Source organism: Streptomyces sp. NPDC001137, from assembly GCF_040298885.1.
In the GTDB taxonomy this organism is placed as follows: domain Bacteria; phylum Actinomycetota; class Actinomycetes; order Streptomycetales; family Streptomycetaceae; genus Streptomyces.
In genome coordinates this window covers 113,585-342,727 of the sequence record NZ_JBEPBA010000008.1, presented here as the reverse complement: position 1 = coordinate 342,727, position 229,143 = coordinate 113,585, and the positions used below count along the sequence as shown (strand labels likewise).

The window sequence follows — 229,143 nt, the reverse complement described above, 5'->3', positions numbered from 1 at the left end:
CCCAGCGCTATCTGAAACTGCTGGACGGCCTGGACGCTCTGGTCGCGGACCCGCCGCTGCTGGAGGCGGCCGCGGGAAAGCCGGAGAAGGTGATCGCCAAGGCCGTACGGAAGGACTTCGGAAAGCTGTCCGCCTTGGTCGAGCAGGCCCTCGCCCTGGAACCCGGCCACGACCGCGACCTCGCCCTGCATGAGGCCCGCAAGAAAGCCAAGCGGACGCGGTACGCGGCGGAGGCGGCCGCAACACCTCTCGGCAGCCCGGCCACCGCGCTGATCAAGTCGATGAAGTCCCTCCAGACTCTGCTCGGCGACCACCAGGACAGCTTCATGACCCGCCAGACCCTGCGCGAGCTGTCCGCCGTGGCGCATGCGGCGGGGGAGAGCTCGTTCACATACGGAGTGCTCTACGGGCGCGAGGAGGCGCGCGCCACGGCCGTGGAGGTACAGCTGCCGGGGGTCTGGCAGGAGGTCAAGGACGGGATGCAGGTCTAGCGGCCCGGGTGGGCCGAGCGGTCGGGGTGGGTGCACGGCCGCGTTAGGCTAGATGGTCACCCCTGTCAGTTCAGGTCGTCCCATCAGCCCATCCCACGAAGGTTCGCGAGATGTCTGCCGAAGTCGCTGCGGCCGCCGAGTCTGTGTTCCCGCAGCTCGAAGCTCTGCTCCCGCATGTGCAGAAGCCGATCCAGTACGTCGGCGGAGAGCTCAACTCCACGGTCAAACCGTGGGAGTCCTGTGACGTCCGCTGGGCGCTCATGTACCCGGACGCCTACGAGGTCGGCCTGCCCAACCAGGGCGTCATGATCCTCTACGAGGTCCTGAACGAGCAGGAGGGCGTCCTCGCCGAGCGCACCTACAGCGTGTGGCCGGACCTGGAGGCGCTGATGCGGGAGCACGCCGTCCCGCAGTTCACGGTGGACAGCCACCGGCCGGTGAAGGCCTTCGACGTGTTCGGGCTGAGCTTCTCCACGGAGCTGGGCTACACCAACATGCTGGCGGCCCTCGACCTCGCCGGGATCCCCCTGGAGTCCAAGGACCGGACGCTCGACGACCCGATCGTCCTGGCCGGCGGCCACGCGGCCTTCAACCCCGAGCCCATCGCGGACTTCATCGACGCGGCGATCATCGGCGACGGCGAGCAGGCCGTGCTGGACATGACGAAGATCATCCGCGACTGGAAGGCGGAGGGCCGCCCCGGCGGCCGCGAGGAGGTCCTGTTCCGTCTCGCGAAGACGGGCTCGGTCTACATCCCCGCGTTCTACGACGTCGAGTACCTCCCCGACGGCCGTATCGCCCGTGTCGTACCGAACAAGTCGGGCGTCCCGTGGCGCGTCTCCAAGCACACGGTCATGGACCTCGACGAGTGGCCCTACCCCAAGCAGCCCCTGGTCCCGCTCGCCGAGACGGTCCACGAGCGGATGTCGGTGGAGATCTTCCGCGGCTGCACGCGCGGCTGCCGCTTCTGCCAGGCGGGCATGATCACCCGCCCGGTCCGCGAGCGCTCCATCACGGGCATCGGCGAGATGGTGGAGAAGGGCCTGAAGGCGACGGGCTTCGAGGAGGTCGGCCTGCTCTCCCTGTCCTCCGCGGACCACTCGGAGATCGGCGACATCGCGAAGGGCCTGGCCGACCGCTACGAGGAAGACAAGATCGGCCTCTCGCTCCCCTCCACCCGTGTCGACGCCTTCAACGTCGACCTGGCGAACGAGCTCACGCGCAACGGCCGCCGCTCCGGCCTCACCTTCGCCCCCGAGGGCGGCTCGGAGCGCATGCGCAAGGTCATCAACAAGATGGTCTCGGAAGAGGACCTGATCAGGACGGTCGCCACCGCCTACGGCAACGGCTGGCGCCAGGTGAAGCTGTACTTCATGTGCGGCCTGCCGACCGAGACGGACGAGGACGTCCTGCAGATCGCCGACATGGCGACCAAGGTGATCGCCAAGGGCCGCGAGGTCTCCGGTTCCAACGACATCCGCTGCACGGTCTCCATCGGCGGCTTCGTCCCCAAGCCGCACACGCCCTTCCAGTGGGCCCCGCAGCTCTCGGCGGAGGAGACGGACGCCCGCCTCGAAAAGCTCCGGGACAAGATCCGCGGCGACAAGAAGTACGGCCGCTCGATCGGCTTCCGCTACCACGACGGCAAGCCCGGCATCGTGGAAGGCCTCCTCTCCCGCGGCGACCGCCGGATCGGCCCCGTCATCCGTGCCGTCTACGAGGACGGCGGCCGCTTCGACGGCTGGCGCGAGCACTTCTCCTACGACCGCTGGATGAGCTGCGCCGACAAGGTGCTGCCCGCCTTCGGCGTGGACGTCGACTGGTACACGACCCGCGAGAAGACGTACGAGGAGGTCCTGCCCTGGGACCACCTCGACTCGGGCCTCGACAAGGACTGGCTCTGGGAGGACTGGCAGGACGCCCTCGACGAGACGGAGGTCGAGGACTGCCGGTGGACGCCGTGCTTCGACTGCGGGGTGTGCCCGCAGATGGACACGCACATCCAGATCGGCCCGACGGGCAAGAAGCTGCTGCCGCTGACGGTCAAGAACGCAGGCCCGGCGCCCGCTTCGAGTGGTCACACGCACTGACGTGACCCTCGTCGTCTCCGTCGTCACGCCGGTGCACGGCGACGCTGTCCGTTTCCTGCCCGACGCCTACGCCTCGCTGCTCCGCCAGGACCTTCCCCGCGGATGGTCCTGGGAGTGGTGCGTACAGGAGGACGGCAGCGACGTCCGCGCACAGGCGTATCTGCCGGCCGACGATCCGCGGATCCGGATCTCGGCGTCCCGCTCCGGTGGCCCGCACGTGGCGCGGACCATGGCGTTCGCGCGCTCGACCGGTGCCTATGTGAAGACGCTGGACGCCGACGACCAGCTCACCGCCGGCACCCTCGCCAGGGACCTCGCCGTGCTGGAGGAGGACGCCTCGGTCGGCTGGACCACGTCGCGGGTGGTCGATCTCCTCGAGGACGGCAGCACCGTCTCGTTCGAATCGAGCGACCCGCAACCCGGCCGGCTCCCCAGGGGAAGCGCGTTCTGCTTCTGGAGCGAGCACCACCGGCCGCAGGTCCACCCCGCCACCCTGTGCGTCAGGCGCTCCCTGCTGGCGCTGCTGGGCGGATGGATGGCCCTGCCCGCCTCGGGCGACACCGGGCTGCTGCTCGGTCTGGACGCCCTGGCGGACGGTTGGTTCATCGGCGAGACCGGACTCGCCTACCGCAAGCACGGCGGGCAGATCACCGCCCACCCGGACCACCGCAGCGGAGCGGAATGGGAGGCCCGTATGTCCCTGATCCGTGAGCATGCGGAGGCGGTCCGGGCGTGGGCCGACGCCAGGGCTCAGCTGTCGCCGGAACCCGGGCCGTAGAGCGCGGCGATGTCCTTGGACGTCGCCCACCGGCTGTAGGTGGGGGACTGGGGCCAGCCCTCGGGTGAGTCCTGCCATTCCTCCTGGCGGCCGTACGGGAGGAGGTCGATCAGCGCGAAGCTGTGGCCGATCTGCTCGGTGCCGCGGCCGTTGGTGTGCCAGGTGCGGTACACGGTGTCGCCGTCGCGGAGGAAGACGTTGACCGCGAAGCCGCCGTCGGGAGGTGCGCCGACGTCGGACCCGAAGGGGCTGTTGGCGGTCGAGTACCAGGTCATGCGGTTGCCGACGCGCCGCTTGTAGGCGAGTGCCTCCTCGATCGGACCCTGGGTGACGATGACGAATCGGGCGTCGTAGTTGGCCAGGAATTCGAGGCGCGTGTACTGCGAGGTGAAGCCCGTGCAGCCCGGGCACTGCCATTCCTGGCCGGCGGACCACATGTGGTGGTAGACGATCAGTTGCCTCCTGCCGTCGAAGACGTCCGCCAGCCGGACCGGGCCGTCCTCGCCCTCGAGGGTGTAGTCGGGCATCTCGACCATCGGCAGCCGGCGACGCTCGGCGGCGATGGCGTCGAGTTCCCGCGTGGCTGCCTTCTCCCGGGCCCGCAGTGTGGCGAGCCTGCGCTCCCACGTTGCGGTGTCGACGACGGGTGGCAGGGCTTGGTGGATCATGGTTCCCCTCACAGAGTTCGCGCCTGACTTTCGCTGGTGCGGGGTAGACCGCGCGGGGCCGCGGAACTCATCGGTGTTCCGCCGCGGGATCCGGACGGGCCGCCCCGGCGTCTGTGTGGGTATGGATCTGCAGAAGCCGCCCGTCGGACACCCCGGACAGCAGCCCGCGCGGCAGTCGCCCGAAGGGTGCCTGGTCGTGGCGATCCGCCTTCCGGTGCGGATCGTCGTGCTCGTGCTGGTCGTGCCGGTGCGGATGGCGTGGGACGCGCTCGTCGTCACCGGGCGGTTTCTGAACGACACCCTGTTGCGGCCCGTGGGGCGGGCGCTGCTGTGGGTGGGGCGGGCCGTGTTCGTGTGGCCCTTCGTGGGGCTGTGGCGGTACGTCCTCGTGCCTGTCGGCAGGGCACTGGGGTGGCTCGGGAACGTGCTCGTCGTGGTGCCGCTGAAGTGGTTCCACCGGTATGTGCTCACCCCGCTCGGACAGGCCCTGGTGTGGGTGTACGCGCGCGTGCTGACGCCCCTCGGGCAGGGTGTGATGTGGGTCCTCAGGGGGATCGGGGCGGTGTTCGCCCTGCTCGGGACCGGTGTGTTCGCCGGTGTCGCGTGGCTGGTGCGGTATCTCGTCGTCGTTCCCGCGGTGTGGGTGTACGCGCGCGTGCTCGCGCCGGTCGGCCGGGCGATCGCGTGGCTCGCGGGCGTGGTCGCCACCGGGGTCGGGATCGGCCTGTACTGGGTCGGCCGGGTGCTGTTCGTGCTGCCCGCCCTCGCCCTGTGGCGGTGGGTACTGGTGCCCGTCGGGCGGTTCCTCGCCGTCGTCGGGCGCGAGGTGGGGCAGGCGATCGGGCATGCCTGGCGGGTGGCCGGGCGGATCTCGCTCGCCGTGGGGCGGGCTCTGGCAACCCTCTTCCGGTGGATCTTCGTGGAGCCGGCGCGCTGGGTCTACCGGACCGTGCTCACCCCGGTCGGGCATGTCGTACGGGATGCCGTGCTGCGGCCCGCCGCCGAGGCGGCGCGCAGTGTGGGTCGGGCCACCCGGCTGGCGCTCGCCTCCGCCCGGGAGTCCGCGCGGCAGGCGCGTGCCGACTTCCGCCGGATGCTCTTCGGGGAGCCCGAGCCGAGGGAGGCTGTGGCCCGGCGGGAACCTCCGGCCCGCGAGACACGTACTCTTGGTAGCAGTACGACCGCTCTCACGAAGGACTGAACGACACTGGGCAAGCGACAGCCCGAAGGCCCGCCGCCCGCACCCGCGGTGCAGCGCATCCGACTGCGTTACACCAAGCGCGGCCGCCTCCGGTTCACCAGCCACCGTGACTTCCAGCGCGCCTTCGAGCGTGCGCTGCGCCGCGCCGAGGTGCCCATGGCGTACTCGGCGGGGTTCACGCCGCATCCGAAGGTGTCGTACGCCAATGCCGCACCCACCGGCACGGGCAGTGAGGCGGAGTATCTGGAGATCGCCCTCACCGAGGCGCGGGATCCGGAGAAGCTGAGGCTGCTGCTCGACGAGTCGCTGCCCGCCGGGCTCGACGTCGTCGACGCGGTCGAGGCCCGGACCTCCGGCCTCGCCGACCGGCTCACGGCTTCCGTGTGGGAGCTGCGGCTGGATGGCGTGGACCCGGCCGAGGCGGAGCGGGCCGCGCAGGCCTTCAACTCCGCCGACGCCGTCGAGGTCCAGCGCATGACCAAGAACGGCGTCCGGACGTTCGACGCCCGCCCCGCGGTCGTACATCTTGAAACGCATAGTGATCCGGCTGATAGGCCGACCGACCAGCCCTGTGCGATACTGCGGCTGGTTGTTCGGCACGTGACGCCTGCCGTACGACCCGACGACGTCCTGTCCGGTCTCCGCGCCGTGGCCGACCTGGCGCCGCCGGTCCCCGCAGCGGTGACCAGGCTGGCGCAGGGGCTGTTCGATGAAGAGACCGGCACGGTGACCGACCCGCTCGCGCCCGACCGCGAGGCAGCGACGGCCCCCATGGCCGATTCCGCTGCCGCCGCGAAGGCGTCGGCGTAAGGAAGGTCCCGCGAAGGACGGACGTCGAAGCGCCGCCCTCGTACTCGGGAGCCACCTGGGTCGGGCAGCGCACCGACACAGAAGACTTTCGCCAGGCCGTACGCAATAGGTGTACGGAACCGGCGAGACAGGACACAGAGAGCTCCCGTGCGGCGCCCGCGCCCCGGACGGCGGCACCGCGCATCGCGCGAGCCGCGGACGTCACCGGCGATCAACGCCGGACCAGGCGCGGCGCCCGGGAGCCTGACGGGAGAAATGCCCGCATGCTCGAACCGACCGAACCCACTGAGGGTTCCGAACTGAACACCCCCAGCGACACCTTGCCGCCGCGTCGTCGGCGCCGTGCCGCCTCGCGCCCGGCGGGTCCCCCCGCCGCGGCCGCCTCCGAAACCCCGGAGGAGATCGTCGCGCCGGCCATACCGGCCGACGGGGACAGCGAGAAGAAGCCCGAAGAGGCCGAAGAGGCAGCCGAGGTCGAGGAGACCGAAGAGGCCGTCGAGGAGCCTGCGCCCGTCGCGCGTACGCGTCGTCGTGCGATCCGCCGGGTGTCCGCGCCTGCCGGGGCGCCCGCTGCCGCCGAGGCGGCCGAGACCGTGGTGCCCGCCGCCGCTCCGGCCGAGGAGCCGGAGAGCGCGGCCGTCGCCGAGGCCCCTGCCGAGGCGGTCGCAGAGTCCGACGAGGACGCCGCTCCGCGCCGGACCCGTCGTCGTGCCACGCGCCGTGTGTCGGCGCCCGGCGAGGCGCCCGTGACCGTCGATGCGACCGCTGCCGAGGACGCCGAGCAGCCCGCCGCGGCCGAGGCGCCCGCCGCCGAGGCCGTCGAGCCGGCCGAGGACGCCGCCCCGCGCCGTACGCGTCGTCGTGCCACGCGCCGTGTGTCCCCGCCGGTCGAGGAGACCGCCGGCGTCGAAGAGGCGCCCGCTGTCGAAGAGCCCGCCGCCGCTCCGGCCGCCGAGCCGGCCGAGGAGGACGGCGCGCCGCGGCGTACGCGTCGCCGCACCGCCCGCAAGGCCGCCACCGGGTTCGCCGAGCCCGCGCAGGCCGCCGCCGTCGAGGGCACCGAGAGCGCCGAGGACGAGGGTCCGCGTCGGCCTGCCCGGCCCGCGGTCGCCGTGTTCCAGGCGCCCGTGTTCACCGAGCCGCAGTTCCAGACGCCGCAGCGGGCCGCCGCCGAAGCGGCCGCCGAGTCCGGGTCCGCCGAGCCGGAGGAGCTCCCCGAGGAGCAGCCCGGGGCGCGCCGCCGGCGCCGTCGCCGCGGTGCCGCGTTCGGCGAGGAGACCGAGCCGCAGGCCGTCGAGACCGCCGTGGAGGACGAGGCGGAGGAGGCCGAGGAGTCGGCCGAGGACGCCGTCGACGACGAGTCCGAGGAGACCGGTTCGCGCCGTCGCCGTCGCCGCGGCGGCCGTCGCCGTCGTCGTGGCGAGTCCGCCGAGTCCGCCGGTGAGGACGAGTCGGAGGAGTCCGACGAGCTCGCCGCCGTACAGGCCGCGCAGGATGCCGAGGACACCGCCGAGCAGGTCGAGGACGACGAGGAGGAGGACGAGTCCGCCGAGAGCGGCGGCTCCAGCTCCAGCAGCCGTCGTCGTCGCCGCCGTCGTCGTCGTGCCGGTGACACCTCCGTGGACACCGAGCCCGGCGAGGGCGACCCCGAGCGCACCGTCGTCAAGGTCCGCGAGCCCCGTCCCCCGCGGGAGAAGGGTGCCGAGCCGTCCGACGAGGTGCAGTCCATCAAGGGCTCCACGCGTCTCGAGGCCAAGAAGCAGCGCCGCAGGGAAGGCCGCGAGCAGGGACGCCGGCGCGTCCCGATCATCACCGAGGCCGAGTTCCTGGCCCGCCGCGAGGCCGTCGAGCGTGTGATGGTCGTCCGGCAGAGCGGTGAGCGCACGCAGATCGGCGTCCTGGAGGACGGCGTGCTCGTCGAGCACTACGTCAACAAGGAGCAGTCGACCTCGTACGTCGGCAACGTCTACCTCGGCAAGGTCCAGAACGTGCTGCCGTCGATGGAGGCCGCCTTCATCGACATCGGCAAGGGCCGCAACGCCGTCCTGTACGCCGGTGAGGTCAACTTCGAGGCGCTCGGCATGGCCAACGGGCCGCGCCGTATCGAGTCCGCCCTGAAGTCCGGCCAGTCCGTGCTCGTGCAGGTCACCAAGGACCCGATCGGACACAAGGGCGCCCGTCTGACCAGCCAGGTCTCCCTCCCGGGCCGCTACCTCGTGTATGTCCCCGAGGGCTCGATGACCGGCATCAGCCGCAAGCTGCCCGACACCGAGCGCGCGCGGCTGAAGACCATCCTCAAGAAGATCGTCCCCGAGGACGCGGGCGTCATCGTGCGCACCGCCGCCGAGGGCGCGAGCGAGGACGAGCTGCGCCGCGACGTGGAGCGGCTTCAGGCGCAGTGGGAGGACATCCAGAAGAAGTCGAAGAACGGCAACGCCCCGACGCTGCTGTACGGCGAGCCGGACATGACCGTCCGTGTCGTCCGCGACATCTTCAACGAGGACTTCACCAAGGTCGTCGTCAGCGGCGACGACGCGTGGCAGACCATCCACGGCTATGTCTCGCACGTGGCGCCCGACCTCGCCGACCGCCTGTCGAAGTGGACCAGTGAGGTCGACGTCTTCGCCACGTACCGGATCGACGAGCAGCTCGCCAAGGCCCTGGACCGCAAGGTCTGGCTGCCCAGCGGCGGCTCGCTGGTGATCGACCGGACCGAGGCGATGGTCGTCGTCGACGTCAACACCGGCAAGTTCACCGGCCAGGGCGGCAACCTGGAGGAGACGGTCACCAGGAACAACCTGGAGGCGGCCGAGGAGATCGTGCGCCAGCTGCGGCTGCGCGACCTCGGCGGCATCATCGTGATCGACTTCATCGACATGGTGCTGGAGTCCAACCGGGACCTGGTGCTGCGTCGCCTGCTGGAGTGCCTGGGCCGCGACCGTACGAAGCACCAGGTCGCCGAGGTGACCTCGCTGGGGCTCGTGCAGATGACCCGCAAGCGGGTCGGCCAGGGTCTGCTGGAGTCCTTCTCCGAGACCTGCGTCCACTGCAACGGCCGCGGTGTCATCGTGCACATGGAGCAGCCGACCTCCCCCGGTGGCGGCGGCAAGCGCAAGAAGCGCGGTCGTGGCGGCGACGGGCAGGTGCACGAGCACGAGGCCGTGGCGGCCGTCGAGGCTCCGGAGGCCGTCGAGGAGACCGAGGAAGAGGTCGCTGCCGAGGTCGCGGCACCGGTCGCGCTGTCCGAGCCGGCCTTCGCGCCGGACGAGGAGCTGTACAGCAGCGTCGCCGAGGCGGAGGCCGCGGTCGGCCGTGGCCGTTCACGGCGCCGCGCGAGCCGTCGGGCGTCCGCTCCGGCGGGTGCGCCCCGGCGTGAGGCACCGCGGCACGAGGAGGCCGAGGTGCCGACCGCTCAGGACGTGACGGCCGAGGAAGAGGCGGAGCGTCCGGTGCAGCCGGAGCCCGCCGCCGAGGCGCTCGCCGAGCCCGCGGCCGTGGAGGACGCCGTGGTTCCGGCCGAGGCCCCGGCCACGGAAGAGGCCGCGCCCAAGGGGCGTACGCGCCGTCGTGCGACCCGCAAGGTGTCCGCGCCGGCCGGGTCGCCCGCGGGGGCCGAGGCCACCGTGGTGACGGTCGCCGAGACCGCGCCGGTCGCGGAGGCCGCACCGGCGGTGGAGGCGGAGGCCGTCGCGGAGTCCGAGGCCCCGGCCGAGAGCGCCGCTCCGGCCCGCCCGCGCCGCCGTGCCGTGCGCAAGGAGGCCGCGCCGACCGCGTCCGAGGAGACGGCCGTCGTGGTCGTCCCGTCGGCTGCGGATGAGTCGGCTGCCGCGGAGGAGAGCGCCGAGGAGGCGGCTCCGGCCAAGAAGACGGCAGCTCGCAAGACGGCCAAGAAGGCCACCGCCAAGAAGGCCGCCACCAAGAAGACGGCGGCTGCCAAGAAGACGGCGGCGAAGAAGGTCACAGCCAAGAAGGCGGCGAAGACCGCCAAGACGGCCGCGGCCAAGACGGCGGCGAAGAAGACGGCGGTCTCGGCCGCCGCCGACGAGAGCTGAGCAGCGACGAGAGCTGAGCAGTGCGCTGTGCGGCCGGTCCCTGTGACCGGCCGCACGCGTGTGGGGCCCGGCCCGGTTTGACCCCTCCGGCCACGGCCCCGTAACCTTGACCGTCGGCGTGTCCTTGGATATGGGCGCGCCACATCCCCGTAAACCTCATTCCTCCAGGGCACTGGGTGCTCCGGAGAGGCTGCCCGTGCCGGGTGGCTGGACTGCGGGGGTGCCGTTCCCGAGCGAGAGAGTGAGATCCGCGTGTACGCCATCGTGCGCAGCGGTGGTCGCCAGCACAAGGTTGCTGTCGGCGACATCGTTGAGGTTGACAAGATTTCCACCGCCCAGGTTGGCGACACGGTCGAGCTCTCGACCCTGCTCGTTGTCGACGGCGACGCTGTGACCAGCGACCCGTGGGTGCTGGCCGGCATCAAGGTCCAGGCCGAGGTCGTGGACCACCACAAGGGCCAGAAGATCGACATTCTGCGCTACAAGAACAAGACCGGCTACCGCCGTCGTCAGGGCCACCGCCAGCAGTACACGGCGATCAAGGTCACTGAGATCCCCACGGCTGCGAAGTAAGGGACTGAGGAGAGATGGCACACAAGAAGGGCGCATCGTCCACCCGGAACGGTCGCGACTCGAACGCCCAGCGGCTCGGCGTGAAGCGCTTCGGCGGTCAGGTCGTCAACGCGGGTGAGATCATCGTCCGCCAGCGCGGCACCCACTTCCACCCCGGCGCGGGCGTCGGCCGTGGCGGCGACGACACGCTGTTCGCGCTGCAGCCCGGTGCGGTGGAGTTCGGTACCCACCGTGGCCGCAAGGTCGTGAACATCGTTCCGGTCGCCTGAGTCGGTTCCTGACTCGGGGCTGAAGCCCGAACGCTTCGCGAGGCGGACCTCACTTCCCGTGTGGGAAGGCGGGTCCGCCTTTCGCGTGTTGACATGAGTAACACCCGTACGTAACTGGAGGCACCCACCATGACCACCTTCGTGGACCGCGTCGAACTGCATGTCGCCGCGGGTAGCGGAGGTCACGGCTGTGCCTCCGTCCACCGTGAGAAGTTCAAGCCGCTCGGCGGACCCGACGGCGGCAACGGCGGGCGCGGCGGTGACGTCATCCTCACCGTCGACCAGTCCGTGACGACTCTTCTCGACTACCACCACTCGCCGCACCGCAAGGCCACCAACGGCAAGCCCGGCGAGGGCGGCAACCGCTCGGGCAAGGACGGCCAGGACCTCGTGCTGCCCGTGCCGGACGGCACCGTCGTCCTCGACAAGGCCGGCAATGTGCTCGCCGACCTGGTCGGACACGGCACCTCGTACGTCGCCGCGCAGGGCGGCCGCGGCGGGCTCGGCAACGCGGCGCTCGCGTCGGCGCGCCGCAAGGCGCCCGGGTTCGCGCTGCTCGGTGTCCCCGGCGATGTCCAGGACATCGTCCTGGAGCTGAAGACGGTCGCGGACGTGGCGCTGGTGGGTTACCCGAGCGCCGGCAAGTCCTCGCTGATCTCGGTGCTGTCGGCCGCCAAGCCGAAGATCGCCGACTATCCGTTCACGACCCTCGTCCCCAACCTGGGTGTCGTGACGGCCGGGTCGACCGTGTACACCATCGCGGACGTACCGGGGCTGATCCCGGGCGCCAGCCAGGGCAAGGGGCTGGGCCTCGAGTTCCTGCGGCACGTCGAGCGGTGCAGTGTGCTGGTGCATGTGCTGGACACGGCGACGCTGGAGTCCGAGCGGGATCCCGTCTCCGACCTCGATGTCATCGAGGAGGAGCTCAAGCAGTACGGCGGGCTCGACCGGCGGCCGCGGATCGTCGTACTGAACAAGATCGACGTACCGGACGGCAAGGATCTCGCCGAGATGGTGCGGCCGGATCTGGAGGCGCGCGGGTACCGGGTCTTCGAGGTGTCGGCAGTGGCCCATCTCGGGCTGAAGGAACTGTCGTTCGCGCTGGCCGACCTGGTGGCGAAGGCGCGCGCCGCGAAGCCGAAGGAGGAGGCGACGCGGATCGTCATCCGGCCCAAGGCCGTCGACGACGCGGGCTTCACGGTGACGCGCGAGGAGGACGGGCTGTTCCGGGTGCGGGGCGAGAAGCCCGAGCGCTGGGTGCGGCAGACCGACTTCAACAACGACGAGGCCGTCGGGTATCTCGCGGACCGCCTCAACCGCCTCGGTGTGGAGGAGGAGTTGATGAAGGCGGGGGCCCGGTCGGGCGACGGTGTCGCCATCGGACCCGAGGAGAACGCCGTCGTCTTCGACTGGGAGCCGTCGGTGATGGCCGGGGCGGAGATGCTGGGCCGGCGCGGCGAGGACCACCGGTTCGAGGCGCCCAGGCCCGCGGCGCAGCGGCGTCGCGATCGGCAGGCCGAGCGCGATGAAGCCCTTCAGGAGTACGGCGGCTTCGAACCGTTCGGTGAGTAGGCGCGCGGCGGGTTGGTGACGACTGGGGGCTGCCGCCCCCAGGCCCCCGCTTCGGCCTGAACGGCCTCGTCCTCGAACGCCGGACGGGCTGAACAGGTGAACGGCGGGGGAATTCGCGGGGTGTCTCAGGGCAACCCCTTTGACTCACGGTGAGTCGTACTGGGCAACGCGAATGAGGATCTTGGATCCCAGCCGCCGTCAACTGCCCTTCAGATTCCCGGAGTCGACGTGTCCCAGTCCGTTGTTGTGCCCAGATCGCGGCGTGCTGTGGTGGTCGCCATCGCCCTGCTTGCCGGGGCCGCCGTCGTCTCGCCGGTCGCCGATGCGCACGCCTCGGTCGTGAAGAGCGTGCGGCAGGACTTCAACGGTGACGGGTACGAGGACCTCGCCACCGGGGCGCCGGCCGCCACGGTAGGCGGCAAGAAGGCCGCCGGGTATGTGGCTGTCGTGTACGGGTCGGCGCACGGGCTGAACCTCGCGAGCAAGAAGGTCTTCACGCAGGCGACCTCCGGTGTGCCCGGCACTCCCGAGGCGGGAGATCACTTCGGTGCCCATCTCACCGCGGGCGATCTGGACGGCGACGGCTACACCGACCTGGTGGTCCCGGCGGCGGGTGAGCAGTGGACGCAGGGCGGGACGGCCCGGCACGGCAGTGTGACCGTGCTGTGGGGCGCCAAGAGCGGGCTTTCCGGCGGGACGATTCTGCCGGGCGCGGTCCTCGGCGGTTCCGCGCGGGTCGTCGCCGGTGACTTCGACGGGGACGGGCACGCCGACCTGGCGGGGCCCTCGTCGCTGGAGTCGGGGCCGTTCAGCCGTACCGGGGTGCCCGCCCGCAGCCAGGACAGCTCGTTCACCGACGCCGATGTGCAGGTGCTGGACGTGGCGAGCGGGGACGTGGACGGGGACGGCATCAGCGACGTGGTCGTGCTGACCGGTCCGTTCGACTTCGACGACCCGGGCGACCAGAACGTCGGGCACACCCTCTTCTACCTGCACGGCACCCGGAACGGTCTCGCCCCGCTCACCCACCTCAAGGACGGCGAGGGGCGGGAGATCGAGGGCGGTGAGAGCATCGCGCTCGGTGACGTCAACGGCGACGGGCGGGACGATCTCGTCTTCGGCCGGCCCCGGGTCGCGTACTCCGGCGAGGGCACGCCCGACCCGAGCGAGTACGGCGAGCGGATCGGCGTCGTGCTCGGTACCGCACAGGGGCCGCAGACCGCCGACCCGCGCACGATCGACCAGGACACGCCGGGAGTGCCGGGTGCGACGGAGACCGGTGATCTCTTCGGTACGGACGTCGCGGTCGGTGACGTGAACGGCGACGGCTGCGCCGACATCGCGGTCGGCATTCCCGGTGAGGACTTCTCCGGGATACAGGACGCCGGGACGGTCGCCGTCGTGCCCGGCAGCGCGTCCGGCCCGACCGGCGCCGGTACGAAGGTGTTCAGCCAGAACACGGCGGATGTCCCCGGCACCGCCGAGCGCTCCGACCGCTTCGGCGAGGCGGTCACGCTCCTCGCGGATCTGGTCGTCGGCGCGCCCGGTGAGAACTCGAATGCCGGTTCGGTATGGGGTTTCCGTTCCACTGCCGCCGGGGTCACCGCCACGGGCTCCGTGTCCTTCGGTGCCACAGCCCTCGGTACGGATCCCGAACTCGCCCGACTCGGAAGCGAGTTCACCCGCTGAGCTCACGCGGCGAGCTCTACGGCGGGCTCACCGGGCGAAAACGCGTTCGACGGCGCCGTCCCGGTCGCGGCCGACGTCGAACTCGGCTTGAACTTCGCTCACTGAACAACCCCCCGCCCGGTGTCAATTGAGGGCATGTAAGGCCCGTTGCGGCAAAATCACGTTCGTCGTGTTGTTCCCGTGTCGCAACGGGTCTTCTGTTGTCTGCCCATTTGTCATGCACGCGAAGGCCTCCGTTCAGCGGGTGGACCGCCCGGCTGCGTGAGCTTTCACGTGTCCAAGAGGCTTGCGAGACAGGGGAGTTCGCGATGACCGGAGCAATCTCGCCCGACCGACGCCGCTTTCTGACCGCCGGTGCCGCCGTCCTCGGCGCCGCCGCGTCCGCCCAGCTCTGGCTGCCGGGGACGGCCCGTGCGGCCGAAGCCACCCTGCCCGACGGCGTGTTCAGCCTCGGCGTCGCCTCCGGCGACCCGCTGCACGACGGCATCGTGCTGTGGACCCGGCTCGCCCCCGACCCCCTGAACGGCGGCGGCATGCCCGACACCGCGGTCCCGGTGGAGTGGGAGCTCGCGGAGGACGACCGGTTCAGAAAGCCCGTCCGCCGGGGCATCGCCCAGGCCCGGCCCGAGTACGGGCACAGCGTTCACGTGGACGTACGAGGCCTGCGCCCGGACCGCTCGTACTGGTACCGCTTCCGCGCCGACGGCCAGATCTCGCCCGTCGGCCGCACCCGCACCGCCCCGCACCCGCACAGCAGGGGCGGCTCGCTGCGCATCGCTCTCGCCTCCTGCCAGAACTGGCAGCACGGCTATTTCACGCCGTACGCCGACATGCTCGACCAGGACCCCGACCTCGTCCTGTTCGTCGGCGACTACATCTACGAGTCCACCCCGTCGGCCACGGCCGTGCGCAGGCACGAGGGAACGGGGGAGCCGTACACCCTGGAGCAGTACCGAAACCGGTACGCGCAGTACAAGACCGACCCCGACCTCGCCGCGGTGCACGCGAACACGCCCTGGGTGGTCACCTTCGACGACCACGAGGTCGACAACGACTGGGCCGGTGAGATCCCGCAGGACCCCGACAAGCAGCCGCACGACGCGTTCGTGGCCCGGCTGACGGCGGCCTTCCAGGCGTACTACGAGCACATGCCGGTGCGTGCCTCCGCGGTGCCGAACGGCCCGCACATCCAGATGTACCGGCGGCTGGAGTTCGGCCGCCTCGCCCGCCTGAACGTCCTGGACACCCGGCAGTTCCGCAGCGACCAGGTGACCAGCCAGACGGCCGCCGAGAACCCGTCGCTCACCATGCTCGGCGCCGAGCAGAAGGAGTGGCTCCTGGACGGGCTGCAGGACTCGCCGGCCCGCTGGAACCTGATCGCCTCGCAGATAATGATGGCCGAGACCGATCTGCAGATCGGCGAGGGCAAGCTCTGGTACTACGACGCCTGGGACGGCTACCAGGTCGAACGCAACGCCCTGCTGGAGGAGTTCGCCGACATCCGCAACCCGGTGGTGCTCAGCGGCGACCGCCACCTCACGATGATCAGCGACCTCAAGACCGACTACGACGACCCGGACTCCGAGGTCGTGGGCGCCGAGTTCGTCGGTACGTCCATCTCCAGCAACGGGGACCAGGACCAGGCCGCCTTCCACGCCGAGTGGGACCCGCGGATGCCGGACAACCCGCACTGGAAGCTGATCGACGCCCACCGCGGCTACCACCTGTTCGACATCGACCGTGACGGCATCGACGCCCAGGTGAGGGTGGTGGACACGGTTCGGCAGCCGACCGCCACGGCGAGCACGCTGGCACGGCTGCGGGTGGAATCGGGCAAACCCGGAGTGCGGGTGGTCTGACCGGCAGGGCGGACTGATCGATCCCTTACCCTCGCCGAGACCGAAATGCTGCGGAATCTTAATAGGGAATTCCGGGGCAATGGACTGCCCGACGAGCCGTATTCCAGGCTCGTTCGTAACGGCGCGGGCATGCATATGAAGAACGCGTGCAGCCCGGCGCCGCAGGACGTGAAGATCCCGACACCGCGGTGGGCCGTCGAGGCCGCCGCCCGGATCGGCGCCGAGATGATTGACCGCATCGCCCATACGGGCGTACGGGTCCTCGGCGATCCGGCGCACGCGGCACCGGTGCGGCACGGCGCCCCGGCCAGGGCGCGCACGGTTCACCGGACGCCTTCCGTGGAACTCGTGAAGGCGCTCGGCCACCGCTGCCCGAAGAAGCCGCGGCGGCACTGAACCCCTGTGCAGTTACTCACAGCAATTCCGAGGCAGCTGACGGAGGCGGTCCCACTGTCACCAGCGGTGCCAGGTGAATGACAGGTGGCGCGCACATATGCAGCGAACGGCGCTCACCTTGCACAGCGGTAACCGCAAGTGGGACCATTTCCGCGTTCCCTGTCGCCCCAAGGTAGGTCCTCTGTGTCCCAGCACATAGCCAAGCCCCGTACCACCGCAGTCGTCCTGGCCGGCGGTACCGGCCAGCGTGTGGGTCTTTCGATCCCCAAGCAGCTGCTGAAGATCGCCGGCAAGGCAGTCATCGAGCACACCCTGACCACCTTCGAGAAGGCCGACTCGATCGACGACGTCATCGTGCTGATGGCGCCGGGATACGTACCCGACGTCGAGAAGATCGTCGCCAAGGCCGGGTTCAAGAAGGTCAAGAAGATCATCGAGGGCGGCTCGACCCGGAACGAGACCACCGAGCGCGCCATCCAGGCCCTCGGCGAGGGCCTGGCCGACGGCGAGGACCTCAACGTCCTCTTCCACGACGCCGTACGCCCTCTGCTGGCACAGCGCGTGATCGACGACTGCGTGGCCGCCCTCGAGCGCTACCAGGCCGTCGACGTCGCCATCCCGTCCGCGGACACCATCATCGTGACGCGCACGCACGGCGAGGACGGCGAGTTCATCACCGAGATCCCCGACCGCTCCCGGCTGCGCCGCGGCCAGACCCCGCAGGCCTTCAAGCTGTCGACCATCAAGCGGGCCTACGAGGTCGCCGCCGGCGACCCCAACTTCCAGGCCACGGACGACTGCTCCGTCGTACTGAAGTACCTGCCGGACGTGCCGATCCACGTCGTCGCGGGCGACGAGTACAACATGAAGGTCACCCAGCCGGTCGACGTCTTCATCGCGGACAAGCTGTTCCAGCTCGCCTCGACCGCCGCGCCCGAACAGGTGAGCGAGGAGGCCTACCGCGAGCTGCTGACCGGCAAGACGGTCGTGATCTTCGGCGGCTCGTACGGCATCGGCAAGGACATCGCCGAGCTGGCCGAGTCCTACGGCTCCAAGGTGTACGCGCTGGGCCGCTCCACCACCGGCACCCACGTGGAGAACCCGGAGGAGGTCGACGACGCGCTGTCCAAGGCGTACGCGGAGACCGGCCGGATCGACTACGTCGTCAACACCGCGGGCGTGCTGCGCATCGGCAAGCTGGCCGAGACGGACAACGCGACCATCGAGGAAGCGCTGAAGGTCAACTACCTGGCCCCGGTGCAGATCGCTCGTTCCGCGTACAAGTACCTGGCGGAGACCAAGGGCCAGCTGCTGCTGTACACCTCCAGCAGCTACACCCGCGGCCGTGCCGAGTACAGCCTCTACTCCTCGACCAAGGCCGCCATGGTGAACCTCACCCAGGCCCTGTCCGACGAGTGGGCCGGCGACGGCATCCGTGTCAACTGCATCAACCCGGAGCGCACCGCGACCCCCATGCGCACCAAGGCCTTCGGCCAGGAGCCCGCGGGTTCCCTGCTCTCCTCCGAGGCCGTGGCCCGCACCTCGCTGGACGTGCTGCTGTCCGAGCTGACCGGCCATGTCATCGACGTCCGCCAGCAGGACCCGACGGCGGGTGCGGCGAAGGCCTCCGGCTTCGAGCAGGCGCTGGCCTCGGTGCTGGACCGACAGGACGGCATGTAATAATCGGCGGGAATTAGTCTTCCGTTATTCAGGCCTCTGCTTTCCGGTGTCAATGCAGTGCATTGACCGGGTGTTCGCAGGGGCCTGAATCCGTACACCCGACGAATTCCCATCGAATTGCCACAAACCCTGCGCACTTCAGAACAAAACCGGCACTCCCCCTCCCAGAGCAGGTTCTCCGTGATATCCACCGCTATTCGCGTCGCCCGGGTGGGCAGCGCGGCCGAGCTGGCCGCGGCGGTCCTCATGATGCTGGGCTTCCCGGCGCTCATGCTGGCCGCGCTCGTCCCGAGCGTCTACGCCTTCGCGGCAGCGGCCGCCGTGACGTACCTGGCGGACCACTATCTGCACCGCAAGGGCAGCTACCTCATCAACCGGCTCAGCAAGGTCAGGGCCGGCCTCTCGATCCGCTTCCTGATCCGAGAGCTGCTGCTGATCCTGCTGCTGGCCCGGCTGTCCCTCGCGGACAACCTGATCTACTACGGCGCGGTCGCCTGCTTCATCGCCTTCTACGGCCTCCAGGCCCCGCACGGTGCGCTGGTCACCCTGATCCGCAACCGCCGCCGGATGCCGGTCGCCACCCGCAACGTCGACCTGGCCTCGCGCATCCGCATCCCGGACGCGCCGCCGCGCGCACTGCTGGACCGCTCGGCCGAGAAGATGCTCCACCTCGACCTCGCGGCCGTCGCCGGCATTCTGGTCGCCGCCGCCATGGAGTCGTCCGTGCCGGGCTTCATCGGCATCGGCATCGCCATCTTCCTGGGCTGTCTGTACGTCCTCGCGCTGGTGCCCTACCTCCGCGGCAACAAGGTCCCGCCGAACGCCGAGAAGGTGCTGGCGGCCGTCGACGACTGGCTGCGGGAGTACAAGCCGGAGACGGTCCTGTACTTCTCGGGCTCCAAGGACTCCGCGTACCAGGTCAACATGTGGCTGGAGACGATGGAGCAGCTCGACTCCAAGCCGCTGGTCATCCTGCGCGAGCGGGTCATCCTGGCCAACCTGGCGCCCACCACGGTCCCCGTCATCTGCGTGCCCGGCGGTGTGCACCTGATGAACATGGACCTGAGCACCGTGCGGGTGGCGCTGTACGCGGCGAACGTCGGCAAGAACATCCACCTGCTGCGCGTCCCCACCATGAAGCACGTCTTCATCGGCCACGGCGACAGCGACAAGCTGGCCAGCGTGAACCCGTTCAGCAAGGTGTACGACGAGGTGTGGACCGCGGGCCGCGCGGGCCGCGACCGCTATGCCATAGCCGATGTCGGCGTCCGCGACGAGGACATCGTGGAGGTCGGCCGCCCGCAGCTGGCGCCGATCAAGACCTGGCAGGGCGGCCTCGAGGGTGCCCGCGACTCGGCTGCCGACGGACGCTGCCCCACGGTGCTGTACGCACCGACCTGGGAGGGATGGGACGGCGACCCGGGCAACACCTCGCTCGTGCTGGCCGGCGAGAACATCGTGAAGAAGCTGGTGAAGGCCGACCCGCCGGTCCGCGTCCTCTACAAGGCGCACCCGTTCACCGGCACCGTCAGCAAGGAGGCCGGCGCGGCGCACCGCCGTATCGTCGCGCTGGTCGAGAAGGCCGCCGCCGATCGCGCCGCCGACCCCCGCTTCACCGCCGACGCGGCCGAGCAGGCGAAGGCCAAGGCCGAACTGGCCCGGATCGAGGCCCGTCTCGCCGAGCTGGCCGGCGCCGCGAACGACCGGGGCGACGAGGCCGAAGCCACGCGTGACGGCGTGGTCGACCTCGGCAAGCACGAGGAGATCGCCCGGCTGCGGGGCGAGTGGAACGACGCGTACTGGCGTTCCTTCCCCGTCTGGGAACACCGCGTCATCACGGGCGCCGAGCCGCGCCTGTACGACTGCTTCAACGTCTCCGACGCGATGGTCTCCGACATCTCCAGCGTGGTCTCCGACTTCATCGCGAGCGGCAAGCCGTACGCGGTCACCGACTCCGCCGGACTGGGTGTCGAGGAGTTCAAGCGGCAGAACACCGCCGTGCGCGCCGCGGTGATCCTCTCCAACAGCGCCAAGGAGCTGGGCGCGCTGCTGGACGCGGTCCGCGACCCGGCCGCCGACGCACTGGCGGAGGACCGCAAGGAGCTGAAGCAGTACCTGCTCGGCCCGGACGACCCGACGTCCATCGAGCAGTTCAACACCGCGGTGGCGAACCTGACGCTCAAGGCCGACACCCGCAACCTCGGCCAGGAGTCCCGGGCCGCCGCGGCCGGCACCCCCGGGGCGGACGAACTGTCGGACGCACTGTCGGCGCAGCCGCCCACCGCGTGAGAAGGCGGCCGCCCGTGGTGTGAAACGGGTGAGAAGGGCCCGGTTTTCGAGGAGTGATCCTCGAAAACCGGGCCCTTCTTCGTATGTACATGTGTCCGTACTGTCCGTTCGCCATGTGAACTGAGTCACGAAAACCCGGTCATAGGGCAACCGCTTGCCCGGGTGGGCCGTCTTTTCAGGTAGCGAATGAGCCGATACGGGGGAAATATCCCGTTGACGAGGGGGAAATAGTGACCGTGACGCAGCCTGATGTGAGCGTCGTCATCGGGGCGTACGAAGCGATGCCGTATCTGGTCGAGTGCCTTGCGTCCGTCGAGGCACAGACCATCGACCCGGAGCGCATCGAGGTCATCGCGGTGGACGACGGCTCCACGGACGGCTCGGGGGAGTACCTGGAGGAGTTCGCGGCCCGCGTAGCGATGCCGGTCACGGTGATCCGGCAGGACAACTCCGGCGGCCCCAGCGGCCCGCGCAACGTCGGCCTGGGCAAGGCCGCCGGGCGCTATGTCTTCTTCCTCGACGCCGACGACCGGCTCGGCCCCGAGGCCCTGGAGCGCATGGTCGCCATGGCCGACCGCAACGGCACGGACGTGGTCCTCGGCCGCGTCGAGGGCATCAACCGCAAGCCGCCGCAGTCGATGTGGGGCAAGACCCTCGACCGCACCGACGTCTACTCCTCCAACATCAAGTTCACGCTGAGCGCGCAGAAGCTGTTCCGCCGTGAGTTCCTGGAGCGGCACGGCATGCGCTTCGACGAGTCCCTGTGGACCGGCGAGGACGCCCTGTTCACCATGGAGGCCTATCTGCGGGCGAACGGCGTCTCCGTGCTCGCCGACTACACCTGCTACTACCTGGTGGGCCGCGAGGACGGCAAGCACGTCACGAAGAGCGGGGGCTACACCCTGCGCTTCGACTCCGCGCGCGCCCTCATGAACCTGATCGCCGAACTCGTCCCCGCCGGGGACAAGCGCGACATGCTCCTGGTCCGCCCCTTCCTGGTCACGCTGCTGCCGCAGTTCGGCCCGAAGTACCTCACGGACAGCGAGAAGGTACGACGGCACAAGTTCGAGCTGGCGAAGCCGCTGATGGAGGAGTTCTGGAGCGAGGGCGTCGCAGGCCGCCTCAAGGTCGAGGAGCGGCTGCGACTGCACCTGGTCGCCGAGCAGAAGCCCGAACTCCTCCTCCCCGTCGTGGAGTTCGTGAAGGCGAAGAAGCAGGCGGCGGCCCTCCTGGAGAAGAAGGGCCGGGAGGTCTACCTCGCCTACCCGCACTTCCGGGATGCGAAGGCCGCCATACCCGACTCCGTCTACCTCGCCGCACCCCGCGAGGCCCGCGCCTTCCACGGCTACCGCGAGCACTCCGCCGGCTCGGTACTGAAGCGGGCGGTACGGAAGGCGCGCCGGGTGATGAAGGCCCGGGCGAGCGCGGGCAGGACACGCACCCCGGGCGGGACGGCCGCGGCGGCCTGACGGCCGGGAGATCCGGTGGGGCCGGACAGCACCCCAAGGGGGCGCAGGCGCTATTGCCTGCCGGACTGCAGCGCCCGCCGGATCGGCCGCCCCACCACTCGCCGGGCCCGCCGGTAGACGGACGCCGACGGGCCCGCCGTACCGGACTTGGCGGCGCCCAGCTCACGCTTCAACTGGGCGTTGTCCAGCGACAGTTCGCTGATTCGGCTCTGCAACCAGCCGAAGCGTGAGGTGAGCGAGGCGAGGTCGGCGTCGTTCCAGGGGCGCACCCCGGCCGGGAAGGCCAGCGAGCGCATCCGGGCCTCGAAGGCCGCGCCGCCGTCGCCGTGCGTGAACGTGTTCTCCAGGCCGTTTCGGTCCAGGAACGCCGTGAACCGCTCGAAGCGCTCCAGATGGCCGCCGGCCAGGCCGCTGAAGTCGGCCTCCTCGTACAGCTGCGCCGGGTCGAGATCCGGGGGCAGCTTGTCGATGCGGCGGTGCGGGATGTCGAAGTAGCGGCACAGCTCCAGCGTCCGCGAGTCGCCGCACAGCACGGTGGCGGGCGTGCCCGCGAGAAGCGCCGCGATATTGCCGTGGATGCGGGAGCCGAACGAGAAGTCGTACCCCCGCAGATCGTCGATCCAGACCGCCGGGTCGATGTAGACCCGGACCTTGTCCTCCCGGTACATCGGGTGGTCCGGGTGGGTCGGGATCGCCGTCACCGCGGCGTTCGGGTGGGACAGGTCCCGCCAGTGCAGCTGCCGTGCGTCGCTGAGGTTCTGGCCGATGAACGTCAGGTGCGGATAGCGGGCGTGGGCGCGGTCGATGACCTTGTCGAGGCCCTGTTTCTGCACCGCGTTGTGCGAGCCGTTGACCGCGATCCGGGAGCGGGCGGTCAGCTCCGGCGCCCGCTTGTGCACGGCGAGTTCCTTGCCGTACAGGAAAAGGGACGGGCAGCCGATGACCTCGACATCGCTGAAGCCCAGGTCCCTGAGGTACTTCTCGGTGAACTCGCCCCGCACCCCGATCGAGGCGCTGCGGTCGAGCACCGCCGAGACGAACTCGCGCACCGACTGCTCCATCGGCTTGAGCCGCGCCGCGTTGTAGCTCAGCCCCGCCTGCGCGCCGATGCCCAGCACCACGACCGGGATCCGCAGCCTGCTGATCAGCCGCGTCAGCCGCTTCAGCTGTGACTCGAACGACGGCCGGAAGGCGTTGGCCAGCGGTACGACGAACGCGTCGTACTCCTCGTTGATCCGGTCCGCCGCCGCCACATCGGTCCGGATGCCGTTCGAGACGACCTCGGTGCCGGGTGTCTCGAGGATCTTGTGGGAGGCGTCACTGAAGATCAGATTGCCGGAGTTGGTGGCGATGACGTCCCGGTGGAGGGCCTCCTCGACCGGAAAGACGTCGTAGGGGCTCTTCCCGGAGCGCAGGAGTATGCGCTTGGTGCGGCGGACTTCGGGGCGATCTTTAGGTGGCACGGTGTTCAAATTAGATTTACCGGGGCTTTGTTTTCTATACACAACCAGTGCAACCTTTTTGCCGTATGCAACGCGTGAGCAAATGGTTACGTGGCGCCTGTCCGGGGACTGGACCCGGCGCGCGCGGGACGGTCCCCTTCGCGTAGATTGCCGGGCGGGGGAGCCTGAGCGCGCGAGGGGACGGAAGAACAAGGTGGCAGGGGCAAGGCAGGCCGTGAGCGAGGCCCGCAGGATCGTCGTCAAGGTGGGTTCCTCGTCGCTGACCACCGCGTCCGGCGGCCTGGACGCCGACCGGGTCGACGCGCTCGTCGACGTCCTCGCCAAGAGCCGCAGCGGCGGGGAGAAGGAGATCGTCCTGGTCTCCTCGGGCGCCATCGCCGCCGGGCTCGCACCGCTGGGCCTGCGCCGCCGCCCCAAGGACCTCGCCCGCCAGCAGGCCGCCGCCAGCGTCGGCCAGGGCCTCCTCGTCGCCCGCTACACCGCCTCCTTCGCCCGCTACGGCGTCCGGGTCGGCCAGGTGCTGCTCACCTCCGACGACATGAGCCGCCGCGCCCACCACCGCAACGCCTCCCGCACCCTCGACAAGCTGCTCGCGATGGGCGCGTTCCCGATCGTCAACGAGAACGACACCGTCGCCACCGACGAGATCCGCTTCGGCGACAACGACCGGCTCGCCGCCCTCGTCGCCCACCTCGTCCACGCCGACCTGCTGGTGCTGCTGTCCGACGTCGACGGCGTGTACGACGGCGATCCGAGCAAGCCCGGCACCTCGCGGATAGCCGAGGTACGCGGACCGGAGGATCTCGCGCACGTCGAGATCGGCAGCGCGGGCAAGGCCGGCGTCGGCACCGGCGGCATGGTCACCAAGGTCGAGGCGGCCCGGATCGCGGCCGCCGCGGGCATTCCCGTCGTCCTGACCAGCGCGATCCACGCCGCCGAGGCCCTGCACGGTGGGGACACCGGCACCTACTTCCACCCCGCCGGCAAGCGCTCCGCCGACCGGCTGCTGTGGCTGCAGCACGCCTCCACCCCGCAGGGCTCCCTCACGCTGGACGACGGGGCGGTGCGCGCGGTCGTCGAGCGGCGCAAGTCGCTGCTGCCGGCCGGGATCGCCGCCGTGGAGGGCGAGTTCGTCGCCGGGGACCCGGTGGAACTGCGGGACGCCGAAGGCCGCGCGGTGGCCCGAGGCCTCGTGAACTTCGACGCCAAGGAGCTCCCCCAGCTCCTCGGCCGCTCCACCCGGGAACTGGCCCGCGAACTGGGCCCGGCCTACGAACGCGAGGTCATCCACCGCGACGACCTGGTCCTCCTGCACCCCTGACGCCTCAGGAACGACCTTTCATCACCTCGGCAGCCGGTCCCTCGGCCCCGGCTGCTGAGCCTGTGGGCCGGCTTCGGCCGAAAACGGGGGGAACGACCCGCAAATCGGCCCGTCCTGAGGTGGACGTTCCGCAAAACCGCCCCACGAGCCCTTGCGGCCTGCTCAACTTTGTCTCAGGGATACATTCCGCACGTCCGCCAGTCGATCACTGCGTGAAGGAGGCCGTCGTGAGACGAGTGCGCCCTGGTGCGGCGGCGCCCCGTGACGGCGCCCCCTCCCGCGCGGCCGGCGAGGAGCGCGCCCTGACGAGCGTCGCGGCCGGCGACCGGTACGAGGAGCCGGCCGACCTGCCGCGCCTGTGGCATGTCACCCTCAGCGTTTCCGGCGAGGAGGCACCCCTGAAGGAGGTGCGGCGCGGCCTCGAGCAGCTCGCCCACGACCACCCCTTTCTGCTGACCAGCCGGTACGCGGGCGACCACGCGGAGATCCGCTACTGGGAGGAGGCCCGCGACCTGCACGACGCGGCCGCCGTCGCCCTGCGCCTGTGGGGCGAGCACCGCCAGACCGCCAAGCTGCCCCCCTGGGAGATCGTCGGCCTGGAGGTCATCGACCGCGAGACCTACCACCAGCGCATAGCGGAGGGATACGGCCCGGCGCCCGCAACACCGGTCGGCGTACACCCGTTCTGATACGACCAAGCACCTCAACCATCAATTGAGGAACCCCCACGGCGAGCAACCGCGTCCGCGAGAGCGGCGCCGGTTTAGGCGCAAAACGGGCGTCTCGGGGTTTGGAACGCGCGGTGGACGGCGCCGTCCGGCGCACTACCCTTCCCTCATGACCACGCTTTCGCCGTACGACTCCATGTCCCCGGTCAACCGGGCCGCCTATCGCGCCAAGGCCGCCGCCGCCGACCTCGCCCCGCTGCCGCGCGCGGTCAAGGACGACGCGCTGGCCGCCATCGCGGACGCCCTGGAGGTCCGTACGAGCGAGATCGTCGAGGCCAACGCCAAGGACATCGCCAAGGCCCGCGAGGCCGGCACCAGCGAGGCCATCATCGACCGGCTGACCCTCACCCCGGAGCGGGTGCGTGCCATCGCCTCCGACGTGCGTGACGTCGTCGCCCTGCCCGACCCGGTCGGCGAGGTCGTCCGCGGCTCGACTCTCCCGAACGGCATCGACCTGCGCCAGGTCCGCGTCCCGCTCGGCGTGGTCGGCATCATCTACGAGGCCCGACCGAACGTCACCGTCGACGCCGCCGCCCTCTGCCTGAAGTCCGGAAACGCCGTCCTGCTGCGCGGCTCGGCCTCCGCCTACGAGTCGAACACCGCCCTCGTCCGGGTCATCAGGGACGCCGTCGGCGGCGCCGGACTGCCCGCCGACGCCGTACAGCTCGTACCCGGCGAGAGCCGCGAGAGCGTGCGCGAGCTGATGCGCGCCCGTGGCCTGGTCGACGTCCTGATCCCACGCGGCGGCGCCTCCCTCATCCAGACGGTCGTGACGGAGTCGATCGTCCCCGTCATCGAGACCGGCACCGGCAACTGCCATGTCTACGTCGACGCGGACGCCGACCTCGACATGGCCATCGACATCCTGATCAACTCCAAGGCCCAGCGGGTCAGCGTGTGCAACGCCGCCGAGACCCTCCTGGTCCACCAGGACATCGCCCCGGAGTTCCTGCCGCGCGCTCTGGACGCCCTCGCCGAGGCCGGCGTGACCGTGCACGCCGACCCGCGGGTGCTGGCGTACGCCAAGGACTCCAAGGCGACCGTCGTCGAGGCGACACCGGAGGACTGGGACACCGAGTACCTCTCCTACGACATCGCCGCCGCCGTCGTCGACTCCCTGGACAAGGCCGTCGAGCACATCCGGCTGTGGACCTCCGGTCACACCGAGGCGATCGTGACGACCTCGCAGCAGGCCGCACGCCGCTTCACCCAGCTCGTCGACTCCACCACGGTCGCCGTGAACGCCTCCACCCGCTTCACCGACGGCGGCCAGTTCGGTTTCGGCGCGGAGATCGGCATCTCCACGCAGAAACTGCACGCGCGCGGCCCGATGGGGCTGCCGGAGCTGACCAGCACGAAGTACATCGTCACCGGCGACGGACACATCCGGCGCTGAGACCGCGCCCTCCCGGGCGGCCGTGCCGCATGAGAGGTGTCTCACAAGGCGGATGAATTTCCATACCGTCTGCCCAAATTGACCCCCCAGGTCTACTCTGGATCCCGTGCCGGAGGACGTGGGGGGCACGCCGTTCCCTGACGGCTGGGAGCCCGACGACGACCACGACCGCGGGGTGTCGGACGAAGAGTTCGCCTCCGTGGTCTTCGACGAGGCCTTCGTACGGGCGGCGGTGGTGCACGAGCCGACCGCCGTCGAACGCCTCCTTGCCGCCGCCCAGGCGAGAGCGGAGGCCTCCGAGGCGGAAGCGCGCCGGGCCCACGCCAGGGGCGAGCGGTACGAGGAGGGATACGAACCCTCCGGTTTCGGCCATGATCCCGAGCTCGACGACCCGGACGACACCGACATCCTGGAGGGCCGCTACGGCGCCCCGGGGACGTACGGAAAACAGGTCCGCTGGCACCGCCCGGTCGCCTGGATGCTCGCCCTCGTGATGGGCATAGGCATGGTCGCGCTGGCCTTCACGGCGGTCACCCGTGGCGCCTCCTCGGGCAGCCGGGACCAGGGGCCGCCGCCGCCCGCCTCGACCGGCCTGGAACAGGGCAGCGCTGCGCCGCCCTCCGCTTCCGCCGACAATTCCCAGCCGGCGCTCTCGGTCATCCCGCCGACCCCGTGAGCGGCGCCTGAGCGCCCCCTTAGCGCTCACTTTCGAACCTGGTGAGAACCTGTCAGAAGTTGTCGTGTACCAGGGCGTTTACCGGGGCTCCCGGAGACCTACCCTGAATATATGGGAGGGCCTGGAGACCCACCTGAGGGGACACCCGAGGGCGCCCCCGGCGGTGGAGGAGAGGACGAATACCGATCCGTCGTCTTCGACGAGTCGTTCGTCCGCGCTGCCCGCCTCCAGGAGTTCTCCGCGCAGGAGCGCATGGCCGACCACGCACCCGCCGTGCGCCGCCGCCCGCCACTGCGCAGAGGCCTGTCCCGGCAGGCCCTGATCCTGGTCCTGCTGATAGCCGTGGCCTTCGGCACCGCCATCTACATGGGTGTACGGCACCCCTACCAGAGCTCCGCCGCCCGGCAGCCCGTCGAGCCCCTGCGGATGACCGTCATACCCCTCTCCCCGCAGGGCAAGGTGCCGGGCGCGGCCGATCCCGAGTACCTGTACACGCACAGCCCCGCCGCCCAGTTCCGCGTCGGCGCCGAGGGCATACCGCTGCCCGCCGCGCGGCGCACCGCGCACTTCTCGGACAGCCAGGTGGTGGCCGCCCTGACCACCGCCAAGGACTACATAGTCCGCTCCTCGCTCTACCCCGAGGTGCTCAGCAGCCAGGACGTCCGCGCCGCGCGCGTCCTGCTCGACGGCGGCCAACTCGACCAGTTCGACCAGAGTTTCGAGCACCCGACCGCCGACGGCCGCCACCAGCCCACCGGATGGCTGGTCCGCTTCGACCAGACCCGCGCCCAGCTCGCCGACAGCAGGATCCGCGTCCAGGGCACACTGCAGGCCACCGAGACCGACTCGGCCACCCTCGAGGTCACCGCGGACCACACCTTCGTCTACGCGCTGAAGCCGACCGGCGCCGACGCCGGGGCCCAGGCCTCCCTGTTCACCGTCCGGCGCGAGCTGCACTTCCGCTTCGACCGCGACGACCTGCGCCTGCACCAGGCCCAGCTGGTCGTCTCCTACGTCCAGGCAGGACCGCTGTCCTGCGCCGAGGACTCGACGAACCACTTCCACCCGCTGCTGGCCGGGCAGACGGCCAAGGCGGGCGGCCCCGCAGGCACCGACCCCTACGCCACGGGCGGCGCCACCGCCCTGTGCGGATCCCTGGCGACGAGCGCGCAGCCCAAGGTGTGAGCGACCGGCGGGGCGCCGCCGTCCCCGCCGGCCTCGAACCGCCGGATCAGTCCTCGTCGCGCCGCGGGGTGTCCGTGGGCGGCTCGTCCTGTGGCGGGCGCTCCTGCGAGGGAGCCGAGCTGGTGAAGCCGTCGAACCCGCGCCGCATCCGCCCGCCGATGCCCCCGGCCCCGCCGGCGATGTCGCTGACCAGCTTCATCAGCGGGTCCTTGGAGCTCTTCACATTGCTGGCGTAGCTGGCCGCGGACTCCCGGAACGAGTCCGAGACGGAGGTGTCCTTGTCCTCGCTGCGCCGCGGGTAGTGGCCGTCCATGATCCGCTGGTAGTCCCGGGACTCGGACCACTTCTTCAGCTCGGCCGCCCGGATGGTGGTGAACGGGTGCGAGCGCGGCAGCAGGTTCAGGATCTTCAGCACGGAGTCGCGCAGGTCGCCGCCCGCCTCGTACTCCTCGGCCTGCTCGAGGAACGCGTCCACGTTCATCTCGTGCAGATGGTTGCCGCCCGCGATCTTCATCAGGCCGCGCATCGAGGCCTCCAGATCCTGCCCGGCCAGCAGTCCCGCCCGGTCCGCGGACAGCTCCGACTTGCGGAACCACTCGCGCAGTGCCGTCACGATCGCCATGATCGCGATGGTGCCCAGCGGGATCCAGGCGACCCGGACCGCCAGCTGGGTCAGGAACAGCAGGATCGTGCGGTACACCGCGTGCCCGGACAGGGCGTGGCCCACCTCGTGGCCGATGACCGCCCGCATCTCCTCCTCGTCGAGCAGCTCGACGAGCCCGGTGGTGACGACGATGATCGGCTGGTCCAGGCCGATGCACATGGCGTTCGGCTGCGGGTCCTGGTTGACGTACATCGGCGGGACCTTCTCCAGGTCCAGGATGTAACAGGCGTCCCGCAGCATGTCGTTGAGGTGCGCGAACTGCTGGTCCGAGACGCGCACCGAGTCGGACAGGAAGAGCAGCCTGAGGCTGCGCTCGGGCAGCAGCCCGCTGAGCGCCTTGAAGACCGTGTCGAAGCCGCTCAGCTTGCGCAGCGCCACCAGTGCGGAGCGGTCCGCCGGGTGCTCGTACGCACGCGAGGAGATCCCCGGGAAGCGCCTGCGCTGCCTGCTCGGTACGTTCTCGTGTCCGTTGTGCTCGTGGTGGCCGTCGTCGGACATGTTCTCCCCCATGTGCGTGTAGTGGCCCTTTGCGGACCCTTGTGCGGCCCTTTGCGCCCCCGAAGCGAGCCCCAGCCTAGGCGGAGTTACCGTGGACGGGCACTACACCGAAGGAGTCCAAAACCATGGAGCACACCCCTGCGGCCGCCTGGCTCGCCGAGGCCGCGAGCGCCGCCCCACACCAAGGGCCGGGGAATCTGCTCCGGGTCGTACTGATCGTGATGATGGTGGGCTGTGCGCTGACCGGGTGGTTCCTGTTGCGGGGCTACAAGCAGAAGGACGACTGACGCTCGCCCCGGGTTCCCCGACAGCGGAGTCGGGGTGATCGCCCGGGAGGCGCCCGCTTACGATGGGCCGACATCTTTATCCCGCCCACACCGAATAGGTCCTGCCGAGATGAGCTTCCACAGCGCCGCAGCCCAGTTGGTCACCCTTGCCGCCGAGGGCGAGGAGCACGGCGGCAACCACGAGAGCCTCAGCCCCTACGTCACCGGTGGCAGCGCGCTGTTCATCCTGCTGCTCCTGCTGTGGATCACCACCCGTTTCAACCGCGACCGCTGAGGCGCCCGGTGCCCATAGCGGGGCACTCGGGACATCCTCGGGCCGGTGCCCTCAGGCCGGGCCGGTAGGGTCTGCACGCATGGGAGAGCAGGACATGCCTACCGGTCCGGCGAAGGACGCGACGATCGGCACGGAACCCCGCCCGACGGGCGGCCCCGGCAACGGGCCGTCGAACCCGGGCAAGCGCCGCCTCGGCGTCATGGGCGGAACCTTCGATCCGATCCACCACGGGCACCTCGTGGCGGCCAGTGAGGTCGCCGCGCAGTTCCACCTGGACGAGGTGGTGTTCGTCCCGACGGGCCAGCCGTGGCAGAAGAGCCACCGCCATGTCTCCCCGGCCGAGGACCGCTATCTGATGACGGTCATCGCGACCGCCGAGAACCCGCAGTTCTCGGTGAGCCGCATCGACATCGACCGCGGCGGCCCCACCTACACGGTCGACACCCTGCGCGACCTGCGCGCCCTCAACCCGGACACGGACCTGTTCTTCATCACCGGCGCCGACGCCCTCGCCCAACTGCTGACCTGGCGGGACACCGCGGAGCTGTTCTCCCTCGCGCACTTCATCGGGTGCACCCGGCCCGGCCACCACCTGACCGACCACGGTCTCCCGGAAGGCGGTGTCTCTCTCGTGGAGGTTCCCGCGCTGGCCATCTCCTCCACCGACTGCCGTGCGAGAGTCGCCAAGGGAGACCCCATCTGGTACATGGTGCCGGACGGAGTCGTGCGCTACATCGACAAGCGCGAGCTGTACCGCGGCGAGTGAGCCGAGAGGGGCACCGGTGAACGACCGATACGACGCGGGCTACGGCGGCGACCACGAGGACCAGTACGAACTCGTCGGCTACGACGAGTACGGCCGGCCCGTCTACCGGCAGACCGCGCCGGGGCAGGCTCCCCAGCAGCCGTACGACCCGTACGGGCAGCAGCCGGGCTACGGGTACGACCCGTACGCCACCGGCCGTCAGCAGCCGGTCCCGCAGCAGTACGACCCCTACGGCACCGGCCAGCAGCCGCCCGTGCCCTCCTACGACCCCTACGGCACCGGCTCGCACCACCCTGGCGCGCCCGGGACGCCGTACGACCCCTACGGGCAGGCCGCGGCGAGCGGTCAGCAGCCCCGGGTCGTCACCGAGCAGACCGCCTACATCCCGCAGCAGGCCGGCCCGGCGGAGCCCGCCCCGAGCGAGAAGGCCCCACCGCGGACCGAACGGGACTACCACACCGAGCAGTTCGCCTTCGTCGAGGACCCGGACGCCGAGTCCGAGGACGTCATCGACTGGCTGAACTTCACCGAGAACCGCACCGAGCGCCGCGAGGAGGCCAAGCGCCGCGCCCGCAGCCGCATGATCGCCCTCGTCGTCGTCCTGGCGCTGGTCGCGGTGGGCGGCGTCGGCTACCTCTGGTACGCCGGGAAACTGCCGGGCCTGTCGTCGCCCGACTCCAAGAAGGGCGGCACCGCGACGGCCGCCGGCGCCCAGAACCGCGATGTGATCGTCGTCCACCTGCACAACACCAAGAAGGGCGGCACCTCCACGGCGCTGCTCGTCGACAACACCACCACCAAGCAGGCCACCACCGTCCTGCTGCCCAACTCCCTCGCCCTGACCGACGACGACGGCAACACCACCACCCTCGCCAAGTCGGTCGAGGACGACGGCTCCTCCGGCACCCGCGACGCCCTCGACACGGTCCTCGGCACCGACATCGAGGGCACCTGGCGGCTGGACACCCCCTACCTGCAGAACCTCGTCGACCTCGTCGGCAGCATCGACGTCGACACCAACGCCGACGTACCCGACCCGGCCGCCACGAAGAAGGGCAGCGCGCCCCTCGTGCACAAGGGCAAGGACCAGACCCTCAGCGGCAAGATGGCCGTCGCCTACGCCACCTACCGCGCCCCCGGCGAGGCCCAGAACGCCCAGCTGGAGCGGTTCGGCCAGGTCATGCAGGGCACGCTGCGCAAGCTGTCCTCCGACCCGACGACGGCGACCACCACCGTGCAGACGCTGGCGCAGATCCTGGACCCCTCCCTGACCGACAAGGACCTCGGCACCTTCCTGGCCAAGCTGGCCGACCTCGCCAAGGGCGGCGACTACAAGACCGCCCTGCTGCCGGTCCAGAACGACGGCACGCTGAGCGAGCAGGCAAGCGCCAGTGTGGTCAAGGACGTCCTCGGCGGCGCCGCGAAGAGCCCCGACCAGGGCTCCGGGGTCCGGGTCTCCGTGCAGAACGCCAGCGGTGTGAAGGACAACACAGAGAAGGCCCGCGTGGTCCTTCTCAACGGAGGCTTCACCTTCCTGGAGGGCGGCACGGCCCCGGCCCCCTCGGCCACGTCCAAGGTCGTCTACACCGACGCCGCCGACAAGGAGAACGCCGCCGAGGTCGCCAAGACCCTGGGCCTGCCCGCCACCTCGGTCACCAAGGGCAAGACCGCCGGGAACGCGAACGTCTCCGTGATCCTCGGACAGAACTACAAGCCGTCCTCGTCCTAGCCGGCCACAGCCGCCCCACGTGATCCCTTAATCACGTGGGGTGCTGTCGGCGGTCCGTGAGACCCTTGGTGTCAAGTGACCGCCGACCGGAAAGCCACGTAGTGACCGCCACTGACCGCTCTCTCGAGCTCATCACCACCGCCGCGCAGGCGGCCGCCGACAAGCTCGCGCACGACATCATCGCCTACGACGTCAGCGACGTCCTGTCGATCACGGACGCCTTCCTGCTGGCCTCCGCACCCAACGACCGCCAGGTCAAGTCGATCGTCGACGAGATCGAGGAGCGGCTCAACAAGGAGCTCGGCGCCAAGCCGGTGCGCCGCGAGGGCGACCGCGAGGCCCGCTGGGTCCTCCTCGACTACGTCGACATCGTCGTCCACGTCCAGCACAGCGAGGAGCGCGTCTTCTACGCCCTGGAGCGGCTGTGGAAGGACTGCCCCGAGCTGGAGCTGCCCGCCGACGCGAAGGCCACCCGCGGCAAGGCCGAGGAGCACGCCAAGCTGCAGGCTGCCGAGGAGGCGGCCGACCTGGGCGGTGAGTGGTGATGAGCGCCACCGGTGAGGTGTCCGCCGGCCGGACGGGCCGCGGCCGCCGCGTCATCCTGTGGCGCCACGGCCAGACCTCCTGGAACGTGGAGCGCCGCTTCCAGGGCACCACGGACGTCGCACTCACCGAGGCGGGCCTCGCCCAGGCCCGCCGCGCCGCCCGGCTGCTCGTCTCCCTCAAGCCCCACGCGATCGTCGCCTCCGACCTCCAGCGCGCCGCGAACACGGCGGCCGAGCTCGCCGTGCTCACCGGCCTGGAGGTCACCCACGAGGAGGGCCTGCGCGAGACCTACGCGGGCGTCTGGCAGGGCCTGACGCACGAGGAGATCATCGAGCGCTACGGCGAGGAGTACGCCGCCTGGAAGCGCGGTGAGCCGGTCCGCCGCGGCGGCGGCGAACTGGAGACCGAGGTGGCCGAGCGCGCCGCCCCCGTGGTGCTGCGGCACGCGGAGAAGCTCCCCGACGACGGCACGCTCGTCGTGGTCAGCCACGGCGGGACGATCCGCACCACCATCGGACGCCTCCTGGGCCTGGAGGCCCGCCACTGGGAGAGCCTGGGCGGTCTCTCCAACTGCTGCTGGTCCGTCCTGGGCGAGGGCGCCCGCGGCTGGCGCCTGCTGGAGCACAACGCCGGCACCCTCCCGGAGCCGGTGCTCGGCGACGACGACTGACCTCCCGGCGGCCCGCACACCCGGATTTCACTTTCCGGCAGGTCGCAGGCTAGAGTTCTACTCGTTCGCCCCGCCAAGCAGCGGGACGCACGAGGGGCTATAGCTCAGTTGGTAGAGCGCCTGCATGGCATGCAGGAGGTCAGGAGTTCAATTCTCCTTAGCTCCACAGATCGCTCGACGAAGATCCCGTCCCCGCAGGGGGCGGGATCTTCGCGTTCCTGAACCGACTTGAGTCACTTCGGCCCCGCAGGCGTATACCTCTGCGAAGGCGCCGTGTCCGGACTGGTACTGAGGCGTCGCTGACCGTATTGGTCCGGCCGTGGCAGAATCAAACGGCCGGAAGGGAGCGCGGCCCGACGGGAGGGAGCAGTGATGCCTGCGAGCATCCTCGAGGAGGTCGGCCACCTCCTCGAAGCGGCGTCGACACGGGACACGGTCACCCGTCTGAGCTGCCCTTCCTGCGGTTCCCTCCATGTCGCCCAAGTTCTCGGCGACAACGGCGGAATCTCCTACGTGTGCACGGCCTGCGGCCACAGCTGGAGCTGATCGATGGGTGCACACAGGCGAAAGTGCGACTGGTGCGGCAGCGGTACGCCGATCGTCCGCGACATGGAGCCGGTCAACCCCGACTACCAGTACTGGTGCGAGGAATGCGCGCGGGCGCTGATCATAAAGGGCGACCCGATCGAGACGTACCGCGAGCTGGAGGGCGAGCCGATCTACGGCCGCCTCCTGGAGGAGCACTGCACGCTCAAGCGGTTCTACTCCTTCGTCACCGCTTGACGCCGTCGGCCCTGCCCGGGGCCGACGGAAACGATTTGGTGTTCCACCCGGTGGACCGTGTAATGTTGGCGTCGCCGCCGGGGGAAACCCCGGAGGACCAAGCAAGGGGCTATAGCTCAGTTGGTAGAGCGCCTGCATGGCATGCAGGAGGTCAGGAGTTCAATTCTCCTTAGCTCCACAATCAAGATCCCGCCGGATCGATTCGATCCGGCGGGATCTTCGTGTATTCGGGGGCAGTTGCGCGGAAAGGGGCCGCCCGGTGCGGACGGCCCCTTCCTGACGTCGGCTCAGCGGCCCAGCGCGCGCCGCCCGCGGCCCTGCGAGAGGACCGGCAGGTTGCGGGAGGGCGCCCGGTCCCTGGGCGTCTCCTCCTCGATGCGCAGGGCCAGCGCCGGGCAACGGCGCACGGCGCGCAGGGCCTTGGCCTCCGCGTAGCGCGGCACCTGGGCCTGGGCGACGGTCGGGAAGCCGTCGGCGCCGAGTTCGAACACCTCCGGGAGGATGTCCGCGCACAGCCCGTGGCCCCGGCACAGCGTCCAGTCGACGTAGATCTTCTGACGGCTGGGGCCGTTCTCCACGGGCTCGCCGCCGCCCGGGATACCCGTGGGCATCTGACCGCCCTCGAAGAGCGGCAGAACGCCTTCCACGGGCCTTCCGCAGCCGTTTCCGAGGACGTGCGCGGCCAGGTCGTCGGTGAACGCCTTGATGGTCGACTCCAGGAACATCGCGGAGCCGTCCGGGTGCGAGCACGCGCCGCGCCGCTTCACGTTCTTGGCGACCTGCTTGAGCGCCTCAAGCGCGGCCGGGCCGCCGCCGTTGAGGATGTCCGCCATGCCCCGCGCCGCAGCGGGCAGACCGAGGTAGCAGGGACCGCACTGTCCCGCGCTCTCCTCGGCCAGCCACTGCGCCACGCGCAGCGACTCGCCCAGCGGGCAGGTCTCCTGACTGATCGGCAGGATCGCGCCGGCGCCCAGCGCACCGCCCACCGCGTCCAGGGAGTTGCGGGAGACGATCGCCTCGTTGACCGTCGCCGCGTCGATCCACTTGCCGTGGTAGCCGCCCGTCAGCACGCCTTGGGGCACCGGCGGGGCGCCGGCGAGCTGGAGGACGTAGCGCAGCGGGACGCCCGTGGGGACCTCGATCACCATGGGGCGGGCGACAGCGCCGGAGACCGTGAGCATGACGGTGCCCGGCTCGTCGTACAGACCGGTGTTGCCGTAGCGCTCCGGGCCGATGCGGGCGGCGATCGCCAGCTGGGCGAAGGTCTCGGCGTTCGACAGCAGGGTCGGTGCGCCGCCGACGCCGTTCTGGGAGGCGCTGACCTTGCGGCCGGGCGGGATCGCCGGGCCGCCGTCGATGGAGCGGATCAGCGAGGCGGCCGCTCCGGTCACCATGCGGATGGGATTGCGCTGCACGCGCGCGCGTAGAACCGAGCGGCGGCCGTTGCTCAGGCCGCGTTCGGCGAGCGCGGCCTCCATCGAGCGCTGCGTTGACTCACGGGTGACCCCCACCACGAGCGTGCGGGCACCCAGCGCCTCCGCGACCAGCAGAGCGCCGTCCAGGATGAGGTGCGGGGCACGGTTGATCAGGACCGTGTCCTTGCGGCAGGCCGGCTCGTCCTCGCTTCCGTTGACGACGACGACCGGCCGTACGCCGCGCTTGATCGCCGCTTCGGCGACCGAGCGCAGCTTCTTGTGGAAGGGGAAGCCCGCGCCGCCGCGGCCCTTCAGGTTGATGTTCTCGGCGAGCTTCGCGAGCTGCTCGCCACCGAGCGGTTCGAGCGGCCCGTGCACCTTGAGGTGCATGGGCAGATCGAGTCTTTCGACAAGGTCGAAGCCTGACGTGAGCTGCGGAAGTCCGACCACGCGGACTTCTGGGACGTCGGGCAGGGCCTCGTTCACCTATAGCCTCCGGAAGGCGTGTTCCAAGGTTCGCCCGAACCCGGCGCGTCGAAGGAGGCACCGGGCATTGGTTCACTGGCGGGACCGCTGTTGTACGTGTCGTTCGGGTTGTACGTGCCGTAGAGGGTGTTTGTCTCACCGGTGTCGTACATGTCACTTCCGCCATACCCCGCGGTGCCCGGATTGCCATAGGCCGGGATGTTGTATCCGGTGTCCTGCATCGGGTCGTACGCCGACGGGGGCGCCTCGCCGACCGGCGGCGGCGAGGGGACCGGCCAGCTGCCCGAGGTGCTGCCGTCCGTGCGCGGGATGGACTCCGTGGGCTGCATGTCCATGGGCAGGTCCATGCGGGCGGTCTGGTCGGCGTAGGACTGCCGGCCGCGCTGCTGCGGCGTGACCGCGCGGTAGGCGGCCGCGAAGCCGCCCGCGGGCTCCGGGGTCATCGTGCGGGCGGCAGGAGCGTCGTAGTAGGGCGCCGCGGGCGTGGTCGTCGTGTCGGCGGGGGACGGCTTCGGCGCCCGCGCGTTCTCGTAGCCCGGCAGTGCGGAGGAGGTCTCGCCGACCCGTGCGCGGCTCGCTTCCAGCTCCTCGGCGCGGGCCGAGCCCGGCTCGTTGCCCAGGAGGGCGGCCAGCCGGTCGGCGACCTTGCGCTTGAACGGCCGGGGAGCGGCCCGCAGGGCGAGCGCGGCGGCCACCGCGACCAGGCACAGCTCGTAGGAGATCATGAAGAACGGCTTCGCCGCGCGGCCCGCGAACAGGCCGTGGACCAGCGCCGAGCACCAGGCCGGGTAGGCCAGTGCGTGCATGGCGCGCCAGCGCGCCGCGACCGGTGCCGGGGAGGCGAACTGGTTGCGCAGGGCGCCGGTGATGCCCACGAAGATCATGAGCAGTCCGGCCAGCGAGCCGAGACCGATGAGTCCCGCGCTGCCCTTGACGCCGAGGCTGAAGGGGATCAGCGCGGCGATCAGCACCGTGTGGTCCAGGGCCAGCTTGACGGTGATGTGCACCAGCAGGAACGCGATCGAGCCGACGGCCGTCACCCGGTGGATGCCCTGGGCGATGATCCGCTGGCGCGTGTTCAGGATGAGCCGGTCCTGGGCCACCAGTCCCCAGATCACCGAGCAGGTGAGGCAGACGAGCGAGAGGACGCCCGCACCGAAGTTCAGGAACTGTTGCAGCCACTCGCCTCCGAGCAGCACGACGACGGGTATGAGCAGCAGTACGACAGCCGACGCCACCCCATAGGCCGACCGGCCCGGCCTGGGGAGCGAGGTGTTACTACGACGAGGGTTCATGGGGGCAACTCCGAAGCAGTTTCGGGAAGGCGGTCCCGCTGCCGAACTCTAAGTGGCTCCATACCGATCGGTACGAGGTTTGAGTTATTGCGTTGTTATCTAAGGACAACGCGCTCGCTGCGATGTCCCGGTAGTGGGTGTTACGCGAAGTAACTTTTGACCTTGGTTCAGCTTTTGTCGGGTGGTGACAGTGGTACCAAGGAGCCATACGGAAGCGCGTCGCATCGTGCTCAAGCGCTGCGGTACCCTAACGCCATGCGTGCTGTACGCCTTCTGCTTAGCGGGCCGCGCTGATCAGTCCCGACCACCGGGCGAATCGGATGGTCGGAATCGGCGCGGCGTCCCCTCCTGTGCGAGGGGATTTTTCGTTTCTCGAACGACACCGCTGCTGGCAGAGACGATCGATGGAGCTTAAGGATCATGAGCGAGACGAACCCCGCTGCCGCCGCCGAGGCGGCAGCGCCGCACCGCTACACGGCCGCCGTCGCGGCCGAGATCGAGGCACGCTGGCAGGACTTCTGGGACGCCGAGGGCACGTACGCGGCGCCGAACCCCAAGGGTGACCTGGCCGGTGACCCCGAGGTCGTCGCCCGGCCCAAGAAGTTCATCATGGACATGTTCCCGTACCCCTCGGGTGCGGGCCTGCACGTCGGCCACCCCCTGGGGTACATCGCCACCGACGTCTTCGCACGCTTCCAGCGCATGACCGGCCACAACGTCCTGCACACCCTGGGCTTCGACGCCTTCGGCCTGCCCGCCGAGCAGTACGCCGTGCAGACCGGCACGCACCCGCGGGTCTCCACCGAGGCCAACATCGAGAACATGAAGGCCCAGCTGCGCCGGCTGGGACTGGGCCACGACAGGCGCCGGTCGTTCGCCACGATCGACCCGGACTACTACAAGTGGACCCAGTGGATCTTCCTGCAGATCTTCAACTCCTGGTACGACGAAGAGGCGAACAAGGCCCGCCCGATCTCCGAGCTGATCGCCCAGTTCGAGACCGGTGAGCGCGCCGTACCGGGCCACACGCGCGCGTGGCACGAGCTGAGCGCCACGGAGCGTGCCGACGTCCTGAGCGAGTTCCGCCTGGCGTACGCCTCCGACGCGCCGGTCAACTGGTGCCCCGGCCTGGGCACCGTGCTGGCCAACGAGGAGGTCACCGCCGACGGCCGCTCCGAGCGCGGCAACTTCCCGGTCTTCAAGGCCAAGCTGCGCCAGTGGAACATGCGCATCACCGCCTACGCCGACCGGCTGCTGGACGACCTGGAGGCGCTGGACTGGCCCGAGGCCATCAAGCTGCAGCAGCGCAACTGGATCGGCCGCTCCGAGGGCGCCCGCGTCGACTTCCCGATCGACGGCGAGCGCATCACGGTCTTCACCACCCGCCCGGACACCCTGTTCGGCGCGACCTACATGGTGCTGGCCCCCGAGCACCCGCTGGTCGAGAAGTTCACCCCGGCCGCCTGGCCGGAGGGCACGCACGAGGTGTGGACCGGCGGTCACGCCACCCCCGCCGAGGCCGTCGCGGACTACCGCGCCCAGGCCGCCTCGAAGTCCGACGTCGAGCGGCAGGCCGAGGCCAAGGACAAGACCGGCGTCTTCATCGGCGCGTACGCGACCAACCCGGTCAACGGCGAGCAGGTCCCCGTCTTCATCGCCGACTACGTCCTGATGGGCTACGGCACCGGCGCGATCATGGCCGTACCGGCGCACGACAGCCGTGACTTCGAGTTCGCGCGCGCCTTCGAGCTGCCGATCAACTGCGTCGTCGAGCCGACCGACGGCCGCGGCACGGACACGTCCACCTGGGACGAGGCCTTCGTCTCCTACGACGCGAAGATCGTCAACTCCGTCGGCGAGGGTGTCCGTCTGGACGGCCTGGGCGTCGTCGAGGCCAAGGCGCGCATCACCGAGTGGCTGGCGCGCAAGGGCATCGGCGAGGGCACCGTCAACTTCCGTCTGCGCGACTGGCTGTTCAGCCGCCAGCGCTACTGGGGCGAGCCCTTCCCGATCGTCTACGACGAGGACGGCATCGCCCACGCGCTGCCCGAGTCGATGCTGCCGCTGGAGCTGCCGGAGGTCGAGGACTACTCGCCGCGCACCTTCGACCCGGACGACGCGAACACGTCCCCGGAGACGCCGCTGTCCCGCAACGAGGACTGGGTCAACGTCACGCTGGACCTGGGCGACGGTCCGAAGCGGTACCGCCGCGAGACCAACACCATGCCCAACTGGGCCGGTTCCTGCTGGTACGAGCTGCGCTACCTGGACCCGCACAACAGCGAGCAGCTGGTCGACCCCGAGATCGAGCAGTACTGGATGGGCCCGCGCGAAGGTCAGCCGCACGGCGGCGTCGACCTGTACGTGGGCGGCGCCGAGCACGCCGTGCTGCACCTGCTGTACGCGCGCTTCTGGTCCAAGGTCCTGTACGACCTGGGGCACGTCTCCTCCGCGGAGCCGTTCCACAAGCTGTTCAACCAGGGCATGATCCAGGCCTACGTCTACCGGGACAGCCGTGGCATCGCGGTGCCGGCCGCCGAGGTGGAGGAGCGCGACGGCGCCTACTACTACCAGGGCGAGAAGGTCTCCCGGCTGCTGGGCAAGATGGGCAAGTCCCTGAAGAACGCGGTCACTCCGGACGAGATCGCCGCCGAGTACGGCGCCGACACCCTGCGCCTGTACGAGATGGCGATGGGCCCGCTGGACGTGTCGCGGCCGTGGGACACGCGCGCGGTGGTGGGCCAGTTCCGGCTGCTGCAGCGGCTGTGGCGCAACATCGTCGACGAGACGACCGGCGAGGTCACCGTCGTCGACGTCGCGGACGCCGACATCGACGTGGAGACGCTGCGCGCCCTGCACAAGGCGATCGACGGCGTGCGCCAGGACCTGGAGGGCCTGCGCTTCAACACCGCCATCGCCAAGATCACCGAGCTGAACAACCACCTGACCAAGGCGGGTGGCCCGGTACCGCGCTCCGTCGCCGAGGCCCTGGTGCTGCTGGTGGCCCCGCTGGCCCCGCACATCGCCGAGGAGCTGTGGCACAAGCTGGGCCACACCGACTCGGTGGTCCACCAGGACCTGCCGGTCGCCGACCCGGCGTACGTGGTCGACGAGTCCGTGACCTGCGTGGTGCAGATCAAGGGCAAGGTCAAGGCGCGGCTGGAGGTCTCGCCGGCCATCTCCGAGGAGGAGCTGGAGAAGGTCGCGCTGGCCGACGAGAAGGTCGTCGCCGCGCTGGACGGCGCCGGGATCCGCAAGGTGATCGTGCGGGCGCCGAAGCTGGTCAACATCGTTCCCGCGTAGGCACCGCGGACGGCCGGGGCGTGAGCGCCTCGGGGTAGTCCCCTACGGGCAGGTTCGGGGTTCTTCTGGAACCCCGGGCCTGCCCGCCTCGTTTACCGTGGAAGAAGCGACGCGGGGTGTGTCGCGACCGTCGGAGGAGGAGCGGTGGAAGCAGTGATCGCAGTGTTCGCCCTGCTCTTCGTGCTCTTCCTGGTACTCGGCGCCTATGCGACGGTGAAGGCCGTCGGCGCCGCCAAGCGCGGCGTGGACCGCACGATCACCCAGGCCCGCCGCACGGTCGAGGACCACACCCTGCGGGCCAAGTCCTTCGCCCAGCCCGGAGCCGCGGGCGAACTGGCCCAGCTGCGGCTGAAGCTGCGCACGTCGATGCGTGCCACACAGGACGCGCTGCACGCGGGCGTGGCCGAGGACGAGTCCCTCAAGGAGTCGCTCGGCCTCTTCGAGCGCCTCAGCGCGCACGGACACGAACTGGACGGCGATCTCAAGCGCCTGGAGGCCGAGCCGGACCGCACGACGCTCGCCGAACGGCTGCCCGCCCTTCGGGAGCGCACCGAGCGCATCGTGCAGTCGGCGGACGCACTGCGCTGGGCGGCCCGCGACCGGGCCCGCCGCTTCGCCGACGACGACCTGGAAACGCTGAGCGCCCAGATAGACGTCGAGGCGGGAGCCCTGCGGCACTGGACGAAAGCGGAACCGGCGGCGGGCCCGCCGCCGTGGCCCGAGGCCCCCGCCGCCGACGCCGACGCATCCCGGCAGACCTGGCCCGACGGGCCCCGGTCCCGCACTGCCGAGGAGCCGGCGCAGCCCGCCATCACCCCGCCGGGACGGCGCCCCGCCTACCCCTGGCAGAAGAAACCCCGCCCCGAGAGCACTACTTGATCCGGTCAAGGGCAGACCAGGTGAGAGGGGCCGGGCTGCCGTCCCGGCGCTACGGCAGGTAACCTCCAGCTCATGTCCCGCCATGTCGCGATCGTCACCGATTCAACGGCCTACCTGCCGCCGCGGACGATGGAGCGCCACGGCATCACAGCGGTGCCCCTGACCGTGGTCCTCGGCGACCAGGCACTGGACGAGGGCACCGAGATCTCGACGCGCTCCCTGGCCCAGGCACTCCAGAAGCGGCGGCCCGTCACCACCTCGCGCCCCAGCCCCCAGCTCTTCGCCGAGACCTACCGCAAGGTCGCCGAGTCCGGCGCCACCGGCATCGTCTCCCTCCATCTCTCCGCCGAACTGTCGGGCACGTACGACGCGGCGGTCCTCGCGGCACGTGAGGCACCGGTGCCGGTGCGGGTGGTGGACACCGGGGCGGTCGCGATGGCGCTCGGGTTCTGCACGCTCGCCGCGGCCGAGGCGGCGGAGGCGGGCGGCACGGTGGACGAGGCCGTCACGGCCGCGGAGAAGCGGGCTTCCGGCACGTCCGCCTACTTCTACGTCGACACCCTCGACTATCTGCGCCGGGGTGGCCGGATCGGTGCCGCACAGGCGCTGCTGGGCTCGGCGCTCGCCGTGAAGCCGCTGCTGCAGCTGGACGGCGGCCGTATCGAACTCCTGGAGAAGGTCCGCACGGCGTCGAGGGCGATCGCCCGGCTCGAGGAGATCGTGGCGGACCGCGCGGGCAGCGCCCAGGTGGACATCGCCGTCCACCATCTCGCCGCCCCCGAGCGGGCGTCGGCCCTCGCCGACCGGCTCAGGGCGCGGGTGCCCGGGCTGGCCGACCTGCATGTGAGCGAGGTCGGCGCGGTGATCGGGGCGCACACCGGGCCCGGGCTGCTGGGTGTCGTGGTCTCGCCGCGGTGACGGCGGCGCGCCCCGCGCTTTCACCCGTGTGAGGGGCGAAGTTATCCACAACTGGTGGGTAGTCCCCGGGAATTGAGCAAGATCATCGCGATGGTGGCGGAGTGCCCCATCGTCGTGGCATGGCACTTCGATCACGTTCACGCACGGCGACCGCGACCAGTGGCCCGGGGCGCAGCCCCGCCTCCGACGGCCGGATCCGTCATCGTCGCCCCATGGCCCGCAGCCGGGCCCGGCATGCACCGGCAGAGGAACTCCGACAGCGTGCGCAGGTGCTGTTCCCCGAACGGGCGGGGGAATGGCGGGAGTCGGGAGCAGGACCGCCGCTCGCGACCGTCGAGGGGAGCAACCATCCCGTGGGCGGGGTGGCCGCCGAGCGCCCGGACGATCACCGGTCCGCGGAGGCCTGGCGTATGCGGGCGGGGCTTGCGCTGCGCGAGCGGATGCCGCTGTGGCTGCAGGCGAGGTGCGGGCTTGAGCGGCGGAGCGTGGTCGCGCTCACGGCACTGCTCGTCGTTGCCGCGGTGTTCGCCGTCCAGCACTTCTGGGCCGGGCGGACCCAGTCCGTGCGGGCACCCGAAGTGGTGCGGGCGGCCGCTCCCTTCGGCGAGCGGAAGGGGAGCGAGCGGCCAGGGCCGGAGGCTTCGCTCGGGGCGCCGAGTGCCGCAGGCACGACCGGGGCCGAGATCGTCGTGGACGTCAGCGGCAAGGTCCGCGAGCCGGGGATTCATCGCCTGCCCGCGGGTTCACGCGTCGTCGATGCGTTGCGCGCGGCCGGTGGGGTGCGTCCCGGCACGAGCACCGACGGGCTGAACCGGGCCCGCTTCCTCGTGGACGGGGAGCAGGTGGTCGTCGGCGGCCCCGCCGCCCCGGCGCCCGCTGCGGCGGCCGGTGGTCCGGCCGGTCCGGCGGCGGGTGCGGCACCCGCCGCTCCGGTCCCGCTCAACACCGCCACCGTGGACCAGCTCGACACCCTGCCGGACGTCGGCCCCGTACTGGCCCAGCACATCGTCGACTACCGCACCCGGCACGGCGGCTTCCGCTCGGTCGACGAACTGCGCGAGGTCAACGGCATCGGCGACCGCCGTTTCGCCGATCTCCGGAATCTCGTACGGCCATGAGGCGCGCTCCCGATATGCAGGCCGGGCGCGCGGCCGTCCACGCCGCCTCCTCGGGACGGCTCGGAGCCGCCCACCCCCGACAGGAAGGGCCGACGGACCTGCGCCTCGTACCGCCCGCGCTCGCGGTCTGGGCGACGGCCGCGGTGATGCTGGACGCGACGACCGCGTGGGTCATGAGCACGGCGGTGGTGTGCCTCCTCGCGGCCGGTGTGCTGCTGCTCGTAAGGGGACGGGGAGCGGACGGCGGAGGAAGCCGCGGTGGGCAGGGGTGGGGCGGTGGCGGCGCCCGGGGTGGAGGCTCCGGCGGTGGCCGGCGGGGCGGCGGTGCTCCGGCCGACGACCCGCGGGCGATCCGCGCTCCCGCCGGTGGCAACCACGGCGGTGGTGGCGGCCCGGTGTCCGAGCAATCAGCGCCCGGGCCCGTGCCCGCGGACAGGGCTTCGCGGGCGGGTGGCCGGCCGGCGCGTGGGGCGTGGCCGCGGGTCTCCGTCGCCGCCGTCCTGCTCTGCGTCGCCGCGGCCGCCGTGTCCGCGGGGCTGCACGGTGCCGACGTCCGGCGAGGCCCCGTGCCCGAACTGGCACGGAGGTACGCCACCGTGACCGCCGAGGTCGAGGTCGGCTCCGACCCACGCGTCAGCCGGCCCCGGATCAGCGGGGACCATGTCGCCCGGGCCTCCGTACTGATCGAGGGGGAGGTCCGGCGGGTGGAGGAGGCGGGCGGTGCGGCGGTGGTGACCCGGACGCCCGTGCTGGTCATCGTCGACGCGGGCACACATGGTTCCGGAAAGGAGACCTCCGCCGAGGGGCCACCACGATCTCCCTGGCTCGAGCTGTTGCCCTCCACGCGGGTCCGGGTCGTTGCGCGGTTGGCGCCCCCGGCGGTCGAGGGCGACCGGGTGGCCGCCGTGCTGCGGGTGCGGGGCAGGACCGCGCCGGAGGTGGTGGACGGGCCGTCGGGGGTGCAGCGGTTCGCGGGGCGGTTGCGGGCCGGTCTGCGGGAGGCGACCGAGGGGCTGCCGGCGGACGCCAGGGCGTTGCTGCCCGGCCTGGTCGTCGGGGACACCTCGCGGATCACCCCGGAGCTGGACGAGGCCTTCAAGGAGACCGACCTCGCCCACACGCTCGCCGTGTCCGGGAGCAACCTCACGATCATCCTCGCCCTGCTCATCGGGCCGGCAGGCACGGCCCAAATGGTGGAGCGCCGCGGACTCGCACCCCGGCTCGGCATCCCGCTCAGGACGACCGCGCTGCTCGCGGGAGCCCTCACCCTCGCCTTCGTGATCGTGTGCAGACCGGATCCGAGTGTGCTGCGGGCCGCGGCCTGCGGGGCCGTCGTCCTGCTGGCCCTGGCCACCGGACGCCGCAGATCGCTCATCCCGGCGCTGGCGACGGCGGTCCTGGTCCTCGTGCTGTACGACCCGTGGCTGGCCCGCAGTTACGGCTTCCTGCTCTCCGTACTGGCCACCGGCGCCCTGCTCACGCTCGCGCCCCGCTGGAGCGAGGCCCTGCGAAGGCGCCGGGTCCCGCCGAGGCTCGCCGAGGGGCTGGCCGCCGCGGCCGCGGCACAGGCGCTGTGCGCGCCCGTCGTCGCCGTGCTGTCGGCGCGGGTGAGTCTGGTGGCGGTGCCGTGCAATCTGCTCGCCGAGATCGCGGTGGCACCCGCCACCGTGCTGGGCTTCGCGGCGCTGGCGACGGCGCCCGTGCTGATGCCGGTGGCCAAGGCGCTGGCCTGGTGCGCGAGTTGGCCCGCGGGCTGGATCGCGGGCATCGCCCGGACGGGGGCCGCCCTGCCCGGCGGGGGAGTGGACTGGCCGGGCAGCTGGAGCGGGGCGGGGCTGCTCGCCCTGGTCACGCTGACCGTGCTGCTGATCGGCCGACGGTTGCTGAGACGTCCGTGGTGGTGTGCTGCCTGCGGGGTGCTGCTCGTGCTCGTCGTCGTGCAGCCGCCACCGCTGACCAGAGTGATCACGGGGTGGCCGCCGACGGGGTGGCGGTTCGCCATGTGCGACGTGGGGCAGGGCGACGCGACGGTCCTCGCGGCGGGTGACGGCAGCGGGGTGGTGGTGGACGCCGGGCCCGATCCCACGCTCGTCGACCACTGCCTGCGCACCCTCGGCATCACCAGGATCCCCCTGGTCGTGCTCACCCACTTCCACGCCGACCATGTGGCCGGGCTGCCCGGCGTGCTGCGCGGACGTTCGGTCGGCGCGATCGAGACGACGGGCTTCGAGGAACCCGCGGACCAGGTCCGGTTCGTGCGGAAGGAGGCGGCGGCGCGCCACATCCCGCTCACCCGGGCCGTGGCCGGGGAGCAGCGCCGGACCGGCTCGCTCTCCTGGCAGGTGCTGTGGCCCCCGCCCGGCCCGGCGCCTGATCCGGACGGCCCGAACGACGCCAGCGTCGCCCTGCTGGCCAGGTCGGGCGGGCTGCGGCTGCTGCTGCTCGGGGACCTCGAACCCCCGGCCCAGCAGGCGCTGTTGAGATCGCCGGAGGGTGCGCTGATCGGCGGTGTGGACGTGCTCAAGGTGGCCCATCACGGTTCGGCGTACCAGGACCCGGAGCTGATGCGCAGGGTGGCTCCGCGGATCGCGCTGATCAGCTGCGGGGAGCACAACATGTACGGCCACCCCGCCCCCAGCACGGTCGCCGCACTGCGGGCCGGGGGCGCCGTGGTGCTGCGGACGGACCGGGACGGAGCCCTCGCGGTCATGGGGGAAGGCAGGGAGCTGGGGGTGGCGCGAGACTGAGGGCATGAATTCTGCACAGGTCGATGCCTACCTCCACCGCCTGGGAGCCGAGCCGTTGAAGCCGGCCGCCGGCGCCACCGCCGATGTGCTGCGCGAGCTGCATCTGCGCCACCTGCGGGCAGTGCCCTTCGAGAACCTGTCGATCCACCTCGGCGAGGAGATCGTGCTGGAGGAGGAGCGGCTGCTGGACAAGGTGGTGGGGGCCCGGCGGGGCGGGTTCTGCTACGAACTCAACGGCGCGTTCGGGACCTTGCTCGGCGCCCTCGGGTTCGAGGTCACGTTGCTCGCGGCGCGGGTGCACGGGGACGGGGGGCGGCTCGGGATCCCGTACGACCATCTCGCGCTGCGGGTGCGGGCGTCGGACGGCAGTGAGTGGCTGGCGGACGTGGGCTTCGGGGCGCACAGCCACTACCCGCTGGCCTTCGGGGAAAGGGGCGAGCAGAAGGATCCCGGCGGCAGCTTCCGGATCGTCGAGGCCGGGCCGGACCTGGACGTCGTCGTGAACGACAGGCCGCAGTACCGGCTGGAGGTACGGCCGCGTGAGCTCGGCGACTTCGTGGCCGGGGCGTGGTGGCACAGCACCTCGCCGGCGTCGCACTTCGTGCAGTCCCTGGTGTGTTCAAGGGTGACGGAGGACGGAGGGAGGATCACGCTCAGCGGGCGCACGTTCAAGGTCACGGGCGCCGACGGAGCCCGGCAGGAGCGGGAGTTGGGCAGCGACGAGGAGGTGCTCGGGGTCTACCGGGAGCGGTTCGGGATCGAGCTCGGCTGTGTGCCGACTGTGCGAAATCCCCTCGCGGTGACTGATTGAGGTCACATGGCGTCACAAGGGGCCAGAGGGGACCAGTCGTTGCTACTCATGCGTAGGCACCCCGTGTTGCCTCGAAAGCCGCATCGGTGATCGAATGTCTCTTCGGCAACAGAAGATGTCGAGGCGCACAGGGGTGGCGTGGATGTTCGGCCGCTGGCTGGGAAACCGAACGAACAGGGTGCAACGGACGAGTCCCCTGGCGGCGGTGCAGACCCCGCCCAGTGCCGGGGTGCTGAGCTGCCGGGTGCTGGATCCGGTCAACGAGCCGGTGACCCATGCGGAGTTCGCGGTCACCGACACCATGGGGCGCAAGGTGGTCGGCGGGGAGACGGATCCCTACGGGTCGTTCGTGACGACGGTGCCCGCCGGGGAGTACCGGCTGGCGGTGTCCGCCGAGGGATACACGCCCTACCGGGCCGGCGCGACCGTCGTGGAGAACGCGCTCGCCTCGCTGGGGGATGTGACGCTCCAGGTCGCGAGGCCGCCGGAGCTGCCGTCGGCGGGCGACTGGGAGATCGAGCCCACGCATTCCTCGATCGGGTTCACCGCGCGGCACATCGGGCTGGCCCGCATCCACGGCCGGTTCAACTCCTTCGCGGGGGCCGTGCGGATCACCGAGCCGGTGGAGCAGTCGGCGATGCACGTGGTGATCGACGCGGCGTCCATCGACACCAACGTCCGGATGCGGGACGACCATCTGCGGTCCGGGGACTTCCTGGACGTGGTGCGCTTTCCGACGCTGGAGTTCTACAGCGAGCGGTTCGTGCACAAGGGCGGGAACCGGTGGGCGGTCACCGGTGCGCTGTCGCTGCACGGTGTGACGCGTACGGTCACGCTCGACACCGAGTACCTCGGGCTCGGCAACGGCATGGAGGGCGAGGTGCGGGCGGCCTGCCGGGCCACGACGGAACTGCACCGGGACGACTTCACGGTGAGCTGGCAGACGATGCTGGCGCGGGGGATCGCGGTGGTGGGGCCGAGCATCCGGGTCGACCTCGACGTGCAGATCGTCCGCAAAGGGTGAGCTGCGGGCGCCCGTGTCGGGTGCCGGACAATGGCTGCCGTGAGTGATGTGAGACATGTGCTGGTGCTGCCCGACCGCGATGCCGCGGAGGCGGTGGCCGAGGCGCTCGGGGAGCGGTTCGAGGTGTCCGAGGAGCCGCAGCTCGTACGGGACGCCCTGGCCGGTGAGGACGACGCTGAGGACGCGCAGTGGCTGGTCGTGCTGCGCGACGAGGACGGGCGGCTGGACCCCGGGGAGCTGGACGCGTTCGCGGGGGAGTGGGACGGGTGGCGGGAGGAGCCCTGAGGCTGCGGCGACAACCGTAGGTCTGCGCCGGACACCCGTTGTCAGTGCCCCGTGCCATGCTTGTCGCGATGGCCAGGAAGACTGCTGAAGACGACCCTCTCGCCCCGGTGACGCTTGCCGTGGGCCAGGAGGACCTCCTGCTCGACCGTGCCGTGCGGGAGGTGGTGGCCGCCGCCAGGGCCGCCGACGCCGACACGGACGTACGCGACCTGACACCGGAACAGTTGCAGCCCGGCACGCTCGCCGAGCTGACCAGCCCCTCGCTCTTCGCCGAGCGCAAGGTCGTGGTCGTACGCGATGCCCAGGATCTCTCCGCCGACACGGTCAAGGACGTGAAGGCCTATCTCGGGGCGCCCGCCGAGGAGATCACCCTCGTGCTGGTGCATGCGGGCGGGGCCAAGGGCAAGGCCCTTCTCGACGCCGCGCGCAAGGTCGGGGCGCGGGAGGTGGCCTGTCCGAAGATGACCAAGCCGGCGGATCGGCTGGCCTTCGTGCGCGGGGAGTTCAGGGCGGCCGGGAGATCCGCCACGCCCGAGGCCTGCCAGGCGCTCGTCGACGCCATCGGGAGCGATCTGCGGGAGCTGGCGTCCGCCGTCTCCCAGCTGGTCGCCGACGTCGAGGGGACCATCGACGAGGCCGTCGTCGGGCGGTACTACACGGGGCGGGCCGAGGCGTCGAGCTTCACGGTTGCCGACCGGGCCGTGGAGGGGCGGGCGGCCGAGGCCCTGGAGGCGCTCAGATGGTCCCTGGCCACCGGGGTGGCGCCGGTGATGATCACCAGTGCGCTGGCGCAGGGTGTGCGGGCGATCGGGAAGCTGTCGTCCGCTCGCGGGGGCCGGCCGGCCGATCTGGCGCGTGAGCTGGGCATGCCGCCGTGGAAGATCGACCGGGTGCGGCAGCAGATGCGGGGGTGGACACCGGACGGGGTGGCGGTCGCCCTGCGTGCGGTCGCGGAGGCGGACGCGGGAGTGAAGGGGGGCGGGGACGATCCCGAGTACGCGTTGGAGAAGGCGGTCGTGGTGATCGCCCGGGCCGCGCGGTCCCGGGGGCGGGCGTAGGAGGCCGGTCGGCTTGGCGGATTCGCCCCCGCCGCCCCTACCCGTCCCCTCTCTCCAGGGGGCGCTGCCCCTTCGACCCCGCTGTGGGCTGCCGTCCCCAGGCCCTCGCTACGGCCTGAACGGCCTCGTCCTCAAACTCCCCCGGGGGGTGCCCCCAGACGGGCTGAAAGGACGCCGAAGGCCCCGGCACCCTGCCCTGGGGAAGGGCTGGATGCCGGGGCCTTCGGCTCAAGCTGCCGGATCCGCGCCCGCGTGGCGAACGCAGGCCGCGCGCGGATCCTCGGGTGCCGGTCGGGAGCGGATGAGAGAGGGCCCGCTCTGGGTCCTTCCGGCGGTTCGGTCCCGGGGGACCGGTCAGATCAGTAAGAGGTTCAGCCCTGGATGGAGGCGACCTTGGAAGCAAGCGCCGACTTCTTGTTGGCGGCCTGGTTCTTGTGGATGACGCCCTTCGCGACGGCCTTGTCGAGCTGACGCGCGGCAGCGCGCTGGTACTCGGTGGCCTTCTCGACGTCACCCGCGGCAGCGGCCTCGCGGGCCTTGCGGATCGCGGTCTTCAGGGAGGACTTGACGGCCTTGTTGCGCAGCCGGGCCTTCTCGTTGGTCTTGATCCGCTTGATCTGGGACTTGATGTTCGCCACTGATTGAGCCTTTTCAGGTTCAGGCACAGGGCCAGGAGCACTCTGCGCAGGAATACGCAGGAGTTACCGGGTCCCGTACCAGGTGATTTCTTGGGAGTTGTGCCTCGCGCTGAGAGGGCATGAGACACAGCCACCCAGAGTACCAGTGGCCGTCCCGGCGGCCCAAAACGGTCCCCGGTCGCCACCCGTGGGACCATGGAACCTACGTATCGATCCGACCCGAGGCATAAGGCGCCTCAAGAGACAGGACCCTGCGTGCCCGCGACCCCTAACAATGTGCCCGAGCCGAGCCGTACCGACCCGGCTCTGATCCGCAATTTCTGCATCATCGCGCACATCGACCACGGCAAGTCCACGCTCGCCGACCGGATGCTCCAGCTGACCGGTGTGGTCGAGCAGCGGCAGATGCGTGCTCAGTACCTCGACCGGATGGACATCGAGCGCGAGCGTGGCATCACGATCAAGTCCCAGGCGGTGCGGCTGCCCTGGGCTCCGACCCACGAGCCCGGCAACACGCACATCCTCAACATGATCGACACCCCGGGGCACGTCGACTTCACCTACGAGGTCTCGCGGTCGCTCGCCGCCTGCGAGGGCACCGTCCTCCTCGTCGACGCCGCCCAGGGCATCGAGGCCCAGACCCTCGCCAACCTCTATCTGGCGATGGAGAACGACCTCACGATCATCCCCGTACTGAACAAGATCGACCTGCCGGCCGCGCAGCCCGAGAAGTTCGCCGAGGAGCTCGCGAACCTCGTCGGCTGCGACCCGGACGACGTGCTGCGGGTGTCCGCCAAGACCGGCCTCGGCGTCGACGCGCTGCTCGACAAGGTGGTCAAGGAGATCCCGGCGCCGGTCGGCGTCGCGGACGCCCCCGCCCGCGCGATGATCTTCGACTCCGTCTACGACTCCTACCGCGGTGTCGTGACGTACGTACGAGTCGTCGACGGGCAGCTCAACAAGCGTGAGCGGATCCGGATGATGTCCACCGGCGCCACGCACGAGCTGCTGGAGATCGGCACGAACTCGCCGGAGATGCTCGGCGCGGACGGGCTCGGCGTCGGCGAGGTGGGCTACCTCATCACGGGTGTGAAGGACGTCCGGCAGTCCAAGGTCGGTGACACCATCACCAGCCTGGCCAAGGGCGCGACCGAGGCCCTCGGGGGGTACAAGGACCCGAAGCCGATGGTCTTCTCCGGGCTGTATCCGCTGGACGGCTCCGACTACCCCGAGCTGCGTGACGCCCTCGACAAGCTCCAGCTCAACGACGCGGCGCTCGTCTACGAGCCGGAGACCTCCGCCGCCCTCGGCTTCGGTTTCCGCGTCGGCTTCCTGGGGCTGCTGCACCTGGACGTGATCCGTGAGCGGCTGGAGCGCGAGTTCGGGCTCGACCTCATCGCGACCGCTCCGAACGTGGTCTACCGGGTGCTCATGGAGGACGGGACCGAGCACACGGTCACCAACCCCAGCGAGTTCCCCGAGGGCAAGATCAACGAGGTGTACGAGCCCGTCGTACGCGCCACGATCCTCGCCCCCAGCGAGTTCATCGGCTCGATCATGGAGCTGTGCCAGACCCGGCGCGGCACCCTGCTCGGCATGGACTACCTCTCCGAGGACCGCGTCGAGATCCGCTACACGCTCCCCCTCGCGGAGATCGTCTTCGACTTCTTCGACCAGCTGAAGTCGAAGACGCGCGGTTATGCCTCGCTGGACTACGAGCCCACCGGCGAGCAGACCTCCAGCCTGGTCAAGGTCGACATCCTGCTGCACGGCGACAAGGTCGACGCCTTCTCCGCGATCACCCACAAGGACGCGGCCTATGCCTACGGTGTGCGGCTCGTCGCCAAGCTGCGCGAGCTCATCCCGCGGCAGGCCTTCGAGGTGCCCATCCAGGCCGCCATCGGCTCCCGGGTGATCGCCCGCGAGACCATCCGCGCCATCCGCAAGGACGTCCTCGCCAAGTGCTACGGCGGTGACATCTCCCGTAAGCGGAAGCTGCTGGAGAAGCAGAAGGAGGGCAAGAAGCGGATGAAGATGGTGGGTTCCGTGGAGGTTCCGCAGGAGGCCTTCATCGCCGTGCTCTCCAGCGATGACAGCGCGGGGTCGGGCAAGAGCAAGAAGTAACCGCGAGTAACAACGGGTTGCGGCACCAATCCGGACACAACAGGGGCTCGGCGTACGAAAGTGCGGCGAGCCCCTACGCGTGCGTAGTGTCGCTCTCTGTAGGAAGTGACAGGCCGCCGCCCCTTACGAACCGGCCGGTCGGGCTCTACCCTGATCTCTGCTCGATAGTTACTCGCGAGTTAAACAACGCTTGCGAGTCGATACAGCCGCAGTCAATACCGCCGCACTTGAGCCAGCCGCACTGCCGCGGGCCCCGGAGGATGTCGTGAGCGACACACAGACACTGATCGAGAACCGTCCGCCGAGCGTGGCGACCCTCTTCCTGGAACGCGTTGCGGCCACACCCGACGCGGAGGCCTACCGCTACCCGGTGGCGCCCGCCTCCGGTGAGGGCCCCGACGACTGGAAGACCCTCAGCTGGGCGCAGGCCGCCGAGCGGGTCTACGCGATCGCGGCCGGTCTGATCGAACTCGGAGTGCAGCCCGAGCAGCGCGTCGCGCTCGCCTCCTCCACCCGGGTCGAGTGGATCCTCGCCGACCTCGGCATCCTGTGCGCCGGAGCGGCCACGACCACGGTCTACCCGCAGACCAACGCCGACGAGTCGGCGTTCATCCTCTCCGACTCCGACAGCCGGGTGCTGATCGCGGAGGACGCGGCACAGCTCGCCAAGGCGGTCGAGAAGCGCGCCGAGCTGCCCGACCTCACCCATGTCGTCGTGATCGACCCGGCCGGCGTCGAGACCGGCGACTGGGTCCTCACCCTCAGTGAGCTGGAGGCCCGGGGCGCCGCCCGCCTGGAGAAGGACCCCGACCTGATCAAGGAGCGGGTCGGTGCGATCACGTCCGATCAGCTCGCGACGCTGATCTACACCTCGGGCACGACCGGCCGCCCCAAGGGTGTGCGCCTGCCGCACGACAACTGGTCGTACATGGCGAAGGCGATCGCCGCGACCGGGCTGATCAGTGGCGAGGACGTGCAGTACCTGTGGCTGCCCCTCGCGCACGTCTTCGGCAAGGTGCTCACCTCGGGGCAGATCGAGGTCGGGCACGTCACCGCCGTCGACGGCCGCGTCGACAAGATCATCGAGAATCTGCCGGTCGTGAAGCCGACGTACATGGCGGCCGTCCCGCGCATCTTCGAGAAGGTCTACAACGGGGTCGCGGCCAAGGCGAAGGCCGGCGGCGGCGCCAAGTACAAGATCTTCCAGTGGGCGGCCGGGGTCGCCCGCGAGTACGCCAAGGTCGCGCAGGACAACTTCCGGCGCACCGGCACGGCGTCCGTCCCGTTCTCGCTCGGCGCCAAGCACAAGGTCGCCGACGCGCTGGTCTTCGCCAAGATCCGCGAGGCGTTCGGCGGGAACCTGCGGGCGTGCGTCTCCGGGTCGGCCGCGCTCGCGCCCGAGATCGGCTACTTCTTCGCCGGCGCCGGCATCCACATCCTCGAGGGCTACGGCCTCACGGAGTCCTCGGCGGCTTCCTTCGTGAACCCAGGCGAGGCCTACCGCACCGGCACGGTCGGCAAGCCGCTGCCCGGCACGGAGGTGCGTATCGCGGACGACGGGGAGATCCTGCTGCGCGGTCCGGGCATCATGGAGGGCTACCACGGGCTGCCCGAGAAGACGGCCGAGGTGCTGGAGTCGGACGGCTGGTTCCACACCGGTGACATCGGCGAGCTGTCGCCCGACGGGTATCTGCGCATCACCGACCGCAAGAAGGACCTCATCAAGACGTCCGGCGGCAAGTACATCGCGCCCGCGGAGGTCGAGGGGCAGTTCAAGGCGGTGTGCCCGTACGTCTCCAACATCCTGGTGCACGGGGCCGACCGGAACTTCTGCACGGCGCTGATCGCTTTGGACGAGCCGTCGATTCTGCAGTGGGCCTCGGAGAACGGCCTTGGCGGCAAGTCGTACGCCGAGGTGGTGGCCGCGCCGGCGACGGTTGCGCTCATCGAGGGGTATGTCACGGAGCTCAACCAGGGGTTGCAGCGGTGGCAGACGGTCAAGAAGTTCCGGCTGCTGCCGCGTGACCTCGACGTCGAGCACGGGGAGATCACGCCCAGCCTGAAGCTGAAGCGGCCTGTTGTCGAGCGGGAGTACAAGCACCTCATTGATGAGATGTACGCGGGGACGCGCGAAGCGTAGGGGGTGGCGGGGACTGTTGGCGGCTCACGGTTCGTCGTGGCTTGTCGCGCAGTTCCCCGCGCCCCTAAAGGCCGCGGCCCCTGGCTACCAGTTGCCGTAGCTCTCGGACCTGTTCGCGCAGTGCGGGCAGGTCCGGGGCCTCGTCGGCGAGATCGGCATCCAGCGTCGCCAGTCGGCTGCCCACCTCGCCGTAATCCGCCTGCTCCTGGGCCACCAAACGTTCCAGCTGCTGGTTCTTGCGGTGGAGGTCCAGGAAGACGGTGACCTTTGCGCGGAGGACCCAGGGGTCGAAGGGCTTGGTGAGGTAGTCCGCGGCTCCTGTGGCGTAGCCGCGGAACGCGTAGCCGGAGTCGTCCTCCGCGCCGGTCAGGAAGATGATCGGGACGTCCTTGGTCTGGTCGAGCCGCTTGATGTTGGCGGCCGTCTCGAATCCGTCCATGCCGGGCATGCGGACGTCGAGCAGGACGAGGGCGAAGTGCTGGCGCAGCAGTGCCTTCATCGCCTCCTCGCCCGAACGTGCGCGTACCAGCGGCTCGTTGAGGGACCCCAGGACGGCCTCCAGCGCGATCAGGTTGTCCTCCATGTCGTCCACGAGGAGGATGCTGGCGCGCTCGTTGGTCGTTGCCTCAGCGCTCATGATGAGTGTGCCTCATTCGGTGTTCGGCCCTGCCGCCGCTTCCTCGGTCGTGCCCGGCTGCGGGGCAGTGGTGTCGGTGGTCTCGTCGGGGCCCTCCGGATCCAGTAGTGCGCAGACGACCGTCAGCAGCTGATCGACGTCCACCGGCTTCGGTACGTAGTCGTTCGCACCGCGGCCGATGGACTTCTCGCGGTCTCCGGGCATCGCCTTGGCGGTCAGGGCGACGATCGGCAGACCGGACCAGCGGGGGGTGCGGCGGATGGCGGCGATGGTCTCGTAGCCGTCCATCTCCGGCATCATGATGTCCATCAGGACCAGTTCGACGTCCGGGTTGCGCTCAAGGGTCTCGATGCCCTCGCGGCCGTTCTCCGCGTACAGGACCGGCATGCCGACGCGGCCGAGGACATGGGTGAGGGCGAAGACGTTGCGGATGTCGTCGTCGACGATCAACACCCGCCGCCCGGGCAGCACCTGGCCCGCCCGGCCCGTCTTCCACGCCTCCAGTTTGGTGGGCGCCGGCCAGGAGTCGTCCACGTCGTGCGTGGTGGTGAAGGGCTCGGTGGACAGCTGCTCCGGCACCGGCAGGGCACGCTCCTCCGGGGTCGGGCCGGTCGCCAGGTGGCCGGGGCTGACGACGGGGACGTACAGCGTGAAGGTGGACCCCTTGCCGGGCTCGCTGGTGGCGACGATACGGCCGCCGAGCAGGCCCGCGATCTCCCGGCTGATGGACAGGCCGAGGCCGGTGCCGCCGTACTTGCGGTTGGTGGTGCCGTCGGCCTGCTGGAACGCCTCGAAGATCACCGGGAGTTTCTCGGCGGCGATGCCGATGCCGGTGTCCGTGACGGCGAAGGCGATCACGTCGTCGCTGTCGCGGACATGGAGGCGCTCGGGGTCCTTGATCCGGGTCACACGCAGTTCGACCCGACCCGACGCGGTGAACTTGATCGCGTTGGAGAGCAGGTTGCGCAGGATCTGCTGGAGCCGCTGCTCGTCCGAGTACATCTCGCGCGGCACGTCCTCGCCGACCGCCACCTCGAAGGCGAGCCCGCGGTCGAGGGTGAGCGGGCGGAAGGTGGCGTGGACGTAGTCGAGGAGCTTGATGAGCGGCAGCTTCTTCGGGCGTACGTCCATGCGGCCGGCCTCGATCTTCGACAGGTCCAGGATGTCGTTGATCAGCTGGAGGAGGTCCGAGCCGGAGCGGTGGATCGTCGTCGCGAACTGCACTTCCTGGTCGGAGAGATGGCCGTCCGGGTTGTCGGAGAGCAGCCTCGCCAGGATCAGCAGGGAGTTCAGCGGGGTGCGCAGCTCGTGCGACATGTTCGCCAGGAACTCCGACTTGTACTGCGACGAAGTCGCGAGCAGTGCGGCCTTCTCCTCCAGTTCGGCGTTGGAGCGCTGCAACTCGGCCTGCTGCTTCTGGAGTTCGTCCGAGCGTTCCTGGAGCTGCATGGCCAGGCGCTGGGACTCGCCGAGCAGGGATTCCGTACGGGAGTTGGCGATGATCGTGTTGATCGCGACGGCGATGGTGTTCACGAACTGGTCGAAGAAGGCGAGGTGGACGTCGGAGAAGCGGGAGAAGGAGGCCAGCTCGATCACGCCGAGGAGCTTGTCCTCGAAGAGGATCGGGATGATGACGACGCTGGTCGGAGCCGCCTCACCGAGCCCGCTGTTGATCTTGATGTAGTCCGGCGGGGCCTCCTCGACGAGGATGCGCTTCTTCTCGCGCGCCGCCTGCTGCACCAGACCGTGCACCGGGAGGCCTCCGGTCTCGACGGTCGCGCCCTGTGCCGAGCCGTAGCCCGCGATGAACGCCAGTCCTTTCGCAGGAACGGTGGTGCGGAGGGAGGCACCCTCCTCCTCCGGGTCGGCCAGGAAGAACGCGCCGTACTGGGCGTTCACCAGCGGGGTCAGCTCGCGCAGCAGCAGGTCGGCGACCTCCATCAGATCGCGGTGGCCCTGCATCAGCGCGGCCAGGCGGGCCAGGTTGGACTCCAGCCAGTCCTTCGCGCGGGTGGTCTCGCGGAGGTTGGCCACCATCAGGTTGATGTTGTCCTTCAGCTCGGCGACCTCGCCCTGGGTCTCCACGGTGATCGAGCGGGACATGTCGCCCTGGGCCACGGCGGAGGCGACCTCGGCGATCGCGCGGACCTGGGTGGTCAGGTTCGACGCGAGTTCGTTCACGTTCGTCGTCAGGCGCTTCCAGGTGCCGTACACGCCCTCGACCCGTGCCTGGCCGCCGAGTTGGCCCTCGGAGCCGACCTCGCGGGCCACGCGGGTCACCTCGGAGGAGAAGGAGGAGAGGGTGTCGACCATGGTGTTGATGGCGGTCTTCAGCTCCAGGATCTCGCCGCGCGCGTCCACGTCGATCTTCTTGGAGAGGTCGCCGTTGGCGACTGCGGTCGTCACCTGGGCGATGTTCCGCACCTGCGAAGTCAGGTTGTCCGCCATGTAGTTGACGTTGTCGGTCAGATCCCGCCACACCCCGGACACCCCGAGCACCTGGGCCCGGCCGCCGAGCCTGCCGTCGGTGCCGACCTCGCGGGCCACCCTCGTCACCTCGTCGGCGAAGGCGCGCAGCTGCTCCACCATCGTGTTGACGGTGTCCTTCAGCTCCAGGATCTCGCCGCGCGCGTCGACGGTGATCTTCTTGGAGAGGTCGCCGTTGGCGACTGCGGTTGTCACCTGGGCGATGTTGCGGACCTGCGAAGTCAGGTTCAGCGCCATGAAGTTGACGTTGTCGGTGAGGTCCTTCCAGACGCCGGAGACGCCCCGCACCTGCGCCTGGCCGCCCAGGTTTCCTTCGGTTCCGACCTCGCGGGCGACACGGGTGACCTCGTCGGCGAAGGCGGAGAGCTGGTCCACCATGGTGTTGATCGTGGACTTCAGCTCCAGGATCTCGCCCTTCGCCTCGACCGTGATCTTCTTCCCGAGGTCGCCCTGCGCCACCGCGGTCGAGACCAGGGCGATGTTGCGGACCTGCGAAGTCAGGTTGTCCGCCATGAAGTTGACGTTGTCGGTGAGGTCCTTCCAGACGCCGGAGACGCCCCGCACCTGCGCGCGCCCGCCGAGGTTCCCTTCGGTGCCGACCTCGCGGGCCACGCGCGTGACCTCGTCCGCGAAGGCGGAGAGCTGGTCCACCATGGTGTTGATGGTCGACTTCAGTTCCAGGATCTCGCCCTGTGCGTCGACCGTGATCTTCTGGCTCAGGTCGCCGTTGGCGACGGCGGTGGTCACCTGGGCGATGTTGCGGACCTGCGAAGTCAGGTTCGAGGCCATGAAGTTGACGTTGTCGGTCAGGTCCTTCCAGACCCCGCTGACGCCCCGCACCTGGGCCCGCCCGCCCAGCTGGCCCTCGGTGCCGACCTCGCGGGCCACGCGGGTGACCTCGTCGGCGAAGGCGGACAGCTGGTCGACCATCGTGTTCACGGTCAGCTTCAGTTCGAGCAGCTCACCGGTGGCCTCGACCGTGACCGTACGGGTCAGGTCGCCGCGCGCCACCGCCGTCGTCACGAGCGCGATGTCACGCACCTGCGCGGTCAGCCGGGACGCCATCGTGTTGACGGCCTCGGTCACGTCCCGCCAACTGCCGGACAGGCCCGTCACCTTGGCCCGCCCGCCGAGCCGCCCCTCGGTGCCCACCTCGCGCGCGACCCGCGTCACCTCGCCCGTGAACAGCGACAACTGGTCGACCATCTTGTTCACGGCCCGGCCCAGCCGCCGCAGATCACCGCGCAGCTGCCGGTTGCCGTCGTGCAGGTCGACCCGCTGGGTCAGATCGCCGCCGGCCACCGCGTCGAGCACCCGCGTCGCGTTCGCCGCCGGGGCCACCAGGGCGTCGAGCAGCTGGTTCACATCGTTGACCCGGGAGGTCCAGGCGCCCTGCCCGGGGCTTGCCGTGACCCGCTCGTCGAGCCGCCCGTGCCGCACCAACTCCCGCTTCACGCGCTGCACTTCCCCGTTGAAATGCGTGCTGCGGTCCATGATCTGGTTGAAGACGGCCGTCAGCTCGGCCACCATCCCGTGGCCCGTCTCCGGAACCTTCGTGAAGTCGCCGTCCCGGGCGGCGGTCATCGCTGCGAGCAGCGGGCGCAGCTCCGATGCTCGGAGTTGTTCCGGTTTTTGACCGTCTTCGAGCACACGCGTAGCACTGTTCTCACTCATGGCGGCCCACTTCGGTAACTCGGCGCTTATGGGCGAGGCCAGTCTGTCACTCTGTCGGCATCGACTGAGGCGTATTCGTCCGAACCGCTCGGGGAGCTGTCCATGGGGGCCATTCCGACGCAACGGGAGACCGCTTCCTGCGCTTGCGATGCGCCTGCACACCTGCACGCGACCGCGCACGGGAGGGTGGACCCGCGTGCGCAGGCGTACGCGACCCTGCCCGGCAGCCCCCTCGCCCCGGGTTCCGCCCGCGCCCTCGTACGCGCCGCCCTCGCCGACTGGGCGGAGGCCGGACTCCCCGGCGCCGAGCACCTCACCGACCGGCTCGCCGACGACGCCGTGCTCGTCGTCAGCGAACTCGTCACCAACGCCGTCGTGCACGCGGGCACCGAGGTCGAGGTGGAGTGCCGTATGGAGGAGGCTCCCGGCGCGCTCGTCGTGGAGGTCTCCGACCACCACCCCTCCCGGGCACCCCGCGACTCGGACGCCGAAGGGCCCTACGAGACGGCCGAAGTGCCTTACGGGACACCGGAGTACGGCCGCGGGCTGCGACTGGTCGCCACGCTCGCCGAGTCCTGGGGCGTCACCTTCCGCCGCGGCACCAAGACGGTGTGGGCGCGACTGCCGGCCGAGCGGAGCCCGACCGCGGACGAGCCGCAGGCGCGCGCCGGCCGGCAGGCACTGGAGCGCGGGCTGCACGCCGCCGAGATATTGGCGCCCGACCCGCAGCGCGCCGAGCGCGACCGGGACTGGCTGCACCGCGGGGCCCTGTCCTTCCTCGCCGAGGCCTCCGATCTGCTGGCCGGGCAGCTCGACGAGAACCTGGTCGCCGCACTCGCCGGACAGCTGATCGTGCCGCGGCTCGCCGACTGGTGCGCGGTGTGGCTGGAGGACGAGGCCATGGGCCGCGGAGGCTGGGCCGACGGCACCGGGGGCACCGGGCCCCGCCTGGCCCGCGTCTGGCACTGCAGCGAGAACCGCATCGAGGAACTGCGCCGCGCCCTGGAGAAGGACCCGCCGTATCCGTCCGAGGCGATCAGCGTCCCACCGGGGGAGCGGAGCCGGGACTGGGGGAAGTCAGGGCCGGTCGTGTACCCGTGGCCCGGCGAGGCGTTCGACGTGCGGGACGAGCACGGCGCGGCGCTCGCGTACCGCCTCATCGCGGGCGGCCGGCCGCTGGGCACGCTCGTCATCGGACGTTCCGGGCTGCTGCGCTTTCCCGACGAGGTCACCGGGCTCGTCGAGGACCTCAGCCGCCGGGTGGCGCTCGCCATCGGCGCGGCCCGCCAGTACGCCCGCCAGGCCACCATCAGCCAGGTCCTGCAGCGCGGCCTGCTGCCCGCGGCCGTCGCCGAGATCCCCGGGGTGCGCAGCGCCCTCGTCTACGAACCGTGCGACAAGGGCGGCCCCAGCGGCGACTTCTACGACCTCTTCCCGGCCGGCGACGGCCGCTGGTGCTTCGCCGTCGGCGACGTCCAGGGCAAGGGCCCCGAGGCCGCCGTCGTCATCGGCCTGGCCCGCCCCTGGCTGCGCCTGCTCGCCCGCGAGGGCTACCGCGTCGCCGACGTCCTCGACCGCCTCAACCGCCTCCTCCTCGACGACGCGACCGAGGCCGCGGACGCCGCCGCCCGGGCCCTGGTACGGTCGCCCGCCCCCGGCGACGGCCCGCAGACCCGCTTCCTCTCCCTCCTCTACGGCGAGCTGACCCCCTTCGACGGCGGCATCCGCTGCACCCTCGCCTCCGCGGGCCACCCGCTCCCGCTGCTCCTCGGCCCCGACGGAAGCGTCCGCACGGCCGCCCGCCCGCAGACCCTGCTCGGCGTCGTCGAGGACGAGGCGTACACCAGCGAGACCTTCGAGCTCCGCACCGGCGACAGCCTCCTGTGCGTCACGGACGGGGTGACCGAGCGCCGCTCCGGCTCCGACATGTTCGACGACGCCGACGGCCTCGCGACCGCCCTCTCCGGCTGCGCCGGCCTGAGCGCCGAGCTGATCGCGGAACGCATCCGCAGGCTGGTCCACGAGTTCGGCGGGCGCCCGCCGGAGGACGACCTGGCGCTGCTGGTGCTGCAGGCGGAGTGAGGAGTCGCACGGGTGCTGGACAATGGAAGGCATGCCTTCCGCACTCCCCGACGGCGAGCCGGTCCCCGCCGACGGCGCACTCCCCGCTTCCGCGCTCGCCGGGGCCCCCGACCGCCCCCTCGGCTTCTACCTCCACGTCCCGTACTGCGCGACCCGCTGCGGCTACTGCGACTTCAACACCTACACCGCCACCGAGCTGCGCGGCACGGGCGGTGTCCTCGCCTCCCGCGACAACTACGCGGACACCCTGATCGACGAGATCCGCCTGGCGCGGAAGGTCCTGGGCGACGACCCGCGCGAGGTCCGCACGGTCTTCGTGGGCGGCGGTACGCCGACGCTGCTGGCCGCCGGTGATCTCGTACGGATGCTGGGGGCGATCCGCGACGAGTTCGGTCTGGCGGCGGACGCGGAGGTGACGACGGAGGCGAACCCGGAGTCTGTGGACCCGGCGTATCTGTCCGTTTTGCGGGAGGGTGGCTTCAATCGCGTCTCCTTCGGCATGCAGAGCGCGAAGCAGCATGTGCTGAAGGTGCTGGACCGTACGCACACGCCGGGGCGCCCGGAGGCGTGCGTCGCGGAGGCCCGCGCGGCGGGCTTCGAGCACGTGAACCTGGACCTGATCTACGGCACACCCGGGGAGTCGGACGACGACTGGCGGGCCTCGCTGGAGGCGGCGCTCAGCGCCGGACCGGATCACGTGTCGGCGTACGCGCTGATCGTCGAGGAGGGCACCCAGCTGGCCCGCCGGATCCGGCGCGGCGAGGTCCCCATGACGGACGACGACGTCCACGCCGACCGCTACCTCATCGCGGACGAGGTGATGTCGGCGGCGGGCTTCGACTGGTACGAGGTCTCCAACTGGGCCACCTCGGAGGCGGCCCGCTGCCTGCACAACGAGCTGTACTGGCGGGGCGCCGACTGGTGGGGCGCGGGCCCGGGCGCGCATTCCCACGTGGGTGGGGTGCGGTGGTGGAACGTGAAGCACCCGGGGGCGTATGCGGCGGCACTGGCGGAGGGTCGATCGCCGGGGGCCGGGCGGGAGTTGCTGTCGGAGGAGGACCGGCGGGTGGAGCGGATCCTGCTGGAGCTGCGGTTGCGGGAGGGGGTGCCGATGGACCTGCTGAAGCCGGAGGGGCTCGCCGCCTCGCGCCGGGCGCTGGGGGATGGGCTGCTGGAGAGCGGGCCGTATGAGGAGGGGCGGGCGGTGCTGACGCTGCGGGGGCGATTGTTGGCGGATGCGGTGGTGCGGGACTTGGTGGATTGATCACCCGTGCGGGTGGTCGCCTCTGGTCGGGCCCTCGGGTGCCCGCGTCCCGTTTCTAGGGTGCCGTCATGAACGACCGGCAGGTGATCGAGTTCTTCGGCACGCTTGACGTCCCCTAGGGCATCAGGGCGGAGCTCTTGCGAGGGGAGATCGTGATGACGAGATCCCCGGACCTGGTGCACAACTACACGGTGGCGGACGTCCAGGATGGGGTTCCGCGGAGCCGTTGGCTGGCGCTGCAGCGCCAGTACGTCGAGATGCACCGGGAAACGAGCGAGCCGATCCCGGACATCGTGGTTCTCGAACGGGGTGCGGGGCCGGACTCCGGTCGCCTCGTACCGGTTGAGGCGGTCACCATGCTGGTCGAGGTCGTGTCCAGGGCCAGCGCGTACCGCGACTACGTGACCAAACGATCGATCTACGCTGGGGCAGGTGTACCGCTGGACCTGATCATCGATCCGGCAGCGGCTGAATGCCTGGTGCTCACCGAGCCGTACGGCAGCAGCGAGCGCGCCGACTATCGCTGTCAGCGCAACTGGAGGTATGGGGAGACGCTCCTCCTGTCTGTGCTCGACACGAGCATCGACACGGGCGAGTTCAGGCGTGACCCGGCGCCGTGACGAAGTCGATCAGTTCCTCCACCCGCCCCAGCAGCTCCGGCTCCAGATCCTTGTAGGAATCCACCCGCTTCAGGATCGCCTGCCACACCGCCCCGGTGTTCTCCGACGGCCACCCCAGCGCCCGGCACACCCCCGTCTTCCAGTCCTGCCCGTGCGGCACCCGCGGCCAGCCCGGGATCCCCAGTGAGGACGGCTTCACCGCCTCCCAGATGTCGATGTACGGGTGGCCCACCACCAGCGCGTGCTCGCTCGTCACCGCCTCCGCGATCCGCCACTCCTTCGTGCCCGGCACGAGGTGGTCCACCAGCACCCCCAGCCGCGCATCCGGCCCCGGCGCGAACTCCGCCACGATCGACGGCAGGTCGTCCACACCCTCCAGGTACTCCACGACCACCCCCTCGATGCGCAGGTCGTCACCCCAGACCTTCTCGACCAGCTCGGCGTCGTGACGGCCCTCGACGTAGATACGGCCGGCGCGAGCGACACGCGCGCGGGTACCCGGGACGGCCACCGAACCGGATGCCGTACGAGTGGGGCGTACGGGAGCCGCGCCGGACGGACGCACGAGCGTCACCACCCGCCCCTCCAGCAGGAACCCCCGCGGCTCCAGCGGAAACACCCGGTGCTTGCCGAAGCGGTCCTCCAGGGTCACCGTGCCCGCCTCGCAGCGGATCACCGCGCCGCAGAAACCGGTGCCCGGCTCCTCGACCACGAGCCCGGGCTCCGCAGGCACCTCCGGAACCGGCTTGGGCTTCTTCCACGGCGGGGTCAGATCGGCGGAGTACTGGCGCATTCGAGTGACGATAGGAGAAGCCGTCGGACGGCGGCTACGACACGCCGAAACGTGCCGCCAGCTCCTCCCGCTGTCTGCGCACGAAGCCCGCATCCACCACCGCTCCGTGACCGGGCACATACAGCGCGTCCTCACCGCCCAGATCGAGGAGCCGGTCCAGGGCGGCCGGCCAGTGCGACGGTACGGCGTCGGAACCGGCCTGCGGTTCGCCGGACTCCTCCACCAGGTCGCCGCAGAAGACGACCTCCGGGGAGCCGGGCACCAGGACCACGAGATCGTGGGCCGTGTGGCCGGGGCCCACGTTCGCCAGCAGCACCTGCCGGCCGCCGCCCAGGTCGAGGGTCCACTCGCCCGAGACGTGATGCCGGGGCGCGACCAGGGCGTCGACCGCCTCCTCCGCCAGCCGCGCCTCCAGCCCGTTGCCCACCGCGTCCGCCCGCAGCTCCTCGCGCGCGTGCCGGGCCTCGAACACCGTGTCCATGCCCACGGCGCCGTACACCTCCGCGCCCGCGAAGGCCGCCGCCCCGAGGACATGGTCGAAATGGGGATGCGTGAGCGCGAGATGAGTCACACGGTGACCGGCGAGCTCCTGCGCCTCGGCACGCAACCGTGCGCCCTCCGCGAGGCTCGACCCCGCGTCGATCAAGAGCGCCGTGCCCTCCCCGACGACCAGCCCTGCCGTGCAGTCCCAGCGGGGCAGACGGCACCGGCCGACACCGGCCGCCAGTCGCTCCCACCCCAGCTCTTCCCAAGTCACCGTCATACGGCGACGCTAGCGGTACGCCCCGTTCAACAGGGGCCGACCTTGCCCCGGGTGTACCCCACCGCCGTACACTGGCCGGTAACGGCTGGCACTCGGACGGACAGAGTGCCAGGCGTAGCGCCTGGGGGACGACTTCTGGAGGTGTGCGCTGGATGCTGAGTGAACGACGGCTGCAGGTACTGCGCGCCATCGTCCAGGACTACGTCGGTACCGAGGAGCCGGTGGGGTCGAAGGCTCTGACCGAGCGGCACAACCTGGGCGTGTCCCCGGCGACGGTCCGCAACGACATGGCGGCCCTGGAGGACGAGGGGTTCATCGCGCAGCCGCACACCAGCGCGGGGCGCATCCCCACCGACAAGGGCTACCGGCTGTTCGTCGACAAGCTGGCGGGCGTCAAGCCCATGTCCGCGCCCGAGAAGCGGGCGATCCAGAACTTCCTCGACGGCGCCGTCGATCTCGACGACGTGGTGGCGCGGACGGTTCGGCTGCTCGCGCAGCTCACCCGGCAGGTCGCCGTCGTGCAGTACCCGTCCCTGACCCGCTCGACCGTGCGGCACGTGGAGCTGCTCTCGCTCGCCCCCGCGCGCGTGATGCTCGTGCTGATCACGGACACCGGCCGGGTCGAGCAGCGCATGGTCGACTGCCCGGCGCCGTTCGGGGAGGCCTCGCTCGCGGATCTGCGGGCGCGGCTCAACAGCCGGGTCGCGGGCCGGCGCTTCACCGACGTCCCCCGGCTCGTGGAAGACCTGCCCGAAGGCTTCGACGTCGAGGACCGGGGTACGGTCTCGACAGTGCTCTCCACACTTCTGGAGACACTGGTCGAGGAGAACGAGGAACGGCTGATGATCGGCGGCACCGCCAATCTGACCCGCTTCGGACATGATTTCCCCCTCACCATCCGCCCCGTCCTGGAGGCGCTTGAGGAGCAGGTCGTGCTCCTCAAGTTGCTTGGCGAGGCGGGGGATTCGGGCATGACGGTGCGCATCGGGCACGAGAACGCCTATGAGGGACTCAACTCCACTTCCGTGGTGTCGGTCGGCTACGGTTCGGGCGGCGAGGCAGTCGCCAAGATGGGCGTGGTCGGACCGACCCGCATGGATTACCCGGGAACGATGGGAGCGGTACGCGCAGTGGCACGGTACGTCGGACAGATCCTGGCGGAGTCGTAAGTGGCCACGGACTACTACGCCGTTCTCGGCGTGCGCCGCGACGCGTCGCAGGAAGAGATCAAGAAGGCCTTCCGGCGGCTCGCGCGCGAGCTGCACCCGGACGTCAACCCGGATCCGAAGACCCAGGAGCGGTTCAAGGAGATCAACGCCGCCTACGAGGTGCTCTCGGACCCGCAGAAGAAGCAGGTCTACGACCTCGGCGGCGACCCGCTCTCGCAGGCCGGCGGCGGTGGCGCGGGCGGCTTCGGCGCGGGTGGCTTCGGGAACTTCTCGGACATCATGGACGCGTTCTTCGGTACGGCGTCGCAGCGCGGACCGCGCTCGCGTACGCGCCGGGGCCAGGACGCGATGATCCGGCTGGAGATCGAGCTCGACGAGGCGGCCTTCGGCACCACGAAGGACATCCAGGTCGACACGGCGATCGTCTGCTCCACCTGTAACGGTGAGGGCGCGGCGCCGGGCACCTCCGCCCAGACGTGTGACATGTGCCGCGGTCGCGGTGAGGTGTCGCAGGTGACGCGGTCCTTCCTGGGCCAGGTCATGACCTCGCGTCCCTGCCCGCAGTGCCAGGGCTTCGGCACGGTCGTTCCGACGCCGTGTCCGGAGTGCGCGGGTGACGGCCGGGTCCGGTCCCGCCGTACCCTCACGGTCAAGATCCCGGCCGGTGTCGACAACGGCACCCGCATCCAGCTCGCGGGCGAGGGCGAGGTGGGTCCCGGTGGTGGTCCCGCCGGTGACCTGTACGTCGAGATCCACGAGCTGCCGCACCCGACCTTCCAGCGGCGCGGCGACGACCTGCACTGCACGGTCACCATCCCGATGACGGCCGCGTCCCTCGGTACCAAGGTGCCGCTGGAGACGCTGGACGGCATGGAGGAGGTCGACATCCGGCCCGGCACCCAGTCCGGCCAGTCGATCCCGCTGCACGGGCGGGGCGTCACGCACCTGCGCGGCGGCGGCCGCGGGGACCTGATCGTGCACGTCGAGGTCCAGACCCCGACGAAGCTGGACCCCGAGCAGGAGCGGCTGCTGCGGGAGCTCGCGAAGCTGCGGGGTGAGGAGCGGCCGACGGGGCAGTTCCAGCCCGGCCAGCAGGGGCTGTTCTCGCGGTTGAAGGACGCGTTCAACGGGCGCTGACGGGGTGGCTGCGGGTGGCTGTTTTCGCCCCCGCCGCCCCTACCCGTCCCGTCCCTGGGGGCTGCCGCCCCCAGACCCCCGCTTTCGGCCTGAACGGCCTCGTCCTCAAACGCCGGACGGGCTGAAAATGCAGGCACGTGCCAAGGGGATGGTCCGATTCGGACTTGTTCGGAGGACGTGACAACATGCCGTCATGTCCTCCGCGCTGACCGATCTCTTCCCTCACCCGATCGTGCAGGCCCCCATGGCGGGCGGCGTCTCCGTGCCGCATCTGGCCGCCGCCGTGTGCGAGGCCGGGGGGCTCGGTTTTCTCGCCGCCGGGTACAAGACGGCCGACGGCATGTACCAGGAGATCAAGCAGCTCAGGGGGATCACCAACCGCCCCTTCGGCGTGAACCTCTTCATGCCCCAGCCCGATTCCGCCGACCCCGGTGCCGTGGAGATCTACGCCCACCAGCTGGCCGGGGAGGCCGCCTGGTACGAGACCGAGCTGGGCGATCCGGACAGCGGCCGTGACGACGCCTACGACTCCAAGCTGGCCGTGCTGCTCGACAACCCCGTGCCGGTGGTCTCCTTCCACTTCGGGGTCCCGAGCCGTGAGGTCCTCGACTCCCTCCGCCGGGCCGGCACCTTCACGCTGGTCACCGCGACCACCCCCGAGGAGGCCATCGCCGTGCAGCTGGCCGGCGCCGACGCGGTGATCGCGCAGGGCGTGGAGGCCGGCGGGCACCAGGGCACCCACCGGGACAACCCGGAGGCGGAGGGCACCGGAATAGGGCTGCTCTCGCTCGTCGCCCAGGTCCGCGAGACCGTGAGCATCCCGATCGTCGCCGCCGGCGGCATCATGCGCGGCGGCCAGATCGCCGCGGTGCTGGCCGCGGGCGCGAGCGCCGCCCAGCTCGGCACGGCGTTCCTCGCCACCCCGGAGTCCGGCGCGAACGCCGTCCACAAGCAGGCGCTCACCAACCCGCTGTTCGTACGCACGGAGCTGACCCGCGCGTTCTCCGGCCGCCCGGCCCGCGGCCTGGTCAACCGCTTCCTGCGCGAGCACGGGCCGTACGCCCCCGCCGCCTACCCGGAGGTCCACCACCTCACCTCGCCCCTGCGCAAGAAGGCCGCCGCCTCCGGCGACGCACAGGGCATGGCGCTGTGGGCGGGGCAGGGGCACCGCATGGCGCGCGAGCTCCCGGCGGGGCAGCTGGTGGAGGTCCTCGCCGCCGAGCTCGACATGGCCAGGACAGCGTTGTCGGGCAAGGGGGACCTGCGATGACCGCGCCGGTGTTCGTCGTCGACTCGCTGGCGGGCGTGGGGCCCGGCTCGATCGTCGAACTGGACGGCCCCGAAGGACGGCACGCGGTGTCCGTGCGGCGGCTGCAGCCCGGGGAGGACGTGGTGCTGACGGACGGTCTGGGCCGCGGCGCCGCCGGTGCGGTCGTGCGGACGGAGGGCAAGGACCGGCTGTTCGTCGAGCCCGTCGAGTTCCCCGTCGAGCCCGAGCCCAGCCCCCGTATCACCGTCGTCCAGGCCCTGCCCAAGGGGGACCGTGGCGAGCTGGCCGTCGAGACGATGACCGAGACCGGCGTGGACGCGATCGTGCCGTGGTCGGCGGCCCGCTGCATCACCCAGTGGAAGGGCGAGCGGGGGCTGAAGTCGCTCGCCAAGTGGCGGGCCACCGCCCGCGAGGCCGGCAAGCAGTCCCGCCGGCTGCGCTTCCCGGAGGTCGCGGACGCGGCGACGACCAAGCAGGTTGCCGCACTTCTCGCCAAAGCCGACTTCGCCGCCGTCCTGCACGAGGACCGGGACTACGCAAGTGAGCCGCTGGCGACCGCCGAGCTGCCCTCCGCGGGCGAGATCGTGCTGGTCGTGGGCCCCGAAGGGGGCGTGTCCGAACAGGAGTTGGCGCTCTTCGCCGAGGCGGGTGCGAAGGCGTACCGGCTCGGGCGTAGCGTGCTGCGTACCTCGACCGCGGGCACCGCGGCGACCGCCCTGCTCCTGGGCCGCACCGGCCGCTGGTCCTGAACGATCACGGGGAACACCATGGAACTCGCACAGGTCCGGCTCCTGGTCAGCGACTTCGCCGCCTGTTACCGCTTCTACGCCGAGGTCCTCGGTCTCAAGCCGCAGTCGGGCGCGACTGCGGGCCCGTACGAGAAGTTCAGCCCGGCCACCGGCTCGGCGGGCATCGCCCTCCAGGACCGTTCGATGATGGCCGAGGTCCTGAACGAACTGGGCGACACGGCAACGGGCCACCGCTCCCTGGTGGTGCTGCGCGTCGACGACCTCGACACCTACTGCGAACAGATCGCCACCCGGGGCGCCGTCCTCCTGCACGGCCCGGCCCCCATGACGGACCGCATGCGGGTCGCCCATCTCAAGGATCCCGAGGGGAACGTGGTGGAGTTGCAGGAGTGGCTGCTGCTGCGTGGCTGACGGGTAGGCGCCCGCGGGCGCTTTCGTGACCGTATGCGCTCTACCGCCGGACGGCACACGGTGGCAGGCTGCCGTCCATGGGGGCATTGAGGCGGATTTGGCGGCGGCCGCGGGGACGGCGGGTGGCGGCCGCAATGGGACTTGCCGTCCTGGGCGTCGGTGGCGCGGTGGCCTGTGACCCGGGCGGGCTGAACTCGGCGGCCGTGGCGTACACGACCGACCAGACCGCGACCAAGGAGCTGGAGCGGCAGCACGTCGACGTGCAGTGGCTCAGCTGCACCGCCAACTACGGGAACGACAAGGCCGCCACGGCCGGCCGGACGGCTCCCTCGGCGAGCGAGACCACCGTCGCCAATGTCGACTGCCAGGGGCAGACCAAGGACCGACGGGACATCACCGTCACCGGCAAGGTCACCCGGGCCGTCAACGGTGCCTGCGTGCGCGGCGACCTCACCGCCAAGGTGGGCGGCAAGCAGTGGTTCCACGTGACGGGGCTCGGCAACTGCAACGCGACACCGTCACCCATCATCAACAACCCCTCGGGCGGAAACGGCGGCCCTGGTGCCACCGTCACCGTGACGGTCACCCGGACCATCTGGTGCAAGGGCGATCCGAAGTGCTGGCCCGTCGAGGGCAAGTGATCCAAACCGCTGACCTGGGGCGGTGCCCCTGCGTACAGTGATCGGGTGACGCAGCCTGTGACGCCTGCCTATCTCCGGTTTCCGCATCTGCGGGGCGAGTTGGTCGCCTTCACGGCAGAGGACGACGTGTGGCTCGCCCCCGTCGACGGCGGACGCGCCTGGCGGGTCAGCGCGGACCACACACCGGTCACCCTGCCCCGCATCTCACCCGACGGCACGACCGTCGCCTGGACCTCCACCCGCGACGGCGCCCCCGAGGTGCACATCGCCCCGGTCGCGGGCGGGCCCTCCAAGCGGCTGACCCACTGGGGCAGTTGGCGCACCCAGGTGCGCGGCTGGACCCCGGACGGACAGGTCCTCGCGATCACCACGCACGGCCAGGCGAACCTGCGCCGCAGCTGGGCGCATGCCGTCCCGCTCGACGGCGGACCCTCCACCGTCCTGCCGTACGGCCGCGTCGGGCATGTCGCCCACGGGCCGAGCACCGTCCTGCTGTCCGCACCGATGGGGCGCGAGGCCGCCTGGTGGAAGCGGTATCGCGGGGGCACGGCGGGCAAGCTGTGGATCGACCGGGACGGGCAGGGCGAGTTCGTACGACTGCATGAAGAGCTGCACGGGAACCTGGAGTTCCCGGTGTGGGCGGGGGAGCGCATCGCCTTCCTGTCCGACCACGAGGGCGTCGGGGCGGTGTACTCTTCCCTCGCCGACGGCTCCGACCTGCGCCGGCACACCCCCCTCGACGGCTTCTACGCCCGGCACGCCTCCGGCGACGGCGCGCGGGTGGTCTACTCCTCGGCCGGTGAGCTGTGGGTCCTCGACGACCTCGAAGGCGCCGAGCCCCGCAGGCTCGACATCCGGCTCGGCGGGCAGCGCGCCGACCGGCAGCCGTTCGCCGTGAACGCCGCCCGCTGGTTCGGATCGGCCTCTCCCGACCACTCCGCACGCGGCAGCGCGGTCGCCGTGCGCGGAGCCGTCCACTGGGTCACGCACCGCTCCGGTCCCACCCGCGTGCTGGCCGCCGAACCCGGCGTACGGGCCCGGCTGCCGCGCACCTTCCGCGCCGATGGCGAGGAGTGGGTGGTGTGGGTGACGGACGCGGAGGGCGAGGACGCCCTGGAGTTCGCGCCCGCCACCGGCCTGGCACCCGGCGCCACCCCGCGCCGTCTCGCCGCCGGGCAGCTCGGCCGCGTCCTCGGGCTCGCCATGGCACCCGACGGCAGCCGGGCCGCGGTCGCCGCGCACGACGGACGCGTTCTGCTCGTCGAGCGGGAGACCGGCGAGGTCCGCGAGATCGACCGCAGCGAGCACGGGGACGTCACCGGCCTGGTCTTCTCGCCCGACTCGGCCTGGCTCGCCTGGTCCCACCCCGGCCCGCGCCCGCTGCGCCAGCTCCGCGTCGCCCACACCACCGACCTGACGGTCACCGAGGCGACCCCGCTGCGTTTCCGGGACTACTCGCCCGCCTTCACCCTCGACGGCAAACACCTCGCCTTCCTCTCCAACCGCTCCTTCGACCCGGTCTACGACGAGCACGTCTTCGACCTCGCCTTCGTGGTCGGCGACCGCCCGCACCTGATCACCCTCGCGGCGACCACACCCTCGCCCTTCGGCCCGCAGCGGCACGGACGCCCCTTCGACACCCCCGACAAGGACGAGACCCCCGACAGCGAGGGCACCCCGGCCACCCGCATCGACCTCGAAGGCCTCGCCGACCGGATCGTGCCCTTCCCGGTCGAGGCCGCCCGCTACTCGAACCTGCGGGCCGCGAAGGACGGCGTGCTGTGGCTGCGCCATCCGGTGCAGGGTGTCCTCGGGGTGTCCAGGGCCACCCCCGACGATCCCGACCCCAAGACCGAGCTGGAGCGCTACGACCTCGTCCAGCACCGCCTGGAGCACCTCGCCGCCGATGCCGACCACTTCCGGGTCAGCGGCGACGGCAAGCGCGTCCTGCTGTGGACCGACGGACGGCTGAAGGTCGTACCCAGCGACCGGCGCGCGTCCAACGACGACGCCAGCGACACCAACATCACCGTCGACCTGACCCGGGTGCGGCAGACCGTCGATCCCTCGGCCGAGTGGCGGCAGATGTACGAGGAGACCGGCCGCATCATGCGGGACCACTTCTGGCGGCCGGACATGAGCGGAGTCGACTGGGCCGGCGTACTCGACCGCTACCGGCCGGTCCTGGACCGTGTGGCCACCCACGACGACCTCGTGGACCTCCTGTGGGAGGTGCACGGCGAGCTCGGCACCTCGCACGCCTATGTGATGCCCTACGGCGGATACGGCAACGGGCCCCGGCAGGGGCTCCTCGGTGCCGACATCTCCCGTCACAAGGACGGCAGTTGGCGTATCGACCGCATCCTGCCGACCGAGACCTCCGACCCCGACGCCCGCTCCCCGCTGGCCGCGCCGGGCGTCGCGGTGCGGGCCGGGGACGCGATCGCCGCGGTGGGCGGGCAGCCGGTGGACCCGGTGACCGGCCCCGGACCGCTGCTCGTCGGCACGGCGGGCAAGCCGGTCGAGCTGACGATCTCCCCGTCCGGCGGAGGCGAGGTGCGGCACGCGGTGGTCGTGCCGGTCGCGGACGAGGAGCCGCTGCGGTACCACGCGTGGGTCGCGGACCGGCGGGCCTACGTCCACGAGAGGTCCGGCGGGCGGATCGGCTATCTGCACGTCCCCGACATGCAGGCGCCGGGCTGGGCCCAGATCCACCGGGACCTGCGCGTCGAGGTGGCCCGGGAGGGACTGGTCGTAGACGTCCGGGAGAACCGGGGCGGCCACACCTCCCAGCTCGTCGTCGAGAAGCTGGCGCGGCGGATCGTCGGCTGGGCCGTGCCGCGCGGCCTGCGGCCGTACAGCTACCCGGCGGACGCGCCGCGCGGCCCTGTGGTCGCCGTGGCCAACGAGTTCTCCGGCTCCGACGGCGACATCGTCAACGCGGCCATCAAGGCGCTCGGCATCGGCCCGGTCGTCGGCACCCGGACCTGGGGCGGTGTCATCGGCATCGACAGCCGCTACCGCCTGGTCGACGGCACGCTCGTCACCCAGCCCAAGTACGCCTTCTGGCTGGAGGGTTACGGCTGGGACGTCGAGAACCGCGGGGTGGACCCGGACGTGGAGGTGGTCCAGCGGCCGCAGGACTACGCGGCGGGACGGGACGTCCAGCTGGACGAGGCGATCCGCCTCGCGCTGGCCGCCCTGGAGGAGACCCCCGCCAAGACACCCCCGAGCCTGGACTGACGTCCCTCGATACGATGCCCCCGTACTCGATCAGCGTGATCGATCAACCGGCTTGAGGAGACCACATGGCAGGGGAGCCGCAGGACGACTGCCTGTTCTGCAAGATCGTCGCGGGGCATGTGCCGGCGACGATCGTCCGCGAGACGGAGACCACCGTCGCCTTCCGGGACATCAACCCCCAGGCGCCCACCCATGTCCTGGTGATCCCCAAGGCGCACTACGAGAACGCCGCCGCGCTCGCCGCCGGCGCGCCGGAACTCGCCGCCGACGTGCTCCGTCAGGCGCAGTCCGTCGCCGACGAGGACAAGCTGGAGAGCTACCGCATCGTCTTCAACACGGGCGCCGGCGCAGGCCAGACCGTCTGGCACGCCCACGCGCACGTCCTCGGCGGCCGCGGTCTGCAGTGGCCCCCCGGATAACCGACCGTGTCCGTACGTGAATTGGTGGTCCTCGGCACCGCCAGCCAGGTCCCCACCCGGCACCGCAACCACAACGGCTATCTGCTGCTCTGGGACGGCGAGGGCATCCTGTTCGACCCCGGCGAGGGCACACAGCGCCAGATGCTGCGGGCCGGGGCCGCCGCGCACGACCTCAACCGGATCTGCGTCACCCACTTCCACGGCGACCACTCCCTCGGCCTCGCGGGTGTCATCCAGCGCATCAACCTCGACCGGGTCCCGCACGAGATCACCGCGCACTACCCGCGCTCCGGGCAGCGCTTCTTCAACCGTCTGCGGTACGCCACCGCCTACCGCGAGACGGTCGACCTCACCGAGGCCCCGGTCGACACCGACGGCCCCCTGGCCGTCACGCCCTCGTACACCCTCGAAGCCCGCAAGCTCTCCCATCCCGTGGAGTCCTACGGCTACCGGCTGACCGAACCCGACGGCCGCCGGATGCTCCCCGACCGCCTCGCCGCGCACGGCATCAAGGGCCCGGACGTCGGCCGTCTCCAGCGGGCGGGCGCGCTCGGCGGGGTGTCCCTGGAGGAGGTCAGCGAGGTGCGCCGCGGCCAGCGGTTCGCGTTCGTCATGGACACCCGACTGTGCGAGGGGGTGCATGCGCTCGCCGAGGACTGCGACATGCTCGTCATCGAGTCCACGTTCCTCGACGAGGACACCCACCTCGCGGTCGAGCACGGCCATCTGACCGCGGGCCAGGCGGCGGCGGTGGCGCGGGACGCGGGCGTACGGCACCTCGTGCTCACGCACTTCAGCCAGCGCTACACAGAACCTGGGGGCACCTCCCGGACGGAGTCTGGGGGAGAGTTCGAGCGGCAGGCGCGGGCGGCGGGCTTCGAGGGCGAGCTGACGGTCGCGCACGATCTTCTGCGGGTGCCGGTTCCGAAACGCCGGTAAGGCGCCCGTACGATGCTTTGATGCCCCTCCCCAAAGCTGAACTGCACCTGCACATCGAAGGCACCTTGGAGCCGGAGCTCGCGTTCGAGCTGGCCGCCCGCAACGGCGTCGAGCTGCCGTACGCCGACACCGGCGAGCTCCGCAAGGCGTACCAGTTCGAGGACCTCCAGTCCTTCCTGAACCTGTACTACGAGCTCATGGCCGTCCTGCGGACCGAGCGGGACTTCGAGGACCTCGCGAACGCCTACCTGGCCCGCGCCGCCGCGCAGGGCGTGCGGCACGCGGAGATCTTCTTCGACCCGCAGGCGCACCTCGCGCGGGGCGTGGGCATGGGCACGGTCGTCGAGGGGCTGTGGCGGGCGCTTGGGCACAGCGAGTCGGTGCACGGCATCTCCACCCGGCTGATCATGTGCTTCCTGCGGGACGAGTCCGCCGAGTCGGCGCTGCGGACCCTGGAGGCCGCGAAGCCCTACCTGGACCGGATCACCGGCGTCGGCCTCGACTCCGCCGAGGTCGGGCACCCGCCGGTGAAGTTCCGCGAGGTCTACGAGGCCGCCGCCGCGCTCGGTCTGCGCCGGGTGGCGCACGCCGGGGAGGAGGGGCCGCCGGAGTACATCACCGAGGCCCTGGACGTGCTCGGCGTGGAGCGCGTGGACCACGGCCTGCGGTGCATGGAATCCCCCGAGCTGGTCGAGCGGCTGGTCCGGGAGCGCATCCCGCTGACGCTGTGCCCCCTGTCCAATGTCCGCCTCCGGACGGTCGACACCCTCGCCGACCACCCGCTGCCGGCCATGCTGGACGCGGGATTGGTGTGCACGGTCAACTCCGACGACCCCGCGTACTTCGGCGGCTACGTCGGCGACAACTTCGAGGCCGTACAGGGCACTCTTCGCCTGACCGAGGACCGCCTGCGCGAACTGGCCCGCAACTCCTTCCTCGCGTCCTTCCTGGAGGACGACGAGGAGCGCCGGGCGCGGTATCTCTCCGAGGTGGAGGCGTACGAGTTCTAGGCGGCGGTGGTGAAGTCCGGCGCCGGGGGTGTTGCGGGCGTCGCTGGGGGCTGCGCCCCCAGACCCCCGCTTTCGGCCTGAACGGCCTCGTCCTCAAACTCCCCCAGAGGGGGGACCCCCAGACGGGCTGAGATGCCCGCCACCGCCGGACGGCCCGAAACAGCAACCACGGTCATCGGGACGGTGATCACCAGCAGTCCCACGGCCAGGACCGCGCCCATCACCGGGAACCCCGCCTGTGCCGCCAGCACGCTGCCGGTCAGCGGGCCCGCCGCCGTTCCCAGGGAGGACGCCGAGCCGACGAGGACCGCCCAGCGGCCGCGGGGGTCCAGGGAGGCGGCCAGGCCGATCACATACGACAGGACGACCGGGTAGAGCACGTTCCAGGCGATCTCACCGCTCGCGAAGCTGGTCAGGTCGGTCGCGGACGCGCTGAGCACGATGCAGCCGGAGATCAGCGCCGTTCCCGCCCCGATGGGCAGCGCACGGCCGAACCGCGGCCCGACCGCCCCCGCGCACACGACCCCGAGCAGCCCCGCGCCGAGCGCCACCGCGAAGACGGCACCGACGGTGGCCTCCGCGAGATGCGCCTGGGCCAGGCCGATACGGCCGCTGACACCCCACAGCGCGTTCTGCGCGAGCGACCAGCAGAACATGACGAGGGCGAGGACCAGACCGGAACGCCGATGGGGGAGGCGGGTGCCGTCGAGCGGGCTGTGCGCGACCGCCGTGCGGACCGGGAGCCGGCCGGTGAGCGGCCAGACGGCGAGCGCGGTGAGCGCGAGCGCGGCGAGCGGCTGCCCGTGGCCCGCGCCCAGGTGGGGGACCGCCAGATAGACGGCACCCGCGAGCGCGGAGACACCGAGCAGGCCCAGCGTGGTCGTCCGGTGCGGGTCCGCCTCGGCGGCGATCCCGGTCGCGGCGACCGTTGTCGCCGTACCGGAGCCGAAGCCGCCGACGAGCGCGCCCGCGACGACCGCGGGGACGGCATGGGTGAGCGCGGCGCCGCCGTAGCCGACGACCGCGAGCACGAGACCGAGGCGGGCCAGGGCGCGCGGGCCGATGCGGTCGACGCGGGAGGCCAGCAGGAAGCCGGCAGCGGCCGAACTCAGCAGCAGCGCGCTGCCGATGGCGCCCGCCTCGGTCGCGGAGAGCGGAAGCCCCGAGTCGAGCCGTCCGACGGTCGTCGGCAGCAGATACGGAGCGAGGTACCCGGCCGTGAAAAGGGCGACGAGGGGCCAGGCGGTGGTGCGAGGGGCGGACACGGGCGTTCCCAGGGCATGCGAAAGAAGCGGCTCAAGAAGGGGTTGGGCGACGACCGTCGACTGACAGGAACGCGCGGAGAATTTGTATCAAGCACGCGGTTCGGGAAAGAAGCGCGGGGGGTGTGATGTGGCGCACGTTGCGTTTGGGGCTGGAGGGGTCGGGTAGACGAGCGCCCCAACTGCCCTGGCCGTGCGCCTCAACGCCAGTGCGCGGAGCCTCCCGCACCCGGTGCCGTCGCCTCGATCTTCAGGCGGATCTCCCGCATCACCGCCACGATCCGCTCCTCGTGTTCCGGCGTCAGCCGGGCCACCGGAACCGAGCAGCTGATCGCGTCCTGGGCGGGGGTGTCGTAGCGCAGCGCGAAGCCGAAACCGGCGATTTTGGCCACGCCCTCCTCGCGGTCGACCGAGTAACCGCGGACGCGAACCCGCGCGAGATCCGCCGCCAGTGATTCCCGGCCGGTGTGCGTGTTCGGGGTGAGCGCCTGGTACGGCCCCTCGGGCAGCTCCTCGTCGTCCCGCTCGGCCAGCAGCGCCTTGCCCAGCGCGCCCGCGTGCGCGGGCAGCCGGCGGCCGACGCGGCTGATGGTCCGCAGATACTCGTGGGACTCCCGCGTGGCCAGATACGCCACGTCCTGTCCGTCGAGCCGCCCCATGTGGATCGTCTCGCCCAGCGCCTCGGACGCCTCGTCGAGATACGGCCGTACGAGCCGCACGCGCGGGTCGGAGTCGAGGTAGCTCGTGCCGGTGAGCAGGGCGTGGATTCCGATGCCGTAGAGCGAGCCGGTGACGTCCGTACGCACCCAGCCCCTGCTGATCAGGGTCTGCAGCAGCGCGTACATCGAGCTGCGCGGCACGCCCAGCTCGTCCGCCAGCTCCTGCAGCCGTGCCGGTCGGTCGCCGCGCGCGGCGAGCAACTCCAGCAGTTCGACCGTCCGCGCGGCGGACTTCACCTCGCGTACGCCACCACCTGTGTCCGGCATGGGGCGATGTTAGTCGGCCCCTCTGCCGGACCGTTGACGGCCGATGTTCGCATATCTAGACTCTGTTTTCATACATGGATGACATCTATATGGGGAGACGTCGTGACGGGTGAGGCGGAGACAGCAGCGCGGAGGCTGCGCGACGGGATGGAGAGAGGGGTGCTCTCCTTCCCGCTGACGTCCTTCCACGAAGACGGCTCGCTCGACCCGGAGGGCTTCCGCGCCCATGTCGCGGCGCAGATCGCCACCGGCCCCGGCGCCGTCTTCCCCGCCTGCGGCACGGGCGAGTTCTTCTCGCTGGACGAGGAGGAGTACCGGCAGGTCGTGGCCATCGCCGTCGAGGAGGCGGGAGGGCGTCTGCCCGTGGTCCCCGGGATCGGGTACGGCTGGGCGCAGGCCGTCCGGTTCGCCCGCATCGCCGAGGAGGCCGGCGCCGACGCGCTGCTCGTCCTGCCGCACTACCTGGTCGCCGCCCCGCAGGAGGGCCTGGTCGCACAGGTGGAGCAGCTCGCCGCCCGCACCCGGCTGCCGCTCATCGTCTACCAGCGCGGCCAGGTCGCCTACACGGCAGCTTCCCTGAGGCGGATCGCGGCCCTACCGAACGTCATCGGCCTCAAGGACGGCCACAGCGACCTCGACCGCCTGCAGCGCCTGACGCTCGCGGCGCCCGAGGGCTTCCTCTTCTTCAACGGCGCGTCCACCGCCGAGATCCAGGCCCGGGCCTACGCCACCGTCGGCATCCCCGCCTACTCCTCCGCCGTGCACGCCTTCGCCCCCGAGATCGCGAACGCCTTCTTCGCGGCCCTGCGGGACAGTGACGACAAGGCGGTGGAGCGGCTGCTGCGTGACTTCTACGTCCCGCTCGTGGAGCTGCGCGACCGCGTACCGGGATACGCCGTGTCGCTGGTCAAGGCGGCGGCCCGGCTGCGCGGCCGCCCCGTCGGCCCGGTGCGCGCCCCGCTCACCGACCCCTCGGCCGGCGACCTGGCCGACCTCGAAGCCCTGCTCACCACCGGACTCGACCTCGTAGGAGCCGCGCTGTGAACCTCACCATCACCGACGTACGGCTGACTCCGATCCTGGTCGCGGACCCGCCCCTCCTCAACACCCAGGGCGTCCACCAGCCGTACACCCCGCGACTGATCGTGGAGGTGGTGACGGCCGACGGCATCACGGGTGTCGGCGAGACCTACGGCGACACCAAGTACCTGGAGCTCGCCCGGCCCTTCGCCGAGAAGCTGAAAGGACGTCAAGTCAGTGATCTGAACGGCCTGTTCGCGATCGCCGACGAGGTCTCCGTGGACTCCGCGCGGGTCCGGAACCAGATCGACGTCGGCGGGCTGCGCGGCGTCCAGACCGCCGACAAGCTGCGGCTGTCCGTCGTCTCCGGCTTCGAGGTCGCCTGTCTCGACGCCCTCGGCAAGGCGCTCGGCCTGCCGGTGCACGCGCTGCTCGGCGGCAAGGTGCGGGACGCGGTCGAGTACAGCGCCTACCTGTTCTACAAGTGGGCCGACCACCCCGAGGGGGTGGCCTGCGAGAAGGACGACTGGGGTGCCGCCCTCGACCCGGCCGGGGTCGTGGCGCAGGCCCGGCTCTTCAAGGAGCGGTACGGGTTCACGTCGTTCAAGCTGAAGGGCGGTGTCTTCCCGCCGGACGAGGAGATCGCCGCCGTACGGGCTCTCGCGGAGGCGTTTCCCGGCCATCCGCTGCGGCTGGACCCCAACGGCGCCTGGTCCGTTCAGACCTCGCTGAAGGTGGCCGAGGAGCTGGGGGACGTCCTCGAATACCTGGAGGACCCGGCGCTCGGCACCGCCGCCATGGCCGAGGTCTCCGCCGCCACCGGGGTGCCGCTCGCCACCAACATGTGCGTGACGACGTTCGCCGAGATCAAGGAGGCGTTCACGCGGGACGCCGTTCAGGTGGTGCTGTCGGACCACCACTACTGGGGCGGGCTGCGCAACACGCAGCAACTGGCCGCGATCTGTTGCACGTTCGGGGTGGGGGTGTCCATGCACTCCAACACCCACCTCGGGATCAGCCTGGCCGCGATGACTCATGTCGCGTCCACCGTGCCGAATCTGCATCATGCCTGTGACTCGCACTATCCGTGGCAGGCGGAGGACGTGCTGGGCGCGCGGCTGACGTTCGACGGGGGGAAGGTCGCCGTCTCCGACGCCCCCGGGCTCGGTGTCGAGCTCGACCGTGACAAGCTGCGGTTCCTGCACCAGCGGTGGCTGGACGACGACGGGGCGCTGCGCGAGCGGGACGACGCGACGGCGATGCGGGTCGCCGAGCCGGGGTGGGTGACGCCCGCGGTGCCTCGCTGGTAGCGCCCCCGCCGCCCCTACCCTTCCCGTCCCTGGGGGCTGCGCCCCCAGACCCCCCCTTTCGGCCTGACGGCCTCGTCCTCAAACGCCGGACGGGCTGAAAGATCAGACGCCGGACGGGCTGAAAGATGGTGCACACTGGCCTGATCCGCACCATGTCAGGGAGTGCACCGTGAGCGCGTCCAACGGGAAGGGACCAGCACCCGTCACAGCGGGACCGGAGTGTCAGGCACAGGTCGACCCGCTGGCCGTCCTGCGCACGCCGGACGATCCCCCCTGGGACGTGTATCTCACCGGCCCCGTCTTCCTCGACATCATCTTCACCGGGCTCGACTCCGCCCCGGTGCGCGGCACCGAGTCCTGGGCGCGCGGGATGGGGTCCAGCCCCGGCGGCGTCGCCAACATGGCCACCGCACTGGCGCGACTGGGCCTGAAGACCTCCCTCGCGGCGGCCTTCGGCGACGACCACTACGGGGAGTACTGCTGGGACGCCCTGGAGCAGGGCGAGGGCATCGACCTCTCCACCTCGCGCCGGGTGCCCGGCTGGCACTCCTCGGTCACCGTCTCGATGGCGTACGAGGGCGAGCGCACGATGGTCTCCCACGGCCACGAGCCGCCCCCGGAGACCGTGTTCAACCAGGGCGGCGCCCCCGACTGCCCGCCCCGCGCGCGTGCCGCCGTCGCCTCCCTCACCCCCGGCAAGCGCGCCCCCTGGATCGCGCAGGCCGCACAGGAAGGCACCCGCATCTTCGCCGACGTCGGCTGGGACGAGACCGGCGCCTGGGACCTGGCGGGCCTGCCCGACCTCGAGCACTGCGAGGCCTTCCTGCCGAACGCGGAGGAGGCCATGCGGTACACCGGCGCCGCCTCCCCGCGTGCCGCCGCCCACGCCCTCACCGAGCACGTTCCGCTCGCGGTGGTCACCCTCGGTGCGGAGGGCGCCTACGCCGTCGACCGGCGTACCGGGGAGACGGCCGAGGTCCCCGCGATCGCCGTGGAGGCCCTGGACCCGACCGGCGCGGGCGACGTGTTCGTCGCGGGCTTCGTCACCGGCACGCTCGCGGACTGGCCGCTGGCGGACCGGCTGGCCTTCGCGGGGCTGACGGCCGCGCTGTCCGTCCAGGAGTTCGGGGGTTCGCTGTCGGCACCGGGGTGGTCGGAGATCGCGGCCTGGTGGCGCAGGGTGCAGTCGGTGGAGGGGCAGGATCCGACGGCGCTGCGGCGGTATGCGTTCCTGGAGCACCTGATCCCGAAGGGGGAGGCCCCGAGGCCGTGGCCGCGGCGCAGGGCCGTGCCGACGATCGGGTTCCGGTCGGCCTGAGCTCCGTGAGCAGTGTGAAACAACGCCTGCGGAAAAGGCCTACGGCGTTGTCAGTCCCCCGGCGTACCCTTGAAACCGCCAAGGCAGCCCCCGTGGCTGGCGTGCCGTTTCGAGGAGGACGAGCAAGGCCTACAGAGCCGGCCCATGACTCAGACACCCACAGCTCATACCCCCGCGCAGGGGCAGGCTAGAGCACAGTTCACCGTCCCCGCCCAGCACCCCATGGTGACAGTTCTGGGGTCCGGCGACTCCCTTCTGCGCGTGATCGAGAAGGCCTTCCCGGCAGCCGACATACATGTCCGGGGCAATGAGATCAGCGCGGTCGGCGAGCCCGCGGAAGTCGCCCTCGTCCAGCGCCTGTTCGACGAGATGATGCTGGTGCTCCGCACCGGGCAACCGATGACGGAGGACGCAGTGGAACGCTCGATCGCGATGCTCAGAGCGAGTGAGAACGGCGAGGGCGAAGGCCAGGAGACCCCGGCCGAGGTCCTCACCCAGAACATCCTCTCCTCGCGCGGCCGCACGATCCGCCCCAAGACCCTCAACCAGAAGCGGTACGTCGACGCGATCGACAAGCACACGATCGTCTTCGGCATCGGCCCCGCCGGCACCGGCAAGACGTACCTGGCCATGGCCAAGGCGGTGCAGGCCCTGCAGTCCAAGCAGGTCAACCGCATCATCCTGACCCGGCCCGCGGTGGAGGCGGGCGAGCGGCTGGGCTTCCTGCCCGGCACGCTCTACGAGAAGATCGACCCGTATCTGCGCCCGCTGTACGACGCGCTGCACGACATGCTCGACCCGGACTCGATCCCCCGGCTGATGGCCGCGGGCACCATCGAGGTCGCGCCGCTCGCCTATATGCGGGGCCGCACGCTGAACGACGCCTTCATCATCCTGGACGAGGCCCAGAACACCTCGCCCGAGCAGATGAAGATGTTCCTCACCCGCCTCGGCTTCGACTCGAAGATCGTGATCACCGGTGACGTGACGCAGGTCGACCTGCCGACCGGCACCAAGTCGGGCCTGCGCCAGGTGCAGGACATCCTCGAGGGCCTCGACGACGTCCACTTCTCGCGCCTCACGTCCCACGATGTCGTACGGCACAAGCTGGTCGGCCGTATCGTCGACGCGTACGAGAAGTACGACAGCCAGCACGGCACCGAGAACGGCACCCACAAGGGCGGCCGGGGCAGGCAGTCCGGGCACAAGGGGCTGTGACATTTAAAAGCAGGAGAACAAGCAGCACCATGTCGATCGACGTCAACAACGAGTCCGGAACCGAGGTCGACGAGCAGGCGATCCTCGACATCGCCCGCTACGCACTCGCGCGGATGCGCATCCACCCGCTCTCCGAGCTCTCGGTGATCGTCGTGGACGCCGACGCCATGGAGCAGCTGCACATCCAGTGGATGGACCTGCCGGGGCCGACGGACGTCATGTCCTTCCCGATGGACGAGCTTCGTCCGCCGTCGAAGGACGACGACGAGCCCCCGCAGGGCCTCCTCGGCGACATCGTGCTCTGCCCGGAGGTCGCCAAGAAGCAGGGCGAGGAAGCGCACACCCAGCACTCCATGGACGAGGAGCTCCAGCTGCTCACCGTCCACGGGGTGCTGCACCTCCTCGGGTACGACCACGAGGAGCCCGACGAGAAGGCCGAGATGTTCGGTCTGCAGGCGGCGATCGTGGACGGCTGGCGCGCGGAGAAGGGCCTGACCGGTCCGTCCCCGGCCCCGACCGTCTCATGAGTCCCCAGATCGTCGCGGGCGCGATCGCCCTGGTCGTCGTCGCCTGGCTCGCCGCCTGCGCGGAGGCGGGTATCGCGCGCGTCTCCAGCTTCCGCGCCGAGGAGGCCGTACGCTCCGGCCGGCGCGGCAGCGCGAAGCTGGCCCAGGTGGCCGCCGACCCGACCCGCTATCTCAACGTCGCGCTGCTGGTCCGCGTGGCGTGCGAGATGGCGGCCGCGGCCCTGGTGACGTACGCCTGTCTGCAGGAGTTCTCCGGCACCACCCGCGCCCTGCTGGCCGCGATCGGCGTGATGGTCCTGGTGTCGTACGTCGCCGTCGGTGTCTCCCCGCGCACCATCGGCCGGCAGCATCCGCTGAACACGGCGACGGCCGCGGCGTATGTGCTGCTGCCGCTGGCCAGGATCATGGGGCCGATCCCGTCCCTGCTCATCCTCATCGGCAATGCGCTGACCCCCGGCAAGGGTTTCCGCCGCGGCCCGTTCGCGTCCGAGGCGGAGCTGCGGGCGCTGGTCGACCTCGCCGAGGCGGAGTCGCTGATCGAGGACGAGGAGCGCCGCATGGTGCACTCGGTCTTCGAGCTCGGCGACACCCTCGTACGGGAGGTCATGGTCCCGCGGACCGACCTGATCGTCATCGAGCGCTACAAGACGATCCGCCAGGCCCTCACCCTCGCGCTGCGCTCGGGTTTCTCGCGCATCCCGGTCACCGGGGAGAGCGAGGACGACATCGTCGGCATCGTGTATCTGAAGGACCTGGCCCGCAAGACGCACATCAGCCGGGACGCCGAGAGCGAGCTGGTGTCGACGGCCATGCGGCCCGCCGCGTTCGTGCCCGACACCAAGAATGCCGGTGATCTGCTGCGCGAGATGCAGCAGGACCGCAACCACGTCGCCGTCGTCATCGACGAGTACGGCGGCACGGCCGGCATCGTCACCATCGAGGACATCCTCGAGGAGATCGTCGGCGAGATCACCGACGAGTACGACCGTGAACTGCCGCCGGTCGAGGACCTCGGCGAGGACCGCTACCGGGTCACCGCCCGCCTCGACATCACCGACCTGGGCGAGCTGTACGGGCTCGACGAGTACGACGACGAGGACGTGGAGACCGTCGGCGGACTGCTCGCCAAGGCGCTCGGCCGGGTGCCCATCGCCGGGGCGTCGGCGGTCGTGGAGGTGCCCGACGGACGCGAGCTGCGGCTGACCGCGGAGGCCGCCGCCGGCCGCCGGAACAAGATCGTGACCGTGCTCGTGGAGCCGGTGGGTCCGGCGGATCCGCCGGGGGAGGAGGCGAAAGAGGAGTGAAGCCCGAGGAACTGCGCGGCTTCTGCCTGTCCTTCAACGCGGCGGTGGAGGACTTCCCCTTCGCCCCGGACATCTCGGTCTTCAAGGTGCTGGGCAAGATGTTCGCCCTGAGCCGGCTGGATGCCCGTCCCCTCACGGTCAATCTCAAGTGCGACCCGGAGGACGCGATCCGGCTCCGCAGCGAGTACGAGGGCCTGATCATCCCCGGCTACCACATGAACAAGCGCCACTGGAACACCGTCACGGTCGACGGCGAGCTCCCGGACCGGCTGGTTCGGGAGCTCATCGAGGACTCCTACGACCTGGTGGTCGCCGGGCTGCCGCGTGCCGAGCGGCTCCGCCTGGACCGGCCGTGAGCGCGCTGCACCCCGTGGCCGGATAGGGCCGGTGCCGGTACGTATGCTCGGCTCATGACCGACAGCAACGCGCTTGACCCCGAGGACCGCAAGATCGTCACCCTGGCCCGTTCCGCCCGGGCCCGCAACGCAGTGCCCGAGGGGGCTGCCGTACGGGACGAGACGGGCCGTACGTATGTCGCCGGGACGGTCGACCTGGACTCGCTGAAGCTGAGTGCGCTGCAGACGGCGGTGGCCATGGCGGTGGCGTCCGGGGCGAAGTCCCTGGAGGCGGCGGCCGTGGTGACGGAAGCCGAGTCGGCCTCGGCTCAGGACCTTGCTGCCGTACGGGATCTGGGCGGGGCCGGGACGCCGGTGCTCGTCGCCGGGCCCGACGGAACGGTACGGACCACCGTCACCGCAGGCTGAAAACCGGCCGCTTCAGAGTCGTCCGGAATTCACCCTTGCCGGTTCTTCACCTCACCGGCATCAATGGAACCGGTAGTTCCGACGGACCGTCAGATCCACTCCCCGCCCGGCGCCCCGCACCGCGCCTGCCGGCTGTCCGTACGGACCTCTCCCATCCATCCCCACATGGCAGTTCCCAGCTTCGGGAAGGGAGCCGGATCCCCATGAGAGCCAAACGGATCAGTACAGGTGCGGCAGTCGCGGTGGGGGCCCTCGCGGCCGCCTCGCTCGCGTTCGCGCCCAGCGCCCTCGCCGTCACTCCGCAGTCGGCGACGATCACCGCCGACTGCGGCAGCTTCGGCGGCGGCGAGGCCACGCTCACGGCCACCCAGGACGGCACGGCGGCCACCCTCACCGTCACGTCCGCCATCACCGCGCCGATCGCCCTGTCCCAGGACTCGATCTCCTCCACGCTCACCCTGGTCGACGCGAGCGGCGGCACCACCGCCTTCACCGGCACCAAGAACCCGGCGATGGCCGGGGGCGACCCGGTCACCGTCGGCCCGCTCTCCGGCACCGTCGCCTCCGGCGACAGCCTGGAGGCCTACGGCGGCTCGCTGCAGATGACCGTCTTCGGCATCACCATCACCTGCACCGCGACCGGCCCGCAGTCGCCGGGACCGTTCGTGTTCGACTGAGTCACCACCGACGGGCCGTCAGTTCTCGGTAGACACACGGGAACTGACGGTCCATCAGTTCATTTCGGCTTCTCCATTGACTTCTCACGCAATCCCCACATCAATGCCCCCAGTGAGCGCAGCAGAGAAGGGGGCACACCCATGGGTCCGACAACCCGAAGACGCCGTTGGGCGTCGCTGCTCGGCGGGACCGTGCTCGCGGTCACCGCGGGTGGCGCGCTGGCCTGTCCGGCCGGTGCCGCCACCAACGTGGACTTCGCCACGCACTGCATCCCGCCCGCGGTCGCGGGCATCCCGCCGATCGACGGTACGACGACCGCGAGCATCGCGGTGGACAACGCCAGTCCGAAGGTCGGCGACACCGTCACCATCACCTACACCGTCGTCAAGCCCGCCGCCAGCAACCCCACCGCCATCGCCCTGCCGGCCGACATCATGACGCCCACGGGCAAGGTCGCACTCGGCGGTGCGCAGACGGGGGACGTGACGGTCGCAGGGCCCAAGAAGAACGACCCGGTGCCGGGCAACGGCGCCTTCCCGTCGTTCTCCATGACCGGCACCTTCAAGGTCACCGCGGCCGGATCGATCACGCTGTCGCCCGGCGACTACAACATCCACACCAGCTACATCCTCGAGCTGGACACCCCCTGCACGGTGATCACCCCGCCCGCCCCGGTCTCCGCGACCGTCACGGCGACGGACGCCACCCCGGTCAACAACCGTGCCATCACACTGGGTTCGGCCTCCGGCAACCCCGGTGCCACCGTGACCGTCAACGGCAGCCACTTCACACCGGGCGCCACCGTCACCCTCGCCGGGCGCTCCGGGGACACCCAGACCGCGGACAAGGCGACGGTCACCGCCGCCACCGACGGCTCCTTCAGTGGCTCCCTCGTCGTCAACGACAGGACGACGACGGGGATCGTGGCGTACGAGGGAAGCGCGTGGAGCGCGGGCAAAGGGGCGGGGCCCGCGGCCTACGTCGTGAACGACACCACGCCTGTTCCCGCCGGCAGCCAGAAGGTCACCACCACGGTGAAGGCGGGCACGCTGTCCATGTCCCAGGCCGGGGACTCGGTCGCCCTGTCGGCGGTCGACTTCGGCAAGGGCGGGGCCTCCACCGGCGCCCTGAACGCCGTCACCGTCAAGGACTTCCGCGGTGGGCCCGCGGGCTGGTCCCTGACCGGCAAGGTCACCGACCTCACCGGTCCCGGCGCCAAGATCGATGCCGGGAAGCTGAGCTGGACCCCTGCCTGCACCAGCAAGGCGGGCAGCCCGAGCACCTGCCAGGCGGGTTCCGCGGGCACGGTGGGCAGTGCGGGAGCGACCCTGGCGTCCACCCCCAACGGCACGCTGACCGGCGGCGAGTTCACGGCGAACGCGGCACTCTCGCTGGACGTACCGGCGTTCACGCCTCCCGGGTCGTACGCGGGCGTGCTCACCCTGACGCTCAGCTGACCGTGCGGGCGTCCGCACCCGCCCGTTCCCTCGTCCAGTCGAAGTCCGCCGAAGTCCCTCGTCGATGTCCGTGGGGGTCCGCACCCATGCGCAAGCCGTACGTCCTCCTCCTGAGCCTCTTTCTGGCCCTCTTCGTCGCGCCCGCGCCCGCGCACGCCGCCGACAACGGCAGCTGGTCCGTCTACCCGGCCTCCTCGCAGGTCGCCGCCCGCCCGTACTTCTACCTCTCCGCCGACCCCGGGACGACCATCGAGGACAAGGTGGTCGTGGCGAACAGGACGGGGCAGCCGCTGAGCTTCCGGCTGTATGCCGCCGACGCCTACAACACCCCGCGCGACGGCGGTTTCGCCGTCAGGACGGTGCGGGAGAAGCAGCGGGGCGTGGGCGCCTGGGCGAAGCCCGCCACGTCACGCGTGAGGGTCCCGGCGCACGGCAGGGTCACCGTCCCCTTCACGCTGCACGTGCCCGAGGGCGCGGAACCCGGCGACCACCCGGGCGCGCTCGTGGCCCTCGACGAACGGATCGACAGGGGCGACGGCTCCCTGGCGCTAGGTGTGCAGCGGGCCGTCGCCGCCCGCGTCTACCTGCGCGTCGGCGGCCCGACCCTGCCCGCGATCTCCGTGGAGAACGTCCACGTCGTCCACCACCAGCCGCTCGTCCCCGGCCTCGGCGACAGCACGGCGACCATCTCCTACACCCTGCACAACACCGGCAACGTCACCCTCGACCCGAGGGTGGAGCTGCGCGCCACGGGCCTGTTCGGCCGTACGCTCCTGTCCCGCAACCTCTCCCGCATCCCCTCCGAACTGCTGCCCGGACAGCGCGTCCACCTCAGCGAACCATGGCATGGGGCGCCCCAACTCGACTGGGGCGACGTCACGTTGACGGCGAGCGCGACGGACACGCGGAACTCGGAGAGCGCGTCCTTCTTCGCCCTGCCGTGGCAGGCGGCGGTGGTCCTGCTCGTGGTGGCGGTCGTGGGAGTGGGCCTCGTGGTCAGAGCGCGTCGGGGCCGCGCTCTCCCGTCCGTACCCGTACGACCGTCTCGACCGGCAGCGCCCACACCTTCCCGTCCCCGATCTTCCCCGTCTGCGCGGCCTTGACGATCGCGTCGATCACCGCGTCCGACTCGGCGTCCTCGACGACGACCTCGATACGGACCTTGGGGACGAGGTCGACCTGGTACTCGGCGCCGCGGTACACCTCGGTGTGGCCGCGCTGCCGGCCGTAACCGCTGGCCTCGGTCACGGTCAGACCGTGCACCCCGAGCTCCTGGAGGGCCGTCTTCACCTCGTCGAGGCGGTACGGCTTGACGATCGCGGTGATGAGCTTCATGCCTGGCTCTTGACCTTCTGGGTGGGGGAGAGGACGGAGGACGAGACCGGGGCACCGTGCCCCAGGACGCCGTGATCGTATGCGGTCTCGGCGTGCACCGTAAGGTCCAGGCCCTTGTACTCCTGCTCCTCGCTCGCCCGGAAGCCCATCGCCTTGTCGATCAGCTTGCCGATGCCGTACGTCACGAGGAAGGCGTACGCGGCCACGACGACCACGGCCACCAGCTGCTTGCCGAGCTGGGCGAGCCCGCCGCCGTAGAGGAGGCCCTCGGCGGAGCCGGTCATCGCCTTCTCCGCGAAGACGCCGATCAGGAGGGTGCCGATGATGCCGCCGACCAGGTGGACGCCGACGACGTCGAGCGAGTCGTCGTAGTTGAGCTTGAACTTCCAGCTCACGGCGTACGAGCAGACAACGCCGGCGGCCAGGCCCACGACCAGGGCGCCGAGGAGGGAGACCGAGCCGCAGGAGGGGGTGATGGCGACCAGGCCGGCGACGGCACCGGACGCGGCGCCCAGCGTGGTCGGATGCCCGTCGCGCTTCTGCTCGACGAAGAGCCAGCCGAGCAGGCCGGTGCAGCCGGCGGCGAGGGTGTTGAGGAAGGCGGCCGCCGCGAGGCCGTTGGCCCCGAGCGCCGAGCCCGCGTTGAAGCCGAACCAGCCGAACCAGAGCAGGCCCGCGCCCAGCATCACCATGGGCAGGTTGTGCGGACGCATCGCGTCCTTCTTGAAGCCGAGCCGCGGGCCGAGGACCAGGCAGAGGGCCAGACCGGAGGCGCCGGAGGTGATTTCCACGGGGAGTCCGCCCGCGAAGTCGAGGGCGCCGAGGCGGTGCGCGATCCAGCCGCCGGGGCCCCACACCCAGTGGGTGACGGGAACGTATACGAGCAGCGCCCACACCGGCACGAAGACCAGCCAGGCCGCGAATTTCACGCGGTCCGCGATCGCGCCGCTGATCAGCGCCGCCGTGATGATCGCGAAGGTGAGCTGGAAGGTGGCGAAGAGCAGGGTGGGGACGGTGCCCTGCACGCTGTCCGGGCCGAGGCCCGCCATCCCGACGTGCTTCAGCCCGCCGATGAGCCCGCCGCCGATGTCGTCGCCGAAGGCCAGCGAGTACCCGCACGCCAGCCACACCACCGTGACCAGGGCGATCGACACGAAGCTCATCATCAGCATGTTGAGGACGCTCTTCGTGCGGACCATGCCGCCGTAGAAGAGAGCGAGGCCCGGGGTCATCAGCAGGACGAGGGCGGTGGCGGCGAGCAGCCAGGCGGTGTCGCCGGTGTCCGCGTGCGCTGCGGCGAGTGTCGTCACGTCGTCTCCATCGAGGTGGGGGCTCGTCAGAGGCTCACTTCCGTGCGTTTCCGGATGTGCACGTCCGTGTTTCCGTGATGTTTCGTTGCGTGGAGGTTTCCTGAATCTCACAGGGCGGACAGCGATCGCCCGGTGATCGCTCGGCTGTACGGCGGGGCTCTGTGGATCAGGGAGAATGGGCGCCATGAGCGTTCGTAGTCAGTCATCCGAGCCGTCGGCGTCGTCGGCACCCCACCGCGCCGGCTTCGCCTGCTTCGTGGGCCGCCCCAACGCGGGCAAGTCCACCCTCACGAACGCTCTGGTCGGCCAGAAGGTGGCGATCACCGCGAACCAGCCGCAGACGACGCGGCACACGGTCCGGGGGATCGTGCACCGGGAGGACGCCCAGCTGATCCTGGTCGACACCCCTGGGCTGCACAAGCCGCGGACGCTGCTGGGTGAGCGGCTCAACGACGTCGTACGCACGACCTGGGCCGAGGTCGACGTGATCGGCTTCTGTCTGCCGGCGAACGAGAAGCTCGGACCCGGTGACCGTTTCATCGCGAAGGAGCTGGCGTCCATCAAGAAGACGCCGAAGATCGCGATCGTCACCAAGACCGACCTGGTGGACAGCAAGACGCTCGCCGAGCAGCTCATCGCGATCGACCAGCTCGGCAAGGAGCTGGGCTTCGAGTGGGCGGAGATCGTGCCGGTGTCGGCGGTCGGTGACAAGCAGGTGGACCTGCTGGCCGATCTGATCGTTCCGCTCCTTCCGGAGGGGCCCGCCCTGTATCCCGAGGGCGATCTCACCGACGAGCCCGAGCAGGTCATGATCGCGGAGCTGATTCGGGAGGCGGCGCTGGAGGGTGTGCGCGATGAGCTGCCGCACTCGATCGCGGTGGTCGTGGAGGAGATGCTGCCGCGTGAGGGGCGGCCCGCCGACAAGCCCCTCCTCGACATCCACGCCTTCGTCTACATCGAGCGCCCCAGCCAGAAGGGGATCATCATCGGGCCGAAGGGCGCGCGTCTGAAGCAGGTCGGCATCAAGAGCCGTAAGCAGATCGAGGCGCTGCTCGGGACTCCGGTGTTCCTGGACCTTCATGTCAAGGTCGCGAAGGACTGGCAGCGGGATCCGCGACAGCTGCGCAAGCTGGGCTTCTGAGTCTTTTCCGGGGGCCGGAGGGGCTGATTTTTCAGCCCGTCCGGCGTTTGAGGACGAGGCCGTTCAGGCCGATCGGGGGTCTGGGGGAGGAGCCCCCAGGTACGGGACGGGAAGGGGCGGCGGGGGCGAGGAAGCCTTCAGGTCCTGTAGGCCCACCACCCGCAGTAGCTGCAGCCGCTCGTACGACTCCGTCCCCGGACGGGCCGTGTGGATGACGAGCTGGTGGTGGTCGTCCTCGTTCAGAAGGATCTCGCAGTCCAGCTCGAGAAGACCGACCAGCGGATGCTGGAACCGTTTCGTCGACCGGCGCCGCACCGCCACCTCGTGCTCGGCCCACAGCCGCTCGAACTCCTCGCTCCCCGCCCGTAGTTCGGCCACCAGGGCGGCCGGTTCCGGGTCGTCGGGACGCGCCGCCGCCACCGCCCGCAGATTGGCCACGTGGGAACGCGCGTGCTCCGCCACGTCCTCCGGCGGGAACAGGTTCCGAGCCGCCGGGTCCAGGAAGAAGCGGCGGAGCAGGTTGCGCTCGCGCGGCGGGCGGGCGAACGCGTCGCCGCTCAGCGCCCGCGACATCGCGTTCTGCGCCAGCACCTCGCCGCAGTCGCTCACCACCACCGCCGGGGTGTCGTGCAGCCGGTCCAGCACCAGCAGCAGGCCCGGCCGTACGTGGGCGGACGCTCCCCCACTCTCGGCTTCGCTCGAGCGGGGGGACCCCCATCCGCGACGCGGCGGTTCCTCGCCCGTCAGGTGGAACAGGTGGTCCCGCTCGTCGTCCGTCAGGCGCAGCGCGCGGGCCAGTGCCGTCAGCATCTGGCGGGACGGGCGCGGCCCCCGGGACTGTTCCAGGCGGGTGTAGTAGTCGACCGACATGCCGGCCAGCTGTGCCACCTCCTCGCGGCGCAGGCCCGGCGTGCGGCGGCGGGCGCCGGGCGTGAGCCCCACGTCGGACGGGGCGAGGCGGCCGCGGCCGCGGCGCAGGAAGTCGGCGAGTTCGGCTCGGTTCACCTCTCCAGCGTGCGGGAGTCCGCCCGGCTTATCCAGGGACTGCCGATCCCCCGATCGGGAGGTCTCTCCCGCGGCCCGCCCGCTCGTCCAAAGCTGGTCGACGACGAGAGGAGCAGAACATGCTGACATTGGTGACCGGTACGACGGGACAGGTCGGACGGCGGTTCGTGCCCAGGCTGATCGCCCAGAGCCGGGCCGGCGAGAGGGTGCGGGTCCTGGTGCGGGACGAGGCCCGCGGGGAGCCGTACGCCGAGCTGGGTGCCGAGGTCGTGGTCGGGGATCTGCGGGATGCGGAGGCGCTCGGCAAGGCGGTGGCCGGGGTGGACGCCGTGGTCAACGTCGCGGCCGCCTTCCGCGGGGTGCCCGACGAGGAGGCCCGGGCCGTCAACCGGGACGCGGCCGTGGAGCTGGGCCGCGCCGCGCTGGCCTCGGGGGTGCGGCGGTTCGTGCAGGTCAGCACGGGCCTGGTGTACGGCGTAGGAAGGGGCCGCCCGGTGACCGAGGACGACGAGAGCCGGCCCGGCGGGGCGATGTGGGGTGCCTACCCCGAGTCCAAGGCCGAGGCGGAGCGCCAACTGCTCGCCCTGGACGGCATGGACGTACGTGTCGGCCGGCTCCCCTTCGTCTACGGCGAGGGCGACCCGCATCTCGCCCAGTCCCTGATGTGGGCCAAGAACTGGGCGGCCACCCAGCGGCTGCACATGGGCCATCACGCGGACGTCGCCCAGGGCCTGCTGCGCATCCTGCACGCACCGGGCATCGCCGGCCGGATCTACAACATCGCCGACGACGCCCCCGTCACGGCGGTCGAACTGCACCAGCTCAACGGGGTCGAGGTCCCCGCCGCACTCCACGAGCGCACCGACCCGGACCCATGGCTCGCGATCATGTCCACGGAGCGCATCCGCCGCGAGCTGGGCTACCGGCCGCTGTACCCGTCGGTGTACGCGGCCCGGGACGCGGGCGCACTCTAGCCAGGGGCCCAGGCCCAGGGCGTGGTCTAGTCGACCCCCCTGATCCGCCCCACCAGCACCGCCCCCGCCAGCCCGATCACCGCCGACACCAGGTACAGCATCCGGTAGCCGCCGAGATACGTCACGATCGGCGCGGCGAGGGCGGGGGCGGCCACCTGGGGCAGGGCGTTGGCCACATTGATGCCCCCCAGGTCCTTGCCGCGGTCCAGCGCCTTCGGCAGTACGTCCGTCATCAGCGCGAAGTCGACCGAGGTGAAGACGCCGAAGCCGACCCCGAGGACGGCCGCCGCGACGATCGCGCCCGGCCAGGTCTGCCAGCCCGCCAGCGCCGCCGTCGCCACCGCCATCAGCACACCGGACCAGATCACGAACGGCTTGCGCCGTCCCACCCGGTCCGACCAGACCCCGCCCACGACGACCGTGGCGAGCAGCGTCACCCCGTTCACGGCCGTCAGGATCAGCACGCCCTGGTCGGGGTCGCCGTAGTGGAGGCGGTCCCGCAGGTAGTAGAGCAGGTACAGCAGCACCAGTGCGTTGCTGAGGTTGATCAGGAAGCGGGTCAGCCACGCCCAGCCCAGGTCCGGATAGCGGCGCGGACTCAGCCAGAACCCGGCGGCGAAGGACCGCCACGACCACGCCGGCCGGTCCGCCACCGCCAGCCGCAGGTCCTCGTAGCGCAGGACGTACGGCAGGACCCCCACCACCGTGAACACCGCGCAGGCCGCATACCCGGCCCCGACGCCCCCGGCCGCCGTCGCGAGCCCCGTCCCGCCCACCACGCCCAGGATCTGCGCGGCCCCCAGCCAGCCGCCCACCGAGCCCCGCTGGAGCCGCGGCACCCGGTCCGGCACCGCCGCGGTCACCGCAGCGAACGCCGCGTTCAGCGTCAGCTGGACCAGACACCAGCCGGCCGCCATGGTCCACACCCCGCCCGCGCCCGCCAGCAGCAGCAACGACAGCGCGCCGCCCGCCGCCCCGGCCACGATCCACGGCGTACGGCGGCCCCGGCGGGACGTCGTCCGGTCCGAGAGGGCGCCGAAGAGCGGGTTGGCGACCAGGGACACCACCGCCCCGGCCCCCGTCACCCACGCCAGCATCGTCTCCTTGGACATGCCGGAGCCGGGCGCGAAGTCCTTCGCCTGGGAGGCCAGCAGGATCTGCAGGGGGCCGTACCAGCCCACCCAGATGGCCCCGTTGGCGAGCGAGAGGGCGGTCGTCCAGCCGCGGCCGACCCGTTCGACGGGCTCGGCGAGTGCCTCCACGGGCCGGGTGGCGGTCATCTCTGCGCCCGCAGCACATCCCGGAACCAGCCGTACGACGACTTCGGTGTCCGCTGCTGCGTCTCGAAGTCGACGTGCACAAGGCCGAACCGGCGCTCGTACCCCTCCGCCCACTCGAAGTTGTCCAGCAGCGACCACACGAAGTACCCGCGCACGTCCACGCCCGCCTCGACGGCCTTGTGCAGGGCCCGGAGGTGGCCGTCCAGATACGCGATCCGGTCCTGGTCGTCGAGGCCCGGGTACGAGCAGCCGTTCTCGGTGATGACGACGGGCGGGAGGCGGTCGCCGTAGCGCTCCCGGAAGCCGGTGAGCAGCTCCGTCAGGCCCTCCGGGACCACGGGCCAGCCGAAGTCCGTCACCGGCACGCCCTCGATCTGCCGTACCGAGAAGGGGAGTTCGGCCGGGATGGTCAGCCCGCCGAACTCGATGTCCTCGCCCTGCGGGGCGCCCACCCGGGTCGGCGCGTAGTAGTTGACGCCGTACCAGTCGAGCGGTTCCGCGATGACCTTCAGGTCGGACTCGACGTCGCCCGGCATCAACTCGCCGATGCCCTCCGGGTACTGGCCGAGCAGCAGCGGGTCGGCGAACAGGCGGTTCAGCAGCAGGTCGTAGAAGCCCGCCGCCTCCACGTCCGCGCTCTCCTCGGACGCCGGCCAGGTCGGACCGTGCGAGTTGGCGATCCCGATGTCCGTGGCGCCGGACGCGCGCAGGGCCCGTACGGCCAGACCGTGGGCCAGCAGCTGGTGGTGGGCCACCGGCAGTGCGTCGAAGAGCAGCTGCCTGCCAGGCGCGTGGGCGCCCAGCGCGTGTCCCAGCAGCGTGTGTTCGGCAGGCTCGTTGAGGGTGATCCACTTCTTCACCCGGTCGCCCAGCCGCTCGACGACGACGGACACGTACTCCGCGAAGCGCGCCGCCGTGTCCCGCTCCAGCCAGTCCATCCCCAGCGGCAGGTCCCAGTGGAACAGGGTGGGCACCGGTCGTACGCCCGCGGCCAGCAACTCGTCGACGAGACGGTCGTAGAAGTCGAGGCCGCCCGCCGAGCGCACCCGCGGCCAGGAGACCGAGAAGCGGTACGCGTCCACGCCGAGGCCGGCCAGGAGGGCCACGTCCTCGCGGTAGCGGTGGTAGTGGTCGCAGGCCACCGCCGCGGTCGAGCCGTCCTTGACCCGTCCCGGCTCGGCCGTGAAGGCGTCCCACACGGACGGCTCGCGCGCGTCGACGGCGCCCTCGATCTGGTGGGCCGAGGTCGACACGCCCCACACGAAGCCGGCCGGGAAGCGGGGTATCGGATTGCCTGCATCAGAAGCCATGGGCGGGATCATCCTTACCGGCGGTAACGGAAGTCAACGCCCAGGCATGAACTGCCGGTTACGCCCCTTCCTTCAGTACCCGGCGGATCAGTTCGCGCTGTTCCTCCGTGAGCCGGGGATCGGCCGCGTACACCGTCTTCCCGTCCACCGTGATCTCGTAGCTGAAGCCGTCCGGCACCCCTACGGGAGGCGTGCCCCGGCCGGACGCGAGCGCGCGTTCGGCCAGGGCCTGCCACTCCTGGGCGTCGGACCGGCCCGAGGTGTCCACCTCGGCACGGCGTTCGATGCCCGCGAACCCACCCGTGCGCCTCACCTGAATACGCATGGGTCCCTGTCTAGTACGCGGTCAGAGGATCCGCACCCCCACCTGTTCCCACGCCTTCTGCACGGCCTGGAGCTCCTCGCCCTCGTTGAAGCGGGCCTTCGCCGCCGCGACGGTGAGCTTCGCGAAGTCGTTGAACAGCGCCTGCGAGGACAGCTCGCCGCCGGTCAGGACGTCGTACCAGATCTGTCCCGCCTTCTCCCAGGCGTGGCCGCCGAGCGCGGAGGCGACCAGGTAGAACGCGTGGTTGGGGATGCCGGAGTTGATGTGGACGCCGCCGTTGTCGCGGCCGGTGCGGACGTAGTCGTCCATGGTCGCGGGCTGCGGGTCCTTGCCGAGCACGTCGTCGTCGTAGGCCGTGCCCGGTTCCTTCATGGAGCGCAGCGCCTTGCCGGTGACGCTCGGGGCGAGCAGGCCCGCGCCGATCAGCCAGTCGGCCTCGGCGGCGGTCTGGCCGAGCGTGTACTGCTTGATGAGCGAGCCGAACACGTCGGACATCGACTCGTTCAGGGCGCCCGGCTGGCCGTAGTAGGTGAGGTTCGCAGTGTGCTGGGTGACGCCGTGGGTCAGCTCGTGGCCGATGACGTCGATCGGGATGGTGAAGTCGAGGAAGATCTCGCCGTCACCGTCGCCGAACACCATCTGCTCGCCGTTCCAGAAGGCGTTGTTGTACTGCTCGTCGTAGTGGACGCTGGCGTCCAGCGGCAGGCCGTCGCCGTCGATCGAGTGGCGCTGGTAGGCCTTGAGGTAGAGGTCGAAGGTGGCGCCGAGGCCGGCGTAGGCGCGGTTGACCGTGGCGTCCTTGACCGGGGCGGCACCTTCGGCGCGCACCTTCTTGCCGGGCAGGTGGGTCTTGTGCCCGGCGTCGTAGATGGTGCGCAGCGGCTGGTCCGCCGGTGCCTTCGCCGCCGGCGCGGCCGCGAGGCCGAACTCGGTCGTCACGCGGCGGCGGCCGCGCAGCTCGCTGTCGCGCATCAGGGTGCGCCGGGCGGGACCGTTGAGTGCGGGGTCGTCGTGCCGTGCCAGCTTGTCCAGGACATGAGGCGGTACGACGGTGCAGAAGACGGGCTCGAAGCCCCCGTTGGTCTTCGTCATGCCCGGCACCCTTGCACTGAGTCATGCCCGTGTCACTACCCGCAACCATGATTGGTGAAATATGCGGACAGGGAACCGCACGCTCCGTGACGAAGTGGTATGGCGCACTTTTTGTCCCATTCATCCTTGGGGTCCCGCATACTGATACAGCGCCCCGCATCCGAAGGGGCTCGGCTAGCATGCTGTGCATCATGCGTTTCGGGCTGCTTCTTCTTAGCTGCCGCGGCGAGGGCCTGTAGTCCAGGTCGACTCCCTCCCCGCGGAGCTTGGCGTTGCGTCGTCGGCCGTCCTTCCGGACACCCTGAGGAGCCCGAGTCATCATGGCGAACCGCCAGCAGCCCAGCAGCATGCCGATCCACAAGTACGGCCAGTACGAGCAGGTCGACATCCCCGACCGCACCTGGCCCGAGAAGCGGATCACCCAGGCCCCCCGTTGGCTGTCGACCGACCTGCGCGACGGCAACCAGGCCCTGATCGACCCGATGTCGCCCGAGCGCAAGCGCCGGATGTTCGACCAGCTGGTCAAGATGGGCTACAAGGAGATCGAGGTCGGCTTCCCCGCCTCCGGTCAGACCGACTTCGATTTCGTACGGTCGATCATCGAAGAGCCCGGGGCCATCCCCGACGACGTCACCATCTCCGTACTGACCCAGGCCCGCGAGGACCTGATCGAGCGGACCGTCGAGTCGCTGAAGGGCGCGAGGCGCGCCACCGTCCACCTGTACAACGCCACCGCGCCCGTCTTCCGCCGGGTCGTCTTCCGTGGCTCCAAGGACGACATCAAGCAGATCGCCGTCGACGGCACGCGCCTGGTGATGGAGTACGCCGAGAAGCTGCTGGGCCCGGAGACCGAGTTCGGCTACCAGTACAGCCCCGAGATCTTCACCGACACCGAGCTGGACTTCGCGCTGGAGGTCTGCGAGGCGGTGATGGACGTCTACCAGCCGGGTCCGGGCCGCGAGATCATCCTCAACCTGCCCGCCACGGTTGAGCGTTCGACCCCCTCGACCCACGCCGACCGCTTCGAGTGGATGGGCCGCAACCTGTCCCGCCGCGAGCACGTCTGCCTGTCGATCCACCCGCACAACGACCGCGGCACCGCCGTCGCCGCCGCCGAACTGGCCCTGATGGCCGGCGCCGACCGTGTCGAGGGCTGTCTGTTCGGGCAGGGCGAGCGCACCGGCAACGTCGACCTGGTCACCCTGGGCATGAACCTGTTCTCCCAGGGCGTCGACCCGCAGATCGACTTCTCCGACATCGACGAGATCCGCCGGGTGTGGGAGTACTGCAACCAGATGGAGGTCCACCCGCGCCACCCGTACGTGGGCGACCTGGTCTACACGTCCTTCTCCGGCTCCCACCAGGACGCCATCAAGAAGGGCTTCGACGCGATGGAGGCCGACGCGGCCGCCAAGGGCGTCACCGTCGACGACATCGAGTGGGCGGTCCCGTACCTGCCGATCGACCCGAAGGACGTCGGCCGCTCCTACGAGGCCGTCATCCGCGTCAACTCGCAGTCCGGCAAGGGCGGTATCGCCTATGTCCTGAAGAACGACCACAAGCTGGACCTGCCGCGCCGGATGCAGATCGAGTTCTCGAAGATCATCCAGGCGAAGACGGACGCCGAGGGCGGCGAGGTCACCGGCGGCGACATCTGGGCGGTCTTCCAGGACGAGTACCTGCCGAACCCCGAGAACCCGTGGGGCCGTATTCAGGTCAAGAACGGCCAGTCGACGACCGACACCGACGGCGTGGACACGCTGCGGGTCGAGGCGACCGTCGACGGCCAGGACACCGTCCTGACCGGTACCGGCAACGGCCCGATCTCCGCCTTCTTCGACGCGCTGCAGAAGGTGGGCGTGGACGCCCGTCTGCTGGACTACCAGGAGCACACGATGAGCGAGGGCGCCTCCGCGCAGGCCGCTTCGTACATCGAATGCGCGATCGACGACAAGGTCCTGTGGGGAATCGGCATCGACGCGAACACGACTCGTGCGTCGCTGAAGGCGGTTGTCTCCGCCGTCAACCGAGCCGCCCGCTGACCCGTCTGACCGGGCATTTCGGGGCCCCGATCGCCGTATACGGCGATCGGGGCCCCGTCGCTTATCGGCCATCTGTTCGTGGAGGTCACGGAAAGGTCTCTTCCAGGGTGCTGACTACGCCTCACCGATGTGGCTAACATCACGGACACCGCGACGATGTTGCCGCGGTGTTAAGGAGGTGCGACGTGCTGCCAGTACGGGGACGAAACGGCCGAGCCGCCAGGCCTGCGCGCCTCCTGGGTACCCGCACCGCGTGGACACCCGTCGGGGACGGCGAGTTCTTCTGCCCGGGCTGCGGGGGCGACCGCAACTACCAGCGGCTGACCGGCCACCGCCGTTTCGTCCTGCTGGGGGTGCCCGTGCTGCCGCGCGGCCAGACCGCGCCGGTCGTCGAATGCGCCGCCTGCCGCCGCCACTTCGGCACGGACGTCCTCGACCACCCCACCACCACCCGCTTCTCGGCGATGCTCCGCGACGCCGTCCACACCGTCGCGCTCGCGGTGCTGGCCGCGGGCGGCACCTGTTCCCGTACGGCCCTGGAGGCCGCCGCGAGCACGGTCCGCGCGGCCGGCTTCGACGACTGCACCGAGGACCAGCTGAACGCGCTCGTCGAGGCGCTGGCCGCGGACACCGGCCGGGCCTACGGCCAGTCCTGCGGCGCCGGACTCGCCATAGAGCTCCACGAGGCCCTGGACCCGCTGGCCCCGCACCTCGCCCCGGTCGGCCGCGAGTCGATCCTCCTCCAGGGCGCCCGCATCGCCCTCGCCGACGGCCCCTACACCCCCGCCGAACGCGACGTCCTCGCCACGGTGGGCGCAGCCCTCACCATCTGCTCGGACGACGTGACCAGACTGCTGGCGGCGGCGCGTACGCCGTCGTAGGCCCCGGCACCGCGGTCTTCGTCGAACCGCGCGCCGCTCGCGGCGACCAGCAGCACCACCATGCCGGTCAGCACCTGCACAAAGGTGCTTACGACGGCGCGGAGCCGGTACAGGAGAGCGGCGGTCAGCAGGATGACGCCGCCCGCGATCCCGACGTACAGCCAGTTGGGGGTCAGATCGACGCGGGAGTTGTCCCGCCGGGATCGAACGGCTGCCAGCCGCTGTAGTCGATGCCGATCAGGAGGGCCACGACGGCTCCGACGGCATCGAGGACGAGCAGCCCGACGGCCAGGGCGATGTCCCCGGCGACGGGCAGCCGTACTCACCACGACGCGGTACTCCTCCGGGAGTAACCCCGTCCGCCTGCCACCCCCGGCAGTACCCCTGAACTCGCCCTCACGCCCGACGAACCGCCCCCCGCGCGCCGGGAGTCTGGAACCGACCCAGACATCCCGACCGGAGGGAGGCCCGTTCATGGGGGCCGCAAGGACAGGAACACGGGGACGGCGTGCCGTGCCGTGGGTGGTGCTCGGGCTGTGGCTGGCCGCGCTCGTGCTCGCCGGACCGTTCGCCGGGAAGTTCTCCGGCATCCAGCAGAACCGGGCCGTGGACTACCTCCCCGACAGCGCCGACTCCACCCAAGTGGCCCGCGTCCAGGACCGGTTGCCGGGCGGCCAGGCCACCGACCTGGTGCTCGTCTACCACCGCGACGGCGGCCTCACCGCCGCCGACCGGGAGAGGGCGGGTGCGCAGGTCGCCGAGATCGGGCGCACGTACCAGCTCACCGGCACCCCGACGGCGGTCCCGTCCCGCGACGGCACCACCCTCATGTACCCGGTCTCCAGCACCCGGCCCGGCCAGGACGACAAGGCGCGGGACGCCTTCGTCGACGGCGTGCGCGCGCTCGCGAACGGCGGCGCGGGGCTCAGCGTGGAGGTCGGCGGGCCGGGCGGCCTGAACACCGACATGAGCAAGGTGTTCGGCTCCATCGACGGCACCCTGCTCTACGCCACCCTGGGCGTCGTCACCGCCCTGCTGATCCTCATCTACCGCAGCCCCTTCCTGTGGCTGGTGCCGCTCGCCGTCGCCGGGGTCGCCGCCGGCATGGCGATGGCCGCCGCGTACGGACTGCACGAGGCGTTCGGCGTCACCGTCACCGGCCAGAGCGGAGGCGTGATGACGGTCCTCGTGCTCGGCGCGGGCACCGACTACGCCCTGCTGCTCATCTCCCGCTACCGAGAGGAGCTGCGCCGCCACGAGCGCCCTTACGACGCCATGCGCGCCGCCCTGCGCGGCTGCGGCCCGGCGGTCCTCGCCTCCTCCGGCACCGTCGCGGCCGGACTGCTGTGCCTGCTCGCCGCCGACCTCAACAGCAGCCGCGGCATGGGCCCGGTCGGCATGGTGGGCGTGCTCGCCGCGCTCGTCGCGATGATCAGCCTGCTGCCCGCCCTGCTGGTCCTCCTCGGCCGCCGCGTCTTCTGGCCGCTGATCCCCGCCTTCGGCAGCGAGCCCAAGGCGCGACGGTCGCTGTTCGCGGCCATGGGCAACTCGGCCACGCGCCGCCCGGTCCTCGTACTCGTCGGCGGAGCGGTCCTGCTCGGGGCGCTCGCCCTCGGCGCCCTCAACCTTCCCGGCGCCCTCAAGCAGGAGGACTCCTTCACCTCCAAGCCCGAGTCCATCTCGGCGGGCCAGACCCTCGCCCGCGGCTACCCCGGGCAGAGCAGCCAGCCCATCGCGGTCATCGCCCCCGCCGGCAAGGCGGCCGCTGTGCTCGCCAAGGCCCGCACCACCGACGGGGTCGCCCGGGCGACGACCGGCCGCACCGGCTCCGGCTGGACGGAGATCTCCGTCTACGCCACCGCGGCCCCCGAGTCGAAGGGCGAGACCCGCACCATCGAGGCCCTGCGCGCCGGGCTCGACGGCACCTATGGCACCTACGTCGGCGGTCCCAGCGCCCAGCAGCTCGACCTGGCAGACAGTCAGACCCGGGACCGCGAGGTCGTCGTGCCACTGGTCCTCGCCGCCGTGTTCGTGATCCTCGTGGGCCTGCTGAGGAGCCTGATCGCGCCGCTGATGCTGCTTGTCGCGGTGGTCGCGGTGTGGGGCGCGGCGCTCGGGATCGGCGGGCTGGTGTTCGGGCCGGTGCTGGGCTTCCAAGGCACCGACTCGGGCCTCGGCCTGTTGTCCTTCGTCTTCCTGGTGGCCCTGGGCGTCGACTACGGCATCTTCCTCATGCACCGCATGCGCGAGGAGTCCGTCGCCGGTGCCGAGCCCGAGACGGCGGCGCTCACCGCCCTGCGCACCACCGGCGGGGTCATCGCCTCCGCGGGCGTCGTACTCGCCGCGACCTTCGCGGTGCTCGGCACGCTGCCGCTGGTGGCGCTGGTCGAGCTCGGGCTGGTGATCGCGGTGGGCGTGCTGCTGGACACCTTCCTCGTACGGACCTACCTGGTGACGACGGCGAGCGTGCTCTTGAAGCGCCGGGTGTGGTGGCCGGGGCGGCTGTCGCGGGCGCCGGAGCCGGTGCGGCGGGAACGGCAGCCGGAGACGGTGTGACACTGAGCCCCGTGCAGCAGACGACAGCGACCGGATCCCGCCGGGGCGAGCGGATCATGGCGGTGGTCAACCGCGACCCCCGCACCGCCCCGCACGGCACCCGCAACGACGCGATCCTCGCCGCCACGCTCGCCGTCGTGGCCGTGTGCCTGGCGCTGTCCACCGACCAGAGCCGCCGCCCGGACGCGCTCGGCTGGACACTGCTGCTGGCCGCCCATGTGCCGCTGGTGTGGCGGCGGCGCCGTCCGCTGCTGGTGCTGACCGTGGGGCTGGCGCTGCTCGTGCCGTACCACGCCCTGCAGAACAACCACTTCGCGGCCACCCCCGCCACGATCGTCGCGCTCTACACGGTCGCCGTCACCGGCCGGCCCCTGCGCACCATCCTCGCGGGCGTCGTCGTCCTCGCCGTCTCCACGGCCGCGATGCTCACGGTCAGCACCCACCAGGCCGTCGAGATGCTGCGCATCTCCGGCTGGGTCATCGCCACGCTCTTCTGCGGCGTCGACGTCCGCTACTACCGGCAGTACGTGGCCGCGATCGTCGAACGCGCCGAGCGCGCCGAACGCACCCGGGAGGAGGAGGCCCGCCGCCGGGTCGCCGAGGAACGCCTGCGCATCGCCCGTGACCTGCACGACCTGCTCGCCCACACCATCACCCTCATCGGCGTGCAGACGTCGGTGGCCGCGCACGTCCTGGCCGCCGACCCCGAACGCCTGGACCGGGAGACGGTGGCGAAGGCCCTGGACGACATCGCCCAGACCTGCCGGACGGCGCGCGGAGAGGTGCGGACGACGCTGGAGGTGCTCCGCGAGAACGACTCGGCGGACGGCCGCGGCCCGCTGCCCGGCCTCGACGGCCTGCCCGACCTGGTGGAGACGGCACGGCTCGCGGGCGCGCGCGTCGAGCAGACGGTACGGATACGGCAGGCCCCGCCCGCCGTCGGCGCCGCCGCGTACCGCATCGTGCAGGAGGCGCTGACCAACGCGGTACGGCATGCGGGCCCCGAACCGGCCGTCCACGTCGACCTGTACGACGACGAGGGCGCCCTGCACCTGTCCGTCACCGACGACGGCACCGGACCCACGCCCGGCACGGCGCCCGGCTTCGGGCTCGTCGGCATGCGGGAGCGGGCCCGCAGCGTGGGTGGCACACTCGACGCCGGGCCGCGGGCGGAGGGCGGTTTCGCGGTGACGGCCGTACTGCCGCTGACGGCCCCGGGGGAGGGCGAGGGATGACGATCCGTGTACTGCTGGCCGACGACCAGACCCTGGTACGGGCCGCGTTCGCCATGCTCGTGGAGTCGGCGCGGGACATGGAGGTCGTCGGACAGGCGGCCACCGGCCGGGAGGCGGTGGAGCTGGTCCGCGGCGAGCGCCCCGACCTCGTGGTGATGGACATCCGCATGCCGGACCTGGACGGCATCGAGGCGACCCGTCTGATCGCCGCCGACGAGGACCTGGCGGGCGTACGGGTGCTGGTCCTCACCACCTACGACACCGACGAGAACATCGTGGAGGCGCTGCGGGCGGGGGCCTCCGGGTTCCTGGTGAAGGACACCCGTCCGGCTGAACTCCTCGACGCGATCCGCACGGTGGCCGCCGGAGAGTCACTGCTGTCACCGGGGCCGACGGCACGGCTGATCGAGCGGTTCCTGCGCAGCCCGTCGGCGCCCGCGACGGGCGGCCCGGAATGCCTCTCCGACCGGGAGCGGGAGGTGCTGACCCTGCTGGCGCGCGGGCTCAACAACACAGAGATCGGTGAGGCGTTGGGGCTGAGCCCGCTGACGGCGAAGACCCATGTCAGCCGGATCATGGGGAAGCTGGGGGCGCGGGACCGGGCGCAGCTGGTCATCGTGGCCTACGAGTCGGGGCTGGTGACTCCGGGCACCATCTGACGGTGACTTTCCTGAGCCGCACCCTCCTCGCAGCCACCGCGCTCCTCACCCCGCTCACGGCCCTCGCGCCGGCCCACGCGTCCACCGGCTGCACGTCCTCCGTCCCGTTCGTGTCGGGTGAGGGCGGCTACGACACCTACCGCATCCCGGCGACGGTCACGACCGGCCGCGGCACAGTGCTGGCCTTCGCCGAGGGCCGTCTGGGCGGTGCCGGGGACACCGGGAACATCGACGTCGTCCTCAGGCGCTCCGGCGACGGGGGCTGCACCTGGGGCCCGCTGCGGGTGGTGGCCGCGGGGCACGGGGACACCCGGGGCAACCCCGCCCCGGTCGTCGACCCGCGCACCGGCGCGGTCGTCCTGCTGACCTCCTACAACAGCGGTGCGGTCACCGAGGCGCGGATAATGCGCGGCGAGGTCACCAAGGAGCAGAGCCGGCGGGTGTTCGTGCAGCGCAGCCGGGACGACGGGCGGCACTTCACGCCACCGCGGGACATCACCGAAGAGGTGAAGCCTGCGGGCTGGCGCTGGTACGCGACGGGACCGGGCCACGCGGTGGCCCTCACCCGCGGTCCGCACGCCGGCCGCCTGGTCGTCCCCGCCAACCACTCCGCGGCCCCGCCCGCCGGTTCGCCCGACACGGGCCAGGAGGCCAGGTACTACGGCGCGCACGCCCTCTACAGCGACGACGGCGGGCTGAGCTGGCGGCTGGGGTTCGTGGACTCCTCCTACGACGGCGTGGACAACGCGAACGAGTCCTCGGCCGCGCAACTTCCCGACGGGAGGCTGTACTTCAGTGCGCGGGACCAGAACGGGGGGAGTGTCGGGAATCGGCTCGATGCGTACTCCGCTGACGGTGGGGAGTCGCTGGAGCGCCCGTACGCGGTGCAGCCCATGCTGAACGACGTTCCGGTCGTCCAGGGGAGCGTCCTCCAACTCGTGGGTGGCAAAGCTCCGCCGTTGCTGTTCTCGGGGCCGTCCGTGCCGACCGCTCGGCGGGTGATGGCTGTCTGGCGGAGTGAGGACGGTGGGGGGACGTTCACCAAGGTGGTGACTCTGTCGGCGTTGCCGGCCGCGTACTCCGACCTGGTGCAGGTCGATCGGGGGACGGTGGGGCTGCTGTACGAGACGGGGGTCTCGGGACCGTACGAGACGATCGAGTTCCGCAGGCTGCCGGTGTCCGCCCTCGGGTAGACACTTCTCGCCCCCGCCGCCCCTTCCCGTCCCGACCCTGAGGGCTGCCGCCCCCAGACCCCCGCTTTCGGCCTGAACGGCCTCGTCCTCAAACGCCGGACGGGCTGAAAAAATTCAGCCCCTCCGGCGTTTGAGGAGCGGGGGTCCGGGGGCTGGCCCCCGGGTCGGGACGGGAAGGGGCGGCGGGGGCGAAAAAAGCGCTACAGCAGCCCCGCCGCTGCCAAAAACTTCCCCACCCGTTCCACCTCGTCCGACGACAGCGGCACCTGGGGCTCCGCGGTCGCCGGGCAGTCGATCACGCCTCGCAGGTGCAGTGCCGCCTTGAAGGCGCCGAGGGCCGATGAACTGCCGCCCATACGACCCGGGTCTGAGGCCCTCACCATGCCGAACAGGGCGCACAGCCGCTCCTGTTCGGCACGGGCCCGCTCCCAGTCCCCGGCCCGGCACAGCGCGTCGAGGCGGACATAGCCGTGCGGGTCGACGTTGGCCAGCCCCGGCACCGCTCCGTCGGCACCGAGGGCGAGGGCGGCGTCGACGACCAGCTCCGAGCCGGTCAGGACGCTGAAGCCGCGGATGTCGGACCGGGCGCGCGCCCCACTGACGACCTCCCGGAAACCCCCCAGATCACCGCTCGAGTCCTTGAGCCCCGCGAGCACGCCCTCGGCGGCCAGGTCCAGCACGACGTCCGCGGGCAGTTTCGTGTGCACGGCGGACGGAATGTCGTACGCGACCACCGGCACCGGCGAGGCCGCAGCGATCAGCCGGTAGTGGCGCGCGATCTCCGCCGGATGCGTGCCCGCATAGAACGGCGCCGTCACCACCACCGCGTCCGCCCCGGCGGCCGTCACCGCCGCCACATGATCCAGCACCCTCGGCGTCGTCATGTCGATCGCCCCGGCCAGGACGGGCAGTCGGCCGGCCACATGAGCCACCACCGACTCCACCACCAGCCTGCGCTGCCCGTCCCGCAGAAACGCCGCCTCCGACGACGACCCGAGCACGAACAGCCCGTGCACCCCGCCTGCCACCAGGTGGTCGACCAGCCTGAGCAGGGAGGGGACGTCCACCTCGCGGTCCGGTGTCAGGGGCGTGCAGACGGGCGGGACGACACCTGTGAGCGGGGCGGGGAGGATCATGAGGGCTCCGTGGGGTGGTTCTGGCGTACCAGGTGCTGGGTCGACTGGTTCTCCTCCACAGGATGGTGGCAGCGGAACCGGTGGCCCGCGGAGGACGCGGCCGAGAAGTCCGGCATTTCCGCCGCGCACACCTCGTCCGCCTTCCAGCACCGCGTGCGGAACGGGCACCCGCTCGGCGGCCGCGTCGCCGAGGGGACCGGGCCGGTGAGGGGGATGGGGTCGATGGGGTGCAGAAGGCCGGGGGTCGCCGAGAACAGGGCACGGGTGTACGGGTGCCGGGCCCGGTCCGTGACCTCCGCGGCCGGGGTCTCCTCGACGATGCGGCCGAGGTACATGGTGATCACGCGGTCGCTCATCCGCCGTACCGTCTGGATGTCGTGCGAGACGAAGAGCAGCGCCAGGTCCAGGCGTTCCTTCAGGTCCAGGAGCAGGTTCAGGATCTGGGCGCGTACCGAGACGTCCAGTGCGCTCGTCGGTTCGTCCGCCACCACCAGGCGGGGGTCCAGGGCCAACGCCCGTGCGATCGCCACCCGTTGGCGCTGGCCGCCCGACAGCTGCCCGGGCAGCGCGTCCGCAAGGGCCCGGGGAAGGCCGACCAGGGACATCAACTCCCGTACCCGGTCCTCGCGTTGGGGCTTCGTCCCCCGCTGGTGCACATCCAGCGGGTCCCGCAGGATGTGCCGCACCGGCAGCCGGCGGTTCAGAGCCGTCGACGGGTCCTGGAAGATCATGCCGGTGCTGCCGCCGACGGTCGCCCTGCGTTCGGCCGGCCGCATGGACCACAGGTCGCGGCCCTGGAAGGACACCGTGCCGGAGGTCGGCCGGACCACGCCCACCAGCACCTTCGCCAGCGTCGACTTCCCGCACCCGGACTCGCCGACGACGCCCACGGTCTCGCCGGGCGCGATCGTGAGATCGGCGCCGGTCAGCGCGTACACCCTGTCCCGGGTGAACAGGCCGCCGCTGCGCGCCTTGTGGACCACATGCGTGTCGAACAGCTCGACGATCGCGTTCACTGCGCTGCCTCCTGCTCCGACGTCACCAGTTCGACCGCCGGGTGGTGACAGGCCGCCGTGTGCGTCGGCGTGCCCAGCAGCGCGGGTGGGGTGGTGCGGCAGATGTCGGTGGCGAGCGGGCAGCGGTCGGCGAAACGGCAGCCCGCCGGGAAGTCCGCGGGGGAGGGGACCACGCCCCTGATCTGCGTCATGCGTTCGGCCGCCGACTCCAGGGACAGCACACTGCCGAGCAGTCCGCGTGTGTAGTGGTGGGCCGGCGCCTCCACCAGGTCCGCGGTGACGCCCGTCTCCACGATCTGTCCGCCGTACATCACCACCACCCGGTCGGTGACGTCCGCGACCAGCGCCAGGTCGTGCGAGACGAGGACCAGCGCGAAGCCCAGCTCCTGACGCAGCCGCAGCAGCAGCTCCATGACCTGCGCCTGCACCGTCACGTCCAGCGCCGTCGTCGGCTCGTCGGCGACGATCAGCTGCGGGTCGCGGGACAGGGCCATGGCGATCAGGACGCGTTGGCGCTGGCCGCCGGAGAGCTCGTGCGGATAGCTGCGCAGGGTGCGGTCGGGGTCCAGGCCGACCATCGCGAGCAGTTCGGCGGGGCTACGACGGCCGCCGCGCCGCACGACCTGCTTGAGCTGGGCGCGGATCGTCATCGCGGGGTTGAGGGACGACAGCGCGTCCTGGTAGATCATCGCCATCTCGTGGCCGAGGAGACGACGGCGTGCCTTCATGGGCTCTGCCAGCAAATCCCGCTGATTGAAGCGCACTTGGCCGCGGATCCGGGCGCCTTTCGGCTCCAGGCCCATGACGGCGAGTGCGGTCAACGACTTTCCGCAGCCCGACTCGCCCACGAGGCCCAGGACTTCGCCGGCGTGCACCTCGAAGCTGATCCCGTCGACGATGTCGACTCCGCCGTGCCGCCCTTCGAAACCGATGGCAAGGTTCTCGACTGCTAGAACCGGCGGTGCAGCAGCGGCTTTTAGGGGCGCGGGGCTGTATTGGATTTGCGGCTTCCGCCGCGCGGGCGCGAACAGCCCAGACGGCGCCGCACTCGCCCGACGGCCTGTCGTGGCACCCGTCTCGGCGTGGCGCCCCCGCAGCCGCTGCGCCGCAGCCGCCAGCCCAGGCAACTGCAACACCTCCCCGCTGCCGGGCTCCGCGGCCTCCAGTCGGTCGTCGTCCCCGCGTACATCAACCTCCCGCGCCGGCGGAGCCGCCCACGCATCCGACACCCCCTCCGACAGGACGTTCAACGACAGCACGGTCACCAGCATCAGCAGCCCCGGGAAGACAGTCGCCCACCACCCCCCGGTCAGCACCATGTCCTTGCCGTCCGCGATGACACTCCCCCAGGACGGGTCCGGAGGACGCACCCCCGCCCCGATGAAGGACAGCGAGGCCTCGAACACGATGGCCTCGGCCACCTGCACCGTGCAGAACACCAGCACCGGAGCGGCACAGTTGACGGCAACATGGCGCAGCACGATGTGCGGGGTGCGGGCGCCGATCACGCGTTCCGCCGTCACATAGTCCTCGCCGTACTGGTCGAGGACGTTCGCCCGTACGACCCGAGCCACCGGCGGCATGAACAGGAACGCGATCGCGCAGATCAGCACGGTGATCCCGCCGCCGAACACGGCGACCAGGACGGCCGCGAGCGCGATGCCCGGGAAGGCCATGACCACGTCGAGGCAGCGCATCAGCGTCTCGTCGACCCCCTTGCGGGAGGTGGCCGCGACCGCGCCGATCAGCGCCCCGACCACCAGCGCGAGGGCGGTCGCGCCGAGGCCGATCGCCAGCGACCAGCGGGCGCCGTACATCAGCCGGCTGAGGATGTCCCGGCCGAGGCTGTCCTGGCCCATCCAGTGCTCGGCGGACGGGTGCCCGGTGCCGTCGACGGGCGGCTGCTGGTCGAGCGGGTCGTCCGGTGCGAGCAGGGGCGCCAGCAGGGCCATCAGCACTACGACGGCCAGGAAGCAGACCGCGGCCTTCGACAGCGGCGGCAGCCTGCGCCGGCCGCGCAGGCGGACGCCGGGCCGGGAGAGCGCCTCGGTGAGGCTCCTGCGCGTGAACTGCGTGATCATGCGGTCGCTTCCCTCAGTCGCGGGTTGACCAGCAGGTAGAGGAGGTCGATGACGAGGTTGACGACCACGAAGCCGGTCGCCGTGGTCAGCACCACGCCCTGGACGACGGCCGGGTCGCCGTTCTTCACGGCGTCGATCATCAGCTTGCCCATGCCGGGCAGCGAGAAGATCGTCTCGATGACGACCGCGCCGCCGAGCAGATAGCCGACGCGCAGACCCAGCACGGTGAGCGGGTTGATGAGGGCGTTGCGCAAGACGTTGCGGCCCACGACCACGCGTGGCGGCAGACCGCTGCCGATCGCCGTGCGGACGTAGTCCTTGTCCAGCTCCTCCACCACCGACGTCCGGACGATCCGGGTGAGTTGGGCCGCCACCGGCAGGGACAGGGCGAGGGCGGGCAGGGTCATGGTCTTCAGCCAGCCGGTGAAGGAGTCGGCCGGGTTGATGTAGCCGCCCGTCGGGAACCAGCCCTGGTCGACCGCCAGGTACTGGATCATCAGCAGCGCCAGCCAGAAGCCGGGGGCCGCGACGCCGGTCAGCGAGACGACCCGGACGACCTGGTCGGGCAGCCGGTCCCGGTGGATGGCGGCCGTCACGCCGCCGACGAGGGACAGCACCACCGCGATGCCGAGGCCCAGGAAGGTGAGCTGGAGGGTGAGCGGCAGGGCGGTGGTGACCTGGTCGACGACGGGGGCGCGGGTCAGGGCGCTGGTGCCCAGGTCGCCGTGGAGGAGGTCGCCGACGAAGTGGACGTAGCGCACGGGCAGCGGGTCGAGCAGGCCGTTCTGCTCGCGGAAGTCGTGCAGCTGCTGCGGGGTGGGGTTCGCGCCCTGGAAGAACGCGGACGCCGGGTCGACGTCCGAGAAGCGCATCACCAGGAACACGAACAGCACGATGCCGAGCATCAGCGGCACCAGCAGGGCGATCCGGCGCAGCAGGATGCGGAGAACCGCGACCATGGGGCTAGACCCACCTGGCCTGGAGCAGGTTGATACCGGGATACGGCTGCGCCCTTATGCCGCTGAGCTGCTTCGGGTCCCAGGCGGTCATCAGCTCGTTGTGGACGACCGGGTAGAGGACGGCCTGTTCGGCGACGACGTCGATGTAGTCCTGGATCATCGCCTTCTTCTTCGCCGGGTCGGCCTCCCGGGTGGCCCGGTCCATGTCCTTGAAGAGCTGTTTGGCGACAGGGTTGTCGGCCCACCGCGTGTACTGCATCCAGAGGTTGGTGGGGCCGTAGTTGTAGTGCATGATCAGGTCGGCGTCGAGGCCGAACTGGTTGGGATTCGAGGCCGCGGCGACGACCTGGTAGTCCTGCTTCTGGTCCAACTTGGTGAAGACGGCGGTGGTCTCCTGCGGCGAGAGGGTCGTACGGACCCCGATCGCGTCCCAGGAAGCCTTGATGGTCGGCAGGCAGTCGACGATCCAACTCACGTTCACCGCGAGGATGTCGATGCTGAGATTCTTGACCCCGGCCGCCTTCAGCAGGGCTTTCGCCTTCTCGGGGTCGTAGTCGTAGACGGTCTTCGCCCGCCGGTAGCCGGGGTTGCCCTCGTTCAGGAACGAGGACGACGGCTTGCCGTGCCCCTTCAGCGCGACCTGCACCATCTTCTCGGTGTCGATGGCGTAGTGCAGCGCCTGCCGCACCCGTACGTCGTCGAAGGGCTTGTGCCGGGTGTTGAACATCAGGAACAGGTTGTTCATGCCGGCCCCGCCCGCGACCGTCAGCCCGCCGCGCTCGAGCTGCTCGATGTTGGCGTAGGGGATGTTGTCGGCGATCTGCGCGCCCGCGCTGGAGCCGGAGATCCGCGCGACACGCGGGGCGGCGTCCACGATCGTCAGCCAGTTCATCTTCTTGAAGGCCGCCGGGCGCGGGCCGTTGTAGTCGGCGAACGCCTCGAAGGCCGTGTTCGACTTCGGGTGGTGGGCGGACTGCCGGTACGGCCCCGAGCCGATCGCGAGCCCCGTGACGGCCTTGTCCCAGGCGCCCGGCTCCGAGAAGACGTGCTTCGGCATGATCTTCGCGAGGGTGAGCCGCGAGAGCCCGTCCGGGAAGGGGAACTTGAGCACCAGCTCGACGTTCCGCGCGTCGACCTTCCGGACCTCCTTCAGCCAGCTCGCGAAGAAGCCCTTGGCGAGGGTCTGCGTCTTCGGGTCGAGGATCCGGTCGAAGACGAAGACGACGTCGTCGGCGGTGACGGGCTTCCCGTCGTGGAACTTGGCTCCGGCCCGCAGGGTGAACTTCCAGGAGGTGGAGTTCACGTCCTTCGGCACCGCGGTCGCGAGCGCCGCGTACGGCTTGCGGGAGATCGGGTCGGTGTCGAGCAGACCCTCGTAGATGTGGTTGTTGGCGGCCATGCAGAAGGCGGACGCGGTCTGGGTGGGATCCCAGGTGCCGTCGTTGCCGTAGCCGATGACCGCCGTCAGCGTGCGGTTCTTGCCGCCCCCGCCGCCGGTGTCGTTGGTGGACTGGGGCCCGGACGAACAGGCCGACAGCGACGCGGAGACGGCGGTGGCCGCACCCAGCGCGCCGGTGTACTTCAGGAAGGTCCGGCGATGCACGGTGTCCTCCAGCGGAGAGTGCCATCGAAGAGTGCGATCGAAGAGCGACATCGAAGAGCGAGGAGATACGACGTCCTACGTCCTGTCGTCAGCCGCGACCATAGGAGGGGCTCCGGGGGCGGTCAAGGGCCCGCACACGAATGGCGTAGCTGCCAGAGGTCGGCCCAATGGCGGGGGGAAATGGCGGGAGTTGGCGCATGTCACCGCCGGACATGGGACGTGGGACGTCTGGCGCGCGTACGATGCGGCGCATGTCCGCGGAGTCGAGGACCAGCCGGATACGGCGCGAGGTCGTGCAGCTGATCCTGGACCGCAGACTCGGGCCCGGCGCCCCGCTGCCCACCGAGGCCGAGCTGATGGAGGACCTCGGCGTCAGCCGCAACTCCGTACGCGAGGCCCTCAAGGCGCTCCAGGCCCTGGACATCGTGGAGATCAGACACGGCTACGGCACCTATGTCGGCCAGGCGTCCCTGACCCCCTTCGTCGACGGCCTGACCTTCCGCACCCTGGCCCGGCACGACGACGACACCGGGGCGCTCGCCGAGATCCTCCAGGTGCGGGCGGTACTGGAGGAAGGCCTGGTCCGGCGGATCGCGGGCACGGTCACCGAGGCCGAGCTGGACGCGCTGGAGGCGGTGGTGGCCCGGATGGAGGCGGCGGTCCGGGCCGATCGCCCCTTGCCCGAACTCGACCGCGAGTTCCACGAGCTGCTCTACGCCTCCCTCGGCAACGCGCTCGTGCCCCAGCTGCTGGGTGCCTTCTGGACCGTGTTCCGCAGGGTCGCGGGCGCCCGCGGCCGGCCCGGCGACCCCGCACCCGAGGTGACGGTCCGCCGCCACCGGGACATCGTGACGGCCCTGCGCGCCGGGGACGCCGAGGGCGCCCAGCGGGCGATGGCCCACCACTTCCGCGGCATCGAAGCCCGTACGCTGACCCGGTGACGGACACCTGGCATCCCGCGGACCCCGGTGTGCTGCGCCTGCCGTCGGGCCGGCTGGTCCGCGGGCGCGGGCTACGGCATCCCCTCGCCCCGGGGGCGCCCACCCCCTCGTACGCCCTCTACCTCCTCGGTGGACAACCCCCGCCCGTCCCCTGGGAGTTCACCTGGATCCGCTGGCCCGACTTCCGCCTCCCCGCCGACCGCCCGGCCGCCCGCGCCGCGCTGACCGCCGCCTGGGAACGGACGGCGGACGAGCGCGTCGAGATCGCCTGCGGAGGCGGGCGCGGACGCACCGGCACGGCGCTGGCCTGTCTGGCGGTCCTGGACGGCGTACCGGCAGAGGAGGCCGTGGCGTATGTGCGGGCGCACTACGACCGGCGGGCCGTGGAGACGCCGTGGCAGAAGCGGTACGTACGCAGGTTCTGATGCGGTGCGGACGCGACCCGAAGGGGGCCGGGGCTGTGTCGATGTGCGGCTCCGCCGCGTGGGCGCGAGGCGTGGGCGGGTGCGCCGGTGAGAAGTGCCGCGGCGGTGGCGGTGCCCGCGGTGAGCAGGGTGCGTCGGCCTAAGATCTCTGACTCCTTCGCTCGGTACGGCATGTCGATCTCTTCAGTGACCGACGCCGTACGTCATCCCTTGGTTGCCCGGCCGTAGACCATCGGCGGACGGCGGTGCGGGCGCGGCCTCGCCACAGTGAGAGGCATGGAGAAGACGAAGGGGATCAACCGGGCGCGGTTCCTGGCGGGGGCGGCGGCCCTCGGCCTGTCGGCGGCGGTGCTGCCGGCCGGACCGGCCGCGGCGACCGGCCGTGGTCTGCGGCACCGCGGTGTCGTCTACACCGTCGGCGAGGGCGAGACGCCGGGGACCGCGTGGAGCGCGGCCCGGATGCGCCGTGACATTCGCGCCATCCGCGACCGGCTGCACGCCGACACCGTCGACGTCACCGGCGACGGAGTCGAGCGCCTCACCGCCACCGCCGCAGAGGCCGCCGAGCGCGGGCTGCACGTGTGGCTCCAGCCGACCCTCGCGGACGCCCCGCAGCGGGACACCCTGGAGCATCTGGCGGAGTGCGGCCGGTTCGCGGAGCGGCTGCGGCGGCAGGGCGCGAGCGTCGACTTCAGCGTGGGCTGCGAGTTCTGGCTGCTGGTGCCGGGGATCGTGCCGGGGGAGACGGTCCTGGAGCGCGTACAGAACATGCTGAAGGGCAACTTCGACCCCGTGAGGATGCAGCGCCGCCTCGACCGCTTCACGGCGAAGGCGGCGGCGGTGGGCCGGTCCGTCTTCCACGGCAGACTGAGCTATGCCGCCGCCCAGGACGACGAGGTGGACTGGGGCCTCTTCGACATCGTGGGCATCGACTACTACTCGTACTTCCACCAACGCTCGCAGTACGTACGGGAGTTGAGGAAGTACCTGCGCTGGGGCAAGCCCCTCGCCATCACCGAGTTCGGGACCTGCACCTACGTCGGCGCCCCGGAGGCGGGCGGCATGGGCTGGGACGTCGTCGACCACGACAAGGACCCGCAGGAGATCAAGGGCCACCTGGTCCGCAGCGAACACACCCAAGCCGCCTACCTGACCGGCCTGCTGGACGTCTTCGAGTCGATGGGCCTGTACGCGGCGATGGCCTTCGAGTTCGTCACCCCGGACGCCCCGCACCGCACCGACAACCCGCGCTACGACCTCGACATGGCGAGCTACAGCATCACCAAGGCCATCAAGGACCGCCCGGACGACCCCTGTTCGGGCTGGCACTGGGAGCCGAAGGAGGCCTTCCACGCGCTGGCGCGCCAGTACGGGCGGGCCTGCGTACGCCAGGCACCGTAGACGGACCGGCCGCGCGCCGGCGGGAGGGTGTTCAGCGGCAGTGGACGTCCTGCCGCGGCCGCTCGCCCGTCGCCAGGAAGCGGGAGACCGTCGCGTCGCCGCACCTGGTGCCGTTGGCGAGATAGGCCTCGTGGCCGGTGGCGTCGTTGGTGACCATGACGGCGCGGCGGCCGAGCGCCTCGCGGAGCTTCAGGGCGCCGCTCAGCGGGGTGGCGAGGTCGCGCTCGTTCTGGACGAGCAGGATGTCGGACGGGCCCCGGTCGGTGATCCGTACCGGAGGCTCCTTCGGCTGCCACGGCCAGGCGGCGCACACCAGCGCGTTCCTCGGCATGCCCGCGGTCAGCGGGTACTTGACGCGGCTCTCGGCGACGCCCTTCCGGTAGGTGGCGGCATCGCGCGGCCATGCGGCGTCGTTGCAGATGGTGGCGGCGCTCACCGCAACGAGGTTCTGCATGGCCGCGTCCGGTGGGGCCGCCGGTGCGGGCGGGACGGTTCCCTTCAGGGCGGCTGCGATCAGCTCGGCCAGGGCGGGGTAGTCGTCGGGCTCGGTGAGGCCGTCGAGCATCGTCTGACGCAGCACGTTGCCGTTCAGCTCCTCCGGGTTGGCGCCCGGCCAGGGGATCGGCTCGCGGTCCAGATGCGCGGCGAGGCGCAGGAGGAGTGGGCGGACCTCGGCGGCCGTGCCGGCCAGGCGGTGCGGGTTGCCGGGCGCCGACGCCCACATGGCGAACTCGGGGAAGTTGTCCTCGACGCCCACCTCGTACGCGGCGACCCAGGCCCGCTCCGCCCGGACCGGATCGGGGTTGTCGTTGCTGTCCAGCACGATGCGGTCGGTGCGCTGCGGGAACATCTCGCTGTACGCGGCGCCTACATAGGTGCCGTACGAGACGCCCCAGGCGGACAGCCTGCGCTCGCCGAGCGCGGCCCGGATGCGGTCGATGTCGCGGGCGTTGTCCTTGGTGGTGATGTGGCGCATCAGTTCGCTGCCGTTGGTCGCGCAGGCGGCGGCCACCCGCCTGGCGGTGCGCATGTTCTCGGTGACGGACCCGTCCGGGGCGGGCCACGGGCGCAGCTTCGACAGGGCGAGGTCCGAATGATCGAGGCCACAACTGACCGCTGTGGAGGGCGCGTTGCCACGCGGTGCGAAACCGATCAGGTCGTAGGCGTCCCGGACGTCCTGCGGCAGCTTCTGCCCCTTCCCCGAAGGGTCGTCCAGACTGGTGCCGCCCGGCCCGCCGGCGATCAGCAGCAGGGCACCCCGGCGGGCGGACGGCTTCTCGGCGGGGATGCGGGAGACGGCGATGTCGATGGTGCGGCCGCCGGGGTGGGCGTAGTCCATGGGGACTTCGAGGATCGCGCACTGCTGACGGGGGTCGAGGCCGCTGCCCGCGCACCTGGTCCATGTGAGCGGCTCCTCGGCGGCGGACGCGGTGAGGGGCGTGAGAGCACCGAAGACGATGCCGGAGGCCGCCGCGATCAGGGCCGCGCTTTTCGTGATCTCCTTCATGAACACGAGACTCCCGGATGCCGTCCGCGCATCCCATCCGGTCAACTGCCTTGTCGGCAGGGGGGTTTACCCCCGCCGCGACGCAGGGTTTCTCATACGTCCCGCCGGTCCACGACCACGACCGCCACGAGCGCCGCCACCGCCGCCCACACCGCGAACACGACCCACCCGCCCGCGACGGTCGCCGGATACTTCGGGACCAGCACATAGCGGGACTGCCCGTACCCCACGTCCACGAGCCGCTCCCACGCGTTGAACGGAAAGGCGTGCCGGACCGACGCCGTCCAGTGGTAGCGGTCCGTGACGAAGGACGGCAGGAACAGCAGGACGAACGTCGTCAGCACCATCGTCGTGGCGCTGTGCCGGATCACCGCGCCCAGCCCCATGCCGGCCAGCGCACACACCGGGGCGAGCAGCGCCGACGCCACGACCACGCGCCAGGCGCCGGGATGGTCGATCGGCACGCCCAGGCCCCGCCCGTCGAGGATGGCCTGCGAGGAGGCGTAGGAGGCGGCCGCGACGAGCGCGCCGAACACCGTCATGACCGCCGTCAGCACGACCACCTTCGCGGCCATCAGGGCCCGCCGGTCCGGCACGGCGGTGAACGTCGTACGGACCAGGCCGGTCGCGTACTCCCCGACGACCGTGATCGCGCCGATGCTCGCGCACACCAGCACGAGGATCATGGCGGAGCCCTGGGTGAAGGCGTCCCGCAGCGCCCAGTACACGAAGTCCTCGCGGATCGGCCCGCCGTAGTGCGGATAGTTCACGTAGTCGGCGCGGGCCGCGTTCGCGTTGAAGCCGACGACGGCCAGCGCACCGCAGCCGAAGGCCCAGTACGTGGAGCGCAGGGAGCGCAGTTTGATCCACTCGGCGGCCAGCAGATCGGTGAAGCGGGAGGCGGGCAGGGCCAGGGTGCTCATCGGGTCTCTCCAGCCGCGTACTCGACGCTGTCGGCGGTCAGTTCCATGAAGGCCGTCTCCAGGGAGGCCACCTGTGTCGTCAACTCCCATAGCGGGAAGCCGTGTTGGTGCGCCAGCTCGCCGACCCGGACGGCGCTCGCCCCGTCCACCTTCAGCGTCTCCTCGTCGTACGGCGCCACCACCGCACCCTCCGACTCCAGTACGACGGCCAGGGCGCCCGCGTGCGGCGAGCGCACCGTCACCGTCGGCGCCGTACCGCGCGCGGCGAACTCGACGAGGCTCTCGGCCGCGATGAGCTCCCCACGGCCGATGACGATCAGCTCGTCCGCGGTGTTCTCCATCTCGGACATCAGATGGCTGGAGACGAAGACGGTACGGCCCTCGTGCGCGAGCCTGCGGAACAGCCCCCGCACCCACAACACCCCCTCCGGATCGAGCCCGTTGAGCGGCTCGTCGAACATCAGCACCGGCGGGTCCCCGAGCAGCGCGGCCGCGATGCCGAGCCGCTGCTTCATGCCCAGCGAGAACGAGCCGACCCGGCGCCGGGCGGCTGCCTCAGTGAGCCCCACCTCGGCGAGCACCTCGTCCACCCGCGTCCTCGGGATGCGGTTGCTGCGGGCCAGGGCGTGCAGATGCGCCCGCGCGCTGCGCCCACCGTGCACGTCATGGGCGTCGAGAAGGGCACCGACGTGCCGTAGCCCGCGCGGATGCCGGCGGAAGGAGTGACCGCTGATCGTGGCGGTACCGGCGCTCGGCTCGATGAGCCCGAGCAGCATCCGCAGGGTCGTGGTCTTGCCCGCGCCGTTCGGGCCGAGGAAACCCGTGACATGGCCGGGGCGGACGGTGAAGGACAGATCGCGTACGGCCGTCGTGGGGCCGTACCGCTTGGTGAGCTGCTCGACTTCGATCATGCGGACCACGGTGGCGCGGGCGGCCCGTCCGGGGCATCGGCCGCTCGCTGACACTCGTACGAGGCGACTGTCGACCCTGGTTGTACGTCCACGGGCCGATGACCGCACCGCGCCCGGCGCCTACGATCACGGCATGCCTGCCAGCTCGCCTCCGCCGCCCCTGGTCAAACGCGTGTCGCCGGCCGGGTGGACGGCGATCGTGTGGTGCGCGAGCGTGCTGTTCACCCTGCTGACGACCTTCCGGCTGCCCGGCGAGATGATGCCGGCGCAGTGGCCGGCGGCCCAGCTGTACCGCTGGGACGGCCTCACGTTCCTCCTCATGTCGACCGCGATGGCGTTCCAGGGCGGCAGGCTGCTGCACCGCAGGCCGCTGCTCGCGACCACCCTGACGATCCTGGCCGCGGTCTTCGAGACGACCACCCTCGGCGTCGCCGGGCTGCCGATGGCGCAGTACCTCACGACCATGGTGGCCCTGTACTTCGTCGCGGCCACCTACCCACGGCGTACCGCGCTCGTCGCGCTGGCGATGGCGGTCGGCACCCTGATCGTGTACATAGCCGTACGGATGCTGCGCCACTGGGTCGTCAGCACCTCCGCCGAACTGGCCGTCGCCCTGGTCACCATGATCGTCTGGCTGCTCGGCAACTCGGCGCACCAGTCCCGCGTGCACGCCGAACGCCTCAGCGCCGAGCATGCGGCCCAGGCCGTCACCGCCGAACGCCTGCGCATAGCGCGCGAGATGCACGACACCGTCGCCCACAGCATCGGCATCATCGCCCTCCAGGCGGGCGCGGCGTCCCGTGTGGCCGCGACCCGTCCCGAGGCGGCCCTTGCGGCCATGCGGGCGGTCGAGAACGAGGGCCGCGAGACACTGGCCGGCCTGCGCCGCATGCTGGTCGCGCTGCGGGCGGCGGACGAGGGGCGGGATCCGGACCTCGCCCCCGCGGGCCTGGCGGACGTCGACCGACTGGCCGCCACGACCACGGCCGCGGGCGTACGAGTGGAGGTGCGCCGCCTCGGCGAGGCACGCCAACTCCCCCCGGACCTCGACCTGTCGGCGTTCCGGATCATCCAGGAGTCGGTCACGAACGTCGTACGGCACGCGGGCACACGCGCGTGCCGGGTCACCGTCGACTACCGCGACGACGAACTCGCCCTGGAGATCACGGACGACGGCCGGGGGCGCGGCAGTTCGACCGACACCGGGTTCGGACTGGCCGGGATGCGTGAGCGCGTGGCCCTGCTGCACGGCGAGTTCACGGCGGCCCCGCGCCCCGAGGGCGGCTTCCGCGTGACGGCCCGCCTGCCCCTCCCGGTGGCCGTCCGATGACCGCGGCCCCCAGGATCCGGGTCCTCCTCGTCGACGACCAGGAACTCATCCGCACCGCGCTGAGCATGGTCATGGCCGACATCGAGGACGTGGAGGTGGTCGGCGAGGCGGCGACGGGCAAGGACGCGGTGCGGCTGGCCGGCGAACTCGCCCCCGATGTGGTGGTGATGGACATCCGCATGCCGGGGATGGACGGCATCGAGGCGACGCGCCGCATCACGGAGACCCAGGCCGACGTGCGGGTGGTCGTCCTGACCACCTTCGACGACGACGCGTACGTGTACGGGGCGCTGCGCGCCGGTGCGGCCGGCTTCCTGGTCAAGGACATGGCACTGGACGACATCATCGGCGCGGTACGGGTGGTGGCGGCAGGCGACGCGCTGATCGCGCCGAGCGTGACCCGCCGCCTGATCCAGGACTTCGCCTCCCGCCCCGAACAGACCGTGAAACACCGGGAGTTGAAGACCATCACAGACCGCGAACGCGAGGTCCTCACCCTGGTCGGCAGCGGCCTGTCCAACGCCGAGATAGCGGCCGAGCTGTGCATCAGCGTGGCCACGGCGAAGACGTACCTCACCCGCCTCCTGGCCAAGCTGGACGCGCGGGACCGGGTGCAGTTGGTGATCATTGCTTATGAGGCTGGGCTGGTGTCCCCCTGATCCCCCCGGTCCCCTTGATCCCCCTGTCTCACAGTCCCAGCGTCATGATCAGCCGGTCCTCCCCGGGCCCGAAGTAGCCCTTGCGTACCCCGCCCTCGAATGAGAAGCCCAGCGACCGGTACAGCGTGATCGCGGCCGCGTTCGTCGGTTCCACCGTCAGACGCACCTGGTGGACGCCCTCGGTGCGCAACCGGCGTATCACCTCCAGCATCAGCCGCCGGCCCAGCCCGCGTCCGCGCAGTTCAGGCGTGACGGCGAGGCTCTTGATCCAGTTCACATAGCCGTCCGAGGTGGTGACGAACAGGACGTAGCCGTGCAGGCATTCGCCGTCGTCCAGGACGAGGATGCGGTCGCCGTGGATGTCGTAACTCTGGCGCAGCTCGAAGTAGTGGTACGGCTCCTCGGGGAAGGCCTCCCTGTCGACGCGATGCAGCTCGGGCAGGTCGGCCTCGACGACGCCCCTCATGGTCAGTGGGCGGTCGGTGCGGTCGGCCATGGAAGGAAAACGTTTCTCTGGAAGAGCCGTCATACCGCCCCCTGCGGGTTGGGAGTCAAGGGCACGTTGACACCCGTACGAGTGGTACGAGTGAGACGCCTGGTGTCTGCCTTTCTGGTGTGTTCGGCAGAGTTCCGACCATCTTGAGCGGGACAATCCGGCCGTTCAAGGCCGGATCAGGCCGCAGGAACGCATTCGCCACGGTGCGCCCCCAGTGCGCCCCGTCCCCCTGCCGGGGACATGACGCAATTCTCCGGACATTGACCGCAGGGGGATCCGGAGGGCCTCCGGTGTTGGTACCGTAGGTAAATGACCTTGAGTTCGTCGGGGGATGCCCAGGTGAAGAATGCGGACGCGCCCTGGGACTCATTCGACCCGATCGCCTACGTTCGGCACAACTACCGCTTCTTACAGGCGGAGGACGAGGAGATCCTGCATATCATCCGGGGTCATTTCGGCACTCATTTCCGGAAGCAGGGCGTCGGGCCTGTTTACGGCATCGACGTGGGCGCCGGTGCGAACCTCTATCCCGCGCTCTCCATGTTGCCCTGGTGCGACGAGATCACCCTCTTCGAGCACTCGTTCGCGAACGTGGAGTACCTCGAGCGCCAGACGGACGATTACGACGAGAACTGGGACCCGTTCTGGAACGCCCTGTGCGAGCACGAGGCGTACGGCTCCCTCTACTTGGACCCCCGCGACCGGTTCCGCAAGGTCGTCAAGGTCGAGCAGGGCAACATCTTCGGGCTCGAGCGCTTCGGCGGGCGCTGGTCGGTCGGGACCATGTTCTTCGTCGCCGAGTCGATGACCACCTCCCGCCAGGAGTTCGACCTGGGAGTGGAGCGCTTCCTGTGTGCCCTCGCCCCCGGAGCTCCCTTCGCCGCCGCCTTCATGGAACATTCGAAGGGTTATCACGCCGGGGAGGAGTTCTTCCCGGCCTGTGACGTCGGAGAATCAGAGGTCCGTGCGAGTCTCGCGCCCTTCGCGGGCGACTTCGAGGTGCAGCGGCTCAAGTCTGCGGCAGGTGTGCGCGACGGGTATTCGGGAATGATCCTGGCCTACGGTTGGCGAAGGAATACGGACGCAGGCATTCCGGCCGTTTAAAAATCTTCACAACAGAAAAGGGTCATTCCTCAAATGACGGCAGTGCGGCCTGTGTGAGGGGCATGGGATGCAGATCAAGCCACGCCAGCATTTGCTGGACATCTGGCAGGCCATCGCCCGCCACTCCTTCGAGCGGGAGCAGTGGGCCTGGGGCGAGTGGGGCGGACAGAGCAGCGTCGCCGACGCCGAACGGCTGCTCTGCCTGCTGTACCCGGCCACGGAGATCCCCGCCTTCCGGCTGGACGACCCGGACACCACCCAGGAGGACGTCCAGCAGGCCCTGAAGAAGGCCGGTGGGAGGCTCGACCTCCCGGCCAACCTCGTCAAGGCCGCGTCCGATTTCATGCGCACCCACACCGGCGAGGACAAGAGGCCCACCTTCGCCGGGGGTTACTACTTCGGATCCGAGGACAAGGCCCAGGGGGAGCCCACCGAGGAACAACGTCAGCTCGGCGTGGTCGACTCCTTCTCCATGTCGATCACGCTCTGCCTGGCCACGCTCGGCTTCCTCAAGGTCTACGAGACCAGGACCAGACGCAGCGACATCCAGGAGACGATCGCCGAGCTGCGTTCGGCCACCAGCAACCGGCTCACCGCCGCCATGGTGAGCCTGCTGCGCTCCTTCACCGTCAACGCCTTCGACGCGGACTCCGCGCAGGGCCGCAACCTGGTCGAACTCCTCGGCCAGGGACGGCTGTCGCAGCGGCAGGTGCTGAGCATGTACCAGAGCCGCTTCCGCGCGCTGCGTGCCGCGATCGTGGAGAGTCTCACGCTCGGTATCGACGTCCAGGCGGGCCTCAGGGACGAGAACCAGTTCTTCGAGTGCGGCTGGTCGTGGAGCCTGGTGAAGGACGCCCCCGAGGTCGAGACCGACGAACCCATCGGGCCGCAGCCCAAGGGCGCCGCCGACCCGGTGCCTTACCTCTACTTCACCGTGGTCGCGCTGGACGGCATCCAGGACCTGTTCTCCGAGCGCACCCTCACCCTGGGCCTGCTCAACACCGAACAGCAAAAGCTCGCCGAGGCGCTCCGGCTGCGCTGGGAGCTGACCCAGCAGTACTGGTCGGGCATCGCCCGCTTCGACCCCGACCGCTGGCCCCTGGAGGACATCCCCTGGCGTACGACGGGACAGGAACTGGAGTCCGAGTACTTCTCCCTCTCCGTCGCCGCCATCCTCGTCCACGACCTGATGCGCCGCCGGGCCACCGACGACGACCTGGCCCGTACCGTCACCGTCATGGAACGCCTCGCCGAACGCGGCCGTATCACCAGCCGTATGACCCGTGACGACCGCACGGTCTACGAGCTGCACAACGCGGGCGTCAAACTGCCGCTGCAGGGCAGCGAGCGGCTCGGCCCGCCGATGACGTGGTCCCTGCACGACTTCTCGGCGCAGCTGCTGAAGCGGACCATCCAGCTGCGCGCGCTCTCCCGCAACCTCGACTCGCACGACCGGCTGCTCAAACTCGCCGAGGACGTCTTCGACCACATGTGGCGCCGGCGTATCCGGGAGGGCGAGGGCGCCGGCCTGTGGGACTACGTGCACGCCGCCTATCCCGAGGCGGAGATCGTCACTCGCCGGGTGCCGGTGTCGTGGAACATCACCGAGCGCGTCGCCGAGGTGATGGTCCAGGTCCACCAGATGTACCGACAGCCCCCGGTCCGCAGCCTCGAACTCACCGAACTGGCCGGGGCGTTGCTCAGCGAGTCCGCCCATCTCCTGGGCAACGAGCAGATGGAACCAGCGCCCAGCGACGACGGCCGGCACGGCATGCAGCTCAGGAACATCGAGGTCAAGCTGCGCCGCGCCCGCGGTCTCCTGGACCGCCAGCCGGGCACCGCCTACGCGCTGGCGCTCGACGTGCTGGGCCAGCTCGACGCGCTCACCCGGGCTCGCGAAGCCGCGGCCCAGGGACGGTGACCGCGTGCTGATCTTCGCGGCCTCCGACAAGGGGGGCACGGGCCGCTCCGTCACCAGCGCCAACCTCGCCTACCATCGCGCGCTGGCCGGGGACGACGTCTGCTACCTGGACTTCGACTTCGGCTCGCCCACCGCCTCGGCCGTCTTCGACGTGGCCGACGCCCGCGAGGCCGTCGAGGACCGCGGTCTGCACTCCTACCTGATAGGGGAGGTCGGCGAGCCGGAGCGCATCGACGTGTGGGCCAGTACCGAGCACCAGGTGCTGCGAGACCCGCCGCCCGGCTGCGGCCGTCTGGTGCTGATGCCCGGAGACGTCGGCGGCGGGGAGTTCGCCACCACCGGCGACCACGTGCGGCTCTGCGTCGACCTGCTGATGAAGCTCTACTACGAGTTCGACCTGGTCGTCGTGGACCTCAGCGCCGGCCGCTCCTACGCCGTCGACATGGTCCTGGAGGCCACCGCACAGCCCGAGATGCGGGAGATCACCGCCCGCTGGCTGGTCTTCCACCGCTGGACCCGCCAGCATGTGGCGGCCGCCGCCGGCCTGGTCTTCGGCGAGCGCGGCATCGTCGCCGGCGGTGTCGACCGCGGCCACGAGGAGGAGGCGCTGCGCGGCGCCATCCGCTTCGTCCGGGCCGCCGTACCCGATCCCGAGTCGCCGCTGTGGTCGCAGGTCTCGCCCACCCAGTCGGCGTGGATGCGCAAGACCGACAGCGACCTCAAGCAGCTCGCCTCCACGCACGGCATCGGCTACAGCCAGGTCCTCGGCTCCATTCCCCTCGAACCGGTCCTGCAGTGGCGGGAGCAGCTCATCACCGACGAGGACGTGCTCGACAGCCAGATCGCCAACATGGAGACCTGGCGGGCGCTGAATCAGCTCGCCGGACGTCTCACCGACGACAAGTACTGGGAGCAGGCGTGACCGAAGCCGTCTTCCGGGAGACCACGGCGGAACTCCGCACCCAGTCCGTGCCGCTGTCCCACCTCTCCCTGGAGCTGGGCCACCTCTACATGGAGGACTTCGAGGCGGGTCCCGAACGGCTGCGCGAGCACTTCGCCGAGGTACGGCTGTGGGTGGACGCGGCCCGCGCCTCCGCCGCCCGTCGCACCGGCGGCAAGCGCCCCCGCATCAGCACCTGTTTCCTCGTCGACGACTACTTCACACGCTTCTCCACCCCCGCCGAACTCGTCCCGCTGGTGTTGAAGGAGGCCGAGAAGGCCGGCCTGGTCGTCGACTACCTGGCCCGCGAGTCGGGCTGCGCGGTCGCCGACCGGATCGAACTCGCCGAGTCCGTCATGCACCGCCTGGTCGAGTCGCCGCCGCCGGGCAGCTACGGCTCCCGCCCCTCCGTCAGCCAGACCGGCTGGCTCGCCAACGGACAGCGCACCCCCACCACGAAGCGCGCCGCCCTGGGCGAGGTCAGGGGCTGGCAGCCGCCCCAGGAGACCGCGGCCCGCAACCACTCCGTCTTCATGGACGTCGAGCTGTGGTCCGAGAAGGACGGCCGACGGCTGTGGTCCTGCCCGTTCCTGGCGGCCGTATGGCAGCTGGCCAGGCTGGGCCTGTTACGACACCTCGGTGAGCCGGTGCTCGTCCCGCGCCCTTGGAACGGCGAGGACTTCCCGCAGGACTGGGACCGGCTGCCGCCCCTGCTCCAGCTCAACCCGCAGGCCGCGGCCTTCAGCGCCTACCGCACCTGCACCCTGATGCCGAACCGCTTCCTGGCCGTCGAGGACGCCGTGCGGCTCATCCTCGACCAGACGGAGGTCGACTCCGGGGCGCTCAGGCAGGTCGCCGAGCGCTCGGCCCGGGAAGGGCTCGCGGTCCCGGCCGCGGTCGCCCAGCGCGCGACGTACGTCTTCTACGAGGAGCCCGTGGGCGCCCTTGCCGGCGAGGGGCCCTGACATGACAACGGCTCTCGGACAGCCCGCGCGCCCGGTCCTCGCCTGCGGTGAGGTGCGCACCTGTCTGCTGCCGTCCTTCCATGCGCTGGAGGGCAGGGCCGCCGCCCAGCTGCTCAGGCTGCGCTCCGACGAACCCGTCCGGGTCTCCGAGCGGCCCAACCTGTACGCCCTGTCCCCGGAGGTGCTGACCGGGGTGGACTGCCGGCTGCCCACCTCCAACGGCGCCAAGGTCCGGGCCGTCGGCACGGTCGCCACCCGTGTGGCGCTCACCGAGGGCCGTCTGCTGCAGTCCACCGCGTACTTCAGCTCACCGGCCGCGGGTCCTGACACCCGCCGCCCCTGGGGGCACTACCTGGTGCGGCCCGGGGTGGTCGAGCCGTTCGGCAAGCTGCCCGAACAGGCCACCGCGGAGGGCATACTGCGCGGTGCCGGGCGCGGTGAACTCGACCTGGGGATGATCGCCGAGTCCCTGCTGACGCGACTGCTGCGCCACCCGCTCCTCGACCGCAAGGTCCCCTTCAAGTCCCGACGCACACACCTGCGTTGGGCCGCCCGCCGGATCCCGGCGGGCGAACGGGCTGAGCTGACGCGGTTCACGCTGGCGGAGAACGGGCTGCGGACCGTGGAGCTGCGGCTGCCCGAGGACACACCCGTGGCCGCGGCCGCGGGTCTGTGCGAGGACCTCGCGCTGCACGACTGGCTTTTGACGACGGTGGTGCACATGCTGGACAGCAGTCGGCTCGCGGCGGCGGACGGGCGCGCCGTGGTCCAGGCGCTGCGCCCGGCCGTCGACCATCTGCTGCATCTGTGGATGCCGCACGCGCAGGTGGACCGCTCGCTGGTCCACCTGTGGGAAGTGCTGGAGCGGGAACCGGGGTTCACACGCCAGTGGCAGAACCTGGTCCAGCGCATCCGGGACCAACTGGCCGTCCAGGCCATACCGCTGCTGCACCAGGCACTGAGCACGAGCTGAGGGGCGGCACCAACCACATACCCGACGGGGGAGAGACATGAGCGGAGCGTCGTTAGGGTCCGGGGACAACGGCAACGGAGCGGGGCTGCAGCGAGGGGGCATACCCAAGCTGTTCTGGAAGATCCTGATCACGGCGTCGGCGGCGGGCGGCGCCTTCCTGCTGACCATCCTGCTGAACGGCGACAACAACGACATCTGGCAGTGGGTGGCCTCCATCGTCCTCGGCAGCGCCACGCTGATCGTCCAGTACCTCGTGGACTTCGGCGAGCGCCTCGAGGTGGTCGAGGAGAGCCAGCGCCGGCACATCGACGACATGAAGCGGAGCCTGGCCAACCACCATGCGGAGATGCGCACCGCGGTCGACCAGAGCTTCGCCAAGATCAACGAGGCGACGGAGCTGTTCAGCAAGGTGGACGGCTCCGTGCTGCGCTCCGAGGAAGTGACCCGGCTGGTCAAGGCGTACACCCAGGTCGGTGACGAGGCACCGGGAATCGTCAAGAGCTTCGCCGAAGAGGAGCTGAAACGTCTCGCCGAGCTGATGGAGGACCTCATCAGCGGCAGAGCGGACTCCTCCTTCGAGAACCACGAGTGGCTGATCGACCTTGCCCTGTGCGTCAAGAAGACCCTCTACGCCACGAGCACGACCGTCGACCGGGACTTCTGGGCCAGCGAGCCCGCCAAGCGGTATCTCAGCGCGCAGGAGAAAGCCATCAAGACCCGCGGTGTGGAGGTCCGGCGGCTGTTCCTGGTGGACGAGCCGGAGGAGGTCACCGAAGCCCTCGAGCAACTCTGCGCGCGGCAGCGCAGGTACGGCATCGACGCGCGTATAGGCGTGCAGTCGCAGCTGGATCCGGGCGGCACGGTGATGGACTACATCATCTTCGACGGGGAGCTGTGCTACGAGACCCGGCCGGACAATCACGTCCGGCCGGACATGACGATGCTGAGGATGAAGCGCGAGCACGTCGAGGACCGCGTCAGCCAGTTCAACGAGCTGTGGGCGGCGACGGAGCCGGACCACGAGCCCGAGCCGGAACAGGGCAGCGTCCGCCGCCGGCTGCGCCGGGTTGCCGACTGACGGCTTTCTCCCTATAGGCAGCCCGTCGAGTCCCGTCGAACTCCCTCAACCGCTCGAAAATACCGTCGGTTTGCAGGGCCTGGTCAATCCGCGTCGCGATTTCGGGCTGAGGTTTTTCGAAAGGCCTGCTCGAACTCCGGATTGCGATCCGTGCCGCGCGTTGAAGCATTGGCCATGGCCCAACCACCTCTCCCTGGCCAGCACTTGTGGAGCACAGACTCCAGCCGAGTGTAGGCGCAGCGACCCGCGCCGGAGATGAAAAGCGTGAAACTCAAAAGGAAAGGGGAGCACGCTGTAGGCGCAACGAACACGGTGCCCGCAATTATGAGTCGTGTTCGTTACGGTCGTTAAGGAGAGGAAATGAAACCGCCCGTCGGCACTCATGTCGTGGACACGCGAACCGGAAAGGTGGGAATCGTCATGGGGCACGAAGGGCCGTACGTCCAACTGAGACCGTACGGGGGCGGCAGGGAGTGGGACGCCGATCCCGCCGCCGTGCGCGGGGCCACCCAGGCGGAGCGGCTGAGCGCGGCGACCGCGTACGCCAACGCCCGCAGCCGGGGTGAAGTGCCTTGAGTAAGGTGCGGGCGCATGAGTCTGCCGAGCATCTGGAGATGGCGCAGGCCGCGGGCCGCGCGGCGCTACCCCGACCCGCTCACGGCGCACCAGCTGTGGATGGTGTCGCTGAGCGCGCCGGTCAGCCGGGACCGCAGCGCCTCGCGGACCACCCTGTACCCGTTCACGCGGATCGATGACGACAGCGCCCGCAGCTGGCTGGCCGAGCAGTGGGAGATCACCTCGCGCGCCGAGCTGACGGACCGCCTGGACGGGTTGTCGCGCACCGGCTACCGCGCCCGGGCCAGGCAGCTCCTCGGCGTCTCGCCGCTCGCCTGGGACGCCGCCCTGTACGCCGACATCGCCCGGCTCGGCTTCGGGTGCGGGATGATCACCGAGGCCGAGGCCTGGACCGCCCTGAAGAACATCGTGCCGGCGGTCGTGGGGACGTACGCCTCCTGGCAGGAGTACGCCGACCACTACCTGCTGGGACGGACCGTGTGGCGCGAGGGGCTCCGCGGCACGCGGGACGCGGCCTTCCCCGCCCCGCAGTCCGCCGCGGACACACACCTGCGCGCCCTCCTGGACCCGGCGAACCGGGCCAGCCCCTGGAACCTGGCCCCCTGGGACACCATCAGCCACCCCGACCGTCCCCGCTGAGCCCGGCGGTACGCGAGAATGGACCTCATGAGTCAGTTCCGCGACGAAGGCCGACCGGAACCCCATGGGGGCCGGCGATGAGTCTGTTCCGGGACGACGGCATCGTGCTGCGTACCCAGAAGCTGGGTGAAGCCGACCGGATCATGCTGCATCACCGCGGGGGACGCCCCCCGCACCCCCGGCCGAAGACCCGTGGCGGTGCGCGATGAGTCTGTTCCGGGACGACGGCATCGTGCTGCGCACCCAGAAGCTGGGTGAAGCCGACCGGATCATCACCTTGCTCACCCGTGGGCACGGCCGTGTGCGGGCCGTGGCGCGTGGGGTGCGGCGTACCAAGTCCAAGTTCGGTGCCCGTCTCGAACCCTTCTCCCACGTCGACGTGCAGTTCTTCGCGCGCGGGAGTGAGCTGGTGGGTCGCGGCCTCCCCCTGTGCACGCAGAGCGAGACCATCGCGCCGTACGGCGGTGGGATCGTCGCCGACTACGCCCGCTACACCGCGGGGACCGCCATGCTGGAGACCGCCGAGCGGTTCACCGACCACGAGGGCGAGCCGGCGGTGCAGCAGTACCTGCTGCTCGTGGGCGCCCTGCGCACCCTCGCCCGCGGCGAGCACGCCCCGCACCTCGTCCTCGACGCCTTCCTCCTGCGCTCCCTCGCCGTCAACGGCTACGCCCCCACCTTCAGCGACTGCGCGAAGTGCGGAATGCCCGGGCCGAACCGGTTCTTCTCGGTGGCCTCCGGCGGAGCCGTCTGCGTCGACTGCCGGGTGGCCGGCAGCGTCGTACCCTCACCGCAGACCCTGGAACTGCTGGGCGCACTGCTTACGGGAGACTGGGAGACCGCGGACGCATGCGAGCCGCGGTATGTCAGGGAGGGGAGCGGGCTGGTGTCCGCGTATCTGCACTGGCATCTGGAGCGCGGGCTGCGCTCTCTGCGGTACGTGGAGAAATAGGCCCGCGCACATACGAGCAAGCCGAAGAGGAGACGAGAAGCACATGGTCGTACGCGGGATCCTGGGACGCCAGCGCCGCGAGTACAGGGCACCGGAGCCGCACCCGTCCGGCGCCCGCGCGCCGAAGCTGCCGGGCGAGCTGGTCCCGAACCATGTGGCGATCGTCATGGACGGGAACGGGCGCTGGGCGAAGGAGCGCGGGCTGCCGCGCACCGAGGGCCACAAGGTGGGCGCCGAGCGCGTCCTGGACGTGTTGCAGGGCGCCGTCGAGATGGGCGTCGGCAACATCTCCCTCTACGCCTTCTCCACCGAGAACTGGAAGCGCTCACCCGAAGAGGTCCGCTTCCTCATGAACTTCAACCGCGACTTCATCCGCAAGACCCGCGACCAGCTCGACGAACTCGGCATCCGGGTGCGCTGGGTGGGCCGTATGCCCAAGCTGTGGAAGTCGGTCGCCAAGGAGCTCCAGGTCGCGCAGGAGCAGACCAAGGACAACGACAGGCTCACGCTGTACTTCTGCATGAACTACGGCGGGCGGGCCGAGATCGCGGACGCCGCGCAGGCCCTTGCGGAGGACGTGAAGGCGGGGCGCCTCGACCCCTCCAAGGTCACCGAGAAGACCCTCGCCAAGTACCTCTACTACCCGGACATGCCGGACGTGGACCTGTTCCTGCGGCCGAGCGGCGAGCAGCGCACCTCGAACTACCTGCTCTGGCAGAGCGCCTACGCGGAGATGGTCTTCCAGGACGTGCTGTGGCCGGACTTCGACCGCCGCGACCTGTGGCGGGCCTGCGTCGAGTTCGCCTCCCGCGACCGCCGCTTCGGCGGCGCAGTCCCGAACGAGCAACTGCTCGCCATGGAACGGGACATGCAGGGCGGCCCGGAGTAGTTCGGTCTTCGGCCCGGACTGGGCTCGGTCTTTCAGCCCGGCCTGGGTTTGGTTCTTCAGCCCGTCCGGCGTTTGAGGACGAGGCCGTTCAGGCCGAAAGCGGGGGTCTGGGGGCGGCAGCCCCCAGGGGCGGCCACCCGGACCACCCGCACCGCGCACCCGCTCACCCCGCGGCGCACTCCGCACAGGTGCCGAAGATCTCCACCGTGTGCGCCACGTTCACGTAGCCGTGCTCGGCCGCGATCGCCTCCGCCCACTTCTCCACCGCGGGCCCCTCCACCTCGACCGCCTTGCCGCAGACGCGGCACACGAGGTGGTGGTGGTGTTCACCGGTGGAGCAGCGGCGGTAGACGGACTCGCCGTCGGAGGTGCGCAGGACGTCGACCTCGCCGGCGTCGGCGAGGGACTGGAGGGTGCGGTAGACGGTGGTCAGGCCGACCGAGTCGCCCTTGTGCTTGAGCATGTCGTGGAGCTCCTGCGCGCTGCGGAACTCGTCGACCTCGTCGAGCGCCGCCGCCACAGCGGCACGCTGCCGGGTGGCGCGGCCCTTCACGGGCGGTCCAGCGGTCGTCACCGGTTCCTCCTCTTTTCGGCTCGATCGCCTGCGGGGCGCCTTGTGCCGGTGTCCAGACCGCGACCGTGCTCAACCCTTCGGGCCTCCGCGCGCTCGCGCCCTCGACACCGGCGCGCCCCTTCGGCTCCTCGCGCCTCCTACGTCTGCGCTTGCCGGGCCATTGTGCCAGCCCGGCCTGTGCGCAGTCAGACGCCGACCTTCCCCTCGGGGGCGCGCGCGGCCGGAATTGCACACTCCGCGGGGTCGCCGACGGGCTGGGCGGCCGCTGCGGCACGGGCGCGGCGGCGGGCCAGCGGGGCCGCCAGCGCCGTCAGCGCCATGAAGGCCGCGATGGTCAGCAGCACGATCGTCGCGCCCGGCGGCACGTCCTGGTAGTACGACGTGATCGTGCCGCCGATGGTCACGGACACCCCGATCGCCACCGCGATCGCGAAGGTCGCGGCAAAGCTGCGGCTCAACTGCTGTGCCGCCGCCACGGGCACCACCATGAGGGCGCTCACCAGCAGCAGGCCCACCACGCGCATCGCGACCGTCACCGTCACCGCAGCCGTGACGGCGGTGAGGAGGTTCAGGGCGCGCACCGGAAGGCCCGTCACCCGCGCGAACTCCTCGTCCTGGCTGACCGCGAAGAGCTGCCGGCGCAGACCGAGGGTGACCAGCACCACGAAGCCCGCGAGCAGGCAGATCGCCGTCACGTCCGACTCCGACACGGTCGACAGCGAGCCGAAGAGGTACGAGGTCAGGTTGGCGTTGGAGCCGCCCGGCGCGAGGTTGATGAACATCACGCCGCCGGCCATACCGCCGTAGAAGAGCATCGCGAGGGCGATGTCGCCGCGGGTGCGGCCGTACCAGCGGATCAGCTCCATCAGGACCGCGCCGAGCACGGAGGTGAGGGTCGCCATCCAGACCGGGGACGCGGAGAGCAGGAAGCCGAGGCCGACGCCGGTCATCGCCACATGGCCGATGCCGTCGCCCATCAGGGCCTGGCGGCGCTGCACGAGGTAGATGCCGATCGCCGGGGCGGTGATGCCGACGAGGACGGCGGCGAGCAGGGCCCGCTGCATGAAGGCGAAGTCGAGAAAGTCCATTACCGATCCATCAGCTCAGCAGGCCGGTGCGCACGGGCGTGTGCTCGTGGGGGTGTACGTGGTCGTGACCCGGCAGCGCGTGCTGGCCGACGGCTCGCGGGGGCGGGCCGTCGTGCAGGACGCAGCCGTCGCGGAGCACCACCGCGCGGTCGATGAGGGGCTCCAGCGGCCCCAGTTCGTGCAGGACGAGCAGGACCGTCGTACCGGCCGCGACCTGCTCCCGCAGGGTCCGTGCGAGTACCTCCTGGCTGGCCAGGTCGACGCCCGCCATCGGCTCGTCCATGATCAGCAGTTCGGGTTCGGCGGCGAGCGCGCGGGCGATCAGCACGCGCTGGTGCTGACCGCCGGAGAGGGCGTTCACCGAGTCCTTCGCCCTGTCCGCCATGCCGACGAGCTCCAGGGCCCGGCGTACGGCCGCGTGGTCCGCCTTGCGCAGCACGCCGAAGCGGGCGCGGGAGAGCCGGCCCGACGACACGATCTCGGTGACGGTGGCGGGGACACCGCCCGCGGCGGTCGTGCGCTGCGGCACGTACCCCACCCGCGCCCAGTCCCGGAACCGCCTGCGCTCCGTGCCGAACAGCTCGATCCCGCCGGCGCTCACCGGCACCTGGCCGATGATCGTGCGGATCGCGGTCGACTTGCCGGAGCCGTTGGCGCCGAGCAGCGCGACGACCTCACCGCGTGCCACGGTGAGGTCGATCCCGCGCAGGACGGGGCGCGAGCCGAGGTCGGCGCGGACCCCGCGCATCGCTATGACGGGCTCCGTGCCGGGTTCACCTGCTGCGCCCACGCCCATGTCGTCCTCCGTAAACGTCATTTGGATCCCAGGGCCGTCTGCAGCGCCTTGAGGTTGGCCTCCTGGACCGAGAAGTAGTCCTTGCCGCGGGACTTCGACGTGATGCCCTCGATCGGGTCGAGGACGTCCGTCTTCAGTCCGGCGTCGGCGGCGACGGTCTTCGCGGTCTTGTCGCTGACGAGCGTCTCGTAGAACACCGTCGTGACGCCGTCGGCCTTCGCCATCTTCTCAAGGTCCTTCACGCGGGCGGCGCTCGGCTCGGACTCGGGGTCGAGGCCGTTGATGGCCTCCTCGGTCAGGCCGTAGCGCTCGGCGAGGTAGCCGAAGGCGGCGTGCGTGGTGATGAAGACCTTGGACCTGGTCCCCGAAAGGCCGTCCTTGAACCGGGTGTTGAGCGCGTCGAGCTTCTTGACCAGGGCCGCGGTGTTCTTCTTGTAGTCGGCCGCATGGGCCGGGTCCGCCTTCTCGAAGGCGGCGCCGACGCCCTCGGCGACCTGGGCGTACCTCACCGGGTCGAGCCAGATGTGGGGGTCGAGACCGGCCAGCTCCTCGTTCTTGGAGCTGTCGTGGGAGGCCGCGTGGCCGCCGACCTCGTTGCCGTGCTTCTCCAGCGAGGTGAGGGAGGCGGCGTCGATCTTCGTCTTGACCTCGGACTGGGCCACCGCGTCGTCGACGGCGGGCTGGAGGTTCTTCAGGTAGAGCACCGCGTCGGACTCCTGGAGCTGCGCGGTCTGCCGGGCGCTGATCTCCAGGTCGTGCGGCTCCTGCCCGGGCTGGGTCAGGTTGGTGACGTGCACATGGTTCCCGCCGATCTGCTCGGCGAGGAACTCCAGCGGGTAGAACGACGCGACGACGTCGAACTTGTCCGTGTTGCCCGCGGCGGCGCTCTCACTGGAGCAGGCGGAGAGGGTCGTCAGGCCGAGGGCGGCGACCGCGGCCGTGGCCGCGGTGGATATGAGGCGTCGTCGTACGTTCATGACAGTCATTTTCAACAAAGATGGAAACCGTTGTCAACAAACATCCGAGGGGACACCGATTTGATTGAGGGGAGGCCCCCGCCGGTACCCTGAAGCATTCGCTCTGAAGCGTCTCGCTTCCTCGCCCGTCGTCGTAATGAAGAGAGCACCGTGGCCGCCGACAAGATCGACACCATCGTCAGCCTGAGCAAGCGCCGTGGCTTCGTTTTCCCCTGTAGTGAGATCTACGGCGGCCAGCGCGCCGCCTGGGACTACGGACACCTGGGTGTCGAGCTCAAGGAGAACATCAAGCGCCAGTGGTGGCGTTACATGGTGACGTCGCGCGAGGAGGTCGTCGGTATCGACTCGTCCGTGATCCTGGCTCCCGAGGTCTGGGTGGCCTCCGGTCACGTCGCCACCTTCTCGGACCCGCTGACCGAGTGCACCTCCTGCCACAAGCGCTACCGCGCGGACCACCTGGAGGAGGCGTACGAGGAGAAGAAGGGCCGCCTCCCCGAGAACGGCCTCGCCGACATCAACTGCCCCAACTGCGGCACCAAGGGCCAGTTCACCGAGCCCAAGCAGTTCTCGGGTCTCCTCTCCACGCACCTCGGCCCGACCCAGGACTCCGGTTCCGTCGCGTACCTGCGCCCGGAGACCGCCCAGGGCATCTTCACCAACTTCGCCCTGACGCAGACCGCCGCGCGCAAGAAGCCGCCGTTCGGCATCGCGCAGATGGGCAAGTCCTTCCGCAACGAGATCACGCCCGGCAACTTCATCTTCCGCACCCGCGAGTTCGAGCAGATGGAGATGGAGTTCTTCGTCAAGCCGGGCGAGGACGAGAAGTGGCAGGAGTACTGGATGCAGGAGCGGTGGAACTGGTACACCGGCCTGGGTCTGCGTGAAGAGAACATGCGGTGGTACGAGCACCCGCAGGAGAAGCTCTCCCACTACTCCAAGCGCACCGCCGACATCGAGTACCGCTTCCAGTTCGGCGGCAGCGAGTGGGGCGAGCTCGAGGGCGTCGCCAACCGCACCGACTACGACCTCACCGCGCACTCCAAGGCCTCCGGCCAGGACCTCCACTTCTTCGACCAGGAGGCCGGCGAGCGCTACACCCCGTACGTCATCGAGCCCGCCGCCGGTGTCGGCCGCACCATGCTGGCGTTCCTGCTCGACGCCTATGTCGAGGACGAGGCGCCCAACGCCAAGGGCAAGATGGAGAAGCGCACGGTGCTGCGCCTGGACCACCGCCTCGCGCCCGTGAAGGTCGCGGTGCTCCCGCTGTCCCGCAACCCCGAGCTGTCCCCGAAGGCCAAGGGTCTCGCCCAGGCGCTGCGCCAGAACTGGAACATCGAGTTCGACGACGCCGGTGCCATCGGCCGCCGCTACCGCCGCCAGGACGAGATCGGTACGCCGTACTGCGTGACGGTCGACTTCGACACGCTGGACGACAACGCGGTGACGGTGCGTGAGCGTGACTCCATGAAGCAGGAGCGGGTGTCTCTCGACCAGATCGAGGGGTACCTGGCCGGGCGGCTCGTCGGCGCCTAGGTTCCTGGGGGGCTGCCGCCCCCCAGACCCCCGCTTCCGGCCCTTGAGGGGCCTCGTCCTCAAACGCCGGACGGGCTGAAAAGCTCCCGTAGTGGCCCCCGATACAGGTCTCGCATTGGTCCTGTATCGGGGGCCTCGGCGTTACCAGGCTGGCGCCATGAGTCTCGCCTTTCTCCTCACCACCCTTGTCGTCGTCGCCACGCCCGGCACCGGCGTCGTCTACACCCTGGCCGCCGGGCTGTCGCACGGCCGTCGCGCGAGTGTCGTCGCGGCCTTCGCCTGCACGCTCGGGATCGTGCCGCACGTGCTGGCCTCCGTCACCGGGCTCGCCGCGCTCCTCAACGCGAGCGCGGCGGCCTTCCAGGTCCTCAAGTACGCCGGTGTCGCCTACCTCCTCCACATGGCGTGGGCGACGGTGCGGGACAAGGAGGCGATCGCCGTGGACGAGAAGGCCGCCCCCGGCTCGGCGGGACGCGTGATCGTGCGGGGCGTGCTGATCAACATCCTCAACCCCAAGCTGACGATCTTCTTCTTCGCGTTCCTGCCGCAGTTCGTGGACCCGGGTGCGCCGCATGCGCTGCCGCGGATGCTCTGGCTGAGCGGCGTGTTCATGCTGGCGACCTTCGTCGTCTTTTCCGCGTACGGGATCCTCGCCGCGTCGGTCCGCAGCCGCGTCACCTCGCGGCCGCGGGTGATGGCTTGGCTGCGGCGGGGGTTCGCGGGGTCGTTCGTGGCGCTGGGGGCCAAGTTGGCGCTGACTGCGCGGTAGTCGCTCGGCGGGGGCGCCTGGGCTCAACGGCCCTGCAGCGTCCTCACGTTGTCGCCGAAGGTCCAGTTCTTCGAGCCGTCCCAGTTGATCGACCAGGTCATCAGGCCCTTGAGGGCGGTGCCGTAGTGCTTCCAGGCCTGGGAGACGAGGGACGGTGACATGTAGCCACCGCCGGCGCCCGGCTGGGCGGGGAGGCCGGGGACCTGTTTGTCGTACGGCACCTTGATCGTCGTACCCTGCACGACCAGCCCCTTGTTGAGGCAGTCGGTCTGGGCGACGAAACCCGCCACCGTGCCGGCCTGGTAGGAGTCGCCCGAGCAGCCGTACATGCTGCCGTTGTAGTACTGCATGTTCAGCCACCACAGGCGGCCGTTGTCGGCGTACTTCTTGATGATCGGCAGGTAGGCGCCCCAGATCGAGCCGTAGGTGATGCTGCCGCCGGTGACGTAGGCCGTCTCCGGCGCCATGGTGAGGCCGAAGTTCGACGGCATCCGGGACAGGATCCCGTCGATGATGCGGATCAGGTTGGCCTGCGAGGCGGAGAGTTGGGAGATGCTGCCGCTGCCGACCAGGCCCGTCTCGATGTCTATGTCGATGCCGTCGAAGTTGTACTTCTTCAGGATCGGGACGATCGTCGAGACGAACTTGTCGGCCACCGCGGTCGAGCTGAGGTCGATGCCCGCCGCCGCTCCGCCGATCGACAGCAGGATCGTCCGGCCGGACGCCTTCGCCGCGCACATCTCCGTGGGCGTCGCCACCTTCACACCCGAGTCCATGCCGTCCTCCCAGAGGGCCGTTCCGTCCGAACGGATCACCGGGAAGGCGGCGTTGATCACGTTGTAGCCGTGCGCGGGGATGCGGGAGTCGGTGATCGGGGTCCAGCCGAAGGGCGGGTGGACCCCGTTGGCGGAGCCGTCCCAGTTCTCCCAGTAGCCCTGGAGGACCTTTCCGGCGGGCCTCGACCTGACCGCGCAGGTGTCGGCGGCCGAGGCGGTGGGCGCGGCGGGGAGCTGGGTGGCGGCCGCGGTCGCGAGCGCGGTGGCGAGCAGGGCCAGGCTGCGGCGGAGCATCGGGCCTCCCGGTGGGGGATCGGTGAGGTGTCGTAGGCATGACAGTGCTCTGGTCCAGACCTCTCGTCAATAGGTCTGGACCAACTTGGAGGATGGCCGGTGGCAAAGTTGGAATGACAGATATTGAAATCTGTCAGCTGTCATGTCAGGGTGGGATGCATGACGATGCGAACCCGAAACCTCGGAACCACCGGCCCCCAGGTCTCCGCCCTCGGCCTCGGCTGCATGGGCATGTCCGGCATGTACGGCGAGGCGGACCGCGCCGAGTCCATCGCCACCATCCACGCGGCCCTGGAAGCCGGCGTGACCCTGCTCGACACCGGCGACTTCTACGGCATGGGCCACAACGAACTGCTGATCAGCGAGGCCCTGCGCACCGCCCCGCCCGCCCTGCGGGAGAACGCGCTGCTCAGCGTGAAGTTCGGCGCCCAGCGAGGCCCGGACGGCGACTGGTACGGCTTCGACGGACGCCCGGCCGCCGTGAAGACCTTCGCCGCCTACTCCCTCCAGCGCCTCGGCGTGGACCACATCGACGTCTACCGCCCCGCCCGGCTCGACCCGAACGTGCCGATCGAGGAGACCGTCGGCGCGATCGCGGAACTGGTCGAGCAGGGATATGTCCGCCACATCGGCCTCAGCGAGGTCGGCGCGGACACCATCCGCCGGGCCGCAGCCACCGCCCCGATCGCCGACCTCCAGATCGAGTACGCGCTCATCTCCCGCGGCCCCGAGCGGGAGATCCTGCCCACCCTGCGGGAACTGGGCATCGCGGTCACCGCGTACGGCGTGCTCTCCCGCGGGCTGATCTCCGGCCATGTCACGCCCGGCCAGGGGTACGCGGCGAACGACTTCCGCGCCCACTCGCCCCGCTTCCAGGGCGACAACCTCCAGCACAACCTCACGCTGGTCGAGTCCCTGCGCAAGGTCGCCGAACAGAAGGGCGTGTCCGTCGCGCAGATCGCCATCGCCTGGGTGCTCTCCCGCGGTGAGGACATCGTGCCGCTGATCGGCGCCAAGACCCGCGAGCGGCTCGGCGAGGCGCTGGGCGCCCTGGACGTCACCCTGGACGCGGCCGACCTCGCCGCCATCGAGGCCGCCGTACCGGCCGACGCGGCGGCCGGCGAGCGGTATGCCCCCGCCCAGATGGCCATGCTCGACAGCGAGCGCTGATCACGGTGCCGGGTACCGTCTAGGCATGCCTGCGACCACCGAGACCCTGACCGCCGAGCGCATCCTCGAGGCGACCGAGGAGGTGCTGCGCCGCCACGGCCCGGCGAAGGCCACCGTGGTCGACGTGGCCCGCGCGCTCGGCGTCAGCCACGGCAGCGTCTACCGCCACTTCCGTACGAAGGCGGCGCTGCGGGAGGCGGTGACCAAGCGGTGGCTGGACCGTGCGACCCAGGAACTGGCCGGTATCGCCGCGGACGCGGAGCGGGACCCGGAGGCCCGGGTGCGGGAGTGGCTCGCGGCGCTCTTCGCGGCCAAGCGCCACAAGGCGGGCGGGGACCCGGAGCTGTTCGCCACGTACTCGGTGCTGGCCGGTGAGGCGGGGGAGGTGGTCAGTGGGCATATCGCCGAGCTGACCGGCCAGCTGACCGCGATCGTGCGGGCGGGCGTCGAAGCGGGGGTTTTCGCTGTCGCGGACCCGGTGACCGCCGCGCGCGCCCTGTTCCAGGCCACCGGCCGCTTCCATGACCCCGGTTATGCCAAGGAGTGGGAACGGCCGGGGGTGGAGGGGGAGTTCGAGGCGGTGGTGGATCTGTTGGTGCGGGGCTTGCGGCGCTGAGCGCCGCCGGGGCCTTTGACGGGCTGTTCATCGGCCGCGGGTCCGTCGTGGCTGGTCGCGCCCACGCGGCGGAAGCCGCACATTCGATACAGCCCCGCGCCCCTACGGGGCGCGTCAGCTTCCCGCCACGCAGGCCCAGAAGTCCCGCATCACCGGGGTGGGCGTCGGGTTTGTCATTGACGCCTGGGTCAGCAGGATCGTGACCGTTCCCGTCGGCGGGATGATGTGGGCCGTCGTGCCGGTGCCGCCGACCCAGCCGTAGCGGCCGGGGACGTTCCAGAGGTCTGCCGGGGTGACGTCGACCTGGCCGCCGTAGCCCCAGCCCTGGCCCTCCAGGAAGAGGGGGACGGCGTCCCGCTGTGCGGCCGTGAGGTGGTTGGTGGTCATACGGCTGACCGAGGTGGGGGAGAGGAGACCTCCGCCGGAGTCCAGCAGCATGCGGGCGAAGGCGAGCCAGTCGTCGGCCGTGGAGACGAGGCCCCCACCGCCGGAGTGGAAGCGTGGGAGGCGGCTCCAGTCGCCGTCCGGGGTGTCCGCCAGGTGGAGGGTGTCGTCCTCGGTCGGGGCGTAGGACGAGGTGAAGCGGTGCCGTTTCGACGACGGGACCTCGAACGCCGTGTCCTGCATGCCCAGCGGTTCGAAGATCCGTTCCGCGAGGAATTCGGGGAGCGTACGGCCCGAGGCCCGGGCGATCAGGATGCCCTGCAGATCGGACGAGGTGCCGTAGAGCCAGGCCTCGCCCGGCTGGTGCAGCATCGGCACCTGGGCGAGGAGGCGCAGCCAGGTGTCGTGGTCCGGCCAGTCCTGGAGGTGCCGGCCGTCCTTCTGGACCGTGAACAGGGACTGCACCGCGGGGAGCGAGAAGTCGGCGGGGAAGCCCCAGCCGGTGCGGGAGCTGAGCAGGTCCTCGACGGTGATCGGGCGGGCCGCCGGGACCACGTCGTCCACGGGGGCGTCCGGGGTGCGGACCACGAGCGGCTTCGCCAGTTCCGGCAGCCACTCCTCCACCGGTGAGTCAAGGCCGAGCAGCCCGTCCTCCACCAGCATCAGCACCGCTGCCGCCGTGATCGGCTTGGTGATCGAGGCGATACGGAAGATCGAGTCCCGGGCCATGGGGGCGGTGCCTTCGGTGTCCACCGAGCCCACGGTCACCACCTCGACGTCGTCGCCGCGCGCCACCAGGGCGACGGCGCCGGGCACGGATCCGTCGTCGACGTGCCGTTGCAGGGTGTCGTGCAGGGTGCTCATCGGTCGGCCTTCCGGTCGGGGCGGTCGTCCTGAGTACGACTCCCGGCACGGCGGAAAGTCATCGGCCCGCCCGCTCCCGGCGGCCCTACGCCTCCGACGCCCCCGCCGGATCCACCGTCGCCTGGTGCTCCCGGGCGAGATGCTCCTCCGCCTTCAGCCAGGGCAGGAACTGCGCACCCTTGCGCCAGCCGCACGTGTCACATCTGATCACGCGCTGCGCGCCCTTGCGCTCCACCCGGACGACATGCTCGCGCCCGTGCTGGTCCCAGCGGCTCACCTTGCTCGTGTTGATCTCCAGCATGATGTCTCGCCTCCGGCACAGGAGTGTGCAGCAAGACCAACATCAACAGGGACTTTCGCACGGCGAGTTGACCAAGCCGTGGCCGATTCCACACAGGATCGCGCGCAGTTGTCAGCAGTTGTCAGCCGATCGTGCGCGGCAGGCGCAGGCTGAGCAGGCCGGTCAGGGCGACACAGCCCAACTGGGTGAGGAGCGTGGTGACCAGGGCGTCCCGCATGCCAAGACCCGGGACCAGAGAGAGGAAGAGGGTGCCGAGGGCCGCCACCCCGAGGGCCAGGGACGACTGCTGGGTCGTCATCATCACTCCGCTGCCGACACCGGCCCTCGCGGGCTCCACCTCGGACAGCACGACCCGGAAGATGATGGGCAGTTGGAGCGCCTGACCGGCGCCCGCGAGAGCCGCTCCGGGGAGCAGTTCGACGAAGCCGAGGTCCGGCCAGGCCCGCCAGGCGGCCAGCGCCATCAGTCCCACGCCCGCCCCCTGGAGCAGCGCGCCGACGGTCACCACCCGGGTGCCGTACCGGGCGACCAGCCGCGGCCCGGCGAGCGAGACGAAGAAGAAGACGACGGCCATCGGCGCGAGCGCCAGCCCCGCCGGGACCGGACCGAGTCCCGCGCCCCGCTGCAACGCCACCGCGACGACGAACATGAAGCCGCTGAAGCCGATGCCGAACGGCACGATCATCACCAGTCCGCGGCGGAGCGAGGTGAGAGCGAACAGGCTGGGCGGGACCAGCGGCGTACGGCCCCGCCGGTCCGCCCGGCGCTCCACCGCGTAGAACGCCGCCGCGAGGAAGGGGAACGCCGTCAGCGACAGCCACGTCCACAGCGGCCAGCCCGCCGAACGGCCCTCGGTGAGCGGGGCCAGCAGCGCGAGGAGGGAGGCGGTGAGCAGGACGGTGCCGGGGCCGTCGACCGGCTCCGGGTGCTGGGAGCGGGTCTCGGGGACGGCACGGGCGGCGAGGACCAGGCCCGCGATCACCACGGGCACGTTCACCAGGAAGACCGAGCGCCAGCCGGTGCCGGCGATGTCGGCCGCCACCAGGATCCCGCCGAGGATCTGCCCGGCCACCATGGACAGCCCGGCCGTGGCGCCGTACAGGCCCATGGCCTTCGCCCGCCGCTGTCCCGAGGTCGCCGCCTGGATGGTGGCGAGGACCTGCGGCAGCATCGCGGCCGACGCCGCGCCCTGAGCGACCCGCGCCGCGACCAGGGCCCAGGCGTTGGGGGCGAGCCCGCAGGCCAGCGAGGTCAGACCGAAGGCCGCCACTCCGCCGAGGAAGAGCCGCCGCCGCCCGAACAGATCGCCCAGCCGTCCGCCGAGGACGAGCAGGACGGCGTAGGCGAGCCCGTATCCCGCGACGACGAGTTCGAGGACGGCCTCACTCGCGTGCAGATCCCTGCCGATGGTCGGCAGGGCGACATTGACGATGAAGAAGTCGATGAGAGGAAGTGCCGCTGCCAGCAGCACGGTGAAGAGTCCGAGGCCGCCGAGCGAGGGTGGGGCGGCCGGCGATCGGACGGTGCGTGTAGCGATGGTTTCGGTCACGCTCTTGAGCGTGCGCTCTCTCCCAAGCTGGTACCAGAGTCTTTTTATCCTGGTACAAGAACCACCTGGAAACAGTGTCGGCAGGGCGGCAGGCTGGAGGCATGGCGACGATGGCTCACGTGACGAACCAGGAGACGGCGCCCGCACCGTCGCGCGGCACGGGCGCCGAGGTGCGGCGCCATGAGCTGGCGGCTTTCCTGCGCAGCCGCCGCGAGCGCATCACCCCCGAGGAGGTGGGACTCCCGCGCGGCCGCCGGCGCCGCACGCCCGGTCTGCGCCGCGAGGAGGTCGCCCAGCTCTCCGCGGTCGGCGTCACCTGGTACACCTGGCTCGAACAGGGCCGTGACATCCAGGTCTCCGTCCAGGTCCTCGACGCCCTCGCCCGCACCCTGATGCTCGATGCCACCGAGCGCGCCCACCTGTTCCAGCTGTCCGGCGCGGTGGACCCGACACCGGCCCTGATGTGTCCGTCGGTGACACCCGCCCTGCGGGCCATGCTGGAGCAGCTGGAGCCGTACCCCGCCAGCATCCAGAACAGCCGGTACGACATCCTCGCCCACAACCGCACCCTCGGCCTGCTGCTGTGCGACCTGGAGGCGGTACCGCCCGAGGACCGCAACTGCATCCTGCTGTCGTACACGAACGACGACTGGCGCGACTCGATCGTGCACCTGGAGGACACCCGCCGCCTGATGGCCGCCCGCCTCCGCGCCGCCATGGCCGGCCATCTCACCGAACCCGCCTGGAAGATGCTCCTCAAGCGCCTGCGCGAATACCCGGAGTTCTGCGAGGCCTGGGAGCGCCACGAGGTCGTCGCCGCCCACAGCAGACGCAAGGAGTTCCTCAACCGCCTGGTGGGCCGAGTGGTCGTGGACCAGTCCGAACTGTGGCTGGGCCCGGAACTGGGCTCCCGGATGGTCACGTACGTCCCGGCGGACGAGGAGTCGAGGGCACGGCTGGAGAGGCTGCACGAGCTGGCCCTCAAGAAGGGCACATCTCAACCGGCGTAGGTGCAGCGGCCTTTGGGGGCGCGGGGCTGTGTCGATGTGCGGCTCCGCCGCGTGGGCGCGACCAGCCCCCACCGACCCGCACCCGCCGAACTACGCACTGACCCCCGCGGCCTGGCGCACCTCCGCAGAGTCAAGCTGCGCCGCAGCCCGCTCAGCACTCCGCCGAGCCCACCGCCCACTGCTCAGCGCGCCAAGCCCAAGCACCGCAGCCCCACACCCCGTGAGAATCCACCACCCCGGCACGGAGGCCGACACGAACACGTCCTTGTACGACGAGGCCCCCACACCGGAGGCCAGCACCGCCCCCACCACGGCGACCCCGAGCGTCTGCCCGAGCTGCCGGCTGGTGGACGCGACGGCGGCGGCCACCCCCGCCTGGGCGCGAGGCATCCCCGACACCGCGGTATTGGTGATCGGCGCGTTCACGAACCCGAACCCGATACCGAACAGCAGGTAGGCGACGAACAGCGTCACGTTCGACGTCTCGGCCTCGAACCCGGCGAACAGCACCCCACTCGCCGTGATTGCCGCGCCGGCCACGAGGAGCGACAGCCGCGGCCCCCTGCTCCCCACCAGCCGCCCGGACAACGGCGCGCACAGGAACGTCGGCACCGCCATCGGCAGCATCCACAGCCCCGCGTGCAGGGCGTCGTACCCGCGCACGTTCTGCAGATACAGCGTCGACAGGAACAGGAACCCGCCGAGTGCGGCGAACGCGCTGATCGCGATCACCGTCGCCCCGCTGAACGGCACCGACCGGAAGAACCGCAGATCGATCAGTGGTTCGTCGCGACGGGGCTCGTACCAGAGCAGCCCCGCCAGTGCGGCCAGCGCGACCGCGACGAAGGGCAGCACGTAGTCCGCGCCCGAGTTCGGGGCCTCGATGATCGCGTACGTCAGGGAGCCGAACAGGGCGATCACCAGGAGCTGGCCGACCGGGTCGGGGCGGCGGGCCTTGGGCGCGCGGGACTCGGGAACGTAGCGCAGCGTCAGCAGCAGGGCCGCGAGACCCACCGGCAGGTTGACCCAGAAGATCGAGCGCCAGCCGACCGACTCCACCAACAGCCCGCCGGCCAGCGGACCCGCGGCCATCGAGATGCCGACCACGCCTCCCCAGACCCCGATCGCACGGGCGCGCTCGGCCGGGTCGGTGAAGGTGTTGGTGATGATCGACATGGCGACCGGGTTGAGCATGGAACCGCCCACCGCCTGGATCATGCGGAAGGCGATGAGCGAGTCGAGGTTCGGGGCGAGGGAGCACAGCAGCGAGCCCGCGGTGAAGATGATCAGGCCCGCCATGAAGACCCGCTTGCGGCCGACGCGGTCGGCCGTGGAGCCGGAGAGCATCAACAGCGAGGCCAGGACCAGCGTGTATGCGTCGATGGTCCACTGCAGTCCGGCGGTGCTCGCGTGCAGCTCCCGCTGCATCGACGGCAGGGCGACGTTCAGAGCGGTGACGTCGAGGCTCACGATCAGCAGGCTCATACAGCAGATCGCGAGGACCAGGAAGCGTCGGCGGTGGCTGAGCTCGGGCATGCGTGTCACTTTACGCTCGCATCGATAGTGTGTCTAACTAATAGTGCAGCTAACTAATGGCCGCTACATGATCACTGCCGATGCGCGACAATGGGCCAATGCCCACGCCCGTGTCCCCGCTGCAGATCGGCCCGCACACCGTCGAGCCGCCCGTCGTCCTGGCCCCGATGGCCGGGATCACCAACGCACCCTTCCGCACCCTGTGCAGAGAGTTCAGTGGCGGCAAGGGTCTGTTCGTGAGCGAGATGATCACGACCCGGGCGCTGGTCGAGCGCAACGAGAAGACCATGCAGCTGATCCAGTTCGACGCGACGGAGAAGCCGCGCTCGATCCAGCTGTACGGCGTCGACCCGGCCACGGTCGGCAAGGCCGTCCGCATGATCGCGGAGGAGGACCTCGCCGACCACATCGACCTGAACTTCGGCTGCCCGGTCCCCAAGGTGACACGCAAGGGCGGCGGCTCGGCCCTGCCCTACAAGCGCAATCTGCTGCGCGCCATCCTGCGCGAGGCGGTCTCCGGCGCGGGCGACCTGCCGGTCACCATGAAGATGCGCAAGGGCATCGACGACGACCACATCACCTTCCTCGACGCCGGCCGGATCGCCGTGGAGGAGGGGGTGACGGCCATCGCCCTGCACGGGCGCACCGCCGCCCAGCACTACGGCGGCACGGCGGACTGGGACGCCATCGCGCGGCTCAAGGAGCACGTGCCGGAGATTCCGGTGCTGGGCAACGGTGACATCTGGTCGGCCCAGGACGCGCTGCGGATGGTGCGGGAGACGGGCTGCGACGGCGTGGTCGTGGGACGCGGCTGCCTGGGGCGGCCGTGGCTGTTCGCGGACCTGGTGGCCGCCTTCGAGGGCGGTACGGAGGCCATCGTGCGCCCCGCCCTGCGCGAGGTCGCCGACATCATGGTCCGCCACGCCGCCCTCCTCGGCGAGTGGATCGGCGACGAGTCCAAGGGCGTCGTCGACTTCCGCAAGCACGTCGCCTGGTATCTGAAGGGCTTCGCGGTCGGCAGCGAGATGCGGGGGCGTCTCGCGATCACGTCCTCCCTCGCCGAACTCCGCGCCGGACTGGACGAGTTGGACCTCGACCAGCCCTGGCCCGCCGGCGCCGACGGCCCCCGCGGCCGCACGTCCGGAAACAACCGGGTGGTGCTGCCGGACGGCTGGCTGAAGGACCCGTACGACTGTGCGGGGATCGGCGAGGACGCGGAGCTGGACACCTCCGGCGGCTGAACCGCCGGGGTCCCTCAGTCCTTCTTCGGGTGCGGGGTCGAGCCGTACGCCGTGAGGAACCTGTCGCGGAACGCGCTCATCTTCCAGACCGGGGCGTCGTGCGCCGGGCGCAGGCCGTCCGACCAGCCCCAGCTGTCGATCTTGTCGAGGACCTTGGGGTCCTTGGCGACGATCGAGATCGGCACGTCACGGCTGGCGTGGTTGCCGCTGACGCGGGCGATGGGCTGGTGGTCGCCGAGGAAGACCAGGACGGTGTTGTCGTTGCCGTAGCGCTCCAGCCACTGCGTGAGGGCGGTCACCGAGTACTGGACCGACTTGCCGTACTCCGCCTGGGACCTGGGTGAGCTGGCGATGATGTCGGACGGCTTGTTGCCGGCCTTCTGGACGGCCTTGAAGACCGAGCCGTCACCGAGGTCGTCCCAGGGGACCATCTTGGGGATCGGCGCCCACGGCTGGTGGCTGGAGGTCAGGATGACCAGCGACATGAGGGGCTTGCTGCGCTTCTTGCCGTGCTCCAGGTTCTGGAACTGCTGGAGTGCGTACTGGTCCGGCATCGTCGACCAGCTGAACTTCGGGCCCTTGTAGCCCATCTGGAAGGCGTTGCGGTAGGAGTCCAAGCCGTAGAACTTCGACTCGGGCCAGCTCTTCTGCACTCCCGGCATGATGCCGACCGTGTCCCAGTCGCCCGTCTTCCTGAAGGCCTCGGTGAGACTCATGTGGTCGCTCGCCATGAGTGTGCGGTAGCGCTGCTGGTTGCTGATCCACAGGCCCGACATGGTGGTGGAGTGACCGAGCCAGCTGCTGCCGCCGTAGGTCGCCGACGTCAGCCAGCCGCTCTTGGCGTGGAAGCCCGCCTTCGCGAGCGCCTGGGTGCGTGCGTCGAGCGTCTTGTCCACGCCGGGCGCCTCGACCGGGTCCTCGATCGCGCTGCGGCCGTAGCTCTCGATGAAGGTGAAGATCATGTCCTTGCCGCGCAGATCCGGCACCAGCTGGCCGGGCGGTGTGTTGCCGAACTCGTCGACCTTGGCGACCTTCTGGAACTCGGCCTCGTCCCGCAGCGTGTCCCGCACCCGGACCGCCTGGACGGCGACTGCCCCGGCCGTACGGTCGGACGCCAGCGGAACCCCGGCGATCTGCAGCCCCAGGGCGGAGCAGGTGACCCAGACGACGGCGGCGGCCAAGGTCCCGCGGGTCGCGATCTGTTTGTGCAGCGCGAGCAGGTTGCTGAGCCGCACCATCGCCAGCGCCATCACGCCGAGGACCACGAAGATGAGCACGAAGACCCCGATGGTCGCCCCGACCTCCACCGCCTTGCCCATCGAGTCCGCGATGTACGACTGCGCGTCGGGCAGCAGTTCCCAGTCCAGTACGACGTTGAAGGGCCGCCCCAGGTACTCCACGAACCCCATGTCCAGCAGGTTCAGGACCACCATCGCCCCGAGCGCCGCCCCCGACAGCGCCGCCACCACCAGTCTGGGCCGCCGCGGCAACGCCAGCGCGACGGCCGCCCCGATGATGGCCTCCACGGGTATCCGCGTGAACCACCGTCCGGCCTCCAGCGTGGTCAGACGGTTCGGCAGCAGCAGCGCACCGAGGACGAGGAGGGCGGCGAGGGCGGTGACCGTCCACCGTGTGTTGCGGACGGCCGTGGGGTGCCGGTCGCGCCATCCGGCGAGGCGGGGGCGCAGACCGACCTTGGGTGCCGTGTCCTCCGTGATGGTGTCGGCCGTATCCGGCTGCTGACGAACGCGCGTGAAGACAGGCACCCGAAGGTCCTTCCGTGCGAGACCCGTGGAAAGGCGGCGGGCCACGCTGGGGAGGCAACACGGATCACTTCCAGGACCCGCTTGGCCCGCCGCCATTCCGTACGGGCTGCCTCCTCCCCCTGTTCAGGGGAGGAGGCAAACACCGGGCAAACGCCTGGTCAACGGTGCGGTCACGGCTTTGTCTTCAGGGGCGCGGGGAACTGCGCGATCAACCCCCACGCACCCGCACGCGCCACACAACCCCCGCACTCGAGCTCCTACGCGCCCCCCACGGCAGTGAGCAGCGCCAACGGCGCCGCCGCGGACCGAGACTCCCGCACGCAGGCATGCGGATAAGGAACCGGCTCGGCGTGGGTGTCCCGCCCGTACCCCGCAATGACCTCCGGCAGCCGATGCCCGGCTGCCGTAGCCGCATCCACCAGCCCGTGCGCCACCGCCCGGGCCTCGTCGTGCAGCCCGTACCGCGCGAGCCCCAGCGCGATCAGCGCGTTGTCGTGCGGCCACACCGAACCCCGGTGGTACGACAGCGGGTGATACGCCGCCTGGCCCGCGGCCAGCGTCCGCACACCCCACCCCGAGAAGAAGTCCGGCTCCAGCAGCCGCCGGCCCACCAGCTCGCCGTACTCCTTGTCCAGCAGCCCCGACCACAGCAGATGCCCGGCGTCCGAGGCGAGCGCGTCCACCTGGTTGCCCTCGCCGTCCAGAGCCAGCGCCGGGAAGGACCGGTCCGGCATCCAGAAGTCCCGCTGGAAACGGTCCCGCAGATCACCGGCCGCCTGCTCGAGCAGCGCCGCGTACACCTCGTCCTGCCAGACCGTGCGCGCGACCCACGCCGTGCGGCGCAGTGCGTCGTAGGCGTACCCCTGGGCCCCGGCCGCCATCACGGCCCCGCTCGCCCGGGTCCCGTCGGCGGAGCAGATCGCGCCGGGGGAGTCCTTCCAGTTCTGGTTGGCGAGGCCGCCCTGGTCGGCGCGGTAGACGAGATAGCCGCGGGAGGTGAGCCCGCCGTGATCCAGCATCCAGCCGATCGCCGCACGGGCGTGGGGCTCCAGCCGGCGCGCGAGAGCCAGGTCGCCGGTCTGCTCGACGTAGGCACCGAGCAGCACGAGGAACAGCGGGGTGGCGTCCACGGAGCCGTAGTAACGCCCGTACGGCACCTGTCCGAAGTGCGCCAGCTCCCCGTGCCGTACCTCGTGCACGATCTTGCCGGGCTGGGACACCGAGTCCGCGCCGGTCTCGGTCGCCTGGGTGGCGGCGAGGGCGGGCAGCGTCGCGGCGGCGAGCTGCGGGCGGTAGGGGAGGGCGAACAGGGAGGTGAGCAGGGCGTCGCGGCCCAGCAGGGTCAGGAACCAGGGGGCGCCGGCGGCCGGTACGCGCAGCTCCTCGCCGTCCGGGCCGGTCGCGGTGACCTGCAACGAGGCCAGGTCCGCGAGACCACGTGCGCAGGCCGCCGCCAGCTCGGGCCAGCCGGTCGGGAAGGGCACCCCCTCCGCGAACTCGCCCTCCAGCGCGATGAGTTGTGCGTTGGCGGCGGCGGGCGAGTCGGGGATACGGGGGTCCTGCGCCGCCCCGTGCGGACGGGCGGCCACCCGCAGCGCCAGTTCCGCGGTGCCGTGCGGCTCGAGTTCCAGCGTCCACACCAGGCGCCGGGCGCCCGTGCCCGTCTCCTCGACGCCGTCCGGGGCGGGCTCGGCCGTCACCGTCGTACAGGAACGCCATTCACCGCGCTGGTAGCCGAACTCCACACCGTCGTCGAGGACCTGGCGGGAGCGGATGGCGCCGATCTTGGTGTACGTGCGGTGGTCCGAGCGCAGCTCGAACTGGTCGGTGAAGTCGGCGTCCGCGGTGACCGCGAGGCGGATCGTCGTCGGCACCGGGCGGTTGCTGGTCACCCGCAGGGACTCCACGAACGCGCTTTCACCGACGGCCTGTTCGCGGAAGATCGTGTACGCGGGCGGCTCCTGGCGGCCGCCGCGCGGGACCAGGACACAGCGCGCGGTGTCGCCGTCCGCGACCGGCGTGAGCGACTCCGGCACCGCGCCGTCCACCGTCAGCTGCCAGCGGCTCAGATGCCGGGCATCGCGCACGAACAACCCGTCCGGGGAGCCCGACCCCCGTACGCCGCTGATGTCCCCTCCGTCGCCGACGGCGGCGAACGTCCCGCCGTGCACGAGCAGATGATGCCGGTCCGTCATGCCCGGTCGCCTCCCCTGACTTCCTCGTCGCTCCTGGCGAAGTCACTTCCGTCGCAGCCGCTTCTGCCGAAGTCGCCGCTGTCGACGTCGCCTCTGCTGACGTCACTTGTGTCGAACGTGCCGATGCCCGTGCCGGACACGCCGTGTCCGGGGCGCTCGTGGAGCAGATCCAGCGCGAGCGCGGCGGTCCAGCCGAACCCCCTCGCGCCGCACGCCTCGCCGGTGAACGGGTCCACGTACTCGGCGAACCCGGAGCTGCCGGCGATGTCCAGGACGGCCTCCCGCAGCGCGTCGGCACGCGACTGCTCGCCGTGCGTGCGCAGCCCGCGCTCCAGCAGCCAGCTCGTGTTGAACCAGGCCGGGCCCCGCCAGTAGCGGTGCGGGTCGAAGGCCTCGCCGAGGAGGTCGTAGGAGGGAGCCAGGCGGGTCGCGCCGCCGAGGCCGAAGTGCGGGCCGCAGGCCGTGCGGACGAGGGCGGCGGCGGTCTCGCGCGGGAGCGTGGGCAGGAGGAGCGGGACGAGGCCCGAGACGCTCCGCTCCCGGATCAGCCGCCCGTCGCGCACGTCCCGGCAGAAGAACATGCCCTCCGCCGGGTCCCAGAGCCTCTCGAGCAGTGCGCTCGTCAGCCGCTCCGCGCGCGCGTGGCGGGCCGTGCCCGGCGCGCCCAGCTCGTGCGCGATCCGGGCCAGGGCGTGCTCGGAGGCGATGAGCAGGGCGTTGAAGGACGGGTCCTCGACCGCGAACTCCGCGCCCCGGTCTGCGTAACCGCGGTCCCGGTAGTCCGTCGCCAGCCGTACGTACCGCCCGTAGTCCAGATCCGTCGGCCGGTCCTCGGCAGCCCCGTGGTCGAGGTCGGCGCGGCGGAAGGAGCGGGCCGGGGCGGGGGTGATGCGGGCCAGTGGGGCGTCCCAGCAGGGGCTGTTGTCCATGCCCTGTTCCCAGGGGTGCACGACGGACGCCAGGCCGCCGCCGCCCAGGTCCCGCCGGTGCAGCAGATAGCGGTGCCAGGCCGCCAGCCGGGGATACATCCGGGTGAGGAAGCCGCGCGCACGGGACAGCCCCGGGTCGGCGCAGTGCACCAGCCAGACCGCCAGCGCGTGCACCGGTGGCTGCACGATGCCGGAGGTCTGTACGGTGCGCGGGGCGCCCGCAGCGCGCCCCGCGGTCGAGGAGCGCCAGAAGTCGGGGCTCGGGAAGTACGCGTCGAGCGGTACGGAGGGGTTGAAGACGATGTGCGGGATGCGCCCGTCCTCCCACTGGGCGGCCAGCAGCGTCTCCAGCTCCGTCTGGGCCCGTAACGGCGACAGGTGTCTGAGGCCGATCGCGATGAAGGCCGAGTCCCAGGACCACTGGTGGGGATACAGGCTGCGCGAGGGGACCGTGGACGCTCCCGTCCAGTTGTCGGCCAGCACCCGGGCGGCCCTGACGTGCAGCGAACCCGGATCTGCGGGCGGATCGTATGCAATGGGGTGCTGTGTGGCACGGCTGGTGAGTTGGGCAGTGCGATCCACTCGGGGCTCCCCGAAAGACGTGCGGTCGACCGGTTCGGTCGTGGCTACCGTAGAGTTACGTCTATTTAACACGCAAAACCCAGGATGTAATGCAGGCTTGAGAAACACAAGGGGGTGCGCATGACCGGACGGAGCCAGGCCAGCGCCGGAGATCTCCTCGAACTGGTGCGAAGCGGGCGTGCGACCACGCGCGGCGCGCTCCAGCAGGCCACCGGACTGTCCCGCGCCACCGTCGGCCAGCGCCTCGACCGGCTCTTCCGTGCGGGCTGGCTGCGCGAGGGCGCCGGCGGCCCCGTCGACTCCCCGCTCGGCGGCCGCCCCTCCATCACCCTGGAGTTCGACGACGAGCACGCCGTGGTCCTCGCCGCCGACCTCGACACCCGCCATGCCCGCGCCGCCGTCCTCACCCTGACCGGCGAGATCCTCGCCGAGCACTCCGGCACGCTCGCCGTCGAGGACGGCCCGGACGCCGTACTCGGTGAACTCGGCCGCTGGTTCGCCGAGTTGCTGGAGAAGGCCGGGCAGCGGGCGCAGTCGGTCTGCGGCATCGGACTCGCGGTGCCGGGGCCCGTCGACAGCGAGAGCGGGCGGGTGGTGCAGCCGCCGATGATGCCGGGCTGGGACGGCTACGACATAAGAGGCCGCCTCGCCAGATCCTTCACCGAGCACACGGGCGCGGGCCCCGTGCCGGTGCTGGTGGACAACGACGCGAACCTCATGGCGTACGGCGAACAGCGCACCGGACACCCCGACTGCTCGGCGTTCGTGCTGGTCAAGGTGTCGACCGGCATCGGAGCCGGGGTCGTGGTCGACGGCTCGATCTACCGCGGCATCGACGGCGGCGCAGGCGACATCGGGCACATCCGGGTGGGCGCGGAAGCGCTGTGCCGGTGCGGGTCGTACGGCTGTCTGGCCGCCGTGGCCAGTGGCGGCGCCGTGGCGCGGAAGCTGGCGGAGGCCGGTGTCCCGGCCGCGTCCGGCTCGGATGTGCGGGATCTGCTGGCGGCCGGGCACCCGGAGGCGGTCGGGCTCGCACGGGAGGCGGGACGGCGGGTCGGGGACGTGCTGGCGACCGTCGTCACGCTGCTCAACCCCGGAGTTCTGATGATCGCGGGGGATTTGGCCGGAACCGCATTCCTCACCGGCGTACGGGAGCTGCTGTACCAGCGGGCGCTGCCCCGCTCCACGGCGCACCTGGACGTCGTCACCTCGCGGCTCGGGGAGCGAGCGGGGCTGGTCGGAGCCGGTGCGCTGGTCGTGGAGTACCTGTACGCGCCGGAGCGGGTGGAGCAGCGGCTGCTGGCGATGGGCGTGTGACGTCGGGGTTTCTGTCCCGCTTTCTGTCCCAGAAGGCGTCCGCATGGTGAAATCCGATCCTCTGTGGCAGCGTGATTCTTGCCACCCTTGATAAGGGTTGCGCTCAGATGAGCGGATCTTGGGCGACTGCACTTCTCCAAGGGGTGGCACTCGGTGCCACCCCTTGATCGTTCATCGATCGAAATCAGACGTGCAGGATGTCCGCTCATCTGAGCGGAACTCCGTGCTCATGGGCGGTCTTGCGTTCAAGAAGTGAAAACATCTGCCCGTTGACGCTTGCCAAGCTTTGACTTTCGATCCGCTGGCGGACGACTGGTTACGGGCACATGACACACGAGTAGACGTACCCAGACGCCTTTGATCTGGGTATGTTCCTCGCCGTCAGGGCAGCCACCGCGTCCTCGAGGGAGTCGAGACCGTGTCGGAAAACAAAGAACCCCACGTAGCGAAGTTCGTTTACGACTTCACCGAGGGAAACAAGGACCTCAAGGACCTCCTGGGTGGCAAGGGCGCGAACCTCGCCGAGATGACCAACCTGGGACTCCCCGTTCCTCCTGGCTTCACCATCACGACCGAAGCCTGCAAGGTCTACCTCGACAGCGGCGAGGAGCCGGCGGCACTGCGTGACGAGGTGAGTGCGCACCTCGACGCCCTCGAGGCGCGCATGGGCAAGAAGCTGGGCCAGGCCGACAACCCCCTGCTCGTCTCGGTTCGTTCCGGCGCCAAGTTCTCGATGCCCGGAATGATGGACACGGTCCTCAACATCGGGCTCTCCGACCAGTCCGTGAAGGGCCTCGCCGAGCAGGCCGGCGACGAGCGGTTCGCCTGGGACTCCTACCGGCGCCTCATCCAGATGTTCGGCAAGACGGTCCTCGGCGTCGAGGGCGACCTCTTCGAGGACGCGCTGGAGGCGGCGAAGGCGGCCAAGAAGGTCACCGTCGACACCGAGCTGGAGGCCGCCGACCTCAAGAAGCTGGTCACCAAGTTCAAGAAGATCGTCAAGACCGAGGCCGGCCGGGACTTCCCGCAGGACCCGCGCGAGCAGATGGACCTCGCCATCAAGGCGGTCTTCGACTCCTGGAACGGCGACCGCGCCAAGCTGTACCGCCGCCAGGAGCGCATCCCGCACGACCTGGGAACGGCCGTCAACGTCTGTTCGATGGTCTTCGGCAACCTCGGCCCGGACTCCGGCACCGGCGTCGCCTTCACCCGTGACCCCGCCTCCGGCCACCAGGGCGTCTACGGCGACTACCTGCAGAACGCGCAGGGCGAGGACGTGGTCGCGGGCATCCGCAACACGGTCCCGCTCGCGGAGCTGGAGCAGATCGACAAGAAGTCGTACGACCAGCTGATGCAGATCATGGAGACCCTGGAGAACCACTACAAGGATCTCTGCGACATCGAGTTCACCATCGAGCGCGGCCAGCTGTGGATGCTGCAGACCCGCGTCGGCAAGCGCACGGCGGGCGCCGCCTTCCGTATCGCCACACAGCTCGTGGACCAGGGGCTGATCGACGAGACAGAGGCCCTGCAGCGCGTCAACGGCGCCCAGCTCGCGCAGCTGATGTTCCCGAAGTTCGACGAGGAGGCCAAGGTCGAGCAGGTCGGCCGGGGCATCGCGGCCTCGCCGGGTGCGGCGGTCGGCAAGGCCGTCTTCGACTCGTACACCGCGGTGAAGTGGTCGCGCTCCGGCGAGAAGGTCATCCTGGTCCGCCGGGAGACCAACCCCGACGACCTCGACGGCATGATCGCGGCCGAGGGCATCCTGACCTCGCGCGGCGGCAAGACCTCCCACGCGGCCGTCGTCGCGCGCGGCATGGGCAAGACCTGTGTCTGCGGCGCCGAGGAGCTGGAGGTCGACACCAAGCGCCGGCGGATGACCGTGCCCGGCGGGCACGTCGTGGAGGAGGGCGACCTCATCTCCATCGACGGCTCCAGCGGCAAGGTCTACCTGGGCGAGGTCCCGGTGGTGCCCTCCCCGGTCGTCGAGTACTTCGAGGGCCGGATGCACGCCGGCGCCAACGACGCCGACGAACTCGTCGAGGCCGTCCACCGGATCATGGCCTTCGCCGACCGCAAGCGCCGGCTGCGGGTGCGCGCCAACGCGGACAACGCCGAGGACGCGCTGCGCGCCCGTCGCTTCGGCGCCCAGGGCATCGGCCTGTGCCGTACGGAGCACATGTTCCTCGGTGACCGGCGTGAGCTGGTGGAGAAGCTGATCCTGGCCGACACCGACGCCGAGCGCGAGGAGTCCCTGAAGGAGCTGCTGCCGCTGCAGAAGCAGGACTTCGTCGAGCTGTTCTCGGCGATGGACGGCCTGCCCGTCACGGTCCGCCTCCTGGACCCGCCGCTGCACGAGTTCCTGCCGGACATCACCGAGCTGTCGGTCCGGGTCGCCCTCGCCGAGGCCCGCAAGGACCCGCACGAGAACGAGCTGCGGCTGCTTCAGGCCGTCCACCGTCTGCACGAGCAGAACCCGATGCTGGGCCTGCGCGGCGTGCGCCTGGGCCTGGTCATCCCCGGTCTGTTCACCATGCAGGTACGGGCGATCGCCGAGGCCGCGGCCGAGCGCAAGAACGCCAAGGGCGACCCGCGCGCCGAGATCATGATCCCGCTCGTCGGCACGGTCCAGGAGCTGGAGATCGTCCGCGAGGAGGCCGACCAGGTCATCGCGGAGGTCGAGGCGGCGACGGGCACGCAGCTCAAGCTGGCCATCGGCACGATGATCGAGCTCCCGCGCGCGGCCCTCACGGCCGGTCAGATCGCGGAGGCGGCGGAGTTCTTCTCCTTCGGCACCAACGACCTCACCCAGACCGTGTGGGGCTTCTCCCGGGACGACGTGGAGGCCTCGTTCTTCACCGCCTACCTGGAGAAGGGCATCTTCGGGGTGTCGCCCTTCGAGACGATCGACAAGGACGGCGTGGGCTCGCTGGTCAGCGCCGCCGCCAAGGCGGGCCGCGAGACCCGACCCGACCTGAAGCTCGGCGTCTGCGGCGAGCACGGCGGTGACCCGGAGTCGGTCCACTTCTTCCACGAGGTGGGTCTCGACTACGTCTCCTGCTCGCCGTTCCGTATCCCGGTGGCCCGCCTGGAGGCGGGACGCGCCGCCACCCAGTCGGCGGGCAGCGACCACCGGTAGACCCCACGCCCACAAAAACCCCGGAGCCGCCGCCCGTCCCCGACCCTCAACACCGATGGGCGGCGGCTCCGGATCACCAAAGAGGGGCGGCACCTTGTGCGGAGGTGCCGCCCCTTCGGGCATGATCTGCCGAGACTGTCAAGCTAGGTCCCTGAACAGGCAAAATGGCGTTTGCTGGCGTTGGGTGCAGTTGAACCTGCGGGAGGGCGTTGTGCCCGCGTTGTGCCCTCTGGGCACAGCTGCGGTCTGTCACGTGCGGCGACGACAGGCAATCCGTCCTTGCCCCAGGGTGGGGCTTTTGCATTCGTCTCGGCTGCCGAGTAGCGCCAAGGGCCCCGGGAGGCATAAGCGTCCCGGGACCCCGAGCTCCCTACTTCAGGGCGGGGGAGGAGCCGCCCTGTTGCACGGTCCCCGGCAGATTTACAGCGGGCCGATCCTCGGCCATCTGCGGTTTCTCATGCGCCTGCCGCTACTGGGGGACACCTGGGGGAAGAGGAGTCCGCGTGATCAGCCCTGTCCAGTCAAGAAGGGGTCAAGGCTGAACAAGGCGCTTGCCCACGTCAGGCATTGGCTGAGTTCAGTGGAGTCGGAGGTACCACTCCAGGATCGCGACTGCGGCGGCTCCACTGGAGCCAGCAAGACTGATCAAGGCGTGGCGGCTGGCCTCGCGCCACATTGGCTGCGGCCGCTCGGTCACCTGGGCTTCGCGGCCCAGAGCGGCTTCAGGACCGTCGGACGATGTACTCACGGGCTTGCGGCGGCTGATCGCCATGGGTTTCCCTCGCTTGCGAATCGACTGTGGTGCGCCGGGCCCGGCGGTGATTCGAATTTCGCTCGCGATCGGTGCGGTTGTCCCAAGTGCGAGGTGCGCGGGGCAGGTTTCCCACTAACCTGCTGGTCCAGCCTGTGGCCTCCGGTTGCCTGACTTACCCGTTCCAGGCAGCTCAGGGCGAGCGGGGCAAGCGTCGTGACGACCGCGGAGGGGGCAGCAATGGGAGTTCACCGCGAGACGCTCCATCGGCGGCTGCGGAAGCTGCGTCTCGATGCGGAAGCCGCGCGCCGGTCTGGAGGCAACGCGGGAGGTTTGCAGGGGGCGCTGGAAAAGCAGGTGCGTGCCACTGGCCTGCCAGGCACGTCCTCCTTCGAGGGAAAGGTGGCCAGTCGGTGGGCACCGCAGCGCTTGGAGGACTTCAATGCGCCCCGCACCCATAGCTTCGAGCAAGTCCTGGCCGTAGTCGCCGTCTGGCTGTCCTGGATGGGTTCGAACACGTTGGTCGCCGATGGCAGGGTGCGGCAGGCTTGGATGGCGAGCGCCGACTGCCAGGACTGGAGGCAGTTGCTGGACGCGGCGCATCAGGAAACCACGGAAGCCCGTCGCCGTAGCCCAGACGCACCCAGTGCCCAAGCAGAGGCGGACGCGGCAGTGGCACGCTACTTCGAGCGTCTAGTGCAGAGTTATGGGCGGCTGAACCTAGACGTTCTCGGCCCAGAGGAGCGGGCTGGTGAGCAGCCAGCGATCAGGCTGCGCCAGGTTTTTGAAGTACCGCTGGTGGCGTGGAACCCGCCGCGTCCAGATCTACCAGCCCGAATGTGGCGAGAGTTGGTCGAGCGCGGCGAATTGACCGAGGCGGATCTACCTCCGGGCCTGCGTCAGGAGGAGGTCGTTAAGTGGCGTAAGACGCGCACCGAACGACCGCCGCAGCCTGTGCTGGAAGCTGTGGCTTCGCAGGAGGGGCGGCGCCTGGTCCTTCTCGGGGATCCGGGAGCAGGTAAGTCAACGTTTGCTCGATATCTGGCGCTGGCCCTCGCCGGAGGTCTGGACTCGGTGCCCGGCGAGCTAGCGGAACTAGTCGGTTTGGTTCCAGTGATCGTGGAACTGCGTCATCTAGCAGATGGAAGCCGCTGGCAGGGACGGACGGTGGAGGATTTTTGGGAGGAGTTCAATGCCACCGAGCGGTTGTGTCTGCCCCGGAACGTCCTCGAATACCTGCTGAGCCACCCGCATCGACCCGTTGTCGCCATCTTCGACGGGCTCGACGAGATCTTCGAACCCGCCAGGCGCGCCGAGGTGGCCCGCCAGGTAGTCGCGTTCGCGCAGGCTCACAGTCATGTCCGAGTGGTCGTGACCTCGCGCGTCGTCGGCTTCGCCTCTGGTGTCTTCACGGCTGCAGGTTTCAGCCAAGCCAAGCTCGAAGACCTCGCTCAGGGCCAGATCGAGTCGTTCATCCGGCATTGGTATGAGGCTGCACATCCCACGGACCCTGGTGAAGTGTCTCGATTGGCTGGACGACTCATCGACGCAGTGCGGGGGTTCGCCTCGGTGGCCGAACTGGCTGGCAATCCTCTGCTGCTGACCATCCTTGCGTCAATCGGTTTGGGTGCCACCATCCCCCGCGATCGTCGCGAGGTCTACCGAAGGGCGGTCGACGTACTGACGGGACGATGGGACCGCGACGCGAAACACCTCCCGCTTCCCCGCCAGGATCACCCCGATGTCGCCGCAGCCATCGACGAGCTCGACGCCGGGCTCCTGCAAGAACTTCTAGAGCGCCTCGCACGCCAGCTCCAAGAAGGTGCCGGGGCGGCTCAGACGGGCACTCTCATCTCACGCACCGCCCTCACGGCACTGATCGCAAGCTACGTGACCGACATGAACTACCAACCACACGTCGCACGCATCGTTGCCAAAGCCATGGTTGAACGGCTGCACGAAAGGGCCTTCCTAATCCACCCCTACGGTGCCGGCATGTACGGCTTCGTGCACCGAACCTTCCTCGAGTATCTGGCAGCTCGCGATCTTAGCCAGCGCTACACCGCGCGGGAATGGACTCCCAACGAGTTGATCGACATGCTCGCCCACCGAGCTGCTGATCCCACCTGGCATGAGGTCATCCTGCTCGTCGTCGGCCAAATCAGTCGCCAAGCGGAAGCTGAGCATGCAACATTCATCGCACGACTGCTCAGCATGCATCGCCAACGCACCACCACAGCTTACGGCTTGTCTTATTCAGATTCCCGATTCCTGGAACTTGCAATCCGGGCTCTTGCCGAATCGCATCGCATTAGCCGCGCCCCGTCTCGACCACCCGCGAATCCGGAAAGCTCACTCGCCGCCCAGAGCGATGCAGTTATTGACGCCCTAATCGTTCACCTGGACTATTACCCATGGGACGGGCTCAACCTCGCTAAGCCTGCGATTACGACTTTCCCTTGGTCCTGGACAGGTCGCGAGCGCTTCCTGCGTTGGTTTTACGCACAGGCTGCGACGGAACCGGAGACATGGGAATCCGCACTGATCGCCGTATCCATGTGCCGCAATGTGCAGGAAGCAATTCGAATAGCGCATATTTCATGGGCGACTCACGCTGTCATTCTTGAGGCGGTGAGGGAGCGGTGGGGTGACGACTCCATCCGGGAGGTCGCCCTGAGCTTACTCGTCGATGCCACCGCCTCCGAGGACCTTCGTTTCGACATCCTCGATCTATTGCCGGAAATAGGTGGAGATAACGCCTACATCGCCATCCGCGACCTCATCCGCGATATGAGCACCCCCACAGAACTACGCACATTCGCGCTAACAATAATTGGGCGAATGTGGCCAGACAAAGATGAAATCCGTTCTTTCGCCCTCGACCTCGCCCGCAACTCGACGACCCCCGACGACGTCCGCGCCGGTGCTTTAAGAAATCTTGCCCTAAGGTGGCCGGGGAGTGGGGAGGTCCAGACCGCCATCCTCAACATCGCCAGCGACCCTGCCGTTCCCGACCGGACCCGTGCGGCCGCCTTGGGGAGCTTGCGGCGGGAATGGGCGGACGATGCAACGTCCCTCGTAATCGGCGTCGCCCGCAACCTCGACGCCCCGAACCAGGTCCGCGCCGCCGCTATAGAGGCCTTGCGGCAGGAATGGTCGGACGAGGCGACCTCCCTCTTAATCGATGTCGCCCGCGATCCCGAGGCCCCCGATCAGGTCCGCGCCGCCGCTCTGAGGGGTCTCGGTGGATGGTGGAACGAGAGCGAGGAAGCTCGCACCACCATCCGCAGTGTCGCCCGTGATGCCACTGCCCCCTACCAGACCCGTCTCGCCGCTCTCGTTCAAGTGCGCACACAGCGGACTAACAACTCGGACATTCTCCCTGTCGCCATTGAGATTGCCCGCGATTCCACTAGCGCCGCAAAAATCCGCGTTTCCGCTCTATCTGATCTTGGGCGGACGTGGGAGGAGAGCGAGGTTAGCCGCACCACCATTGTCGATATTATCCGTGACCCCACCGCCCCTCAAGAGGTACGCGCCTCCGCTCTTTCTCATCTAGAGAGATGGTGGGAGGCGACCGAGGTTAGCCGCACCGCCATTCTCGATGTTGCCTGCGACCCCACCGCCCCTGAAGAGCTACGCGCCTCCGCTCTAAGGATTCCGACCCGCCCGGGCGATATTAATGAGGATAGGTGGACCACCATTCTCGGTATCGTCTGCGATGTCACCGCTCCCGATAAGGTCCGCGCCGCCGCCCTGACAGCCCTGGGGGATCTATCGCCCGACCGTGACGAGACTCGCTCCCTCGCCGTAAGCCTTGCCTGCGACACTACCGTTCCAGACGAGGTTCGTGCTGCCGCATTGTGGGTCCTGGGTGAGTGGTGGCCAGGGAGGGACGACAATTACAGCGCCATACTCAACATCGCACGTGACAAATCTACCCAGGAAATGGCGCGCGTCGCAGCCTTGCAATTGTTGTCCTGGTGGTGGCCGGAGAGCGACGAAAGTCACGGCAGTGTTCTCGATACCGCTCGCGACGCCACTGCCCCCGACAAGGTCCGTGCCGGTGCCCTTGAGATGCTAGCGCAACGGTGGCCAAGTGAGGACGTGTGGTTCTGCGCCGCGCACTGCGCAGAGAAAGCCGAATTGAAGACTCAAAAGGTAGCAATCCGCTTGTTGGCGCTCCTGTGGCCATCGCGGCCGGAGACGGCAGATTTGTTGGCCAGATTGTCAATAAATGACAAGAGTGAACAAGTTCGCACCTGCGCAGCGCAAGCTCTGAACTACATCAACAGGACCACTAGTCTTTGGTTGGATCACGAAACAGTTAGCTAACTGAGATAACCCCATTATCGCCGCGAAGAAGACGGCACGCGCAGGCCGCGCAGTGCCTAGTCCAGCATGCCCAGGGCGGTATCGGGCTGGCACTGCGGGCACGCCTTGACCCCGTCGGCGAGCGCCCGCCGTGCCTGGTCGCGGCTGATGCCGCGGCTGCGCTTGCCCGCGTTCCAGCAGTCCCCGGTGTGCACGTACACGGGTGCGGTGTGCCGGTTGAGTCCGAGTTCGATCAGCCACTCCGGCGCCGGCGGGCGGGCCTGGAGGCCGTGCTGCCGCTCGCTCTCGCGGCGCTCTTCGTCGGCGATCCAGCGGCGAGTGCGCGCCAGGTCCCGTTCCTGCACGCGCTCCAGGAAACGGAGCAGCGCGAGTCGCGACGGGACTGGATCGTTCACATGTTCGATTCTATGATCACGGTGGCAATCTGCAATCCCCGAGGTCACCAGGAGGTGGCGTGGCCCGCGAGCGCATGACCCTGGCGGAACTCTTCCGGAGGCACGGCGTCGACCCGAAGACGCTGCCCCAGGCGCCAGCATCGCCGCCGGACAGCGAGGTGAGGACACGCATCACCCAGGCGCCGTTCCAGCCGTGTGCCGCCTGCGGCGAGGACAGCGCCACCGTCCGCGTGCGGGACTTCGGTGACGGCCCCCGCTGGGTTGATCTGTGCTGGGAGCACGGGTGGGCCACCGTGGAGCCGGCGCCGCGAATGCCTACCACCCTGGAGGGCATCCTCGCTGACGTTGGGGAAGTCGCCGCCGAACTGGGCCTTACGCTGCGCCCCGTCAGTCCCGAGGAGCTCCTGGAGAGTGCCCGCAGGGTCATGCTGCAGCGCGGCTCACGCTTCCACCTCATCGCATCCGCTGACGGCCAGCCCAGGCTTCATGGCTGGTCGAAGGATGAGCCGACGGCGCGCGAACGATTCACGGTGCGGGTTGGCAAATCCCGGGGGCTGCCGGGGGCGCGCGTCATCCTGATCGACGAGGCCGAGCGGGAGCTGCTGGCCGTATGGCCCGACCCGGAGTAGCTCTGTCAGCCCTCCGGCTGCGGGTGCCGCACGGCCCGCTTCACCACCTGCTCAACCTCGCACCGCGACATGGCCACATCCTCGCGCGCCGCATACGCCGTGACCGCCGCCTGGAAGTCCTCGGCCGCGGTACGCCAGGCCTTCCACTGCACGTCGTACGCCTCGCCGTCGAGGCCGGGGAGCTTCGCGTGCGCCTCCACGGCGGAACGTTCCAGCTTGATCAATTCGTCGGGGATGTCTGCCACGACCGGATCCTAAGCTGACGCCCCAGACATCCCGACCGCGGCCCGGGCAATGTCAAACGCCAGGTCGGGCGGCAACATCGGCTGGCAGGAGCCGACTGGTGAATCCGTCCAGGCACAGCCGTTCGTAGGCAGCCATGACGGCATCAGGGACATCCTGTTCGACAGCTAGATCCCAGCCGGGGAACACGAGCACGCGCTGTAGCGCGCCTACGATCATGTCGATCACCATGCGGGCATCCCCGATGGAGTCGGCGTAGTCCTCCAAGCCCATAGGCGTGGACGCGCACACCACTTCGACCTCCGGCCAGAGCTTCCGCATCATGCCGTACGAACGCCGTTCCTCGTACGGCTTGCTCACGAGCAGGACGGACGAGGCGGCGATGCCGGCCTCGGCCAGCACCGCCTTCGTGAACTCGATGTTCTCGCCCGTGTTCGTTGCGCGCGGCTCCAGCAGGACGGCGGAATCGGGAACACCAAGCTGCAATGCCCGCTCGCGGTAGTGGACAGCTTCCCCGCGTGGCATACGCGCTCGGGTCGTAGGGCTGGTGGCCCCGGTGAACACGATGACTGGCGCCATGCCCTGGTGATACAGCTCCGCGGTCACGTCAGCTACGCCGAGGTCGTGGCTGCCCAGACCGACGGCCACTGAACAGGGCCGCGGAGTGTGATGCATGCGGTGGTAGTCCCATAGAAGCAGGGCATCCGCCCATGCCTGCGCCGAGATCATTTCTGTCCCTTCTTGTCCTCTGCCGAGTCCGGAACCTTGAAGTCGTACTCCCACGCAAAGCGTGAAGCCGAGTGGACGCCCACCGCGAACTCAACCACCGTGCCATCGGCCGTGAACGTGGTCCGGTGCAGCTCGACCACGGGCTCACCGGGGGGGAGCTGTAGGAGCTGCACCTCATCCGCCGTCGGAATGCGGGCGAACAGGGCCTCTCTCATGTGGTCGATCTCGTATCCGGCGTCGTAGAGGACCCGGTACCCGCCACCGCGGCCGGCAGGACCCGGGGTGGGGTCGACGATGCGCGTCCCCTCGACGTGCTCCGGCCTGTAATAGCTGGTCAGGGTATGAGTCGGCTGCGTCCCCTCCTTCACGAGGCGGGCGCGTGCGTACACCTCGGAGCCAACTGGGACACCAAGCCCCTCCGCTACAAGGCTGTCCGCCTGGACGCGGCTCACGGTCTGCGTCTGCTCGTTGCGCTTGTATGCGCGACCCGATGCGACGCGGTCAGCTATAAACGCCACTTCGTCGCCGTCGCGCCACTTCGCCTTGTCGTAACGGGCGATGCCAAGCCGCTTGAGCGGAGCGCGCGGACGCACCACGGTGCCGTGCCCCCGCGTCGACGTCACGAGGCCTTCAGCCTCCAAGGCCTTGTAGGCCTTGTGGACGGTCTCCTTTGAGCCTTCCCCTGCCTCGACTAGGTCTCTGATCTGGGGCAACTGGGCGCCCGGGGCGTACTCACCGCTCCTAATCTGCTCCGCGAGCCTGTCCGCCAGGTCGCGCCACTTCGGTGCCACGCAGAACTCCTCTCGACGCGAACCAGTGAAGCACAGTCCTAGGACTGTTGACAGTCCTAGGACTGCGTGCCATCTTCGTCTCAGGCCGCTCGCAGTCCTAGGACAGCGAGCCGGAGGGGTCCTTCTTTGGGCTGCCTTCAGGCCGTGCGGTTCGGGATAGCTCGCTTCCACATGGGGCCCTGAGCTGCTGGTTCTTTGACAACCGCACACAGGGAACTGCCGGTAACCCGTGGTCCGCCTGCCCGAAGGGGTCGGAAACAAGGCGGAGAAGACCGGCGAGCCCCGTAAGGAAATCCAGACCGGTGCGAGTCCGGTCCGGGGCACTTCGGCCACTGCTCCGTGGCCGCACCGCGCGTAATGCGCGGCTTCCCCATCAACGGCGTGCACCCCCGGAGGGGCAACTCCGGGGGTGCTGTTCGGGCCGTTCCACCTGTGAGAGGAACCACGACCCAATGAGCCACATCGTCACTGTTCAGGACGCTGTTACCGCGTTCGCCGACTGGGTCGAACCCACGGCCGCGGAGCTGGACGCGATCGAGCTGGAGACTCCGCTGATCCTGGCTGAGGTCGACCTGCTCGACGCGCAGATCATCACGTTTGACCGCACCCCGACCGAGCTGGACGCCCGCCGTATCCGCCGCGCTCGCCGCCGGGTGCTGGCCGAGCGTCGGACCCTGGCCAACCGCTCCGACTCTGGGGAGGTGGCCTAATGGCACGCCGCTTCAAGGACATGCAGACACCGGAGCAGCAGTACGCGGCTCAGCGCGGCAGCAACCCCACCCCGGCCGCGCCGACGCGCCCCGCGACGCACGCGGAATGGCGCGCGATGAACACGCACCAGCAGGCGGCCCACCTGGCGCGCTTGGACGGGCGCGAGGACGACGCCCGCGAGTGGGAGCGCTACGAGGCCGAAGCGACCGCACCGGCACCGAAGAAGCGGGGGTGGTTCCGGTGAACCGCACGGGCCGCATCCTGCTGGTGGCCGCGCTGGTCGGTGTGGTCGGCATGGCATTTCGGGTCTCCTGGAACGCGCTGCGGGACATCGCCAACGCGATCGGCGCGGACCACACCGCCGCCACCCTCTACCCGTTCGTGGTCGACGGACTGATGGCGCTGGCGCTGGTCGCCACCCTCGTGCTGGTCGATCGTGACCGGACGTTCGCGCTAAAGGTGCTGGGCACCTACACCGGCGCCTCCCTGGTCCTCAACTACGTGCACGGTCTGGTCCCCGCGCTGCACGGCGCGTCGGTCGACTGGGGGCGTCTGGCCGACTGGGACCCGGCGAACTGGGTGCTCGTTTTGCTGGCGACCTCGCTTCCGGTCGGGTCGATCTACTTCGGCTCAGACTTGGTCGCCAAGGTGCTGCATCACCACCCCGCCCCGATTCTGTCCGCAGACGCGAATGCGGAGGAATCCACCAAGACCGAGAGGAATCGGTCTACGGCTGACCTGCCGGAATCGACTCCGGCCCGGGCCGTGCTGACCCGGCTGCCGATGCCCGCTCCGGTCGCCGTCGACCTGGGCAAGTCGATTCCCCCGCTGAAGTCGATCCCGAGCATCGCGCCCGCCCCGGTCAAGTCGACTGCGCGCGCCACGGTACCGGCCGCCTCGACCCGCCCCCGGCGGGCGACCGGTCGGGTGCCGGCCGCCGCCAAGTCGACCCGGCCCAAGCGCACCCCGGCGCAGTTGCTCGACGAGGCACGCACCATCACGGCCGGTTGGCCGGATGAGCAGATCACCGCTGAGGGCATCCGCCGCACCGTGCACACCTCCCCGGCGAACGCCCGGAAGCTGCGCGACACGCTGCTTGCCGAGCGCGCCGCGACCGCTGTTGGGACGCCGTGATGTCCGCCGCGTGGGGCAAGTGCTTCGACCCCAACGGCGCCCGCTACGGCGTGCCCACCTACCCGTGGAAACTCGCCCCAGACGGGCTATGCACGCGCCGGCAGTTACGGGCCCAGGGGCTCCGTCCAGGCGGTCAGCCGATCGCCGCGCAGGTCATGCGGATCAACCGGCGCACCGGCGGGCCGCGTATCGCCTACCTCTACCGCGAGGACCTCGCGCTACCGGTGCGGCCGATGACCTCGCGCAAGTGGGGCGCGCTGGCGCTGGCGATGCTCGCCCGCCGCACCTGCCCGGCCTGCGGCATCACGTACGAGTACTGCATGCCGCGCTCGCTCGGCATGTGCGTGCTGTGCGCCTTTCCCAACACCTCCCCATCCCCGACAGGGAGCTGACCATGGGCAAGCCCAACACCCGTCGCCTGGACAAAGAGATCCAGCGCACTCAGCGCAAGATCGAAGCGGTGCAGAACGAGGAGATGTGGCCGCTGACCGGCCAGGAGCGGCGCCAGGTCGCCCGCGCCCTGGTCGGTGGTTCCTACCGCGTCGCTCGTGGCAAGAGCGCAGGTCGCGCCGAACGCGCCCTGGAAAACGTGTGGAACGCCGTGAACATGCGGCTGACCGCGGAACTGACCGCGTTGCAGATGGAGCGGCAGCGCATCGTCACCCAGGCCGCGAACGACAAGGCCGCCAAGAAGTCCTCAGGGTGGTGGTGACCGTGGCCGTCAAGCCAACGCCTCCTGGCCAGTGCAGGCAGTGCTGGCAGCACGCCTACGACCGGAGCATCCACCGCAAGCTCAAGCCTCGCGAGGACTGCCTGCCGTGCCTGGACCACATGCACAACGGCCACCCTCCGGAGCAGATCGTGCCCAAGAAGGAGTCGAAGTGGTGGTGACCGCACCCACCACCCGCACCCCGCGCCGCTAGAGCCCTCCTGCTCGCCGCCGGGGCGGCCATCCCTGCCACGGACCCACCCGCCCCGGCGCCTTCCTCAACTCCCGCCCCGATCGGGGCAGTCAGGAGCACCCCAAGCATGTCCGAGAACGTCGTTCACCTGCACAAGAACCCCGAACCGGCCCCCGACACAGCCGAGTCGGCGAGTGTGACCACGCTGACCGTGGTCCCCGACCCGGCCCCGGCCAAGCCGGTGCCGCTGTGGGTGCGCTCCGGCCGCGCCGTGCGCACCGTCGTCACCCACGAGACCACCAAGACGACCGTTCGCGCGGTTGCCCGCCACGGCCTGTACACGTTCAACGGGGGCCGGATCGTGGCCCGCCGCACCTGGGACGGCCGCACCGGTTCCCGCTACGAACGCATGCTGCGGGCCGCTGAGGCCGCCGGGAACTACGAGGTGGCCGAGGAGTGGGAGGAGCGGTTGCAGCGCTTCCGCGAAGCGAGGCACCGCCGCCGCATGGACCTGCTGCACTCCCCGCTGGACGTGGCCAAGGGGGTCGGGGTCGGCGTCGGCATGAGCATCGGTGTGCTGGTCGCGCTTGGGGTGGTCATGGCGATCAACAATCATGACGTCGCCGACGTCATCACCCCGCTCGCGGCCACGATCGAGTTCATCGGCACCCTGATCCGGATCGTGCAGATCGTGTGGGGTCCCGCCCTCACGATCGGCCCGTTGCTGGCCCTGCTCGCCCTGTGGGCCGTCGGCAGCAAGCAGCAAGCCGCACCCGCATGGGCCCTGCCCGCCAACGTCCGGGGTGGCGAGGGAGAGCCGATCACCCCGTCCATCGTCGTCAAGGCCCTGCGTGACCTCGGGGTGCCCGCACTGCGCAAGGCGATCACGGAGATGGGCGACGCCGGCGCCTCGATGCTGGGTCCCATCCGGATCGCCGGATGCGGCGTCGAGGTCGACGTCACCCTCCCGTCCGGGGTGTCGACGATCGAGGTGCAGAATCGGCGGCGCAAGCTGGCGGAGAACCTGACCCGGCACGAGCACGAGGTGTTCATCACCATCCCGCAGGCCGCCCGCACGGTCCGCCTGTGGATCGCCGACTCGGGTGCGTTGGACGAGCCGATCGGCCCCTCGCCGCTGGTCACCGACGAGACGATGACCGCCGACTACGCCAAGGGCCGCGCCCCGTGGGGCCAGGACCTGCGCGGCGACGCGGCAGCCCTGAGCCTGTATCAGCGCCACCTGCTCATCACCGGCCTGTCCAACCAGGGCAAGACCGTCGCCCTGCGCTCGCTGGCGCTGTGGCTGTCGTTGGACAAGTCGGTGCAGTTCCTCATGGGCGACCTCAAGGGTGTGGGCGACTGGGCCATGTTCGACGGGCTGGCCACCACGCTCATCCAGGGGCCGACCGATGAGCACGTGATCCAGGTGACGGAGATGGTCGAGGGCGCGGTGGACGAGATGAACCGCCGCATCCAGGCCCCGCCCGGCACCACTTTCCCGCCGCTGATCGTGCTGGTCGACGAGGCGCAGGTCGCGTTCATGTGCCCGGCCAAGGACGAGGAGAAGCGCCCTTACGGCGGCTCCAAGGCCAACTCCCGGTACTTCATGGCCGTCCGCAAGATCCACAACCAGGGGCGGGCCGTGAACGTCCTGATGTGGCAGGGCACCCAGGACCCCACCAACGAGAACCTGCCCAAGCTCGTGCGGGAGGGCGCCCACACGCGCGCTTCCCTCGCCCTGGGCACCGAGTCACAGGCCCGCATGGCCCTGGGAGACAAGGCAGTCGACGGCGGGGCCGCGCCGAACCTGCTGCGTCCGGGCCTGGACCGGGGAACGCTGGTCGTCGCGTCTGACGGCATCGCCATCCCGGCCGGCCAGTCATCGATCACGGTGCGCACGCACTACATCGACGACGACGCGGCCACCGCCATCACCGACCGCGCCAAGGCCCTGCGCGACGGAGTCACCACCCTGCACGCCATCGAGAAGGGCGTCGAGCGTGACCGGCTCGCGGACATCGCGTCCGTGGTCGGCGACGCCACGCGGGTGCGCACGCAGGACATCCTCAAGCGGCTCGCGGTGCTCGACCACGACGCCTACGGCAAGTGGTCGTTCCTCGACCTCAAGCGCGAACTCGACGGCACCGGAGCCGAGCCCTACAAGTCCGACGGCGTCATGGTCGTCGGCCGCGACCGCCTCACCCGCGCCCTCGCCAACCGCGACGACGAGGGTTCCGCTTCCGCCTCCAACTGACAGGGAAGCGAGGGGTGCCGGGGCAGGGAGGCAGGGAGAACTCCCTGACCCCCTCCCTGCCCCGCCTCCCTGGCCCTGACCTGCACAAATGATCGTTCAGGGAGGCAGGGAGGCACCCCAGGCCAGACCCCTGAAACCCCCTCCACAGCGCCCCCGGAAGGGGGTGTCGCTGCCTCCCTGACCCACTGCCGGAAGGGATTCCGCATGTACCCCGAACACGTGAGCCGCGCGCCCGCTGAGCGGGCCGTGGAAGTCCACCACCCCACCCCCATCACCCCCGCCGCCATGACGCCGGCCCCCCTGGTGCCCATCCAGCCGGGCGCCGTTCCGACGGTGGCGAGCATCGTCCTGCCCGACGGCCGCGTCGTCACCGGCTACGCCATGAGCCCCGTGCAACCCGAACCGGTCGTCGCGGTGAAGCCTCCCGTGTCGCGTGCGGCGGTGAACGTCGCCCTCGGGGGCGTCGGGTTCCTCGCCGTGTGCGGCGGACTGCTGCTGCTCACCACGTTCATCGCCGCCCTCACGGCGCTGATCACTCAGCTCATCACCCTCGCCGCCGTCATCTTCGGCGGATACGTGGCCGTGCAGATCTTCAAGCCCGGCGAGGCCAAGAGCGGCAACACCTTCCACATCCGCAAAGCGATCTTCAAACGAAGCACCTTTAACAGGTGATCGCTGTGCAGCTGAGAACCGTTCAGACCATTGGGCTGCCGGACTGAGGCGGAGATGGGGAAGGTGCCTGACTGTTACTCAGCGATCGGAGCGCCGACACTGTTCCAGCAACGCTCCTTGAATCAGGCACCTTCTTCAGAACGAAAATCGTGACTGTATTGATCAGGGTGGGACCAGCCAGAATTCCGGCGGCCCAGAAGTTCTCCCGGATGCCGAAGAATATGCATCCTCCTACCGAGAGGATCGAGATTGCGATTCCGGCAATCAGCCCTGTCATCTCTCGCCTGTGGCGCAGCTTTTCGGAGAGAATTCGCTCTTTGTGCGTTCGCTCCATTTGCGGCTCCAGGAATGCTAAAGCCGCTTTGAGGTGAGAGGCCGGCAGTTTGGACCATTGTCGGGCAAACTGCAACGCAAGCGATTCATCCGTTGGCTGCTGGGTCACTTCCCGGCCTTTCTCCTCTGCGCGGCGCGGGCAACCCGGCCATTTCTGGGTCGTAGGGCTCCGACTCGCCGGGGGGTGCATCATCCCCCCAGGTCCCGTCATCAGGAGTCCCATCTGGCGGTGGCCCAAGAGCGAGAAATAGTTCGATCAAACCTTCATTGAGCTGTACCGCCGAGAGATCAGCTTCCAAGCCGGACGGAATCGTTGGAACATCGAAACCATCCTCCGAATTCACCTCAAGCGACGACAAGTTGGCGGCAGCAGCAAGAATGGACGACAGTGTCTCCGATATTTCGGATGCCGTTCCGGTTTCCAGATCCGCGTCAAGAGCCCGCACTTGCCTTTCGCGCCCGAGGGCCCCGAGCATGGCTTTTTGATAGTCCAACCCTGAAAGGCGAGGGCGGATGCCGAATAGCCGCTTCAATCTGGCGAAGCGCGTTGGCTCTGCATCCGACCAGTAATGCTCCAAAAGGTGGGCAGAGATCGCACTCTTTCCGCCCCCTGGGCTGGTGACGAAGAGCCTTACTCCCTCAAGGCTCACCTCTGTCTTCGAAAGGGACTCAAGGAGTTTTTCGCCGTCGATCCTACGACTCTCCCACAGCGGCCTTAAGGACTCTGCGAGCTCCGCGCCGTCATCCTCTGGTGTTTGGCCCTCTGGGTCGCTCACTCAACCACCCCCCGTAGACAGCCCTGACTCTCTCCTCAAACGGGGAGAGGTTACTAGATCAAGATGACGTTCTGGGCAAGAGTTCGAATGTTACTCATATTGATTACTTTCGATCGGATGATCGGAGAGTTGCCCGGAAGATTTCGATTGAGATCGTCGGCAGTACCGCTGCCGATCAGAACGCCAAGGGCGGCCCTCGCTCGCCAAAGTCCGGGCCGCCCTTGTCAGCCAGTCACCCATCAAGGAACTGGAGACCTCCAGCATGACCGACCCGACTGACATCCGGCGAGTGCCGGACCTGTCCCGGCCCTTCCGTGTCCTGGACGGCTGCTGCTGCATCGGCGGCGGCACCGAGGGGTACCGGCGCGCGTTCGGCGCCACCTGCCACATCACCGGCGTGGACATCGCGGCTCAGCCCGACTACCGGGGCGACGCCTTCCACCAGGGCGACGTCATCGCGTTCATCCGCGACCGTGGCCACGAGTTCGACTTCATCCACGTCTCCCCGCCCTGCCAGGGCGAGGGAGCCCCCACCAAGGGCACCAATGCGGCGCGCAACGCGGCGATCGGCCGCACCTACCCCCGCCTCATCCGCCCGGTCCGGGCCGCGCTGGAGGCGACGGGCCGGCCGTACGTGATCGAAAACGTGGCCGGCTCCGAGGTGCGCAAGGACATCCGCCTGTGCGGGGAGATGTTCGGGCTCGGGGTGCTCATGCACCGCTACCTCGAACTCGGCAACTGGACAGCCGTGCAGCCGGCCCACCCCGCGCATCGGGGCAGGGTTCGCGGGTGGCGCCACGGCGAGTACTTCGAGGGCCCGTACGTGGCCGCGTACGGCAAGGGGGGCGGCAAGGCGACCGTGGAGGAGATCCAGTCGGCGAAGGGCATCGACTGGTCCACCGATCACCTCCGGCTCCGGGAGGCCCTGCCGCCCGCCTACACGGAGTGGATCGGCCGCGCCTTCCTCGACACCCTCACCCCCACGTTGGGGGTGGCGGCGTGAGCCAGAACCAGCGCACAGCGCTCGAACTCGCGGCGGCCGGCGTGCCGGTACTGCCCCTGCGGGCGGGCAAGCTGCCGTTCGGGAACTGCCGCTCCTGCGCGAACAACGCATGCGGCGGCCGGCCGAACATGAAGAACCCCGGACCCTGCACCTGCCGGCAGCCCTGCCACGGATGGGCTGCCGCCACCCTCGACCCCCACGTCATCAACTCCCCGGCGTGGGCACGCGTGTGGCGGGAAGCGGCGGCGGTCGCCTACCACCCCGGCGGCGCCGGCCTCACCGTCGTCGACCTCGACAACGCCGACTCCACCGCGTGGGCACGCGCGAGCCTGCCCGCCACCCGCACCGTGCGCACGACTCGGGGTGAGCACTGGATCTACCGGGGCACCATGCCGTCATCGAACGCTGTCCGGCCCGGCGTCGACATCAAGTCCCTTATGCAGTACGCCCGTTGGCTGGGGCCGGGCTCGGGCGTCACGGCCGCTCTCCCGGACGTCGTGCGCGCCCTGGCAGTAAAGGAGCCGACCCCGGCCCGCAGGCCGTCACAGACGCCCACAACGCCCCTGAGGGGCAAAAGCGGAGAATGCCGACACCGCACGCCCGCCTACCTGGAGCGTGGCATCGCCATGGCGGAGCAGCGCATCACCGAGGCCACCAGCGCCATCCACGCGACTGTGTACCGCACGTTCCTCGCCGTGCTCTCCACGCACGGCCGGTGCGGCTGCCTCACCGACGCGCATGTCGCCCGGCTGTTCACCGCTGCTCAGGCCAAGGGCGAATCACTGCGGCACTGCACCGACGCGTGGACCAACGCCCGCACCGCACTGGGGATGTGACCGTGTCCGACGACGACGAGAAGACTTCGGCCCGCAAGGTCATCACCGACTACGCGCAAGCGCACTTCCGGTACTTCCGCACCATCGACGGCACCGTCTACGCGCAGAAGAACGGCCACCCCGTCGCCCGGCCCATCCGCTCCCAGGGCACCACCGGCAGCCACCGCCAAGAACTCATGGTCGGCCTATTCAAGGACGGCATCGGCGTGTTCAACGGCACGGCACTCAAGGAGGCACTCGACTTGATCGAAGCACTCGCCCTGACCGAGGACGTACAGCCCACCCACATCCGCGTCGCCCCGGGGTTCGACGGTGCGACCTGGCTCGACCTGGGCCGCACCGACGGCAAGTCCGTCCGCATCCACCCCACCGGATGGGACATCCGCACCCCCGACCCGCAGGAAGTCTGCTGGCGACGCACCCAGCTCACAGGCGAACTGCCCCTGCCCGCCAAGGACACCAACGGCAAGGGCATCGACCTCCTGCTCGGCCTGTGCAACTTCGCCGGCGCCGAGACCGAATGCCTGGCACTGGCCTGGCTGATCGGCTGCCTGGAACCCTCCGTCCCCGTCCCCGCACCCTTCCTCACCGGCCCGCAGGGGGCGGGCAAGTCCACCGGCGGCCGGATGCTCGTGCGGGTCATCGAGGGGATGAGCGGCGACCTGCGCCGGGCCCCGAAGGACGAAGAGAACATGATCACGGCCGTGGCTGCCGGATGGGTCACCGCCCTGGACAACCTCTCCCACCTGCCCCCGGACCTGTCCGACCTGATGTGCTGCATCGTGACCGGTGCCGAGAGCATCAAGCGCGCGCTGTTCACCGACGGGGACGTCGTCCGCTCCCGCTACCGGCGCCCCATGCTGCTGACCGGTATCGACGTCGGCGTCATCCGGCCCGACCTCGCCGAACGCCTCCTCCCGCTGCGTCTCGTGCGGCCCCGGGTACGGCGCACCGAGGCAGAGCTGTGGGCGGAGTACGCGGAGATCCTGCCCGTGGTTCTCGGCTCCCTGCTGGACCTGACAGTCAAGGTGCGAGCCGCTCAGGCGGACACCCCCACCGACCTGCGGATGGCAGACTTCGCCCACCTGTGCGCGCAGCTCGATGCGGCCACCGGCTGGGCCTCGCTGGCCGCGTACCGGGCCAGCCTCGACGACCTCAACGACGACGTCATCGAAGGTGACCTGCTGGCGCAGACGGTCTTGAAGCACGCCGCCGGGCTCGACGAGGGGGCGGAAGTCCGCATGACGTCCTCGGAGTGGCTGCACTGCCTCACCACCCTCTACAGCGGCGAGGAGTGCCGTCCCCTGCCCAAGGGCTGGCCCACCACCGGCAAGGTCCTCTCCGACCGCCTCAAGCGGCTGCAACCCACCCTCGCCGCACGCGGCGTGCTCATCGATTCGGGGCGCACCCGAGAGGGCCGCTACATCGAGATGACCCGCGCCCCTGCGCTCGCCCCCCACCAGCAGGAAGCAGCGTTCTAACCCGCTACCGGCGCGGCGCGGACAAGCAAGAAGAGCACCCCCGCCCGGCGGCGGGTGCTCCTCTTGTTGTTCCGGCGGCTTGCCGCCGCAGAGTCGTGCCGCTGCGCGGCTCCGCATTCGTCCTGAGCCGCACCACACCACCAACAGACCCCCTCTTTTTTCCTAAGTAGGGAAGCGCTGCGTCACAGCGTCACACGATCATGAAACCCGACCCGTGACCTGCGCATACAGGCGTGACGCAGACGGCCCCCATCTGCGTCACGCCGCGTCACCTGCGTCACGCGCGACGGACAGCCTGCGTCACGCGTGACGCACCCCCGGAGCCCTGCGTCACGCAAACCCGCAGGTCAGAGCCCCGGTTGACGCACGTGACGCGGTGACGCAGAAATCCGCACTTCGGACGCACGCGGCACCCTGATCGCCCGCCACGCCTGGTTTTTCTGGAAGGACGTCATGAAGAGGTACTTGACGACATCGGAAGTCGCCGAGCGCTACCGCACGTCGCCCTCAACTGTCCGCTACTGGCGTTACGCCGGAACCGGCCCGCAGTGCTTCATCCGGCGTGGTCGACATGTTCTGTACGACGCCCAAGCGCTCGACAAGTACGACGCTGAAGAGATGGGAGGCCGATGCGCAGCATGATCCGGGACGGCTACCAACCCCACGAACCCCGCTTCGCTACTGACTCGGTTTGCCCTGGGGGGAGGGGAACTGATGGCTGACGTGTACGACCGATGGCACCTGTCCCGCCCGCCGGCCAACGCCGAGCCGTGCACGGTGCACAGCACCAAGACCCAGACGGTGTTCCCCAGCGCTGAGCATGGCGTAGGGCAGCGATGGCAGGTGCGCTACCGGGACTTGTCCGGCAAGCAGTGCAAGGAGAACTTCGAGAAGAAGACAGCGGCGGACTCCCGGGCCGCCAAAGTGAAGGCGGAACTCGACGCCGGCACGTTCGTGAACCGCGAGCTGGGCAAGCAGAAGTTCCGGGACATCGCTGAGCGCTGGCGGGAGACCGCCATTCACCGTGAGCGGACCGAGACGAACGTTGAGCGGGCGCTACGGCTGCACATCTATCCGACGTTCGGCAGTCGGGAGATCGGCCGGATTGGGCGGGCAGATGGACAGAAGTGGATCAAAGAAAGGTCTGAGGTCATCGCACCGTCGACCTTCGCGACGCCCTGGAACGTCTGTACCAGCATCCTGAAGATGGCCCACCAAGAAGGGATCATTCCAAAGTACCCATGGGAGGGATTGAAGCCCCCCGAGGTCTTCTATCCGGAGATCCACCCGCTTCACCCGGAGGCAGTGAAGGCGCTGATCGTGACCGCGTCTCCCCGGTATCGCGCCTTGGTGCGGCAAGCTGCATCGACCGGACTGCGTCAGGGCGAGTTGTTCGGACTGGAGGACGGAGAGCCTGCCGAGACCGTGACGGTCAAGCAGCAACTGATCGGTCCCGACAAGGGGGTGCCGTACCTCGGGGAGCCGAAGACCAGGCAGAGCTACCGGTCTGTTCCTCAAGGGCGTTCGGTCGTGGACGAGATCACAAGGCATCGAAAGGAGTTCCCGCCGCAGGTCGTCTACATCGAGGATCGGACGAACCCGAGAAAGCCCGTGTGGCGTCACGCTCGTCTGCTCTACACCAGCGCGACCGGAGGGGCGATCCGGCGTGGTAGCTGGGCGAAGGTGTGGGCCCGCAACGTCAAACGGGCGAACACCTACCTGCAAAAGTCCGGCAGCAGGGCCCGTGTCCCCGAGGACGCGACCCTTCACGATCTGCGGCACTTCTACGCCTCGGTCCTGATCAAGAACGGGGCGACACCGAAGCAGGTGCAGATGAGGCTTGGTCACGCTAAGCCATCGATCACGCTGAACGTCTACACCCATCTGTGGGAGGCGGAGGCGGACCGAACGGCCGACATGATGGAGGCAGCCTTGAACGATGTGCCCTGACTGTGCCCTCTGACGTCTCGGTATGGCCGACTTCCCAGGTCAGGAAGTCGGCCATACACCTTGTGCGGAGGTGCCGCCCCTTCGGGCTGCTCAGAGGGTGCCCTGGGTGTTCACCGGTCCGATCTGGAAGAGGTGGGAGCAGATCGTCCAGGGAGCCGGGATCAGGACCGCGTTGTACGAGGCCGGGGGATAGACCCGCAGATAGGTGCCGGTGCGCAGGCAGGGGCCGCCGATGGGGCCGTTGGTCGTACGGATGACCGCGGAGACGGTGTGGGCGGGGGCGAGTGCGACGGTGGCGTAGGGCCGGCCGCTGTGCGTGGCCGCCGGGCCGATCTGCCGGTGCGCCGGGTCCAGGGCGCTGACCCCCGGATAACCGCGCAGGGTGCAGCTCGTCGCACTGGTGTTGGTGAACCGGATCGGCCAGTAGACCGAGCCCGCCGCGCCCTCCTTGCGCCCCATGGAGACGTAGAGGTCGCTCACGGCACAGGTGCGCAGTCCGTGCGCCGCCGTCGCCGCCGTCGCGCTCCATGCCGCTCCGGCGCCCGCGAGCCCCAGGAGGCCGGCGGACAGGAGGGCGGCTATGCCGCGTCGGGATCGTCGCTGAGAGTGAACAAACATGGCATATCCGCCTCCGTCGGGCGAATGGGTGGATGTGTGTGTTCTGTTGGATGAGTGCCCGGCGGAAAAAGTTGTACCGGATGGGGGGCGAACCCCACGGACGACATGCCCGGACCCCTCTCCTACGCTGGGAGGCACCCGTACGCGGAGGGAGTCCATCCATGTCCGGCTGGAACGAGAAGGCCGTCCCCGACCAGAGCGGGCGCATCGCCGTGGTCACCGGGGCCAACAGCGGCCTCGGCTACGTCGTCGCCCGGGAACTGGCGCGCAAGGGTGCGCGGGTGGTGCTCGCGTGCCGCAGCGAGGTGCGGGGAAACGCGGCGGCGGACCGGATCGTGGCCGAAGTGCCAGGAGCCATCGCGGAGTTCGCTCGGCTGGACCTCGGGGACCTCGGCTCCGTACGGGAGTTCGCGGCCTCGTACCGCTACGACTATCTCGATCTGCTCGTGAACAACGCCGGGGTGATGGCGCTGCCCTACGGGACCACGGCCGACGGGTTCGAGACGCAGTTCGGGGTCAACCACCTCGGGCACTTCGCGCTCACCGGGCTGCTGCTGCCCACGCTGCTCGACACTCCCGGCGCCCGTGTCGTGAGCGTCTCCAGCGGGATGCACGCGGTGGCCAACATCGACATCGACGACCTCAACAGCGAGCGCCGCTACCGGCGTTGGATCGCGTACGCCCGGTCCAAGACCGCCAATCTGCTCTTCGTCCACGAACTCGCGCGCCGACTCGCGGCACACGGCGCGGACGTGGTGGCCGCGGCGGCCCACCCCGGGTACGCAGCCACCAACCTGCAGGGTGCCGCACCCCGAATGGAGGGGCGCAGGCTGGCCGGGCGGGTGGTGGAGCTCGGCAACCGGGTCTTCGCGCAGTCGGCGCAGGCCGGCGCGCTGCCCCTCCTGTACGCGGCCACGGCACCGCACGTACGGCCGGACTCCTTCACCGGACCGTCCCTCATGATGTGGCGCGGGGCGCCCGCCCCGTCCTGGCGGGCGCCGTGGACGCTCAACGACACGGCGGCGGAGGGGCTTTGGGCCGCGTCCGAGCGGCTCACCGGGGTGACGTACGACGCGTTGAAGGTGTGACCGGGCCCGTCCCGCGTCAGGCCGTCGCCCCGCTGTCCACCACCAGGTCCGTGCCCACCACCGACGCCGCGTCGTCCGAGGCCAGGTACAGGACCGCTGCGGCAATCTCCTTCGTGGCCGAGATGCGGCCGAGGGGCAGTGTGGCGCCGGCCCGGGCGGCGCGGTCCGCCTCCGTCTCGCCGGGGCGCAGCGACATCGGGGTGTCGGTGGCGCCGGGGCTGACCACGTTGATGCGGACGCCCTCGCGGATGTGGTCGAGGGCGGCGCCCTTGCTGAGCGCGGTGACGGCGGCCTTGGAGGCGGCGTACGCGGCGGCCCCGGGGATGCGGGCGTGGGCACCGAAGGTGGAGGCGACGTTCACGATCGCGCCACCGGACGGCTGAGTGCGCATTCGGCGGATCTGGGCCTGGAGGGCGAGGAAGACGCCGGTGACGTTGATGTCGAGCTGGGTGTGCCAGTCGGCCTCCGGCAGGTCGGCGAGCGGGCCGCCCCGGAACACGCCCGCGTTGTTGACCGCCACGTCGAGCGAGCCGAAGGCTTCGACGGCCGCCTCCACCAGCGCCTGGTTGTCGGCGGTGGCCGACACGTCGGCGGTGACCGCCAGCGCCTTGCCGCCCCGGTCCTCGATCAGCCGGACCGTCTCGTCGAGCGGTTCCCTCCGGCGTCCCGCCACGACGACCCGGGCGCCCTCCGCCGCGAACGCGAGCGCGATCGCCCGCCCGATGCCGGAGCCCGCGCCGGTGAGGAGGGCGGTCCGGTCGGAGAAGCGCCTCTCGGGTGGTGCGAGTTGTGTACTACCCTAGGTACATGACACTCAAGCGGACCAACGTCTACGCCGATGCCGAGGACCTCGCGATCATCAAGGAGGCCGCGGAACGCAAGGGGATCTCAGAGGCGGAGATAATCCGCGAGGCGATTCACTTGGCTGCGCTGGCTGAGCGCCGGTGGGACGAGCCGGCCGTGACACGGAAGTTCCGCGGCGGCAGTACGCCCATCGACAGGCAGGCGGTCCGGGACGCGGTGGTCGAGGGCGTCATGCGTAGGCGTGCCAGGAACGAGGACGCGTGATCGTCGTCGCCGATACCTGCGCGATTCTTGCGGCTTACGACGAGGACGATGCGGACTCGGCGGGCTGCGAACGGGTTCTGAACGAGGCGTCTCTCGTGGTGGTGTCTCCTCTGGCGCTCGCAGAGTTGGACCACATGGGCACGGCGCGGTTCGGCCGAGAGGGCGCCTGCTTCATCCTCGGCGAGATCCGGCGAAACGCCGGAGCGCTGCGCTACGTGATCCCGGAAATCACGGTGGACATGCTGGACCAGGCCGAAGGCGTACGCGACCGGTACGCGGACCTCGACCTTGACCTCGCCGACGCGGTCGTCGCCGTGCTGGCCGCCGAATACCGCACGGACACCGTGCTGACGACGGACCGGCGAGACTTCCGAGCCATACGGCCGCTCACGCATCACAAGGCGTTCCGCTTGCTGCCCGACGACGCCTGAGCGGCCCGGGCGTCCGTCAGGAGGCCCGCACCTCATACGTCGCGATCCGCACCGACTCGTCGTCCAGGCACTGCCCCGTCAGCAGGTCGAACCGCTGCTTCAGCAGGGGCGAGGCGACGAACGGGCGGCCCTGGTGGGTGCCCGTGAGGCCACGGGAGAGGACCGCCGCGCCGCCGAAGGGGTCGCGGTTGTCGATGGCGTACAGCTCGCCGTTGCGGTCGCGGAACAGGGCGGCCTGGCGGCCGTCGGGCAGCAGCGCGGCCACGCCGCGGCCGGGGATCAGCTGGTTCAGTTCGCAGACCGCGAACCAGTCGTTCTCCAGCTGCAGTTCGACCTTCAGGTCGGTGGTCTCGGGTGCCAGGGTCATCGCTGGGCGCTTCCTTCCAGGAGGTCTTCAGAGGGGCGCATGCCGATGGACAGCAGCGGCAGGTCGGGCTTGATCTGGTCGCGCTCCGGGACGAAGCCGACGACCGGGTCGGGGGTGTCGGGCGCGTTCACGAAGGACACGAACCGGGCCAGCTTGTCCGGGTTGTTGATGGTGGTCGCCCACTCGTCGGCGTAGTTCGCCACGTGGTCCGCCATCAGGGACTCCAGCTCCTCGCAGATGCCGAGGGAGTCCTCCACCACCACGTCGCGTACGTGGTCCAGGCCGCCGGGGATGCGCTCCAGCCAGGTCGAGGTGCGCTCCAGGCGGTCCGCGGTGCGGATGTAGAACATCAGGAACCGGTCGATCAGGCGGATCAGTTCGGCGTCGGACAGGTCCTGCGCGAGCAGGTCCGCGTGGCGCGGGGTGGCGCCGCCGTTGCCGCCGACGTACAGGTTCCAGCCGCCCGCGGTGGCGATCACACCGAAGTCCTTCGACTGGGCCTCGGCGCACTCACGGGCGCACCCGGAGACCGCCGACTTCAGCTTGTGCGGGGACCTCAGGCCCCGGTAGCGCAGCTCCAGGTCGATCGCCATGCGGACGGAGTCCTGGACGCCGTAGCGGCACCAGGTCTGGCCCACGCAGGACTTGACGGTGCGCAGGGCCTTTCCGTAGGCGTGTCCGGACTCGAAGCCGGCGTCCACCAACCGGGCCCAGATCAGCGGGAGTTGCTCGACGCGGGCGCCGAACATGTCGATCCGCTGGCCGCCGGTGATCTTCGTGTAGAGACCGAAGTCACGGGCGATCTCACCGATCACGATGAGGCCCTCGGGGGTGATCTCACCGCCGGGGATGCGCGGGACGACCGAGTACGAGCCGTTCTTCTGCAGGTTGGCGAGGAAGTGGTCGTTGCTGTCCTGGAGGGCCGCCTGCTCGCCGTCCAGGACATAGCCGCTCGCGCCGATCGTCGGGGCGAGGGAGGCGATGATCGAGGCGACGGCCGGCTTGCAGATCTCGCAGCCGTCGCCGCCCCTGGCCTCGTCGCGGCCGTAGCGGTCCAGCAGGTCCTGGTAGGTGTTGACGCGCAGGGCGAGGACGATCTCGTAGAGCTCCTCGCGGGTCTGCGAGAAGCAGCCGCACAGGCCCTTGTCGACCTCGACGCCGGACGCCTCCAACTCGGCCGTGACCAGCTGGCCCAGCACCTTGACGCAGCTGCCGCAGGTCGTACCGGCCTTGGTGCACTTCTTCACCTCGGGAACGGTGGTGCACTGGTGGTCGGTGACCGCGGCGCGGATGGTGCCCTTGCGGACGTTGTTGCAGGAGCAGATGATCGCGTCGTCCGGCAGCGCGGTCGGGCCGAGCTGGGCCGACTCGCCCGCCCCGGCCGGCAGCACCAGCGACTCGGGCGAGACCGGCGGCACCGAACCGGTGAAGGCCTTCAGCGTGCCGTACGCCTCCGCGTCACCGACCAGGATGCCGCCGAGCAGCGTGCCGTCCCGGCCGATGACCAGCTTCTTGTACAGGCCGGCTCGGGAGTCGGAGTAGACGACGTCCAGGCAGTCCTCGGTGGTGCCGTGCGCGTCGCCGAAGGAGGCCACGTCCACGCCGAGCAGCTTCAGCTTGGTGGACAGGTCGGCGCCGGTGAACGCCGCCTCGTCCTCGGCGATCGTCGCGGCGGCCGTCTCGGCCTGCTCGTAACCGGGGGCGACCAGGCCGTACACCCGGCCGTCGGAGGCCAGAGCGCACTCGCCGATCGCGAAGACGTGCGGGTCGGAGACCGTACGGCACTGCTCGTCGACCGTGATGCCGCCGCGCTCGCCGACGGTCAGGCCGCAGTCGCGGGCCAGCTGGTCGCGGGGGCGGACACCGGCGGAGAACACCACCAGGTCGGTGGCGAGTTCGGAGCCGTCGGACAGCTTCATGCCGGTGACCGCGCCGTCCTCGCCGACGACGATCTCCTGGGTGCCGACGCCCGTGTGGACGGTCAGGCCCATCTCCTCGATGGTGCGCAGGAGGGCCGCGCCGCCGCCCTCGTCGACCTGGACGGGCATCAGACGCGGCGCGAACTCCACGATGTGGGAGGTGAGTCCGAGACCCTTCAGCGCACCCGCGGCCTCGAGTCCGAGCAGACCGCCGCCGACCACAGCACCGGTCGTCGCCTTCGTCTTCGCGTACTCCTCGATCGCGAGGAGGTCCTCGATCGTGCGGTAGACGAAACAGCCCTCGGCGTCCTTGCCCGGGACCGGCGGCACGAAGGGGTACGAGCCGGTGGCCAGGACGAGGGTGTCGTACTCGAAGACCTGACCGGACTTCGCGGTCACCTTCTTCGCCTCACGGTCGACGGTCTGCGCCGGGTCGCCGACGTACAGCTCGATGCCGTGGCCGTTGATGAACTCCATGTCGGTCATGGAGAGCTCCTCGGGCGTCTTGCCCGAGAAGTACGAGGTGAGCGCCACGCGGTCGTACGCGGGACGAGGCTCCTCGCACAGCACGACCACGCGGTGCGTGGCGGTCAGGCCGCGCGCGGCGAGCGCTTCGAGGAAGCGCTGGCCGACCATGCCATGGCCGACGAGCACGATCGTGGGGGTAGCCCCGCGAGTGGCGGACATCAGGAGCCTCCATCGTTGGTGAGCAGGTGGAGCAGAGGGGCACCGTCGGCGGGGAGCGGCTCTGCCCCCTCCCAGGCGCGGGCGAGTGCGCCGACGGTGCCGAGTTCGCCGACGAGGACCCCGCCGACCAGGCGGTCGTCGCGGACGACGACCTTGCGGTAGGTGCCACGGGTGGCGTCGGCCAGCTGGACGACGTCGTCGCCGGGCCGGGCCTCCGTCTCGCCGAACGCGGCGAGGTCGAAACTTCCCAGGGGAGCGTCGTGCCCGGCGAGCGTGAGCCGGGTCAGGGCCCGGGTGCCGGTGTAGCGGGCGCTCGTGCGGCCGGACAGCAACTCGGCCAGGACTTCCGCCTGTTCGAGCGCCGGGGTGGCCAGCCCGTACACCTCGCCGTCGTGCTGTGCGCAGTCGCCGACGGCCCGGATGTGGGGGTCGGAGGTGCGCAGCTCGTCGTCGACGACGATCCCCTTGCGCACGTCGAGGCCGGCGATCTGCGCGAGGCCCACACGGGGGTGCACCCCGCAGGCCAGCACCACCAGGTCCGCGTCGAGGGCGTACCCGTCGTGCATCTCGACCGAGCGGACCGCGCCGCCCACGCAGCGCACGTCGCGCACCCGGCACTCGGTGTGGATCTCGACGCCGAGGTCCTTCAGGTGCCGCTGCACCAGCTTCGAGGCGTTCGGGTCGAGCTGGCGCTCCATGAGCCGCTCGCCCTGCTGGGCGAGGACGACCTGGGCGCCGCGCCGGGCGAGCGCGCGGGCCGCGGAGACCCCGAGGAGCCCGCCGCCGATGACGACGGCCTTGACCCCCGGCCGTACGGCCTTCGACAGCCCCAGGCAGTCGTCCATGGTCCGGAACGCGTGCACGCCCTCGGGCAGCACATGGTCGGGGGTGAACAGACCGCGCAGGGGCGGGAGCACCGGGTTGGAGCCGGTGGCCAGGACCAGCGTGTCGTATGCGATCTTCGAGCCGTCCGCGCACTCGACGGTCCGCTCCTCGCGGTCGATGCCGATGACCCGGGCGCGGGTCAGCTCCGCGGGCGCCGGCAGCGCGATCACCTCGGGGCTGTACCGCCCGGCCAGCACTTCGGCGAGAAGCACCCTGTTGTACGGGCGGTGCTCCTCCTCGCCGATCAGCGTCACGGGCGTGCCGAGCTCACCGAGCCGCCGGGCGAGACGGACGCCCGCGAGCCCGGCGCCGATCACCACCACACGCGTATTCGAGGTCATGTCTAGGAGCGTGCGGTGCCGGTGTTACCCGGCAGCATCACATCTGTTTCCCGCGAGGAACGCTGCCCTCAGCTCAGGCCCGGCGAGGGTGTGAGGGTTCGGAGTGCACGTCGGGGGTGTGATGTGAGGTGGCGGCGGCCTCGGCACTGCCGCCAGCCGGGTTCCGTGCAGGCACCATCGTCTACGACGCCCTGGCCACGGGCAGCCCGAAAACGGGTGGGGAGCGTTCCGCCCGTTCCCCTACGGTGGCCCGATGGCGACCCAGGTGATCGTGCTCAACGGCGGCTCCAGCTCCGGCAAGTCCGGGATCGTGCGGTGTCTGCAGGAGGTGCTGCCAGAACCGTGGCTGGCGTTCGCGATCGACACGCTGGTCGACTCGATGCCCGCGTCCCTGCGGGCCTCGCTCGTCGCACCGGACGGCGGGGTGAGCGTCGGACCGGAGTTCCGGCGGCTTCAGACGGCATGGATGGAGGGCGTCGCGGCCACCGCCCGTGCGGGCGCCCCGGTCATCGTCGACGACGTGTTCCTCGGCGGCGGGCAGTCCCAGGAGGGCTGGCGGAAGGTTCTCGTCGGCCTGGACGTCCTGTGGGTCGGCGTGCGCTGCGAGGCCGCGGTGGCCGCGGGCCGGGAGATCGCGCGGGGCGACCGGGTGCGGGGGATGGCCGAGCAGCAGGCGGAGCTGGTCCACCGGGATGTGCAGTACGACGTCGAGGTGGACACCACGCACACGGAGTCGCTGAGCTGCGCACGCACCATCGCGGCGGCGGTGCTCAGCGGCTCGCGGTGAGGTGGGCGAACACGACCACGTTTCCCTCGTAGCCGGTCGACCGCGAATACCCCCCGCCGCAGGTGATCACCCGCAGCTCGGGGCGGTCCGCGGCGCCGTACACCTTCTCGTCGGGAAAGTGCGCGGCGTCGTACACCTCGACCGCGTCCACCGAGAAGAGCGCCGTGCTGCCGTCCCGGCGGTCCACCTCGATGCGGCCGCCCTTCTTCAGGGCGCCGAGGTCGTAGAAGACGGCGGGGCCGTCGGCGTTGTCGACATGGCCCGCGACGACGGCGGTCCCCTTCTCCCCGGGGGTGGTGCCGGCCTCGTACCAGCCCGCGAGGTTCCTCTTCGCGGCCGGCGGTACGCCGAGGCTGCCGGAGGGGGTGAGCGCGAGGCCCATGAGGGGGGCGTCGACATGGATCGACGGGATGCGGATGCGGTCGGGCGGTGAGGGCGGCAGCGCGGGCGCGCCGCGCGGCTGGCCGCCGTGACCGGAGCGGGCCGCCTGCGCGGCGGACGGCTGCGGCGGGGCGTGCGTCCCGGCGCCGCCACCGAGCAGCCAGGCGCCGGAGCACAGGGCGACCACGGTGACGGTTCCTATCGCGCCGTTGCTGACTCTGCGCACGCGAGCCTCCTACCTGACTCGAGCGGTCGTACCCGGCCCCCTCCGAGCCGCGAGGGGCGTCGGACCCGGAGGGGGAGGGACATGCGGTACCGGTGGACGGACAGCGGAGGGTGTCCGTCAGATCCCGTCGCCTCTCGCCCGGCGATGCAGGAGCCAGGTACCGCCCGCGGCGGCAACGGCGAGAGCCGTCACGCCGGCCGCGGTCTGCACGGGATCGGGGCCCAGGGCGCCGCCGACCCCCGTCTTCACACTTCCGTGGGGCTCCTGCCCATGGCCCGCGGTCAGGGTCACCACCAGGTCGCCCGTGACCTGCCGGTCGCCCTCGGCGCACTTCGCGACGATCTCGTACGTCCCCGGCTGCGCGCTCGGCGGCACCCGGAACTGCCCGACCGCCTCACCGTCGTGCGCACTCGGCGCCAGGGTGAAGACACCGGCCCCCACCGCCCCGGCGTCACCCGCCGCCGTACCCTCCGTGCCGCATTCCGCGGTGTTCACCGTGATCTGGGTGCCCGGCACGGCCTGGGAGGGGAAGACCTCCAGACCACCGCCACCGCCGTCGTCATCGGCGTACGCGGGCGCGGCCACGAAGCCCGCCGCTGCGACGGCGAGGGCGGTACCGGTCAGCAGACGGGCGGTACGTCGCATCGATGCTCCTCCGAGCTCTCTTCGGTGTCCCCTGCCCTTCCGAGGTAAGTGCCAGCGGCGCGAGCCCGCTTCCTGAAGGTCTGTCAGAAATGCGGTGAATGGGTGTCAGATCCGTGCGCGGCAGGGCCCCTCGGGCGGAATTTCAGCAGGTCACCGGCGTGCGACGGAGGCTCCGTGGAACAGCACCCGATGGGCGCAGGGCGCACGTGTGAACGGGTGACCCGATGATCACGGCTACGGCTTGACCTCAATCAAGGTCGAGGTACGAGGCTGGGCCGCATGCAGATCACAGACGCACCCATCGAAGCCGAAACCCCTCTCGCCGTCACCCTTGTCATCGGCAGCAACAGGCACGGACGCTTCGGCCCCGTCGTCGCCGACTGGCTCCTGGACCGTATGCGCGACCGCGACGACCTGCTCCCCGAGGTCGTCGACGTGGCCGAAGCGGACCTGCCCACGACCTTCGCCCCGACCTCCGAGGCGATGGCGGCGCGCTCCTCGGTCACCCCGAAATTGGCGGCCGCGGACGCCTTCGTGGTCCTCACGCCCGAGTACAACCACTCCTACCCGGCCGGCCTCAAGAACCTCATCGACTGGCACTTCACCGAATGGCAGGCCAAGCCCGTCGCCCTCGTCTCCTACGGCGGTGTCTCGGGCGGCCTGCGCGCGGTCGAACACCTCCGCCAGGTCTTCGCCGAACTCCACGCGGTCACGATCCGCGACACGGTGTCCTTCCACAACGCGGGGGCGTCCTTCGAGGAGGGCCGCCTCAAGGATCCCTCGGGTCCCGAGGCGGCGGCGAAGGTGATGCTGGATCAGCTGGGGTGGTGGGGGAGGGCGTTGCGGGAGGCGCGGGAGAGGCGGCCGTACGGGCAGTAGACCTGGTTGCGGCGGCCCACCGCGTACGCACGCCGAGCGGCCGCCCCGGTCCGAAGACCGAGGCGGCCGCATCGTGCGCCCGGTGCGGGCTCAGTTCACATTGACGGCGCTCCAAGCCGCCGCCACCGCGTTGTACTCCGTGCTCCCCGCCCCGTACAGATCCTTCGCCGCGTTCAAGGTCGCCGTCCGCGCCCCCGCGTAGTTCGTCGAGGACGTCATGTAGACCGTCAGCGCCCGGTACCAGATCTGGCCGAGCTTGTCCCGGCCGATGCCCGTCACCGTCTTGCCGTTGGACGTCGGGGAGTCGTAGCTGACGCCGTTGATGGTCTTCGCGCCGCTGCCCTCCGCCAGGAGGTAGGCGAAGTGGTTGGCGACGCCCGAGGAGTAGTGGACGTCGAGGTTGCCCACCGACGAGCTCCAGTAGTCGGCCGACTTGCCGTCCTTGGAGGGCTTGTCCATGTAGCGCAGGGCGGCCTGGCCGAATCCCGGCCGCACGATCTTCTCGCCGATCAGGTAGTCCCCGGGGTCCGACGGGTTGTTGGCGTACCACTCGACCAGCGTGCCGAGGATGTCGGACGTCGCCTCGTTGAGGCCGCCGGACTCGCCCGAGTACGTCAGGGCCGCCGTCTTGGAGGTGACGCCGTGCGTCATCTCGTGGCCTGCCACGTCCAGGCCGACCAGCGGGCCGAGACTCGTGCCGTCACCGTCGCCGTACGTCATGCAGAAGCAGCTGTCGTCCCAGAAGGCGTTGTTGTACTTGTTGCCGTAGTGGACGCGGTTGTACGAGCCCTTGCCGTCGTTCGCGATGCCGTTGCGGCCGAAGGAGTTCTTGTAGAAGTCCCAGGTCATGTTGGTGCCGTACTGGGCGTCCACAGCGGCGGAGGCGCGGTCGGCGTCCGTTCCCGTCCCCCAGTGGTTGTCCGTGTCCGTGAACACGGTCGACGGGGCGCGGCTGACGCAGATGCTGGTCAGGAAGCACAGGTCCGTCTGGTTCGACGCGTCACCCGTGTACGTGCCACCGCGCGTCGGGTCCTTGAGCTGGTACGTCGATCCCGACTGCGTCGTCTCCAGCGGCACCGTCCCGCTGTACAGCGACTTGCCGTCGCCCGTCGCCGTCTCGATGTCGTCCCAGGCGTCGATCTGACGGCCGGTGCGGGCGTCCGTGAGGACGGTGCGGGAGACCGGGTTGCCCAGCGAGTCCTTGGCCGCGACCTGCGTCCGCCACGCCAGCTTCGGCGTTCCGTGCAGGGCGTCGACGACCAGCTCCGGCCTGGCCGTCAGTTTCTTCAGCGTCTCGCCGAGGTTGACCGCGCGCAGCGCGTTCGCCGCGAGATCGGCGGCCTTCGGGGCCGATATGGAGGGGACGATCGAGGCGAGGGATATCTCGTTGCGCGTGGCCCGGTTGGCGCTGCGGTACTTTCCGTCCGAGGCCAGATGAACCACGAAGTCGCCGCCGAGAACCGGGAGTTGACGGTAGGTCCGGTCGTAGCGCACATGCTGCGTGCCGTCCTTGTCGACGATCACGTCCCGCACCTTCGTGCCCTCGTCGGAGGTGAGCCCGAGGCTCGCGGCATGCGCCAGGAGCGCCGATGCCGCGTTCGCGATCGCGCCCGCCCTGGTCGGTTGTTCGTCGGCCACCGCGGCGGGGGAGAGTGCCGCTGCCAGCAGACTGGCGGTGGTGGCGGCCACGCCGAGGGCGGCGAGCCGACGGGAACCTCGGACGTCGATACGTATCCGGCTCATCGATCTCCTCGAAAAGGCGCCGAAGGGCGCGTGGGGGCGCGTGGGGGCGTGGGGGGAGTGCGCAGGTGTTGACGACGATTTAAGGGGCCATGACACAGCGGGGTCCATAGCGCGTACTGGGAGGTATGGGAGGGGAAATGTGAGGAGAGAGAATCGTTTTTGTGAGACTCCCTTTCTTCGTCTACGGCACCCTCCTCCCCGGCGAGGTCAACCACGATCTGTTCCTGCGCGGTTGCACGGCGGCTGAGGAGCCGGCGCGGCTGAGCGGCGCGGTCCTGTACGAAGGACCCGGATATCCGTACGCCGTCGAGGAGCGCGGCGGAGTGGTGTACGGGGAGCTCGTGACCGCAGTGCCGGAGATGTACGAGGAGTTGCTCGTCGCCCTCGACCGGCTGGAGGAGTACGCCCCGGGGGATCCGCGCAACCTCTACGAGCGCGTCGAGCGCGAGGTGCACCCCGAGGACGGGAACACGGCCGTACGCGCCTGGGTGTACGTCGCCGCCCCCGCCGTCGCCGCACGTCTGCGCGCCCGCGGGAAGCTGATCGAGAGCGGGGACTGGCGGATCGGATGAGTCCGCCGGCCCCGGCTACGACTGGACCGTCTCCAACCGCACCGCACACGCCTTGAACTCCGGCATGCGTGAGGTCGGGTCGAGGGCAGGGTTCGTGAGCGTGTTGGCGCGGCCCTCGCCCGGCCAGTGGAACGGCATGAAGACCGTGTCCGGGCGGATGGAGGTGGTGATGCGGGCCGGCGCCACGGCCCGTCCGCGGCGGGAGACCACCGCCACCGGGTCGCCCTCGGCCGCCCCGAGCCGGGCAGCGAGACGAGGGTGCAGCTCCACGAACGGGCCGGGCGCCGCGGCGTTCAGCTCGTCGACCCGGCGGGTCTGGGCGCCGGACTGGTACTGCGCGACGACCCGGCCGGTGGTCAGCAGCACCGGATACTCCTCGTCCGGTTCCTCGGCGGACGCCCGGTGTGAGACGGGGACGAAACGGGCCCGGCCGTCCGGGGTGGCGAAACGGTCGAGGAAGAGACGGGGGGTGCCGGGGTGGCCCTCACTCCGGCCCTCGCCCTGGCTTTCCGCGTTCGGACACGGCCAGAACACCCCGTTCTCCTCCGCCAGCCTGCGGTAGGTGATCCCCGAGTAGTCGGCCGGCCCGCCCGCGCTGGCCCGCCGCAGCTCCTCGAAGACCTCCTCCGGGTCGGTCGGGAAGCCCTTCTCCACACCGAGCCGGCCGGCCAGTTCGTGCATGACCTCCAGATCGCTGCGGACCCCGTCGGGAGCAGTGATCGCGCGCCGCCGCAGCAGCACCCTGCCCTCCAGGTTGGTCGTGGTGCCGGTCTCCTCCGCCCACTGCGTGACGGGGAGCACGACGTCCGCCAGCGCCGCCGTCTCCGACAGGACGACATCGCAGACCGCCAGGAAGTCCAGCGACTTGATGCGCTCCTCGATGTGCGCGGCATGCGGCGCCGAGACGACCGGGTTGGACCCCATCAGCAGCAGCGACCTGATGTCCGTACCCAGGGCGTCCAGCAGCTCGTACGCGCTGCGCCCCGGCCCGGGAAGCGAGTCCGGGTCCACGCCCCACACCTCGGCCACATGCCGCCGCGCCGCCGGGTCGTCCAGCTTGCGGTAGCCGGGCAACTGGTCGGCCTTCTGGCCGTGTTCGCGTCCGCCCTGCCCGTTGCCCTGCCCGGTCAGACAGCCGTACCCGGACAGCGGGCGGCCCGCGCGGCCGGTCGCCAGGCACAGGTTGATCCACGCGCCGACCGTGTCCGTGCCCTTGGACTGCTGCTCGGGGCCGCGCGCGGTCAGCACCATCGCGTTCTCCGGCTCGCAGAACAGCCGCACGGCATCCCGCAGTTGGGGAACGGACACCCCCGTGATCCGTTCCACGTACTCCGGCCAGTGCGCCATCGCCGCCGCCCGGGCGTCCTCCCAGCCGGCCGTGCGCTCGGCCACGTACTCCTCGTCGACCCGCCCCTCGGCAACCACCAGGTGCAGCAGACCGAGCGCCAGCGCGAGATCCGTACCGGGCCTCGGTGCCAGATGCAGGTCGGCCTGCTCGGCGGTCTTCGTGCGGCGCGGGTCGACGACGATCAGGGTGCCGCCGTTCTCCTTCAGCTCGGTGAAGAACCGCAGCGAGGGCGGCATGGTCTCCGCGAGGTTCGAGCCGACCAGGATCACACAGCCCGTCTTCGGGATGTCCTCCAGTGGGAAGGGCAGCCCCCGGTCCAGGCCGAACGCCTTGGTGCCGGCCGCCGCGGCCGACGACATGCAGAAGCGCCCGTTGTAGTCGATCTGCGAGGTGCCGAGCACCACCCGGGCGAACTTGCCGAGCGTGTACGCCTTCTCGTTGGTGAGGCCGCCGCCACCGAAGACGCCGACCGCGTCCGGGCCATGTTCCGTACGCGTCCGGCGCAGTCCCTCGGTGATACGGTCCAGCGCCTCGTCCCAGGTGGCGGGCACCAGAGTGCCCTCGGAGCGCACCAACGGGGAGGTCAGGCGCACCCGGGACGAGAGCACGGCCGGCGCCGTACGGCCCTTGCCGCACAGCGCGCCCCGGTTCACAGGGAAGTCCGCGCGCTCGCTCACCTCGACCGTGCCGTCCGGCGCGGGCGTCAGGTTCATCCCGCACTGCAGGGCGCAGTACGGGCAGTGCGTGGGCGTCGCGGAGATCTGCATGCCACTCAGCGTGCTTCGGCTGTGTTACATGCGGGACGGCTCCTTGTTACACGGGCGGCACGGCGACCTCCCGGCCGGCCGGGAGCGGCGGTGAGGCACCGCTCACCGGGCGTCGGCGAGCGCCTTCGCGACCCCCTCCTCCTTCGGCCCGAGGAACCGCGGGTCGGGGTGGAACACGGCGTCCAGGGCCGCCTTGCCGGCCGCGAAGATCTCACGCGTACCGCCGTAGTACCAGGTCACGTCGTGCTTGGCGTCGACCCCGACGCCGTACGAGTCGACACCCGCCGCCTCGCACAGGGCGACCGCCCGCCGGATGTGGAAGCCCTGGCTGATGAGCACGGCCCTGTCGACGCCGAAGATCTTCTTGGCGCGGACACAGGAGTCCCAGGTGTCGAAGCCCGCGTAGTCGCTGACGATCCGCCCGTCCGGGACACCGTGCTTCTTCAGATACGTGCGCATGGCGTCGGGCTCGTCGTAGTCCTTGCGGCTGTTGTCACCGGTGACGAGCACGACCTCGACCCGGCCGGCGCGGTACAGCTGCGCGGCCGCCTTCAGACGGTTCGCGAGGTAAGGGGAGGGCTCGCCGTTCCACAGGCCCGCCCCGAAGACGACGGCGACCTCGGTGCGGGGCGCGTCGGCGGTCGTCCGCAGCCGGTCGCCCGTCGTGACGTACAGCCAGGTCACCGGCAGCAGCGCCAGCACACACCCGGCCATCACGGCCTGCGCCAGCCTCCGCTGCCCGGCACGCGTGCGTGGCAGGCGTGGTCTGCGCATCGATCCCCCTTCTCCGGCCTGCTTTTCGACAGTCAGAGACGTCCTGTCAGGCCGTACGGTTCGCCGCACGATACGTGACCAGCTTCACTCCGCTGCGTGAAACCGCAGGTCAGCTCGCCTCACACACCCCACACCCCCCGCCGTGAACCGCCGGAAAACGCGCGTCATTCTCATGCAACGGGGCGGCAACCTCCGGCCGCCACCATCGGTCCATGACGGCGTCGAACCCTCCTCGCGACGAGTCCACGACAGCCCACCTCGACAGTACGGCGCATCTCATGAACCGGATCAGCAGCCAGCTCGCCAGCCAGCTCAGCCTCGTCCACCTGAACGGCAGGCGACGCCCGGCCGCGCCCGCGCTGGTCGTCGTCGCGCACGGCAGCCGCGACCCGCGCGCCCTGAGCACCGTCCGTACGCTCCTGGACCGCGTCCGCGAGCAGCGCCCCGGCCTGCCGGTCCACCTGGGCCACATCGAGCTGAACGACCCGCTGCTCCCCGACACCCTCGCGACTCTCGGCACCCGCGAGGCCGTCCTCGTCCCCCTCCTCCTCAGCCGCGGCTACCACATCAAGCGGGACATCCCCGAGATGGCCGCCCAGTCGCAGGTACGCGCGCGCGTGGCCGGCGCCCTCGGCCCGCACCCCCTCCTGGTCGAAACCCTGCACGCCCGCCTGGTCGAGGCCGGCTGGTGCACGAGCATGGACGACACCGCCCGCCGAAGGAGCGCCGTCGTCCTCGCCGCGGCAGGCTCACGCGACCCGGAGTCCAAGATCGACACCAACCGCACGGCCCAGCTCCTGTCGGAACGCCTGGGCGTCCCGGTGGTCCCGGCCTACGCGACCACGGCCGCCCCGACGGTCCCGGACGCGATCCGGGCCCTGACCGAACGGGGCCGCGACCGAGTAGCCGTAGCCTCCTACTTCACCGCCCCCGGCCGCTTCGCCACGGAGTGCACGCAGGCGGCCCCATGGATTGCCTCGGCCCCGCTGGGAACCCACCCGGCGATGGCAAGGCTGATCCTCCACCGCTACGACCAGTCACTGGCAACCCCGGTTGCGGCAGCCGCCCTAAGGGGCGCGGGGAACCGCGCGACAAGCCACGACGAGCCCGCACTCGCGATATAACTGCACCCGGCAGGCGCCAAGGCGCACCCCAATTGTCACTGCCTGCGCTTACTGTCGAGACATGTCGTACGACGCGCAGTCAACAGAACGCTGGGCCCCCGAACCCGACAAACGCCCCGGCCGCACAGCCTTCCAACGCGACCGCGCCCGCATCCTGCACAGCTCAGCACTGCGCCGCCTGGCAGGCAAAACCCAGGTCGTCACCCCAGGCACCCGCAGCCAGGCATGGGACGCCAGTCCCAGAACCCGCCTCACCCACTCCCTGGAGTGCGCCCAGGTGGGCCGCGAGCTGGGCGCAGCCCTCGGCTGCGACCCCGACCTGGTGGAAGCCGCCTGTCTCTCCCACGACCTCGGCCACCCCCCCTTCGGCCACAACGGCGAACAGGCCCTGAACGAATTCGCCGAGGACTGCGGCGGCTTCGAGGGCAACGCACAATCCCTGAGACTCCTCACCCGCATCGAACCCAAACGGTTCACCCCGGAAGGCTCCGTAGGCCTCAACCTCACCCGCGCCGCCCTGGACGCCGCCACCAAGTACCCCTGGCCCCGAGGCGCCCACCCCACCGACCCGTCCTCCCCCAAGTTCGGCGTCTACGAGGACGACCGCCCCGTCTTCGACTGGGTCCGCAAGGACGCCCCGGGCACCCGCACCACCTTCGAGGCCCAGGTCATGGACTGGTCCGACGACGTGGCGTACTCGGTGCACGACGTCGAGGACGGCCTGCACGCGGGCCACATCGACCCCAACTGCCTGCACGCGGAGCCCGAGCGCCAGGCCGTCTTCGCGGTCGCCGTCGGACGTTACGTCCCCGCCGGCACCGACCCCGCCGAACTCGCCGCCGCCCTGGACCGCCTCCAGGACCAGGAGTGGTGGCCGCACGGCTACGACGGTTCCGCGGTCGCCCAGGCCCGCCTCAAGGACGCCACCAGCCAGCTCATCGGCCGCTTCTGCCTCGCCGCCGAGACCGCCACGCGCGCGGCCTACGGCACCGGCCGCCTCACCCGCTACGACGCCGAACTCGTCGTACCGCACGAGACACGGCTGGAATGCGCGGTCCTCAAGGCCGTCGCCGACCGGTACGTCATGCAGCGCGCCGAACAGGAGCTGCTGCGGGCCGACCAGCGGATCGTGGTCGCCGAGCTGGCCGAGGCGCTCACCGCCCGCGCCCCGGACGGCCTCGACCCCCAGTTCCGCGCCCTGTTCGACCAGGCAGGCGACGACCGCGCCCGCAAGCGGGTGATCGTCGACCAGATCGCCTCCCTCACCGACGCATCGGCGCGTTCGCTTCACGCGCGTCTGACGGAGCATCTGTGAGACTGACGGGATGCGGGAGACGCCGAGCGAGCCCGAATGTGACCCTCCGTGGCCTGATCGGGTCACTCCCTCTTCCCCCATCACACTCCGTGCGGGACGCTCGCATATGGCGGCACGCGCAGTGTTTTCCGAGGGGACACCCCTCAGACACCCCGTTGGAGGCATCAAGTGGTCGACGCGGATCAGACATTCGTCATCGTCGGAGGCGGTCTCGCCGGCGCGAAAGCGGCCGAGACGCTCCGAGCGGAGGGCTTCACGGGGCGCGTGATACTGATCTGCGACGAACGCGACCACCCGTACGAGCGCCCTCCCCTCTCCAAGGGCTATCTGCTCGGCAAGGAGGAGCGCGACAGCGTCTTCGTCCACGAGCCGGCCTGGTATGCGCAGAACGACATCGAGCTGCACCTCGGCGAGACCGTCGACGCCATCGACCGCGCGGCGAAGACGGTCCGCTTCGGTGAGGACGGCACGCTCGTCCGTTACGACAAGCTCCTGCTGGCCACGGGTGCGGAGCCGCGCCGCCTCGACATCCCCGGGACCGACCTGGCCGGTGTGCACCATCTGCGCCGCCTCGCCCACGCCGAGCGGCTCAAGCACGTGCTGAGCGCCCTCGGCCGGGACAACGGGCACATCGTGATCGCCGGCGCCGGCTGGATCGGTCTGGAGGTCGCGGCGGCGGCCCGCGAGTACGGCGCCGAGGTCACCGTCGTCGAACCCGCGCAGACCCCGCTGCACGCGGTCCTCGGCCCCGAGCTCGGCAACCTCTTCGCCGAGCTGCACCGCGAGCACGGCGTCCGCTTCCACTTCGGCGCACAGCTGACGGAGATCGTCGGCCAGGACGGCATGGTCCTCGCGGCCCGCACCGACGACGGCGAGGAGCACCCCGCGCACGACGTCCTCGCGGCGATCGGCGCGGCCCCCCGCATCGGCCTCGCGGAAGCCGCAGGCCTGGAGATCGCCGACCGGGCCCACGGCGCCGGTGTCGTGGTGGACGAGCGTCTGCGCACCTCCGACCCCGACATCTACGCGGCCGGCGACGTGGCGTCCTTCCCGCACGCCCTCTTCGGCACCCACCTCCGCGTCGAGCACTGGGCCAACGCCCTCAACGGCGGCCCGGCGGCGGCCCGCGCGATGCTCGGCCGCGACGTCACCTACGACCGCGTGCCCTATTTCTTCTCCGACCAGTACGACCTGGGGATGGAGTACAGCGGATGGGCGCCCGCGGGGTCGTACGACGAAGTGGTGATCCGGGGGGACGCGGGCAAGCGCCAGTTCATCTCCTTCTGGATCAAGGACGGCCGGGTGCTGGCCGGGATGAACGTGAACGTGTGGGATGTCACGGAGCCGATCCAGAAACTGATCCGCTCGAAGACCCAGGTGGACACGGAGGCACTGGCGGACCCGCACATTCCGCTCGAAAGCCTCGTCTCCTGAGCACCGAGGCTGTCAGTCCGTCCCCGTAGAATTCACGCGTGGCAGGACGGATCAACGACGAGGACGTGAAGGCGGTACGGGACGCGGTCCCGATCGACGCCGTGGTGTCCGAGTACCTCCAGCTGCGCAACGCGGGCGGGGGCAACCTCAAGGGCCTGTGCCCGTTCCACGACGAGAAGTCGCCGTCCTTCCAGGTCAGCCCGAGCAAGGGACTCTTCCACTGCTTCGGCTGCCAGGAGGGCGGCGACACCATCACGTTCGTGATGAAGGTCGACCACCTCTCCTTCTCCGAGGCCGTCGAGCGCCTGGCCGGCCAGGCCGGCATCACCCTGCGCTACGAGGAGGGCGGCTACAACCCCGCCCACCAGCGTGGCGAGCGCATCCGCCTGGTCGAGGCCCACAAGGTCGCCGCCCAGTGGTACGCCGAACAGCTCGCGACCAGTCCGGAGGCCGACACCGGCCGCAAGTTCCTCGCCGAGCGCGGCTTCGACCAGTCCGCCGCCGAGCACTTCTCCGTCGGCTACAGCCCCCAGGGCTGGGACCACCTCACCCGCTATCTGCGCGGCAAGGGCTTCACCGACAAGGAGCTCCTGCTCTCCGGCCTCTCCCAGGAGGGCCGCCGCGGCCCCATCGACCGCTTCCGCGGCCGCCTGATGTGGCCCATCCGCGACATCGGCGGAGACGTCGTCGGCTTCGGCGCCCGAAAGCTGTACGAGGCGGACAACGGCCCCAAGTACCTCAACACCCCCGACACGGCGATCTACAAGAAGTCCCAGGTCCTGTACGGCATCGACCTGGCGAAGAAGGACATCGCCAAGGCCAGCCGCGCGGTCGTCGTCGAGGGCTACACCGATGTGATGGCCTGCCACCTGGCCGGTGTCACGACCGCGATCGCGACCTGCGGCACGGCCTTCGGCGGCGACCACATCAAGATCCTGCGCCGGCTGCTGATGGACAACGGCTCGGCCCGCGTGATCTTCACCTTCGACGGCGACGCGGCCGGCCAGAAGGCGGCCCTGCGTGCCTTCGAGGACGACCAGAAGTTCGCCGCCGAGACCTACATCGCCATCGCCCCCGACGGCATGGACCCCTGCGAGCTGCGCCTGGCGAAGGGCGACGAGGCGGTCGCCGACCTCGTCGAACCCCGCACGCCGCTCTTCGAGTTCGCGCTGCGCCAGATCGTCGTCCGCTACGACCTCGACACCCCGGCGGGCCGCGCGGCCGCCCTGGACGAGGCCGCCCCCATCGTCGCCCGCATCAAGAACAGCGGCGCCCAGCACGAGGTCGCCGTCCAGCTCGCCGGCATGCTCGGCATCCTCGACACCCAGTTCGTGGTCAAGCGGGTGGCCCAGCTGGCCCGTTGGGCACGCGACCGCGGCGGCAAGGGCCCGGCCCCGGCCCGCGGCCCGCAGTCGTACGACGCAGCGCCCCGCTCCTCCGGTCCGTCCGGTCCGGCCCTCAACCTCCGCAACCCCGTATACGCCACCGAACGCGAACTCCTCAAACTCGCCCTCCAGCGCCCCGAGTTGGTCTCCCCGGCCTTCGACGCCTACGGCATCGACGAGTTCACCGCCGCGCCCTACGCCGCCGTACGCCAGGCGATCATGGAGGCGGGCGGCGCGGAGTACGGCGTCCAGGACGCTCAGGACTACCTGGTCCGCGTCCGCGAGGCCGCACCCGACGACACGGTCCGCGCCATGGTCACGGAACTGGCCGTCGAGGCGATCATGCGCCGCACGGTCGACGAGAACTACGCGGGCGAGCAGCTGGTGACCGTCCGCCGCCGGGCCGTGGAGCGCCGCGTCCGCGACATCCAGAGCACCCTCACCCGCCTCGGCACCCACTCGGACCCCGCACAACTGGCCGCGGTACAGAACGAATTGTGGGTACTCCAGCAGTACGACCAGGCGCTGCGCGAGCACGGAGCCGCAGCTCTCTGACCTGTTCGCGTACGCCGCGGTAACCGGGCGGTCACGGCACGATTGCAAAAAGTCACCGCACGCCCCTCGTGGCGGCGATGTGTCGTACTCCACACTGGGTCCGGTGCCTGAGTCCTCGGAGCGCGGCCGACCCGTCCCCCACGGGTCGCACAACCCCGCGGTTCCGCTCATCGCGTACGGGACGGACAGCGGCGAGGCCGTCGACTCCGCTCCCGAAGCAGCGCTGCCGCACACCTCAGCAGCGATCATCCTGGAGGTCGCCCCCGTGCAGACCCAGACCCTCACCCAGACCGACAGCACTAGCGCCATCGGCGACGACGGCACTGCGCCGGACGCCGCGGCCGACGTCCTCGTCGCGGTCCCCCCGCAGACCCGTGTCGCGCACCACCCCGAGGCGGAGCCCGAGAGCGAGGGCCCGCCCGAGCCGGCCGAACCGCCCGCCGAGGCGCTGGAGGCGGCGGAGGACCCCGAGCCGGCCGAACCGCCGCGTGCCCGCTCCGCCGACACCGGCGGCCCGTCCTCGGACCTGTTCCGCCAGTACCTGCGCGAGATCGGCCGTATCCCCCTGCTGACCGCGGCCGAGGAGGTCGAGCTCGCCCGCCGTGTCGAGGCCGGCCTGTTCGCCGAGGAGAGGCTCAGCACCGCCCCGGACCTGGACAGCCAGCTCGCCCTCGACCTGGACCGCCTCGTCGTCATGGGCCGGATGGCCAAGCGCCGCCTCATCGAGGCGAATCTGCGGCTCGTCGTGTCCGTGGCCAAGCGGTACGTCGGCCGCGGGCTGACCATGCTCGACCTGGTCCAGGAGGGAAATCTGGGCCTGATCAGGGCAGTTGAGAAGTTCGACTACGCCCGCGGCTACAAGTTCTCGACGTACGCCACCTGGTGGATCCGCCAGGCCATGTCCCGGGCCCTCGCCGACCAGGCCCGGACCATACGGGTCCCGGTCCACGTCGTCGAGCTGATCAACCGGGTCGTCCGCGTCCAGCGCCGCATGCTGCAGGAACGCGGCTACGAGCCCACGCCGGAAGAAGTCGCCGACCACCTCGACCTGCCCCCCGAGCGGGTCAGCGAGGTCCTCCGCCTGGCCCAGGAACCCGTCTCCCTGCACGCCCCGGTGGGCGAGGAGGACGACGTGGCCCTCGGCGACCTCATCGAGGACGGCGATGCCGCCTCGCCGGTGGAGTCTGCGGCGTTCCTGCTGCTCAGGGAGCATCTGGAGGCGGTCCTGTCCACGCTCGGCGAGCGCGAGCGCAAGGTGGTCCAGCTCCGGTACGGCCTGGCGGACGGCCGCCCGCGGACGCTGGAGGAGATCGGCCGCATCTTCGGCGTCACGCGGGAACGCATCCGCCAGATCGAGTCGAAGACCCTGAACAAGCTCCGGGACCATGCTTTCGCGGACCAGCTGAGGGGCTATCTGGACTGACGCCGTCTGCCGCAGCCTGCGGGCATTCGTGCCGCCTGGGGCGGCACGGGTGGGCGCAGGCGGCACCCCGCAAGCGCGGGCAAGCGCACCCACCCGTCCCCAGCCCCGACGCCGGGCACCCGCTCAGTCCACCTCAGCCACCGCCTGCGCGAACTGCGCCTTGTACAACCGCGCATAAGCCCCATCCGCAGCGAGCAGATCGGCATGCGCCCCCTGCTCCACGATCGCCCCGTTCTCCATCACCAGAATCGTGTCCGCGTCCCGGATCGTCGACAGCCGATGCGCGATCACGAACGACGTACGTCCGTGCGCCAGCTTCGCCATCGCCTTCTGGATCAGCACCTCGGTCCGGGTGTCCACCGAAGAGGTCGCCTCGTCCAGCACCAGGATCGTCGGGTCGGACAGGAACGCCCGCGCGATGGTGATGAGCTGCTTCTCACCGGCGCTGACCCCCGTGCCCTCGTCGTCGATCACGGTGTCGTACCCGTCGGGAAGCGTCCGGATGAACCGGTCCGCGTGGGCCGCCCGCGCCGCCTCCTCGATCTCGCCGCGCGTGACCTCCCGCGAGGCGCCGTACGCGATGTTCTCCGCGATCGTGCCGCCGAACAGCCAGGTGTCCTGCAGCACCATGCCGATCCCGGCCCGCAGTTCGTCCCGGGACATCGTGGCGATGTCGACGCCGTCGAGGGTGATCCGCCCGCCGGAGACCTCGTAGAACCGCATGAGCAGATTGACCAGCGTGGTCTTGCCCGCTCCCGTCGGGCCGACGATCGCGACCGTGTGCCCGGGTTCCGCCTTCAGGGACAGGTCCTCGATCAGCGGCTTCTCGGGGTCGTAGCGGAAGGAGATGCTCTCCAGCTCCACTCGCCCGCGCAGCTCCTCGGGCCGCTCGCCGCGCACCGGATCCGCCTCCTGCTCCTCCGCGTCCAGGAGTTCGAAGATCCGCTCGGCCGAGGCGACACCCGACTGCACCAGGTTCGCCATCGACGCGACCTGCGTCAGCGGCATCGAGAACTGCCGCGAGTACTGGATGAAGGCCTGCACATCACCGATCGACAGCGCGCCGGACGCGACCCGAAGACCGCCGACCACCGCCACCAGCACATAGTTGAGGTTCGACACGAACATCATCAGCGGTTGCATGACCCCGCTGTTGAACTGCGCCTTGAACCCGGCCTCGTACAGCGCGTCGTTCTGCTCGGCGAACTGCTTCGCCGACTCCTCCTGCCGCCCGAACACCTTCACCAGCGTGTGGCCGGTGTACATCTCCTCGATATGGGCGTTCAGCTTGCCGGTGGTGCGCCACTGCTGCACGAAGTGCGGCTGCGACCGCTTGCCGACGCGCGTGGCGACCACGAACGACAGCGGCACGGTGACCAGCGCCACCAGCGCCAGCAGCCAGGACACCCAGAACATCATCGCCAGCACACCGATGATCGTCAGCAGCGAGTTGATGAGCTGGCCCATCGACTGCTGCAGCGTCTGCCCGATGTTGTCGATGTCGTTGGTCGCCCGGGACAGCACCTCACCGCGCTGCCGCTTGTCGAAGTACGACAGCGGCAGCCGGGACAGCTTCGCCTGCACGTCCTCGCGCAGCCGGTACATGGTCCGGTTCACGGCCCGGTTCACCAGCCGTGTCGCCACCGCCATCAGCAGACCGGCGACGAGGAACGTGCCCAGCGCGAGCAGCAGTACGTCGCCCACCGCGCCGAAGTCGATGCCCTTGCCCGGGGTGAAGTCGGTGCTGCGGAGCATGTCGGCGACCTGGCCCTGCCCCCGTTCCCGCATGGACGCGAGGACCTGGTCCTTCGTGGCCCCGGCCGGCATCTGCCGCCCGATGATGCCGGCGAAGACCAGGTCGGTGGCCTTGCCGAGGATCTTCGGCCCGACCACGTTCAGACCGACGCTCACGACCACGCAGAGCAGCAGTACATAGATGGTCAGCCGCTCCGGCTTGAACTGGGAGATCAGGCGTTTGCCCGACACCTTGAAGTCCATCGAACGGCTGTCGGGGCCCCCGCCCTGACCCATCATCCGCGCCATCGGCCCGGCCATCAGGCAGCCTCCGCTTCCGTCAGCTGGGAGAGCACGATCTCCCGGTAGGTCTCGTTGTCCGCCATCAGCTCGTGATGCCGGCCGGTCCCGACGACACGTCCTTCGTCCAGTACGACGATCCGGTCCGCGTCCCGGATGGTCGCCACCCGCTGGGCGACGATCACGACGGTCGCCTCCGCGGTCTCCCGCGCGAGCGCCGCCCGCAGCGCCGCGTCGGTCGCGTAGTCGAGGGCGGAGAAGGAGTCGTCGAAGAGGTAGATCTCGGGGCGCTGCACCAGCGTCCGCGCGATCGCGAGGCGCTGCCGCTGACCGCCGGAGACATTGGTGCCGCCCTGGGCGATGGGGGAGTCGAGGCCGTTCTCCAGCCGCTCGACGAACTCCTTGGCCTGTGCCACCTCCAGCGCGTGCCACAGCTCCTCGTCGGTGGCGTCCGGATTGCCGTAGCGCAGATTGGTCGCCACCGTCCCCGCGAACAGATACGGCTTCTGCGGCACCAGGCCGACTGTCCTGGCCAGCAGCTTCGGGTCGAGCGTCGCGACGGCCGTGCCGTCGACGAGCACCTCGCCGTCGGTCGCGTCGAAGAGGCGGGGAACCAGCCCGAGCAGCGTGGACTTGCCGCTGCCGGTCGAGCCGATGACGGCGGTCACCTCACCGGGCCGCGCCACCATGTCGATGCCCTTGAGCACGGGCTCCTCGGCGCCCGGATAGCGGAACCCGGCACCCCGGATCTCCAGATGCCCGTGCCGGCGCAGCTCCGTGACCGGAGCGACGGGCGGCACAACGCTCGACGAGGTCCCGAGGACCTCCTCGATCCGCTCGGCGCACACCTCCGCGCGCGGCACCATCATGAACATGAAGGTGGCCATCATCACGGACATCACGATCTGCATCAGATAGGCGAGGAAGGCCGTCAGGTCGCCGATCGCCATCCCGCCGCTGTCGATGCGATGCGCGCCGAACCACACCACCGCGATCGAGGACAGGTTCACCACCGTCATCACGATCGGGAACATCAGCGCGAGCATGTTGCCGGTGGCCAGCTGCATCTCGGTGAGGTCGGTGTTCGCCTTACGGAAACGATCCTTCTCGTAGGCGTCCCGCACGAAGGCCCGGATCACACGGTTGCCGGTGATCTGCTCCCGCAGCACCCGGTTCACCGTGTCGAGCCGCACCTGCATGGCCCGGAACAGGGGCCGCAGCCGCCGAACGATCAGCGTCACGCAGATGCCCAGCGTCGGCACCACGGCGACCAGCACCCCGGACAGCGGCACGTCCAGGCCGAGCGCCAGCACGATCCCGCCCACGCACATGATCGGCGCCGACACCATCAGCGTGAACGTCATCAGGGCCAGCATCTGGACCTGCTGGACGTCGTTGGTCGTGCGGGTGATCAGCGAGGGCGCCCCGAACTGCCCGACCTCCCGCGCCGAGAACGACTGCACCCGGTCGAACACCGCCGCCCGGATGTCCCGGCCGACCGCCGAGGCGGTCTTGGCGCCGTAGTACACGGCACCGATGTTGCACACGACCTGTGCCAGCGAGATGCCGATCATCAGGGCGCCGAAGGAGAGGATGTAGCCGGTGTCGCCCTTCACAACGCCGTTGTCGATGATGTGCGCGTTCAGCGTGGGCAGGTAGAGGGTGGCGCAGGTCTGCAGGAACTGCAGCAGCACCAGCAGGGCTATGGGTTTCTTGTAGGGCCTGAGATAGGTCCGCAGAAGTCGTATGAGCACGCTACGTCTCTCGGAGTCGGCGGCGGGGCGGGCTTGATGCCCCAGGCTCCTATCGTCGGACACTCCACCCGTGTTACCTCAACCGATTAAGCCGACAGCAGTGCTCCTTACCGCCTTATGGGCGGAAAGCGCCGGGGTGTGTCTGCTCCCGGACGGAAACGAACTGCTGCCTGACCGCCTGTCCCACCGCCAGTTCGTCGCCGGGCTCAAGGACCTGTCCGCTCGCGCCCTGCCAGACGGGCGGGTTGCGCGGATCGAGGGTGCCCTGCGAGACCCCGAGCGCCCAGGCGGCCTGCCGGGCGGCACCGATCGCCGCGTAGTCCGCGGGCTGCGGCACGACGACCTGCGCCCCGAACAGCATGGGCGCCGCCGCCTGCACGGCGGGCAGCTCGGCGGCCGCCCCCAGCAGGAAGATCCGCCGCACCTCGACACCCCGGCCGCGCAGCACGTCCAGCGCGTCCGCGAGGCCGCACAGCATGCCCTCGAACGCCGCCCGCGCCAGATGCTCGCCCTTCATCGACTCCCGCCGCAGCCCGGCGATCGACCCCGCCGTGTGCGGCAGATTCGGCGTCCGCTCACCCTCCAGATACGGCAGGAGTACGAGCCCGTGGGCGCCCGGGGTCGACTTCATGGCCAGCTCGGACAGGCTGTCCAGATCGGGCAGCCCGAGCAGCTCGGCGGTCCCGCGCAGGGTCCGAACGGCGTTCAGCGTGGTGACGACCGGCAGATGCATACCGGTCGCGTCGGCGAGGGACGTGATCATCCCGGTGCTGTCGACCAGGGCCTCGGGGTGTACGGCCATGACGGACCCGGAGGCGCCGAGCGAGACCACCGCGTCACCGAGCCCGATGCCGAGGCCGAAGGCGGCGGACATGGTCTCCCCGGTCCCGGCGGAGATCAGCAGCCCCTCGGGGGTCGTACCCGCGGCGTCCGCAGGGCCGATCACCTCCGGCAGCATCGCCTGGTGGCCGAGCGCCAGCTCGACGAGATCGGCACGGTAGTTGCCGGTGGCCGCCGACCAGTATCCGGTGCCGGAGGCGCCGCCCCGGTCGGTGGTCCGTCTCACCGGCCTCCCCAGCAACTGCCACACCAGCCAGTCGTGAGCCTGCATCAGGATCGCGGTGCGCAGGGCGGCATCGGGCTCGTTCTTCGCGAGCCAGCGCAGCTTGGTCACCGGCTGCGCGGCCTGCGGCACACAGCCCACCGCCTGCGCCCAGGCCTCACGGCCGCCGAGCGCGTCGATCAGATCGGCCGCCGCGACCTGCGCACGCTTGTCGCCGCCGACCAGCGCCGGGCGCACCGTGCCGCCCTGCGCGTCCAGCGGCACGACCGCGTTCTGCTGCGCGGACACACCGATGGCCTGCACGCCCTCGAGGAGCCCGCCGCCGGCCGCTTCACCCAGGGACAGCAGCCAGGCCTGCGGGTCGACGTCGGCGGGCCGGTCGCCGTCGACCGGATGCGGGGCATACCCCTGCCTGAGCACGGTGCCCGTGTCCGTGTCGCAGACGACGATGCGAGTGAAATCGGGTGCACTGTCCAACCCGGCGACTATCCCCATGGCGAAAATTCTATGGGCCCTGCGCCGCAGGGGTGTGTGCGCTTCGCCGGGTGCGGGCGCGTCGTGGCAGGTGAGCTGCTACGTGTCGCTGGTGCCCCAGTCGTCCTCTGCTGCGCCGTTGGTGTTGCGCGCCCGGAGGGAGCGGACCCGCTGGGCCACCGAGTCGGGCACATGGTCGCCGACCTTGTCGCTCACCGCGTGGTACGCCTTGCCGGCGAACTCGCGGCCCTGCTGGGCGGCCGACTCCGCGGTGTTGCGGACGGCAGGGTTCTCCGCGACCTGACGCGCGGACTTCTTCAGCTGCTCGTAGCGCTCGCGACCGGCACGTGTGCCGAGGACGTAACCCAGAGCCAGTCCGACGACGAACGTGAGCTTGTAGCGCATGGCGGAGCCACCCTTCCGTCCTTGGGGAGTACCGATTGGCGGAGCACCCCCCTGCTTGCGCTAATGTATGTGTCGCAGCGAGCGCCCGCCCTCTGGCGAATACCCAGGCAGGTACGTTCGATGCAACGAGGCATTCCTCCGTAGCTCAATTGGCAGAGCAGCCGGCTGTTAACCGGCAGGTTACTGGTTCGAGTCCAGTCGGGGGAGCTCGGTCCTCCGTAGCTCAATTGGCAGAGCAGCCGGCTGTTAACCGGCAGGTTACTGGTTCGAGTCCAGTCGGGGGAGCACAAGAAGAGGACCCCCTTGGGGTCCTTTTTCATGTGGGCGGGAACCGCGCAGGCTGCGGGGCAGTCTCCATGGGCGTGCGAAGTCGACCATCCGAAGCAGGAGATCGTATGAGCGGCTATGCTGCGGCAGACGGCGCGCACAAATGTGCGCGACACGCCGCTATGGGGCGGTAGCTCAGCCGGTTAGAGCAGCGGACTCATAATCCGTCGGCCGTGGGTTCGAGTCCCACCCGCCCCACCAAGCGCAGGTCAGAGAAACGTTCTGACCTGATGAAACGTCTCTTCGACTGGTGGGTGCCGCGGCTCTGCACCACCTCGCCGCCTCGGACGATCACGCCTCGTCGATGTCGTTCGGCCAGGCGCGCCCCACATCCACATGGCCGAGCTCCACGCGTATCCCGGGGAGCGCCCGAGGGGCCGGGGTCGGGGAGAGCAGGGCGGAGAGGGACCTGCGGAGGCCTCTCTCGTCGCCTTCGGGATGCTCCGCGTGCAGGCGGTGAGGCCGGAGGTCCTGAACCAGGACCCGGCTCGGGTCCCAGACGCCGGTGCGACGGCCCCGTACGACCGCGACGGGGTCCACGACCGTGCAGTGGTAGGTCACCCGGACGGGGAAACGCGCCGCGGAGTCGGACGTGCGCAGGTGCCATGTGGCGAACAGCTGCACGTGGGAGCGGACGTCGACCAGGGTCACGGCGGTGGCCCGCGTCGTGTCGATGGCGACGGCCCCCGTCCGGTGTTCCCCGTCGATCTCGTGCACGAGGATCTCACCCGCCCCCGCGACCAGCGGAGCGCGCCGCTCGCGCGGATGTGGCCGCCCGGCAGGTCCCCCGCCTCGAACAGCACCACGTCATCGCCGCGTTCGCCCAGGACTCGGGCGGCCTCCAGCACTGCCGGACCGGCGCCGACGACAACTGCCTTCCTGCGGCGTCCCGTTGTTACCGTCCGGCGTTCGCCGGCGGCCAGGACCGTCGCTACGAGAGCTGGCACCGGCAGATCCGAACCATCGCCGAACGCGCCCTCGCCGAGGGCGACTTCACCTCCGCGGACCTGGACGGCTTCACCGTCTGCTTCGCCGCCCTGGCCGACGGGCCTGGCCCTGCAACGCCTGCGCCAGACACCGCCGTTGACGGTGGAGGACGCGCGGCGGCATCTGCGTCACTTCATCGAGACGGAGTTGGGTCGGGGCCGGGGTCCTGAGGCCGATCATGCGGACCGGCTGCCCTGTGGGCGTCGAGTGGCGCCTTCAGGTGCCCGTCGGTACCGAGCCGGTTCTACTGCCTGAGGTCGATCGTGCGGACCGGTTGCCCTGTCGTGCGGGCGATGGTTTCGAAGTCGTGGTCGTAGTGGAGGAGGGTGAGTCCCGCTTCTTCCGCGGCTGCGGCCACCAGGAGGTCGATGGGGCCCGCGCTGCGGTGCTCTCCCTTGGCGGTCAGTTGTTCCTGGACGATGCGGGAGCGGCGGTAGACGCCGTCGGGCATGGGGCACCAGGTGTAGTGGGCGTCGAGGGCCGCCTTCAAGCGGGTGCGGTCCGTGGCGGAACGTGCCGAGTAGAGGACTTCCAGTTCGGTGAGATCGCAGATCGCGACGAGGCCGGCGGCGATCCTGTCGTCCCATTCGGCGGTGTTCTGGCGGAGCAGGATGCGGGCGAGGGCGGAGGTGTCGACGAGGTAGTCGGCGACGGTCACGCGTCCGCTCCGGCGCTGCGATCACCGCGTGCCGCGTCGGCGCTCGTGGGCCGGTATGCCCGCTTGTCCAGCAACATGTCGATGTCCAGGGCGCCCTCGGCCACCAGGTCGCGGGCTTCTTCGAGAGAACGCAGGCGCCGATAGCGGGCCGTGACCTCCCGCAGGGCAGTGTTGATCGTGTCGCGCTTGGTGGTGGTGCCGAGTTCCTTGGCTGCTTCCTCCAGCGCCTCGTCGTCGAGATCGATGACCGTCCGACTCATGATGTCCCCCTCTCCCTGTGTATATCAATTGGAGTGTATCAAGATACAAGATCCTTTGTATCTTGAGGGTCGTGCCGGGGCGTTGGTGCGGTGTTGTGCTCGTCGGTGTGCCGTGAAAGAGGGGGCTCGACGGGACCGTTGCGCGTACGCTCGCGCCCAAGGAGGGCGCCATGGGCGGGCATGCGAAACCGATCAGGATGTGGTGGCTGGTCACGTTGACGGCCGTGACCATGGCGGTCATAGCGGTCGTGCTCGTGATCCAGGCCGACTCCGGCGAGGCGACCTCGCCCAGGCCGACCGATCCTCCCTCGGCCACCTCGTCCGTCCTCGGGTAGGCAGGTCTCAGCCCGTTTCCTCGCGCAGCCCGTCGCGCAGGCGGCGCAGGTCGTCGGCGTGCCGGCCCAGGCCGTTGAGGCGCAGCCGGGCGGCCTCGGTGCGGGGGTCGGGGCGGAGCGTGAAGGCCAGGTCGAGGGATTCGCGCAGCATCCAGAGGTCGTAGGCGAGGAGCCGTGCCGCGTGGGCCTGGGCCCGCTGCAGGTCCGGGTCGGTGAGTTCGAGGTCCTGGAGGCGGGTGCGCAGGCGGTGCAGGGTGCTGCTCTGATGGCTGCACATGCGTGCCGTCCGGCGGGAGACGGGACCCGGTTCGCCGCAGGCGGCCACCGCCGCGTCGGCCGGTGTCTGGGCGGCCACCGCCTCGTCCAGGACGGCGACCAGGGCGAGCAATTGGGCCCGGTGTGAAGGACGGGCGGGGGCCGGGCGGGGGCGGCGGGCGAGCGTCCGTGCGGCGCGCCGCCACCGGACGGCGCCGGGGGGTGTGCGTAGGCGCATGGCTCCAGTGTGCGCCTGGCGCGTCGGGAGCCGACCGGCCCGGTCAGTACGGGGCGGCCGTCTTGCGTTCCGGCTCGGTCAGGGGCGGGCCTTGCAGGTGTGGCTTCTTCGGGCCGAAGAGCATGGGGATCAGCATGTCGGGCGAGAAGAGCCGGGTGGCGGGCTTCTCCAGGCTCATGACGTCCAGGAGGGCGCCGAGGGCGCGGGGGTTGCGGGCCCCGGTGGCGACCGCGCGGTCGACGAAGCGGGCGAGGACGCGCTCCAGGGCGGTCGGGGGAGTGTCCGCGGCGCCGGGGTAGAACGCGTCCTGCCCCACCGCCAGGTCCCAGGCGGCGCCGACCGGGCGGGCCGCGGCGCGCTGGACGCGGCGGGCGGTGCCGGGGGTGGTGAGGGCGGTGGAGCGCAGGACGGCGCGCAGGCTGAGGGCGCACTGGGCGGCGACGGTGAGCCCGTGGCCGTAGACCGGGTTGTATCCGGCGATCGCGTCGCCGAGGACCGTGAAGCCGTCGGGCCAGGGCCGCAGCTTCTCGTAGTAGCGGCGCCGGTTGGCGGTGCTGCGGGTGGTGGCGACGTCGCCGAGCGGCTCCGCGTCCTTGATCAGTTCGCCGATGACCGGGTCGCCGAGGGCGAGCGCGAAGTCCGTGAAGGTGTCGGGGTCGGGGCCCGGTTCGCCGCCGCGGGTGCCGGAGAGCGTGACGATCCAGCGGTCGCCCTCGATGGGCACGATGATGCCGCCGCGGCCCGGCGCCTTCGCGGCGTTCGCCTGGACGTTGACCAGGGGGAATGTGCTCTCCGCGGCCGTGCCCGGGGCCCGGTAGAGGCGGGTGGCGTAGGCGACGCCGGCGTTCACCTCGCGCTCGGTGACCTGCGGCAGGCCGAGCTCGGTCAGCCAGCGGGGGGCGTGCGAGCCGCGGCCGGAGGCGTCGACCACCAGGTCGGCGGGCAGGGCGAGCTCCTCGTCGCCGGTGCGGACCCGGACGCCGGTGACGCGGTCCCGGTCGCCCTGAAGGGACAGTGCCGTGGTGTTCTGGCGGAGGGTGACGCGGGGGTCGGCGAGGACGCGGGTGCGTATCACCGCGTCGAGCAGGTCGCGGGAGCACACCAGGTTGCGGTGGTGGGTGGAGGTGAAACGGCGGAACCAGATCTCGTTCGGGGCCCGGGAGACCATGTCGCCCATGATGTGCACCAGGCGGGCGCCGTTCGCGACGATCTCCGCGGTGAGGCCGGGGAGCAGCTCGTCGAAGGCCTTGACCCCGCCGCTCCACACGAGGTGTGCGTGCCGGGCCTGGGGGACGCCGCGGCGCGGCTCGGGCCCCTCGGGGAGCGTGTCCCGCTCGACGATCGTGACGTCGGCGAACTCGGCCAGCGCGGCGGCGGCGAACAGTCCGCTGATGCTGCCGCCGACGACGACGGCGCGGGCCCGGCGGGCGGTGGGTCTGTCAGGCATGGGTGCTCGTGCTTTCTGTACTGGGTCCTGCGCCGGCTGTGCGGTCGGTCGGGTGCGGGTGCGTTGTGGCTGCTCGCGCCCCACGGCGGAGCCGCCGATCGACAACGCCCCGCGCCCGTTCGGGGCGCTGCCCGGCCCCGCCGGTGTGCGGGCGGCGCAGTGCCCGGGAGACGGACTCGATGTCGGTGGTGATGCGGGCGGCGGTCCGGGCGGAGTCGGGGTCGGGCGTGGGCGGGGCTCCCGTGCGGCGGGCGGCCAGGGCGGCGCGTACCGCCACCGCGCCGGCCGCTCCGCGAGCCCTCGCCTCGTCGCCGGCGGCCCGCGCGGCCTCGTAGGCCTGTTGGTAGAGGCGCTGGTCCAAGTACGGGTTGAGCAGGCGCAGTCCGTCGTGGATGTGCTGCCGGCGCTGCATCAGGCGCAGGTCCAGTGGCGCCCAGAAGCCGAGCCGGGCCGGTGCGGCCGACGCGCCGAGGACGCGCACCGCCCGCCACAGCGGCCGTAGCCGCCGGTACTCGCGCCGGTCGCGGATCCACCGGTGCAGGAACGGTCCGATCTGCGGCACCAGGAAGCCGAGCGCCACCAGGGCCGCCTCCATGAGTGCGAAGGGCGGGGCGGCCTTGGTGCTGAGGGCGTCCCAGTCGTGGCCCGACCAGCGGGCGCCGATCGCCGTCAGTTTCGCCGCGTCGAAGAGGAGGCCGGAGGCGAAGCCGAGTTGCAGGAGCACGACGCCCGACTTCAGCCAGCGGTTCTCGACCTCCGGGAACCACTTCCACAGCATCGACGCGGCCACCAGGGACGACACCATGTGGGCGGTCAGGTAGAGCAGGATGTGCTCGCGCATCCACGGGGTCGAGGCGTAGTAGGTGTCCAGGTCGTAGATCCGCGGCTCGGGCGCGTGTGCCAGCAGGAACGTCACCCAGAGGGCGACGACCACACCGGCGTAGACCCAGTAGATGCGGCGCATCCTGCGGCGGCGGCGCTCGGACGGTTCCTCCCGCCAGCGGATGATCATCGTCAGGCCGGTGGCGCAGAACGCGGTGAGGAACGAATAGGCCCAGGGCGAGGCGATGTTGGGCACGCCCGTCAGCTCGTTGAGGCGCTCGATGTTGACCGGTGTGATGACGACCAGGACGGCGGTGGCCGAGGCCAGCAGCACGGTGGTCGCCCGTACGTCCGGGTCGCGCCAGGCGCGGACGAGCGTCGGGAGCTTGACGAGGAGCGCCGTCGCCAGCAGTGCGGTGGGCACGGCGTAGGGGATGTGGAAGTGGGGGTCCATCAGGTCCGTCATCAGAGGATGCGACCGCCGCGGTGGCCCAGCGACAGGTTGATACGGCCCTCCACGGTGGCCGGTGTCACCGGGCCCTGTGCGTAGCGGCCCTTCATCCAGGTGCGGACCTCGCGGGCGAAGAGCAGACCGAAGGTCTCCGCGTCCACCTCGTGGTGATCGGCGGAGGCGGACCGGGCCGTCACCGCACGGCAGACCTCGCGGGGGCCCTCCTCGGAGGCGAGGACCTGCTGCGCGGCCCGCGCCAGTGCCCCGGGCGGACCGCCGAGCGCGCGGGCGGCCGCCGGGCCGATGGCGTGGTCGCCGCAGGTGCCCTGCTCCTCGTGCCACAACTCGTGGCCGAAGATGACCAGTTGGGCCTCGGGGACGGTGCACTCCTCCACCACGATGAGGGAGCGGTCCCCGTAGTCCACACGCATGCCCGACACCGGGATGTCCGGGGGGAACGCCCGGAACAGCAGCTGGATGGGCCGTCCGACGCGGACGCTCATGGCCCGGCAGAACTCCTCCATCACGGCCCGCGGTTCGGCCGGACGTGCGATGGACTTCGCCGCCTCCCGGCCCAGCTCGGCGAGGAGCGACTTCATCGCCCTGGTGCTCATCGGACGCCGCCCCCCTCGCCTGTCCGCTGCGGGACGGCCGACCTGATGACGCCCTCCAGGAGACGGTCCAGCTGCTCGGCTGTCATCGCGCCGTGGCGCCGCAGATCGGCGGCCTTCAGTCCGTAACGGTCCATCAGGGCCAGTATGGGGTCCCGCTGTTCCGCAGGTTGCTCGAACTCCCTCAGTACGGCCACCAGTACGCGGTCGAGGGCGTCGGCGGCGGGCGCGGTGAAGAACGCCTCGCCTCCCTCGACGCCGAAGAACTCCACCAGGCCGTGCAGGAACTCGACGCTGGGCACCTTCCTGCCGGCACACACCTGGCGCGCCCAGTAGTCGGAGACGCCCAGGCGTTCGCGGATGTCGGCGGCGAGGTCCGACATACGGCAGCCGGTACGCGCCAGATGGGCGTCCGCGAGGGTCCTGATGCGGGCGCAGACACGGTCGTTGACCTTGTCGGGCGGAGCGGTGCCGCCCTTGAGCAGCGTGCGTACGGTGCGCTCGGGCAGAGCCGTCCTGGCCGCCAGCTCCCGCGGGTCGAGCAGGGCCGAACGGGGCAGGCCCTGCTCCTCGGCGAGCGCGTCGAGACGGCGGAGCGTCTCGGGAAGGTGTGTGGCTGACTCCACCATGCCCGCAGCCTAGGGGCGCACCCGCGTCTCTCAACGATCGTTTATCGGCCAAAAAACGATCGTTGAACGGTCAGCTGTTAGTCGTTGAACGGTCCAGGTGTTACGCAGAGCGAGAAATGAGCCCTGGGAGGACGATGAGAAGAGGAGTGTCGACAGGTCGACAGAAGGAGGCCGTCATGGCCGACCACCGATCCGCTACGGCGACGAAGACCCCTCCCTCCCTCACCTTCGGCAAGACCGAACGGGAGGACCACCCCTGGGAGATACAGCTCGTCAAGCACCAGGAACGCACCGAGTCCGCCGAGTTCCGCGCCGCGAAGACGGCCGTGAACAAGATCCTTCAGGAGCTGGGGAAGACCGAGCGGCCGTACGGGCCGGGCCCATACGAGATGCACCACGGCGGCAGCCTCTGGGTGAAGACGGAGGCCGGCTGGCGGATGTTCCGGGCCCGGGTCGGCATCGAGTGGAGCATGCAGTTCTGCGCCGACCCTGCGAAGGTCGACCGGCTGCGGCAGGAGGCCGCCGACCTCGTCGCCGCCTTCCCCGAGACCCTTCCCGCGCTGGAGGCCCTCGGCTACAAGCGCGCCCGCAAGCTGCTGGAAACCCCGATCACGGACGCCGATGGTGTCGCGGCCTGGACCGACTCGCTGTTCAACGCGTGTGTGCCGCTGACCCGCGGGCACCATCAGGGGATCCTGCCCAAGGCCGCCGGGGAGCACCACTACCCCTGGCCGATCAAGGGTGCCGACTACATCCGGTACGACGACTTCAACCTGTGGGTGACCCTGCCCGACGGCACCCACGCGGGCGTCGCCCCCGTGGCCCCGCGCGGCTCCGGCGACGGACGGGTGCGCATCATCCACGCCCGGCACGGCACACCCGCAGGGGACGTCGTGGCCAAGGCGCAGCGGCGCCGTGTCATGGCCGTGCTCCCGGCGGACAGCCCGATGGCCCTGGAGGCGTTCCAGCAGCAGATCGCGCCCGGAGCGCGCACCGCGGCCGCCCGGCCGCGGACCCGCGGCGCGCGCGGCAGCACCCGCCGGGCCGGTTAGGCGGGCCGTGGTCATGCCGCGCAGGATCGTCCTCTGCCTGGACGGCTCGGGCAACCAGGTGGGCGCCCGCAACCCCACGAACGTGGTGAGGTTCTACGAGATGCTGGAGACGGGCGACCCCTCCAGGCAGCTGCTCTACTACGACCCCGGGGTCGGCACCATGTCGGCGGCCACCGCGCGCGGACCGCTGGGCCGCGGGCTCTCCCGGCTCGGCGGCCTCGCCTTCGGAACGGGACTGAAGGCCAACCTCGCCGAGGCGTACACGTACCTCATGAACCACTGGCAGCCGGGGGACGCGGTGTACGTCTTCGGGTTCAGCCGGGGCGCCTACACGGCCCGTGCGCTGGTCGGGATGCTCAACAAACCGGGGCTGATGCGGCCGGGCGCGGAGAACCTCGTGCCGTACGCGGTGGCGAAGTACGCGTTCAACCAGGACATCGAGAAGAGCGAGCAGGAGGTCGCCCGCTTCTCGCACGCCTTCTGTCTGCGCACGGAGGGCGAGCCGCTGTGGGAGCAGGTGAAGCGCAACGACCCCCGGCAGGTCTCGCACCATGCCCTGCCGGTGGCCTACCTGGGCGTCTGGGACACCGTGAAGGCGGCCGGCCTCCTGCGCCTGGGCAATCTGCGCTGGCCGTACACCCACTCCGTGCCCAACGCCGCCCGCATCCGGCACGCCGTGTCCCTCGACGAGCTGCGCCGCCCGTACCGGGAGTTCCTCGTCAGGCCGCGCAGCCCCGCTCCCGACACGGACGCGAGCACCGCGGAGGAGGTGTGGTTCGCCGGGGTGCACTGCGATGTCGGCGGCACCTTCGACCACGCCCCTGACGCGCCCCTGCTCTCCACCGTCCCCCTCAAGTGGATCACCGACGGTGTCTGCGACGAGCTGGACTTCCGGCCGGGCGCCTACGGTGCGGCGACCGCGGTGACCGAGGCCTTCGCCGACGCCCCCGTCCATCACAACGGCGCGGCATGGATCCTCGTGGGCAGGCGGGCACGTCCCGTACCTCCCGAGGCGGTACTCCACTGGAGCGTCCGGCTGCGCCGGGAACGGGACCCCGGCTACCGGCCGGACCTGGCCGGACGCGAACGCTGGGCCGACCCCGACTGGTTCAAACCAGCTCGCACATAGGGGGCCAATGGGTCTCTAAGGGTCGTCCTCCTCCCCGGGGAGCAGCGAGTTCTGCCCCGAGTCGTGCTGCGGAGGCATGGCAGGTGTCTCCGTGGGCACGATGTGCCGAAAGGGCGCGCGGACCAGGCTGGTTCACGTCAGCCAGCCGGTCCGAGGAGGGCGTCATGAACCGTCAGACCCGCGTCCGTGTCAGCCGCAGGCCCCCCACGCCCCGTGACACCACCATCGACCGCAGGACACCGTCGGGGCGGATCCTGCCGTACTGATGCCGCACGTGGACCGTCCCGCGGGTTCCGGGGGGAATGACTGCCGTCCTTCGGGGTACGCGGGCTGACAGCAAGGGAGCCGGTGGGGCAGGAGAGGCGGTGGTGAGCATGCACGTCGACGGGAGTGGTCGGCAGTGATGCCCGCCGACCTCGCCCCCTTCGTGCACCCGGCGCTCCTGTACCGCGACGAGCACGAGTACCTCGCGGGCACCGTCCCCTTCGTCCGGGATGCCCTCGCGGCCGGTGAAGCCGTCGCCGTGGCCGTGCCCGGGGAACGCCTCCGGCTGATCCGGGACGCGCTGGGCGACGACGCCCGCGCCGTGCGGTTCCTGGACATGCGGGAGGCCGGGCGCAACCCCGGCCGGATCATCCCCGCGGTGCTGCGCGCCTTCGCCGACGCCCAGCCGCCCGGCACCCGGGTGAGCATCATCGGCGAACCGATCTGGGCCGGCCGTACACCCGCCGAATACCCCGCCTGCGTCCAGCACGAGGCACTGATCAACGCGGCCTTCCGGGGCCGCAGTGCGACCATCCTGTGCCCGTACGACATCCGGCGCCTCGACCCGCAGGTCGTCGCGGACGCCTTCGCCACCCACCCCACCCTCCTGCGGGCCGGCTCCCGGCGGCACGAGGACAGCGGTGCCTTCGCCCCCGCGGACGTCGTGGCCCGCTACAACGAGCCGCTGCCGCCCGCCCTGCCCCTCCTGTCCTTCCGCTTCGACGCGGACTCCCTCTCCGAGGCCCGGCACCTCGCCGTCGACGAGGCCGTACGCCTCGGTCTGCCGTCCGCCCGGGTCCAGGACCTGGCGCTGGCCACCGCCGAGCTGGCCACCAACAGCGTGGTGCACGGCGGCGGTTCGGGCGAGCTCGGCGTGTGGGCCGAGGACGGCTACGTGGTGTGCGAGGTGCGGGACAAGGGCCACATGACCGACCCGCTGGCCGGCCGCCGGCCGGTTCCGCGTGACCAGCACGGCGGCCGTGGGCTCCTCATGGTCAACCTCGTCGCGGACCTGGTGCGCGTGCACACCGGTCCGGACGGCACCACCGTGCGCTGCTGGTTCGCCCGTTGACGGGGCGCCGGGCCGGCCCGGCTGACGGCGCTCAGATGACGGTCGGGCCGAGCACCAGCGGCTCGATCCTGCCCTCCAGCATGTAGCCCAGGCCCTGTACGGCACACACGTCGGGCCGTTCGGCGATGTGCACCGGCATGCCGGTGGCCTGCCGCACCATCTCGTCCAGCCCCGGCAGCAGCGCGCTGCCGCCCACCAGCATGATCCCGCGGTCGGCGAGGTCGGCCACCAGATCAGGCGGGCACTCCCGCAGCACCCGGCCGATGACGTCGACCACGGCGGTCAGCGGGGTCTCGATCGCCTCGCGCACGGCGGCGGTGTCGACCTGCACCGAGCGGACCAGGCCGGTGACCACGTCCCGCCCCCGGATCACGGTGGACTTCGGGCCCTGGGCGGTGAGCCCTATGTCGGAGAGGGCGAGGTGCAGCGGGCGAACGGACTGGCTGGGCAGCATCAACTCGTGCTGGTGGCGCAGATGTTGGACGATCGCGTGGTCGACGGCATCGCCGCCGACGGGAATGCGTTCGGAGCTCACGGTCGAGCCCAGCGAGAGCACGGCCACCTGGGTGGTCGTGGTCCCGCAGGCCATGATCATGGTGGCCTCGGGCTGCTGCACGGGCAGCCCGCACCCCACGGCGGCGGCGATCAGCGTGTCGACGAGCTCCACCCGCCGTGCGCCGAGCCCGACGAGCGTCTCGACGGCCGCCCGGCGGGCCAGCGGGTCGGCCTCGTGCGGGGTGCAGGCCGCGGCGCGCAGGAAGGGCTTGCGGCGCAGGGCACGGCGAAGTCTGTCGCCGAGCAGGCCCCGGAGCATGCGCTGCGCCATCTCGATGTCGACGACGGTGCCGCCGGACACGGGGCGCACCACGCGGATGTGCCCCGGGGTGCGGCCCCGCATCCGCTCGGCGAAGTCACCCACGGCGATGAGGGCGCCGCTGCGGGTGTTCACGGCGGCGACGGACGGCTGGTCGACGACGAGGCCGACGCCCCTGACGTAGACACGGGTCCGGGCCGCCCCCAGGTCAACGGCGAAATGGCAGCGCCGCAACTGCTCCAGACTTGCGGTCATGCAGGGTCCTCCAGAAAAACGCAGACCGTGGGGCCGCCGGGCAGCGGGTCCCAATGGCATCGTGCGGTGCCGGAGGCGGGTGGCGCCTTTTGTGGGGGGCCGGTCGGGGCGCAGCTGAATGGGCGTTTTGCGGTTTATGTCCGCCGCCACGGGATCCCTGGACCTTGTCCTGAACCCTCAGCCGGATCCGATACGGGCGTGCCGGGCAGCCGTGGTCATGGGCGGTCGGTGTCCGCGGGGGTCGGCTGCGGAGCGGGTCCGGACGGCTGCGGTGACCAGCTGAGCTTGACCACCAGGTGCCCCTCCGCGGCGCCCTTCGCTATGACCGCGCCGGTCTCCGCACTGAGCTTCACGCCGAACTCGAGCTCCACGGTGTCGGGCCTGAGCGAACCGTCCCGGAACACCCTGAGCGCCGACTCGGCCGCTGCCCGCACCCCGTCCAGGGCGGCCTCGAAGGTCCGTGCGGCCTGGACGGGGCTGCCGCCGCGGGAGACGAGCCGGGCGCCGGTCTCGCTCTGCACGCCCTCCACGACGACCCGGGCACCGTCCTCGGTCCTGAACTCCATCAACCCGTCCATGACGCCGCTCGCTCCCCCGTGTGCTGTGTGACCTCGCCGAACTTCATTGTTGCCGAAGGTGCTTGGGGATGTCCCGGGTTCTGCGGGGGCGGGGGTGCCGGTCAGGGTCCGACGATGCCCCGGATCACCCCCAGCTCCACCAGGTCCTGCGGCCGGATGCGCAGCTGGCCGGCCGTCGTCTCGACCTCCTGCGCCGGCCGTTTGAGGATCGCGGCCGCGAGCTCCGGGGCGATCACCGAGAAGTAACTGTCCGGTGCGGCCCAGGTGTTGCCCGCCGCGGCCAGTGCCAGCGCGCCCCCGGAGCCGCCCTCGCCGATCACCAGTGTGGTGACCGGGACACGGGCGGCCGCCACCGCGCCGAACAGCTCCGCGATCGCGGCGCCCGCGCCCTGCCGTTCCGCCTCCGCGTCGTTGGCCGCGCCCGGGGTGTCCACCAGGGTCAGCACCGGGATGCCGAGGCGGTCCGCGAGCCGGATCAGGCGGGTGGCTGTGCGGTAGCCCGCCGGGCGGGTGGGAGTGCCGGTCTGGGCGGCGTAGGCGATGGTGCGGCCCGCGTGTTCGCCGAAGCCGCAGAGGATGCCCGTCGTGTCGGTGCCGCCGCAGCGGTCGCCGTGGATCGCTGCGCGGTGGGTGAAGTAGGCATCCAAGTAGGCGTGGGCGCGGGGGCGTTGGGGGGAGCGGGCGCGGTGGACTGCGTCCCAGCCGGTGGTGGGGAGGGTGCTGGTGCCGAGGGCGGCGGGGACGGGTGCGGGCTCGGCGACGCCGGGGCCCGTGGGCGGGTTCGCTTGCCCGCGCTCGCGGGGTGCCGCTGTCTTCAGGTCGGGAGCCGCCCCAGCGGCACGACTGCCCGCAGCTACGGCGGTCAGCAGCCGTAGCCACAATCCCAGCGTCTCCCGCAGCTCCGCCGGAGGCGCCACCGCATCCACCGCCCCCGCCGCCAGCTGCGCCTCCGCCGTATAAGCCGACGGGTCCGCGTCCGGCGGTCGTACCCGGGACCCCGCGAAGCCCACCTGTGCTCCCGGCAGGGCGAGGATCACGTCCGCGCCCGCGCCGAGGGTGGCCCAGCCCCCGCCGGTCGTGGGGTCCCTGAGGACGGCGATCTGCGGGAGGCCGGCCTCGCGGGTGAGTGCCGACTGGCGGGCCACGCGCTGGAGCTGGGTGAGGGCGAGCATGCCCTCCTGCATACGGCTGCCGCCCGTGGCGACCAGCACAACGACCGGGAGGCGGTGCGCACGGGCGTGACCGTAGGCGGCCTCCAGGCGGTCGCCGGTCCGTTCGCCGAGCGAGCCGCCGAGGAAGCCGAACTCGAAGGCGATCAGTACGGCCTCCGTGCCCGCGACGCTCGCGGTGCCGCACACGACCGACTCCGTCTCGCCGGTGCGCTCGACCGCGCGGGCGCGCGAGGCGTCGTACCCCTGCCAGGCGAGGGGGCCGTCCGGCCCGGAGTCCCTTGCCGGGTACGGGAGTTCGGCGAAGGTCGAGGCGTCGGTGACCAGTGCGAGGATCTCGCGGGCGGAGAGGCGGGGCTCAGACACGGTGCAGTGCCCGCTTCATGATCTTCCCCATGTCGTTGCGGGGGAGGCTCTCCAGGTAGTGGACCACGCGGGGACGCTTGTGCGGGGCGAGGCGGCCCGCCACGTGGTCCGCCAACTCCTCTGCCCCCGGCGGTGATTGGGGGTCCACCGGCACCACCCATGCCACGATCCGCTCGCCCAGATCCGCATCCGGCTCCCCGGTGACCGCCGCCTCCCGCACCCCGGCATGTTCAAGGAGCGCGTTCTCGATCTCCCCGGCCCCGATCTTGTAACCCCCGCTCTTGATCAGGTCGGTGGCCTTGCGCCCGACGATGCGGACGTACCCGTCGGGCTCGCGGACGGCCATGTCGCCCGTGCGGAAGAACCCGTCGGCGGTGAGCGCGGCGGCCGTGGCGTCGGGCCGGTTCAGGTACTCGGTGAACAGGTTCGGGCCGCGCACCTGGATCTCGCCCACGGTCTCGCCGTCGTACGACGTGATCTCCGTCCCGTCCTCCTCCACGAGCCGCAGCTCGACACCCGGCAGCGGCACGCCCACCGTGCCCGCGCGCGGCTCGCCGTCCGCCCGCACGCTGGTGTTCATCAGGGTCTCCGTCATGCCGTACCGCTCGACGACCCGTCGTCCGGTCGCGGCCGCGATGCGCTCGTGGTCGTGGACCGGGAGCGCGGCGGAACCGGAGACCAGCAGCCGCGCCCGGCCAAGGGCCTTCGCCAACTCCGGCTCCTCGGAGAGCGCCTCCGCGATCCGGTGGTACATCGTCGGCACGCCGAACAACATGGTCGCGCCCTCGTTCAGCTCGCGCGCCACGCCCTCCGTGCTGAACCGCCCCAGGTGACGGACGGAGCCGCCGCGCCTCAGCGGACCCAGGATGCCCAGCACCAGCCCGTGCACATGGAACAGCGGCAGCCCGTGCACGAGTACGTCGTCACCGGTCCACTGCCAGGCGTCGGCGAGTGCGTCCAGCGTGGTGGCGATCGCCCGGCGGGGGAGGACGGCACCCTTGGGCGGGCCGGTGGTGCCGGAGGTGTAGACGATCAGGGCGGGGGCCTCGTCGTCGATCAGGAGGGCGAGGGCGGTGCCCGCGGGGCCGGTCACGTCGACATCGATGCGCTCCAAGTCCCGTACGGGTGCCGGCAGTTCGTCACCGGGAGCCGCGAGCACCACGCTGGGCGCACTGTCGGACAGGATGTGCCCGAGTTCCTTCTCGCCCGACTTCGGGTTGAGCGGCACCGCCGCCGCTCCCGCCCGCAGCGCCGCCACCACGGCCACGGCGGTCTCCAGCGCCGGCGTGGCCCAGATCGCGACCCGTCCGCCGGGCGTGAGCCGCGCCGCCAGGGCGCCGGTCGCGGCGGCGAGTTCGGCGTACGTCAGGGACCGGTCGCCGAAGCGCAGAGCCATCTGCTCGCTCGGCCTGCGAAGGGCGGGAAAGAGAGAGGACACGCGAGGCACTCCATCCGTAAGGGCAGGAACGACACCCTCGTTCCTACACCAGCCGCCCCGCCGGCGACGATCAGGAGGCCTCCCGCACCACGTCCGCCACCACGCAGCTCACGTTGTCCGGGCCCCCGGCCTCGTTCGCCGCGTCCACCAGGGCCCTTACGGCCACGTCCGGGGCCCCGGTGGCGAGGAGCTGCCGTATGCGGGTGTCGGGGAGCACGGTGGGCAGACCGTCGGAGCACAGCAGATAGCGGTCGCCGGGGGCGGCGTCGTGCAGGCGCAGGTCGGGGGTGCCGGTGCCGAGGGCCTTGAGGAGGAGGGTGCGCTGCGGATGGGCGGTGGCCTCCTCCTCGGTCAGGCGGCCCTCGTCGATCAGCGACTGGACCACCGTGTGGTCGTGGGTGATACGGAAGAGCTCCCCGTCGCGCAGCAGATAGACGCGGGAGTCGCCGATGTGGACGAGGGCGAGCCGGGAGCCCGTCCAGAGCAGGGCCGTCAGGGTCGTGCCGTTCGCGTCGGGGTCGTCCGTCGCGTCCCGGACCGCCTCGGTCGCGCCCTGCACGGCGTCCTCCAGGAGGTCGAGCACGCTGCCCGCCGGCACCTCCTGAGTGTCCAGGTGCCTGAGCGCCTCGACGGCGGCGCTGCTCGCGGGCGCACCGGCCGGCCCGAACCCGTCGGCCACGGCGAGCAGCCGACCGCCCGCGTACGCGGTGTCCTGGTTGGCGGGCCGCACCCGGCCGCGATCCGAGTGGGCGAAGTACCGCAGCTCCAGCATGATGGTGTCCTTCCTCGGCTGTTCCCGTTCCGTCAGGTGGTCCACGAGGAACGCGGCGAGATCCCGCCGTACCGCCGTCTCGGCCTCCACCCGCGCCCAGTACGCGCGGATCTCCCGGGCGGCGGCCGCCGGTTCGAGGGCACACACCTCCCGGATCCGGGCCAGCGGCATGCCCAGCCGCCGCAGCCACGCCACCAGCCGGGCCTGCTCCAGCTGCCCGAGGGCGTAGTAGCGGTAGCCGGTGTGCGGGTCGACCCGGGCGGGGCGCAGGAGCTTCAGCTCGTCGTAGAGGCGAAGGGCCTTCGGCGAGAGCCGGCAGGCCCGCGCGAAGGCACCGATCGTGAGCATGTCCCTGCGCATCCGGCAGTCCTCCCCGTGTTCCTGTCACCGATGCTGGGGCTTCACCGAAGGGGAAGGTCAATCCGGTTGCTTCGGTTGCGGGGACCACGGTTAGCCTGCGGGACGACGCACCGCCGTATGACGTACGAACTGGAGTCCGCCGTGCCCCGAGTCGCACTCGCCACCTACGACCCCGGCGCGCAGCCCAGCAAGGACCGTGATCTGCCCGTGCTGGTGCGGGCGCTGCGGGATGCCGGAGCCGAGGCCGTCGCCGTCCCGTGGGACGACCCCGGCACCGACTGGAGCGGCTTCGACCTCGTCGTCATCCGGTCGACCTGGGACTACAGCTGGCGGGCGGAGGAATTCGTGGCGTGGGCGGAGAAGTGCGCCCAGGTCTCCCGGCTGGCCAACCCGGCCGAGGTCGTGCGCTGGAACACCGACAAGCGCTACCTCGGGGACCTCGCGGAGGCGGGAGTGCCCGTCGTCCCCACCCGCTACCTCGCGCCGGGCGACGCCCCCGGCCTCCCTGACGACCACGAGTACGTCATCAAGCCGACCTCGGGCGCGGGCGCCCGGTACGCCGCCCGCTACACGCCGCACGACCACGCCACGGCCGTACGGCACCTCGCGCGCATGCACGAGGAGGGTCTGACCGCGATGGTCCAGCCGTATCTGTCCGGCATCGACGTCAGCGGCGAGCGGGCCCTGCAGTTCTGCGGCGGCCGCTTCCTGCACGCCAGCCGCAAGGGCGCCGTACTGGCCCCGGGCACGGCTTACGACGACGACAAGGTGGCTCACCCGGACCTGGTCCCGTGGACCCCCACTCCGGCCGAACTCGCCGTGGCCGAGCGGGCGTTGGCCGCCGTACCGGATGCGCCGGAGCTGCTGTACGCGCGCGTGGACGTGGTCGACGGGGCGGACGGGGAGCCGCGGCTGATGGAGCTGGAGCTGGTCGAGCCGAATCTGTTCCTGGATCTGCATCCGGGGTCGGTGGCGGGGGTCAGGGACGCGATTCTGGCGACGGCGACCGGTCGCTGACCGCCACCCGCTGCAACAACCCCCAGGTGAACTCGGCGGCCACCTCCCGCCGCACCCCCTCCCCGTCCGGTGCCGTGAACGCCAGGCCCCACCGCGTGGGTGCCGTGCCCTCCAGGGGCCGGGCGGGGGCGAAGGCGCGGGCGGCCTCGTCGACCGTGCAGGACCAGGGGGTGAGGTCGTCGAGGGTGCGCAGGGTGGGGCCGGGGGTGCCCGGGGCGCGGACCAGCCATTCGTTCCAGACGGCGCCGTTCGGGGCCAGGAGGACCTCGAAGCGCAGGTCGGGCCAGAGGGGGACGGGCCAGAGCAGGGCCTCGCAGTCCAGGTCGCCGACCTTCCGGGTCATCGTCGACTCGGGGGCGCCGAGAATCGAGCGGTAGCGCGAGACGGCCGCGCGGGAACGCGGGGAGTGCAGCATCGCCTGCCAGCGCTTGTTGGCCTCCCTCATGTCGGCGATGGAGACGCCCAGCTCACGACGGGCGTCCTCCACCAGGTCCGGGTTGTGGTCGGCCATGCGGCGCAGCAGGACCAGCTGGAAGTCGAGGGGGGTGAACGGGCTGGCGGGGCGCTTTCCGGAGGGCATGGGCACCATGGTTGCTCACGCCACTGACACCGGGCCGGCGGCCGTCCGGGAGGAACAGGACCGAGTTGACGTAGCGGGGGTGCCTGCGGAACGGCAGGACGCGGCCCAGCAGGCCCTGGGCGACGACGTGCGAGACGGTTGCCTGATGGGCCTCCAAGGGGAAGCGGGACAGCGGGATCCAGGTGTCGCCGGGCAGCACCCAGCCCTCGTAGCGCAGGAGCGAGAGATAGGTGACGACCGGTGCGATCGGCTGGATGCGGGACTCCAGCTCGACGAAGAGGGCCGGGCGGTCCCGGGCCAGCAGCCCCGTGGCGCCACGCAGCACCGCGAGCTCGTTGCCGTCCACGTCGATCTTGATGAAGCCGACGTCCCGCAGGCCGAGTTCGTCCAGGGTGACGCAGGGGACGTGCAGGGCCCGGGCATGGATGTCGCGGCGGACCAGCGAGGACACGCCCCGGTCGCCCGCGTCGTCCGGCGGGAGCCAGAGCCGGGCGGTGCCGGGGCGGTCCGAGGCGGCGGCCTGGACGACACGGACGTTCGGCGGGGCGCCGTCGGTGAGAAGGCGGGCCAGGTGGGGGACCGGTTCGACGGTCACCACCTGGCGGGCGCGGCCGGCCAGGCGCCGGGTCCAGGGGCCGTACCAGCCGCCGACGTCCACGGCGGTGCCGCAGCCGGGCGGGCACAGGTCGGACAGCCGGGCCAGCTCGGGCTCGAAGCGCGGGTAGACCGCCCGGGCGGCGGCGGCCACCACACGGACGGGCAGGAGCGGGGCCAGTCGGGCGGCCAGGGTGCGGGGCGGGGTCACGGTCACTGGGCCATCCGCTTGAGCAAGGCCTCGTGCTCGTCGTCCGACACCTGCTCCCCGGACGACGGCAGCAGCTGAGGGATGCCGTCGACGATCGGGTAGCGGCGGTGCAGGCGCGGGTTGTACAGGGCCTCGGGGGCGGTCGGGCCGTCCGGCCTCACGAGGTGCAGCGGGCCCTTGTCGAGGGGGCAGGCCAGGATCCGCAGCAGCGGGTCGTCGGGCTTCATGGAGGGGTCAACTCCTTGGTGGCGATGGGGGGTTGGGGAGGCGTCCCAGGTGCGGGCCGGTCGTGTTTGGGCATGGCCAGCAGAACGGAGACGGCGAGGACCGTCCCCGCGAGACGCAGGGCGAGCCGCAGCGGATCGTGCGGGAGCGCCTCGCCGAAGGAGAGGGTGCCGAGTACGGCCGTGTAGAGGCAGGTCACCGTCGTGCACACCGGCACGATCAGCGAGGCCCGGCAGCGTTGCAGCGCGGCCTGCGACATCACCAGACCGAACGCGCCGGTGAAGAGGAGGAGATACGGGTACGGGGACCTGAGCAGGTCGACCACCGCACCGCCCAGCCCGCTCGACGTCAGGTAGCTCGACACGCCCTTGATGGCGAGCGAGCTGACCCCGTACAGCAGACCGACGGCCACCCCGTACTCCACACCCGTCGTCGGTGCGCGGTGGCGGTGGCGGGTGCGTCGCTCGGCGGCGCCGTACAGCCACACACCGCCCGCCAGCGACGGCACGCACACCAGCAGGATCAGCTGGTACGGGGCGCTGCGGCTGACCGTGTCCGAGCCCTGCTTGAGGGAGAGCACGACCATCAGCAGCGCGGCGAGGATCGCGCCGAGCGCATACCGTTCCCGCCCGGTCGTCTCCTCGCCCAGCAGCCGGGCGGAGAGCAGCACGAGAAGCACCAGACCGGAGACGAAGATGCCCTGGGCGGCGGCGATCGGCAGCGTCCGGTACACGACGAGCTGCGCGCCGAAACCGGAGGCGAGGGCGAGGGAACCGCCGATCCACAGGGGGCTGCCCAGCACCAGTCTCAGCAGCCTGGCGGGGTTGCGGATCGTCACCTCGGGCAGCGCGGTGAGCGCCCGTTTCTCCAGGACGAAACCGAGGCTGTACAGGGTGTTCGCCAGCAGCGCCGCGGCCACTCCCCACCACATGACGTGCCCCCTCTACGTCTTTGTCCTGCGCGCGTGCAGGAGAAGGATCGAGGCGAGCGAGGGTCTGGAGCAGGCCAGCCGGTCGAGGGGACGCATCGGGCGGGGTACGCCGTGGAAGGGGGCGCCCTTGAGGTCCACGATCTCGAAGCCGGACGCGGCCACGAACTCCCGCAGCGCACGGGCGGTGTACAGCCGCAGGTGTCCGACCACCTCCGTGCCCGGACGGCCGTGGATCGCCCGCAGGCTGACCTCGGAGAAGACGGGCTGTACGCCCGCCAGCAGCAGGGCGCGGTTGTACCAGGCGGCCAGGTTCGGGGTGGAGACCATGAGGTGGCCGCCCGGGCGCAGGACGCGGCGGATCTCGTCGAGGGCGGCATCCGGGTCGACCAGGTGCTCGATCACCTCGCTGAACAGCACGGCGTCGGCGCAGGCCGTCCTGAAGGGGAGCCCGCCGTCGGTCAGTTCGCCGCGGATGGCGTACGACAGGTGGGTGCGGGCCCGTTTCAGGGCGTCCTGGGACCAGTCGACGCCGACGATGCGGTGGCCGGTCAGGAGCGGTGCCGCGGTGGCGGCCGCGGTGCCGTCGCCGCAGCCGATGTCGAGGATGGTGCGTTGCGTGGCCGCCGGGCCGAGGGCGGCGGCCAGCATACGGGCCTGGCGGAGGCTGCGGGGGGTGCCGGAGGCGACCGGGACTGCGGGGTCCTCGTAGAAGTCGCGCAGGTCGGGGCGGTGCACGGGGGCGGTGGTCGTCTTCACGGGGTCACCTCCGTGGAGTGCAGATAGTGCTCGAACAGATCGCGGAGGTGGGCGCCGTCGCCGTGGCTGAGCAGGGCGCGGGACCAGCGCAGGGCGAGGTGGAGGCGGCCCGCGGTGGAGGCGGTGGTGACGGTGAGGCCGCGGGGCATACGGGCCGGCGCCGAGAACCAGACCGCGTGCGCGCGGCCCGCCTCCTCGCCGAAGTCCAGGGGGTACGGGATGCGGCCGATGTTGCTGAGGAGCGTGGTCGACGTCCAGGGCGCGGCTGCTCTGCGCAGGCCGCGGGTGAGGGCGGCTCGCCAGGCCACGGGGGTGACGGGGGCGGTGAGGAGGGCTGCGCCGTGGCCGAGTTGGGGGCGGGGGAGGGATTTCAGGGCTCGGGTGCGGGTTGCCGTGCGGTGGAGGAGGGCCGGCATGTCCGTGGGGCTGTGGGCTTCCAACTCCTTGGGGGAGAAGGGGACTTCGACCAGGCGGGTGCCGTTGCCTATCGGCATGGTGGCGTCTCGGGGGCGGTCGTCCACGGGCATGGTGATGCGGAGGGGGCGGGGTGGTGCGCCGTGTTCTCTGTTCCAGTGGGCGATGGTGAGGGCTGTGGTGACCATGAGCTGGTCGTTCACCGTGTAGGGGGAGCCCTTGGGGCGGTGGGGGAGGGGGAGTTCGGTGACGAGCATGCCGTTGCCGGGGGAGGGCTCGGGGGTGCCTTGGGCCACCCTGGCGGGTGGGGTCCAGTTGGACGGGGTGTCTATGGGGGGCTGGGGGGTGGTGTCGGGTGTGCGGGTGGGGGGTGCGGTGGGGGAGTTGTCCTTGCCGCTGTAGATCTCTGCGGCGGTTGCCAGGACCCGGAGGCAGGCGGGGCCGTCCAGGGCCGTGTGGTTGATGGTGAGGAAGAGGACGGTGCCTTGTGTGGTGCCGGAGTCGGGGGTGGGCGTGGGGGTGGGGGACGCGAGCCGGCCCTGGCCGGGTGCCGCTGTCTTTGGGTCGGGCGCCGCCCTGGCGGCACGATTGCCCGCAGCTACGGCGGCCGCAGCCGTAGTGCCGACCGCGTCCGTCGCCTCGCTGCCCTCCGCCGGACCGGCGTCCTCCACCACCTCCAGTCGTATCGGTGGTGACAAGGTCAGCGGGGGTGCCGTCGTCAGGGCTCGGGTTCGGGCGTCCCGCAGTGCGGACGGGCCCGGGCACAGGAAGGTCACCACCTCCGTGTCCGGCTCGCCCGTCAGCTCCCATTCGTAGCGGCGGCGGTACCACTGGCCGGGAGCCTCGCGCATCAGGATGCGGGGGTGGCGGCGGAGGGCTTCCGCGAAGGCCGTGCGGAGGCGGTCGCGGTCCAGGGGGCCCGGTAGGTGGACCTCGATGTGGACCGTTTCCGGTTCCTCCTCCTGGAGGCAGTGCCGGGCGACCTCGTCGACGACGGGGAAGGGGATGCGGGCCGGGGGTCGGGCCGGCGGGCCCTCGGCGCGGGCGGGGTGTTCGAGTGCGGTCACGTGGGTTCGTCCCTCCCCCTGGGGGCCTCCGGCTGCTCGGGCGGAGTCGGCCGGAACTTCGGTTTGCGGAACTGGATCCGCGCGGTCGGCGGGTCGGGATCGGGCCCACCGGGGCCGCGGGCCGAGACGGTCGGACCGGCGTCGGGGCGGGGCAGAGGTGCGGGGGCCGCGGTCTCGCCCTCCGGTACCGGACCGGTCTCGCCGCGGCGCCGCTGCGGCAGGGGGTGGGTCGGGGCCTCCGCGCCCGGCACCGGTGGCAGCACCGCCGTCGAGCCCGGCCCTTCGTCGGGTTCCCGTACGCTCACCACACCCGCGAACAGCCCGATCAGCGCGAGCAGTTGGGCCGGGTGACCGAAGGCGCCCACGCCCGCTCCCACGGGCTCCCCGGCCCCCGTGGCCGCCGCGATCCCCGCCCCCACGAGGGCGACGAACGCGACCGGTACGAGCAGCGCGTGCCGCCGGGACGCCAGCAGCGCCAGCGCGGGCACCAGCAGTGCGAACCATCCTGCGATCAGTACGCCCACCACGGTCAGCGCCACCGTGCCGAGCCACAGCCCGGGGAGCGGCGGTACCGGCTGCGGCGGGTCGGGGTTCGGCGCGCGGCGGCGCCAGAGGACCAGCCCGACCAGGACCGCCAGGCCCACCGCGCCGCCGATCAGCCCGGCCTTGTAGGTCGTCGCGGGCTCGTACGACAACTTGACGGTGCCGCCGGCCCCGGCCGGGATCCGCCAGCCCTGCTGCCAGCCGTCGAGGCGGACCGGGGTCAGTTCCCTGCCGCCCAGGGTGGCCCTCCAGCCGTCGTTGTAGTTCTCGTACGTCGTCAGATACGTGGCCGCACCGGAGCCGACCGTCACCTCGCGGCGGTCGCCCAGCCAGTCCCGGATCGTCAACCGGCGGTCCACGGCGGCGGGTTCGGCGACCGTGCCGCGGGTCAGGGCCACGTCCGTCAGCGTGAGAGGTCCGGCGTCCCCGGCCTCGACGCGATGGGAGCCGGCGCTGAGCTCCAACTCGCCGTCGGCACGTCCCTGCTGACAGAGCGTCACGTCGACCGTCCGGCGCTCCGTCAGGTCCCGTACCGTCCCCTTCGCGCTGGTCTGGTACAGCTTGCCGTCCACCGCGACGTCCGGCCCCTGCCCGCACGGCAGCGAGAAGGCGCGGGAGCCGCTGGGCTGCCGGGTGCGGTACTGGTCGAGCGCCGGGATGTACGC

204 protein-coding genes, 5 tRNA genes and 2 pseudogenes (2 of these 211 only partly in view) are annotated in these 229,143 nt (G+C 70.6%); 130 read left to right on the top strand and 81 right to left on the bottom strand.

Going from position 1 to position 229,143, the window contains the following annotated elements:
* The 3 genes from ABT254_RS18930 to ABT254_RS18920 form a co-directional block, all read left to right on the top strand.
* A protein-coding gene (locus ABT254_RS18930; protein WP_351470976.1) for a CYTH and CHAD domain-containing protein crosses the window boundary here: on the top strand, nt 1–491 show its final stretch. It extends 1,015 nt beyond the left edge of the window; only the last 491 of its 1,506 coding nucleotides appear in the window; its start codon lies off the left edge, out of view; the stop codon is at nt 489–491.
* A 110-nt stretch (nt 492–601) separates the two neighbouring features.
* Nucleotides 602–2,581, top strand: a complete 1,980-nt coding sequence (locus ABT254_RS18925) for a TIGR03960 family B12-binding radical SAM protein (protein ID WP_351470974.1) — start codon at nt 602–604, stop codon at nt 2,579–2,581.
* Between the two features lies 1 nt (nt 2,582).
* Entirely contained in the window at nt 2,583–3,359 is a 777-nt protein-coding gene (locus ABT254_RS18920; protein WP_351470971.1) for a glycosyltransferase family 2 protein, read from the top strand.
* On the opposite strand, the gene ABT254_RS18915 is transcribed toward ABT254_RS18920, so the two are convergent.
* Nucleotides 3,332–4,027 (bottom strand): DUF899 domain-containing protein, encoded by a 696-nt coding sequence (locus ABT254_RS18915; protein WP_351470968.1) that lies wholly within the window; start codon nt 4,025–4,027, stop codon nt 3,332–3,334. The genes ABT254_RS18920 and ABT254_RS18915 overlap by 28 nt on opposite strands.
* Before the next feature lie 121 nt (nt 4,028–4,148).
* On the opposite strand from ABT254_RS18915, the gene ABT254_RS18910 reads away from it, so the two are divergent.
* The 12 genes and pseudogenes from ABT254_RS18910 to ABT254_RS18855 all read left to right on the top strand — a co-directional run bounded on the left by ABT254_RS18910 (nt 4,149) and on the right by ABT254_RS18855 (nt 21,886).
* The gene (locus ABT254_RS18910; RefSeq protein WP_351470965.1) at nt 4,149–5,228 is read left to right on the top strand and encodes a hypothetical protein; all 1,080 of its coding nucleotides are present in this window, start codon (nt 4,149–4,151) and stop codon (nt 5,226–5,228) included.
* Between the two features lie 48 nt (nt 5,229–5,276).
* A complete protein-coding gene (locus ABT254_RS18905; RefSeq protein ID WP_351470962.1) occupies nt 5,277–6,038 on the top strand; it encodes a TIGR03936 family radical SAM-associated protein in 762 nt (253 codons plus the stop codon).
* Between the two features lie 263 nt (nt 6,039–6,301).
* Nucleotides 6,302–10,090 carry an Rne/Rng family ribonuclease gene (locus ABT254_RS18900; RefSeq protein ID WP_351470960.1) on the top strand — a complete coding sequence of 1,263 codons (3,789 nt, stop codon included), beginning with the start codon at nt 6,302–6,304 and terminating at the stop codon, nt 10,088–10,090.
* Nucleotides 10,091–10,342: 252 nt separating this feature from the next.
* The gene (rplU, locus tag ABT254_RS18895; RefSeq protein ID WP_020269559.1) at nt 10,343–10,663 is read left to right on the top strand and encodes a 50S ribosomal protein L21; all 321 of its coding nucleotides are present in this window, start codon (nt 10,343–10,345) and stop codon (nt 10,661–10,663) included.
* A gap of 14 nt (nt 10,664–10,677) precedes the next feature.
* A complete protein-coding gene (gene rpmA, locus ABT254_RS18890; protein WP_037854440.1) occupies nt 10,678–10,932 on the top strand; it encodes a 50S ribosomal protein L27 in 255 nt (84 codons plus the stop codon).
* Between the two features lie 129 nt (nt 10,933–11,061).
* Nucleotides 11,062–12,504: a GTPase ObgE gene (gene obgE, locus ABT254_RS18885; protein WP_351470957.1), complete on the top strand. Its 1,443-nt coding sequence runs from the start codon at nt 11,062–11,064 to the stop codon at nt 12,502–12,504.
* A gap of 228 nt (nt 12,505–12,732) precedes the next feature.
* Complete coding sequence (locus ABT254_RS18880) at nt 12,733–14,193, top strand: FG-GAP and VCBS repeat-containing protein (RefSeq protein WP_351470955.1); 1,461 nt, start codon at nt 12,733–12,735, stop codon at nt 14,191–14,193.
* Between the two features lie 308 nt (nt 14,194–14,501).
* Nucleotides 14,502–16,052, top strand: coding sequence for an alkaline phosphatase D family protein (locus ABT254_RS18875; protein ID WP_351470953.1), 1,551 nt, complete (start codon nt 14,502–14,504; stop codon nt 16,050–16,052).
* Nucleotides 16,053–16,067: 15 nt separating this feature from the next.
* Nucleotides 16,068–16,448: pseudogene (locus ABT254_RS18870) on the top strand (hypothetical protein); the annotation flags it as partial.
* 183 nt (nt 16,449–16,631) lie between these two features.
* Nucleotides 16,632–18,128: a D-ribitol-5-phosphate cytidylyltransferase gene (locus tag ABT254_RS18865; protein ID WP_351470947.1), complete on the top strand. Its 1,497-nt coding sequence runs from the start codon at nt 16,632–16,634 to the stop codon at nt 18,126–18,128.
* A gap of 210 nt (nt 18,129–18,338) precedes the next feature.
* Nucleotides 18,339–20,417 carry a hypothetical protein gene (locus tag ABT254_RS18860; RefSeq protein WP_351471121.1) on the top strand — a complete coding sequence of 693 codons (2,079 nt, stop codon included), beginning with the start codon at nt 18,339–18,341 and terminating at the stop codon, nt 20,415–20,417.
* 230 nt (nt 20,418–20,647) lie between these two features.
* Entirely contained in the window at nt 20,648–21,886 is a 1,239-nt protein-coding gene (locus ABT254_RS18855) for a glycosyltransferase family 2 protein (RefSeq protein ID WP_351470944.1), read from the top strand.
* 50 nt (nt 21,887–21,936) lie between these two features.
* On the opposite strand, the gene ABT254_RS18850 is transcribed toward ABT254_RS18855, so the two are convergent.
* Nucleotides 21,937–23,349, bottom strand: a complete 1,413-nt coding sequence (locus ABT254_RS18850; protein WP_351470941.1) for a polysaccharide pyruvyl transferase family protein — start codon at nt 23,347–23,349, stop codon at nt 21,937–21,939.
* A 214-nt stretch (nt 23,350–23,563) separates the two neighbouring features.
* Here ABT254_RS18850 and proB point away from each other — a divergent pair, with 214 nt between their 5' ends.
* From proB to ABT254_RS18825, 5 genes are all read left to right on the top strand, one after another.
* Entirely contained in the window at nt 23,564–24,670 is a 1,107-nt protein-coding gene (gene proB / locus ABT254_RS18845; RefSeq protein WP_115908201.1) for a glutamate 5-kinase, read from the top strand.
* Between the two features lie 236 nt (nt 24,671–24,906).
* A complete protein-coding gene (locus tag ABT254_RS18840) occupies nt 24,907–25,359 on the top strand; it encodes a DUF8830 family protein (RefSeq protein ID WP_351471117.1) in 453 nt (150 codons plus the stop codon).
* A 148-nt stretch (nt 25,360–25,507) separates the two neighbouring features.
* Nucleotides 25,508–26,794, top strand: coding sequence for a glutamate-5-semialdehyde dehydrogenase (locus ABT254_RS18835; protein WP_344402470.1), 1,287 nt, complete (start codon nt 25,508–25,510; stop codon nt 26,792–26,794).
* Between the two features lie 106 nt (nt 26,795–26,900).
* The gene (locus ABT254_RS18830) at nt 26,901–27,470 is read left to right on the top strand and encodes an SCO2584 family spore wall biosynthesis protein (protein WP_351470937.1); all 570 of its coding nucleotides are present in this window, start codon (nt 26,901–26,903) and stop codon (nt 27,468–27,470) included.
* A gap of 111 nt (nt 27,471–27,581) precedes the next feature.
* Entirely contained in the window at nt 27,582–28,655 is a 1,074-nt protein-coding gene (locus ABT254_RS18825; RefSeq protein WP_351470934.1) for an SCO2583 family membrane protein, read from the top strand.
* Between the two features lie 46 nt (nt 28,656–28,701).
* Here ABT254_RS18825 and ABT254_RS18820 read toward each other — a convergent pair whose 3' ends face one another.
* Nucleotides 28,702–29,817 carry a M48 family metallopeptidase gene (locus ABT254_RS18820; RefSeq protein WP_351470931.1) on the bottom strand — a complete coding sequence of 372 codons (1,116 nt, stop codon included), beginning with the start codon at nt 29,815–29,817 and terminating at the stop codon, nt 28,702–28,704.
* A gap of 125 nt (nt 29,818–29,942) precedes the next feature.
* Between ABT254_RS18820 and ABT254_RS18815 the strand changes: the two genes are divergently transcribed.
* The 10 genes from ABT254_RS18815 to ABT254_RS18770 all read left to right on the top strand — a co-directional run bounded on the left by ABT254_RS18815 (nt 29,943) and on the right by ABT254_RS18770 (nt 35,050).
* The gene (locus ABT254_RS18815; protein ID WP_344402465.1) at nt 29,943–30,104 is read left to right on the top strand and encodes a hypothetical protein; all 162 of its coding nucleotides are present in this window, start codon (nt 29,943–29,945) and stop codon (nt 30,102–30,104) included.
* A 109-nt stretch (nt 30,105–30,213) separates the two neighbouring features.
* Nucleotides 30,214–30,378, top strand: coding sequence for a hypothetical protein (locus ABT254_RS18810; RefSeq protein ID WP_099928839.1), 165 nt, complete (start codon nt 30,214–30,216; stop codon nt 30,376–30,378).
* A 79-nt stretch (nt 30,379–30,457) separates the two neighbouring features.
* A complete protein-coding gene (gene nadD, locus ABT254_RS18805) occupies nt 30,458–31,144 on the top strand; it encodes a nicotinate-nucleotide adenylyltransferase (RefSeq protein ID WP_351470926.1) in 687 nt (228 codons plus the stop codon).
* A gap of 16 nt (nt 31,145–31,160) precedes the next feature.
* On the top strand, nt 31,161–32,873 hold the full coding sequence (locus ABT254_RS18800) for an LCP family protein (protein ID WP_351470923.1): 1,713 nt from the start codon (nt 31,161–31,163) through the stop codon (nt 32,871–32,873).
* 101 nt (nt 32,874–32,974) lie between these two features.
* Nucleotides 32,975–33,418, top strand: coding sequence for a ribosome silencing factor (gene rsfS / locus ABT254_RS18795; protein ID WP_344402461.1), 444 nt, complete (start codon nt 32,975–32,977; stop codon nt 33,416–33,418).
* Nucleotides 33,418–34,089 (top strand): histidine phosphatase family protein, encoded by a 672-nt coding sequence (locus ABT254_RS18790; RefSeq protein WP_351470920.1) that lies wholly within the window; start codon nt 33,418–33,420, stop codon nt 34,087–34,089. Before rsfS ends, ABT254_RS18790 begins: the two co-directional genes overlap by 1 nt.
* A gap of 93 nt (nt 34,090–34,182) precedes the next feature.
* Nucleotides 34,183–34,255: transfer RNA gene (locus tag ABT254_RS18785), tRNA-Ala, on the top strand.
* A 206-nt stretch (nt 34,256–34,461) separates the two neighbouring features.
* Nucleotides 34,462–34,635, top strand: coding sequence for a hypothetical protein (locus ABT254_RS18780; protein WP_344402459.1), 174 nt, complete (start codon nt 34,462–34,464; stop codon nt 34,633–34,635).
* Between the two features lie 3 nt (nt 34,636–34,638).
* Nucleotides 34,639–34,872 (top strand): hypothetical protein, encoded by a 234-nt coding sequence (locus tag ABT254_RS18775; RefSeq protein ID WP_003976229.1) that lies wholly within the window; start codon nt 34,639–34,641, stop codon nt 34,870–34,872.
* A 105-nt stretch (nt 34,873–34,977) separates the two neighbouring features.
* Nucleotides 34,978–35,050, top strand: a tRNA-Ala gene (locus ABT254_RS18770).
* A 109-nt stretch (nt 35,051–35,159) separates the two neighbouring features.
* On the opposite strand, the gene ABT254_RS18765 is transcribed toward ABT254_RS18770, so the two are convergent.
* Entirely contained in the window at nt 35,160–36,773 is a 1,614-nt protein-coding gene (locus ABT254_RS18765; protein WP_030934234.1) for an NADH-quinone oxidoreductase subunit NuoF family protein, read from the bottom strand.
* Nucleotides 36,770–38,068, bottom strand: a complete 1,299-nt coding sequence (locus ABT254_RS18760; protein WP_351470915.1) for a ferric reductase-like transmembrane domain-containing protein — start codon at nt 38,066–38,068, stop codon at nt 36,770–36,772. Before ABT254_RS18760 ends, ABT254_RS18765 begins: the two co-directional genes overlap by 4 nt.
* Before the next feature lie 420 nt (nt 38,069–38,488).
* On the opposite strand from ABT254_RS18760, the gene leuS reads away from it, so the two are divergent.
* The 9 genes from leuS to holA all read left to right on the top strand — a co-directional run bounded on the left by leuS (nt 38,489) and on the right by holA (nt 50,211).
* Complete coding sequence (leuS, locus tag ABT254_RS18755; RefSeq protein WP_351470912.1) at nt 38,489–41,371, top strand: leucine--tRNA ligase; 2,883 nt, start codon at nt 38,489–38,491, stop codon at nt 41,369–41,371.
* Nucleotides 41,372–41,515: 144 nt separating this feature from the next.
* Nucleotides 41,516–42,250, top strand: coding sequence for a hypothetical protein (locus ABT254_RS18750; protein WP_351470909.1), 735 nt, complete (start codon nt 41,516–41,518; stop codon nt 42,248–42,250).
* A 72-nt stretch (nt 42,251–42,322) separates the two neighbouring features.
* Nucleotides 42,323–43,168 (top strand): DegV family protein, encoded by an 846-nt coding sequence (locus tag ABT254_RS18745; RefSeq protein ID WP_351470906.1) that lies wholly within the window; start codon nt 42,323–42,325, stop codon nt 43,166–43,168.
* A 119-nt stretch (nt 43,169–43,287) separates the two neighbouring features.
* The gene (locus tag ABT254_RS18740) at nt 43,288–44,286 is read left to right on the top strand and encodes a ComEA family DNA-binding protein (RefSeq protein ID WP_351470904.1); all 999 of its coding nucleotides are present in this window, start codon (nt 43,288–43,290) and stop codon (nt 44,284–44,286) included.
* A complete protein-coding gene (locus tag ABT254_RS18735; RefSeq protein WP_351470901.1) occupies nt 44,283–47,033 on the top strand; it encodes a ComEC/Rec2 family competence protein in 2,751 nt (916 codons plus the stop codon). The genes ABT254_RS18740 and ABT254_RS18735 overlap by 4 nt, the downstream gene beginning before the upstream one ends.
* Nucleotides 47,034–47,037: 4 nt before the next feature.
* The gene (locus ABT254_RS18730) at nt 47,038–47,844 is read left to right on the top strand and encodes an arylamine N-acetyltransferase family protein (protein WP_351470898.1); all 807 of its coding nucleotides are present in this window, start codon (nt 47,038–47,040) and stop codon (nt 47,842–47,844) included.
* Nucleotides 47,845–47,986: 142 nt separating this feature from the next.
* On the top strand, nt 47,987–48,868 hold the full coding sequence (locus tag ABT254_RS18725; protein ID WP_351471115.1) for a YceI family protein: 882 nt from the start codon (nt 47,987–47,989) through the stop codon (nt 48,866–48,868).
* Between the two features lie 39 nt (nt 48,869–48,907).
* Nucleotides 48,908–49,153 (top strand): hypothetical protein, encoded by a 246-nt coding sequence (locus tag ABT254_RS18720; protein WP_351470895.1) that lies wholly within the window; start codon nt 48,908–48,910, stop codon nt 49,151–49,153.
* A 68-nt stretch (nt 49,154–49,221) separates the two neighbouring features.
* Nucleotides 49,222–50,211, top strand: a complete 990-nt coding sequence (gene holA, locus ABT254_RS18715; RefSeq protein WP_351470892.1) for a DNA polymerase III subunit delta — start codon at nt 49,222–49,224, stop codon at nt 50,209–50,211.
* A 371-nt stretch (nt 50,212–50,582) separates the two neighbouring features.
* Here the strand turns inward: holA and rpsT are convergent, their stop codons facing one another.
* Nucleotides 50,583–50,849: a 30S ribosomal protein S20 gene (rpsT, locus tag ABT254_RS18710; protein ID WP_351470889.1), complete on the bottom strand. Its 267-nt coding sequence runs from the start codon at nt 50,847–50,849 to the stop codon at nt 50,583–50,585.
* Between the two features lie 255 nt (nt 50,850–51,104).
* Between rpsT and lepA the strand changes: the two genes are divergently transcribed.
* Together lepA and ABT254_RS18700 are read left to right on the top strand one after the other, a co-directional pair.
* Nucleotides 51,105–52,973: a translation elongation factor 4 gene (lepA, locus tag ABT254_RS18705; protein WP_351470886.1), complete on the top strand. Its 1,869-nt coding sequence runs from the start codon at nt 51,105–51,107 to the stop codon at nt 52,971–52,973.
* A gap of 265 nt (nt 52,974–53,238) precedes the next feature.
* Nucleotides 53,239–55,113 carry an AMP-dependent synthetase/ligase gene (locus tag ABT254_RS18700; RefSeq protein ID WP_351470883.1) on the top strand — a complete coding sequence of 625 codons (1,875 nt, stop codon included), beginning with the start codon at nt 53,239–53,241 and terminating at the stop codon, nt 55,111–55,113.
* Nucleotides 55,114–55,177: 64 nt separating this feature from the next.
* Here ABT254_RS18700 and ABT254_RS18695 read toward each other — a convergent pair whose 3' ends face one another.
* Nucleotides 55,178–55,750, bottom strand: coding sequence for a response regulator (locus ABT254_RS18695; RefSeq protein ID WP_351470880.1), 573 nt, complete (start codon nt 55,748–55,750; stop codon nt 55,178–55,180).
* 12 nt (nt 55,751–55,762) lie between these two features.
* A complete protein-coding gene (locus tag ABT254_RS18690; protein ID WP_450752116.1) occupies nt 55,763–59,821 on the bottom strand; it encodes a HAMP domain-containing protein in 4,059 nt (1,352 codons plus the stop codon).
* Nucleotides 59,822–60,013: 192 nt separating this feature from the next.
* On the opposite strand from ABT254_RS18690, the gene ABT254_RS18685 reads away from it, so the two are divergent.
* The 3 genes from ABT254_RS18685 (at nt 60,014) to ABT254_RS18675 (ending at nt 63,877) form a co-directional block, all read left to right on the top strand.
* Nucleotides 60,014–61,993 (top strand): SpoIIE family protein phosphatase, encoded by a 1,980-nt coding sequence (locus tag ABT254_RS18685; RefSeq protein ID WP_351470874.1) that lies wholly within the window; start codon nt 60,014–60,016, stop codon nt 61,991–61,993.
* A gap of 31 nt (nt 61,994–62,024) precedes the next feature.
* Nucleotides 62,025–63,257 (top strand): radical SAM family heme chaperone HemW, encoded by a 1,233-nt coding sequence (gene hemW / locus ABT254_RS18680; protein ID WP_351470871.1) that lies wholly within the window; start codon nt 62,025–62,027, stop codon nt 63,255–63,257.
* Nucleotides 63,258–63,379: 122 nt separating this feature from the next.
* A complete protein-coding gene (locus tag ABT254_RS18675; protein ID WP_351471113.1) occupies nt 63,380–63,877 on the top strand; it encodes a Uma2 family endonuclease in 498 nt (165 codons plus the stop codon).
* Here the strand turns inward: ABT254_RS18675 and ABT254_RS18670 are convergent.
* Nucleotides 63,855–64,670 carry a DUF3097 domain-containing protein gene (locus ABT254_RS18670; protein WP_351470868.1) on the bottom strand — a complete coding sequence of 272 codons (816 nt, stop codon included), beginning with the start codon at nt 64,668–64,670 and terminating at the stop codon, nt 63,855–63,857. The genes ABT254_RS18675 and ABT254_RS18670 overlap by 23 nt on opposite strands.
* A 34-nt stretch (nt 64,671–64,704) precedes the next feature.
* On the bottom strand, nt 64,705–65,433 hold the full coding sequence (locus ABT254_RS18665) for an MBL fold metallo-hydrolase (RefSeq protein ID WP_351470865.1): 729 nt from the start codon (nt 65,431–65,433) through the stop codon (nt 64,705–64,707).
* 152 nt (nt 65,434–65,585) lie between these two features.
* Between ABT254_RS18665 and hrcA the strand changes: the two genes are divergently transcribed.
* The 10 genes from hrcA (at nt 65,586) to ABT254_RS18615 (ending at nt 76,421) form a co-directional block, all read left to right on the top strand.
* Entirely contained in the window at nt 65,586–66,602 is a 1,017-nt protein-coding gene (hrcA, locus tag ABT254_RS18660) for a heat-inducible transcriptional repressor HrcA (RefSeq protein WP_351470863.1), read from the top strand.
* Complete coding sequence (dnaJ, locus tag ABT254_RS18655) at nt 66,603–67,739, top strand: molecular chaperone DnaJ (protein WP_351470861.1); 1,137 nt, start codon at nt 66,603–66,605, stop codon at nt 67,737–67,739.
* 193 nt (nt 67,740–67,932) lie between these two features.
* A complete protein-coding gene (locus ABT254_RS18650; protein WP_351470858.1) occupies nt 67,933–69,009 on the top strand; it encodes a nitronate monooxygenase in 1,077 nt (358 codons plus the stop codon).
* On the top strand, nt 69,006–69,758 hold the full coding sequence (locus ABT254_RS18645; RefSeq protein ID WP_351470855.1) for a 16S rRNA (uracil(1498)-N(3))-methyltransferase: 753 nt from the start codon (nt 69,006–69,008) through the stop codon (nt 69,756–69,758). The genes ABT254_RS18650 and ABT254_RS18645 overlap by 4 nt, the downstream gene beginning before the upstream one ends.
* A gap of 18 nt (nt 69,759–69,776) precedes the next feature.
* Nucleotides 69,777–70,169, top strand: a complete 393-nt coding sequence (locus tag ABT254_RS18640; RefSeq protein WP_351470852.1) for a VOC family protein — start codon at nt 69,777–69,779, stop codon at nt 70,167–70,169.
* Between the two features lie 77 nt (nt 70,170–70,246).
* Nucleotides 70,247–70,810: a hypothetical protein gene (locus ABT254_RS18635; protein ID WP_351470849.1), complete on the top strand. Its 564-nt coding sequence runs from the start codon at nt 70,247–70,249 to the stop codon at nt 70,808–70,810.
* 45 nt (nt 70,811–70,855) lie between these two features.
* Nucleotides 70,856–74,053, top strand: a complete 3,198-nt coding sequence (locus ABT254_RS18630) for a S41 family peptidase (protein WP_351470846.1) — start codon at nt 70,856–70,858, stop codon at nt 74,051–74,053.
* A gap of 65 nt (nt 74,054–74,118) precedes the next feature.
* A complete protein-coding gene (locus tag ABT254_RS18625) occupies nt 74,119–74,472 on the top strand; it encodes a histidine triad nucleotide-binding protein (RefSeq protein ID WP_351470843.1) in 354 nt (117 codons plus the stop codon).
* 6 nt (nt 74,473–74,478) lie between these two features.
* The gene (locus tag ABT254_RS18620; protein ID WP_351470840.1) at nt 74,479–75,411 is read left to right on the top strand and encodes a ribonuclease Z; all 933 of its coding nucleotides are present in this window, start codon (nt 74,479–74,481) and stop codon (nt 75,409–75,411) included.
* 20 nt (nt 75,412–75,431) lie between these two features.
* Nucleotides 75,432–76,421, top strand: a complete 990-nt coding sequence (locus tag ABT254_RS18615; protein WP_351470837.1) for an adenosine deaminase — start codon at nt 75,432–75,434, stop codon at nt 76,419–76,421.
* Here the strand turns inward: ABT254_RS18615 and ABT254_RS18610 are convergent.
* Together ABT254_RS18610 and ABT254_RS18605 are read right to left on the bottom strand one after the other, a co-directional pair.
* On the bottom strand, nt 76,418–77,686 hold the full coding sequence (locus tag ABT254_RS18610; protein ID WP_351470835.1) for an MFS transporter: 1,269 nt from the start codon (nt 77,684–77,686) through the stop codon (nt 76,418–76,420). The genes ABT254_RS18615 and ABT254_RS18610 overlap by 4 nt on opposite strands.
* A gap of 197 nt (nt 77,687–77,883) precedes the next feature.
* Nucleotides 77,884–78,669, bottom strand: coding sequence for an IclR family transcriptional regulator (locus tag ABT254_RS18605; protein ID WP_351470832.1), 786 nt, complete (start codon nt 78,667–78,669; stop codon nt 77,884–77,886).
* A 78-nt stretch (nt 78,670–78,747) separates the two neighbouring features.
* Here ABT254_RS18605 and ABT254_RS18600 point away from each other — a divergent pair, with 78 nt between their 5' ends.
* From ABT254_RS18600 to ABT254_RS18550, 11 genes are all read left to right on the top strand, one after another.
* Nucleotides 78,748–79,713, top strand: coding sequence for a 5-dehydro-4-deoxyglucarate dehydratase (locus tag ABT254_RS18600; RefSeq protein WP_351470829.1), 966 nt, complete (start codon nt 78,748–78,750; stop codon nt 79,711–79,713).
* A complete protein-coding gene (locus ABT254_RS18595; protein ID WP_351470826.1) occupies nt 79,710–80,999 on the top strand; it encodes a glucarate dehydratase family protein in 1,290 nt (429 codons plus the stop codon). Before ABT254_RS18600 ends, ABT254_RS18595 begins: the two co-directional genes overlap by 4 nt.
* 169 nt (nt 81,000–81,168) lie before the next feature.
* Complete coding sequence (locus ABT254_RS18590; RefSeq protein WP_351470823.1) at nt 81,169–82,317, top strand: carbohydrate kinase family protein; 1,149 nt, start codon at nt 81,169–81,171, stop codon at nt 82,315–82,317.
* A 144-nt stretch (nt 82,318–82,461) separates the two neighbouring features.
* On the top strand, nt 82,462–83,535 hold the full coding sequence (locus tag ABT254_RS18585) for a PhoH family protein (protein WP_351470820.1): 1,074 nt from the start codon (nt 82,462–82,464) through the stop codon (nt 83,533–83,535).
* A 29-nt stretch (nt 83,536–83,564) separates the two neighbouring features.
* The gene (gene ybeY / locus ABT254_RS18580; RefSeq protein ID WP_030934120.1) at nt 83,565–84,062 is read left to right on the top strand and encodes an rRNA maturation RNase YbeY; all 498 of its coding nucleotides are present in this window, start codon (nt 83,565–83,567) and stop codon (nt 84,060–84,062) included.
* Nucleotides 84,059–85,366: a hemolysin family protein gene (locus tag ABT254_RS18575; RefSeq protein ID WP_351470816.1), complete on the top strand. Its 1,308-nt coding sequence runs from the start codon at nt 84,059–84,061 to the stop codon at nt 85,364–85,366. The genes ybeY and ABT254_RS18575 overlap by 4 nt, the downstream gene beginning before the upstream one ends.
* Nucleotides 85,363–85,722 (top strand): MmcQ/YjbR family DNA-binding protein, encoded by a 360-nt coding sequence (locus ABT254_RS18570; protein ID WP_351470813.1) that lies wholly within the window; start codon nt 85,363–85,365, stop codon nt 85,720–85,722. The genes ABT254_RS18575 and ABT254_RS18570 overlap by 4 nt, the downstream gene beginning before the upstream one ends.
* Nucleotides 85,723–85,776: 54 nt before the next feature.
* On the top strand, nt 85,777–86,130 hold the full coding sequence (locus ABT254_RS18565; RefSeq protein WP_351470810.1) for a cytidine deaminase-like protein: 354 nt from the start codon (nt 85,777–85,779) through the stop codon (nt 86,128–86,130).
* A 203-nt stretch (nt 86,131–86,333) separates the two neighbouring features.
* The gene (locus ABT254_RS18560) at nt 86,334–86,807 is read left to right on the top strand and encodes a hypothetical protein (protein WP_351470807.1); all 474 of its coding nucleotides are present in this window, start codon (nt 86,334–86,336) and stop codon (nt 86,805–86,807) included.
* Between the two features lie 141 nt (nt 86,808–86,948).
* Nucleotides 86,949–88,265 (top strand): WxL domain-containing protein, encoded by a 1,317-nt coding sequence (locus ABT254_RS18555; protein ID WP_351470804.1) that lies wholly within the window; start codon nt 86,949–86,951, stop codon nt 88,263–88,265.
* Between the two features lie 86 nt (nt 88,266–88,351).
* On the top strand, nt 88,352–89,368 hold the full coding sequence (locus ABT254_RS18550; protein ID WP_351470801.1) for a WxL protein peptidoglycan domain-containing protein: 1,017 nt from the start codon (nt 88,352–88,354) through the stop codon (nt 89,366–89,368).
* On the opposite strand, the gene ABT254_RS18545 is transcribed toward ABT254_RS18550, so the two are convergent.
* On the bottom strand, nt 89,262–89,600 hold the full coding sequence (locus ABT254_RS18545; RefSeq protein ID WP_351470799.1) for a P-II family nitrogen regulator: 339 nt from the start codon (nt 89,598–89,600) through the stop codon (nt 89,262–89,264). The genes ABT254_RS18550 and ABT254_RS18545 overlap by 107 nt on opposite strands.
* A complete protein-coding gene (locus ABT254_RS18540; RefSeq protein ID WP_351470796.1) occupies nt 89,597–90,910 on the bottom strand; it encodes an ammonium transporter in 1,314 nt (437 codons plus the stop codon). The genes ABT254_RS18545 and ABT254_RS18540 overlap by 4 nt, the downstream gene beginning before the upstream one ends.
* Nucleotides 90,911–91,085: 175 nt before the next feature.
* Here ABT254_RS18540 and era point away from each other — a divergent pair, with 175 nt between their 5' ends.
* The gene (gene era / locus ABT254_RS18535; protein ID WP_351470793.1) at nt 91,086–92,051 is read left to right on the top strand and encodes a GTPase Era; all 966 of its coding nucleotides are present in this window, start codon (nt 91,086–91,088) and stop codon (nt 92,049–92,051) included.
* 63 nt (nt 92,052–92,114) lie between these two features.
* Here the strand turns inward: era and ABT254_RS18530 are convergent, their stop codons facing one another.
* The gene (locus ABT254_RS18530) at nt 92,115–93,056 is read right to left on the bottom strand and encodes a helix-turn-helix transcriptional regulator (protein ID WP_351470790.1); all 942 of its coding nucleotides are present in this window, start codon (nt 93,054–93,056) and stop codon (nt 92,115–92,117) included.
* Nucleotides 93,057–93,175: 119 nt separating this feature from the next.
* Here ABT254_RS18530 and ABT254_RS18525 point away from each other — a divergent pair, with 119 nt between their 5' ends.
* On the top strand, nt 93,176–94,030 hold the full coding sequence (locus ABT254_RS18525; protein WP_351470787.1) for an NAD-dependent epimerase/dehydratase family protein: 855 nt from the start codon (nt 93,176–93,178) through the stop codon (nt 94,028–94,030).
* Between the two features lie 26 nt (nt 94,031–94,056).
* Here the strand turns inward: ABT254_RS18525 and ABT254_RS18520 are convergent, their stop codons facing one another.
* The 4 genes from ABT254_RS18520 to ABT254_RS18505 are packed head-to-tail and all read right to left on the bottom strand — an operon-like array spanning nt 94,057 to nt 98,037.
* Entirely contained in the window at nt 94,057–95,310 is a 1,254-nt protein-coding gene (locus ABT254_RS18520) for an MFS transporter (protein ID WP_351470784.1), read from the bottom strand.
* Nucleotides 95,307–96,620, bottom strand: a complete 1,314-nt coding sequence (locus ABT254_RS18515; protein ID WP_351470781.1) for a GH1 family beta-glucosidase — start codon at nt 96,618–96,620, stop codon at nt 95,307–95,309. Before ABT254_RS18515 ends, ABT254_RS18520 begins: the two co-directional genes overlap by 4 nt.
* 58 nt (nt 96,621–96,678) lie before the next feature.
* Entirely contained in the window at nt 96,679–96,945 is a 267-nt protein-coding gene (locus tag ABT254_RS18510; RefSeq protein ID WP_351470778.1) for a protealysin inhibitor emfourin, read from the bottom strand.
* Nucleotides 96,946–96,966: 21 nt separating this feature from the next.
* The gene (locus ABT254_RS18505; RefSeq protein WP_351470775.1) at nt 96,967–98,037 is read right to left on the bottom strand and encodes a M4 family metallopeptidase; all 1,071 of its coding nucleotides are present in this window, start codon (nt 98,035–98,037) and stop codon (nt 96,967–96,969) included.
* 320 nt (nt 98,038–98,357) lie between these two features.
* Here ABT254_RS18505 and leuA point away from each other — a divergent pair, with 320 nt between their 5' ends.
* The 6 genes from leuA (at nt 98,358) to ABT254_RS18475 (ending at nt 106,603) form a co-directional block, all read left to right on the top strand.
* The gene (gene leuA / locus ABT254_RS18500; protein ID WP_351470772.1) at nt 98,358–100,079 is read left to right on the top strand and encodes a 2-isopropylmalate synthase; all 1,722 of its coding nucleotides are present in this window, start codon (nt 98,358–98,360) and stop codon (nt 100,077–100,079) included.
* 185 nt (nt 100,080–100,264) lie between these two features.
* Entirely contained in the window at nt 100,265–100,960 is a 696-nt protein-coding gene (locus ABT254_RS18495; protein ID WP_351470769.1) for a tellurite resistance TerB family protein, read from the top strand.
* A 474-nt stretch (nt 100,961–101,434) separates the two neighbouring features.
* Entirely contained in the window at nt 101,435–103,516 is a 2,082-nt protein-coding gene (locus ABT254_RS18490; protein ID WP_351470766.1) for an MMPL family transporter, read from the top strand.
* Nucleotides 103,517–103,572: 56 nt separating this feature from the next.
* Nucleotides 103,573–104,751: a sensor histidine kinase gene (locus ABT254_RS18485; protein WP_351471110.1), complete on the top strand. Its 1,179-nt coding sequence runs from the start codon at nt 103,573–103,575 to the stop codon at nt 104,749–104,751.
* Complete coding sequence (locus tag ABT254_RS18480) at nt 104,748–105,410, top strand: response regulator transcription factor (RefSeq protein WP_351470763.1); 663 nt, start codon at nt 104,748–104,750, stop codon at nt 105,408–105,410. Before ABT254_RS18485 ends, ABT254_RS18480 begins: the two co-directional genes overlap by 4 nt.
* A gap of 2 nt (nt 105,411–105,412) precedes the next feature.
* Nucleotides 105,413–106,603, top strand: coding sequence for a sialidase family protein (locus ABT254_RS18475; protein WP_351470760.1), 1,191 nt, complete (start codon nt 105,413–105,415; stop codon nt 106,601–106,603).
* Between the two features lie 200 nt (nt 106,604–106,803).
* Here the strand turns inward: ABT254_RS18475 and ABT254_RS18470 are convergent, their stop codons facing one another.
* The 5 genes from ABT254_RS18470 to ABT254_RS18450 are packed head-to-tail and all read right to left on the bottom strand — an operon-like array spanning nt 106,804 to nt 113,449.
* Nucleotides 106,804–107,739 carry a dihydrodipicolinate synthase family protein gene (locus ABT254_RS18470; protein WP_351470757.1) on the bottom strand — a complete coding sequence of 312 codons (936 nt, stop codon included), beginning with the start codon at nt 107,737–107,739 and terminating at the stop codon, nt 106,804–106,806.
* Entirely contained in the window at nt 107,736–108,755 is a 1,020-nt protein-coding gene (locus ABT254_RS18465) for an oligopeptide/dipeptide ABC transporter ATP-binding protein (protein ID WP_351470754.1), read from the bottom strand. Before ABT254_RS18465 ends, ABT254_RS18470 begins: the two co-directional genes overlap by 4 nt.
* On the bottom strand, nt 108,752–110,836 hold the full coding sequence (locus ABT254_RS18460) for a dipeptide/oligopeptide/nickel ABC transporter permease/ATP-binding protein (RefSeq protein WP_351470751.1): 2,085 nt from the start codon (nt 110,834–110,836) through the stop codon (nt 108,752–108,754). Before ABT254_RS18460 ends, ABT254_RS18465 begins: the two co-directional genes overlap by 4 nt.
* Entirely contained in the window at nt 110,833–111,795 is a 963-nt protein-coding gene (locus tag ABT254_RS18455) for an ABC transporter permease (protein WP_351470748.1), read from the bottom strand. The genes ABT254_RS18460 and ABT254_RS18455 overlap by 4 nt, the downstream gene beginning before the upstream one ends.
* Before the next feature lie 4 nt (nt 111,796–111,799).
* Nucleotides 111,800–113,449 carry an ABC transporter substrate-binding protein gene (locus ABT254_RS18450; protein WP_351470745.1) on the bottom strand — a complete coding sequence of 550 codons (1,650 nt, stop codon included), beginning with the start codon at nt 113,447–113,449 and terminating at the stop codon, nt 111,800–111,802.
* A 191-nt stretch (nt 113,450–113,640) separates the two neighbouring features.
* On the opposite strand from ABT254_RS18450, the gene ABT254_RS18445 reads away from it, so the two are divergent.
* The 3 genes from ABT254_RS18445 to ABT254_RS18435 all read left to right on the top strand — a co-directional run bounded on the left by ABT254_RS18445 (nt 113,641) and on the right by ABT254_RS18435 (nt 116,165).
* Entirely contained in the window at nt 113,641–114,339 is a 699-nt protein-coding gene (locus ABT254_RS18445; RefSeq protein ID WP_351470742.1) for a FadR/GntR family transcriptional regulator, read from the top strand.
* Nucleotides 114,336–114,764 (top strand): phosphatase domain-containing protein, encoded by a 429-nt coding sequence (locus ABT254_RS18440; RefSeq protein WP_351470739.1) that lies wholly within the window; start codon nt 114,336–114,338, stop codon nt 114,762–114,764. The genes ABT254_RS18445 and ABT254_RS18440 overlap by 4 nt, the downstream gene beginning before the upstream one ends.
* A gap of 276 nt (nt 114,765–115,040) precedes the next feature.
* Complete coding sequence (locus ABT254_RS18435) at nt 115,041–116,165, top strand: glycoside hydrolase family 113 protein (RefSeq protein WP_351470736.1); 1,125 nt, start codon at nt 115,041–115,043, stop codon at nt 116,163–116,165.
* A gap of 31 nt (nt 116,166–116,196) precedes the next feature.
* Here ABT254_RS18435 and ABT254_RS18430 read toward each other — a convergent pair whose 3' ends face one another.
* The 3 genes from ABT254_RS18430 to ABT254_RS18420 all read right to left on the bottom strand — a co-directional run bounded on the left by ABT254_RS18430 (nt 116,197) and on the right by ABT254_RS18420 (nt 119,506).
* Entirely contained in the window at nt 116,197–117,672 is a 1,476-nt protein-coding gene (locus ABT254_RS18430; RefSeq protein ID WP_351470733.1) for an alpha/beta hydrolase, read from the bottom strand.
* Nucleotides 117,673–117,764: 92 nt separating this feature from the next.
* Nucleotides 117,765–118,595 (bottom strand): ABC transporter permease, encoded by an 831-nt coding sequence (locus ABT254_RS18425; protein ID WP_351470730.1) that lies wholly within the window; start codon nt 118,593–118,595, stop codon nt 117,765–117,767.
* Nucleotides 118,592–119,506, bottom strand: coding sequence for an ABC transporter ATP-binding protein (locus ABT254_RS18420; RefSeq protein WP_351470727.1), 915 nt, complete (start codon nt 119,504–119,506; stop codon nt 118,592–118,594). Before ABT254_RS18420 ends, ABT254_RS18425 begins: the two co-directional genes overlap by 4 nt.
* Nucleotides 119,507–119,639: 133 nt before the next feature.
* Here ABT254_RS18420 and ABT254_RS18415 point away from each other — a divergent pair, with 133 nt between their 5' ends.
* Together ABT254_RS18415 and ABT254_RS18410 are read left to right on the top strand one after the other, a co-directional pair.
* Nucleotides 119,640–120,836 (top strand): sensor histidine kinase, encoded by a 1,197-nt coding sequence (locus tag ABT254_RS18415; RefSeq protein ID WP_351470724.1) that lies wholly within the window; start codon nt 119,640–119,642, stop codon nt 120,834–120,836.
* A complete protein-coding gene (locus ABT254_RS18410) occupies nt 120,833–121,495 on the top strand; it encodes a response regulator (protein ID WP_351470721.1) in 663 nt (220 codons plus the stop codon). Before ABT254_RS18415 ends, ABT254_RS18410 begins: the two co-directional genes overlap by 4 nt.
* A gap of 28 nt (nt 121,496–121,523) precedes the next feature.
* Here ABT254_RS18410 and ABT254_RS18405 read toward each other — a convergent pair whose 3' ends face one another.
* Complete coding sequence (locus ABT254_RS18405; protein ID WP_351470718.1) at nt 121,524–121,991, bottom strand: GNAT family N-acetyltransferase; 468 nt, start codon at nt 121,989–121,991, stop codon at nt 121,524–121,526.
* A gap of 309 nt (nt 121,992–122,300) precedes the next feature.
* Here ABT254_RS18405 and ABT254_RS18400 point away from each other — a divergent pair, with 309 nt between their 5' ends.
* The 10 genes from ABT254_RS18400 to ABT254_RS18355 all read left to right on the top strand — a co-directional run bounded on the left by ABT254_RS18400 (nt 122,301) and on the right by ABT254_RS18355 (nt 132,028).
* Complete coding sequence (locus ABT254_RS18400; RefSeq protein WP_351470715.1) at nt 122,301–123,095, top strand: SCO2525 family SAM-dependent methyltransferase; 795 nt, start codon at nt 122,301–122,303, stop codon at nt 123,093–123,095.
* 67 nt (nt 123,096–123,162) lie between these two features.
* On the top strand, nt 123,163–125,016 hold the full coding sequence (locus ABT254_RS18395) for an SCO2524 family protein (protein ID WP_351470712.1): 1,854 nt from the start codon (nt 123,163–123,165) through the stop codon (nt 125,014–125,016).
* 4 nt (nt 125,017–125,020) lie between these two features.
* Nucleotides 125,021–125,938, top strand: a complete 918-nt coding sequence (locus ABT254_RS18390) for an SCO2523 family variant P-loop protein (protein WP_351470709.1) — start codon at nt 125,021–125,023, stop codon at nt 125,936–125,938.
* A complete protein-coding gene (locus ABT254_RS18385) occupies nt 125,935–126,921 on the top strand; it encodes an SCO2522 family protein (RefSeq protein WP_351470706.1) in 987 nt (328 codons plus the stop codon). Before ABT254_RS18390 ends, ABT254_RS18385 begins: the two co-directional genes overlap by 4 nt.
* Nucleotide 126,922: 1 nt before the next feature.
* On the top strand, nt 126,923–127,894 hold the full coding sequence (locus ABT254_RS18380; protein WP_351470703.1) for an SCO2521 family protein: 972 nt from the start codon (nt 126,923–126,925) through the stop codon (nt 127,892–127,894).
* Between the two features lie 37 nt (nt 127,895–127,931).
* A complete protein-coding gene (locus ABT254_RS18375; protein WP_351470700.1) occupies nt 127,932–128,972 on the top strand; it encodes a DUF6879 family protein in 1,041 nt (346 codons plus the stop codon).
* A gap of 360 nt (nt 128,973–129,332) precedes the next feature.
* On the top strand, nt 129,333–129,548 hold the full coding sequence (locus ABT254_RS18370; RefSeq protein ID WP_030933991.1) for a hypothetical protein: 216 nt from the start codon (nt 129,333–129,335) through the stop codon (nt 129,546–129,548).
* Between the two features lie 15 nt (nt 129,549–129,563).
* Nucleotides 129,564–130,187, top strand: a complete 624-nt coding sequence (locus ABT254_RS18365) for a DUF1266 domain-containing protein (protein WP_351470697.1) — start codon at nt 129,564–129,566, stop codon at nt 130,185–130,187.
* A gap of 205 nt (nt 130,188–130,392) precedes the next feature.
* A complete protein-coding gene (recO, locus tag ABT254_RS18360) occupies nt 130,393–131,139 on the top strand; it encodes a DNA repair protein RecO (protein WP_351470694.1) in 747 nt (248 codons plus the stop codon).
* Nucleotides 131,140–131,182: 43 nt separating this feature from the next.
* Complete coding sequence (locus ABT254_RS18355) at nt 131,183–132,028, top strand: isoprenyl transferase (protein ID WP_351470692.1); 846 nt, start codon at nt 131,183–131,185, stop codon at nt 132,026–132,028.
* A gap of 163 nt (nt 132,029–132,191) precedes the next feature.
* Here the strand turns inward: ABT254_RS18355 and ABT254_RS18350 are convergent, their stop codons facing one another.
* The 4 genes from ABT254_RS18350 to ABT254_RS18335 all read right to left on the bottom strand — a co-directional run bounded on the left by ABT254_RS18350 (nt 132,192) and on the right by ABT254_RS18335 (nt 135,463).
* Complete coding sequence (locus ABT254_RS18350; RefSeq protein WP_351470689.1) at nt 132,192–132,602, bottom strand: Fur family transcriptional regulator; 411 nt, start codon at nt 132,600–132,602, stop codon at nt 132,192–132,194.
* Nucleotides 132,603–132,787: 185 nt separating this feature from the next.
* Entirely contained in the window at nt 132,788–133,690 is a 903-nt protein-coding gene (locus ABT254_RS18345; RefSeq protein WP_351470686.1) for a metal ABC transporter permease, read from the bottom strand.
* Between the two features lie 10 nt (nt 133,691–133,700).
* Entirely contained in the window at nt 133,701–134,507 is an 807-nt protein-coding gene (locus ABT254_RS18340) for a metal ABC transporter ATP-binding protein (protein WP_351470683.1), read from the bottom strand.
* Complete coding sequence (locus ABT254_RS18335; protein WP_351470680.1) at nt 134,504–135,463, bottom strand: metal ABC transporter substrate-binding protein; 960 nt, start codon at nt 135,461–135,463, stop codon at nt 134,504–134,506. Before ABT254_RS18335 ends, ABT254_RS18340 begins: the two co-directional genes overlap by 4 nt.
* 150 nt (nt 135,464–135,613) lie before the next feature.
* Here ABT254_RS18335 and ABT254_RS18330 point away from each other — a divergent pair, with 150 nt between their 5' ends.
* Nucleotides 135,614–136,996 (top strand): glycine--tRNA ligase, encoded by a 1,383-nt coding sequence (locus tag ABT254_RS18330; RefSeq protein WP_115908288.1) that lies wholly within the window; start codon nt 135,614–135,616, stop codon nt 136,994–136,996.
* Between the two features lie 157 nt (nt 136,997–137,153).
* On the top strand, nt 137,154–137,765 hold the full coding sequence (locus ABT254_RS18325; RefSeq protein ID WP_351470677.1) for a LysE family translocator: 612 nt from the start codon (nt 137,154–137,156) through the stop codon (nt 137,763–137,765).
* Nucleotides 137,766–137,788: 23 nt separating this feature from the next.
* On the opposite strand, the gene ABT254_RS18320 is transcribed toward ABT254_RS18325, so the two are convergent.
* Nucleotides 137,789–138,835 carry a chitinase gene (locus tag ABT254_RS18320; RefSeq protein WP_351470674.1) on the bottom strand — a complete coding sequence of 349 codons (1,047 nt, stop codon included), beginning with the start codon at nt 138,833–138,835 and terminating at the stop codon, nt 137,789–137,791.
* A gap of 159 nt (nt 138,836–138,994) precedes the next feature.
* Between ABT254_RS18320 and ABT254_RS18315 the strand changes: the two genes are divergently transcribed.
* Together ABT254_RS18315 and ABT254_RS18310 are read left to right on the top strand one after the other, a co-directional pair.
* A complete protein-coding gene (locus tag ABT254_RS18315) occupies nt 138,995–140,005 on the top strand; it encodes an aldo/keto reductase (RefSeq protein WP_351470672.1) in 1,011 nt (336 codons plus the stop codon).
* A gap of 25 nt (nt 140,006–140,030) precedes the next feature.
* Nucleotides 140,031–140,621 carry a TetR/AcrR family transcriptional regulator gene (locus tag ABT254_RS18310; RefSeq protein ID WP_351470669.1) on the top strand — a complete coding sequence of 197 codons (591 nt, stop codon included), beginning with the start codon at nt 140,031–140,033 and terminating at the stop codon, nt 140,619–140,621.
* Nucleotides 140,622–140,735: 114 nt separating this feature from the next.
* On the opposite strand, the gene ABT254_RS18305 is transcribed toward ABT254_RS18310, so the two are convergent.
* The 3 genes from ABT254_RS18305 to ABT254_RS18295 all read right to left on the bottom strand — a co-directional run bounded on the left by ABT254_RS18305 (nt 140,736) and on the right by ABT254_RS18295 (nt 143,719).
* Nucleotides 140,736–141,869: a serine hydrolase domain-containing protein gene (locus ABT254_RS18305; RefSeq protein WP_351470666.1), complete on the bottom strand. Its 1,134-nt coding sequence runs from the start codon at nt 141,867–141,869 to the stop codon at nt 140,736–140,738.
* 85 nt (nt 141,870–141,954) lie between these two features.
* Entirely contained in the window at nt 141,955–142,170 is a 216-nt protein-coding gene (locus tag ABT254_RS18300; RefSeq protein ID WP_351470663.1) for a hypothetical protein, read from the bottom strand.
* 121 nt (nt 142,171–142,291) lie between these two features.
* Nucleotides 142,292–143,719 carry an MFS transporter gene (locus ABT254_RS18295; protein WP_351470660.1) on the bottom strand — a complete coding sequence of 476 codons (1,428 nt, stop codon included), beginning with the start codon at nt 143,717–143,719 and terminating at the stop codon, nt 142,292–142,294.
* Nucleotides 143,720–143,820: 101 nt separating this feature from the next.
* On the opposite strand from ABT254_RS18295, the gene ABT254_RS18290 reads away from it, so the two are divergent.
* Nucleotides 143,821–144,729 (top strand): helix-turn-helix transcriptional regulator, encoded by a 909-nt coding sequence (locus ABT254_RS18290; RefSeq protein WP_450751180.1) that lies wholly within the window; start codon nt 143,821–143,823, stop codon nt 144,727–144,729.
* Between the two features lie 90 nt (nt 144,730–144,819).
* On the opposite strand, the gene ABT254_RS18285 is transcribed toward ABT254_RS18290, so the two are convergent.
* Nucleotides 144,820–146,265 carry an MFS transporter gene (locus ABT254_RS18285; RefSeq protein WP_351470657.1) on the bottom strand — a complete coding sequence of 482 codons (1,446 nt, stop codon included), beginning with the start codon at nt 146,263–146,265 and terminating at the stop codon, nt 144,820–144,822.
* Nucleotides 146,266–146,363: 98 nt separating this feature from the next.
* Between ABT254_RS18285 and dusB the strand changes: the two genes are divergently transcribed.
* On the top strand, nt 146,364–147,506 hold the full coding sequence (gene dusB / locus ABT254_RS18280) for a tRNA dihydrouridine synthase DusB (protein WP_351470654.1): 1,143 nt from the start codon (nt 146,364–146,366) through the stop codon (nt 147,504–147,506).
* Between the two features lie 14 nt (nt 147,507–147,520).
* Here dusB and ABT254_RS18275 read toward each other — a convergent pair whose 3' ends face one another.
* The 3 genes from ABT254_RS18275 to ABT254_RS18265 form a co-directional block, all read right to left on the bottom strand.
* Nucleotides 147,521–149,272 carry an LTA synthase family protein gene (locus ABT254_RS18275; protein ID WP_351470651.1) on the bottom strand — a complete coding sequence of 584 codons (1,752 nt, stop codon included), beginning with the start codon at nt 149,270–149,272 and terminating at the stop codon, nt 147,521–147,523.
* Between the two features lie 257 nt (nt 149,273–149,529).
* Nucleotides 149,530–151,467, bottom strand: a complete 1,938-nt coding sequence (locus ABT254_RS18270; protein WP_351470648.1) for an amylo-alpha-1,6-glucosidase — start codon at nt 151,465–151,467, stop codon at nt 149,530–149,532.
* A complete protein-coding gene (locus tag ABT254_RS18265; RefSeq protein ID WP_351470645.1) occupies nt 151,464–152,978 on the bottom strand; it encodes an amylo-alpha-1,6-glucosidase in 1,515 nt (504 codons plus the stop codon). Before ABT254_RS18265 ends, ABT254_RS18270 begins: the two co-directional genes overlap by 4 nt.
* Nucleotides 152,979–153,098: 120 nt before the next feature.
* Between ABT254_RS18265 and ABT254_RS18260 the strand changes: the two genes are divergently transcribed.
* From ABT254_RS18260 to ABT254_RS18250, 3 genes are all read left to right on the top strand, one after another.
* On the top strand, nt 153,099–154,295 hold the full coding sequence (locus ABT254_RS18260) for an ROK family transcriptional regulator (RefSeq protein WP_351470642.1): 1,197 nt from the start codon (nt 153,099–153,101) through the stop codon (nt 154,293–154,295).
* A 418-nt stretch (nt 154,296–154,713) separates the two neighbouring features.
* A complete protein-coding gene (ppdK, locus tag ABT254_RS18255) occupies nt 154,714–157,434 on the top strand; it encodes a pyruvate, phosphate dikinase (protein WP_351470639.1) in 2,721 nt (906 codons plus the stop codon).
* Between the two features lie 967 nt (nt 157,435–158,401).
* Nucleotides 158,402–162,520: an NACHT domain-containing protein gene (locus tag ABT254_RS18250; protein WP_351470636.1), complete on the top strand. Its 4,119-nt coding sequence runs from the start codon at nt 158,402–158,404 to the stop codon at nt 162,518–162,520.
* A 56-nt stretch (nt 162,521–162,576) separates the two neighbouring features.
* On the opposite strand, the gene ABT254_RS18245 is transcribed toward ABT254_RS18250, so the two are convergent.
* A complete protein-coding gene (locus ABT254_RS18245) occupies nt 162,577–162,915 on the bottom strand; it encodes a DUF6233 domain-containing protein (protein WP_351470633.1) in 339 nt (112 codons plus the stop codon).
* A gap of 59 nt (nt 162,916–162,974) precedes the next feature.
* Here ABT254_RS18245 and ABT254_RS18240 point away from each other — a divergent pair, with 59 nt between their 5' ends.
* Nucleotides 162,975–163,544, top strand: a complete 570-nt coding sequence (locus ABT254_RS18240) for a hypothetical protein (RefSeq protein ID WP_351470630.1) — start codon at nt 162,975–162,977, stop codon at nt 163,542–163,544.
* A 5-nt stretch (nt 163,545–163,549) separates the two neighbouring features.
* On the opposite strand, the gene ABT254_RS18235 is transcribed toward ABT254_RS18240, so the two are convergent.
* The 3 genes from ABT254_RS18235 to ABT254_RS18225 are packed head-to-tail and all read right to left on the bottom strand — an operon-like array spanning nt 163,550 to nt 165,307.
* Nucleotides 163,550–163,789 carry a hypothetical protein gene (locus ABT254_RS18235; protein WP_351470627.1) on the bottom strand — a complete coding sequence of 80 codons (240 nt, stop codon included), beginning with the start codon at nt 163,787–163,789 and terminating at the stop codon, nt 163,550–163,552.
* Between the two features lie 52 nt (nt 163,790–163,841).
* Nucleotides 163,842–164,516: a YdcF family protein gene (locus ABT254_RS18230; RefSeq protein ID WP_351470624.1), complete on the bottom strand. Its 675-nt coding sequence runs from the start codon at nt 164,514–164,516 to the stop codon at nt 163,842–163,844.
* Complete coding sequence (locus tag ABT254_RS18225; RefSeq protein WP_351470621.1) at nt 164,513–165,307, bottom strand: GntR family transcriptional regulator; 795 nt, start codon at nt 165,305–165,307, stop codon at nt 164,513–164,515. Before ABT254_RS18225 ends, ABT254_RS18230 begins: the two co-directional genes overlap by 4 nt.
* Nucleotides 165,308–165,759: 452 nt before the next feature.
* Here ABT254_RS18225 and ABT254_RS18220 point away from each other — a divergent pair, with 452 nt between their 5' ends.
* The 8 genes from ABT254_RS18220 to ABT254_RS18185 all read left to right on the top strand — a co-directional run bounded on the left by ABT254_RS18220 (nt 165,760) and on the right by ABT254_RS18185 (nt 170,980).
* The gene (locus ABT254_RS18220; protein WP_351470618.1) at nt 165,760–166,017 is read left to right on the top strand and encodes a DUF6284 family protein; all 258 of its coding nucleotides are present in this window, start codon (nt 165,760–165,762) and stop codon (nt 166,015–166,017) included.
* Nucleotides 166,017–166,262 (top strand): hypothetical protein, encoded by a 246-nt coding sequence (locus ABT254_RS18215; protein WP_351470615.1) that lies wholly within the window; start codon nt 166,017–166,019, stop codon nt 166,260–166,262. The genes ABT254_RS18220 and ABT254_RS18215 overlap by 1 nt, the downstream gene beginning before the upstream one ends.
* On the top strand, nt 166,259–167,152 hold the full coding sequence (locus ABT254_RS18210) for a DUF2637 domain-containing protein (protein WP_351470612.1): 894 nt from the start codon (nt 166,259–166,261) through the stop codon (nt 167,150–167,152). Before ABT254_RS18215 ends, ABT254_RS18210 begins: the two co-directional genes overlap by 4 nt.
* Nucleotides 167,152–167,544, top strand: coding sequence for an RRQRL motif-containing zinc-binding protein (locus ABT254_RS18205; RefSeq protein ID WP_351470609.1), 393 nt, complete (start codon nt 167,152–167,154; stop codon nt 167,542–167,544). The genes ABT254_RS18210 and ABT254_RS18205 overlap by 1 nt, the downstream gene beginning before the upstream one ends.
* Nucleotides 167,545–167,546: 2 nt before the next feature.
* Nucleotides 167,547–167,864, top strand: a complete 318-nt coding sequence (locus ABT254_RS18200; protein WP_351470606.1) for a hypothetical protein — start codon at nt 167,547–167,549, stop codon at nt 167,862–167,864.
* Nucleotides 167,865–167,866: 2 nt separating this feature from the next.
* Nucleotides 167,867–168,043, top strand: a complete 177-nt coding sequence (locus ABT254_RS18195; protein ID WP_502971995.1) for a pRL2-8 — start codon at nt 167,867–167,869, stop codon at nt 168,041–168,043.
* A 138-nt stretch (nt 168,044–168,181) separates the two neighbouring features.
* Nucleotides 168,182–170,308: an FtsK/SpoIIIE domain-containing protein gene (locus ABT254_RS18190; RefSeq protein ID WP_351470603.1), complete on the top strand. Its 2,127-nt coding sequence runs from the start codon at nt 168,182–168,184 to the stop codon at nt 170,306–170,308.
* Between the two features lie 204 nt (nt 170,309–170,512).
* Nucleotides 170,513–170,980 (top strand): hypothetical protein, encoded by a 468-nt coding sequence (locus ABT254_RS18185; protein WP_351470600.1) that lies wholly within the window; start codon nt 170,513–170,515, stop codon nt 170,978–170,980.
* Nucleotides 170,981–171,002: 22 nt separating this feature from the next.
* Here the strand turns inward: ABT254_RS18185 and ABT254_RS18180 are convergent, their stop codons facing one another.
* Entirely contained in the window at nt 171,003–171,422 is a 420-nt protein-coding gene (locus tag ABT254_RS18180) for a hypothetical protein (RefSeq protein ID WP_351470597.1), read from the bottom strand.
* Entirely contained in the window at nt 171,400–172,089 is a 690-nt protein-coding gene (locus ABT254_RS18175; protein ID WP_351470594.1) for a hypothetical protein, read from the bottom strand. The genes ABT254_RS18180 and ABT254_RS18175 overlap by 23 nt, the downstream gene beginning before the upstream one ends.
* A gap of 262 nt (nt 172,090–172,351) precedes the next feature.
* On the opposite strand from ABT254_RS18175, the gene ABT254_RS18170 reads away from it, so the two are divergent.
* The 5 genes from ABT254_RS18170 to ABT254_RS18150 all read left to right on the top strand — a co-directional run bounded on the left by ABT254_RS18170 (nt 172,352) and on the right by ABT254_RS18150 (nt 177,359).
* Nucleotides 172,352–173,092, top strand: a complete 741-nt coding sequence (locus ABT254_RS18170) for a class I SAM-dependent methyltransferase (protein WP_351470591.1) — start codon at nt 172,352–172,354, stop codon at nt 173,090–173,092.
* Nucleotides 173,089–173,928 (top strand): bifunctional DNA primase/polymerase, encoded by an 840-nt coding sequence (locus ABT254_RS18165; protein ID WP_351470588.1) that lies wholly within the window; start codon nt 173,089–173,091, stop codon nt 173,926–173,928. Before ABT254_RS18170 ends, ABT254_RS18165 begins: the two co-directional genes overlap by 4 nt.
* On the top strand, nt 173,925–175,409 hold the full coding sequence (locus tag ABT254_RS18160) for an AICE element replication initiation protein (RefSeq protein ID WP_351470585.1): 1,485 nt from the start codon (nt 173,925–173,927) through the stop codon (nt 175,407–175,409). Before ABT254_RS18165 ends, ABT254_RS18160 begins: the two co-directional genes overlap by 4 nt.
* Nucleotides 175,410–175,862: 453 nt before the next feature.
* Complete coding sequence (locus ABT254_RS18155; protein ID WP_351470583.1) at nt 175,863–176,051, top strand: helix-turn-helix domain-containing protein; 189 nt, start codon at nt 175,863–175,865, stop codon at nt 176,049–176,051.
* Nucleotides 176,052–176,123: 72 nt separating this feature from the next.
* Complete coding sequence (locus ABT254_RS18150) at nt 176,124–177,359, top strand: tyrosine-type recombinase/integrase (protein ID WP_351470580.1); 1,236 nt, start codon at nt 176,124–176,126, stop codon at nt 177,357–177,359.
* A 90-nt stretch (nt 177,360–177,449) separates the two neighbouring features.
* On the opposite strand, the gene ABT254_RS18145 is transcribed toward ABT254_RS18150, so the two are convergent.
* A complete protein-coding gene (locus ABT254_RS18145; RefSeq protein ID WP_351470577.1) occupies nt 177,450–177,977 on the bottom strand; it encodes a DUF4232 domain-containing protein in 528 nt (175 codons plus the stop codon).
* Between the two features lie 161 nt (nt 177,978–178,138).
* Here ABT254_RS18145 and ABT254_RS18140 point away from each other — a divergent pair, with 161 nt between their 5' ends.
* The gene (locus tag ABT254_RS18140; protein WP_351470574.1) at nt 178,139–179,065 is read left to right on the top strand and encodes an oxidoreductase; all 927 of its coding nucleotides are present in this window, start codon (nt 178,139–178,141) and stop codon (nt 179,063–179,065) included.
* A gap of 16 nt (nt 179,066–179,081) precedes the next feature.
* On the opposite strand, the pseudogene ABT254_RS18135 reads toward ABT254_RS18140, so the two are convergent.
* Nucleotides 179,082–179,834 (bottom strand): annotated as a pseudogene (locus ABT254_RS18135) (SDR family NAD(P)-dependent oxidoreductase); the annotation flags it as partial.
* 38 nt (nt 179,835–179,872) lie between these two features.
* Here ABT254_RS18135 and ABT254_RS18130 point away from each other — a divergent pair.
* Both ABT254_RS18130 and ABT254_RS18125 read left to right on the top strand, forming a co-directional pair.
* Entirely contained in the window at nt 179,873–180,133 is a 261-nt protein-coding gene (locus ABT254_RS18130) for a ribbon-helix-helix domain-containing protein (RefSeq protein WP_351470571.1), read from the top strand.
* Nucleotides 180,130–180,564, top strand: a complete 435-nt coding sequence (locus tag ABT254_RS18125; protein WP_351470568.1) for a PIN domain-containing protein — start codon at nt 180,130–180,132, stop codon at nt 180,562–180,564. Before ABT254_RS18130 ends, ABT254_RS18125 begins: the two co-directional genes overlap by 4 nt.
* A gap of 16 nt (nt 180,565–180,580) precedes the next feature.
* Here the strand turns inward: ABT254_RS18125 and nirD are convergent, their stop codons facing one another.
* Genes nirD through ABT254_RS18110 form a run of 3 tightly spaced genes read right to left on the bottom strand, consistent with a single transcriptional unit; the run spans nt 180,581 to nt 184,763 of the window.
* Nucleotides 180,581–180,931 carry a nitrite reductase small subunit NirD gene (gene nirD, locus ABT254_RS18120; RefSeq protein WP_351470565.1) on the bottom strand — a complete coding sequence of 117 codons (351 nt, stop codon included), beginning with the start codon at nt 180,929–180,931 and terminating at the stop codon, nt 180,581–180,583.
* Nucleotides 180,928–183,537 (bottom strand): nitrite reductase large subunit NirB, encoded by a 2,610-nt coding sequence (nirB, locus tag ABT254_RS18115; RefSeq protein ID WP_351470562.1) that lies wholly within the window; start codon nt 183,535–183,537, stop codon nt 180,928–180,930. The genes nirD and nirB overlap by 4 nt, the downstream gene beginning before the upstream one ends.
* Nucleotides 183,537–184,763: an NAD(P)/FAD-dependent oxidoreductase gene (locus tag ABT254_RS18110; RefSeq protein WP_351470559.1), complete on the bottom strand. Its 1,227-nt coding sequence runs from the start codon at nt 184,761–184,763 to the stop codon at nt 183,537–183,539. Before ABT254_RS18110 ends, nirB begins: the two co-directional genes overlap by 1 nt.
* A gap of 253 nt (nt 184,764–185,016) precedes the next feature.
* On the opposite strand from ABT254_RS18110, the gene cpt reads away from it, so the two are divergent.
* Nucleotides 185,017–185,550 carry a chloramphenicol phosphotransferase CPT gene (cpt, locus tag ABT254_RS18105; protein WP_351470556.1) on the top strand — a complete coding sequence of 178 codons (534 nt, stop codon included), beginning with the start codon at nt 185,017–185,019 and terminating at the stop codon, nt 185,548–185,550.
* On the opposite strand, the gene ABT254_RS18100 is transcribed toward cpt, so the two are convergent.
* A complete protein-coding gene (locus ABT254_RS18100) occupies nt 185,534–186,157 on the bottom strand; it encodes a class F sortase (RefSeq protein ID WP_351470552.1) in 624 nt (207 codons plus the stop codon). The genes cpt and ABT254_RS18100 overlap by 17 nt on opposite strands.
* Before the next feature lie 117 nt (nt 186,158–186,274).
* Nucleotides 186,275–186,802 (bottom strand): GVDTG sorting domain-containing protein, encoded by a 528-nt coding sequence (locus ABT254_RS18095; RefSeq protein WP_351470549.1) that lies wholly within the window; start codon nt 186,800–186,802, stop codon nt 186,275–186,277.
* A gap of 279 nt (nt 186,803–187,081) precedes the next feature.
* Between ABT254_RS18095 and ABT254_RS18090 the strand changes: the two genes are divergently transcribed.
* Entirely contained in the window at nt 187,082–187,681 is a 600-nt protein-coding gene (locus ABT254_RS18090) for an NADPH-dependent FMN reductase (RefSeq protein ID WP_351470546.1), read from the top strand.
* 90 nt (nt 187,682–187,771) lie between these two features.
* On the opposite strand, the gene ABT254_RS18085 is transcribed toward ABT254_RS18090, so the two are convergent.
* On the bottom strand, nt 187,772–189,424 hold the full coding sequence (locus ABT254_RS18085; protein ID WP_351470543.1) for a M4 family metallopeptidase: 1,653 nt from the start codon (nt 189,422–189,424) through the stop codon (nt 187,772–187,774).
* Nucleotides 189,425–189,585: 161 nt separating this feature from the next.
* On the opposite strand from ABT254_RS18085, the gene ABT254_RS18080 reads away from it, so the two are divergent.
* Nucleotides 189,586–189,996 (top strand): gamma-glutamylcyclotransferase family protein, encoded by a 411-nt coding sequence (locus ABT254_RS18080; RefSeq protein ID WP_351470540.1) that lies wholly within the window; start codon nt 189,586–189,588, stop codon nt 189,994–189,996.
* 15 nt (nt 189,997–190,011) lie between these two features.
* Here the strand turns inward: ABT254_RS18080 and ABT254_RS18075 are convergent, their stop codons facing one another.
* Entirely contained in the window at nt 190,012–192,111 is a 2,100-nt protein-coding gene (locus ABT254_RS18075; protein WP_351470537.1) for a molybdopterin oxidoreductase family protein, read from the bottom strand.
* Nucleotides 192,112–192,213: 102 nt separating this feature from the next.
* Nucleotides 192,214–192,885, bottom strand: coding sequence for a SanA/YdcF family protein (locus ABT254_RS18070; protein ID WP_351470534.1), 672 nt, complete (start codon nt 192,883–192,885; stop codon nt 192,214–192,216).
* 212 nt (nt 192,886–193,097) lie between these two features.
* Between ABT254_RS18070 and ABT254_RS18065 the strand changes: the two genes are divergently transcribed.
* From ABT254_RS18065 to ABT254_RS18045, 5 genes are all read left to right on the top strand, one after another.
* Nucleotides 193,098–194,009 (top strand): sirohydrochlorin chelatase, encoded by a 912-nt coding sequence (locus tag ABT254_RS18065; RefSeq protein ID WP_351470532.1) that lies wholly within the window; start codon nt 193,098–193,100, stop codon nt 194,007–194,009.
* A gap of 61 nt (nt 194,010–194,070) precedes the next feature.
* Complete coding sequence (locus ABT254_RS18060; RefSeq protein WP_351470529.1) at nt 194,071–195,324, top strand: deoxyguanosinetriphosphate triphosphohydrolase; 1,254 nt, start codon at nt 194,071–194,073, stop codon at nt 195,322–195,324.
* A gap of 168 nt (nt 195,325–195,492) precedes the next feature.
* Nucleotides 195,493–196,758: an NAD(P)/FAD-dependent oxidoreductase gene (locus ABT254_RS18055; protein WP_351470526.1), complete on the top strand. Its 1,266-nt coding sequence runs from the start codon at nt 195,493–195,495 to the stop codon at nt 196,756–196,758.
* Nucleotides 196,759–196,796: 38 nt separating this feature from the next.
* A complete protein-coding gene (gene dnaG, locus ABT254_RS18050) occupies nt 196,797–198,698 on the top strand; it encodes a DNA primase (RefSeq protein ID WP_351470523.1) in 1,902 nt (633 codons plus the stop codon).
* A gap of 103 nt (nt 198,699–198,801) precedes the next feature.
* On the top strand, nt 198,802–200,121 hold the full coding sequence (locus ABT254_RS18045; RefSeq protein WP_351470520.1) for an RNA polymerase sigma factor: 1,320 nt from the start codon (nt 198,802–198,804) through the stop codon (nt 200,119–200,121).
* A gap of 123 nt (nt 200,122–200,244) precedes the next feature.
* Here ABT254_RS18045 and ABT254_RS18040 read toward each other — a convergent pair whose 3' ends face one another.
* The 4 genes from ABT254_RS18040 to ABT254_RS18025 all read right to left on the bottom strand — a co-directional run bounded on the left by ABT254_RS18040 (nt 200,245) and on the right by ABT254_RS18025 (nt 205,851).
* A complete protein-coding gene (locus ABT254_RS18040) occupies nt 200,245–202,176 on the bottom strand; it encodes an ABC transporter ATP-binding protein (protein ID WP_351470517.1) in 1,932 nt (643 codons plus the stop codon).
* The gene (locus tag ABT254_RS18035) at nt 202,176–203,909 is read right to left on the bottom strand and encodes an ABC transporter ATP-binding protein (protein ID WP_351470514.1); all 1,734 of its coding nucleotides are present in this window, start codon (nt 203,907–203,909) and stop codon (nt 202,176–202,178) included. Before ABT254_RS18035 ends, ABT254_RS18040 begins: the two co-directional genes overlap by 1 nt.
* A 115-nt stretch (nt 203,910–204,024) precedes the next feature.
* Nucleotides 204,025–205,467, bottom strand: a complete 1,443-nt coding sequence (locus tag ABT254_RS18030) for an FGGY family carbohydrate kinase (protein WP_351470511.1) — start codon at nt 205,465–205,467, stop codon at nt 204,025–204,027.
* Between the two features lie 78 nt (nt 205,468–205,545).
* Nucleotides 205,546–205,851 carry a YtxH domain-containing protein gene (locus ABT254_RS18025; protein WP_351470508.1) on the bottom strand — a complete coding sequence of 102 codons (306 nt, stop codon included), beginning with the start codon at nt 205,849–205,851 and terminating at the stop codon, nt 205,546–205,548.
* A gap of 134 nt (nt 205,852–205,985) precedes the next feature.
* Between ABT254_RS18025 and ABT254_RS18020 the strand changes: the two genes are divergently transcribed.
* The 3 genes from ABT254_RS18020 (at nt 205,986) to ABT254_RS18010 (ending at nt 206,379) form a co-directional block, all read left to right on the top strand.
* Nucleotides 205,986–206,058 (top strand) — tRNA-Asn (locus ABT254_RS18020).
* 5 nt (nt 206,059–206,063) lie between these two features.
* Nucleotides 206,064–206,136 (top strand) — tRNA-Asn (locus ABT254_RS18015).
* Nucleotides 206,137–206,302: 166 nt separating this feature from the next.
* Nucleotides 206,303–206,379 (top strand) — tRNA-Ile (locus tag ABT254_RS18010).
* 90 nt (nt 206,380–206,469) lie between these two features.
* Here ABT254_RS18010 and ABT254_RS18005 read toward each other — a convergent pair.
* The 4 genes from ABT254_RS18005 to ABT254_RS17990 form a co-directional block, all read right to left on the bottom strand.
* Complete coding sequence (locus ABT254_RS18005) at nt 206,470–206,895, bottom strand: hypothetical protein (RefSeq protein WP_351470505.1); 426 nt, start codon at nt 206,893–206,895, stop codon at nt 206,470–206,472.
* Complete coding sequence (locus tag ABT254_RS46545) at nt 206,826–207,125, bottom strand: NAD(P)-binding protein (RefSeq protein ID WP_502971994.1); 300 nt, start codon at nt 207,123–207,125, stop codon at nt 206,826–206,828. Before ABT254_RS46545 ends, ABT254_RS18005 begins: the two co-directional genes overlap by 70 nt.
* 284 nt (nt 207,126–207,409) lie before the next feature.
* Nucleotides 207,410–207,823: a PIN domain nuclease gene (locus tag ABT254_RS17995; RefSeq protein ID WP_351470502.1), complete on the bottom strand. Its 414-nt coding sequence runs from the start codon at nt 207,821–207,823 to the stop codon at nt 207,410–207,412.
* A complete protein-coding gene (locus ABT254_RS17990) occupies nt 207,820–208,083 on the bottom strand; it encodes a type II toxin-antitoxin system VapB family antitoxin (RefSeq protein ID WP_351470500.1) in 264 nt (87 codons plus the stop codon). The genes ABT254_RS17995 and ABT254_RS17990 overlap by 4 nt, the downstream gene beginning before the upstream one ends.
* A gap of 170 nt (nt 208,084–208,253) precedes the next feature.
* Between ABT254_RS17990 and ABT254_RS17985 the strand changes: the two genes are divergently transcribed.
* Nucleotides 208,254–208,418: a hypothetical protein gene (locus ABT254_RS17985; RefSeq protein ID WP_351470497.1), complete on the top strand. Its 165-nt coding sequence runs from the start codon at nt 208,254–208,256 to the stop codon at nt 208,416–208,418.
* 7 nt (nt 208,419–208,425) lie between these two features.
* Here ABT254_RS17985 and ABT254_RS17980 read toward each other — a convergent pair whose 3' ends face one another.
* The 5 genes from ABT254_RS17980 to ABT254_RS17960 are packed head-to-tail and all read right to left on the bottom strand — an operon-like array spanning nt 208,426 to nt 212,871.
* Nucleotides 208,426–208,911, bottom strand: coding sequence for a hypothetical protein (locus tag ABT254_RS17980; protein WP_351470494.1), 486 nt, complete (start codon nt 208,909–208,911; stop codon nt 208,426–208,428).
* 43 nt (nt 208,912–208,954) lie between these two features.
* Entirely contained in the window at nt 208,955–210,358 is a 1,404-nt protein-coding gene (locus ABT254_RS17975) for an NAD(P)/FAD-dependent oxidoreductase (protein WP_351470491.1), read from the bottom strand.
* A complete protein-coding gene (locus ABT254_RS17970; RefSeq protein ID WP_351471102.1) occupies nt 210,351–211,634 on the bottom strand; it encodes an MAB_1171c family putative transporter in 1,284 nt (427 codons plus the stop codon). Before ABT254_RS17970 ends, ABT254_RS17975 begins: the two co-directional genes overlap by 8 nt.
* Nucleotides 211,635–211,645: 11 nt before the next feature.
* A complete protein-coding gene (locus ABT254_RS17965; protein ID WP_351470488.1) occupies nt 211,646–212,245 on the bottom strand; it encodes a toxin in 600 nt (199 codons plus the stop codon).
* Nucleotides 212,242–212,871 (bottom strand): calponin homology domain-containing protein, encoded by a 630-nt coding sequence (locus ABT254_RS17960; protein ID WP_351470485.1) that lies wholly within the window; start codon nt 212,869–212,871, stop codon nt 212,242–212,244. The genes ABT254_RS17965 and ABT254_RS17960 overlap by 4 nt, the downstream gene beginning before the upstream one ends.
* Nucleotides 212,872–213,047: 176 nt before the next feature.
* On the opposite strand from ABT254_RS17960, the gene ABT254_RS17955 reads away from it, so the two are divergent.
* The 3 genes from ABT254_RS17955 (at nt 213,048) to ABT254_RS17945 (ending at nt 216,388) form a co-directional block, all read left to right on the top strand.
* Complete coding sequence (locus ABT254_RS17955) at nt 213,048–213,923, top strand: DUF6424 family protein (RefSeq protein WP_351470482.1); 876 nt, start codon at nt 213,048–213,050, stop codon at nt 213,921–213,923.
* A gap of 13 nt (nt 213,924–213,936) precedes the next feature.
* Nucleotides 213,937–215,052 (top strand): T6SS phospholipase effector Tle1-like catalytic domain-containing protein, encoded by a 1,116-nt coding sequence (locus ABT254_RS17950; RefSeq protein ID WP_351470479.1) that lies wholly within the window; start codon nt 213,937–213,939, stop codon nt 215,050–215,052.
* A 403-nt stretch (nt 215,053–215,455) separates the two neighbouring features.
* On the top strand, nt 215,456–216,388 hold the full coding sequence (locus tag ABT254_RS17945) for an anti-sigma factor RsbA family regulatory protein (protein ID WP_351470476.1): 933 nt from the start codon (nt 215,456–215,458) through the stop codon (nt 216,386–216,388).
* A 31-nt stretch (nt 216,389–216,419) separates the two neighbouring features.
* Here ABT254_RS17945 and ABT254_RS17940 read toward each other — a convergent pair whose 3' ends face one another.
* From ABT254_RS17940 to ABT254_RS17920, 5 genes are all read right to left on the bottom strand, one after another.
* A complete protein-coding gene (locus tag ABT254_RS17940) occupies nt 216,420–217,457 on the bottom strand; it encodes a rod shape-determining protein (protein ID WP_351470473.1) in 1,038 nt (345 codons plus the stop codon).
* A 215-nt stretch (nt 217,458–217,672) separates the two neighbouring features.
* The gene (locus tag ABT254_RS17935; RefSeq protein WP_351470470.1) at nt 217,673–218,035 is read right to left on the bottom strand and encodes a CU044_2847 family protein; all 363 of its coding nucleotides are present in this window, start codon (nt 218,033–218,035) and stop codon (nt 217,673–217,675) included.
* A 101-nt stretch (nt 218,036–218,136) separates the two neighbouring features.
* The gene (locus ABT254_RS17930) at nt 218,137–219,570 is read right to left on the bottom strand and encodes a carboxyl transferase domain-containing protein (RefSeq protein WP_351470467.1); all 1,434 of its coding nucleotides are present in this window, start codon (nt 219,568–219,570) and stop codon (nt 218,137–218,139) included.
* Entirely contained in the window at nt 219,563–221,008 is a 1,446-nt protein-coding gene (locus tag ABT254_RS17925) for an acyl-CoA synthetase (RefSeq protein ID WP_351470464.1), read from the bottom strand. Before ABT254_RS17925 ends, ABT254_RS17930 begins: the two co-directional genes overlap by 8 nt.
* A 70-nt stretch (nt 221,009–221,078) precedes the next feature.
* Entirely contained in the window at nt 221,079–222,140 is a 1,062-nt protein-coding gene (locus tag ABT254_RS17920; protein WP_351470461.1) for a MerR family transcriptional regulator, read from the bottom strand.
* Between the two features lie 141 nt (nt 222,141–222,281).
* Between ABT254_RS17920 and ABT254_RS17915 the strand changes: the two genes are divergently transcribed.
* Nucleotides 222,282–223,157 carry an ATP-grasp domain-containing protein gene (locus tag ABT254_RS17915; protein ID WP_351471099.1) on the top strand — a complete coding sequence of 292 codons (876 nt, stop codon included), beginning with the start codon at nt 222,282–222,284 and terminating at the stop codon, nt 223,155–223,157.
* Here ABT254_RS17915 and ABT254_RS17910 read toward each other — a convergent pair.
* The 7 genes in view from ABT254_RS17910 to ABT254_RS17880 are tightly spaced (at most 24 nt apart) and all read right to left on the bottom strand, a layout consistent with a single transcriptional unit that may run on beyond the window.
* Entirely contained in the window at nt 223,120–223,737 is a 618-nt protein-coding gene (locus ABT254_RS17910) for a hypothetical protein (protein WP_351470458.1), read from the bottom strand. The genes ABT254_RS17915 and ABT254_RS17910 overlap by 38 nt on opposite strands.
* Nucleotides 223,625–224,542, bottom strand: coding sequence for an FkbM family methyltransferase (locus ABT254_RS17905; RefSeq protein ID WP_351471096.1), 918 nt, complete (start codon nt 224,540–224,542; stop codon nt 223,625–223,627). Before ABT254_RS17905 ends, ABT254_RS17910 begins: the two co-directional genes overlap by 113 nt.
* A gap of 2 nt (nt 224,543–224,544) precedes the next feature.
* On the bottom strand, nt 224,545–224,769 hold the full coding sequence (locus ABT254_RS17900; protein ID WP_351470455.1) for a Trm112 family protein: 225 nt from the start codon (nt 224,767–224,769) through the stop codon (nt 224,545–224,547).
* On the bottom strand, nt 224,766–225,686 hold the full coding sequence (locus tag ABT254_RS17895) for a hypothetical protein (protein WP_351471093.1): 921 nt from the start codon (nt 225,684–225,686) through the stop codon (nt 224,766–224,768). The genes ABT254_RS17900 and ABT254_RS17895 overlap by 4 nt, the downstream gene beginning before the upstream one ends.
* A 24-nt stretch (nt 225,687–225,710) precedes the next feature.
* Nucleotides 225,711–226,454, bottom strand: a complete 744-nt coding sequence (locus ABT254_RS17890; RefSeq protein ID WP_351470452.1) for a class I SAM-dependent methyltransferase — start codon at nt 226,452–226,454, stop codon at nt 225,711–225,713.
* Nucleotides 226,451–227,935 carry a condensation protein gene (locus tag ABT254_RS17885; RefSeq protein WP_351470449.1) on the bottom strand — a complete coding sequence of 495 codons (1,485 nt, stop codon included), beginning with the start codon at nt 227,933–227,935 and terminating at the stop codon, nt 226,451–226,453. Before ABT254_RS17885 ends, ABT254_RS17890 begins: the two co-directional genes overlap by 4 nt.
* On the bottom strand, nt 227,932–229,143 hold the end of the coding sequence (locus tag ABT254_RS17880; RefSeq protein ID WP_351470446.1) for an alpha-(1->3)-arabinofuranosyltransferase. The gene runs 3,186 nt beyond the window's last position; only the last 1,212 of its 4,398 coding nucleotides appear in the window; its start codon lies off the right edge, out of view — the gene reads right to left on this strand; the stop codon is at nt 227,932–227,934. Before ABT254_RS17880 ends, ABT254_RS17885 begins: the two co-directional genes overlap by 4 nt.

Coding starts and splice junctions, on each gene's coding strand:
- ABT254_RS18485 (WP_351471110.1), top strand. CDS start 103,573: ATGGCGGTGGTCAACCGCGACCCCCGCACCGCCCCGCACGGCACCCGC.
- ABT254_RS18565 (WP_351470810.1), top strand. CDS start 85,777: ATGACCGACAGCAACGCGCTTGACCCCGAGGACCGCAAGATCGTCACC.
- ABT254_RS18820 (WP_351470931.1), bottom strand. CDS start 29,817: ATGTCCGACGACGGCCACCACGAGCACAACGGACACGAGAACGTACCG.
- ABT254_RS18325 (WP_351470677.1), top strand. CDS start 137,154: ATGAGTCTCGCCTTTCTCCTCACCACCCTTGTCGTCGTCGCCACGCCC.
- ABT254_RS17965 (WP_351470488.1), bottom strand. CDS start 212,245: ATGAGCACCAGGGCGATGAAGTCGCTCCTCGCCGAGCTGGGCCGGGAG.
- ABT254_RS18525 (WP_351470787.1), top strand. CDS start 93,176: ATGCTGACATTGGTGACCGGTACGACGGGACAGGTCGGACGGCGGTTC.
- ABT254_RS18030 (WP_351470511.1), bottom strand. CDS start 205,467: ATGGGGATAGTCGCCGGGTTGGACAGTGCACCCGATTTCACTCGCATC.
- ABT254_RS18305 (WP_351470666.1), bottom strand. CDS start 141,869: ATGAGCACCCTGCACGACACCCTGCAACGGCACGTCGACGACGGATCC.
- ABT254_RS18450 (WP_351470745.1), bottom strand. CDS start 113,449: ATGTCGCTCTTCGATCGCACTCTTCGATGGCACTCTCCGCTGGAGGAC.
- ABT254_RS18130 (WP_351470571.1), top strand. CDS start 179,873: ATGACACTCAAGCGGACCAACGTCTACGCCGATGCCGAGGACCTCGCG.
- ABT254_RS18320 (WP_351470674.1), bottom strand. CDS start 138,835: ATGCTCCGCCGCAGCCTGGCCCTGCTCGCCACCGCGCTCGCGACCGCG.
- ABT254_RS18415 (WP_351470724.1), top strand. CDS start 119,640: ATGCCTGCCAGCTCGCCTCCGCCGCCCCTGGTCAAACGCGTGTCGCCG.
- ABT254_RS18550 (WP_351470801.1), top strand. CDS start 88,352: ATGCGCAAGCCGTACGTCCTCCTCCTGAGCCTCTTTCTGGCCCTCTTC.
- nirB (WP_351470562.1), bottom strand. CDS start 183,537: ATGTCCGCCACTCGCGGGGCTACCCCCACGATCGTGCTCGTCGGCCAT.
- ABT254_RS18505 (WP_351470775.1), bottom strand. CDS start 98,037: ATGACGAAGACCAACGGGGGCTTCGAGCCCGTCTTCTGCACCGTCGTA.
- ABT254_RS18025 (WP_351470508.1), bottom strand. CDS start 205,851: ATGCGCTACAAGCTCACGTTCGTCGTCGGACTGGCTCTGGGTTACGTC.
- ABT254_RS18740 (WP_351470904.1), top strand. CDS start 43,288: ATGGCACTTCGATCACGTTCACGCACGGCGACCGCGACCAGTGGCCCG.
- ABT254_RS18300 (WP_351470663.1), bottom strand. CDS start 142,170: ATGCTGGAGATCAACACGAGCAAGGTGAGCCGCTGGGACCAGCACGGG.
- ABT254_RS18460 (WP_351470751.1), bottom strand. CDS start 110,836: ATGATCACGCAGTTCACGCGCAGGAGCCTCACCGAGGCGCTCTCCCGG.
- ABT254_RS18560 (WP_351470807.1), top strand. CDS start 86,334: ATGAGAGCCAAACGGATCAGTACAGGTGCGGCAGTCGCGGTGGGGGCC.
- ABT254_RS18335 (WP_351470680.1), bottom strand. CDS start 135,463: ATGAACGTACGACGACGCCTCATATCCACCGCGGCCACGGCCGCGGTC.
- ABT254_RS18775 (WP_003976229.1), top strand. CDS start 34,639: ATGGGTGCACACAGGCGAAAGTGCGACTGGTGCGGCAGCGGTACGCCG.
- ABT254_RS18625 (WP_351470843.1), top strand. CDS start 74,119: ATGGCAGGGGAGCCGCAGGACGACTGCCTGTTCTGCAAGATCGTCGCG.
- ABT254_RS18150 (WP_351470580.1), top strand. CDS start 176,124: ATGGCTGACGTGTACGACCGATGGCACCTGTCCCGCCCGCCGGCCAAC.
- ABT254_RS18425 (WP_351470730.1), bottom strand. CDS start 118,595: ATGAGCACCCTGGCCCTGCCCGCCTCCCGCTTCACCGATCTGCTGGCC.
- rpmA (WP_037854440.1), top strand. CDS start 10,678: ATGGCACACAAGAAGGGCGCATCGTCCACCCGGAACGGTCGCGACTCG.
- ABT254_RS18085 (WP_351470543.1), bottom strand. CDS start 189,424: ATGAGCCGGATACGTATCGACGTCCGAGGTTCCCGTCGGCTCGCCGCC.
- ABT254_RS18065 (WP_351470532.1), top strand. CDS start 193,098: ATGACGGCGTCGAACCCTCCTCGCGACGAGTCCACGACAGCCCACCTC.
- ABT254_RS18260 (WP_351470642.1), top strand. CDS start 153,099: ATGACCGGACGGAGCCAGGCCAGCGCCGGAGATCTCCTCGAACTGGTG.
- ABT254_RS18480 (WP_351470763.1), top strand. CDS start 104,748: ATGACGATCCGTGTACTGCTGGCCGACGACCAGACCCTGGTACGGGCC.
- leuA (WP_351470772.1), top strand. CDS start 98,358: ATGGCGAACCGCCAGCAGCCCAGCAGCATGCCGATCCACAAGTACGGC.
- ABT254_RS18690 (WP_450752116.1), bottom strand. CDS start 59,821: ATGACCGCCGCCCGGGACGGCGACTTCACGAAGGTTCCGGAGACGGGC.
- ABT254_RS18375 (WP_351470700.1), top strand. CDS start 127,932: ATGAGCGGAGCGTCGTTAGGGTCCGGGGACAACGGCAACGGAGCGGGG.
- ABT254_RS18520 (WP_351470784.1), bottom strand. CDS start 95,310: ATGACCGCCACCCGGCCCGTGGAGGCACTCGCCGAGCCCGTCGAACGG.
- ABT254_RS17990 (WP_351470500.1), bottom strand. CDS start 208,083: ATGAGTCGGACGGTCATCGATCTCGACGACGAGGCGCTGGAGGAAGCA.
- ABT254_RS18070 (WP_351470534.1), bottom strand. CDS start 192,885: ATGCGCAGACCACGCCTGCCACGCACGCGTGCCGGGCAGCGGAGGCTG.
- ABT254_RS18745 (WP_351470906.1), top strand. CDS start 42,323: ATGTCCCGCCATGTCGCGATCGTCACCGATTCAACGGCCTACCTGCCG.
- ABT254_RS18555 (WP_351470804.1), top strand. CDS start 86,949: ATGGGTCCGACAACCCGAAGACGCCGTTGGGCGTCGCTGCTCGGCGGG.
- ABT254_RS17980 (WP_351470494.1), bottom strand. CDS start 208,911: ATGCGCCTACGCACACCCCCCGGCGCCGTCCGGTGGCGGCGCGCCGCA.
- hrcA (WP_351470863.1), top strand. CDS start 65,586: ATGCTGAGTGAACGACGGCTGCAGGTACTGCGCGCCATCGTCCAGGAC.
- ABT254_RS18090 (WP_351470546.1), top strand. CDS start 187,082: ATGCAGATCACAGACGCACCCATCGAAGCCGAAACCCCTCTCGCCGTC.
- cpt (WP_351470556.1), top strand. CDS start 185,017: ATGGCGACCCAGGTGATCGTGCTCAACGGCGGCTCCAGCTCCGGCAAG.
- ABT254_RS18145 (WP_351470577.1), bottom strand. CDS start 177,977: ATGTTTGTTCACTCTCAGCGACGATCCCGACGCGGCATAGCCGCCCTC.
- ABT254_RS18445 (WP_351470742.1), top strand. CDS start 113,641: ATGCGGCGCATGTCCGCGGAGTCGAGGACCAGCCGGATACGGCGCGAG.
- ABT254_RS18510 (WP_351470778.1), bottom strand. CDS start 96,945: ATGCGTATTCAGGTGAGGCGCACGGGTGGGTTCGCGGGCATCGAACGC.
- ABT254_RS18825 (WP_351470934.1), top strand. CDS start 27,582: ATGGGAGGGCCTGGAGACCCACCTGAGGGGACACCCGAGGGCGCCCCC.
- ABT254_RS18435 (WP_351470736.1), top strand. CDS start 115,041: ATGGAGAAGACGAAGGGGATCAACCGGGCGCGGTTCCTGGCGGGGGCG.
- ABT254_RS18665 (WP_351470865.1), bottom strand. CDS start 65,433: ATGACGGTGACTTGGGAAGAGCTGGGGTGGGAGCGACTGGCGGCCGGT.
- ABT254_RS18790 (WP_351470920.1), top strand. CDS start 33,418: ATGAGCGCCACCGGTGAGGTGTCCGCCGGCCGGACGGGCCGCGGCCGC.
- hemW (WP_351470871.1), top strand. CDS start 62,025: ATGCCTTCCGCACTCCCCGACGGCGAGCCGGTCCCCGCCGACGGCGCA.
- ABT254_RS17955 (WP_351470482.1), top strand. CDS start 213,048: ATGGCCGACCACCGATCCGCTACGGCGACGAAGACCCCTCCCTCCCTC.
- ABT254_RS18725 (WP_351471115.1), top strand. CDS start 47,987: ATGTTCGGCCGCTGGCTGGGAAACCGAACGAACAGGGTGCAACGGACG.
- ABT254_RS18095 (WP_351470549.1), bottom strand. CDS start 186,802: ATGCGACGTACCGCCCGTCTGCTGACCGGTACCGCCCTCGCCGTCGCA.
- ABT254_RS18370 (WP_030933991.1), top strand. CDS start 129,333: ATGAAACCGCCCGTCGGCACTCATGTCGTGGACACGCGAACCGGAAAG.
- ABT254_RS18405 (WP_351470718.1), bottom strand. CDS start 121,991: ATGGCCGACCGCACCGACCGCCCACTGACCATGAGGGGCGTCGTCGAG.
- ABT254_RS18685 (WP_351470874.1), top strand. CDS start 60,014: ATGGGGGCCATTCCGACGCAACGGGAGACCGCTTCCTGCGCTTGCGAT.
- dusB (WP_351470654.1), top strand. CDS start 146,364: ATGCCCACGCCCGTGTCCCCGCTGCAGATCGGCCCGCACACCGTCGAG.
- ABT254_RS18780 (WP_344402459.1), top strand. CDS start 34,462: ATGCCTGCGAGCATCCTCGAGGAGGTCGGCCACCTCCTCGAAGCGGCG.
- holA (WP_351470892.1), top strand. CDS start 49,222: ATGGCCAGGAAGACTGCTGAAGACGACCCTCTCGCCCCGGTGACGCTT.
- ABT254_RS18040 (WP_351470517.1), bottom strand. CDS start 202,176: ATGGCCGGGCCGATGGCGCGGATGATGGGTCAGGGCGGGGGCCCCGAC.
- ABT254_RS18310 (WP_351470669.1), top strand. CDS start 140,031: ATGCCTGCGACCACCGAGACCCTGACCGCCGAGCGCATCCTCGAGGCG.
- ABT254_RS18875 (WP_351470953.1), top strand. CDS start 14,502: ATGACCGGAGCAATCTCGCCCGACCGACGCCGCTTTCTGACCGCCGGT.
- ABT254_RS18760 (WP_351470915.1), bottom strand. CDS start 38,068: ATGAACCCTCGTCGTAGTAACACCTCGCTCCCCAGGCCGGGCCGGTCG.
- ABT254_RS17920 (WP_351470461.1), bottom strand. CDS start 222,140: ATGCGCAGGGACATGCTCACGATCGGTGCCTTCGCGCGGGCCTGCCGG.
- ABT254_RS18110 (WP_351470559.1), bottom strand. CDS start 184,763: ATGACCTCGAATACGCGTGTGGTGGTGATCGGCGCCGGGCTCGCGGGC.
- ABT254_RS18670 (WP_351470868.1), bottom strand. CDS start 64,670: ATGCGCCAGTACTCCGCCGATCTGACCCCGCCGTGGAAGAAGCCCAAG.
- nadD (WP_351470926.1), top strand. CDS start 30,458: ATGGGAGAGCAGGACATGCCTACCGGTCCGGCGAAGGACGCGACGATC.
- ABT254_RS17985 (WP_351470497.1), top strand. CDS start 208,254: ATGGGCGGGCATGCGAAACCGATCAGGATGTGGTGGCTGGTCACGTTG.
- ABT254_RS18915 (WP_351470968.1), bottom strand. CDS start 4,027: ATGATCCACCAAGCCCTGCCACCCGTCGTCGACACCGCAACGTGGGAG.
- ABT254_RS18545 (WP_351470799.1), bottom strand. CDS start 89,600: ATGAAGCTCATCACCGCGATCGTCAAGCCGTACCGCCTCGACGAGGTG.
- ABT254_RS18395 (WP_351470712.1), top strand. CDS start 123,163: ATGCAGATCAAGCCACGCCAGCATTTGCTGGACATCTGGCAGGCCATC.
- ABT254_RS17960 (WP_351470485.1), bottom strand. CDS start 212,871: ATGGTGGAGTCAGCCACACACCTTCCCGAGACGCTCCGCCGTCTCGAC.
- ABT254_RS18910 (WP_351470965.1), top strand. CDS start 4,149: ATGGATCTGCAGAAGCCGCCCGTCGGACACCCCGGACAGCAGCCCGCG.
- leuS (WP_351470912.1), top strand. CDS start 38,489: ATGAGCGAGACGAACCCCGCTGCCGCCGCCGAGGCGGCAGCGCCGCAC.
- ABT254_RS18730 (WP_351470898.1), top strand. CDS start 47,038: ATGAATTCTGCACAGGTCGATGCCTACCTCCACCGCCTGGGAGCCGAG.
- ybeY (WP_030934120.1), top strand. CDS start 83,565: ATGTCGATCGACGTCAACAACGAGTCCGGAACCGAGGTCGACGAGCAG.
- ABT254_RS18230 (WP_351470624.1), bottom strand. CDS start 164,516: ATGATCTCGGCGCAGGCATGGGCGGATGCCCTGCTTCTATGGGACTAC.
- ABT254_RS17900 (WP_351470455.1), bottom strand. CDS start 224,769: ATGAAGCCCGACGACCCGCTGCTGCGGATCCTGGCCTGCCCCCTCGAC.
- ABT254_RS18400 (WP_351470715.1), top strand. CDS start 122,301: ATGACCTTGAGTTCGTCGGGGGATGCCCAGGTGAAGAATGCGGACGCG.
- ABT254_RS18340 (WP_351470683.1), bottom strand. CDS start 134,507: ATGACGTTTACGGAGGACGACATGGGCGTGGGCGCAGCAGGTGAACCC.
- ABT254_RS18190 (WP_351470603.1), top strand. CDS start 168,182: ATGTCCGAGAACGTCGTTCACCTGCACAAGAACCCCGAACCGGCCCCC.
- ABT254_RS18170 (WP_351470591.1), top strand. CDS start 172,352: ATGACCGACCCGACTGACATCCGGCGAGTGCCGGACCTGTCCCGGCCC.
- ABT254_RS18925 (WP_351470974.1), top strand. CDS start 602: ATGTCTGCCGAAGTCGCTGCGGCCGCCGAGTCTGTGTTCCCGCAGCTC.
- ABT254_RS18900 (WP_351470960.1), top strand. CDS start 6,302: ATGCTCGAACCGACCGAACCCACTGAGGGTTCCGAACTGAACACCCCC.
- ABT254_RS18215 (WP_351470615.1), top strand. CDS start 166,017: ATGGCACGCCGCTTCAAGGACATGCAGACACCGGAGCAGCAGTACGCG.
- ABT254_RS18575 (WP_351470816.1), top strand. CDS start 84,059: ATGAGTCCCCAGATCGTCGCGGGCGCGATCGCCCTGGTCGTCGTCGCC.
- ABT254_RS18315 (WP_351470672.1), top strand. CDS start 138,995: ATGACGATGCGAACCCGAAACCTCGGAACCACCGGCCCCCAGGTCTCC.
- ABT254_RS18815 (WP_344402465.1), top strand. CDS start 29,943: ATGGAGCACACCCCTGCGGCCGCCTGGCTCGCCGAGGCCGCGAGCGCC.
- ABT254_RS18810 (WP_099928839.1), top strand. CDS start 30,214: ATGAGCTTCCACAGCGCCGCAGCCCAGTTGGTCACCCTTGCCGCCGAG.
- ABT254_RS18515 (WP_351470781.1), bottom strand. CDS start 96,620: ATGGCTTCTGATGCAGGCAATCCGATACCCCGCTTCCCGGCCGGCTTC.
- ABT254_RS18600 (WP_351470829.1), top strand. CDS start 78,748: ATGACATCTATATGGGGAGACGTCGTGACGGGTGAGGCGGAGACAGCA.
- era (WP_351470793.1), top strand. CDS start 91,086: ATGGGCGCCATGAGCGTTCGTAGTCAGTCATCCGAGCCGTCGGCGTCG.
- ABT254_RS17975 (WP_351470491.1), bottom strand. CDS start 210,358: ATGCCTGACAGACCCACCGCCCGCCGGGCCCGCGCCGTCGTCGTCGGC.
- ABT254_RS18735 (WP_351470901.1), top strand. CDS start 44,283: ATGAGGCGCGCTCCCGATATGCAGGCCGGGCGCGCGGCCGTCCACGCC.
- ABT254_RS18835 (WP_344402470.1), top strand. CDS start 25,508: ATGACCACGCTTTCGCCGTACGACTCCATGTCCCCGGTCAACCGGGCC.
- ABT254_RS17910 (WP_351470458.1), bottom strand. CDS start 223,737: ATGCCCTCCGGAAAGCGCCCCGCCAGCCCGTTCACCCCCCTCGACTTC.
- ABT254_RS18205 (WP_351470609.1), top strand. CDS start 167,152: ATGTCCGCCGCGTGGGGCAAGTGCTTCGACCCCAACGGCGCCCGCTAC.
- ABT254_RS18695 (WP_351470880.1), bottom strand. CDS start 55,750: ATGAGCGCTGAGGCAACGACCAACGAGCGCGCCAGCATCCTCCTCGTG.
- ABT254_RS18615 (WP_351470837.1), top strand. CDS start 75,432: ATGCCCCTCCCCAAAGCTGAACTGCACCTGCACATCGAAGGCACCTTG.
- ABT254_RS18345 (WP_351470686.1), bottom strand. CDS start 133,690: ATGGACTTTCTCGACTTCGCCTTCATGCAGCGGGCCCTGCTCGCCGCC.
- ABT254_RS18155 (WP_351470583.1), top strand. CDS start 175,863: ATGAAGAGGTACTTGACGACATCGGAAGTCGCCGAGCGCTACCGCACG.
- ABT254_RS18420 (WP_351470727.1), bottom strand. CDS start 119,506: ATGATCGAAGTCGAGCAGCTCACCAAGCGGTACGGCCCCACGACGGCC.
- ABT254_RS18605 (WP_351470832.1), bottom strand. CDS start 78,669: ATGCCGGACACAGGTGGTGGCGTACGCGAGGTGAAGTCCGCCGCGCGG.
- recO (WP_351470694.1), top strand. CDS start 130,393: ATGAGTCTGTTCCGGGACGACGGCATCGTGCTGCGCACCCAGAAGCTG.
- ABT254_RS18380 (WP_351470703.1), top strand. CDS start 126,923: ATGACAACGGCTCTCGGACAGCCCGCGCGCCCGGTCCTCGCCTGCGGT.
- nirD (WP_351470565.1), bottom strand. CDS start 180,931: ATGACCCTGGCACCCGAGACCACCGACCTGAAGGTCGAACTGCAGCTG.
- ABT254_RS17970 (WP_351471102.1), bottom strand. CDS start 211,634: ATGGACCCCCACTTCCACATCCCCTACGCCGTGCCCACCGCACTGCTG.
- ABT254_RS18285 (WP_351470657.1), bottom strand. CDS start 146,265: ATGCCCGAGCTCAGCCACCGCCGACGCTTCCTGGTCCTCGCGATCTGC.
- ABT254_RS18290 (WP_450751180.1), top strand. CDS start 143,821: ATGGCGACGATGGCTCACGTGACGAACCAGGAGACGGCGCCCGCACCG.
- ABT254_RS18365 (WP_351470697.1), top strand. CDS start 129,564: ATGAGTCTGCCGAGCATCTGGAGATGGCGCAGGCCGCGGGCCGCGCGG.
- ABT254_RS18185 (WP_351470600.1), top strand. CDS start 170,513: ATGTACCCCGAACACGTGAGCCGCGCGCCCGCTGAGCGGGCCGTGGAA.
- ABT254_RS18645 (WP_351470855.1), top strand. CDS start 69,006: ATGACCGCGCCGGTGTTCGTCGTCGACTCGCTGGCGGGCGTGGGGCCC.
- ABT254_RS18490 (WP_351470766.1), top strand. CDS start 101,435: ATGGGGGCCGCAAGGACAGGAACACGGGGACGGCGTGCCGTGCCGTGG.
- ABT254_RS18075 (WP_351470537.1), bottom strand. CDS start 192,111: ATGCAGATCTCCGCGACGCCCACGCACTGCCCGTACTGCGCCCTGCAG.
- ABT254_RS18640 (WP_351470852.1), top strand. CDS start 69,777: ATGGAACTCGCACAGGTCCGGCTCCTGGTCAGCGACTTCGCCGCCTGT.
- ABT254_RS18455 (WP_351470748.1), bottom strand. CDS start 111,795: ATGGTCGCGGTTCTCCGCATCCTGCTGCGCCGGATCGCCCTGCTGGTG.
- ABT254_RS18220 (WP_351470618.1), top strand. CDS start 165,760: ATGAGCCACATCGTCACTGTTCAGGACGCTGTTACCGCGTTCGCCGAC.
- ABT254_RS17950 (WP_351470479.1), top strand. CDS start 213,937: ATGCCGCGCAGGATCGTCCTCTGCCTGGACGGCTCGGGCAACCAGGTG.
- ABT254_RS17935 (WP_351470470.1), bottom strand. CDS start 218,035: ATGGACGGGTTGATGGAGTTCAGGACCGAGGACGGTGCCCGGGTCGTC.
- ABT254_RS18470 (WP_351470757.1), bottom strand. CDS start 107,739: ATGATCCTCCCCGCCCCGCTCACAGGTGTCGTCCCGCCCGTCTGCACG.
- ABT254_RS18430 (WP_351470733.1), bottom strand. CDS start 117,672: ATGAAGGAGATCACGAAAAGCGCGGCCCTGATCGCGGCGGCCTCCGGC.
- ABT254_RS18200 (WP_351470606.1), top strand. CDS start 167,547: ATGGGCAAGCCCAACACCCGTCGCCTGGACAAAGAGATCCAGCGCACT.
- ABT254_RS18140 (WP_351470574.1), top strand. CDS start 178,139: ATGTCCGGCTGGAACGAGAAGGCCGTCCCCGACCAGAGCGGGCGCATC.
- ABT254_RS18635 (WP_351470849.1), top strand. CDS start 70,247: ATGGGGGCATTGAGGCGGATTTGGCGGCGGCCGCGGGGACGGCGGGTG.
- ABT254_RS17945 (WP_351470476.1), top strand. CDS start 215,456: ATGCCCGCCGACCTCGCCCCCTTCGTGCACCCGGCGCTCCTGTACCGC.
- ABT254_RS18410 (WP_351470721.1), top strand. CDS start 120,833: ATGACCGCGGCCCCCAGGATCCGGGTCCTCCTCGTCGACGACCAGGAA.
- ABT254_RS18585 (WP_351470820.1), top strand. CDS start 82,462: ATGACTCAGACACCCACAGCTCATACCCCCGCGCAGGGGCAGGCTAGA.
- ABT254_RS18060 (WP_351470529.1), top strand. CDS start 194,071: ATGTCGTACGACGCGCAGTCAACAGAACGCTGGGCCCCCGAACCCGAC.
- ABT254_RS18270 (WP_351470648.1), bottom strand. CDS start 151,467: ATGACGGACCGGCATCATCTGCTCGTGCACGGCGGGACGTTCGCCGCC.
- ABT254_RS17940 (WP_351470473.1), bottom strand. CDS start 217,457: ATGACCGCAAGTCTGGAGCAGTTGCGGCGCTGCCATTTCGCCGTTGAC.
- obgE (WP_351470957.1), top strand. CDS start 11,062: ATGACCACCTTCGTGGACCGCGTCGAACTGCATGTCGCCGCGGGTAGC.
- ABT254_RS18355 (WP_351470692.1), top strand. CDS start 131,183: ATGGTCGTACGCGGGATCCTGGGACGCCAGCGCCGCGAGTACAGGGCA.
- ABT254_RS18650 (WP_351470858.1), top strand. CDS start 67,933: ATGTCCTCCGCGCTGACCGATCTCTTCCCTCACCCGATCGTGCAGGCC.